This window comes from Nocardioides sp. CF8 (assembly GCF_000389985.1).
GTDB classification, from domain to species: domain Bacteria; phylum Actinomycetota; class Actinomycetes; order Propionibacteriales; family Nocardioidaceae; genus Nocardioides; species Nocardioides allogilvus.
Window position 1 is genome coordinate 3,523,079 of the sequence record NZ_CM001852.1, and the last position, 180,269, is coordinate 3,703,347.

At 71.4% G+C, this 180,269-nt stretch carries 172 protein-coding genes and 1 pseudogene; 76 read left to right on the plus strand and 97 right to left on the minus strand.

Translation table 11 applies throughout. From position 1 onward, the window contains the following. The first annotated feature begins 44 nt into the window (after window positions 1–44). Both CF8_RS17200 and CF8_RS17205 read left to right on the plus strand, forming a co-directional pair. Window positions 45–863, plus strand: a complete 819-nt coding sequence (locus tag CF8_RS17200; protein ID WP_010834372.1) for a maleylpyruvate isomerase family mycothiol-dependent enzyme — start codon at window positions 45–47, stop codon at window positions 861–863. Next, on the plus strand, window positions 860–1,798 hold the full coding sequence (locus tag CF8_RS17205) for an oxidoreductase (RefSeq protein WP_010834373.1): 939 nt from the start codon (window positions 860–862) through the stop codon (window positions 1,796–1,798). The genes CF8_RS17200 and CF8_RS17205 overlap by 4 nt, the downstream gene beginning before the upstream one ends. 240 nt (window positions 1,799–2,038) lie before the next feature. Here the strand turns inward: CF8_RS17205 and CF8_RS17210 are convergent, their stop codons facing one another. From CF8_RS17210 to CF8_RS17225, 4 genes are all read right to left on the minus strand, one after another. Continuing rightward, on the minus strand, window positions 2,039–3,640 hold the full coding sequence (locus tag CF8_RS17210; protein WP_010834374.1) for a hypothetical protein: 1,602 nt from the start codon (window positions 3,638–3,640) through the stop codon (window positions 2,039–2,041). Between the two features lie 61 nt (window positions 3,641–3,701). Continuing rightward, window positions 3,702–3,950, minus strand: coding sequence for a hypothetical protein (locus tag CF8_RS17215; protein ID WP_010834375.1), 249 nt, complete (start codon window positions 3,948–3,950; stop codon window positions 3,702–3,704). Between the two features lie 104 nt (window positions 3,951–4,054). Then, the gene (locus tag CF8_RS17220) at window positions 4,055–5,287 is read right to left on the minus strand and encodes a fatty acid desaturase family protein (RefSeq protein WP_010834376.1); all 1,233 of its coding nucleotides are present in this window, start codon (window positions 5,285–5,287) and stop codon (window positions 4,055–4,057) included. 67 nt (window positions 5,288–5,354) lie between these two features. Beyond that, window positions 5,355–6,488: a ferredoxin reductase gene (locus CF8_RS17225; protein WP_010834377.1), complete on the minus strand. Its 1,134-nt coding sequence runs from the start codon at window positions 6,486–6,488 to the stop codon at window positions 5,355–5,357. Window positions 6,489–6,591: 103 nt separating this feature from the next. On the opposite strand from CF8_RS17225, the gene CF8_RS17230 reads away from it, so the two are divergent. Beyond that, window positions 6,592–7,773, plus strand: coding sequence for a helix-turn-helix domain-containing protein (locus CF8_RS17230; protein ID WP_036491330.1), 1,182 nt, complete (start codon window positions 6,592–6,594; stop codon window positions 7,771–7,773). A gap of 44 nt (window positions 7,774–7,817) precedes the next feature. Here CF8_RS17230 and CF8_RS17235 read toward each other — a convergent pair whose 3' ends face one another. The 7 genes from CF8_RS17235 to CF8_RS17265 all read right to left on the minus strand — a co-directional run bounded on the left by CF8_RS17235 (window position 7,818) and on the right by CF8_RS17265 (window position 16,855). Beyond that, on the minus strand, window positions 7,818–8,330 hold the full coding sequence (locus CF8_RS17235; RefSeq protein ID WP_010834379.1) for a GNAT family N-acetyltransferase: 513 nt from the start codon (window positions 8,328–8,330) through the stop codon (window positions 7,818–7,820). After that, on the minus strand, window positions 8,327–10,225 hold the full coding sequence (locus tag CF8_RS17240) for a penicillin acylase family protein (RefSeq protein ID WP_010834380.1): 1,899 nt from the start codon (window positions 10,223–10,225) through the stop codon (window positions 8,327–8,329). Before CF8_RS17240 ends, CF8_RS17235 begins: the two co-directional genes overlap by 4 nt. Next, complete coding sequence (locus CF8_RS17245; RefSeq protein ID WP_051204254.1) at window positions 10,222–12,021, minus strand: IucA/IucC family protein; 1,800 nt, start codon at window positions 12,019–12,021, stop codon at window positions 10,222–10,224. Before CF8_RS17245 ends, CF8_RS17240 begins: the two co-directional genes overlap by 4 nt. Further along, window positions 12,018–12,551, minus strand: coding sequence for a GNAT family N-acetyltransferase (locus tag CF8_RS17250; RefSeq protein WP_010834382.1), 534 nt, complete (start codon window positions 12,549–12,551; stop codon window positions 12,018–12,020). Before CF8_RS17250 ends, CF8_RS17245 begins: the two co-directional genes overlap by 4 nt. Then, window positions 12,548–13,849, minus strand: a complete 1,302-nt coding sequence (locus CF8_RS17255) for a lysine N(6)-hydroxylase/L-ornithine N(5)-oxygenase family protein (RefSeq protein ID WP_010834383.1) — start codon at window positions 13,847–13,849, stop codon at window positions 12,548–12,550. Before CF8_RS17255 ends, CF8_RS17250 begins: the two co-directional genes overlap by 4 nt. Beyond that, entirely contained in the window at window positions 13,846–15,312 is a 1,467-nt protein-coding gene (locus CF8_RS17260; RefSeq protein ID WP_010834384.1) for a pyridoxal phosphate-dependent decarboxylase family protein, read from the minus strand. The genes CF8_RS17255 and CF8_RS17260 overlap by 4 nt, the downstream gene beginning before the upstream one ends. Window positions 15,313–15,382: 70 nt before the next feature. Continuing rightward, complete coding sequence (locus CF8_RS17265) at window positions 15,383–16,855, minus strand: amidohydrolase (RefSeq protein ID WP_010834385.1); 1,473 nt, start codon at window positions 16,853–16,855, stop codon at window positions 15,383–15,385. Between the two features lie 279 nt (window positions 16,856–17,134). On the opposite strand from CF8_RS17265, the gene CF8_RS22645 reads away from it, so the two are divergent. The 5 genes from CF8_RS22645 to CF8_RS23525 all read left to right on the plus strand — a co-directional run bounded on the left by CF8_RS22645 (window position 17,135) and on the right by CF8_RS23525 (window position 20,485). After that, window positions 17,135–17,305: a hypothetical protein gene (locus tag CF8_RS22645; protein WP_232211527.1), complete on the plus strand. Its 171-nt coding sequence runs from the start codon at window positions 17,135–17,137 to the stop codon at window positions 17,303–17,305. Beyond that, window positions 17,305–18,537, plus strand: coding sequence for a cupin domain-containing protein (locus CF8_RS17270; RefSeq protein ID WP_010834387.1), 1,233 nt, complete (start codon window positions 17,305–17,307; stop codon window positions 18,535–18,537). Before CF8_RS22645 ends, CF8_RS17270 begins: the two co-directional genes overlap by 1 nt. Beyond that, window positions 18,534–19,400: a sucrase ferredoxin gene (locus tag CF8_RS17275; RefSeq protein ID WP_010834388.1), complete on the plus strand. Its 867-nt coding sequence runs from the start codon at window positions 18,534–18,536 to the stop codon at window positions 19,398–19,400. The genes CF8_RS17270 and CF8_RS17275 overlap by 4 nt, the downstream gene beginning before the upstream one ends. Window positions 19,401–19,550: 150 nt before the next feature. Further along, on the plus strand, window positions 19,551–20,012 hold the full coding sequence (locus tag CF8_RS23520) for a phosphotransferase (protein WP_036491332.1): 462 nt from the start codon (window positions 19,551–19,553) through the stop codon (window positions 20,010–20,012). Between the two features lie 20 nt (window positions 20,013–20,032). Beyond that, window positions 20,033–20,485 carry a phosphotransferase family protein gene (locus CF8_RS23525; RefSeq protein WP_269634818.1) on the plus strand — a complete coding sequence of 151 codons (453 nt, stop codon included), beginning with the start codon at window positions 20,033–20,035 and terminating at the stop codon, window positions 20,483–20,485. A 17-nt stretch (window positions 20,486–20,502) separates the two neighbouring features. Here CF8_RS23525 and CF8_RS17290 read toward each other — a convergent pair whose 3' ends face one another. After that, a complete protein-coding gene (locus tag CF8_RS17290) occupies window positions 20,503–22,362 on the minus strand; it encodes a penicillin-binding transpeptidase domain-containing protein (RefSeq protein ID WP_010834391.1) in 1,860 nt (619 codons plus the stop codon). Window positions 22,363–22,405: 43 nt separating this feature from the next. Here CF8_RS17290 and CF8_RS17295 point away from each other — a divergent pair, with 43 nt between their 5' ends. Further along, window positions 22,406–23,038, plus strand: a complete 633-nt coding sequence (locus CF8_RS17295; RefSeq protein ID WP_010834392.1) for a hypothetical protein — start codon at window positions 22,406–22,408, stop codon at window positions 23,036–23,038. 43 nt (window positions 23,039–23,081) lie between these two features. On the opposite strand, the gene CF8_RS17300 is transcribed toward CF8_RS17295, so the two are convergent. Together CF8_RS17300 and CF8_RS17305 are read right to left on the minus strand one after the other, a co-directional pair. Further along, window positions 23,082–24,548: a glycosyltransferase family 61 protein gene (locus CF8_RS17300; RefSeq protein ID WP_198016873.1), complete on the minus strand. Its 1,467-nt coding sequence runs from the start codon at window positions 24,546–24,548 to the stop codon at window positions 23,082–23,084. A gap of 209 nt (window positions 24,549–24,757) precedes the next feature. Next, window positions 24,758–26,230, minus strand: coding sequence for a serine/threonine-protein kinase (locus CF8_RS17305; protein WP_036491338.1), 1,473 nt, complete (start codon window positions 26,228–26,230; stop codon window positions 24,758–24,760). 20 nt (window positions 26,231–26,250) lie between these two features. On the opposite strand from CF8_RS17305, the gene CF8_RS17310 reads away from it, so the two are divergent. From CF8_RS17310 to CF8_RS17320, 3 genes are read left to right on the plus strand one after another with little or no spacing between them, the layout of a single operon-like run. After that, the gene (locus CF8_RS17310) at window positions 26,251–26,796 is read left to right on the plus strand and encodes an RNA polymerase sigma factor (RefSeq protein ID WP_010834395.1); all 546 of its coding nucleotides are present in this window, start codon (window positions 26,251–26,253) and stop codon (window positions 26,794–26,796) included. A 59-nt stretch (window positions 26,797–26,855) separates the two neighbouring features. Next, a complete protein-coding gene (locus CF8_RS17315; RefSeq protein WP_010834396.1) occupies window positions 26,856–28,316 on the plus strand; it encodes a M1 family aminopeptidase in 1,461 nt (486 codons plus the stop codon). A 13-nt stretch (window positions 28,317–28,329) separates the two neighbouring features. Continuing rightward, window positions 28,330–29,802, plus strand: a complete 1,473-nt coding sequence (locus CF8_RS17320; protein ID WP_010834397.1) for a carboxyl transferase domain-containing protein — start codon at window positions 28,330–28,332, stop codon at window positions 29,800–29,802. A gap of 7 nt (window positions 29,803–29,809) precedes the next feature. On the opposite strand, the gene CF8_RS17325 is transcribed toward CF8_RS17320, so the two are convergent. Then, window positions 29,810–30,538 (minus strand): zinc ribbon domain-containing protein, encoded by a 729-nt coding sequence (locus CF8_RS17325; RefSeq protein WP_010834398.1) that lies wholly within the window; start codon window positions 30,536–30,538, stop codon window positions 29,810–29,812. Between the two features lie 121 nt (window positions 30,539–30,659). Between CF8_RS17325 and CF8_RS17330 the strand changes: the two genes are divergently transcribed. Further along, window positions 30,660–31,604: an NAD-dependent epimerase/dehydratase family protein gene (locus CF8_RS17330; protein WP_010834399.1), complete on the plus strand. Its 945-nt coding sequence runs from the start codon at window positions 30,660–30,662 to the stop codon at window positions 31,602–31,604. A gap of 23 nt (window positions 31,605–31,627) precedes the next feature. On the opposite strand, the gene CF8_RS17335 is transcribed toward CF8_RS17330, so the two are convergent. The 5 genes from CF8_RS17335 to pdhA all read right to left on the minus strand — a co-directional run bounded on the left by CF8_RS17335 (window position 31,628) and on the right by pdhA (window position 37,138). Continuing rightward, on the minus strand, window positions 31,628–32,356 hold the full coding sequence (locus tag CF8_RS17335) for a hypothetical protein (protein ID WP_036491341.1): 729 nt from the start codon (window positions 32,354–32,356) through the stop codon (window positions 31,628–31,630). A 73-nt stretch (window positions 32,357–32,429) separates the two neighbouring features. Next, complete coding sequence (locus tag CF8_RS17340) at window positions 32,430–33,359, minus strand: serine/threonine-protein kinase (protein WP_010834401.1); 930 nt, start codon at window positions 33,357–33,359, stop codon at window positions 32,430–32,432. Window positions 33,360–33,395: 36 nt separating this feature from the next. Further along, window positions 33,396–34,931 carry a dihydrolipoamide acetyltransferase family protein gene (locus CF8_RS17345; RefSeq protein WP_010834402.1) on the minus strand — a complete coding sequence of 512 codons (1,536 nt, stop codon included), beginning with the start codon at window positions 34,929–34,931 and terminating at the stop codon, window positions 33,396–33,398. Window positions 34,932–34,991: 60 nt separating this feature from the next. Further along, entirely contained in the window at window positions 34,992–35,969 is a 978-nt protein-coding gene (locus CF8_RS17350; RefSeq protein WP_010834403.1) for an alpha-ketoacid dehydrogenase subunit beta, read from the minus strand. Further along, window positions 35,969–37,138: a pyruvate dehydrogenase (acetyl-transferring) E1 component subunit alpha gene (gene pdhA, locus CF8_RS17355; RefSeq protein WP_010834404.1), complete on the minus strand. Its 1,170-nt coding sequence runs from the start codon at window positions 37,136–37,138 to the stop codon at window positions 35,969–35,971. The genes CF8_RS17350 and pdhA overlap by 1 nt, the downstream gene beginning before the upstream one ends. A 156-nt stretch (window positions 37,139–37,294) precedes the next feature. On the opposite strand from pdhA, the gene CF8_RS17360 reads away from it, so the two are divergent. Then, window positions 37,295–38,326 carry a family 43 glycosylhydrolase gene (locus tag CF8_RS17360; protein ID WP_010834405.1) on the plus strand — a complete coding sequence of 344 codons (1,032 nt, stop codon included), beginning with the start codon at window positions 37,295–37,297 and terminating at the stop codon, window positions 38,324–38,326. 105 nt (window positions 38,327–38,431) lie between these two features. Further along, on the plus strand, window positions 38,432–39,694 hold the full coding sequence (locus tag CF8_RS17365; RefSeq protein WP_010834406.1) for a family 43 glycosylhydrolase: 1,263 nt from the start codon (window positions 38,432–38,434) through the stop codon (window positions 39,692–39,694). Window positions 39,695–39,702: 8 nt separating this feature from the next. Here CF8_RS17365 and CF8_RS17370 read toward each other — a convergent pair whose 3' ends face one another. From CF8_RS17370 to CF8_RS17385, 4 genes are all read right to left on the minus strand, one after another. After that, window positions 39,703–40,674, minus strand: coding sequence for a glutathione S-transferase family protein (locus tag CF8_RS17370; protein WP_010834407.1), 972 nt, complete (start codon window positions 40,672–40,674; stop codon window positions 39,703–39,705). Between the two features lie 98 nt (window positions 40,675–40,772). Next, on the minus strand, window positions 40,773–42,053 hold the full coding sequence (locus CF8_RS17375) for a mechanosensitive ion channel (RefSeq protein ID WP_010834408.1): 1,281 nt from the start codon (window positions 42,051–42,053) through the stop codon (window positions 40,773–40,775). A 75-nt stretch (window positions 42,054–42,128) separates the two neighbouring features. Continuing rightward, the gene (gene hisC, locus CF8_RS17380; RefSeq protein ID WP_010834409.1) at window positions 42,129–43,202 is read right to left on the minus strand and encodes a histidinol-phosphate transaminase; all 1,074 of its coding nucleotides are present in this window, start codon (window positions 43,200–43,202) and stop codon (window positions 42,129–42,131) included. Window positions 43,203–43,211: 9 nt separating this feature from the next. After that, entirely contained in the window at window positions 43,212–43,760 is a 549-nt protein-coding gene (locus tag CF8_RS17385; RefSeq protein WP_010834410.1) for a VanZ family protein, read from the minus strand. Window positions 43,761–43,815: 55 nt separating this feature from the next. Between CF8_RS17385 and CF8_RS17390 the strand changes: the two genes are divergently transcribed. From CF8_RS17390 to CF8_RS17410, 5 genes are all read left to right on the plus strand, one after another. After that, a complete protein-coding gene (locus CF8_RS17390; protein WP_010834411.1) occupies window positions 43,816–44,202 on the plus strand; it encodes a phage holin family protein in 387 nt (128 codons plus the stop codon). After that, on the plus strand, window positions 44,199–44,702 hold the full coding sequence (locus tag CF8_RS17395) for a low molecular weight protein-tyrosine-phosphatase (RefSeq protein ID WP_010834412.1): 504 nt from the start codon (window positions 44,199–44,201) through the stop codon (window positions 44,700–44,702). The genes CF8_RS17390 and CF8_RS17395 overlap by 4 nt, the downstream gene beginning before the upstream one ends. After that, the gene (locus CF8_RS17400; protein WP_010834413.1) at window positions 44,699–45,562 is read left to right on the plus strand and encodes a fructosamine kinase family protein; all 864 of its coding nucleotides are present in this window, start codon (window positions 44,699–44,701) and stop codon (window positions 45,560–45,562) included. Before CF8_RS17395 ends, CF8_RS17400 begins: the two co-directional genes overlap by 4 nt. Before the next feature lie 214 nt (window positions 45,563–45,776). Then, window positions 45,777–46,466 carry a response regulator transcription factor gene (locus CF8_RS17405; RefSeq protein ID WP_036491342.1) on the plus strand — a complete coding sequence of 230 codons (690 nt, stop codon included), beginning with the start codon at window positions 45,777–45,779 and terminating at the stop codon, window positions 46,464–46,466. Then, a complete protein-coding gene (locus CF8_RS17410) occupies window positions 46,463–47,830 on the plus strand; it encodes a sensor histidine kinase (RefSeq protein ID WP_010834415.1) in 1,368 nt (455 codons plus the stop codon). Before CF8_RS17405 ends, CF8_RS17410 begins: the two co-directional genes overlap by 4 nt. Before the next feature lie 76 nt (window positions 47,831–47,906). Here CF8_RS17410 and CF8_RS17415 read toward each other — a convergent pair whose 3' ends face one another. The 7 genes and pseudogenes from CF8_RS17415 to CF8_RS17445 all read right to left on the minus strand — a co-directional run bounded on the left by CF8_RS17415 (window position 47,907) and on the right by CF8_RS17445 (window position 57,814). Beyond that, window positions 47,907–49,175: an anthranilate synthase component I family protein gene (locus CF8_RS17415; RefSeq protein WP_010834416.1), complete on the minus strand. Its 1,269-nt coding sequence runs from the start codon at window positions 49,173–49,175 to the stop codon at window positions 47,907–47,909. Then, window positions 49,172–49,732 carry an anthranilate synthase component II gene (locus CF8_RS17420; protein ID WP_010834417.1) on the minus strand — a complete coding sequence of 187 codons (561 nt, stop codon included), beginning with the start codon at window positions 49,730–49,732 and terminating at the stop codon, window positions 49,172–49,174. The genes CF8_RS17415 and CF8_RS17420 overlap by 4 nt, the downstream gene beginning before the upstream one ends. A gap of 23 nt (window positions 49,733–49,755) precedes the next feature. Further along, entirely contained in the window at window positions 49,756–51,492 is a 1,737-nt protein-coding gene (locus CF8_RS17425; RefSeq protein ID WP_010834418.1) for a sulfatase-like hydrolase/transferase, read from the minus strand. Between the two features lie 89 nt (window positions 51,493–51,581). After that, the gene (locus CF8_RS17430) at window positions 51,582–53,534 is read right to left on the minus strand and encodes an anthranilate synthase family protein (RefSeq protein WP_010834419.1); all 1,953 of its coding nucleotides are present in this window, start codon (window positions 53,532–53,534) and stop codon (window positions 51,582–51,584) included. 93 nt (window positions 53,535–53,627) lie between these two features. Beyond that, window positions 53,628–54,767 (minus strand): annotated as a pseudogene (locus tag CF8_RS23610) (acyltransferase family protein). Continuing rightward, window positions 54,764–56,938: a HelD family protein gene (locus CF8_RS17440; RefSeq protein ID WP_010834422.1), complete on the minus strand. Its 2,175-nt coding sequence runs from the start codon at window positions 56,936–56,938 to the stop codon at window positions 54,764–54,766. The pseudogene CF8_RS23610 and the gene CF8_RS17440 overlap by 4 nt, the downstream one beginning before the upstream one ends. A gap of 132 nt (window positions 56,939–57,070) precedes the next feature. Next, on the minus strand, window positions 57,071–57,814 hold the full coding sequence (locus tag CF8_RS17445; RefSeq protein ID WP_010834423.1) for an enoyl-CoA hydratase family protein: 744 nt from the start codon (window positions 57,812–57,814) through the stop codon (window positions 57,071–57,073). 63 nt (window positions 57,815–57,877) lie between these two features. On the opposite strand from CF8_RS17445, the gene CF8_RS17450 reads away from it, so the two are divergent. The 9 genes from CF8_RS17450 (at window position 57,878) to CF8_RS17490 (ending at window position 67,719) form a co-directional block, all read left to right on the plus strand. Beyond that, a complete protein-coding gene (locus CF8_RS17450; protein ID WP_010834424.1) occupies window positions 57,878–59,386 on the plus strand; it encodes a molybdopterin-dependent oxidoreductase in 1,509 nt (502 codons plus the stop codon). Between the two features lie 120 nt (window positions 59,387–59,506). After that, the gene (locus CF8_RS17455) at window positions 59,507–60,169 is read left to right on the plus strand and encodes a fasciclin domain-containing protein (RefSeq protein ID WP_036491348.1); all 663 of its coding nucleotides are present in this window, start codon (window positions 59,507–59,509) and stop codon (window positions 60,167–60,169) included. A gap of 36 nt (window positions 60,170–60,205) precedes the next feature. Then, complete coding sequence (sigK, locus tag CF8_RS17460) at window positions 60,206–60,817, plus strand: ECF RNA polymerase sigma factor SigK (protein WP_036491350.1); 612 nt, start codon at window positions 60,206–60,208, stop codon at window positions 60,815–60,817. Beyond that, window positions 60,814–61,509 (plus strand): anti-sigma factor, encoded by a 696-nt coding sequence (locus CF8_RS17465; protein ID WP_010834427.1) that lies wholly within the window; start codon window positions 60,814–60,816, stop codon window positions 61,507–61,509. The genes sigK and CF8_RS17465 overlap by 4 nt, the downstream gene beginning before the upstream one ends. Further along, the gene (locus CF8_RS21630; RefSeq protein ID WP_010834428.1) at window positions 61,506–63,572 is read left to right on the plus strand and encodes an FAD-dependent oxidoreductase; all 2,067 of its coding nucleotides are present in this window, start codon (window positions 61,506–61,508) and stop codon (window positions 63,570–63,572) included. Before CF8_RS17465 ends, CF8_RS21630 begins: the two co-directional genes overlap by 4 nt. Beyond that, entirely contained in the window at window positions 63,569–64,969 is a 1,401-nt protein-coding gene (locus CF8_RS17475; protein ID WP_010834429.1) for an SAM-dependent methyltransferase, read from the plus strand. The genes CF8_RS21630 and CF8_RS17475 overlap by 4 nt, the downstream gene beginning before the upstream one ends. After that, window positions 64,966–66,279: an SAM-dependent methyltransferase gene (locus CF8_RS17480; RefSeq protein ID WP_010834430.1), complete on the plus strand. Its 1,314-nt coding sequence runs from the start codon at window positions 64,966–64,968 to the stop codon at window positions 66,277–66,279. Before CF8_RS17475 ends, CF8_RS17480 begins: the two co-directional genes overlap by 4 nt. Window positions 66,280–66,288: 9 nt before the next feature. Continuing rightward, window positions 66,289–67,068, plus strand: a complete 780-nt coding sequence (locus tag CF8_RS17485; protein ID WP_010834431.1) for a DUF1295 domain-containing protein — start codon at window positions 66,289–66,291, stop codon at window positions 67,066–67,068. Window positions 67,069–67,167: 99 nt separating this feature from the next. Then, entirely contained in the window at window positions 67,168–67,719 is a 552-nt protein-coding gene (locus CF8_RS17490) for a protein-L-isoaspartate O-methyltransferase family protein (protein WP_010834432.1), read from the plus strand. On the opposite strand, the gene CF8_RS17495 is transcribed toward CF8_RS17490, so the two are convergent. Then, a complete protein-coding gene (locus CF8_RS17495; protein WP_010834433.1) occupies window positions 67,720–68,094 on the minus strand; it encodes a PLD nuclease N-terminal domain-containing protein in 375 nt (124 codons plus the stop codon). A 65-nt stretch (window positions 68,095–68,159) separates the two neighbouring features. Between CF8_RS17495 and CF8_RS17500 the strand changes: the two genes are divergently transcribed. Together CF8_RS17500 and CF8_RS17505 are read left to right on the plus strand one after the other, a co-directional pair. Further along, entirely contained in the window at window positions 68,160–68,606 is a 447-nt protein-coding gene (locus CF8_RS17500) for a helix-turn-helix domain-containing protein (RefSeq protein ID WP_010834434.1), read from the plus strand. Between the two features lie 10 nt (window positions 68,607–68,616). Further along, window positions 68,617–69,078: a VOC family protein gene (locus tag CF8_RS17505; protein ID WP_010834435.1), complete on the plus strand. Its 462-nt coding sequence runs from the start codon at window positions 68,617–68,619 to the stop codon at window positions 69,076–69,078. Window positions 69,079–69,153: 75 nt separating this feature from the next. On the opposite strand, the gene CF8_RS17510 is transcribed toward CF8_RS17505, so the two are convergent. Next, a complete protein-coding gene (locus tag CF8_RS17510; RefSeq protein ID WP_010834436.1) occupies window positions 69,154–69,534 on the minus strand; it encodes an MmcQ/YjbR family DNA-binding protein in 381 nt (126 codons plus the stop codon). A gap of 45 nt (window positions 69,535–69,579) precedes the next feature. Here CF8_RS17510 and CF8_RS17515 point away from each other — a divergent pair, with 45 nt between their 5' ends. Next, the gene (locus CF8_RS17515; RefSeq protein WP_010834437.1) at window positions 69,580–69,909 is read left to right on the plus strand and encodes a hypothetical protein; all 330 of its coding nucleotides are present in this window, start codon (window positions 69,580–69,582) and stop codon (window positions 69,907–69,909) included. A 70-nt stretch (window positions 69,910–69,979) separates the two neighbouring features. Here CF8_RS17515 and CF8_RS17520 read toward each other — a convergent pair whose 3' ends face one another. The 11 genes from CF8_RS17520 to CF8_RS17570 all read right to left on the minus strand — a co-directional run bounded on the left by CF8_RS17520 (window position 69,980) and on the right by CF8_RS17570 (window position 83,772). Beyond that, a complete protein-coding gene (locus CF8_RS17520) occupies window positions 69,980–71,146 on the minus strand; it encodes an acyl-CoA dehydrogenase family protein (RefSeq protein ID WP_010834438.1) in 1,167 nt (388 codons plus the stop codon). Then, entirely contained in the window at window positions 71,146–73,125 is a 1,980-nt protein-coding gene (locus tag CF8_RS17525) for an acetyl/propionyl/methylcrotonyl-CoA carboxylase subunit alpha (RefSeq protein ID WP_010834439.1), read from the minus strand. The genes CF8_RS17520 and CF8_RS17525 overlap by 1 nt, the downstream gene beginning before the upstream one ends. Then, the gene (locus tag CF8_RS17530; RefSeq protein WP_036491353.1) at window positions 73,122–74,717 is read right to left on the minus strand and encodes an acyl-CoA carboxylase subunit beta; all 1,596 of its coding nucleotides are present in this window, start codon (window positions 74,715–74,717) and stop codon (window positions 73,122–73,124) included. The genes CF8_RS17525 and CF8_RS17530 overlap by 4 nt, the downstream gene beginning before the upstream one ends. Next, the gene (locus CF8_RS17535) at window positions 74,714–75,184 is read right to left on the minus strand and encodes an SRPBCC family protein (protein ID WP_010834441.1); all 471 of its coding nucleotides are present in this window, start codon (window positions 75,182–75,184) and stop codon (window positions 74,714–74,716) included. Before CF8_RS17535 ends, CF8_RS17530 begins: the two co-directional genes overlap by 4 nt. Further along, window positions 75,181–76,332 (minus strand): acyl-CoA dehydrogenase family protein, encoded by a 1,152-nt coding sequence (locus CF8_RS17540; RefSeq protein ID WP_010834442.1) that lies wholly within the window; start codon window positions 76,330–76,332, stop codon window positions 75,181–75,183. The genes CF8_RS17535 and CF8_RS17540 overlap by 4 nt, the downstream gene beginning before the upstream one ends. After that, window positions 76,329–78,086: an acyclic terpene utilization AtuA family protein gene (locus tag CF8_RS17545; RefSeq protein ID WP_010834443.1), complete on the minus strand. Its 1,758-nt coding sequence runs from the start codon at window positions 78,084–78,086 to the stop codon at window positions 76,329–76,331. Before CF8_RS17545 ends, CF8_RS17540 begins: the two co-directional genes overlap by 4 nt. Beyond that, window positions 78,083–78,865, minus strand: a complete 783-nt coding sequence (locus CF8_RS17550; RefSeq protein WP_010834444.1) for a TIGR03084 family metal-binding protein — start codon at window positions 78,863–78,865, stop codon at window positions 78,083–78,085. The genes CF8_RS17545 and CF8_RS17550 overlap by 4 nt, the downstream gene beginning before the upstream one ends. A 136-nt stretch (window positions 78,866–79,001) precedes the next feature. Then, complete coding sequence (locus tag CF8_RS17555) at window positions 79,002–79,601, minus strand: TetR/AcrR family transcriptional regulator (protein WP_010834445.1); 600 nt, start codon at window positions 79,599–79,601, stop codon at window positions 79,002–79,004. A gap of 156 nt (window positions 79,602–79,757) precedes the next feature. Further along, window positions 79,758–82,433, minus strand: coding sequence for an FtsX-like permease family protein (locus CF8_RS17560; RefSeq protein ID WP_036491357.1), 2,676 nt, complete (start codon window positions 82,431–82,433; stop codon window positions 79,758–79,760). Further along, a complete protein-coding gene (locus CF8_RS17565; protein WP_010834447.1) occupies window positions 82,430–83,149 on the minus strand; it encodes an ABC transporter ATP-binding protein in 720 nt (239 codons plus the stop codon). Before CF8_RS17565 ends, CF8_RS17560 begins: the two co-directional genes overlap by 4 nt. After that, complete coding sequence (locus CF8_RS17570) at window positions 83,146–83,772, minus strand: PadR family transcriptional regulator (protein ID WP_010834448.1); 627 nt, start codon at window positions 83,770–83,772, stop codon at window positions 83,146–83,148. Before CF8_RS17570 ends, CF8_RS17565 begins: the two co-directional genes overlap by 4 nt. 275 nt (window positions 83,773–84,047) lie before the next feature. Between CF8_RS17570 and CF8_RS17575 the strand changes: the two genes are divergently transcribed. Beyond that, the gene (locus CF8_RS17575; RefSeq protein ID WP_010834449.1) at window positions 84,048–84,662 is read left to right on the plus strand and encodes an RDD family protein; all 615 of its coding nucleotides are present in this window, start codon (window positions 84,048–84,050) and stop codon (window positions 84,660–84,662) included. A 171-nt stretch (window positions 84,663–84,833) separates the two neighbouring features. Here CF8_RS17575 and CF8_RS17580 read toward each other — a convergent pair whose 3' ends face one another. The 4 genes from CF8_RS17580 to CF8_RS17595 all read right to left on the minus strand — a co-directional run bounded on the left by CF8_RS17580 (window position 84,834) and on the right by CF8_RS17595 (window position 90,597). Beyond that, window positions 84,834–86,354: a hypothetical protein gene (locus CF8_RS17580; protein ID WP_010834450.1), complete on the minus strand. Its 1,521-nt coding sequence runs from the start codon at window positions 86,352–86,354 to the stop codon at window positions 84,834–84,836. Beyond that, the gene (locus CF8_RS17585) at window positions 86,338–87,030 is read right to left on the minus strand and encodes an ABC transporter ATP-binding protein (protein WP_036491359.1); all 693 of its coding nucleotides are present in this window, start codon (window positions 87,028–87,030) and stop codon (window positions 86,338–86,340) included. Before CF8_RS17585 ends, CF8_RS17580 begins: the two co-directional genes overlap by 17 nt. Window positions 87,031–87,160: 130 nt before the next feature. Further along, window positions 87,161–89,353, minus strand: coding sequence for a 3-hydroxyacyl-CoA dehydrogenase NAD-binding domain-containing protein (locus tag CF8_RS17590; protein WP_010834452.1), 2,193 nt, complete (start codon window positions 89,351–89,353; stop codon window positions 87,161–87,163). Between the two features lie 35 nt (window positions 89,354–89,388). After that, window positions 89,389–90,597 (minus strand): acetyl-CoA C-acetyltransferase, encoded by a 1,209-nt coding sequence (locus tag CF8_RS17595; RefSeq protein ID WP_010834453.1) that lies wholly within the window; start codon window positions 90,595–90,597, stop codon window positions 89,389–89,391. A 98-nt stretch (window positions 90,598–90,695) separates the two neighbouring features. On the opposite strand from CF8_RS17595, the gene CF8_RS21190 reads away from it, so the two are divergent. Beyond that, window positions 90,696–91,307 (plus strand): MerR family transcriptional regulator, encoded by a 612-nt coding sequence (locus CF8_RS21190; protein ID WP_051204259.1) that lies wholly within the window; start codon window positions 90,696–90,698, stop codon window positions 91,305–91,307. Continuing rightward, complete coding sequence (locus CF8_RS17605; protein ID WP_010834455.1) at window positions 91,307–92,605, plus strand: cation:proton antiporter; 1,299 nt, start codon at window positions 91,307–91,309, stop codon at window positions 92,603–92,605. Before CF8_RS21190 ends, CF8_RS17605 begins: the two co-directional genes overlap by 1 nt. A 10-nt stretch (window positions 92,606–92,615) precedes the next feature. On the opposite strand, the gene CF8_RS17610 is transcribed toward CF8_RS17605, so the two are convergent. From CF8_RS17610 to CF8_RS17620, 3 genes are read right to left on the minus strand one after another with little or no spacing between them, the layout of a single operon-like run. Next, window positions 92,616–93,374 carry a 2-keto-4-pentenoate hydratase gene (locus CF8_RS17610; protein WP_010834456.1) on the minus strand — a complete coding sequence of 253 codons (759 nt, stop codon included), beginning with the start codon at window positions 93,372–93,374 and terminating at the stop codon, window positions 92,616–92,618. Next, window positions 93,371–94,534, minus strand: coding sequence for a luciferase domain-containing protein (locus CF8_RS17615; RefSeq protein ID WP_010834457.1), 1,164 nt, complete (start codon window positions 94,532–94,534; stop codon window positions 93,371–93,373). The genes CF8_RS17610 and CF8_RS17615 overlap by 4 nt, the downstream gene beginning before the upstream one ends. Continuing rightward, on the minus strand, window positions 94,531–95,037 hold the full coding sequence (locus CF8_RS17620) for a VOC family protein (protein WP_010834458.1): 507 nt from the start codon (window positions 95,035–95,037) through the stop codon (window positions 94,531–94,533). The genes CF8_RS17615 and CF8_RS17620 overlap by 4 nt, the downstream gene beginning before the upstream one ends. 92 nt (window positions 95,038–95,129) lie before the next feature. Between CF8_RS17620 and CF8_RS17625 the strand changes: the two genes are divergently transcribed. Continuing rightward, window positions 95,130–96,044, plus strand: a complete 915-nt coding sequence (locus tag CF8_RS17625) for an NAD(P)H-binding protein (protein ID WP_010834459.1) — start codon at window positions 95,130–95,132, stop codon at window positions 96,042–96,044. On the opposite strand, the gene CF8_RS17630 is transcribed toward CF8_RS17625, so the two are convergent. The 4 genes from CF8_RS17630 to CF8_RS17645 form a co-directional block, all read right to left on the minus strand. Then, on the minus strand, window positions 96,024–96,710 hold the full coding sequence (locus CF8_RS17630; protein WP_036491363.1) for a CPBP family intramembrane glutamic endopeptidase: 687 nt from the start codon (window positions 96,708–96,710) through the stop codon (window positions 96,024–96,026). The two genes, CF8_RS17625 and CF8_RS17630, sit on opposite strands and share 21 nt — an antisense overlap. Before the next feature lie 179 nt (window positions 96,711–96,889). Beyond that, window positions 96,890–98,407 (minus strand): DEAD/DEAH box helicase, encoded by a 1,518-nt coding sequence (locus tag CF8_RS17635; protein WP_010834461.1) that lies wholly within the window; start codon window positions 98,405–98,407, stop codon window positions 96,890–96,892. A gap of 274 nt (window positions 98,408–98,681) precedes the next feature. Beyond that, on the minus strand, window positions 98,682–99,839 hold the full coding sequence (locus CF8_RS17640) for a CaiB/BaiF CoA transferase family protein (RefSeq protein ID WP_010834462.1): 1,158 nt from the start codon (window positions 99,837–99,839) through the stop codon (window positions 98,682–98,684). A gap of 141 nt (window positions 99,840–99,980) precedes the next feature. Continuing rightward, complete coding sequence (locus CF8_RS17645) at window positions 99,981–101,153, minus strand: trans-sulfuration enzyme family protein (protein ID WP_010834463.1); 1,173 nt, start codon at window positions 101,151–101,153, stop codon at window positions 99,981–99,983. Window positions 101,154–101,247: 94 nt separating this feature from the next. Between CF8_RS17645 and CF8_RS17650 the strand changes: the two genes are divergently transcribed. From CF8_RS17650 to CF8_RS17665, 4 genes are all read left to right on the plus strand, one after another. After that, window positions 101,248–101,730, plus strand: coding sequence for an Lrp/AsnC family transcriptional regulator (locus CF8_RS17650; RefSeq protein ID WP_010834464.1), 483 nt, complete (start codon window positions 101,248–101,250; stop codon window positions 101,728–101,730). Window positions 101,731–101,778: 48 nt separating this feature from the next. Further along, window positions 101,779–102,309 carry a PadR family transcriptional regulator gene (locus CF8_RS17655; RefSeq protein ID WP_010834465.1) on the plus strand — a complete coding sequence of 177 codons (531 nt, stop codon included), beginning with the start codon at window positions 101,779–101,781 and terminating at the stop codon, window positions 102,307–102,309. Continuing rightward, entirely contained in the window at window positions 102,306–104,288 is a 1,983-nt protein-coding gene (locus CF8_RS17660; protein ID WP_010834466.1) for an NADPH-dependent 2,4-dienoyl-CoA reductase, read from the plus strand. Before CF8_RS17655 ends, CF8_RS17660 begins: the two co-directional genes overlap by 4 nt. Window positions 104,289–104,369: 81 nt before the next feature. Next, complete coding sequence (locus CF8_RS17665) at window positions 104,370–104,645, plus strand: HesB/YadR/YfhF-family protein (protein ID WP_010834467.1); 276 nt, start codon at window positions 104,370–104,372, stop codon at window positions 104,643–104,645. A gap of 59 nt (window positions 104,646–104,704) precedes the next feature. Here the strand turns inward: CF8_RS17665 and CF8_RS17670 are convergent, their stop codons facing one another. Continuing rightward, window positions 104,705–105,313 (minus strand): hypothetical protein, encoded by a 609-nt coding sequence (locus CF8_RS17670; protein ID WP_036493530.1) that lies wholly within the window; start codon window positions 105,311–105,313, stop codon window positions 104,705–104,707. Window positions 105,314–105,480: 167 nt separating this feature from the next. Here CF8_RS17670 and CF8_RS17675 point away from each other — a divergent pair, with 167 nt between their 5' ends. Further along, the gene (locus CF8_RS17675) at window positions 105,481–106,104 is read left to right on the plus strand and encodes a DUF998 domain-containing protein (RefSeq protein WP_010834469.1); all 624 of its coding nucleotides are present in this window, start codon (window positions 105,481–105,483) and stop codon (window positions 106,102–106,104) included. Between the two features lie 9 nt (window positions 106,105–106,113). Here CF8_RS17675 and CF8_RS17680 read toward each other — a convergent pair whose 3' ends face one another. Continuing rightward, window positions 106,114–107,112 (minus strand): beta-ketoacyl-ACP synthase III, encoded by a 999-nt coding sequence (locus tag CF8_RS17680; protein WP_010834470.1) that lies wholly within the window; start codon window positions 107,110–107,112, stop codon window positions 106,114–106,116. Between the two features lie 108 nt (window positions 107,113–107,220). Here CF8_RS17680 and CF8_RS17685 point away from each other — a divergent pair, with 108 nt between their 5' ends. Then, window positions 107,221–108,411, plus strand: a complete 1,191-nt coding sequence (locus CF8_RS17685) for a nucleotide sugar dehydrogenase (RefSeq protein WP_036491366.1) — start codon at window positions 107,221–107,223, stop codon at window positions 108,409–108,411. Between the two features lie 48 nt (window positions 108,412–108,459). On the opposite strand, the gene CF8_RS17690 is transcribed toward CF8_RS17685, so the two are convergent. Genes CF8_RS17690 through CF8_RS17710 form a run of 5 tightly spaced genes read right to left on the minus strand, consistent with a single transcriptional unit; the run spans window position 108,460 to window position 115,000 of the window. Further along, window positions 108,460–109,893 (minus strand): glycosyltransferase family 2 protein, encoded by a 1,434-nt coding sequence (locus CF8_RS17690; RefSeq protein ID WP_010834472.1) that lies wholly within the window; start codon window positions 109,891–109,893, stop codon window positions 108,460–108,462. Continuing rightward, window positions 109,890–111,599 (minus strand): hypothetical protein, encoded by a 1,710-nt coding sequence (locus CF8_RS21195; RefSeq protein ID WP_010834473.1) that lies wholly within the window; start codon window positions 111,597–111,599, stop codon window positions 109,890–109,892. Before CF8_RS21195 ends, CF8_RS17690 begins: the two co-directional genes overlap by 4 nt. Next, window positions 111,596–112,555 (minus strand): glycosyltransferase family 2 protein, encoded by a 960-nt coding sequence (locus tag CF8_RS17700; RefSeq protein ID WP_010834474.1) that lies wholly within the window; start codon window positions 112,553–112,555, stop codon window positions 111,596–111,598. Before CF8_RS17700 ends, CF8_RS21195 begins: the two co-directional genes overlap by 4 nt. Further along, entirely contained in the window at window positions 112,555–113,625 is a 1,071-nt protein-coding gene (locus CF8_RS17705) for a sulfotransferase family protein (RefSeq protein WP_036491368.1), read from the minus strand. Before CF8_RS17705 ends, CF8_RS17700 begins: the two co-directional genes overlap by 1 nt. A 31-nt stretch (window positions 113,626–113,656) precedes the next feature. After that, window positions 113,657–115,000, minus strand: a complete 1,344-nt coding sequence (locus CF8_RS17710) for a GH1 family beta-glucosidase (protein ID WP_036491371.1) — start codon at window positions 114,998–115,000, stop codon at window positions 113,657–113,659. Window positions 115,001–115,018: 18 nt separating this feature from the next. Here CF8_RS17710 and CF8_RS17715 point away from each other — a divergent pair, with 18 nt between their 5' ends. Then, on the plus strand, window positions 115,019–115,714 hold the full coding sequence (locus tag CF8_RS17715) for a pirin family protein (RefSeq protein ID WP_036491372.1): 696 nt from the start codon (window positions 115,019–115,021) through the stop codon (window positions 115,712–115,714). Here the strand turns inward: CF8_RS17715 and CF8_RS17720 are convergent. Both CF8_RS17720 and CF8_RS17725 read right to left on the minus strand, forming a co-directional pair. Next, a complete protein-coding gene (locus tag CF8_RS17720; protein ID WP_010834478.1) occupies window positions 115,704–116,606 on the minus strand; it encodes a diacylglycerol/lipid kinase family protein in 903 nt (300 codons plus the stop codon). The genes CF8_RS17715 and CF8_RS17720 overlap by 11 nt on opposite strands. After that, the gene (locus tag CF8_RS17725) at window positions 116,603–118,177 is read right to left on the minus strand and encodes an FAD-binding oxidoreductase (protein WP_010834479.1); all 1,575 of its coding nucleotides are present in this window, start codon (window positions 118,175–118,177) and stop codon (window positions 116,603–116,605) included. Before CF8_RS17725 ends, CF8_RS17720 begins: the two co-directional genes overlap by 4 nt. 17 nt (window positions 118,178–118,194) lie before the next feature. On the opposite strand from CF8_RS17725, the gene CF8_RS17730 reads away from it, so the two are divergent. Further along, window positions 118,195–118,773, plus strand: a complete 579-nt coding sequence (locus CF8_RS17730; protein WP_010834480.1) for a TetR/AcrR family transcriptional regulator — start codon at window positions 118,195–118,197, stop codon at window positions 118,771–118,773. Then, window positions 118,770–120,308 carry a glycerol-3-phosphate dehydrogenase/oxidase gene (locus CF8_RS17735; RefSeq protein ID WP_010834481.1) on the plus strand — a complete coding sequence of 513 codons (1,539 nt, stop codon included), beginning with the start codon at window positions 118,770–118,772 and terminating at the stop codon, window positions 120,306–120,308. The genes CF8_RS17730 and CF8_RS17735 overlap by 4 nt, the downstream gene beginning before the upstream one ends. Here the strand turns inward: CF8_RS17735 and CF8_RS22090 are convergent. Then, window positions 120,207–120,719, minus strand: a complete 513-nt coding sequence (locus CF8_RS22090; protein ID WP_156887260.1) for an LIC_13387 family protein — start codon at window positions 120,717–120,719, stop codon at window positions 120,207–120,209. The two genes, CF8_RS17735 and CF8_RS22090, sit on opposite strands and share 102 nt — an antisense overlap. 81 nt (window positions 120,720–120,800) lie before the next feature. On the opposite strand from CF8_RS22090, the gene CF8_RS17740 reads away from it, so the two are divergent. Beyond that, the gene (locus CF8_RS17740; RefSeq protein ID WP_010834482.1) at window positions 120,801–121,382 is read left to right on the plus strand and encodes a TetR/AcrR family transcriptional regulator; all 582 of its coding nucleotides are present in this window, start codon (window positions 120,801–120,803) and stop codon (window positions 121,380–121,382) included. Here CF8_RS17740 and CF8_RS17745 read toward each other — a convergent pair whose 3' ends face one another. After that, window positions 121,383–122,822 (minus strand): NAD-dependent succinate-semialdehyde dehydrogenase, encoded by a 1,440-nt coding sequence (locus CF8_RS17745; protein ID WP_232211528.1) that lies wholly within the window; start codon window positions 122,820–122,822, stop codon window positions 121,383–121,385. Window positions 122,823–123,197: 375 nt separating this feature from the next. Between CF8_RS17745 and CF8_RS23530 the strand changes: the two genes are divergently transcribed. Both CF8_RS23530 and CF8_RS17750 read left to right on the plus strand, forming a co-directional pair. Beyond that, on the plus strand, window positions 123,198–123,323 hold the full coding sequence (locus tag CF8_RS23530) for a hypothetical protein (protein WP_269634796.1): 126 nt from the start codon (window positions 123,198–123,200) through the stop codon (window positions 123,321–123,323). Window positions 123,324–123,488: 165 nt separating this feature from the next. Continuing rightward, window positions 123,489–124,055 carry a YceI family protein gene (locus CF8_RS17750; RefSeq protein WP_051204260.1) on the plus strand — a complete coding sequence of 189 codons (567 nt, stop codon included), beginning with the start codon at window positions 123,489–123,491 and terminating at the stop codon, window positions 124,053–124,055. A gap of 97 nt (window positions 124,056–124,152) precedes the next feature. On the opposite strand, the gene CF8_RS17755 is transcribed toward CF8_RS17750, so the two are convergent. Continuing rightward, window positions 124,153–125,910, minus strand: coding sequence for a DEAD/DEAH box helicase (locus CF8_RS17755; RefSeq protein WP_010834485.1), 1,758 nt, complete (start codon window positions 125,908–125,910; stop codon window positions 124,153–124,155). A gap of 112 nt (window positions 125,911–126,022) precedes the next feature. Here CF8_RS17755 and CF8_RS17760 point away from each other — a divergent pair, with 112 nt between their 5' ends. Further along, a complete protein-coding gene (locus tag CF8_RS17760; protein ID WP_010834486.1) occupies window positions 126,023–126,934 on the plus strand; it encodes a GNAT family N-acetyltransferase in 912 nt (303 codons plus the stop codon). 53 nt (window positions 126,935–126,987) lie between these two features. Here the strand turns inward: CF8_RS17760 and CF8_RS17765 are convergent, their stop codons facing one another. The 6 genes from CF8_RS17765 to CF8_RS17790 all read right to left on the minus strand — a co-directional run bounded on the left by CF8_RS17765 (window position 126,988) and on the right by CF8_RS17790 (window position 135,726). Then, window positions 126,988–128,208, minus strand: coding sequence for an RNA polymerase sigma factor (locus CF8_RS17765; RefSeq protein WP_010834487.1), 1,221 nt, complete (start codon window positions 128,206–128,208; stop codon window positions 126,988–126,990). 64 nt (window positions 128,209–128,272) lie between these two features. Next, complete coding sequence (locus CF8_RS17770; RefSeq protein WP_010834488.1) at window positions 128,273–128,620, minus strand: YciI family protein; 348 nt, start codon at window positions 128,618–128,620, stop codon at window positions 128,273–128,275. Between the two features lie 152 nt (window positions 128,621–128,772). Further along, complete coding sequence (locus CF8_RS17775) at window positions 128,773–131,856, minus strand: FtsX-like permease family protein (RefSeq protein WP_010834489.1); 3,084 nt, start codon at window positions 131,854–131,856, stop codon at window positions 128,773–128,775. After that, window positions 131,853–134,189 carry an ABC transporter permease gene (locus CF8_RS17780; protein WP_010834490.1) on the minus strand — a complete coding sequence of 779 codons (2,337 nt, stop codon included), beginning with the start codon at window positions 134,187–134,189 and terminating at the stop codon, window positions 131,853–131,855. The genes CF8_RS17775 and CF8_RS17780 overlap by 4 nt, the downstream gene beginning before the upstream one ends. Continuing rightward, window positions 134,186–134,842 (minus strand): ABC transporter ATP-binding protein, encoded by a 657-nt coding sequence (locus CF8_RS17785; RefSeq protein WP_010834491.1) that lies wholly within the window; start codon window positions 134,840–134,842, stop codon window positions 134,186–134,188. The genes CF8_RS17780 and CF8_RS17785 overlap by 4 nt, the downstream gene beginning before the upstream one ends. Beyond that, window positions 134,839–135,726 (minus strand): ABC transporter ATP-binding protein, encoded by an 888-nt coding sequence (locus CF8_RS17790; RefSeq protein ID WP_010834492.1) that lies wholly within the window; start codon window positions 135,724–135,726, stop codon window positions 134,839–134,841. The genes CF8_RS17785 and CF8_RS17790 overlap by 4 nt, the downstream gene beginning before the upstream one ends. A gap of 119 nt (window positions 135,727–135,845) precedes the next feature. Between CF8_RS17790 and CF8_RS17795 the strand changes: the two genes are divergently transcribed. Continuing rightward, window positions 135,846–138,164, plus strand: a complete 2,319-nt coding sequence (locus CF8_RS17795; protein ID WP_010834493.1) for a DUF6351 family protein — start codon at window positions 135,846–135,848, stop codon at window positions 138,162–138,164. A gap of 33 nt (window positions 138,165–138,197) precedes the next feature. Then, complete coding sequence (locus tag CF8_RS17800) at window positions 138,198–139,703, plus strand: SDR family NAD(P)-dependent oxidoreductase (RefSeq protein ID WP_010834494.1); 1,506 nt, start codon at window positions 138,198–138,200, stop codon at window positions 139,701–139,703. 135 nt (window positions 139,704–139,838) lie between these two features. Here CF8_RS17800 and CF8_RS17805 read toward each other — a convergent pair whose 3' ends face one another. From CF8_RS17805 to CF8_RS17825, 5 genes are all read right to left on the minus strand, one after another. Continuing rightward, a complete protein-coding gene (locus CF8_RS17805) occupies window positions 139,839–140,267 on the minus strand; it encodes a VOC family protein (protein ID WP_010834495.1) in 429 nt (142 codons plus the stop codon). A 127-nt stretch (window positions 140,268–140,394) separates the two neighbouring features. Next, window positions 140,395–140,730 carry an antitoxin gene (locus tag CF8_RS17810; RefSeq protein ID WP_010834496.1) on the minus strand — a complete coding sequence of 112 codons (336 nt, stop codon included), beginning with the start codon at window positions 140,728–140,730 and terminating at the stop codon, window positions 140,395–140,397. A 119-nt stretch (window positions 140,731–140,849) separates the two neighbouring features. Continuing rightward, window positions 140,850–141,500: a CE1759 family FMN reductase gene (locus CF8_RS17815; RefSeq protein ID WP_010834497.1), complete on the minus strand. Its 651-nt coding sequence runs from the start codon at window positions 141,498–141,500 to the stop codon at window positions 140,850–140,852. Next, on the minus strand, window positions 141,497–142,645 hold the full coding sequence (locus CF8_RS17820) for an LLM class flavin-dependent oxidoreductase (RefSeq protein WP_036493554.1): 1,149 nt from the start codon (window positions 142,643–142,645) through the stop codon (window positions 141,497–141,499). The genes CF8_RS17815 and CF8_RS17820 overlap by 4 nt, the downstream gene beginning before the upstream one ends. A gap of 124 nt (window positions 142,646–142,769) precedes the next feature. Then, a complete protein-coding gene (locus CF8_RS17825; protein ID WP_010834499.1) occupies window positions 142,770–143,156 on the minus strand; it encodes a hypothetical protein in 387 nt (128 codons plus the stop codon). A gap of 180 nt (window positions 143,157–143,336) precedes the next feature. Here CF8_RS17825 and CF8_RS17830 point away from each other — a divergent pair, with 180 nt between their 5' ends. From CF8_RS17830 to CF8_RS17855, 6 genes are all read left to right on the plus strand, one after another. Further along, the gene (locus CF8_RS17830; RefSeq protein WP_010834500.1) at window positions 143,337–144,122 is read left to right on the plus strand and encodes a glycerophosphodiester phosphodiesterase family protein; all 786 of its coding nucleotides are present in this window, start codon (window positions 143,337–143,339) and stop codon (window positions 144,120–144,122) included. A 150-nt stretch (window positions 144,123–144,272) separates the two neighbouring features. After that, window positions 144,273–144,569: a metal-sensitive transcriptional regulator gene (locus CF8_RS17835; protein WP_010834501.1), complete on the plus strand. Its 297-nt coding sequence runs from the start codon at window positions 144,273–144,275 to the stop codon at window positions 144,567–144,569. Window positions 144,570–144,577: 8 nt separating this feature from the next. Next, on the plus strand, window positions 144,578–144,781 hold the full coding sequence (locus tag CF8_RS17840) for a heavy-metal-associated domain-containing protein (RefSeq protein ID WP_036491373.1): 204 nt from the start codon (window positions 144,578–144,580) through the stop codon (window positions 144,779–144,781). Beyond that, window positions 144,778–145,653, plus strand: a complete 876-nt coding sequence (locus tag CF8_RS17845) for a hypothetical protein (RefSeq protein ID WP_010834502.1) — start codon at window positions 144,778–144,780, stop codon at window positions 145,651–145,653. Before CF8_RS17840 ends, CF8_RS17845 begins: the two co-directional genes overlap by 4 nt. Continuing rightward, entirely contained in the window at window positions 145,640–147,817 is a 2,178-nt protein-coding gene (locus CF8_RS17850) for a heavy metal translocating P-type ATPase (protein ID WP_010834503.1), read from the plus strand. Before CF8_RS17845 ends, CF8_RS17850 begins: the two co-directional genes overlap by 14 nt. An 88-nt stretch (window positions 147,818–147,905) precedes the next feature. Next, window positions 147,906–148,616 (plus strand): EcsC family protein, encoded by a 711-nt coding sequence (locus CF8_RS17855; protein WP_010834504.1) that lies wholly within the window; start codon window positions 147,906–147,908, stop codon window positions 148,614–148,616. Between the two features lie 18 nt (window positions 148,617–148,634). On the opposite strand, the gene CF8_RS17860 is transcribed toward CF8_RS17855, so the two are convergent. From CF8_RS17860 to CF8_RS17875, 4 genes are read right to left on the minus strand one after another with little or no spacing between them, the layout of a single operon-like run. After that, the gene (locus CF8_RS17860; RefSeq protein ID WP_010834505.1) at window positions 148,635–149,039 is read right to left on the minus strand and encodes a hypothetical protein; all 405 of its coding nucleotides are present in this window, start codon (window positions 149,037–149,039) and stop codon (window positions 148,635–148,637) included. Beyond that, window positions 149,032–149,385 carry a hypothetical protein gene (locus CF8_RS17865; RefSeq protein ID WP_010834506.1) on the minus strand — a complete coding sequence of 118 codons (354 nt, stop codon included), beginning with the start codon at window positions 149,383–149,385 and terminating at the stop codon, window positions 149,032–149,034. The genes CF8_RS17860 and CF8_RS17865 overlap by 8 nt, the downstream gene beginning before the upstream one ends. A gap of 21 nt (window positions 149,386–149,406) precedes the next feature. Next, window positions 149,407–150,366: a TIGR03885 family FMN-dependent LLM class oxidoreductase gene (locus tag CF8_RS17870; RefSeq protein WP_010834507.1), complete on the minus strand. Its 960-nt coding sequence runs from the start codon at window positions 150,364–150,366 to the stop codon at window positions 149,407–149,409. Window positions 150,367–150,390: 24 nt separating this feature from the next. Beyond that, window positions 150,391–152,085: an alpha-amylase family protein gene (locus CF8_RS17875; RefSeq protein WP_036493557.1), complete on the minus strand. Its 1,695-nt coding sequence runs from the start codon at window positions 152,083–152,085 to the stop codon at window positions 150,391–150,393. 22 nt (window positions 152,086–152,107) lie between these two features. On the opposite strand from CF8_RS17875, the gene CF8_RS17880 reads away from it, so the two are divergent. Then, entirely contained in the window at window positions 152,108–153,160 is a 1,053-nt protein-coding gene (locus CF8_RS17880; RefSeq protein ID WP_084622931.1) for a DNA polymerase IV, read from the plus strand. A 62-nt stretch (window positions 153,161–153,222) separates the two neighbouring features. Further along, window positions 153,223–153,624: a YbaB/EbfC family nucleoid-associated protein gene (locus tag CF8_RS17885; RefSeq protein WP_010834510.1), complete on the plus strand. Its 402-nt coding sequence runs from the start codon at window positions 153,223–153,225 to the stop codon at window positions 153,622–153,624. Window positions 153,625–153,645: 21 nt separating this feature from the next. Here the strand turns inward: CF8_RS17885 and CF8_RS17890 are convergent, their stop codons facing one another. Then, window positions 153,646–154,839 carry a RimK family alpha-L-glutamate ligase gene (locus CF8_RS17890; RefSeq protein ID WP_010834511.1) on the minus strand — a complete coding sequence of 398 codons (1,194 nt, stop codon included), beginning with the start codon at window positions 154,837–154,839 and terminating at the stop codon, window positions 153,646–153,648. Window positions 154,840–154,865: 26 nt separating this feature from the next. On the opposite strand from CF8_RS17890, the gene CF8_RS17895 reads away from it, so the two are divergent. Further along, entirely contained in the window at window positions 154,866–155,351 is a 486-nt protein-coding gene (locus CF8_RS17895) for an ATP-dependent zinc protease family protein (protein WP_036491375.1), read from the plus strand. On the opposite strand, the gene CF8_RS17900 is transcribed toward CF8_RS17895, so the two are convergent. Next, window positions 155,352–156,002: a TetR/AcrR family transcriptional regulator gene (locus tag CF8_RS17900; RefSeq protein WP_010834513.1), complete on the minus strand. Its 651-nt coding sequence runs from the start codon at window positions 156,000–156,002 to the stop codon at window positions 155,352–155,354. 73 nt (window positions 156,003–156,075) lie between these two features. On the opposite strand from CF8_RS17900, the gene CF8_RS17905 reads away from it, so the two are divergent. Beyond that, window positions 156,076–157,023, plus strand: a complete 948-nt coding sequence (locus tag CF8_RS17905) for an NAD(P)-dependent alcohol dehydrogenase (RefSeq protein ID WP_036491377.1) — start codon at window positions 156,076–156,078, stop codon at window positions 157,021–157,023. 64 nt (window positions 157,024–157,087) lie between these two features. Then, complete coding sequence (locus tag CF8_RS17910; RefSeq protein WP_010834515.1) at window positions 157,088–158,053, plus strand: succinylglutamate desuccinylase/aspartoacylase family protein; 966 nt, start codon at window positions 157,088–157,090, stop codon at window positions 158,051–158,053. A gap of 12 nt (window positions 158,054–158,065) precedes the next feature. Here CF8_RS17910 and CF8_RS17915 read toward each other — a convergent pair whose 3' ends face one another. The 3 genes from CF8_RS17915 to CF8_RS17925 form a co-directional block, all read right to left on the minus strand. Beyond that, window positions 158,066–158,833, minus strand: coding sequence for a WXG100 family type VII secretion target (locus tag CF8_RS17915; protein WP_010834516.1), 768 nt, complete (start codon window positions 158,831–158,833; stop codon window positions 158,066–158,068). Further along, complete coding sequence (locus tag CF8_RS17920; RefSeq protein WP_156887261.1) at window positions 158,830–159,153, minus strand: hypothetical protein; 324 nt, start codon at window positions 159,151–159,153, stop codon at window positions 158,830–158,832. Before CF8_RS17920 ends, CF8_RS17915 begins: the two co-directional genes overlap by 4 nt. Before the next feature lie 89 nt (window positions 159,154–159,242). Beyond that, window positions 159,243–159,917 carry a hypothetical protein gene (locus CF8_RS17925; protein ID WP_010834518.1) on the minus strand — a complete coding sequence of 225 codons (675 nt, stop codon included), beginning with the start codon at window positions 159,915–159,917 and terminating at the stop codon, window positions 159,243–159,245. Between the two features lie 66 nt (window positions 159,918–159,983). On the opposite strand from CF8_RS17925, the gene CF8_RS22650 reads away from it, so the two are divergent. Next, a complete protein-coding gene (locus CF8_RS22650) occupies window positions 159,984–160,154 on the plus strand; it encodes a hypothetical protein (protein WP_198016876.1) in 171 nt (56 codons plus the stop codon). On the opposite strand, the gene CF8_RS17930 is transcribed toward CF8_RS22650, so the two are convergent. The 4 genes from CF8_RS17930 to CF8_RS17945 are packed head-to-tail and all read right to left on the minus strand — an operon-like array spanning window position 160,151 to window position 162,204. Further along, a complete protein-coding gene (locus CF8_RS17930) occupies window positions 160,151–160,516 on the minus strand; it encodes a hypothetical protein (protein ID WP_010834519.1) in 366 nt (121 codons plus the stop codon). The genes CF8_RS22650 and CF8_RS17930 overlap by 4 nt on opposite strands. A gap of 38 nt (window positions 160,517–160,554) precedes the next feature. Next, a complete protein-coding gene (locus CF8_RS17935; protein WP_036491382.1) occupies window positions 160,555–160,767 on the minus strand; it encodes a hypothetical protein in 213 nt (70 codons plus the stop codon). Window position 160,768: 1 nt separating this feature from the next. Next, complete coding sequence (locus CF8_RS17940) at window positions 160,769–161,764, minus strand: SDR family NAD(P)-dependent oxidoreductase (protein ID WP_010834520.1); 996 nt, start codon at window positions 161,762–161,764, stop codon at window positions 160,769–160,771. After that, a complete protein-coding gene (locus CF8_RS17945) occupies window positions 161,761–162,204 on the minus strand; it encodes an SRPBCC family protein (RefSeq protein ID WP_036491384.1) in 444 nt (147 codons plus the stop codon). The genes CF8_RS17940 and CF8_RS17945 overlap by 4 nt, the downstream gene beginning before the upstream one ends. 102 nt (window positions 162,205–162,306) lie before the next feature. Here CF8_RS17945 and CF8_RS17950 point away from each other — a divergent pair, with 102 nt between their 5' ends. Continuing rightward, window positions 162,307–162,921 (plus strand): class I SAM-dependent methyltransferase, encoded by a 615-nt coding sequence (locus CF8_RS17950; protein WP_051204262.1) that lies wholly within the window; start codon window positions 162,307–162,309, stop codon window positions 162,919–162,921. A gap of 3 nt (window positions 162,922–162,924) precedes the next feature. Here the strand turns inward: CF8_RS17950 and CF8_RS17955 are convergent, their stop codons facing one another. Continuing rightward, window positions 162,925–163,698, minus strand: a complete 774-nt coding sequence (locus CF8_RS17955; RefSeq protein WP_010834522.1) for an acyl-CoA thioesterase domain-containing protein — start codon at window positions 163,696–163,698, stop codon at window positions 162,925–162,927. A 78-nt stretch (window positions 163,699–163,776) separates the two neighbouring features. Here CF8_RS17955 and CF8_RS17960 point away from each other — a divergent pair, with 78 nt between their 5' ends. Beyond that, window positions 163,777–164,595 carry a GTPase domain-containing protein gene (locus tag CF8_RS17960; protein WP_010834523.1) on the plus strand — a complete coding sequence of 273 codons (819 nt, stop codon included), beginning with the start codon at window positions 163,777–163,779 and terminating at the stop codon, window positions 164,593–164,595. Between the two features lie 9 nt (window positions 164,596–164,604). Here CF8_RS17960 and CF8_RS17965 read toward each other — a convergent pair whose 3' ends face one another. From CF8_RS17965 to CF8_RS17985, 5 genes are all read right to left on the minus strand, one after another. Further along, the gene (locus CF8_RS17965) at window positions 164,605–165,102 is read right to left on the minus strand and encodes an FBP domain-containing protein (RefSeq protein WP_036491387.1); all 498 of its coding nucleotides are present in this window, start codon (window positions 165,100–165,102) and stop codon (window positions 164,605–164,607) included. 29 nt (window positions 165,103–165,131) lie between these two features. Next, entirely contained in the window at window positions 165,132–166,022 is an 891-nt protein-coding gene (locus CF8_RS17970; RefSeq protein ID WP_010834525.1) for an RNA polymerase sigma-70 factor, read from the minus strand. Next, the gene (locus tag CF8_RS17975; protein ID WP_198016877.1) at window positions 166,019–166,600 is read right to left on the minus strand and encodes a carboxymuconolactone decarboxylase family protein; all 582 of its coding nucleotides are present in this window, start codon (window positions 166,598–166,600) and stop codon (window positions 166,019–166,021) included. The genes CF8_RS17970 and CF8_RS17975 overlap by 4 nt, the downstream gene beginning before the upstream one ends. Before the next feature lie 98 nt (window positions 166,601–166,698). After that, complete coding sequence (katG, locus tag CF8_RS17980; RefSeq protein WP_010834527.1) at window positions 166,699–168,885, minus strand: catalase/peroxidase HPI; 2,187 nt, start codon at window positions 168,883–168,885, stop codon at window positions 166,699–166,701. A 37-nt stretch (window positions 168,886–168,922) separates the two neighbouring features. Then, window positions 168,923–169,357: a Fur family transcriptional regulator gene (locus tag CF8_RS17985; RefSeq protein WP_036493565.1), complete on the minus strand. Its 435-nt coding sequence runs from the start codon at window positions 169,355–169,357 to the stop codon at window positions 168,923–168,925. A 182-nt stretch (window positions 169,358–169,539) separates the two neighbouring features. On the opposite strand from CF8_RS17985, the gene CF8_RS17990 reads away from it, so the two are divergent. The 11 genes from CF8_RS17990 to CF8_RS18040 form a co-directional block, all read left to right on the plus strand. Further along, window positions 169,540–170,130: a hypothetical protein gene (locus tag CF8_RS17990; RefSeq protein WP_010834529.1), complete on the plus strand. Its 591-nt coding sequence runs from the start codon at window positions 169,540–169,542 to the stop codon at window positions 170,128–170,130. 106 nt (window positions 170,131–170,236) lie between these two features. Then, entirely contained in the window at window positions 170,237–170,989 is a 753-nt protein-coding gene (locus CF8_RS17995) for a hypothetical protein (RefSeq protein ID WP_010834530.1), read from the plus strand. A 5-nt stretch (window positions 170,990–170,994) separates the two neighbouring features. Beyond that, entirely contained in the window at window positions 170,995–171,666 is a 672-nt protein-coding gene (locus CF8_RS18000) for a TOPRIM nucleotidyl transferase/hydrolase domain-containing protein (protein ID WP_010834531.1), read from the plus strand. Between the two features lie 135 nt (window positions 171,667–171,801). Beyond that, entirely contained in the window at window positions 171,802–172,395 is a 594-nt protein-coding gene (locus tag CF8_RS18005) for a dihydrofolate reductase family protein (protein ID WP_010834532.1), read from the plus strand. Window positions 172,396–172,420: 25 nt separating this feature from the next. Next, on the plus strand, window positions 172,421–173,053 hold the full coding sequence (locus tag CF8_RS18010; RefSeq protein ID WP_010834533.1) for a hypothetical protein: 633 nt from the start codon (window positions 172,421–172,423) through the stop codon (window positions 173,051–173,053). A gap of 1,566 nt (window positions 173,054–174,619) precedes the next feature. After that, the gene (locus tag CF8_RS18015; RefSeq protein ID WP_156887262.1) at window positions 174,620–175,678 is read left to right on the plus strand and encodes a hypothetical protein; all 1,059 of its coding nucleotides are present in this window, start codon (window positions 174,620–174,622) and stop codon (window positions 175,676–175,678) included. Between the two features lie 171 nt (window positions 175,679–175,849). Then, window positions 175,850–177,088 (plus strand): MFS transporter, encoded by a 1,239-nt coding sequence (locus CF8_RS18020; RefSeq protein ID WP_156887263.1) that lies wholly within the window; start codon window positions 175,850–175,852, stop codon window positions 177,086–177,088. Then, window positions 177,085–177,888, plus strand: coding sequence for an ROK family protein (locus CF8_RS21200; RefSeq protein ID WP_010834536.1), 804 nt, complete (start codon window positions 177,085–177,087; stop codon window positions 177,886–177,888). Before CF8_RS18020 ends, CF8_RS21200 begins: the two co-directional genes overlap by 4 nt. Then, window positions 177,885–178,562, plus strand: coding sequence for an HAD family hydrolase (locus CF8_RS18030; RefSeq protein ID WP_010834537.1), 678 nt, complete (start codon window positions 177,885–177,887; stop codon window positions 178,560–178,562). The genes CF8_RS21200 and CF8_RS18030 overlap by 4 nt, the downstream gene beginning before the upstream one ends. 10 nt (window positions 178,563–178,572) lie before the next feature. After that, the gene (gene aroA, locus CF8_RS18035) at window positions 178,573–179,847 is read left to right on the plus strand and encodes a 3-phosphoshikimate 1-carboxyvinyltransferase (protein ID WP_198016878.1); all 1,275 of its coding nucleotides are present in this window, start codon (window positions 178,573–178,575) and stop codon (window positions 179,845–179,847) included. Further along, window positions 179,844–180,269, plus strand: a 426-nt coding sequence (locus CF8_RS18040; protein WP_198016879.1) for a Gfo/Idh/MocA family protein, incomplete at its 3' end; no start/stop codon positions are given. The genes aroA and CF8_RS18040, both read left to right, overlap by 4 nt.

Below are 180,269 nucleotides of genomic sequence, written 5' to 3' on the forward strand. Positions count from 1 at the left end.
CCGCGTGCCCAACCTGTCCGGACAGAACACTTAGGGTGCTCGTCATGACTGATGCCCCCGAGCAGCTGCGTGGTCTCGTCGATGTCTGGTGGGAGGCAGTCAACGACTTCACCGCGCTGCTGGAGAAGGTGCCCGCCGACGCGTGGGACACCCCGACCGACCTGCCCGGCTGGGACGTCCACGCCGCCGCCGCCCACACCGCCCACCTCGAGGCGCTGCTCGCGGGCCAGGCCCACGACGAGGTCGAGATCGGCGACGCCCCGCACGCCCGCGGAATGATGGGCCAGTTCACCGAGCAGGGCGTCGTCGCGCGACGCGAGCGCACCCCCGACGAGCTGATCAACGAGATCCGCAGCAGCACCACCTCCCGGCACACCCAGCTCCTGGCCGACCCGCCGACCGACCCCGCGGCGCCCGCGCCCGGGCTCTTCGGCGCCATCGGCTGGAACACCCTGACTCTGCTGCGCAACCGTCCGCTCGACGTCTGGATGCACGAGCAGGACGTACGCCGCGCGCTGGACCTGCCCGGAGGGCTGGAGAGCCCCGCGGCTCGCCACAGCGCCGACTACCTCGCCGAGTCCCTGGGCTACGTCCTCGCCAAGAAGCTCAAGGCCGCGCCCGGCACGACCGTCGTGCTGGAGGTCGAGGGACACGCCCCGCTCGCCGCCACCGTGACCGACGAAAGCCGCGGCCAGCTGCTCGAGGCCGTCCCGGCCGACCCGACCGTCACGCTGCGCACCGACCGGGAGACGTTCGTCCTGCTCGCGGGCGGCCGACGCCTCCCCGCCCCGGGCCAGGTCGAGATCTCCGGCGACCAGGCCCTGGGCCAGCAGGTCGTCGACCACCTGGCGGTGACCCCGTGACCGCGACGTCGTCCCCCGCCTGGACCCTCGCCGACATCCCCGACCAGACGGGACGCACGATCCTCGTCACCGGCACGACCGAGGGCGGCCTGGGCCACTACACCGCCCTCGAGCTCGCCCGCCGCGGCGGACGCGTCGTGCTCGCCGGGCGCAGCGCCGACAAGCTCGACAGCACCGAGTCCGCGATCGTGGCCGAGGTGCCCGGCGCCGTGCTCGAGAAGCTCGTCGTCGACCTGGCCGACCTCGCCTCCGTGCGCACCGCCGGCGAGGCGGCCGGTGAGCTGGGGCCGATCGACGTGCTGGTCAACAACGCCGGCATCATGGCGCCGCCCTTCCGGCGGACCGCCGACGGGTTCGAGTCGCAGATGGCGACCAACCACTTCGGCCCGTTCCTGTTCACCGGCCTGCTCCTGCCCCAGCTCGTCGCGAGCGGCGATGCCCGCGTCGTGGCGGTGTCCTCGCAGATGCACCGGCGCGCCCGGCACGCGCCCGTGTGGGACCCGAGGTCCAAGCGCCGCTACGCCCGCTGGGCGGCGTACAGCGAGAGCAAGCTCGCCAACCTGCTCTTCACCTTCGAGCTCGACCGGCGGGCCCGGGACAAGGGGCTGCCGCTGCGTGCGCTGGCCGCCCACCCCGGCTTCTCCGGCACCCACCTCGCGGCCAACGGTCAGTTCGGCCGCGGTGCGGGCGGTGTCGCGAGCATCCTCGACGCGGCCATCAAGGCTGTCTCCCAACCGGCGCACGCCGGCGCCTGGCCGAGCCTGATGGCCGCCACGGCCGACCTGCCCGGCAGCACCTACGTCGGCCCGTCCGGCCTCGGCCAGATGTCCGGGACCCCGCAGATCGTCACCGCCCGCTCGCTCGCGCAGGACCCCGAGGTCCAGCGCCAGCTCTGGGAGGTCAGCGAGGAAGCGGTCGGGCTGAGCTGGCCCTAGGCCTGCGCACGCTCCTGGTCGCCGTACGCCGCAGCGTCAGTCGCGCACGATCGACACCGGGCGGTGAGTGAGCCACATTCTCGGGCGGAGAAATGTGGGTGTGCCACCTCGGCGCCCGCGCGCCCCGGGGACACGCCGAATGAGCGGTGAGCCAGCCACATTCTCGATGAGGAAAGTGTGGCTCACTCACCGCTCGGGGCCCGGGCCTGCGCACGCTCCTGGTCGCCGTACGCCGCAGCGTCAGTCGCGCACGCGGTCGCGGACCCGCACGAGGCCGGCCAGGGTGGCGATCCAGGCAGCCCCGTCGGGGGCGATCGTCATCGCGGCGTAGTGGTTGTTCATCAGCACCCCGGTGCCGGCGCGGACGCTGAAGACGGTGCGGCCGGTGGTGACGTCGAGAGCCGTGAGGTACCACGCGCTCACGCCCCACCAGTTGGGCTTCTTGGTGTAGGCGTAGGCCAGGCCGTTGGCCGCCGACACCTTCGCGACGCTCGAGGGGGCGACCTCGTCGCTCGTCCACGCGAGCTTGCAGGCACCGCCGGCGACGTCGACGCGGGCGAGACCCGGGCTGGTGCCGCGACCCAGCAGGGTCGAGACCGGACTGCCGTAGCCGTGGTTGTTCTCCACGATCACGCCGTCGCCCACCGAGACCAGCGAGTTGTCGGTCGCGCTCTCGTCGTCCTCGAAAACGGGCTGGGTGCAGATCTCCCGCCCTGACGAGCGCTCGTAGAAGGCGACGCGCATCCGCGGCTCGGCGTTGTCGGTGATCGCGATGATGCCGCCGTCGATGATCGTCGGCGTCGTCCCGCTCCCCCGGCTGAGCTGCCCCGTCTTCTGCTCCGAGCCGCGGTCGTACTCCGCACGCCAGTCGACGACGGGCACGCCCCCGGGGCCGGCCGAGAGCCGGTAGAGCGCGTGCGTCGTGACGACGTAGGTGCCGCCTGTCTCGTCGATGGCGAACGAGTTGGCGATCTCCTCCCCGATGTCGAGCGTGCGCACCTCGCCGCTGCCCGGGGCGACGGTGCCCACCAGCCCGTCCTGGGTCTCGAACCAGATCCGCCCCGCCCAGTCCGGCAGCACCGCGATCAGGCAGTCGTCCTGCGGCACGGCCTTGCCGAGGTCCCAGGCCTGGTCGGTGGTGAGGTCGGGCTCGCCGTCGGCGTCGGAGGTGCGGATGGCCAGGATCCGGCGGTCGGTGGTCGCCACGACGGCCCGGTCAGCGTTGTCGAGGTAGAAGTAGGCACCGCCGCAAAGGTCCTCCCACGGGCGCTGGTCGCTCTCGGCGCGATCGGGGAGGGCCTTGGTGGCGAGCTTGTCCATCGACTCGGGGTCGACGACGTGCAGCGTCGGGCCGGCCAGGTCGCCGCAGAGGGCGACCAGCCGGTCCTGGTTGTCGAAGGCGAGGGTCGCGCACTCCTCGAGGCCGAACCACGATGTGTCGACCTCGGGCTCGAGACCGCTCGGGCCGGCCCAGGCATAGGTGTCGGACGCGGCGGCGTCGTTGTGCATCGAGCTCGCGCCGTTGCGTGCGAGGTGCGGGTTCTGCGGGATCGCGGCGATCGGCACCGGGCGCTCGAGCGCCGGCCGCCCGACGTACGACGGAGTCATCATCAGCCCCGGCGCCTGCGGGACCGGCAGCCAGCCGTCCGGGACCAGCACGACCAGTCCGACCACGACGGCGAGTACGGCGACGCCGGCTCCGGCACGCTGCCAGCTGATCCAGATCCGGTCCTGGACCCACCAGCGGATCCGTGGCACGGCCAGGGCCGCGACCGCGGCGACCAGGACCCAGGGACCGACCGCGACCAGGGCCACGAAGAGTCCCAGCACGATCCAGATCACCCGGGCAAGGCTAGGGCCTCGCCGTCCCCGCCCAGCGCACCCCTGCCGGCAGGGCGGGCGCTCAGGCCCGGTCGTCGCCGGGGGTGCGGGGCCGGACGGGCTGCAGGAGTGTCACGGTGCGGAAGTGCGGCTCGTGCCCGGCGACGTACATCCGGCCCTGGTGCCGCTCGACGTCCAGCAGCGGCGGCAGCTCCTCGACGCCCTGCTCGACCGGCTCGCGCGGTCCCACCAGGTCAGGCACCCGCAGCTCCTCGATGTGCCGCAGCCGGTGCGTGATGTCGATGATCTCCTCGGACTTGTGCCACTTCATCCCTGCCCCTCTCGCCTGACCCGAGTCCTCTGCCGTTGCCGAGCCAACGGTCCCTCGAACGGAGGATGCGGACATCGCCCAGGTTGGGGATCAACGCGCAGGGATCAGGCAGCGAGGTCCTGTCGACGGGCGACCTGGTCCAGGCGAGCCTGTGCGGCGCGGCGGACCTTCGGGCCGCCCTTGCTCATCTTGTAGAGCAGCGCGACCTGCGAGGGCAGGTTCTTCTTGGTCGTCGTGGCCAGCCAGCCGTTGGGCAGCGAGAGGCGCACGACCTTGTGCCAGGCCGAGTAGACCTGCTTGGGCAGCGAGCCGGTCGTGTAGGTGAGGCCGTACTTCTCGAAGAGGGCCTGGACCTGCGGCGCGATCTCGGCGTAGCGGTTGCTGTTGAGGTCGGGGAAGAGGTGGTGCTCGATCTGGAACGACAGGTTGCCGGTCATCATGTGCATGGCCTTCGAACCCGAGATGTTGGCCGAGCCGAGCATCTGGCGGACGTACCACTCGCCGTGGGTCTCGCCGTCGATCGAGGCCTTCTCGAAGGTCTCGACGCCCTCGGGGAAGTGGCCGCACATGATGACCGAGTGGCTCCACAGGTTGCGGACCACGTTGGCCGTGAAGTTCGCCGCCAGCGTGGGCAGGAACGAGCCGGTCGGGATCGAGAGCGCGGGGTGGACGAGGTAGTCCTTGGTCGCCTGCGCGCGGATCTTCTTGAGCACGGCGCGCACCTCGGCCTTGAACTGCGGGCTGCGCTTGTCCTTGGGGACGCGGAGGTGGCGGCCGAGCTCGAGGTCGTAGGCCGCGATGCCGTACTCGAAGAAGCAGGCGTTGATGAAGTTCCACAGCGGCTGCGCCAGGAAGAACGGGTGCCAGCGCTGGTCCTCGTCGACGCGCATGATGCCGTAGCCGAGGTCGTTGTCCTTGCCGATCACGTTGGTGTAGGTGTGGTGCAGCTCGTTGTGCGAGTGCTGCCAGGCGCGGGCCGGCGTCGCCATGTCCCACTCCCAGGTCGTCGAGTGGATCTTCGGGTCGCGCATCCAGTCCCACTGGCCGTGCAGGATGTTGTGGCCGATCTCCATGTTCTCGAGGATCTTGGCGACGCTCAGGCCGGCGGTGCCGACGACCCACGCCGGCGGGAAGATGCTGGCCAGCAGCACGGCGCGGGAGCCGAGCTCGAGCGAGCGCTGCACCTTGATGACCTTGCGGATGTAGGCGGCGTCGTCGGCTCCGCGGGAGTCGAGGACCGACTGACGGATCGCGTCGAGCTCGACGCCGATCTGCTCGATGTCCTCGGGCGTGAGGTGGGCGATGGGGCTCTGGGCCTGCTTCTGGATCGTGGTCATGCGAGTCTCCTTCGATCGGGGGTTGAGGAGGGACGAAGTCCCGTCACGAAACCCCGGATGGATTGGGTCAGTGGTCGAGGTCGCAGGCGCCGGCGGCGGCGCTGATGCAGGTCTGGATCTTGACGGCGCCGGTGGCGCCGGGGCCGGTCTCGCCGGGGACGGCCGTGGTGATCTGGCCGTTGCGCAGGTCTCGCACCGAGCCCTGGGTCATCGGCAGCACGCAGCCCATGCAGATGCCCATCCGGCAGCCGCTGGGCATCAGGACGCCGGCCTCCTCGGCCCCGTCCAGGATCGAGGTGGCGCCGTCGAGCTCGACGGTGGTGCCGTTGGCGAAGGAGATGGAGCCGCCCTCGCCGGGCTCGACGCGGGCGGTGCGGAACTGCTCGGTGACGAGCTCCAGCCCGGCCGCCTCGTGGTGGGCGCCGAGCGCGTCGAGGAGTCCGGCCGGGCCGCACGCGAGGGTGCGGCGGTCGGCGAGGTCGGCGACCAGGTCGGTGAGGTCGTCGACCTTGAGGACGCCGTGCACGTCGTCGTACCGCGCGACCAGGCGGATCGCGCCCGAGGCGTCGAGCGCCTGCAGGTCGCGCAGGAAGATCGAGTCGGGCTCGCTGGGCGCGACGTGGACGACGACGATGTCGAGGTCCTTGCTGCGGTCGAGCTTGAGGACGCCCGTGTCGGTGCTCGGGAAGAGGTTGCGCAGCATCCCGATGACCGGCGTGATGCCCGAGCCGGCCGTGACGAAGAGCAGTTTGTCGTGGTCGGAGTTGAGCACGAACTCGCCGGCCGCCTGCTCGAGGTGGACCAGCGTGCCGGGCACGGCCTCGTGCACGAGGTGGTTGCTGACCATGCCGTCGGGCACGGCCTTGACGGTGATGGAGATGCGACCGTCGGCGCGGGGGCCGTGGGTCAGCGAGTAGGCGCGCCACTGGCGGACGCCGTTGACGTCGATGCCGATGCGGAGGTACTGGCCGGGCTTGTGACCCGCCCAGTCGGCGCCCGGGCGGATGACGATGGTGGCGGCGTCGGGGGTCTCGGCGGTGATCTGCTCGATCCGGCCGCGGAGGTCGGCGCCGGCGCGCAGCGGTGCGAAGAGGTCGAGGAAGTCGGCGGGCACGAGCGGCGTCGTGGCCGACTCAGCCAGGCGCGTCAGGCGCGAGCGCAGCGAGGTGGCGCTGCTCCCGGTCATCAGTGAGGGGCTCATGTGTCCAACAGTGCCCGTCGCGGCGTCGAAGTTCCTGCCCTGTGCACGTGAATCACGGCTACACTCTTGTTCAGATCGAACAAGAGTCGGAGGTTTGACCACAATGGCACGTCGGGTTGTGCGCGGCACCACACAACAACGCACGGTGGTGGGTCTCGACGAGGCGGTCGTGGACGTGCTCCGCGGCCAGCTCGCGGTGGTCGCCGAACGCGCCGTCGCAGCGATCATCGACGAGGTCCCGAGCTATGCCGGGGCACTGAGCGGCCCGATGGGCGCCACGATCCGCAACGCCGTGCAGCTCGCGCTGGGCGGCTTCCTGACGCTGGCCAAGCGAGAGGGCGAGAGCCTGCCGATGGCACCCGCCCTGGAGGGGGCCTACCAGCTCGGCCGCGGCGAGGCACGCAACGGCCGGACGATGGAGGCGCTGCTGGCGGCCTACCGCATCGGCGCCCGGGTCTCGTGGCGCGACATGTCGCGCACCGCCGTCGGGGCCGGCATCGATGCGGGGCAGATGTCGCGCTTCGCCGAGCTCGTCTTCGCCTACATCGACGAGTTGTCCGCCGCGAGCGCGGCCGGGCACACCGACGAGCTGGAGAGCACCGGTCGCCTGCGCCAGCGCAACCTCGAACGCCTCGCGCGCGCGCTCGTCACGGGCGCCTCGGCCGACTCCGTCGTCGCGGCCGCCGAGCGGGCGGGCTGGGCGCCGCCGGTCGAGCTGGTCGCCGTACTCCTCCCGGAGTCGCAGGCCGCCCACGCCTCCACGCTGATCGACGCCGACACCCTCCAGCCCGTCGAGGACCTGCCGGGCATCCCGGACGGCTGGGCACTGTTGCTCGTGCCCTCCACCGGTTCTGCGGCGGCGCGGGCCGGGCTCCTGCGCGCCCTCCGCAGCACCAGCAGTGTCGTCGGGCCGTCGGTGCCGTGGCTCGAGGCCGCTCGTTCGCACCAGCTGGCTGCGCGCGCCTTCGACCTCGGCCTGTCCGGCCTCGTCGACACCAACGCCCACCTGGCCGCGCTGGTCCTCGCCGCGGAGAGCGACACCCGCACCGCCCTCCGCGTCCAGGTCCTCGCCCCGCTCGCCGGACAGCGGCCCTCGACGATCGAGAAGCTCACCGAGACCCTGCGGTCCTGGGTGCTCAACCAAGGCCGGCGCGACGCGGTCGCGGCGGAGCTCTTCGTGCACCCGCAGACCGTGCGCTATCGCGTCCAGCAGCTGCGCGAGCTGTACGGCGACCGGCTCGAGGACCCCCAGTTCGTGCTCGAGGCGACGCTGGCCCTGGCGTGACCTCGCCGAATGGGGCGTGCACCGTGGCGCCCGCGCGGTGGCGGTCAGGGGGAGACGAGGTTCGCCTCGTCGAGGAACACGAACTGGGCCGTCTTCCCGGGCAGCTCGACGACCGGCCCGAGAGCGGCACCGAGCCGGATGAGCAGGGCGATGGACCGCTCGTTGGCCGCGTCGGGCTCGAGCACGATCCGCTCGACGCCGGGCCGGGCGAGCAGCGAGCGCACCGCGGTGGTGACCACCGTCGTCGTGTGGCCGGCGCGGGCGGGCTCGTCGGCGAGGAAGAGGTGCAGGCCGAGGTCGCCGGGGCGGCGGTCGTAGAAGTCGCCGATCTCGTCGACGAACGGGTCGTAGGTCTGCAGCAGCGCGACCGGCACGTCGTCGACCGAGGCGATCGAGGCGGTGAGGTGTGGCTGCTCGACGATCCAGGTGTAGATGTCGCGGACCTCGTCCAGGTCGCGGTCGAGCATGCCCCAGAAGCGCGCTCGCGGCTCGGTGACCCACGCATGGATCAGGGCCGCGTCGATCCGCGGGGCGACGGGGCGGAAGGCGATCGTCATGACATCTCCTCGACCGGGATCAACCGGCAGCTGGACCAGGCTTCGAACTGGTCCTCGTGGTGTGGGCTCCGGGGGTCCCCGGCGGTTCCGAGCGGCACGGCCCATCGGCTCTCGCGGCGCTCGCCGAGGTCCCAGACGTAGCGCGCGACCGGTCCGGACACGCTCACGGGCAGGCCCGGGATCGAGCCGGTCGCAGCGACGCAGTCGGTGTCACCGGCCAGCCCTCGACCGGCAACGGGCGGGTCGAAGGGATGCGTCACCCCGAGGTCGGTCAGGGCGTGCAGCGGCGCGAAGCGGTGCCGCTCGCCCCAGGTCGCGCTCGCCGGCTCGACGTCCAGCGCGGAGGCGATCAGTGCTTCGATGTCGATGCCGAGCGGCCTGTCGACCGTGAGCCAGCGCTCGAGCGTGGAGGCGACGCGACCGGGCAGCCACAGCCACGGCACCCACATCTCGCCGTACGCCGCTGCGTCGGCCAGCGAGGCGAGCGGCTCGGACTCGGCGATGGCCAGGACCAGCCGGTCGCGCACCTGGGCGTAGAGCGCGGCAGCGGTGGACGTCGCACCGAAGCTCCGGTCCCAGCCGAGCAGGACGGACCGGTTCGCCCCGGCCCGCTCGGAGAGGGTGTCCAGGGCGGCGATGCGCGTCAGCAGCAGGTCGTGGTCGAGGTGTACGTCGCCGAGCACCGCAGCGACGGCAGCCGGGGTCCAGGCATCGGGTGCCCCGAGGAGCGACCGCAGGCGGGAAGCGCGGTGGGGCGGGGCGAACCGGTCGCCGAGCACGTCGAAGTCGGCGTTCACCCGGTCGTTGGCCGACACCAGCACCCCGTCCGGCGACCCGGCGACCCGCGGGAGCGGGACCGGCAGCTGGCCGGCGACCCGGTGCAGCATGCGCCCGGCACGGTCCGCGACGAGCACGTTGTTGACCGGCTCGACCCAGCGCTCCAGCGCGGTGTCGACGTCCTCGACCGACCGGGACCGGAGCAGCGGCAGGACCGCGTCGAGCATCGAGCCTTCGGCGTACGACGGACCGGTCAGGCACAGCGCGACGTCACCGTCGACGAGCAGCGCCGGCCCGGTGTCCGAGGAGAGCAGGTCGACGGTCACCGGAGCCGCGTCCCGGACCTCGATCACGGTCGAGGTGGACGTGCAGGACGACACCGGCACCTCGACCAGCGCCTGCTGGTCGGCCATCGCGTTGGTGACCGCCCACGCGACGTCGCCCGCGTGCCCGAAGTGCTGCACCCCGGGCACCCCGGGGAACGTCAGCCCGACGACGTCGAAGTCGGGGCACGAGAGGCGCACCTGGGCGTAGACGTTGGGCGACTCGAACAGCCGGTGGGGGTCGCCGCCGATGATCGGGAACCCGCTCGCCGTGAGCGCGCCGCCGATCACGAAGGCGTTGCTGCCGCCGGCGTTGGGGTCGTGGCCGAGGAGGATGCCAACCGCTTCGGGCATCACCCCTCGCACCCGACGGCGCCACAGGTCGTGACCGACCGCGCCGAAGAGGACGTGCTGCACGAGGAAGATCGCCATCGGCGTCCACGGCTGCCACTCCCCGGGAGCCGGGCCGAGCTGCTCGAGCTCGGCGCACGGCGCGCTCGGCAGTGCCGCGCGCACGCCGTCGACGTACGCACTCACGAACGCCTGCGTCTCCGGATCTGCCGCCGCGAACGCCTGCTGCGCGGTCTCCGCGATCCGGGCCCGGCGGGCGAAGGTGTCCCACTCGACACCTCCGGACCCGACCAGCGACGCCGTCCGCCCCTCGCCGCGCAGCCGCTCGATCTCCAGCTGCCAACGGCGATCGGTCGCCGTCGCCCGGCCCTGCTCGAAGGCCAGGTCGAGCACGTCCGCGCCGCTCACGTGCGGCACGCCGAAGGAGTCGCGGCGGATCGTCATGCGTCCGCCAGCGCGTGCCTTGGTTTCGACACGGCGCTGGCGCGCCTGCTCAACCAGCGGTGGGACACCGGGTTGGCCAGCTCGCCCGCGAAGATCAGCGACTCGGCCTGGTCGGTGAGGTCGACCATCTGCAGCGTGTTGCGCAGCTGGAGCCGGTTCAGGCAGCTGTGACGGAAGGTCGGACGCAGCAGGTCGTAGGCCGCAGCGGCATCGGCCAGCTCCGGATGCGTGCGCTCGTGGTCGAGCACGCAGTCCGCAACGAGCGCCCAGAAGACATCGGAGGACAGCACGCCGTCCTCGTCCAGGATCGCCGCGAGGTAGCGCAGGAACCCGTCGAACACGTCGGTGTGGATCGCCAGCGCGCGCACGTCGAGCGGCACGTCGGCGCGGATCCGCTCGACCTCGGGCGGCAGCGGCAGGTCGCCCATCACCGCGACCTCCTCGCCGATGTCCTTCATCAGCATCCGGGTCGGCACGTGCCTGTCGAGCACCATGACGAGGTTCTCGCCGTGCGGCATGAACGCGAGGTCGTAGGCCAGCAGGCAGTGCACGAGCGGTCGCAGGTAGGCCCGCAGGTAGGTCGCCACCCACTGCTCGGCCGGCAGCCCGGAGGCGCGCACCAGCTCGGTCGCCAGCGCCACCCCGTCGCGGTCGCGGTGCAGCAGGGAGGCCATCGTCGCCAGCCGCTCCCCCGGCGCGAGCCGCTCCACCGGGCTCTCGCGCCAGAGCGCAGCGATCATCTTCCGGTACGGCGACGTGTCGGCCAGCCGGTGGAAGACATCGCCCGTCCAGCCGATCGCGGCGTGCTCGCGCAGCACCGAGAACCCGCATGCAGCAAGGGTTTCATCGTTGTCCACCACGTCCGCGACCCAGTCGTTGATGGCCGGCGTGGCCGCCATGTAGGCCGGGGACAGCCCGCGCACGAAGCCCATGTTCTGGATCGCCAGCGCGACCTTCACGTAGGACCGCGTCGGGTGCTCGACGGGGAAGAACGTCCTGATCGACTGCTGCGCACGGTGCGCGCCGGGCCCCTCGCCGAGCAGCACCAGCGACCGCCGGGCGACGTCGGGGGCGAAGGTGATCGCGAGCCGGTGGGTCCACTGCCACGGGTGCACGGGGAGGTAGAGGTAGTCGGCCGGGTCGAGGTCCAGCCCGCGCAGCCGCTCCTCGAACGACGCGACGACGTCGTCGCCGAGCTCGGCCGCATAGTGCGCCCGCTCGTCGGTGTCGTGCGCGAGCGAGAGGTGGGCCTCGCTGCGCCGTACGGCGATCCAGAGCAGCCGCACGTCCGAACCCGTCTCCGGGGCGTACGCCGCGAAGTCCTCGGCGGAGAAGCCGATCCGCCCGTTGTTGGCGACGAAGGCGGGGTGTCCCTCGCTCATCGCGGCCTCGACCTGCTGGTAGTCCGCGTGCACGAGGTCCCTCGACGAGGTGGTGTGGTGGACCAGCTTCCAGGCCGACGAGGCGAGCGTGCTCGCGATCTCCTCGAGGTAGGTCGGCAGCAGCGCGGCCGGGATCCGGAGCACGTCGTTGCACTCGACGACGAGCTCCTGGGCGTCCAGCCGTGCGGCCTTGCCGTGCACGGTGCGCGTCAGCGAGGCCGCGTCGATGACCCAGTGCTCTAGGGCGTGCACGCGGGCCGTGAAGTCGTACGTCGATGCGCCGGCGACCACCTGCCACCCGCCCGGCGTCTCGGTCGGCGTGAGGAGCCGCTCGTGCGCGAACTCGGAGAGCGCCTTGGCGACCAGCCGTCGCTGCGCCTCGGCCATGACCGCGGGCGTCAAGTGATCACTCATGCCACGCCTCCCAGTTGCGAGGCGACGAAGTCGGCGCGTGTGCAGGTGCTGAAGGCCGCGGTCTTGTCGGGCAGGCGCACCGGTCGGACGACCCGGAAGCCAACGGCCGCGTTGAGCGCGGCGATCTTGTCGTTGCGGACGTCCGGCTCGACGACGACGCGCGCGACGGCCGGGTCGGCGAAGCACTCCTCGACGACCCGGCGCATGACCGCGCCCGTGAAGCCGGGGACGGGGGTGTCGGTCGGGGCGACCAGCAGGTGCATCCCGACGTCGCCCGCGGCCAGCTCGGGCAGGTCTGCCAGCGGGCTGTGGAACGGGTCGTAGCGCTCCATCAGGAACACCGGCGAGCCGTCGGCGCGACCGAGCAGCGCCTCGTGGTGCGGGTCGTCGGCGATGCGCGCATACTCCGCGTGCACCTCGTCGAGGGTCGCGCCCTGCATCCCCCAGAACACCGAGCGGGGGTGCGTGACCCACGCCTGCAGGGTGGCGAGGTCGCGGGCCAGGTCGAGCGGTTCGATGGTCAGTCTCATGACGTGCTCCTTGCGAGCTGCTCCGCGGGCTGTTCCGAGGGCGAGCGGAAACGGTCCGGCATGCCGAACTCCTGGAAGGCGATGCGCTTCTCGACGCGGTAGGGCTCGCGGCCCAGCACGCCAGCGAGGATCACCGAGCTGCGCAGTGCGCCCATGCCGAGGTCGGGGGCGACGAAGCCGTGCGTGTGCTCCTCGCCGTTCTGGACGAACACGTCGTCGGTGTGGCTGACGGAGAAGGAGCCGTCGGCGGCGTACCTCCCCTGCTCGTCGAGGCGCAGCCGGTCCCGGACCGGAGCCAGGAACTCCGGCACGCTCGACGCGTAGCCGGTCGCGAGGACCAGCGACTCGGTCGTCATCCGGCCGTCGACGTCCTGCTCGGTGTGGTGCAGGTCGAGGGTGTAGCGCTCGCCGTCCCACTGCGCGGAGCGCACCTCGGTCGCGGTGAGCAGCGTCGTGTCGACGCCGCCGAGCGCCTCGCGGCGGTAGAGCTCGTCGAAGATCGCGTTGATCGTCTCCGAGCTGATGCCCTTGGACAACGCCTGCTGGCCCGCCTGCACCCGGGAGCGGGTGGCGCCGGGGAGCGCCTGGAAGTAGGACGTCCACTCGGGCGAGGTCATCTCGAGGGTGAGCTTGGTGTACTCCATCGGGAAGAAGCGCGGGCTCCGCGTCAGCCACGTCAGCTCGAAGCCGTGCGCCTCCTGCTCGGCCAGGAGGTCGGCATAGACCTCGGCCGCGCTCTGCCCGCTGCCGACGACGGTGATCGACCCGGTCGACAGCAGGTCGGCCTTGCGGGCGAGGTAGTCGGCCGAGTGCAGCGCGGGCCCCTCGACCTCGAAGGGCAGGCGCGGCGCCGTACCCGTCCCGAGGACCAGCCTGCGACCGCGCCAGGCCTCGCCGGTCGCGCTGGTGACGACATAGGCCTCACCGTCGTGCTCGACGCGGGTGACGGGCTGGCCCCACCGGATCGAGGTCAGGCGCTCGGCCGCCCAGCGGCAGTAGTCGTCGTACTCCCGGCGGAGCGGGAAGAAGCTCTCGCGGATGTAGAACGAGTAGAGCCGGCCGACGTCCTTGAGGAAGTTGAGATAGCTGTACGGCGACGTCGGGTCGGCCAGGGTGACGAGGTCGGCCATGAACGGCACCTGCAAGGTGGCGTCGTCGAGCAGCATCCCGGGGTGCCAGGAGAAGTCGTCGCGCGCCTCGAGGAAGACCGCGTCGAGGTCGTCGAGCGGTTCGGCGAGGCAGGCGAGACCGAGGTTGAACGGGCCGACGCCGATGCCGATGAGGTCGTGCGTCCTCATGCGACGACTCCTTGGAGGAGGTGGAGGTCGCGGCCCGGGATGCGGCGGGCGAGGTGGCGGGCGCCGGCGTCGCGGATGAGCTCGACGATGCCGAGGATGTCGTCGTGCGTCGCCTTGGGGTTGAGCAGCGTGAACTTCAAGAAGGCCACGCCCCCGACCTTGGTGGCCGCGACCATCGCGCGGCCGCTGTCGAAGAGCTCGGCCCGGATGCGGGTGTTGATCCGGTCGACCTCGTGGTCGGGCACGCCGACGGGCCGGTAGCGGAAGACGAGCGTGCTCAGCTGCGGGTCGGCTGCGAGCTCGATGTCGCCGAGGTCGCGCATGGACCCGGCGACCTCGCGGGTCAGGTCGATGACGTCGTCGAGGTAGCCGCCGAGCGCGTCGGCGCCCATCACGCGCAGGCTCACCCAGAGCTTGAGCGCCTCGAAGCGCCGGGTCGTCTGGAGGCTCTTGTCGACCTGGTTGGGGTGCGCGGAGTCCTTGGGGTTGAGGTAGTCGGCGTGCCAGGTGACGTGGCCCAGCGTGGCGCCGTCGCGGACGATCAACGCGCTGCAGGAGACCGGCTGGAACCACGTCTTGTGGTAGTCGATCGCGACCGAGTCGGCCCGCTCGATGCCGGCGAGCCAGTCGCGGTGGCGCGGCGAGATGAGCAACCCTCCGCCGTACGCCGCGTCGACGTGGAACCAGGCGTCGTGGGCGCGGGCCAGCGCGGCGATCTCGGCCAGCGGATCGATGGCGCCGAAGTCGGTGGTGCCTGCGGTGGCCACGATCGCCATCGGGACCTCCCCGCGACCGACGGACTCCGCGAGCGCGCGGGCGAGCGCGAGCGGGTCCATCCGGCGGCGGTCGTCGGTGGGTACGGCGATCACGGCCGCCTCGCCCAGGCCGAGGAGGCGGGCCGCCTTCTGGACCGAGAAGTGGCCGTCGCTGCTGGCGAAGATCCGCAGCTTCTCGCGGGGCCCGGAGGCGTGGCCGCGCGCGAGCAGCAGGCCCTGCAGGTTGGACTGCGTGCCGCCGGTCGTGAAGATGCCGTCGGCGGTCTCGTCGTAGCCGATCCGCTCGGCCGTCCAGTCGACGAGGTGCCGCTCGATGAAGGTGCCGCCGACGCTCTGGTCGAAGGTGTCCAGGCTGGCGTTGACGCCGCTGATGAGGACCTCCGCCATCAGCGCCGGGATGACGACCGGGCAGTTGAGGTGGGCGGCGTAGGTCGGCTCGTGGAACCAGATCGTGTCGTCGAGCCACAGTCGCGAGAGCTCGTCGAGCACCGCGTCGGTGTCGCCGAGAGGCGCGTCGAGGTCGGTCCGGGCGACGCGGCTCGCGGCCTCGCGGGGGCTGGTGCCGCGGCTGGGGCGGCCGTCGGTGGCCGTGAGGTGCCGGACGAGGCGGTCGGCAGAGACGTCGATCGCGGCGCGGTAGCCGTCCGCGTTGTCCGGGTGGAAGAGGTGGCGCAGGGAGGAAGACACCGAGAGAGCCTTTCCTAGGGATTAGGTAAGGCTTACCTTAGTAACTCCGCTGATCCAGAGCGATCCGGGGTCACTCAGCGGAGTGGATGCGCTCCCCCGCGACCCAGGTGCCGAGGACGTGCTCGCCCATCGACCGCAGCCGGGTGGCGTGCGCGTGGTCGTCGTCGCCGGCGAGCGGGTCGGTGTCGAGGAGCACGAAGTCGGCCGGGTGGCCGACTGCGACCGTGCCCCACCCGTCGGTGGAGGCGGCGATGGCCTCCCGGGCGGTGATCGCCTGCTCCGGGTGCCACGGCTCGTCGCCCTCGACGGCGCGGTGGACCGCGGCCGCGATCGCCAGCCAGGGGTCGAGCGGCGAGACCGGCGCGTCGGAGCCGAGCACCACGTCGACGCCGTCGTCGAGCATCCAGCGCAGCGGGAAGCAGCGCTCTGCCCGGCCCGGCCACAGCCGCTCGGTGACCTCGCGGTCGTCGAGCAGGTGCGCCGGCTGCACGCTCGCGCGAACTCCGAGCTCGGCCATCCGCCGTACGTCGTCGCGCGTCGTCAGCTGCACGTGCTCGATGCCGCCGCGCGCGCCGGTGTCAGCGAAGGCCGCGAGGGCCTCCGTGACGGCGCGGTCGCCGATGGCGTGTACGGCGACGTTGAACCCGTGCTCGGCAGCGCGCGCGAGCAGGGCGCGGAGCTCCTCGGGACCCTGGTTGGGCTGGCCGTGGGGGAAGCCGTGGACGGCCTTCTCGGCGTAGGGCTCGCAGCACCAGGCGGTGCGGGTGTTGAGCGAGCCGTCGCTGATGATCTTCAGCGGTCCCATCGTGAGCCGAGGGTCGTCGCCGAGCGGGCGGCCCGAAGCCAGGCCGCGCTCGATGACGTCGGTCAGCCCATCGGCGTACGACGCCATCCGGACGCGCAGGAGGTCGGCACCCTCGCTCCAGCGCTCGAGCCACTCGGGGACGCCGCCGCTGAACTCGAAGTCGACGAGGCCGACGATGCCCTGGGCCGCGGCGACCTCCATCGTGCGGCGGTAGGCGTCGGGGCCGGTGCCGTCGGAGCCGAGCACGGTGGTGAGGCGGCCGTAGGCCTGGAACCACTCCCCCTCGGCGACGACGCCCTCGCGGGTGGGGAGGGCGAGCATCTGCAGTGCGCGGGTGTTGAGCCAGCCGTGGTGACCGTCGCCGCAGATCAGCACGATCGGCTGGTCGGTCTCGATCGCGTCGAGATCGGACACGACCGGCGGGTGGTCCCAGGCGGTCGGACGGTGTCCCCAGCCGATGACCGGCCAGTCGGGATATTCCTCGAGGCGCTCGCGCACGAGCTCGACCGCCTGGGCGCTGGAGCGCGCCGGCGCGAGGTCGAGACGGGCACTCGACAGCGACCATTGACCGAGATGGACGTGCTGGTCCCACAGGCCCGGCATCAGCCAGCCGTGGTCGGCGCTCGGGTCCCCTGCGGGCTCCACCGACGTGACGACCCCGTTGTCGACCGTGACGTCGACCGGGCCCTCGGAAGCGGGGTCGGTGACGGCGACCAGCCGGACTCCTTCGATGCGCATGAGGGCCACGGTAGGTCGGGCACAAGGCGTCGCCCGACCCGCCCTGCACTTCCACTCGCACGGGTGGAAGTTCAGGGGCGGCTGAGCGTGGCCGGGCCGCACAGGCCCTGCATTTCCACTCGCCCGAGTGGAAGTTCATCGGGGCCCCGGTGGCTGCCGTGCCGCCTCGTCCTTCGGGGTGTGTGACGGCCGCCCGGAGCGGGCTATACACGAAGTGACGACGCCGACCGGCGCCGCGCCAGCGGGCCCCCGGGCCCTGAGTGCAAGGGAGAGGACGACATGAGCCAGTCCGAGACCGAGGGTCCCGCCGACGGCGGTGCCGAAGGCACGCCCGGCCAGCAGGATGGCGGTGCCGACGGTGGCGCCGAAGGGCCCGCCGACGGTGGCGCCGAAGGCACGCCCGGCCAGCAGGACGGTGGGGCCGACGGCGGGGCCGACAGCAGCTCCTGATGTCACGACCCGCTGACAGCGGGCGCGGGGACGCCCCCGCGCCCGCCGTCGCGAACCCGCACGACCGCCCCGCCCTGGCCCGCGTCATCGGCGACGTCGACACGTTCGCCCGGACGGTGTGGGGGCGCGAACCGCTGCTCCTGCGCGCGGCCGACCCGGCAGGCTTCGCCGACCTGCTGAGCGAGGCGTCGGTCGACGAGCTGGTGGGCCGGCGCGGCCTGCGCACGCCCTTCCTGCGGGTCGCCAAGCAGGGCGACACCTTGGCCAACGCGGCCTTCACGGCCCCGGGCGGACTCGGGGCGGGCATCGCCGACCAGGTGAGCGACGACAAGCTCGCGGCCCTCTTCGCCGGCGGCTCCACGATCGTCCTGCAGGCGCTGCACCGCGTGTGGCCGCCGCTCATCGACTTCTGCCAGCAGCTGGCCGCCGACCTCGGCCACCCCGTCCAGGCCAACGCCTACGTCACTCCCCCGCAGAACCAGGGCTTCGACGACCACTACGACGTCCATGACGTCTTCGTGCTCCAGGTCGCCGGGCGCAAGCGCTGGTCCATCCACGCGCCCGTGCACCCCTCGCCGCTGCGCGACCAGCCCTGGACGGACCACCGCGAGGCAGTGCGACTCGCCGCGGAGCAGGAACCGCTGATAGAGACCGTGCTCGAGCCCGGCGACGCGCTCTACCTCCCCCGCGGCTTCCTGCACGCCGCCACCGCGCTCGGTGGCGTCACCGTCCACCTCACCCTCGGGATCCACGCCTGGACGCGGTACGCCGTCGCGCAGGAGCTCGTCGCGCTCGCCCTCGCCGAGCTGGCTGACGACGAGGGGGCGCGCACCTCGCTGCCGTTGGGCACGAGCCTGGCGACCGGCGAGCTCGACACGGACGTCGTCGCTGCCAAGCTCCGGGCCGCGATCGACACCCTCGACCCGGCCGCGGTGGCCGGGCGCCTGCAGGCCCGGCGCCGCGACGCGCAGCGCGCTGCGCCGCTCGGGCCGCTGGCCCAGCATGCCCTCGCCGTACGGCTGACGCAGAGCACGACGCTCCGCCTGCGCGAGCACCTCGACGCCACCTTGGTGGACGGCGTGCTGCACGCGCGCGCCGGCCGGGTGCGGGTCGACGAGGTGCCGGGCGACGCGCTGAAGCGGCTGCTGGCCGGCGACGTGCTCACCGCCGGGGACCTCGGCTCGGACGCCGCGCGGACGCTGATCGAGGCGGGACTGGTCGTCGCCGGATGACCTTCCGCTGCTCCCTGGGCGCCGTCGACCGGGGTGACCCCCGGCTCGGCACGGCCCCACCCCAGCGCGACTGGCTGCTCGTCGAGCACCCCGGACCGTGGCCGGTGACGGCGCCCTTCGGCGCGGACCTCTCCGACGAGCTGCTGCGCCGGCTGGGCCACCCCGGGCAGCGCACCCTGCTCGTCCGCCCGCACGGGCGGGTGCCCTCTGCGCCGGCACCACGCCGGTGGTTCCGGTGCCTCGACGGCGAGCTGCGCGCCGGGCGCTGGGACCACCCCGATGACCTGCTCGCGACGCTGGAGCCGGGTGCCGGCTCTCCCCACCCCGAGCCCCTCCTGCTCGTGTGCACCCACGGACTGCACGACGTCTGCTGCGCCGTCGAGGGCCGGCCCGTCGCGGCGGCGCTGTCGCAGCGGTGGCCCGGGACGACCTTCGAGTGCAGCCACCTCGGCGGCGACCGGTTCGCACCCAACGTGCTGCTCCTGCCCGACCGCACCTGTTACGCCCAGATGCCGGCCGAGCAGGCGGTGCCCATGGTCGAGGCCCACCTGGCCGGACGGGCGGACGGCGCCTGGCTGCGCGGAGTGGCGGGCCTGCACCCCGCCGAACAGGTCGCCCTCGGCACGGCCCTCACCCGATGGGGACCGGCGCCCATCGCGCGCCTGTCGACCCGGCTGCTGGACCAGGTCGGCACCTTCGACTCCGGGACCTGGACGGTCGAGCTGCTCGGCGTCGACCCGCTGCCGTCCCGCGTGCGCGTGGTCGTCACCAGCCAGCGCCGTACCGATGCTGCCCGGCTGACCTGCCGGGCGACGCGCGAGACGCGGGCGCTGCAGTGGGACGTGGTGTCGGTGGAGGCCTGACCGCGATGCCATGAAACTCCACGCACAGGCGTGGAGTTTCACCCCGGTTTGGGTGTAGGAGCCCGAAACTCCACGCGCTTGCGTGGAGTTTCACGGGTCAGCTGGGCGAAACAGGTTGCGACCTCGAGCTGGCGGATCGAGAGTCTTCAGGTGCACGACATTCTCGCTCGCCTTCCGGCCCACTTCGATCTCCACCCGGTGACGTCAGCAAGCGAGGTGTCGGGCGGCCTGTCAAACGCCCTGTACCGGGTTGAGACTTCGGCCGGCGCCTATGCAGTCAAGATCATGGGGATCAACGCCGACTCGCACGACTTCCAGGACAACATCGAGAACGCTTTTGCGGTGGAACAGGCGGCGTTCACCGCCGGCGTTCCGTGCCCCGAGCCGGTCCCCACCTCGCAGGGCACCTGCCTTGCGGCAGTGGCTGGCAAGTTGGTCCGCGTGCACCACTGGGTCGAGGGGGTCACCCCCGCCATCACCCCGGAGTCCGGTCGCTGGGCCGGGGAACTGCTGGCCAAGATTCATTCGATCGAGGGCCATGTCGACCTGACACTGGATGACGATCCATCGGACGAGTCCGGGGGACCAGCCTCGCGAACACCCCGGGACTGAACGAACGACTCGAGTGCCGCCTGAGAGCGGCAGCACCGGCCTTGGCCGACCTGGAGAGACTGACCGCCGCTCCCGGTCAGCTCGCGGCGCATGTGTCAGCGCACGGAGACCTGGATCCCAAGAACACGCTTCTCGATCCCAGCGGTCGCCTGCTCGCGCTGGACTGGGACTCCGCCGGACGCCAACCGGTCCTGCGTGACGTCGTGACGATTGCTCTCGATTGGTCGACAACACCCTCCTCGTTCCGAGGCGTGGTGGACGCCTATGAAGCGGCGTCTGAGGACGTCCGGGTCCCTGCGAAGCCGTGGGTCTTCGGTGGCTGGGTCGTGGCGCACAGCGGCTGGCTGGTCCACAACGCCACCCGGCGTGCCGGCTCAGCCTTGGGGAGTGCCGAGGTCTCGACCACGTGCGACCGGTTGCTGCGGCTCCATGCGAACCTTCCTGTCTACGTGGAGGCCCTCAGCCACCGCTAGTGGGTCAGCCGGGGGCACTAGGAGAGGAACGCCTCCAGGATCGGCCCGGCGGTCCGCGAGCCCGACTCGCCGGTCTCGACGAACACCGCGACGGCGAGGTCGTCCTGGGTGGCGATCATCCAGGTGTGGGTGGGCAGTGAGCCGGACGCGTCGGGCGAGCCGTATTCCGCCGTCCCGGTCTTCGCGCCGACCTGCCCCGGCAGGTCGGCGAGGAACGAGCCGGAGCCGTCGGTCACCACGGCGCGCATCAGCTCCTGCAGGGCTGAGGCCTCGGCACCGGTCAGTGGCTCGGCGGGGGCGGTCTGCGCGACGTCGAGGGACGGCAGGAGCTCCGGGAGTACGGCACGGCCCGCCGCGACAGAGGCGGCGACGGTGGCCATGGCGAGCGGGGAGGCGAGCACCTTGCCCTGCCCGATCAGGTCGGCCGCGGCCTCGGTCTCGCCCTCGGGGGGCGGGACCTGGCCGAAGTAGGCCGGGAAGCCGAGGTCGTGGTCGACGCCCAGCCCCAGCGCCGCCGCGGCCTCGGCGAGGGCGCCGTCCTCCACGAGGGAGCGCGACGAGATGAAGGCGGTGTTGCACGAGTTGGCGACGGCCTGGCGCAGCGTGATCGTGCCCAGCCCCGACGAGGGGTAGTCGTCGTAGTTCTTGAACGACTTCCCGTCCACCACCGTCGTCGGCGCGCACTCGAGCGTGTCCTCGGGCCGCACCCCGGCGCGCAGCAGCGCCAGCGAGGTCACGACCTTGAAGGTCGAGCCGGGTGCGTACTGCCCGAAGGTCGCCGTGTTCAGGCCCTTGCTCCCCGGGCCGCTGGCGGCCGCCAGGATCGCGCCGTCGGAGGGCCGGATCGCGACGACGGCGCTCGCGGGGCCGACGGTCGACAGGGCCTGCTCGGCCTTCGTCTGCAGGTCGATGTCGAGGGTGGTCTGCAGCGGCGTGCCGTCGACCGGGGCGACGTCGTGGACGGCCCGGTCGTTGTCGGCGCCGGCCGCGATGACGGTCAGGCCGGGGGTGCCGGTCAGCTCGTCGTCGTACCTCGCCTGCAGGCCGGACAGGCCCACGACGTCGCCGGCCTCGACCGATCCGCCGGACTCCTCGACGATCTCCGCGGTCGCCTCGCCGACGCTGCCCAGGATGGGCGCCGCGAAGCCCCGCGACGGCGCGAGGTGCTGCTGGTCGGCGAGCGAGACGGCGCCGGGAATCTCGGCATAGGCGGGGGGTACGGCGGTGGTCGCCTCCTCCGCGCGGAGCACGATCGCCTCGACGAACGCCTTGTCGCCGGCCGCCTCGGCCTGCTTGACGAAGGGCCCCGGCCGGACTGAGAGGGCCGTGGCGATCGCGCGCGCCGACGTCGCCAGGTCGTCAGTCGCGGTCAGCTTCGTCTTGTCCAGCCCGAGCCGGACGACGTCGCGCGGCGCGACGATCGCCCGCTCGCCCGCGCCCAGGATCTGGCCGCGCTCGGCGGCGGTGCGGGTCAGGGTGAGGTGCTCGCCCTCGACGAGCGAGGGCTCGACCAGCGACGGCGCCCACTCGACCTGCCAGGCGTCCTCGACGCGGGTGAGGTCGGCGGTGGTCTCGTAGGCCCAGGGCTGGCCGTCGAGCTCCCAGGTCCACGTCAGCGGAGCGGTGGCGGTGTCATCGGTGACCTCGGCGTCGGCGACCTCGACGCTGGGGGTCACGTCCCCGAGTCCCTCGACGACCGTTGCATGGGCCGCGACGGCGTCCGGGGAGTCGAACGGCACCCCGCTCAGGTCACCTGACGACAGCCCCTCGGCGAGCGACTCGAGAGCAGCATCGGGGCCCTCCCCGCCGTCGATCAGCTGGCAGCCGCTCAGCGTGAGCGAGCCTGCGAGGACGAGGACAGCGAGCCGAGAGCGCATGGCCTCACGCTAGTGGCCACCTGGCACCTATACCCTGCCCCCTATGGGTTGGCGGGGACTCGTTGCGGTCGCGACGTTGCTGGCGGTGGGCATCGTCGGCGGTTTCGCGACGGCGGCCGTCCTCCAGTCGTCCCCCGTCACCTCGGGTGCGCCCACACCGGTGACCGCAGCCGACCCCAGCTTCCCGGTCATTCCGCCGCCGCCGCTGCGTGCGGACCCGCCGCAGCCGCCGCTCGAGACCGGCCTCCCGCTGCGCGAGGTCGCGGTCGGGACCGACAACTACCGCTTCACCTTCCCCGCCCCGCGTGGGTGGAGCAGGCTTGAGACCTCGTCCAACGAGGTGAAGTACAAGAAGCCCCGCAACCCGAGCAACACCTACATCCTGCGCGTCGAGCAGGTCATCACCCAGCACGAGACGATCCCCGACATCCTGGCCGCGCGGATCGAGGACCTCAAGCGCGACGAGGAGGACTACACCGAGCTCTCGCGGACCTACGACGCACTCGAGTTCAGCTACGTCCACGACGGCTACCGGCGGTTCGGGATCATCACCTGGCTCGACATCAACGGCACCGACCAGGCCGAGGCCGAGATCGCCGTCACCGGCCGCCGGGTCGACGTGCCCGGCATGCGCGAGCTCATCACCCGGGTCATCTACGGGATCCGCGCGGGCTGACAGACGAGCTGCGCTGGTGAGCGATCGGCCGCAGATGGATCCCTCAGCCCAGGCGCGTCAGGAGCGAGCGCAACGCCTCGGCGTGCGTCGAGACGTCGAACTCCCAGGTGGACTGGGACGCGGCATAGGACCGTTCTCGACCGTCCGCAGGGACGTCTGCCTTGCTCCAGAAGTAGTGGATGTTGGCGTCGAGCAGCTCCGACATCATGTGCTCATTGCGAGCCAGGTACGCGTCATGGTTCAGCACCACCACGTCGCTCACCTGATCGGCGTAGAGCATGTTGAACATCCCGGTACCACCGAATCCTGCAACCACGCGCGCGTTCGAGAAGGCGTGACACTGCTCCTGAGGCGTCAGTGCGCCGGGGTGGACGATCGTGTAGCCGAGCTCCGAGAAGATGGCTTCCACCTCGTCGACGTTGCGGCACGGCCGATTGCCCTCGCGACGGGTGACGAAGAGACGGTCCCCCTCGGCTGGGGAGACGCCTTCCGGATGGAACCCGTCTCGCAGCCTCCGCCAGATCGCTCGCATGGCCGGGTGGGCCTGGAAGGGTGGACTGTTGTGCCACATCGGAGTTGCACCGACCAACGTGTCCACGACGACCGGCCCGTCGACCCAGACGATGTCCCGCTCGGCGACGCCGAAGGCCCGTAGCACCGCGAGATCCGGGCGTGGGCGGGTCCTCCCAGCATCGCGGGGATGGCGGCGAAGCAGGAGGCGCAGGTCCGGGAGTGCCTCCTTGGCCTCGTCCCAGCCCCACAGCTTGGCGATGGCCTCGGTCATCAGGTGACCGTAATGACCGGGGTGGGCGTAGTCGAAGAAGTAGAAGGCACCCTCCAGCCGGGTCGGCGGGGAATCGTTCTCCCGCAAGCGTCCGAAGCGGCCTTCGACCTGGGTGAGCTTGGGTTGATGGAGTCGCTTTCCCTGCCACTTGAAGGACTCAGGAAGGACGAACGTCTCCGTGCGGGCGAGAGAACCCGCCGACAGGATGATCTCCCCCTCATATCTGCGCAGGTCCATGCGGGGATAGGAGAGCGTGTTCGAGAGCTGTCCCAGGGGAGTCGCGTCCGGGAACGAGGTGACGATCCGACTGGACGTCTTCGACCCCGCGGGCAGCGAGGCGAGGTGTTCGACGCTCGTCGCCGACCGATGGGCCAGGACCTCTGCCACGTCGCCGTCACGAAGCAGTCGCAGGTGCTGCACGGTCTTCGGCACGAGCACGCCGGCACGTGAGCGTGACGGCGCGCCGATCGCCACACCCAGCTCACGCTGCCATCTCGCAATGCCGTGCCCGCCGCGTGTCTCGACCCGTCCGCGAAGCTGGCTGAGACGTGCGACGAGATCGCGCTGCTTGTCGCGCGGCACCACGACGAGCACATGGCCGCCGGCAGCCACGTGGGGTGCAAGTCGGGCAACGAGGCGAGTCCGCCTGGCCATGGTGCGCTGCACAGCCACCACGACCAGACCGACATCCCCGATCTCCAGCAGGACCGTGTGCAGCTGGCTCATGCTGCCGGGGCGCGCGACCCACTCCCACCCGCGTGCGCCGGCGGGAGCGGCCGCGCTCGGCGGACCCACCACGACGACCCTGTCTGCTGTGCACGCCAGCGAGGCGAGGGCAGGCACGTGGTGGCGATCAACCAGGACCACGGCGGTTCCTGCGACGCGCAGACGGCGGCAAGCCTGGAGCATGCCGCGTGCGGCACGTCGCGCAGCGCTCACAAGGACAGCTTGACCGAGTCGAGGACCTCGATGGCGGCCGAGCGGTCCTCGGCGCGCACCTGCACCCACAGCAGCCGGTTGGCGGTGACCTGGACGACCCGCTCGATGGTGATGCCGCCGTGGGGGCAGTCGGTGAACTCGACGGTCATGTAGGAGTCGCCGTTGCGGCGGTCGGTGACGGCCGGGCGGGTGACCTCGCACTCCGGGTGCTGCGGCACGACGGGGGGCAGCTCTCCGGGCAGCACCCCGAGGAAGATTCCCTGGCCCGGCTCGTCGTTCTGGTTCCAGCCGACCGCGGTCCCGGCGGAGATCGAGGCCTGCTCGGCCTCGGCGTCGGGCGGCACCCACTGCTCGGTGTCGACGGCTCGGGTCCACGCCTCGGGGACCGTGACCGAGATGGTGCCCGACACGTCCTCGATGGTGCGGTCGGTGACGATCAGCTCGTGGGCGCCGAAGCCGCTGAGCAGCCCGACGAGCACGGCCGCGAGCCCCACCGCCGTGAGCCGCTTCCGCGACAGCCGGGCGGGCGCGCCCGGCTTCCGGCTCGGGGCCTGCGTGGTCCAGTCCGTGTCGGAGCTGCCGGACGTGCCGGGTCGGGGCGCGGGCAGGGTCAGGTCGGGATCGACCGGGATCCACGTCGGCGGCTCGTCGGTGTGCCCGGCCAGGGAGGTCGACAGGGCGGCGACGAAGGCCGGCACATCGGCGTACCTCTCCTCGCGGTCCTTGGCCAGCGCCTTGCCGATCACGGCCTCGGTCTCGGCGGGCAGGCCGTTGTCGAGCGGCGGCGGCGGTGCGGGGTCGGCGGCGGCGTTGAGCGACGCGTGGTTGTACGGCGCCCGGCCGGCCAGCAGCAGGTAGGTCAGCGCGGCGAGGGAGAACTGGTCGGCGCGCGGGTCGAGCGGCTCGCCCTGGGCCTGCTCGGGCGAGACGAAGGACGGGGTGCCGCCGATGATCGTCAGCCGCGACGACATGTCCATCGCCTTGCCGAGGCCGAGGTCACCGAGCATCGCGCTGACCTGGGGCGCACCGTTGACCTCGACCGTGCGGAAGAGGACGTTGGCGGGCTTGACGTCGCGGTGCAGCACGCCGCGCTGGTGCAGGGCGTGCAGCCCGGCACCGACCTGCGCGATGACGTGGACGGCCTGCGAGACAGTCAGCGGCTCGAGGTCCAACCGATCTGCGAGCGAGCCCTGGTCGGCGTACGACATGACGAGGTAGGGACGCGAGTCGGGGAGCTCGCCGGCGTCGTAGACGGAGACCACGTGGGGCGACTCGACCTTGCGGAGGAAGCGGCCCTCCTCGACGAACCGCTGGCGCGCGTGGAAGTCCTCGGTCCAGTTGTCGGCGAGCACCTTGATGGCCACCGGGGAGTCGAGCTGCTCGTCATAGGCGAGCCACACGGTCGCGAAGGCCCCCGAGCCGATGCGACGGCGCACGGGGTAGCGACCAAGCCGAGAAGGTGCTGACACATCTGCATTATGTTGCAGTCGTGACTCCAGACGACATCGATGACCTCGCTCGGCGCGCCCGCGACGGTGATCGCGACGCCATGGAGGGCTTGTTGGCCGCCGTCCGCCCCCGCGCGCTCAACGTCTGCCGGGGCGTCCTGCCCTACTCCGGCGACTCCGAGGACGCCTGCCAGGAGGCGCTGCTCAACATCTCCACCAAGCTCGGCTCGTGGAACGGCCAGGGCCGCTTCACCACGTGGATGCACGTCGTGGCGCTCAACAGCGCCCGCACGACCTACCGCAAGCTGAAGAACCAGGCCGTGCCCACCGACTTCGAGGGCGGCCACCACGACCGGCCCGACCCGCGCACGACCTCGGTCATCGCCGGCACCCGTCTCGACCTGCTCGAGGCGATGGAGACGATCGAGAAGGACCACCCGCAATACGTCGAGCCGCTGCTGCTGCGCGACGTCTACGGCATGGCCTACGACGACATCGCCCAGCTCATCGGCGTCCCCCTCGGGACGGTGAAGGCGCAGATCCACCACGGCCGGAAGCTGGCGCGCCCGCTCCTCCGGGGCGAGTGATGACCAGCCCTCGCTGGTTGAGCAGGCGCGCCAGCGTCGTGTCGAAACCAAGAGGGCCCTTGGGACTTGCGGCCCTGGTGCTGCTCGCCGGCTGCTCGTCGCCGGACCCCGAGCCGGACGTCGCACCCCCGGCCCCGTCCAGTGAGAGCGCGACCGCCGTCGCGGTCACCACCTCCGAGGTCGCGGAGCGGGTCGAGCCCGACCTCGAGCTCGCCGAGAGCACCCCGGTCGAGGACTCGGTCTATCCCGCCGTCGGCGGGCCCGACGTCGACGCACTGCTCTACGACCTCGACCTCGCGTGGCAACCGGACGCGCGCACCCTGACCGGCACGGCGACGATCACCTTCCGCGCGGCTCGCGACGCCCGTCGCTTCACCCTCGACCTCGCGGCTCCGCTGGGGGTCGAGAGCGTCACCCTCGACGGCAGCGAGGCGGCGTACGCCCATCGCGGCAAGGACCTCACCGTCAAGGAGCGGCTCGTCCGAGACGGCCGCCACGAGCTCGTCATCGCCTACTCCGGCCAGCCCGGCCCCGTCGCGGCGCCGACGACCCGACGCGACTTCTCGACCCTCGGCTTCACCGTCACCGACCGCGGCGAGGTCTGGACGATGCAGGAGCCGTACGGCGCCTACAGCTGGTATCCCGTGAACGACCAACCCGCCGACAAGGCGCTCTACGACATCTCCGTCACCGTGCCGGACCCGTGGACCGGGGTCGCCAACGGGCGCCTGGTCGCGGACGTCGCCGAGGACGGCCTGCGCACGACCGAGTTCCAGCTCGACGAGCCCGCGTCGTCCTACCTCATCACCCTCGCCATCGGCGACTACGCCCACTCCAGCGGCTCCTCCGAGAGCGGCGTGCGGCTCGACTACTGGTATCCCCGCGGCCAGCCGCTCGTGCTCGACGACATGACCGCGGCGAACGAGGCGATCGACTGGATCGAGGCACGCCTGGGCCCCTACCCGTTCAGCTCCGCCGGCATCGTCGCGACCGACTCCCAGTCGGCGATGGAGACCCAGACGATGGTCACGATCGGCGACAACGACTACGTCCGATCGGCCCCGGTGCTCGTGCACGAGCTCGTCCACCAGTGGTACGGCGACCAGGTGTCGCCCGCCGACTGGCGCGACGTCTGGCTCAACGAGGGCATGACGATGCTGCTGCAGGGCCTGTGGGAGGCCGACCACGACGGCGACCGGATCAACGCCACCATCGGCCGCTGGCGCGACCTCGACCAGGACCTCCGCGACGACTACGGCCCGCCCGGCGCCTACGACCCGGCGCAGTTCGGCGGCTCCAACGTCTACTACTCGCCCGCGCTGATGTGGAACGAGCTGCGCCTCGAGCTCGGCGACGACGAGTTCTTCCGGATCGCCCGCTCCTGGCTGGCCGCCCACGACAACACCTCCGTCACCCGCGACGACCTCTACGCCCATTGGGAGCAGGAGACGGGCCGCGAGCTGTCGGCGTTCTTCGACGCGTGGATCCTGGGACGCACGACGCCACCGCGCGGAGTCTGACTACTCTGCGCGCATGACCCGCCTCGGCGCCCACGACTTCATCGACCTCGTCCTCGACGCCGACTCCTGGGACACGTGGGACACCACGCCCGAGCGGATGGGCATCTCCGAGGAGTACGCCGCCGAGCTGGTCGCCGCCGAGGAGAAGGCCGGCACCGACGAGTCCGTCATCACCGGTGAGGGCCGCATGCGCGGGCGGCGCGTCGCCGTACTGCTCGGGGAGTTCAGGTTCCTCGCCGGCTCGATCGGGCGTGCGAGCGCGGACCGGCTGGTGGCCGGGATCGAGCGCGCCACGCTCGAGGGGCTGCCGCTGCTCGCGGCGCCCGTCTCCGGCGGGACCCGGATGCAGGAGGGGACGCCGGCGTTCGTGCAGATGGTGCGGATCTCCGCGGCGGTCGCCGCCCACCGCGCGGCCGGGCTGCCCTACCTCGTCTATCTCCGCAACCCGACGACCGGCGGCGTGATGGCGTCGTGGGGCTCCCTCGGCCACGTCACGGTCGCCGAGCCCGGGGCGCTGGTCGGCTTCCTCGGGCCGCGGGTCTACTCCGCCCTCTACGGCCGGGACTTCCCCGCCGACGTGCAGACCGCCGAGAACCTCTTCGAGCGCGGGATCATCGACGCCGTCGTCCCGCCGGAGGAGATCGCCGACATCCTCGACCGTGCCCTGTCGATCCTGCTCGCTCCGCGCGAGGGCGTCGCCCCGGTCGCCGACCCCGGCCAGGAGGACGTGCCCGACGTCGACACGTGGGACGCGGTGACGCGGTCGCGGCGGCCCGACCGCCCCGGTGTGCGGCGGCTGCTGCGCTATGCGGCCTCCGACGTGGTGCCGCTCAACGGCACCGGGCAGGGCGAGTCCGACCCCGGCCTGCTGATCGCGCTGGCTCGCTTCGGCGAGGCGCCCTGCGTGTTCCTCGGCCAGGACCGCCGCGGCCAGACGACCGACCACCCGATGGGGCCGGGCGCGCTGCGCGAGGCGCGACGCGGCATGCGGCTGGCCTCCGAGCTGGGGCTGCCGCTGGTCACCGTGATCGACACCCAGGGCGCGGCCCTGTCGGCGGAGGCGGAGAACGGCGGGCTGGCCGGCGAGATCGCCCGGTCGCTGGCCGACCTCGTGACGCTCACCGCGCCCACGCTGTGCCTGATGCTCGGCGAGGGCAACGGCGGCGGGGCGCTGGCCTTCCTGCCCGCCGACCGTGTCGTCGCCGCGCAGCACGCGTGGCTCTCGCCGCTCCCGCCCGAGGGCGCGTCCGCGATCGTGCACCGCGACCTCGACCACGCGCCCGAGATGGCGCGCGCCCAGCAGGTCCGCGCCCTCGACCTCTACCGCCGCGGCATCGTCGACCGCATCGTCGCGGAGAAGCCGGACGCCGCCGACGAGCCCGAGGACTTCTGCCGCCGCGTGGGCGCGGTGCTGGAGCACGAGCTCGCCGCGCTGCTGCTCGCCGGGCCCGGCACGGCCGAGGCGCGGACGCGGCGCTACATCTGAGGACGCGTCAGCGGTACCAGTGGAAACGGATGACGCCGAGGGGGAAGAGGCCCTCGCACGGGACGCCGTCCAGGTCGTCATCCATCCGCTCCGGGTGACCGGTGATGACCCAGTAGTCGAGGGTCTGGCCGTACGTGTGGTCCCGCTCCCTCAGGCCTGCGCAGCCGAGCCCCACTGGCAGGGTCTCGACGCCCTCATAGTTCGGTGTCACGCGCTGCCACGTTCCCCAGTAGGCCCGGACCTCGGTGGCCGGGTAGGCGCCCTCGCACGGGATGCCGTCGCCGTCCACATCCAGCCGGTCGCGGCGTCCGTGCAGCCGCCAGTAGTCCATGGCGACGACGTAGCGGTAGTGACGCACCTGCACGCCTCGGCAGGAGAGACCGGCGGGCAGCGCGAACACGTCCCCCGGCCCGATGGCCTCCTCGCGCCCGTTCGGAGCATCGGTCGGGGTGGCGAACGGTTCGCGGGGTGACGCTGTGGTCGGCATCGAGCCCGGCAGCAGGTCTGGCTCCTCGCCTCCGAGGTCCTCGGCGAAGAGCAGAATGATGAGCACCGGGGAGGCCGTGAGGAAGAGCAGGACGACTGCACCCAGCACGAGCTTCCAGGCCAGCGGCAGCTTGCGCGGTGGCGGCGCAGCCCTCGGCGCGTACTGCCGGTCCGTGGTGAAGACCAGGCGACACCGAGGACACGACGTGTCGTCCGGGGTGATCGGCTGGCCGCAGCGTGGGCAGTACATCCGACCTCTCCCAGTCGCCACTCGTGAGCTCGGACCCTAGTCGCGTCGCCAGCCCGCGCGCCACGTTATGCCGAGAGTGAACCCCCTTGCCGCATGCACTTCCGGCGGGTGGAGTGAACGCATGAAGCTCCTCGTCCTCGGTGGCACCAGGTTCCTCTCCCGCGCCGTCGCCGAGCAGGCGGTCGAGCGCGGGTGGGACGTCACCTGCGCCTGTCGCGGCGCGTCCGGACCACTGCCCGCCGGTGTCACCCACCTCCCCTGGGACCGGTCGCAGGACGCACCGGCCGAGATCGCGGGCGAGTGGGACGCAGTCGTCGACGTCTCCCGCACGCCGTCGCACGTGCGCCGCGCGGTCGCCGCGGTGCCCGACGCGCACTGGGTCTTCGTCTCGACGATCAACGTGTACGCCGACAACGGCTCACCCGCGATGGAGCCGCTCGTCGAGGCGATCGAGACGGACGTCGATCTCGCCGCTGACCCGGAGGCCTACGGTCCGATGAAGGTGGCCTGCGAGCGGCTCGTCACGGAAGGCACCGCCTCATCGGTGCTCGTGCGGCCCGGACTCATCGTCGGGCCCGGTGACCCGACCGGTCGCTTCTCCTACTGGCCCGACCGGCTGGCCCGCGGCGGCGAGGTGCTGGCGCCCGGGTCACCGTCGGACGTCGTCCAGGTCATCGACGTACGCGACCTGGCGGCCTGGCTGCTCGATGCCGCCGAGGCACGCACGACCGGCGCGTTCGACGGGGTCGGCGAGCCGATGCCGATCGCGCGGCTCCTCGACCAGGTCGCCGAGGGGGTGGGGGCGCTGCCGTCGTGGACCTGGGTCGACGCCGGCTTCCTGACGGAGCAGGGCGTCGAGCCGTGGGCGGGCGAGGGCTCGATCCCGCTGTGGCTGCCGCGGCCCGACTACGACGGGATGATGTCGCACCCGGCCCAGCCCGCGCTCGACGCCGGCCTGCGGCTGCGGCCCGTCGCCGAGACCGCGCGCGACACCCTGGGCGAGACCGCCGTCGGAATCACCGCGGAGCGGGAGCGCGAAGTCCTGGCGGCCTGGCACGCGCGCTAGCAGCCGCGACCGCGTGGGCCGGCTCAGGAGCGGAAGCGTTCGATCTCCTCGGAGATCTGGGCGGCGGGAACCCGGAAGAACGCCTGCGGCACGAGGAAGTCCGGCCCGCTCCCCTTGCGGTCAACGACCACGCCGTAGCCCTTGGGGCCGGATTCACCCGGCCTCATGGACTCCGGCACGCCCGTCCATCGGAACAGGCGGCTGGCCTGGAGCCGGGAGCCGCGCACCTTCACCCAGGGCAGCTCGATGTCGGTGCGATACCCGCGGTAGCGCAGTCCGCTCGGCGCCAGCGTGACGCGCCACCGGTGCAGTCGACCAGTGGCCAGGCGCACAGCGTCAGGGAGAGACGCGAGCAGTGCGCCGACCAGGACCAACGCCGCACCGGGCGACTCGAGAGCATCGATGCCGTCCGTGACCACTGTGAAGACCAAGGATGCTCCGACAACGCCGGCCATGGCCCAGGCGGCGATCATGACCACCACGACGGCCCAGGGGGCCGCGATCGTCAGCGAGCCGTCAACATCGCGGACGAGTTCCCGGCGTCGTCGCGGCCAGAACAGGACGACGCAGAGCACCAGCCCGACAGCGCCCACCGCACCGAAGACCAGCGCCGGCGCCTGTTCGGAATGGCCGCCGACGGCCGCCACCACAACGCCCGCGACCAGCATCAGGGAGAGCACGGCTGAGAGGAAGACACCCGGCCACCGCGGAGCCAGGCGCGGAGCGGTCGCGGCACTGTTCTCAAACGTCACCGCGGCACACTACCCAGCGACGGTCTGCTGCTCGCCTCGGCGGCACCGACGCGGTGCTCGGCACCCGCTGAGATCAGAACGACATCATCAGCATCGCTGCGCCGGCCACCAGGCCGAGCGACATCAGGGCCAGGGCGAAGCAGAACGTGAGGACCTGCGTGCGATCGGAGGGGCCGGAGCGGGGGTGGGGCGCGCGCAGCAGCGGGCCCGACTCCCCGGGCAGCGCCAGGGCGGCCAGCAGGTCGTCGCGCAGCTCCAGCGCGGACCCGTGCCGGCGCTCCGGGTCGCGGTGCATCGCCCGCGCGAGCAGCTGGTTGAGGTGGCGGACCTGCGGCGAGAGCCCGGCCAGCCGGGGCGGCGGGTCCTTGATGTAGCACTCCGCCACCTGGAAGGGCGTGCCATGGTGGACCGGCTGCCCGGTCAGGGTCTCCCACAGCAGGGCACCCATCGAGTGGATGTCGCTGGCCACGCCGGACGGGCTGCCGAGGTGCACCTCGGGGGCCGTCGCGCTCCAGCCGGTGCCGACGTCGGCGAGCAGGCCCACAGCCCGGCCCTCGCGCCACTGCAGCAGCACGTTGGCGGGGGTGAGCGCACCGTGGACGAGCCCGCGCGCGTGGGCGGCGGCCAGGCCGGTCGCCAGCTGCGCCATCAGGTCGATCCCTGCCTGGACGGGCGCCGGGCCCTGGTCGTCGAGGACCTGCGCGAGGCAGCCCTCGGCCACCAGCTCGCTGGCGATGTAGAGCCGCCGGGTGTTGTCCTCGCCGTACAGGTAGACGCGCGCGACGTGGGGCGAACGGACCGACGCGGCGCTGCGCGCCGCCAGGGTGAGGCGGCGCTTGGTGGCCGGGTCGCCGGTGATCGCGGGCGACATCACCTTGAGGGCGACGCGGGCCCCTGACGAGGCCTGGACGGCGGCGAACACGACTCCGTGCTCGCCACCGCCCAGTCGACCTTCGATCCGGTAGGGGCCGACCTTGTCGCCGACCGCCGGATAGGGATGCACCCCGGCCTTCTACCCAGGCCGGGGCGTCCTAATCCCTCAGAACAGCAGTGCCGTTCCCGGGTCCTCGAGGATCCCGGCGACGTCGGCCAGGAACCGCGAGCCCTTCTCACCGTCGATGTGGCGGTGGTCGAAGGACAGCGCCAGCGTCGTGATGTCGCGCGCGACGATCTCGTCACCGACGACCCACGGCTGCTTGCGGATCGCGCCGAAGCACAGGATCGCGGCCTCGCCCGGGTTGATGATCGGCGTACCGGCATCGACGCCGAAGACGCCGACGTTGGTGATGGTGAACGTCCCGCCCGCCATCTCGGCCGGCTGCGTCTTGCCGTCACGCGCCGTGGCGGTCAGCGATGCGAGCGCGCCAGCGAGGTCGAGCATCGAGAGCTGGTCGGCGTCCTTGATGTTCGGCACGACCAGACCACGCGGGGTGGCGGCGGCGATGCCGAGGTTGACGTAGTTCTTGTAGACGACCTCCTGCGCAGCGTCGTCCCAGAACGAGTTGATCTCCGGCGTCTTCTTCATCGCCAGCATGACGGCGCGGCTCAGCACGAGCAGCGGGGAGACCTTGGCGTCCCTCAGCTCGCGGTGCTTCTTGAGCCGGGCGACGAGCTCCATCGTCGCCGTCACGTCGACGGTGATCCACTCGGTGACGTGCGGGGCGGTGAACGCGCTGCCCACCATCGCCTGCGCCATCATCTTGCGCACGCCCTTGACCGGTTCGCGGCGCTCGCGCTCGCCCGTCGCTGCGAACCCTCGCGATGCGTCATGCGAACCCGCATCGACAGGTGCGGAAACGGATGACGCACCAGAGGTCGCGCCTTCGACGTCCGCCCGCGTGATCACTCCACCGGCACCGGAGCCGATCAGGGTCGAGAGGTCGATGCCCAGGTCCTTGGCGAGCTTGCGCACCGGCGGCTTCGCCAGGGCGCGTACGGCGCTGGGCGACTGCACAGCGGCCGGCACCAGCGCCTCGGCGGGCGCGGCGCTCGGGGGCGTGGCAGCGGACGTGGCCGGCACGGCCGGCTCGTCGACGGGCGCGACCTCGTCGGTCCGGGCACCGCCGGGCGCGAACGCGCCCTGGACCTGCAGCTGGGTCTGCGCGCCGGCCTCGGTCGACGGAGTGGCAGAACCTCGGCGGGCCCGGCGCTGCGGACCCCGCTCGGCCTTGTTGCGACCGACCAGCGACTCGCCCTCCCCGCCACCGGAGGCGGCCGGGTTGGACAGGTCCATGTCGGAGAGGTCGTGCTCGGGAGCAGCGGGAGCAGCGGGCGCCACCGCCGGGGCGGCACCGGCCGGCGCGGCCGGGGCGGGCGCAGTCGCCGGAGCAGCAGCGTCGGCCTCGGAGCCGACCGAGATGATCGGCGTACCGACATCGACCATCTGGCCCTCCTCGACCATCAGTGCGAGGACGGTGCCGGCGTAGGGCGACGGCAGCTCGACGATCGACTTGGCGGTCTCGATCTCGACGATGATGTCGTTGATCTCGATGACGTCGCCGACCTTGACCTTCCAGGAGACGATCTCGGCCTCGGTGAGGCCCTCGCCGACGTCGGGCAGCTTGAACTCAGACATGCAGGTCTCCCTTCTCGGTTTCGACACGGCGCTGGCGCGCCTGCTCAACCAGCGAAGTCATCAGAACTCCAGCGAGCGGTCGACGGCATCGAGGACGCGGTCGAGGTCGGGCAACCACTCCTCCTCGATCCGCGAGGGCGGGTAGGGGGTGTCGAAGCCGCCGACGCGCAGCACCGGCGCCTCGAGGGAGTAGAAGCACTCCTCGGTGATCCGGGCGGACAGCTCGGAACCCATGCCGAGGTTGACGTGCGCCTCGTGGGTGACGACGACGCGACCCGTGCGGCGCACCGACTCGTAGACGGGCTTCATGTCCAGCGGCGACAGCGTGCGCAGGTCGATGACCTCGAGCGACTTGCCCTCGTTGGCGGCAGCCTCGGCGGCCTTGAGCGCGGTCTTCACCGTCGGGCCGTAGGCCAGGACGGTCACGTCGGAGCCGGCGCGCACGGTGCGGGCGGTGAACAGCGGGTCGGGCGTGGCCGACTCGTCGAGCTCGAGCTTGTCGGCGTGGTACTGCCGCTTCGGCTCGAGGAAGATCACCGGGTCGTCGCAGGCGATGGCCTGCTGGATCATCCAGTAGCCGTCGACCGGGTTGGAGCAGGCGACGACCTTGAGGCCGGGCGTGTGCGCGAACTGCGCCTCCGGCGACTCGCTGTGGTGCTCGACCGCGCCGATGCCGCCGCCGAACGGGATGCGGATGACCATCGGCATCTTGGACTTGCCCTGCGAGCGGAACGTCATCTTCGCGACCTGGCACACGATCTGGTCGTAGGCGGGGTAGACGAAGCCGTCGAACTGGATCTCGACGACGGGTCGGTAGCCGCGCAGCGCCATGCCGACCGCGGTGCCGACGATGCCCGACTCGGCCAGTGGCGAGTCGATGACGCGGTCCTCGCCGAAGTCCTTCTGCAGGCCGTCGGTGATGCGGAAGACGCCGCCGAGCTTGCCGACGTCCTCACCCATGATCAGGACCTTCGGGTCGTCCTCCATGGCCTTGCGCAGGCCCATGTTGAGGCCCTTGGCGAGCGTGATCTTGGCCATCAGTGGTCACTCCCCTCGAAGGATGCGAGGTAGGCGGCGTAGCCGTCGCGCTGGGCGGCGAGCTCGTCGGTCATCTCGGTGTAGACGTGGTCGAAGACGCTCATCGGCTCCGGGTCCGGCAGTGCCTTGCAGCCTTCGCGCAGGTGGTGGCCGAGCTCCTTCGCCTCCGCGTCGAGGTCGTCGAAGAACGCCTGGTCGACCAGGCCGTTGCGGCGGAGGTAGACCTTGAGCCGCTCGATCGGGTCCTTGAGCTTCCAGTGCTCGACGTCGTCGGAGAGGCGGTAGCGCGTCGGGTCGTCGGTCGTCGTGTGCGCACCCATGCGGTAGGTGTAGGCCTCGACGAACGTGGGGCCCTGGCCGTCGCGCGCACGCTGCAGCGCGGCCTTCGTGACGGCGTACGTCGCCAGCACGTCGTTGCCGTCGACGCGGACGCCCGGGAAGCCGAACCCGAGGGCGCGCTGGTAGAGCGGGATGCGGGACTGACGCTCGATCGGCTCCGAGATGGCCCACTGGTTGTTCTGGCAGAAGAACACGACCGGCGCGTTGTAGGACGCGGCGAAGATGAAGCCCTCGTTGACGTCACCCTGCGAGGAGGCGCCGTCGCCGAAGTGGGCGATCACGGCGGCGTCGCGGTCCGGGTCGCCGGTGCCGACGGCACCGTCGCGCTGGATGCCCATGGCGTAGCCGACGCCGTGCAGGACCTGCGCGCCGATGACGATCGTGTAGAGCCCGAAGTTCTTCTCGGCCGGGTCCCACGCGCCCTGGTCGACCCCGCGGAAGAGGCCGAGCAGGTCGAGCGGGTCGATGCCGCGGCAGTAGGCGACGCCGTGCTCGCGGTAGGTCGGGAAGACGTAGTCCTGGGGGCGCAGCGCGCGGCCGGCACCGATCTGGGCGGCCTCCTGGCCGAGCAGCTGGGCCCAGATGCCGAGCTCGCCGTGGCGCTGGAGCGCGGTGGCCTCGGTGTCGATGCGCCGGGTCAGCACCATGTCGCGGTAGAAGCCGCGCAGCTCCTCGGCGGAGAAGTCGTGGTCGAACTCGGGGTGGTGGACGCGCTCGCCCTCAGGGGTGAGGAGCTGCACGAGCTCGGGGCCACCGTCCTGCTGCGAAGGGCCGAAGACCTCCACGAGGTCGGGGCCGAAGCCTCCGGTGTTCACTGCGGGGTCGCTCATGGCACTCCATTCGCTAGCGGCTGCGCGGGGTCACCGGGCACGCCGACGGCTGTCTGTTGTCCATGGTGCCGCGGGCGTGTGTGACCCCGACCACATGGTGTCCCCAAAGTTATCCGCCGGACCACCTCGGGGGCCAATCGGTCTAGGTTGTGCGCCGTGCTCCCGCGCCTCCGCGCCGCCCTGACCGGCCTGCTGGCGACTGCGCTGGTGGCCGTCGCCGTACCCGCCCAGGCGGAGCGTGCGCCGCGACCGGTCCTCGCCACGGACTTCGCCGATCCCGCCGTCACCGTGCACGGCGACGGCTTCGTCGGCTTCTCCACGGGCAGCCTGGTCCCGCGGTCCCATGCCGACGGACCGGCGGGCGGCTGGCGACCGGCGAGCCCCGCGCTGGTCCGGCTGCCGTCGTGGTCGCACGCCGACGGCGACATCTGGGCCTCCGACATCGCCCGCCTCGGCCGCTGGTGGGTGCTCTACTTCGCCGCGCCCGTGCGGGGTCTGGGCGAGTACGGCCGCTGCATCGGCGTCGCCCGCTCCCGCTCGGCGACCTCCGGCTTCAAGGCTGTCGGCGGACGCCCGCTGGTGTGTCCGTCGTACGTCGACGTGCCGGCCGCCGAGGACCCGGTGCCTGTCGCCGTGGCCGGCCTGCCCCGGGCCGGTGTCATCGACCCGTCGCTGGCCGTCGCGGACGGACAGCCGCACCTCGTCTACAAGACCGACCGCATCCCGTCGTCGATCCGGCTGCTGCCGCTGTCCGACAGTGGCCTGCACGCGGCCGGCCCGAGCGTCGAGCTCTTCCGCCACGACGGCGTGCTGGAGAACCCGGTGCTCGTCGAGCGCCCGGCCGGGTGGGTGATGCTGCTGTCGCAGGGCAACTTCACCCGCTGCTCCTACCGGACCGTCTGGCGCCGTACGCCGTCGATCCTGGACTGGTCGGCCGCGACCGGCGGCGTGCTCCTCGACCGGACGTCGCGCCTGTGCGGCCCCGGCGGCGCCGACGTGACGCCGATGCCGCACTCCCCGCGGCTGCGGGTCTACTTCCACGCGTGGACCTGCCACGGCAGGGCGACCCCGTGCGGGCCGGGGATCCGCAAGGACCGGCTGCGCCACCGGTCGCGGGCGATCCGGCCGATGTATGCCGCCGACCTCGGCTGGGTCGACGGGGTGCCGGTCGTCGCCAACTTCCTCTAGGAGCGGTGCTGGTCGAGCAGGCAACCGGACCGCGGGCCTGTCGGTTTGCGCCGACCCCCCGCCCCCGGGGTATCAAGGTGGTGCCTTGAAGGGGGTTCAAGCCACATGACTCGTCACCTGACCAGATGGGCCGGCGCGCTGACCGCGCTGGCCGTCCTGCCCGCCCTGCTCGCACTCGCACCGGGCTCGACGTCGGCCAGCGGCGCGGACGACCGCTTGGCCGCGATGGCCCCACGACCGCTGATCTGGGAGCGCGACTTCGGTGACCCGAGCGTGGTCTTCGACGGCACGAAGTGGTTCGGCGCGGCGACCGGCTTCCGGGGCCGCGGGTCCGACTCGGCCAACGACTGGGGCATCTGGAACCCCACGGGCGACCTGCTGAACGCGAAGCCCGCCTGGGCGAAGTACGCCGGCGTGTGGGGCCCGGACCTCGAGCGCGGCCCGGCCGGCTGGCTGGCCTACTACACGATGCCGTCGCGCGGGCTCCCGCACGCGCAGGACCGCTGCATCGGCGTCGCGACCGCACCGTCCGTGGACGAGACCTTCACCCCCGTCAGCGACCGACCGCTCGTGTGCCCCGACTACTCCGCGACCGAGCCCGCCTCCGACCCGGTCGGCGGCCGCGCCGGGCTGCCGCGGCGCGGCGTGATCGACCCGTCGTCCTTCATCGCCCCCGACGGCCGGCGCTTCCTGCTCTACCGCACGCAGGGAACGCCGTCGACGATCCGGATGATCCGCCTCAACCCGGCCGGCACCGGCACCTTCGGCACGAGCCGCGAGCTGATCCGCGACGTGGGTGTCCTGGAGAACCCGGTGATGGTCCAGCACGGCGACTGGTACTACCTGATCACCTCGCGCGGCGACTACGGCGACTGCCGCTACCGCACGATCTGGCGCCGGTCCCACTTCCGGCACAAGGACTGGCAGGGCACGCGCGGTCACGCCCTGGTCAACCGTCGCAACTCCGGCGTCTGCGGTCCCGGCGGTGCGGACTACGTCGAGGCGACCACCAGCCACGCCAACCGGCTGTTCTTCCACGGCTGGGTCTGCAAGGGCACCAACCTGCCGTGCTACCAGAGCTACCAGGGCGGCAAGGACTTCGAGGACGTCGGCAAGCGTGCGCTGTACGCCGCCCGGTTGCGGTGGACGAAGAACGGCCCTGTCCTCTCGGCGTTCGTGCAGGGCCCCGAGCCGGTCCCGCCGCCGCCCAGCCCCACACCGACACCGACACCAACCGTGACCCCGACGACCCCGCCGCCGACGTCACCGACCAGCCCGCCACCGACGTCCCCGACGACGAGCACCACCACCACGTCACCGACGACGTCGCCGACCACGACCTCGACGATCCCGATCCCGATCCCCTAGCCGACCGCTCAGCGGCCGTGCGGGGTCAGCCAGCCGGACTCGTCGGGCCCCAGCGGCACGATGCCCGTGGGGTTCACGTCGGTGTGCACGCGGTAGTAGTGCGCCTTGATCTGCTCGAAGTCGATCGTCTCGCCGAAGCCCGGCGTCTGGAACAGGTCGCGCGCATAGCCCCACAGCGCCGGCATCTCGATCAGCTTGTTGCGGTTGCACTTGAAGTGCCCGTGGTAGACGGCGTCGAAGCGGGCCAGCGTCGTGAACAGCCGCACGTCGGCCTCGGTGATCGCGTCACCCATGAGGTAGCGCCGGTCGGTGAGCCGCTCCTCGAGCCAGTCGAGCGCGGTGAAGAGTCGTTCGTACGCCGCGTCGTAGGCCTCCTGCGAGCCCGCGAAGCCGCAGCGGTAGACGCCGTTGTTGACCTCGGTGAAGACCCGCTTCATCACGGCCTCCATCTCCTCGCGGCCCTCGACCGGCCACAGGTCCGGCGCGTCCGCGCGGTGGTGCTCGCGCCACTCGAAGAAGAAGTCGTGGGTGATCCACGGGAAGTCGTTGGTGACGACCTTCGTCGTCGCCACCTCGACGATCGCCGGCACGGTGATGCCGCGCTCGTAGCCGGGGACGCGGTTGAAGTAGGCCTCCTGGAGCCGCTCGATGCCGAGCACCGGGTCGACGCCGCCGGGGTCCAGGTCGAAGGTCCAGCTGCGGGCGTCGTGGGTCGGGCCGGGCAGCCCGAGCGAGATGACGTCCTCGAGCCCGAGGAGGTTGCGCACGATGATCGCCCGGTTGGCCCACGGGCAGGCCTTGGCCGCCACCAGTCGGTAGCGCCCGGGCTCGACCGGCCACACGGGGGCGTCCGGGTCGGCGCCGTACGCACCCTCCAGTGGGTCGGCCGGCGCCGGGCCCGCGCGCAGCCGGTCGGGGATGTAGTTCATGTCCCGCTCGAACGGCTTGCCGTCCTCGGTGTACTTCGCAGTGTCGGCCATGGCTCCATCATGCCGCTTTCAACCACATCCCCCCAGCCCGACCGACAGACCGGCGCCCACCGTGGAGTCACGATGGGCGCCGGTTGCACTCGGGGACCTCAGATGTGCTGACCCGGGTTCGTGTCGTCGCTCCTCGTCGCGGTGGCCGTGCGCGAGTCCGACAGCCGCGCGAGCTGTCGGGCCGCTGCGTCGCGACCACCCAGGCCGAAGGCGAGGGCCGCGGCAGCAGCACCGCCGACGACCAGTGCGCCGAACGCGAGCTCGATGATCGAGTCCGCGATCCCCATGTAGGACAGGCCCATCGCGACGAACAGCACGAGCGTCGCGTAGCGCACGACCGTGCTGCCGGTGCCCGTGACCAGCTTGGCCAGCAGGTTGGCGATGAAGAACCCCGCGGCGATGATCGCGCCGCCGAACAGGACACGGCCGCCCAGCTCGAGCACCTCGCTGAGGAACTCGGTGATCTGCGGGAAGGCGAGCACCTGGGCAGCCATCACGGCGAAGAACAGCACGATCGCCACCTGCGCGACCTTGGCGACCACGGGGGTCGCGCTCTTGCCCTCGGGCAGCACCTCCATGGCCGTGAGCGCCCGGTCGGTGCCGAATCCGTCGAGCACCTGCGCCAGGATCTCGCCCGCGAACTTGGCGATCATCACGCCGATGCCGAGGATCAGCGCAGCCGCGATCACGAGGGGGATCGTGTCGAAGATCTTCGTCAGCATCTGCTCGGCCGGGTCCGAGATCGACTTGATGCCCAGGATCTGCAGAGCCGCGATCGCCACCACGATCATGATCAGCGCGTAGACCACGGTCGCCAGGGTCTTGGGGAGGGCGGAGAGTCCCGACGGGGTCGAGGTGTCTGCGGCGTACGCCGTGGTGCCCGACGCGGTGTCGGCGGACGTGGCCACCGGGCCGGTGCCCGTCTGCCTGTCCACCGTCGACCTGGCCGAGCTGAACCACCGCTCGAAGGGAACGGCACCCAGCGCGGTCTCGATCAGCTGCCGCACCACCTTGGCCACCAGGGCACCGATGAAGAACACGAACAGTGCGCCGATCAGGTTGGGCAGGAACTCCATGACGCGTGTCAGCAACGTCTGGATCGGCGCCAGCACCTGGTCGAGGGCGAAGACCTGGAGGATGGCGACCAGGCCGAACAGCCACACCAGCAAGGACGCGGCCGTGCCGAGGGAGCTCCCCAGTGACTCACCGTCTCCCCCTGCGCGCTGGAGCGCGGATACCCGGCTGGTGATCTTGCTGAACGCCCATTTGACGACACGGGCGACGATCCAGGTGATCAGCAGGATCACCAGTGCGGTGCCCGCCTTCTGGGCTATGTCCGCCCAGTCGATGTCGTTCCAGAATCCTTCTGAAGTGTCCATGTGGGTTACCTCCGAGTAGTTTCCCCCGCCCCTTCCACTGTTCCGCAAATCCGCTCGGTTGTTAACCCCTGGCCTTCATCGCCGGAACTCCTGGGCCAGGGTGATGAGCCGATCGTTGGCCTCGGTCTCGCCGATGGACACGCGGGCGCCCTCCCCGGCGAAGGGGCGCACGACGATGCCGAGCTCGTCGGCGGCCGCGGCGAACTCGGCGGTCCGCTCACCCAGGTCGAACCAGACGAAGTTGCCCTGCGCGTCGGGGATCTCCCACCCGGCAGCGCGTACGGCGCCGACGACCCGGTCCCGCTCGAGCACCAGCGAGTCGACGCGCGAGAAGAGCGCCTCCGTCGAGGCCAGCGACGCGATCGCCGCGGCCTGGGCGACCGACGAGACCCCGAAGGGCAGCGACACGGCGCGCAGCGCAGCGGCCAGCGGCGGGGGGCCGACGGCGTAGCCGACGCGGAACCCGGCCAGCCCGTAGGCCTTGGAGAAGGTGCGCGTCAGCACCACGTTGGAGTGGGCGCGACAGGTCGCGAGCCCGTCGATCGCATCGTCCATCCGGACGAACTCGAGATAGGCCTCGTCGACGACGACGAGCACGTGTGAAGGAACGCGGGCCAGGAAGGCGTCCAGCTCGGACTGGGTGACCGCAGGTCCGGTCGGGTTGTTGGGGGTGCAGACGATCACGACGCGGGTGCGGTCGGTGATCGCCGCGGCCATCGCATCGAGGTCGTGACGACCGTCGGGCAGGAGCGGGACCTTGACCGACACGGCGGCGGCCGCAGTGGCCGCGATCGGGTAGGCCTCGAAGGAGCGCCAGGCGTAGATGACCTCGTCGTCGGGCTCGCAGAACGCGTTGAAGAGCTGGTAGATCAGCGCGACCGACCCCGTCGCGGCCGCCAGGTCCTCGACCGGCACGTCGAGGGACTCCGACAGGGCGGCGTACAACGCACTGTTGCCCATGTCGGGATAGCGGTTCATCGCCTCGGCCGCGCGTGTTGCCGCCTCGACGACGCCCGGGAGCGGCGGGTAGGGGTTCTCGTTGGAGGAGAGCTTGTAGGACGTGAGGCCGGGCCGCGGGGTGGGTGGCTTGCCGGCGACGTACACGGGGATGGCGAGCACGTTGGGCCGAGGCTGCGGAGTGGTGGACATGGGCGCAGGTTAGCGCCGGCGCCACGGTCGCAGCACGAGGGCGAGGACGATCCCGATCCCGCCGCCGATCAGGGCACCGGTGACGTTGTCGACCACGTCGGTGACGTCGCAGGCGCGGTCGATGCGCGCCAGCGCGAGCTGCATCAGCTCGATCGCCACGCTGTAGAGCCCGAGCAGCACGAGGCCCGCGGGCGCCAGCAGCCAGCCGAGGCGCCAGCGCGCGACGCCGAGCACCCACAGCGCGCCGGCCGGCACGAAGACCGCGATGTTGAGCAGCCGCTGGCTGCCGGGCAGGATCCAGAACCCGTCGGGTGCCGGGCCGCCGTAGTCCAGGGAGCAGGTGTCCGCGCGCGACTCGGCGGGCACGACGCCGGTGCCCCACTGCGCCGGCAGCAGCGTGAGGATGCCGAGCACGACGACCGTCCAGGCACAGCCCGCGAGGGCGATCGCGGTGACCCAACCGAGGCGGCGGCTCAGCCCCCAGGCGACGAGCGCGAAGACTCCGAGGCTGGCCAGCGAGGCCAGCAACATCACGCCCGTCCCGCCGATCGTCACCACCCGTCGAGGTTATCGAGCGGGGTGTCGAGACGACCTGCCCCCTACGCTGACGAGCATGGGTTTCCTCCTCAAGCTCCTTGCGTACGCCGCCGGGCTGGCCGTGGCCGCGTGGCTGCTGGCCGACATCCGCTTCACCGGACCGAGCAACGGTTCGGCCGAGGTGCAGGAGAAGCTGCTCCCGCTGCTGGGCGTCGCGCTGATCCTGACGCTGGTCAACACCTTCATCCGGCCGGTCCTCAAGGTGCTCTCGTTCCCGATCACGCTGCTGACGCTGGGGCTCTTCCTGCTCGTCATCAACGGACTGATGCTGCTCCTGGCGGGCAGGATCGCCGAGGCCTTCGACCTGGGCTTCACGGTCGACGGGTTCCTCGCGGCCGTCATCGGCGCCATCATCGTCACCATCGTCACCTGGGGCGTCGACGCCGTCGTGGGCGACGAGTGACCTCCCTGCCGGCGCCCCACGAGCCGGGTCGCTACCGCGTCGCCTTCATCTGCTCGGGCAACATCTGCCGCTCCCCGAGCGCCGACGTCGTCCTCGCCTCGCTGCTCACCGACGCCGGCCTGTCCGACCGGGTGACGGTGGTGTCGGGCGGCATCGGCGACTGGCACGTCGGCAACCCGATGGACCCGCGCTCCGCGTCCGCCCTGTCGGCGCGGGGCTACGACCCCTCGCTGCACCGCGCGCAGCAGGTCGCGGGCCACTGGTTCGGCCGCGACGACGTGCTGCTCGCCATGGACGAGACCCACCGCAGCGACCTGGCCCGGCTCGGCGACGCGGACCGCGTCCGGCTCTTCGGCGACTTCGATCCGCAAGCTCCGGGTGTGGAAGTACCAGACCCCTACTACGGTGGCAGGGATGGCTTCGAGGAGGTGCTGGACATGATCGAGCGCACGTGCCGTGCCCTGGTCCCCCACATCGAGCGAGCCCTCTCGTCCTCATGACCCGCCAGCCGCTGGTCGCGAAGCGTGCCGAGGAGCTCCTCGGCACGTCCGTGGTGTCGACCGCCCCGGTGGCCGGCGGTGACATCGCCACCGCCACCCGGCTGCGTCTCTCCAACGGCCAGACGGCGCTGATGAAGACCCTCGCCCACGCCCCCGCGGGGTTCTTCGAGGCCGAGGCGACCGGGCTGCGCTGGCTGGCCTCGGCGCCCGGGGGCGTGCCCGTCCCCGAGGTGCTGGCCGCCGACGGCGACTGCGTCATCCTCGCCTGGATCGAGCCGACCCCCAAGCACCAGCCCGAGGCCGCGATCAGCTTCGGGACAGCGCTCGCGGCCACCCACCGCGCCGGCGCATCGGCGTACGGCGCCCCACGCGACGGATTCATCGGCCGCCTCCCGATGCCCAACAAGGCGTGCGCGACCTGGCCCGAGTTCTATGCCGTACGCCGCGTGCTGCCCTACCTCAAGCTCGCTCGCGACCGCGGTGCGGTCACCGACGGCGAGGCAGCCACGATCGAGTCGGTCATCGGCCGGCTGTCCTCGCTGATCCCCGACGAGGCGCCCGCGCGGCTGCACGGCGACCTGTGGAACGGCAACTGCCTGTGGGGCGTCGACGGCGTCGTCCACGCGATCGACCCCGCGGCCCACGGCGGCCACCGCGAGGCCGACCTCGCGATGCTGCACCTCTTCGGGCTGCCCCACCTTCCCCGGGTGATGCAGGCCTACACCGAGGCATTCCCCCTGGCTGACGGCTGGGAGGACCGGCTCCCGCTCCACCAGCTCTTCCCGCTGCTGGTGCACGCGTGCATGTTCGGTGGCGGGTACGGCGCCCGCGCGGCCACCGTCGCTGCGCGCTTCGTCTGAGTCGTTCTCTCGGCCGCAGCCCTGCTCGCTTCCCTGATCGATCGCCCTCGGGTGAAGTTCCACTCGAGCAGGTGGAAGTTCATCAGAGTTCACGCGGAGCCACGGTCAGCTCCACCTGAACTTTCACTCGAGCGAGTGGAAGTCCATCGCGGTTCCCGCGACAGGGAACGCGCTTGCTCAGCCCACCCTCAGGCACTGCTGGCATCCTTGGCGCGTGCCCCAGTCCCGTCCCCGCGTGCTCGTCGTCGACGACGACAAGGCCGTGCGCGAATCGTTGCGCCGCTCGCTCGAGTTCAACGGCTATGACGTGTCGCTGGCCGCCGACGGTGCGGAGGCACTGGCCACCCTGGGCACCACCCACCCCGACGTGGTCGTGATGGACGTGATGATGCCGCGGCTCGACGGGATCGAGACGACCCGGGCGCTGCGAGCGACCGGCAACGACGTACCCGTCCTGGTCCTCACCGCCCGTGACGCCGTCGGCGACCGGGTGGAGGGCCTCGACGCCGGGGCCGACGACTACCTCACCAAGCCCTTCGCCCTCCAGGAGCTGCTCGCCCGGCTGCGCGCCCTGCTGCGCCGGATCGTGCCCGGTGACGAGGACGAGACGCTGGCGTTCGCCGACCTGTCGATGGACATCGGGTCGCGCGACGTACGCCGCGGGCAGCGCAGCATCGAGCTGACGCGCACCGAGTTCACCCTGCTCGAGATGTTCCTGCGGCGACCGCGACGGGTGCTGGAGCGCTCGTTCATCCTCGAGGAGGTGTGGGGCTACGACTTCCCGACCAGCGCCAACTCGCTCGAGGTCTACGTCGGCTACCTCCGTCGCAAGACCGAGGCCGAGGGCGAGCCGCGGCTGATCCACACCGTGCGCGGCGTCGGTTACGTCCTGAAGGAAGCATGAGCGAGCGCTGGCACTACCGGCGCTCACTCGCCTCCCGGGTGGCGCTGCTGACCACGCTGGCCGTCGCGGCGTCGATCGCGGCGATGGCGCTGGGCGCGTTCATGGTGATGCGGATGCAGCTGCAGTCGTCCCTCGACGAGTCGCTGCTCAACCGGGCCCACCTGGCCGCCGAGTCGACAGCCCTGTCCCAGGCGACCGCGCAGGACGTGCCGGCCTGGATGCTGGGTGCGGCCGACGTCCGGGTCATCTTCATCACCGCTGAGCGGGGCGTGCGCTCGGCCGACAACCTGCCGACGTTCCAGCTCGGCCGGCCCGAGCTGAAGGTGGCATCCGGCCAGTCGCCGTCCTCGATCAGGACCGTGCTCGACGACGGCGGCGCGCGCTACCGCGTCGCCACCGTGCCCGCCGGCAGCGGTCAGGCGCTGGTGCTCGCGCAGGCGCTGGAGTCGCAGGACCGCACGCTGCGCAAGCTCGGCACCGTCATGCTGGTCTCGGGCGTGCTCGGCATCCTCGCCGCGGCGCTGTCCGGCTGGGCGGTCGCGACCAACGGCCTCCGGCCCGTACGCCGCCTGACCCAGTCCGTCGAGAAGAACGCCGTCCACGAGGACCTGCGCCCGCTGCCGGTCGAGGGCGACGACGAGATCGCCCGGCTCGCCACCGCCTTCAACCAGATGCTCGGCGCCCTCGCCGCGTCCCGCGACCGGCAACGACGGCTGGTGGCCGACGCGAGCCACGAGCTGCGCACCCCGCTCACCTCGCTGCGCACCAACCTCGACCTGCTCGCCCAGGCCGACGGCGCCGACAACCACACGGCTTTCCCCGTCGAGGCCCGCCGCGAGCTGCTCGACGACGTCCGCGGCCAGATCGAGGAGCTGACCACCCTCGTCGGCGACCTCGTCATGCTCGCCCGCGAGGAGCAGCCCGAGGCCTCCATCACCACCCTCGACCTGGCCGAGGTGGCGGACCGCGCCGTGACGCGCGTGCGTCGCCGCGCTGCGGGGGTCGACTTCGACGTACGCCTCGAGCCGTGGACCGCGCAGGGCGACGCGACCGGTCTCGAGCGCGCGATCACCAACGTGCTCGACAACGCCGCGAAGTGGAGCCCGGCCGGCGGGACGATCACCGTGCGGCTCGCCTCCGGCGTGCTGACCGTGGACGACCAGGGACCGGGGATCAGCGAGGCCGACCTGCCGCACGTCTTCGAACGGTTCTGGCGCTCCGACGAGTCGCGCTCGATGCCGGGCTCGGGACTCGGGCTGGCGATCGTGCGCCAGGTCGTCGACCAGCACGGCGGTCGTGTCGTGGTCGGCGAAGCGCCCGGCGGCGGCACCCGCGTCTCGCTGTCGATTCCCGAGCGAAACTGACCCGGGCGCGTCAGCGTCCGGACAGTTTCGCGAGCACGGCCGGGAGTGAGCTTGCGAACTCCCAACGTCCTGGGCCTCAGTCTGACTCGAACACCGACAACAACCGCTCCGCCTTCCAGCGCGACTCGGCCCACTCGTCCTCGAGGTTGGACCGGACGGTGATCCCACCACCCGTCCCGAGGGTCCAGCTCCCGTCACCCGCGGTCATCAGCGAGCGGATCACCACCCCGAGGTCGGCCGGCCCGTCGCCGCTGATCCAGCCGAAGGCACCGGCATAGACCCCGCGCGCCGTCTCCTCGACCTCGTCGATGATCTCCATCGTCCGCAGCTTGGGCGCGCCCGTCATCGAGCCCGCGGGGAAGAGCGCCCGCAGCGCCCCCACCGTCGACACGTCGTCGCGCAGCCGGCCGCTGACCGTCGAGACGAGCTGGTGCACCGACTCGTAGCTCTCGACCTGCATCAGCGCCGGCACCTCGACCGACCCGACCTCGCACACCGTCGCCAGGTCGTTGCGGAGAAGGTCGACGATCATCAGGTTCTCGGCGCGGGTCTTGGGGTCGGTGGCCAGGCTGGTCCGCAGCGCGTCGTCCTCGGCGGCCGTCGAGCCGCGGGGCGTGGTGCCCTTGATCGGCTTCGTCTGCAGCGTCCGGTCGGGGGTGATCAGCGCATAGCGCTCGGGGCTGGAGGACAGCAGCCAGGCGCGGTGGCCCTCGACGTCGTGCTGCAGGAACCCGGCGTACGGCGCTGGGTTGACCTCGCGCAGCCGGAGGTAGGCCTCCGCCGGGGTGACGGAGTCTCGCCGGGCCAGCCGGTAGGTCAGATTGACCTCGTAGGAGTTGCCGGCGCGCAGCTGCTCCTGGACGTCGGCGAACCCAGCGGCGTACGAACGCGGCGGACTGGTGGGGGAAGTTTCGCGCTTCTTGGGTGTTGCAACGGCCAACCCGTGCAGGAGTCCCCGCTTAGGCGGGGACTCCTGCAGGGGCCCGTGCTCGAAGATCCGCACATTCCGCGCCCGCATCCACACGGCGTCGGGCAGGGCGGGGTCGGGGCGGGCGGGGAGGTCGGGGCGGCAGGCATAGCCGAAGTAGCCGAACCACTGCTCGCCCGGAGCCATCGTCTCTTCGAGTACGGCGAACACGTCGTCGCCCACGACCTCGGAGCGAGCGCCGGCGTGCCGGGTGACCAGCCCGGAGGAGGCGGCGTAGGTCAGGGACACGTCGTCCTCGTCGAGCCAACCGATCAGCGAGCGCTGCCCCGACCACTCGCGCGCGCCGCCGCCGTCGAGCCAGAAGCAGCGCGGGTGCTCGGCGGCGACCTGCGCGAAGAAGTCGATCGGGTCACTCATGCGAGGAAGTTCGCGATCAGCTCGGCGCCGCAGGAGGACAGGATCGACTCGGGATGGAACTGCACGCCCTCGAGCGGCAGCGAGCGGTGGCGCACCCCCATCACCACGCCGTCGGCCGACCACGCCGTCGCGACGAGCGACGACGGCAGGGTCGTCGCCGCCAGGGAGTGGTAGCGCACTGCCTCGAACGTCGGCGGCAGGCCGGCGAAGACACCTGCTCCGTCGTGCCGGACGACCGCCACGTCGCCGTGCGCCGGTTCGACGCGCGAGACGACACCGCCGTACGACGTCACCAGGCCCTGCAGGCCGAGGCACACGCCCAGCACCGGGACCGTGCCGGCGAGCAGCACCTCGCGCCCGACCGCGAAGTCGGCGGGGTTCGCCGGGTGGCCGGGCCCGGGCGAGAGGATCACGTGGGAGTGGGACAGCACGTCGCCCGCGCTGACCGCGTCGTGCTGCACGACCCGCGGCACGGAACCCGTGACACCTGCGACGAGGTGCACGAGGTTCCAGGTGTAGGAGTCGTGGTGGTCGACCACGATCACGTCCGGCGGCACAGGCCGAACGCTAGTGGGTCGGGCTACGACGTGATGCCGCGGCAGGTGGCGGCGACGGCCTCGTTGCCGACCTGGGCGGCGCAGAGGTCGAAGTCCTTCAGCTTCTGGCGCAGCAGCTTGACCTCGGCGGCGTAGCGCGGCTTGGCGAAGGAGTTCGTCTTCTCCCAGACCCGGTTCTTGTAGGGATAGAACTCGTAGCCGTGGTCGGTCCGGTCGGGCGCGTTGTCGAAGTCGTAGCGGATCAGCAACCCCGTGCGGCTTCGTACGGCGACGTAGGACGGGATCCGGTCGAGCTCGTCACCGGTGAGCGCGGAGTCGGGGTCCTTCTTCGTCAGCGCCTGCGCGGTGTGCTCGAAAAAGACGTGGTTGCGGCGCACCACAGCGGGGTCGGCGAACGTCGGGACCAGCGAGGCGCCGAAGCGGTAGGGCTGGGGCGCGAGGCCCGCGAGCTCCTCGAAGGTCGGCGCGAGGTCGATGTTCGAGGTGAGCTCGGCGCGACGGCCCTTCACGACGCCGGGGCCCACGACCAGGAGCGGCACGTGCACGTCGGTGTCGTAGGCGGTGCCCTTGCCGCGGCCCAGGCCGTTCTGGCCGAGGTGGAAGCCGTTGTCGGAGGTGAACACGACATAGGTGTTGTCGTCAACCGTGCGCAGGATCTTGCGGACCGTGCGGTCGACCGACTGCGCCATCATCGCGCGGTTGCGCAGGTCGTTGACGCTGACGGCCGCGCGGAACGGGTTGGGCCGGGTGTTCCACTGCTTGGTGCGCTTGCCCTTGGCGGTCAGCGGGTGGTTGTCCTTGCGACTGTCACCGAAGCCGGGCAGGTCGCGCGTCGTCAGCTCGGCGCAGGCCACGCGGCCGCAGTTGCCCGGCTTGCCGTCGTGGGGACGGTCGCGGAACATCGGCGGGAAGACCGGGTCGCCGGGGTAGTGCGGTTCGGGGTTCGTGCGGTTGTGCGGCGCGTACGGCGCCACCTTGAGGAAGTACGGCGCTGCGCCGGCCTGGTGGCGCTTGATGAAGCCCAGCGCGTAGCGCTCGATCACGCTGCCCGCATAGGCGCGGTCTCGCACGGCCATCGGCGCGGACAGCGGCGGCGCGTCGTGCTGGCGGATCTGGAGGCGGCCGTCGTTCAGCGTGGTGGAGGCGAAGCCCCAGCCGTCGTAGGCGGAGCCGAAGACGACGTTGAGCTCCGACCAGCCGGGGGGCGCCGGCGGCACCGCGCGGCCGGGCGCCCACTCGTACTCGTTGAGGTACTTGCCGACGAAGCCGGTGGTGTAGCCGGCCTGCTGCAGCGCGACGTTGAACGAGCGAGCGGGGTTGCCGTTGCCCTCGAAGGCGGGCCAGCCGCCGAGCGGCATTCCGCTGGCTGTGCCGGAGGTGTTGGTGCGGACCCCGGTCTGGTGGGGGTACTGCCCGGTGAACAGGCTGGAGCGCGACACGCAGCACAGCGAGTCGACGACGAAGGCGTGGGAGTAGTCCGCACCGCGGCGGCGCATGTCGCGCACGGACCGCATCGTCTGGACGAGGTCCATCGAGAAGTCGTCCATCAGGACGAGCACGATGTTGGGCCGCTTCGACCTCCGTCCGGCCTTGTCGACCGTCTGCGGCTCGGCGACGACCGCCTCGACCTGGACGGCCGTGGCGTCGGCGCTGGGGCCGGTGAGCGTGTCGGTGGTCTCCGTGGTCCCGCTGGCGACCCCGCCGCAGGCGCTGACCGCGAGCAGACAGGCGGCAGCAACCGATCGTCGTACGAACTGCAAGGACTCCCCCGTCCAGTGATGATGTGCCCACCCATGGTGACGCATGGGGCCGGGAATTCGTTGCTCGACGCACGAATCCGATAAGGCTACTAGTTCAGTGCAGAATCCCCGACGAGGGCCTGCACGAGGTCGTGCAGCAGGTCGTAGCCGTGCTCGGTGAGGATCGACTCCGCGTGGAACTGGATGCCGCGGTAGTGCGGTCCGGCCACGAGGTGGACGTCGCCGGACTCCTCGTCGCGCTCGACGGTGACGCCGTCGGGCAGCGCGCTCGGGTCCGTCACCCGGCCGACGAAGGTGTTGTAGAAGCCGACCCGCTCGGTGCGACCGCGGTAGGGGATCGGCGACTGGGTGCCCTGGAAGACGATGTCCTTGAACGCGAGCGGGATGCCGAGGCGCTCGCACAGCGTCTGGTGGCCGAGGCACACCGCGAGGAACGGCTGTCCGCTCGCGAGCAGGTCGTCCACGGCGCCGCGGAACGCCGCGATCTTGGGGTGCGTGCCGTCGCGCGGGTCGCCCGGACCGGGGCCGACGATCACCAGGTCGGCGCCGTCGAAGGCACCCGTCGCGTAGTCCTCGTGCCGCACCACGGTCGAGGACATGCCGAAGACGCCGAGCACGTGGCGCAGCATGTTCACGAAGTCGTCCTCGCCGTGCAGGATGACGGCGCTCTTGCCCTTCAGCGTCGGGTCCGGCGGCGCGCCCTCCTGGTCGGTCAGCCAGAAGCGGCTCAGCCGCTGGTTGCGCGTCCCGAGCGCGAGCAGGACGTCCTCGTCGCGGGCCAGCGCCGCGATCGCGTCGCTGTCGACGGTCGCGACCGGCACCAGGCCGAAGGCGCTGAGGATGCCGCCCGCCTTCGCGTGCGTCTCGGCCACCTCGTAGGCCGCATCGCTGTCGCGCACCAGGGTGGCCCCGGCTGTCACCTTCAGGTGCCCGTCGGGCGAGACGTCGGCGGTGCGGATCAGGATCGGGCTGTCCATCGTCGGGTTGCCCTGCCGGTCACGGCCGAAGAGCGCCAGCGCCGAGCCGTAGTAGCCGCGGCCCTCGGTCTCGTAGCGGCTGATCAGCCGGCAGGCGTTCTCGACCGGGGCGCCGGTGACCGTGGCGGCGAACATCGTGTCGCGCAGGATCTCGCGGGGGTCGCGCTCGCTGCGCCCGGCGAGGAGGTACTCGGAGTGCACGAGGTGGGTCATCGGCTTCAGGAACGGGCCGAGCACCTGGCCGCCCTCGTGGCAGATGTCGCACATCATCTTGAGCTCTTCGTCGACGACCATGAAGAGCTCGTAGATCTCCTTCTCGTCGCCGAGGAAGTCGAGCAGCCGGCTCTTCAGCTCGTCCTCCGCTGGTTGAGCAGCGAGGCCGCCCGCGGCCGAGCGTGTCGAAACCGAGGATGCGACGCGGAACGTCCCCGAGATCGGGTTCATCCGCACGTCGCCGCCCATGACCGACACGTGCCGCTCCGGGCTCGCCCCGATCAGGAACCGGTCGCCCGTGAAGAAGATGAAGGTCCAGTAGGCCCCGCGCTCACGCACGAGCAGCCGGCGGAAGACGGTGAGCGCGCGCTCGACGTCCCAGTCGGCGACGACGGCGCGGTAGTGCCGGCCGATGACGAGGTTGGCGCCCTCGCCCTGGCCGATCTCGTCACGGATGATCCGCTCGACGATGGTGGCGTAGTCGTCGTCGTCCACGCCGAAGCCGCCGCGGTCGGAGAACTCGACGGGTACGTCGGGGAGCGCGTCGATCAGGTCGTCGACACCGACCTCGTGCTCCTCGGTGATGTCGACGACCACGAGCGGGGTGCCGTCGTCGATCACGTCGAAGCCGCGCTCGGCGATCTGGCGGAAGGGCACCGCGACGAGGCGGTCGGCGCTGCGGCCCGGCTCCGGGGCACCCTCCTCGAGCGGGATGTCGAGGATCGAGTCGACCTCGCTGCGGGTGCCACCGATGATGCCGGCCGTGGGTGCGGCCTTGCGCCGGATCACCGCCCACGCCTCCTGCCCCTGGACCTGCTCCAGGAGGGCGCGGACGTCAGCGGCGGCAGTCATGGCCGAAACCCTAGTTGGCGCTGGGCTCCCGGCTTCGCCCCATCTCAGGGCTGACCCCGGTCGCCTGCCTGCCGGCAGGCAGGCCGGCGCGCCTCAGGCCGGGACGGACTCGGGCGCCACCGCTGGCGTGACCGCCGGGGGCGTACGCCGCGTGGTGCGCCGGACGATGACGTCCTTCAGCCTCATCGACGGCTTCTCGACGAGGTGCCAGGACAGGGCCGCCAGGGCCAGCGTGATGGTCACGACCATCAGCAGGTTGACCGACATCCGCTGCACGCCGAACACGTCGACGACGAGCTGCTGGACCGGGAACGCCCAGAGGTAGAGGCCGTAGGAGAAGTCACCGAAGCGGGCGCTCTGCGCGATGTACGGCGTGCGCGCGAGCCCGATCGTCAGGACGGCGTACGGGACGACCACCGAGGCGACCTCGAGCGCGAGCCCGGGCGCCACGTTGTCGACCAGGAACAGGACTGCCGTGCCGGCGACCGCGATGTCGGTGCGGAAGCGGAACCACGAGAAGCGCTGGCCGGCCAGGCGCAGCAGCGCACCGCCGGCGAAGAAGGCCCACATGCTGGCCGCGTCGCGGAGCCGCACGCCCCAGAACACCGGCGATTCGTGCTGAGGCACCTCGGCCAGGCGGATCACGACGACGAGGACGACGAGGGCGCCCAGCGGACGCACGAAGCGCGGGAAGACGAACAGGAACGGCACCGCGACATAGCAGAGGAACTCCACGAACAGCGTCCACAGCGAGCCGTTGACCGCCGTCGCGTAGGGGAGGTCCTACCACACACCGGGCAGCGGGAAGGTCACCAGCAGCTTGATGTTGTTGACGATGTACGTCGCCGTGCCGGGGTTGTCGAAGTACTCCCCCCGCGGCAGCGTCGTCACCAGGGGGCCGATGACCAGGGCGGTCACCAGCACCACCACGACCAGGGCCGGGAAGATCCGCAGGCAGCGCGCCAGCGCATAGGTGACCGGGTTGCGGGTCCGGCTCCAGCTCGCGGTGATGAGGTAGCCGCTGATCGCGAAGAAGATCATCACGCCGATGGTCTGGAGCTGGTAGCCCAGCACCACCGGGACGTCGCCCTGGCGGCCCAGCAGTGCATAGCCGTGGCCGAGCACCACCAGCAGGGCGCCGATCAGGCGCAGCGCGTCGAAGTTGTTGGAGCGGTGCTCCGCGGCCGTGACGGGACCCGGGTGCGCCGACGTCGGCGCGGGCAGTGCGCTCACGACACCGTCACCAGGAGCTGGGTGGCACGGGTGAGCACGACGTAGAGCGTCGCCCGACCTGTGACCGACTCGTCCTCGATCTCCTGCGGGCGCACGACCACGATGCCGTCGAACTCGAGGCCCTTGGTGTCGAGGCCGGTGAGCACCACGACGCGGTCCTCGCCGCTCGGGGTGACCGACGAGTCGATCGCCGCACGAGCCCCGGCGGCGTCGGACGCCAGCTCGGGCCACGACGCGAGCCAGCCGTTGACCTCGGAGCGCCGGGCGACCGGGACCACGATGCCGACGGTGCCGGAGACCTGGCCCGCGACCGCGAGCACCTCCTCGCGGACCTGGGCCTCCAGGTCGGCGGCCGAGACCTCACGTGGCGGGGTCCCGGTGCGGCGTACGGCGTCGGGCAGGTCGGCGCCGAGCCCGACCCGCTGCGCGTAGGCGGCGGCGAACTCGTAGATCTCGGCCGAGTTGCGGTAGTTGGTCGAGAGGTGGAACTCGTGGGTCTGCTTGCCCTCGAGCGCCTCGGCACGCGCGGCGGCCGACTCGGCCGGGATCGGCCACGACGACTGCGCGGGGTCGCCGACGATCGTCCAGCTCGCGGTGCGGCCGCGGCGACCGACCATCCGCCACTGCATCGGAGTGAGGTCCTGCGCCTCGTCGATCAGGACGTGGGCATAGCCGTCGTCCTCGATCCGGTGGGTCGGCGGCGCCCAGGCGCGGCCGGAGGGGGCGTACTCCCGGTCCGCGGCGGTCGTCAGCTCCTGCAGGTCGACCCCGCCCTCGAGCGCGGTGAGGGTGTCGTCGCGGTCGTGGTCGGCATCGGTCCTGAGCGGCACGTCGCCGAGGGCGTAGCGCAGCTCGTCGATCAGCGGGACGTCCTCCACGGACAGCCCGTCGGACCAGGACTTCGTGAGCAGGCGCTGCTCCTCGGGGGTGAGGATCCCGTCGGAGACGCGGTGCAGGAACTCCGGGTCGTGCAGCCACGACAGCACCGTCGGCGCGTCGAGCGGAGGCCACCAGGCGGTCGCGAAGTCGACGAAGCGCTGGTCGGAGAGCAGCTCGGAGTTGAAGTACTCCCGGCCCTGCTCGCGACCGCGCTCGCCACGGACCTGGCGCCACAGCGCGTCGAGCAGGGCGTTGGCCACGCGCGGCAGCTGCCGGTTGCGGCGTCCCTGCGACATCAGCTGGCGGCGTACGCGCCCCAGCGTCGCGCGGTCGAGCTTGAGCCGGTCGTCGCGCCAGAAGAAGTCGAAGTCGGCCGAGCTGCCGGGCACCTGCTGCCGGGCCGTACGGCGCAGCACCTCCGCCATCCGCGCCGAACCCTTGATGTCGGCGACCGCGGGCTCGTCGTGGCGCGTGGCCCGCAGCCCGTCGACGACCTCGCCGAGGCTGCGCAGCGCGACGGCGGTCTCGCCGAGGCTGGGCAGGACCCGCTCGATGTAGCGCATGAAGACGCCGCTGGGGCCGACGACGAGCACGCCGCCGGACTCGTAGCGGCGACGGTCGGAGTAGAGCAGGAAGGCCGCGCGGTGCAGCGCGACGACGGTCTTGCCGGTGCCGGGGCCGCCGGAGATCGACACGACGCCCTTGCCGGGCGCGCGGATCGCCTTGTCCTGCTCGGCCTGGATGGTGGCGACGATGGAGTGCATGGAGCGGTCGCGGGCGCGGCCGAGCTGGGCCATCAGGGCGCCCTCGCCGATGATGGGGAGGTCGGTCTCGGCGTTCGTGTCGAGCAGCTCGTCCTCGACGCCGACGACGGTGCGGTGCTCGGCGCTCAGCACGCGGCGGCGGATCACGCCCTGCGGCTCGGCAGCGGTCGCCTGGTAGAACACAGAGGCCGCCGGGGCGCGCCAGTCGATGAGCAGGGTGTCGCGGTCGGCGTCGCGCAGGCCGATGCGGCCGATGTAGCGCGGCTCCCGGTCGATCTCGGGGTCGAGGTCGAGGCGCCCGAAGACCAGGCCCTCGTGCGCGGCGTCGAGCTGGGCGATCCGCTTGGCCGCCTGGAAGACCATCGCGTCGCGCTCGACGAGGCCGCCCTCGTGCTCGAGCTTGCCGCGCTCGTGGCCTTCCTTGGCGAGCTGCTGGGCGTTCTTCGCGCTCGCCTCGAGCTGCACGTAGACCCGATCGACATACGCCTGCTCGACCGCGATCTCGCGCTCCACGAGCTGATCACTCACCCGGACATCCCCCAGTCTTCCTCGCGCGCGCCACTAGTGCCGCTCATCAAAACGACAGAAGATCAAGACTACCGACTCAGGCCTGCCTGCGCCGACTTCCCGCGGCACTGTGGGTGATGCGCGTGAGCCGCGTTACTTCTTGCGGCTCAGGAAGGCCGTCATCGCCTCGCGCGCCTCGTCGGAGGCGAAGAGCCGGGCCGAGAGGGCAGCCATCTCGGCGCCCTTCGCGTCGATGCGGGCGATGAGGTCGGCGTTGAGGATCCGCTTCGACTCGCGCAGGCCCTGGGGCGCACCCGTCGCCAGCGACCGGCAGAGCTCGGCGATCCGCTCGTCGATCGCATCGTCCGGCACGGCCGCCGTGACCAGTCCGTACGCCGCTGCGTCGGCGCCGGAGAAGACCTCGCCGCCGAGCGTGGTCAGCGCGGCCGCGCGGGGGTCCATCCGGTGGTGCACGGTCAGGCTGATGATCGCCGCGGCCAGCCCGAGCTTCACCTCGGTCAGCGCGAAGGTCGCGGACTCGTTGGCCACCGCGATGTCCGCAGCGGCGACGATCCCGATGCCGCCGGCCCGCACGGCGCCGTACGCCCGCACCACGACGGGCTTGTCCATCGACACGATGAGGCGCTGCAGCTCGACGATGCGGCGAGCGCCCTCCTCCATGCCGTCGGCCGTGGCCTCGGAGAGGTCGGCGCCCGAGCAGAAGACCTTCCCGGACGAGGTGATCAGGACGACCCTGACCTCGTCGTCGGCCGCCGCTGCCTGCAGGTGCCCGAAGAGCTCGGTGACGAGCTGCTTCGACAACGCGTTGCGGTTGTGCGGAGAGTCGAGGGTGATCGTGGCGAGCGGGCCGTCGACGACGTAGTGCACGAGTTCCATGCCCCGCATCCTGCCTCAGGCCACCCATCCAATCCGCGCAGGGCACGGCGCCGAACACCCGATGTGCTGACACGTCTGCTCCACGCCCTGTTCGGCGTCCTCGCCACCCTCGCCGGTGTCGCGGCCGCTCACCTCGTGGCGGCCCTGACCGTCCCGGCGGCCTCGCCCGTCCTCGCCGTCGGATCGACGGTGATCGACCTGACCCCCACCCCGGTCAAGGAGTGGGCGATCAAGAACTTCGGGACCGCCGACAAGCCGATCCTCATCGGCTCGGTCATGCTCGGCGTCCTGGTGCTGGCGGGGATCGCCGGCATCGTCGCCGCGCGCCGCATCACCCTCGGGCTGCTGATGATCGTCGGCCTGGCCGCCCTCGCCGGCGTGCTGGCGATGCTCCGGCCCACCGCCGGTCCGCTGGACCTGCTGCCGAGCGTCGTCGCCGCCGTCGTCGGAGCCGTCGCCCTGTGGTGGCTGCACCGGCTCGAGGAGGCCGGCACCGGAGAGGCCGTGTCCGGGCCCACCCGACGTGGCGTCCTGATCGCGGCCGGCGGCCTGGCGGTCGCCGCTGCGGCGTTCGGCAGCGCCGGACGGTTCGTGGCGTCGTACCGCCTCAAGGGCACCGACATCGAGCTACCCAAGGCGACCGGGCTGGAGAAGCCCCTGCCGACCGGGCTGGAGCAGAAGGTCCCCGGGATCTCCCCGTTCCGGACGCCGACCGCGGACTTCTACCGCGTCGACACCCGCCTCTCGCTGCCGATCGTGGACGCCGAGTCCTGGACGCTGACCATCGACGGTGACGTCGACAAGGAGGTCACGCTCACGCTGGCCGACCTCTACGACCTCGAGGTCATCGAGCGCGACATCACCATGACCTGTGTCTCCAACGACGTCGGCGGGCCCTACATCGGCGCCGCCCGCTGGCTCGGTGTGCGCCTCACCGACGTGCTCGACCTCGCCGGCATCGACAACACGTCGGCCGACCAGATCCTGTCGACCGACGTGGACGGGATGACCATCTCCACCCCGCTCGGCGTCGCCACCGACGGTCGCGACGCGATGATCGTCTTCGGCATGAACGGCGAGCCGCTCCCGCGGGAGAACGGCTTCCCGGTCCGGATGGTCGTGCCCGGCCTCTACGGCTTCGTCAGCGCCTGCAAGTGGATCACCAAGATGACGCTCACGACCTACGACGCCGAGCAGGCCTACTGGACCGAGCGCGAGTGGGCCACCGATGCCCCGATCAAGATCTCCAGCCGGATCGACACCCCGAAGCCGTTGTCCAACAACGACCCCGGACGCCTGTTCATCGGCGGTGTCGCCTGGGCGCAGCACGTCGGCATCGACAAGGTCGAGGTCAGCGTCGACGGCGGCGCGTGGCAGACCGCGACGCTCGGTGCGGACGCCGGCAACGACTACTGGCGCCAGTGGTACCTCGAGTGGGACGCCAAGCCCGGCCAGCACTTCCTGGCCTGCCGGGCGACCAACAAGGACGGCGAGCTGCAGACCGCTGCGCGCATGAGCCCCTTCCCCGAGGGCTCCAGCGGCATCCAGCAGATCGCGGTCAACGTCGGCTGAGCCGGCGGCAAAAGTTTTCAAATACGCACCAATCCGCCTCGATCGAGGCAACGAACACCCTCCGGAAACAAACTCCCGGGGCCACCCGCTCTGGAAGCCCCTCACGAAAGGCAGTTCCCCATGAACCGCATTGCCCGCACTTCCGGTCTGGCCGCCATGGCTCTGACGCTGTCCCTCGGTATGGCTGCCTGTGGCGCCGACGAGGAGCCCACCTCCGGTTCCGCCTCCGAGACGACCTCGGAGACCGCTTCCGAGGAGCCCACCACCGAAGAGACCGAGCCCGCCTCCGACGCCGGTGCCGGCACGTTCGGTGAGGGTTGCGCCGCGATCCCGACCGACCCGTCCGACCCGGGCTCCTTCGAGGGCATGGCCACCGAGCCGGTCGCCACCGCCGCCTCCGGCAACCCGCTCCTCAAGACCCTGGTCGCCGCCGTGACCGAGGCCGGTCTCGTCGACACGCTCAACTCGGCCGAGGGCATCACCGTCTTCGCCCCGACCGACGACGCGTTCGCCAAGATCGACAAGAAGACCCTCGACGCCGTGCTGGCCGACAAGGAGACCCTGACGGCGATCCTGACGCACCACGTCGTTGGCGAGACCATCACGCCGGACAACCTGGCCGGCAAGTTCGACACCCTCAACAACGACAAGCTCGTCGTCAAGGGCTCGGGCGAGGCGTTCACCGCCGACAAGGAGGAGAAGGCCAACATCATCTGCGGCAACATCCAGACCGCCAACGCCACGGTGTACGTCATCGACACCGTCATGATGCCCCAGATGTGATTGTCGGATAACCGACACTCAGCAAGGATCTGTCACGTGGACCACTTGAAGTCCGTGCCCGGCGGGGCATCCTCACCAGAGGGTGCCCCGTCGGGGGACGCAGCAGCACGGCTCGCCTTCTTGATGCAGCGGTCAAGCCGCGGCGACGAGGCCGCCTTCGCTGAGCTGTACGACGCCACCTCGGCCCGGGCCTACGGCCTGGCGCTTCGGGTGGTCCGCAACCCCGCTCACGCTGAGGAAGTCCTCCAGGAGGCGTTCCTCGACGCGTGGCGAACCAGCAGTCGCTTCGATCCCACTCGGGGGAGCGCCATCGGCTGGCTGTTGACGATCGTGCACCGCAAGGCAGTCGACCGGGTCCGCTCGGCCGAGGCCTCCACGGCCCGCGATTCGACATACCACCGTGAGAGCCGACCCGTGGAACACGATTCAACGCTCGAAGCCGCCCACGCCTCGCTGGAAGCCCAGCGGGTCCGCGGAGCAGTCGCCGGGCTCACCGCCGTACAACGAGAAGCCGTGGAGCTTGCCTTCTTCGGGGGCTACACACACACAGAAGTAGCAACGATGCTCGACGTTCCTGTCGGCACCGCCAAGACCCGCATCCGGGATGGACTCATCCGGCTGCGCGATGCGATGGGAGTTGGGTCATGAGCGACATTCACAAGCTCACGGGCGCCTACGCCCTCGACGCGGTCGACGACCTCGAACGAGCAGCGTTCGAACGCCACCTCGCCGAGTGCGAGGACTGCCGCGACGAGGTGGCCTCCCTGCGGGAGACCGCCGCGCTGCTGGCCGATTCCGTCGCCGTCACCCCGCCTCCCTCGCTGCGCGCCTCCGTCCTGACCGGCATCACCCACGTCCGGCCGCTCCCTCCGATCGTGGCACCCTCTCGGCGTGCTGCCTGGTTTCCCCTCCTGGTCGCCGCGTCCATCGTCGCCGTCCTCGGCCTGGCTGCTGCTGTCTGGCAGCCATGGACCCCGTCGGACAACCCATCGCTGACCGTCGCCGAGCAGGTTCTCCGCGCTCCCGACGCCCAGTCGGTGAGCATCGACCTCGGCGACAAGGGTCGAGCCACCGTCACGCGGTCCAAGTCGCTGCACAAGGCCGTCATCCGCACCGAGGACATGGCGCCGGCGCCGAGCGGCCAGACCTACCAGCTGTGGCTGCAGCAGCGCGGCGACATGGTCTCTGCCGGCTTGATGGAGGGCGGCACCGAGGAGATCGTCCTGGACGGTGACGCAGCGACCGCCAGCGCCGCCGGTGTGACGATCGAGCCCGCCGGTGGCTCCGAGAAGCCCAACCTCCCGCCCGTCGCACTCTTCGACTTCTCCCAAGCGACATGACCGCCTCGCCCCGGCACATCGGAGTCATCGGCTCCGGTGTCGCTGGCCTGACCGCTGCGTACGTCGCCTCGCGCACCGCCCACGTGACGCTGTTCGAGGCCGACGACCGCCTGGGCGGTCACGCCGACACCCACGTCGTCGAGTCCCCCGACGGCGAGCTGCGCATCGACACCGGCTTCATCGTGCACAACCGCCGGACCTATCCCACGCTGCTGCGCCTGTTCGCCGAGCTCGACATCGCCACCCAGCCCTCCGAGATGTCGCTGTCGGTCTCCGACCAGGGCTCGGGCGTGGAGTACGCCGGCGCCCTGGGCGCCCGCGGGCTCTTCCCGACCCGCTCGGCCCTGACCTCGGCGACCCACTGGCGGATGCTGGCGGAGATCCCGCGGTTCCACCGGCAGGCACGCAAGGTCCTCGCCGCGGCTGCGGATCCGGGATCTCGGGTCGACGACCAGACCCTGCGGGAGTTCCTCGACGCGGGCGGCTTCTCCGCCCACTTCGTGCGGCACTTCATGGAGCCCCTGGTCGCGGCCGTGTGGTCCTGCGATCCCGAGACCTCGCTCGACTACCCCGCCCGCTACCTCTTCACCTTCCTCGAGCACCACGGCATGCTCGGCGTCTTCGGTTCCCCCGAGTGGCGCACGGTCACCGGCGGTTCGGGGACGTACGTCGCCGCCGTCGCCACCCACCTGCAGTCGGTGCGCACCGGCACCAAGATCACCTCGGTGTGCGAGCTGCCCGACGGGGTCGAGGTCACCGACGGCAACGGCCGCGTGCACTCCTTCGACGCGGTCGTCGTCGCCACGCACCCTTCCCAGGCCCTGACGATGCTGGAGTCGCCGAGCCGGGCGCAGTCCGAGGTGCTGGGCGCGCTGCCCTACTCCGCCAACACCGCCCTGCTGCACACCGACACCTCGCTGCTGCCCCAGGCGGTCAACGCCCGATCGAGCTGGAACTTCCAGCGTCCGGCCACGCCCACCGGCCAGGTCACCGTCACCTACGACCTGACCCGCCTTCAGCGCCTGCCCACGTCGACCCACTACCTCGTCACGCTCGGCGGCGAGCACCTCGTCGACCCGGCGTCGGTGATCGAGCGGATGGAGTACGAGCACCCGCTCTACACCCCCGAGTCGGTGGCCGCGCAGCGACGACTGCCCTCGATCGACACCGCCCGGGTCGCCTTCGCCGGCGCCTACCACGGCTGGGGATTCCACGAGGACGGCGCGCGCTCCGGCCTGGCGGCCGCGACCCGGCTCGGGCTCACGTGGCCCGTCGCACAAGCCACCTCCGTCCAACCGGTCGAGCCCGGCCTGTTCCGCACCACGGTCCGGCACACCCGGCGCACACCCTTCAAGCGCACCTTCGAGAACCGCTCCCACCTGTGGCTGGTCGACCTCGACGACCTGCCCGACCGCGGCCCGCTCGCCCGGTTCGAGGCGCGCGACCACCTGGGCTCGCCGACGTCGTCGATCCGCGCCAACGTCGAGGAGTTCCTCGCGCTGCACGACATCGACGTCACCGGCGGCCAGATCGTGATGGCCGCCAACCCCCGCTCGCTGGGCTACTGCTTCAACCCCATCTCCGTCTTCTGGTGCTTCGACGCCACGGGCGCGCAGGCGGCAGCGGTGGTCGAGGTGCACAACACGTACGGCGACCGGCACGCCTACCTCGTCCGGCCCGACGGCCAGGGCCGAGCCCGGACCGACAAGGCGATGTACGTCTCGCCGTTCCACGGCGTCGACGGCCACTACGAGCTCGCGATCCCCGTCCCGAACACCCGCCTCGACATCGCCGTCACCCTGCACACCGACGACGGCTCGCCCTTCGCAGCGAGCGTCACCGGCGAGCGCGTCGAGTCGGCGCAGGACGGACGCGGTCGCTGGGCCGGTGCCTGGCGATCCGCCGGTGCTGCCCTGCGCGGCAGCGCCCTGATCCGGCTCCACGGCATCTGGCTGTGGGCTCGCCGGCTCCCGATCCACCCCCGACCGGCCCACCACCAGCCACTCGTGGACGAGCGTGCCCACTCCGCCGCCACCCTGCAGCCCGAAGAAGGTGTCCGATGACGGACCTGGCCAACAACCCCGCCCACACGCCCCAGCACACCCCGACCCACCGGGCCGACGAGCCGAGCTCCCGGCACCCCGGCCTCGAGCCGGTGCGCACCGGCCCGCGCACGACCGTGTCGGCAGCCGTCGCGCGCCGGCTGTTCGCCGCCGCGATCCGCCGCCTCGACGTGCTCGTCGAGGAGGCGCCCAACAGCCGCGGCATCGGGCGCACCTTCGGCCGCGGTGGTCCGCGGATGGTGATCCACCGTCCCGAGGAGTTCTACGCACGCGTCGGCCGGGACGGGCTCATCGGCTTCGGCGAGGCCTACCTCACCGGCGCCTGGGACACCGACGACCTGGCCGCCTTCCTGACCGTGCCGGCGGCCCGGATCGCGACGCTGATCCCCGAGTCGCTGCAACGGGCGCGCGCCTTCGTCACCCACCGGACCCCGAGCCACCAGCGGAGCACCGAGGACAACAGCCAGGCCAACATCGCCCATCACTACGACTTGTCGAACGAGCTCTTCGCGCTCTTCCTCGACGAGACATTGAGCTATTCGTCCGCCCTGTTCACCACCTCCTTCGTCGCCGGGCCCGACGGTCCGGACCACCTGGTCGCCACTCCACCAGCGACCACCGACAACGCAGCTGCCGCGACAGCGGTCGTCCACAGTCCCGACTTCGCCGAGGCACAGGCGCGCAAGATCGAGCGCCTCCTCGACGAGGCCGCCGTGACCGCGGGCAGCCGGGTCCTGGAGATCGGCACCGGCTGGGGCGAGCTGGCGATCCGCGCAGCGCGCCGCGGTGCGCACGTCCACTCGATCACCCTGTCGGTCGAGCAGCTCGAGCTCGCCGAGCGGCGCGTCGCCGACGCCGGCCTCAGCGACCTGGTCCGGATCGAGCTGCTGGACTACCGCGCGCTCTCGGCGCCGGAGTTCGCAGCGGCGTACGACGCGATCCTCAGCGTGGAGATGATCGAGGCCGTGGGCCACGAGTTCTGGGGCACCTACTTCCAGACCATCGACCACGCTCTCGCGCCGGGCGGGCGCGTCGCGATCCAGGCGATCACGATGCCGCACGACCGGATGCTCGCCACCCGCGGCACCCAGACGTGGATCAACAAGTACGTCTTCCCCGGCGGCTTCCTGCCCAGCGTGCGGGTCATCGACGAGATCACCTCCGCCCAGACCGCCCTGCGTCGCACCGGGCTGCTGGAGTTCGGCAGCCACTACGCCGAGACCCTGCGGCGCTGGGACGAGCTGTTCCTCGCGCGCCGCGACGACGTGATCGCGCTCGGCTTCGACGACCAGTTCATGCGGATGTGGCACTTCTACCTCGCCTACTCGCGCGCCGGCTTCGCCAGCGGCTACATCAACGTCCAGCAGCTGACGTTCACCAAGGGAGGCGCCCGATGACGACGACCACCGAGCGGCCCATCCTGACCCGGGCCGGCATCGCCCAGCGGCTGGCCGAGGCCGCGCGTCCCTTCATCGGCGGCGACCTCCCGGTGCGCCTGCAGGTGTGGGACGGCTCCATCGCCGGGCCCGCCGACGCCCCGCTGGTCGTGCTCCGCTCCCCCGACGCGCTGCGCCGCCTGCTGTGGCACCCGGGCGAGCTCGGCGCCGCACAGGCCTACGTCACCGGCGACCTCGACGTCCCCGAGCAGGACGGCTGGGACCTCGACTCCGTCCTGACCCACGCGTTCGCCGTCGGCCAGGAGCGCGGTCTTGCAGGCGTACGCCGATCGCCGGGCGCCTTCGTCAACGCCCTGCGCGCAGCCGCCGGCCTGGGCGTGCTCGGCCTCCCGCCGAAGCTGCCCGCGAGCCAGGCGCGCGTCAAGGGTCGCCTGCACAGCGCGATCCGCGACCGCCGCGCGATCAGCCACCACTACGACCTGAGCAACGAGTTCTACTCCTTGGTCCTCGACCCGGCCATGGCCTACAGCTGCGGCTACCACGAGACCCCGGACGCCACCCTCGAGCAGGCGCAGCGCGCCAAGCTCGACCTGGTCTGCCGCAAGCTCGGCCTCGAGCCCGGCATGCGGATGTTGGACGTCGGCTGCGGCTGGGGCTCGCTGTCCCTGCACGCGGCGGAGCACTTCGGCGCCCAGGTCACCGGCGTGACGATCGCGGCCGAGCAGAAGAAGTTCATCGATGCCCGGATCGCCGAGCGCGGTCTGGGTGACCGGGTCGAGATCCGCCTGCAGGACTACCGCTCGGTCCCCGAGAAGGACCACTTCGACGCCGTCGGCTCCCTGGAGATGGGTGAGCACGTCGGCGAGGCCAACTACCCGACGTACGTCGACGTGCTGCGCCGCGCGGTCAAGCCGGGCGGTCGGGTGCTGGTCCAGCAGATGTCGCGCTCCGGCAGGCAGGGCGGTCGCCACCCCGGCGGCGGTCCCTTCATCGAGTCGTTCATCGCCCCCGACATGCACATGCGACCGGTGGGCGAGACAGTCGCGCACCTGGAGCACGGGGGTCTCGAGGTGCGCGACGTGCACGGCCTGCGCGAGCACTACGTGCAGACGGTGGCAGGGTGGCTCGAGCGCTTCGAGACCAACCTGCCACGGCTCACCGAGCTGGTCGGCGAGGAGGTCGTGCGGGTGTGGCGGCTCTACCTCGTCGGCGGCTCGATGGCCTTCCGGGACGGGCGCATGGGGGTCGACCAGATCCTCATGGTGCGCCCGGGCGCGGTCCACACGCTGCCGGCGAAGCGCGCCTGGTGAGAGCCCTTCATGGGTGACCTCACCATGCTCGCCGCTGCTGGTATCGATCTGCTGATCTGCATCGTGGCGATGGGGCTTGCCGCGTGGGTCAGCTGGCGGGTGGGCCGCGTCTCGGTGGTCGACGTCGTCTGGGGACTGGCGTTCGTCGCCGTCGCCGTCGTGCTGGCGGTCGTCTCCGGACAGTGGCTCTCGGCCCTGCTCGCGGTCCTGGTCACGATCTGGGGCACGCGGCTGGCCCTGCACATCCACCGTCGCTCGCGCGGCCACGGCGAGGACCCGCGCTATGCCGCGCTGATCGGCGACGCCGGGTTCGCCACGGTGATCGGCAAGGTCTTCGTGGTCCAGGGGCTCGCGGTGTTCGTCGTCTCCCTGCCGCTCATGACCGCGGCGGCGTACGACGTCCGCTGGCCGTGGCTGGTCGCCGTCGGTGTGGTCGTGTGGCTGGTCGGCCTGGTGTTCGAGGCCGTGGGCGACGCGCAGCTGGCGGCGTACAAGCGGCTGCCCCGCGACGAGAAGCCGCCGGTCATGCAGACCGGCCTGTGGCGCTACACGCGCCACCCCAACTACTTCGGCGACGCGTGCGTCTGGTGGGGCATCTGGCTGGCCGGGGCGTTGTCGCTCGGCTGGCTGCCCGGCCTGCTCACGATCGTGGCGCCGCTCGCGATGACCTACTTCCTGGCCTTCGCCACCGGGGCGCGGCTGCTCGAGCGGACGATGATGCAGCGACCGGGTTATCCGGAGTACGCCGCGCGGACCTCGATGCTCGTGCCGCTGCCGCCCCGCGGCTGATCACGCGGCCGCCGCACTCCCCCGTGGTGGCCGTCCCGGGTTTCATTTCTGCCGGTCCTCCTCGGCGCTCAGCGTCGCGGGACAGGGCACACTCGAGGGATGGACGCCGTCGAGGCCGCCTTCGCTGCCCACCCCCGCGTGGACTTCCTGCCCGCCCACGCGCGCTCGCAGGCCTCCTTCGACGGCCCGCTGCGGATCGCCGCCGGCCAGACCAACTCACAACCCCGCACGGTGGCCGACATGCTGCGGCTGCTCGAGGTCAGCGCCGGTCAGCGGGTGCTCGACGTCGGCAGTGGTTCGGGCTGGACCACGGCCCTGCTCGCCCACCTCGTCGGGCCGACCGGTGAGGTCGTCGGGGTCGAGCTCGAACCGGAGCTCGTCCGGTTCGGCCGGGCCAACCTCGCGGCGACCGACCAGCCGTGGGCCTCGATCAGCCAGGCGAGCGAGGGCGTGCTGGGGGCGCCCGACCGGGCGCCGTACGACCGGATCCTGGTCTCCGCCGAGCCCGACCAGCTGCCGGCGTCGCTGGTCGACCAGCTCGCCGACACCGGGGTCATGGTCATCCCGGTCGCGGGGATCATGCTGCGCGTCATCAACCCTGGCGGGCTCGTGACCGAGCACGGGCGCTACAACTTCGTGCCGCTGCGGTGATCACTCAGCTTCGGGCTGGTCCTTCTGCTGCTCGCGCTTCTTCTGCTGCTCGTAGCGACGGCGCTGCTCCTCCGCGCGCTCGCGCACCTTCTTCAAGAAGTCCTCGTCCTTGACCGGGTCCTTCGGCATCGCGCGACCGGGACGGTCGTACTCCGGGAACGCCGGCGCAGGTCCGGGCCGCGGGCCGGCGACGACCGGGCGACCGGCCACCAGCCAGGCGATCGAGCCCGCGAGCGGGAAGAACAGGATGAGCAGGATCCACCACAGCTTCGGCAGGTTGCGCATGCGCGACTCATCGGTGGAGACGGCCTCGATCAGGCACCACACCATGAGGATGATGCTCACGATCGAGAGCAGCGCGTAGAGCTTGAACACGAGGACAGCATGAGCCCTCGGACCACTCACCGCCAGCGAACGCACCACCCGGTTAGCGTGGCGCCGTGGAGCTGAGCGCGCGCGAGGACGTCAACCGCCGGATGCTCCGCGCGCGCGACGAGATGGACCGCCGCTACGCCGAGCCCCTCGACGTCCCCACGCTCGCGGCGATCGCCCACCTGAGCGCGTCGCAGTTCGGCCGCGTCTTCAAGGAGGTGTACGGCGAGACGCCCCACCGCTACCTGCAGCGGCGTCGCGTCGAGCGGGCGATGACGCTGCTGCGGCAGACGGACCGGCCGGTGACCGACATCGCGTGGGACGTCGGCTTCGCCAGCCTCGGCACCTTCAGCCGCACCTTCTCCACGGTCGTCGGTTCCTCACCGTCGGAGTTCCGGGTGCGGCACGAGCCGGTGCACGTCCCGACCTGCTTCATCGCCGCGTGGACGCGACCGCGGGAGGCTGCGGCAGGGACAGCGGTTTCGGAGAAGCAGACCGACCGCCCTGCCCCCTAGCGTCCTCGTCATGACCACCAACCACATCACCGCCATCAGCCTCAAGAGCCTCCCGGTCCTCGACCAGGACGAGGCGCTCGCCTTCTACACCGAGCTCCTCGGCTTCGAGGTCCGCAACGACATCGACCTCGGCTTCATGCGCTGGCTCACCATCGGCCTCCCCGGCGCGGACGTCCAGCTGCTCCTGGAGCTCGTCGGCGGGCCGCAGCACGACGCCGCCACCGCCGCCCAGGTGCGCGAGCTCGTCACCAAGGGCGCCCTGGGCGGACTGTTCCTCACGAGCAGCGACATCCACGCGACGTACGCCGCACTCGACGCCGCCGGTGTCGAGATCACCCAGGAGCCGGTCGAGCAGCCCTACGGCACCGACATCGGCATCCGCGACCCCTTCGGCAACCCCGTGCGGATCAGCCAGCCCGCCGCGCTCACGTCCGACCAGATCCAGGAGAAGTACGACGGCGCACCGGCGTGATCGGGGTTTCGTGACGGCGCTGGCGCGCCTCCTCGACCGCCGAGGTCGGAGGTTGAGGAGGTCGCGCAGCGACCGTCACGAGACCGCAGGGCGCTCCACCTGCGCCGCCAGGGTGACCGGCGCCTGCAGGCAGTAGGAGTCGGTGAGCAGCTCGCCCAGCTCGGTCCAGTCGGTGTCGTCGTCGAGCAGCATCCCGACGACGTTGGCGCCCCAGCCGGAGCGGAAGTAGGGATCGCCGAGGTGCTCGAAGGCCATCACCTCGTCGGGCTCGGCGCGGAACGTGATCCGGAACAGCTGGTCCTCGCCGCCGAAGACGTGGGCGATCGTCGCCTGCCCGACGCGCCAGCGGGTGCCGACCCAGGCCGGCTCCTCGCGGCACTCCGGCAGCGCGCAGAGGATCGAGCTCAGCCGCCGCACCCACTCCTCGGGCACGAGCGGACGGTCCTTCGGCACCATGGGCCACAGCGTAGGAGAGGCCACCGACAGCACTAGGGTCGGCGCGTGAAGTGGATCCTGGTCGTCGTGGCCCTCGCGTCAGCGCTCGTCATCGGCGTCGACGCGGTCGCGAGCCGCGACGAGAACTGCTCGGGCGGCGTGGCGGCGCCCTTCGGCGGCGTGCCCGGCGCCCCCATCGCGAACACCTCTCTCGACGCCTTGGGGCCCCACCTCGGCGGGGCCGAGGAGATCACCCGCGACCACAGCACGTCCAAGGGTTTCGAGATCGTGGTCTTCCGCGGCTACGACGCCGACGGCGACCTGATGGGACGGGTCGTGGTCGAGAAGCTGGTCGGAGGTTGGGGCGAGGCCCGGGTCGACATGTGCGAGCGATAGTCCGCGCGTACGGCGAGAGCCACCCCACCGGCCGACTGCGATGTGCCGCCACCCCGCCGGGCCGGGCCGCTCAGTATGACTTCGGCAGCCCCAGGCTGTGCATGGCCACGAAGTTGAGGATCATCTCGCGGCTGACCGGAGCGATCCGGCCGAGGCGGGCCCCGACCAGCATGTTGGCCAGGCCGTACTCCTCGGTGAGGCCGTTGCCGCCATGGGTGTGTACGGCGACGTCGGAGGCGTTGCAGGCGACCTCGCCGCCTGCGTACTTCGCCATGTTGGCGTACTCGCCCGCGCCGAAGTCGTCGCCGGCGTCGTAGAGGGCGGCCGCCTTCTGCTGCAGCAGCCGCGACTGCTCGAGCTCGATCTTGATCCGGGCCAGCGGGTGTGCGATGCCCTGGTGCGAGCCGATCGGCTGGTCCTTCCAGACCGTGCGGTCCTTGGCATAGGCGACCGCCTTGTCCAGCGCATAGCGCGCCATGCCGTTGGACATCGCGGCCCCCATGATCCGCTCGGGGTTGAGCCCGGCGAACAGCTGCCAGATGCCGCCGTCCTCGTCGCCGACGAGGGCCTCGGTCGGGACACGCACCGAGTCGAGGAACAGCGTGAACTGCTTCTCGGGCGCCGACCAGCCCATCGGGATCGGCTGGCGGGTGAAGCCCTCCGCGTCGGTGGGCACCACGAACAGCGCCGGCTTGAGCTTGCCGGTCTTCGCGTCCTCGGTGCGTGCGACGATCAGCACCGCGCCCGCCTCGTCGACACCGGAGATGAAGGTCTTCTGGCCGGTGAGCACCCAGCCGTCGCCGTCACGGGTGGCAGTCGTGGTGATCTGGTGGGAGTTGGAGCCGGCGTCGGCCTCGGTGATGCCGAAGGCCATCAGCAGGCTGCCGTCGGCGATGCCGGGGAGCCAGCGCTGCTTCTGATCCTCGGTGCCGCAGCGGCTGATGATCGAGCCGCAGATCGCCGGCGAGACGACCATCAGCAGGAGCGGCGCACCGGCCGCCGAGGCCTCCTCGAGGACCGCGGCCAGGTCTGACATGCCGCCGCCGCCTCCGCCGTACGCCTCGGGGATGTTGACGCCGAGGAAGCCGTTGCGACCCATCTCGAGCCACATCTCGGTCATCTTGCCGCCCTCGCGAGCCTGCTTGGCGACGAACTCGTGGCCGTACTTCCCGGCCAGCTTCTTGACCGCCTCGCGCAGCGCGACGCGCTCCTCCGGCTCGGTGAACATGGTGCTCATCAGGCTGCTCCTTCGTCGGTCTCGTCCGGGGTGACCACCGCGAGCACGGAGCCCGCCTCGACCTGCTGCCCGACGGCCGCCGGCAGCTCGGTGAGCGTGCCGGCATAGGGCGCGGCGATGGTGTGCTGCATCTTCATGGCCTCCATCACGAGGATCGGCTGGCCCTCGGCGACCACGTCGCCGAGCGCCGCCCGGACCGCGATCACGCTCCCGGGCATCGGCGCCAGCAGCGAGCCCTCCGCGACCTGGTCGGCCGGGTCCACGAAGCGGGGGGTACGGCGCAGCGCGACGTGGCCGAGCGAGGACTCGACGTCCACGCGCTCCCCGTCGGTGTTGACCATGAAGGTGCGCTGGACCCCGCCGACGTCGAGCCGGACCGTCTCGGGCCCGGCCTCGAGCACCGTCACGTCGTCGAGGTCGGCGGAGGTGAAGGACCGGCCGCCGAACCACCGGACGTCGAGGACCTCGTCGCCGTGCTGGAACTGCGTGAGCTGCGGCTGGGCCACGACGTTGCGGAAGCCCGCCGGGATCCGCTGCTGGACGGGGCGATCCGTGCGGGCGCGCTCGGCCAGCGCCACCGCGGCGGCGAAACCGCTCAGCGCGACAGCGTCGGGACCGCCGGGGGCCGCGGCGAGCGCGGTCAGGTCGGCACCGTCGAGCCAGGTCGTGTGCATTCGCGCCTCGGCGAAGACCGGGTCGCGCAGCAGGTTGACCAGCAGGTCGCGGTTGGTGACCAGCCCGTGCAGCTGCGCCTTCGCCAGCGCCCCGGCGAGCTGGCGCAGGGCCTGCTCGCGCGTCGGGGCGTGCACGACCACCTTGGCGATCATCGCGTCGTAGAACGTGCCGATCTCGTCACCGGCACCGACGCCCGAGTCCAGCCGGATGCCGTACGTCGACGGCCCCTCGAACTCGGAGACCACACCGGGCACGGAGAAGCGTGCGATCCGGCCGCTCTGCGGCTGGTAGTCGTGGGCCGGGTCCTCGGCATAGAGGCGCACCTCGATCGCGTGGCCGCGGGGCCGGCCCACCTCGAGGTCGGCCAGCGACCGGCCCTCGGCGACGGCGAGCTGGAGCGCGACGAGGTCGACGCCGAGCACCGCCTCGGTGACCGGGTGCTCGACCTGGAGCCGGGTGTTCATCTCCAGGAAGAAGAAGCGGTCCTTGTCGGTGTCGTAGAGGAACTCGACGGTGCCGGCGCCGCGGTAGTCGATCGCCTCCGCGGCCGCCCGGGCCGCGTCGTGCAGCGCGGTGCGGGTCGCGTCGGGCAGGGCAGGGGCCGGCGCCTCCTCGATCACCTTCTGGTGGCGGCGCTGCACCGAGCAGTCGCGCTCGCCGAGCACGAACGTCCGACCGGCCGTGCCGAGCACCTGCACCTCGATGTGACGGCCGCTCTCGACGTACGGCTCGACGAACACCGTGCCGTCGCCGAAGGCGGACTCCGCCTCGGACGCGGCCTTCTCGATCTCGCCGGCGAGGGCGCCGAGCGAGCGGACGATCCGCATGCCGCGGCCACCACCGCCGGCGCTGGCCTTGACCAGCAGCGGCAGGTCGGCGGCGGACGCCGTCTCGGGCGTCAGGTTGCCCAGGACCGGCACCCCCGCGGCCTCCATCAGCTTCTTGGACTCGATCTTCGAGCCCATCTGCTCGATGGAGGAGGGGTCAGGACCGACCCAGGTCAGCCCGGCATCGCCGACCTGGCGGGCGAAGGCGGCGTTCTCGGAGAGGAAGCCGTAGCCCGGGTGGATCGCGTCGGCGCCGGCCTTGCGGGCCGCCTCGATGACGAGGTCGCCGCGCAGGTAGGTCTCGGCCGGCGTGTTGCCCGGCAGGCGTACGGCGACGTCCGCCTCGAGCACGAACGGCATCTGCGCGTCCGCGTCGGAGTGGACGGCGACGGTCTCGATGCCGAGCTCGCGGCAGGTGCGGAACACCCGCCGGGCGATCTCGCCCCGGTTGGCGACGAGGAGTCTGTTGATCGTCACAGTCGGAACACCCCGAAGTTCATGGCGCCCTCGATGGGCTGGTTGTCGATCACGGACAGGCAGATGCCCAGGACGGTGCGGGTGTCGCGCGGATCGATGACGCCGTCGTCGTAGACCATGCCGGAGAGGAAGTAGGGCATCGACTGCTCCTCGACCATGCCCTCGACCATGTCCTTGATGCCCTGGAAGCCCTCGGCGTCGAAGACCTGGCCCTTCTTCTCCGCGGACTCGCGGGCGACGATCTCCATGACGCCGGCGAGCTGGGCCGGCCCCATCACGGCCGACTTCGCGCTGGGCCAGGTGAAGAGGAACCGCGGGTCGTAGGCGCGCCCGTTCATGCCGTAGTTGCCGGCGCCGTACGACGCTCCCATGATCACCGTGAGGTGCGGGACGGTGGAGTTGCTGACCGCGTTGATCATCTGCGCGCCGTGCTTGATGATCCCGCCCTGCTCGTACTCCGCGCCGACCATGTAGCCGGTGGTGTTGTGCAGGAAGAGCAGCGGCGTGTCCTTCTGGTTGGCGAGCTGGATGAACTGCGCCGCCTTCTGCGCCTCCTGCGACATCAGCACGCCGCGGGCGTTGGCCAGGATGCCGATCTCGTGGCCGTGCAGCCGCGCCCAGCCCACGCACAGCGCGGAGCCGTAGAGCGGCTTGAACTCGTCGAAGGCCACCTCGTTGCCGGGACCGGCGGTTGAGCCTGTCGAAACCCCGTCGACGATGCGCAGGATCGCGTCCCGCGGGTCGAAGGGCTCCTTCAGGTCCGTCGGGATGAGGTCGAGGAGGTCCTCGGGGTCCAGGTCGGGTTCGGCGTACGGCGCCTGCGGAGCCGCGCCCCGCTTGCGCCAGTTCAAGCGGGCGACCACGCGGCGCGCGAGCCGCAGCGCGTCGTGCTCGTCGAGGGCCAGGAAGTCGGAGGAGCCGGAGGTCCGCGAGTGCATCTCGGCGCCGCCGAGCGACTCGTCGTCGGTCTCCTCACCGGTGGCCATCTTGACCAGCGGTGGGCCGGCCAGGAAGACCTTCGCCTGCTCCTTGACCATGATCACGTAGTCGCTCATGCCGGGGACGTAGGCGCCGCCCGCGGTGGAGTTTCCGAAGACGACCGAGATGCTCGGCTGCTTGCGCGCCGACGCGCGGGTGAGGTTGCGGAAGCCGCGACCGCCGGGGATGAAGATGTCCTTCTGGGTCGGCAGGTCGGCGCCGCCGGACTCGGTGAGGTTGATCGTGGGCAGGTTGTTCTGCTCGGCGATCTCGCCGGCTCGGAAGGACTTCTTCAGCGACCACGGGTTGAGGGCGCCGCCCTTCACCGTCGGGTCGTTGGCCACGATCATGCACTCGACGCCCTCGACGACGCCGATGCCGGTCACCATGCTGGCGCCGACCGTGAAGTCGCTGCCCCAGCCGGCCAGCGGCATCAGCTCGAGAAAGGCGGAACCCTCGTCGACGAGCAGCTCGATGCGCTCGCGGGCGGTGAGCTTGCCGCGGTCCTTGTGGCGGGCGACGTACTTCTCCCCGCCCCCGGCCACCGCGACGGCGTGCTGGGCGTCGAGGTCGGCGAGCTTCTCGAGCATGGTTGCCCGGTTGGTGGCGCTCATGACTCCAGCACCGCCTTCATCCGCTCGAGGGTGGTGCGCATCCCGCGCTCGTTGGTGCGTCCGCGCAGGCGACCGAGCAGCGCCCAGTAGACGCGCATCGGAAGGCTCGTCTCGAGGCGGAAGTACTCCGTCACGTCGGTGCCGCCGTCACGCGGCGTCAGTCGGTAGCCCCAGTTGTTCGCGGTCACCGAGTCGGTGCCGACGGCGAACTCGAAGACCCGCTCCGGCTCACAGACGGTCACGCGGCACGGCGACCAGTAGGTCGGGCCGACCCCGTTGCGCTTCACGTGGCCGGCAAAGTGGGCGCCCACCTCGGGACCGGTCGAGCCGCGGGTCCACTTCGCCTCGAAGGTCTCGGGCGAGAACTCGCCGATCCTGGTGACGTCGCTGACCAGGGCCCACACCTCGGCGGGCGGGGCGTCCATCCAGATCGTCACGTCGCCGCCGAGCGGCCTCACGAGGTTCATGCGTATCCCAACAGCTTGGCTGCCAGGTCGGTGAGCACCTCGGTGGCGCCACCGCCGATCGGCAGCAGGCGGACGTCTCGGTAGTGGCGTTCGACCTCGGACTCGCGCATGTAGCCCATCCCGCCGTGCAGCTGGACGGCTTGGTCCGCGACCCAGACGGCAGTGTCGACCGCGGTCTGCTTGGCCAGACAGGCCTCCGCGATGACGTCCTCGCCGGCGACGTACCGCGCGGCGACCTCGAGGGTGTAGCTGCGCGCGATCGCGACCTGGCGGTGCATCTCGACGAGCTTGGCCCGGACGACCTGGTTGGCGACCAGCGGCTTGCCGAAGGTCTCGCGGTCCTGGCAGTACTGCGCGGTCAGGGTCAGGCAGCGCTGCGCGTGGCCATAGCCCATCAGCGCCAGCCAGATCCGCTCGGTGACGAACTGCTGGGCGATGTAGTAGAAGCCGTGGTTCTCCTCGCCGACCAGGTTGGCGGCGGGCACGCGCACATCGGCGTACGACAGCTCGCCCGTGTCGGAGCAGAGCCAGCCCATCTTCTCCAGCTTGCGGGAGACGGTGAAGCCGGGCGTGCCCTTCGGCACCACGATCAGCGAGATCCCGTGGGCGCCCGGGCCGCCGGTGCGGACGGCGGTGGTGACGAAGTCGCCGCGCACCGACGAGGTGATGAAGGTCTTCGCGCCGTTGATCACCCAGTCGTCGCCGTCGCGGACGGCTCGGGTGGTGATGCCGGCGACGTCGGAACCGGTGCCGGGCTCGGTGACGCCGAGGGAACCGATCAGGTCCCCGGCGAGGACCGGGCGGGCATAGGTGTCGACGAGGTGCGGCGAGCCGTTGGCCACGATGTGCGGGATGGCGATCCCGTGGGTGAAGGCACCCGCCATCAGCCCGCCGGACCAGCCGCCTTCCATGAAGCCCTCCTGCATGGCGCACACGTCGAGCAGGTCGCCGCCGTCGCCGCCGACCTCCTCGGCGACGCCCACGCCGAGCAGGCCAGCATGGGCCAGCTTCTTCTGGAAGTCGCGCGGGATCTCCCCCTCGCGCTCCCAGGCGTCGAGGTGGGGGGTGACCTCGCGCTGGGTGAACTCGATCGCCGAGCGCTTCAGGGCGAGCCGCTCAGGGCTCCAGCCATGGTCGAAGGTCGTCACAGGAGTCCTCCATCGATGTTGACGTGGCGCGAGCGGATCCACTCGCCGAGGCCCTTGGCCTGGGGGTCGAACCGCGTCGAGGCGGCCACCCCCGCGCCGAGGAGGCCGTGGATGACGACGTTGACCGCGCCGAGGTTGGGCAGCAGGAACACCTCGACCTGGAGGTCGGCCGACTCCGGGACCAGCTCGCGCACCCGCCGGGGGTTGATCACCTTGCACAGCCACTCGACACGATCGGCGTAGACGTCGTCGCGACCGTCGTGGGCGACCCACAGCCCGATGTTCGCGTCGCCGCCCTTGTCGCCCGAGCGCGCGTGCACGAAGGTGCCCAGCGGCAGCCGCCGCGTGAGCACGTCGGACGGTGAGGGGTACGGCGACGGGCGCGCGCCGATGTCGGTGGCCGGTGGCAGCGTGGAGACCGGGGGGTTCCCGATCACCTCCCTGTCTCCGTCTGCGTGCACGACGGTGTGCTCGACGACCGAGCGGTCGACGTACTCCGCGCGATAGACGCCGAACGGCGTTGCGGGTGCCGGCGGCGCGGTCATGGTGAAGCCGGGGTAGGACCCGAGGGCGAGCTCGACGGCAGCCGACGTGAAGGCCCGGCCCACCGGCTCGGGCGCGGAGTCCTTGACCGTGCAGCGCAGCAGCGCCGACGCGCCCTCCTCGGAGTCGGCGTCGGGTGCGGGCATGGCCAGGCGTGACCAGGCGACCTCGGCCGGCGGGTTCGCGGCGAGGGCGGCGTCGAGCTGGGTGCGCACCCAGTCGGCCTTGGCCTCGATCTCGAGACCGGTCAGCACGAGCTCGACGCTGTTGCGCCAGCCGCCGAGCTCGTTGACACAGACCTTGAGCTGCTCCGGCGGAGCCTCGCCGCGGACGCCGGTGATGGCGACGCGGTCGGGGCCGACCTGCTCGAGGGACAGCGAGTCGAGGTGGGTGGTGACGTCGGGACCGAGGTAGCGCGTGGACTGGATCTCGTAGACGAGCTGCGCGGTGACGGTGTCGACCGTGACGGCGCCGCCGGTGCCGTCGTGCTTGGTGATCACCGAGGAGCCGTCGGCCGCGACCTCGGCGAGGGGGAAGCCGAGCGGGGTGCCCGTGTGCGGCAGCGACCGGAAGCCGCTGAAGTTGCCGCCGGTCGCCTGCGTTCCGCACTCGAGCACGTGGCCGGCCACGACCGCGCCGGCGAGGGCGTCGTGGTCGGTCATGGACCACCCGTGGTGCGCGGCCGCCGCCCCAACGACGAGCGACGCGTCGGTGACGCGGCCGGTGACGACGATGTCGGCGCCTCGTGTCAGGGCCGCGGCGATGCCGAACCCGCCGAGGTAGGCGTTGGCCGTGAGCGCGCCCTCCCACAGGCCGAGCGGACGCAGGTCGTCGCCGGCGACGTAGGCGATCCTCGGCGCCAGGCCGAGGCCGTTCGCGACCTCCCCCAGCTTCGTCGCCAGCCCCGCCGGGTTGAGGCCGCCGGCGTTGGAGACGATCTTCACGCCGCGTTCGAGCGCGATCCCGAGGGTGTCCTCGACCTGCCGGACGAACGTCTTGGCATAGCCGAGCGACGGGTCCTTCATGGTGTCCTTGCCGAGGATCAGCATCGTCAGCTCGGCGAGGTAGTCGCCGGTCAGCACGTCGATCTCGCCGCCCTCGAGCATCTCGCGCATGGCGCTCAGGCGGTCGCCGTAGAAGCCGGAGCAGTTGCCGATCCTGACCGCCGGTTGAGCAGGGCGCCCAGCGCCCGTGTCGAAACCAAGGCTCATGCCTTGCTCCTCCCCTCTCCGGGCGGTCCCGCGAAGCACTGCGCGATGTCGAGCCAGCGGTCGGCGTCGGGGCCGGTCGCGACGAGGTCGGTGTCGGCGCGGTTGACCCGCTGCGTGGCGAGGAGGCACAGGTCGAGCGCCGAACCGGTCACCGTCTGCTCGGCGTCCTCGGGCCCGAACGACCACACGTTGCCGCTCGGGCTGACCAGGTCGATGCGGAACTCCGCGCTCGGCGGCACCAGGTCCTGGGTGACGAAGGAGAAGTCACGGGTGCGTACGGCGAGGTGGGCGACGTGCCGGATCCGGTCGCTCGGCTCCGGGGTGACGCCGAGCGCGTCGTGCACGTCCAGGCTGTGCGCCCAGGTCTCCATCAGCCGCGCGGTCGCCATCGAGGTCGGTGACATCGGCGGGCCGAACCACGGCATCTTGCCGCCGTCGAAGGCCGCGAGCGTCTCGCGCAGCGCGGTGCGCCCCGAGCGCCAGCGGGCGAGCAGGTCGGCAGGCGCGGCCTCGGCGCCGGCGATCGCCTCGGTGTCGACGAAGCCGGTCGGGTCGGCGATCGCGAGCACCACCGCCTCGTCCCAGGCCTCCTTGTCGGTGGCGGCCTTGACCGCGACCTCGTCGGTCCACGCGAGGTGCGAGATCTGGGTGGCGACGTCCCAGCCGGGCGCCGGCGTCGGCGTGCGCCAGCCGGCCTCGTCGAGGTCGGCGACCAGCGCGTCGAGGACGTCGCCCTCGGCCGTCAGGTCGTCGAGGACTGTGGTGAGTACGTCGGTCACTGGTGACTCTTCTCAGTTGGGGAACGAAAGCGGGGTCGAAGGCTGTTCTGAGCCCGATCTGGTTCCCCAGCGCAGCGGGCGGGGAACGAGATCGGGCCCACGTCGCCGTACGACCCCGATCTGGTGCCCCAGCCGGTCACGCCAGCTCCCGGTCGAGCACGTCGGCCCAGTGGTCGAGGATCCGACGGCGCCGGGCGGCGTCGTCGGAGATGGTGTTGGCGAGGCCGAGCCCGCGGACGAGGTCGAGGGTGGCCTGCACGAGCTCGCGCACGCCGGGCTGCGACTCGTCGGCGCCGAGCGCCTCGACGGTGAGCCGGTGCACCTCGCGCCCGACCCGCTGCTCCAGCGGTCCGACCGCGGCGAGCAGGGCCTCGTCGGTGCGCGCGGCGACCCACAGCTCGAGGGCGGCGGTGAAGACCGGCGAGGCGAAGTGGTCGCCCAGCATGGTGAGTACGGCGCGGGTCCGCCTGCGCCCGGTCGGCAGCCCCGCCACCGCGTCGGCGATCTCGGCACCCCGGAGGACGGTGAGGTGCTCGACGGCCGCGACGACGAGGTCGTTCTTGGTCGGGAAGTGGTGCAGCTGGGCACCGCGAGAGACGCCGGCGCGCGTGCTGACCAGCGTGGTCGACGTACCGGAGTAGCCGCGCTCGACCAGGCACTCGACCGTCGCCTCGAGCAGGCGCAGCCGCATCGCGCGACTGCGTTGCTCCTGGGGCACGCGGGCGGTCGTCGTCACGCACCCATCGTGGGGCCAGATCAACAAACAGTCAAGACTGACTTTTAGTGGGTGGACGCGCGACTCCCGCTTGAGCGTCCATATTGACGCTCAAGCCACGGCATCAGGCGCTGTAACCGCTCAGATCCCCACTCAAGCCGTGAAACCGACGACCCCTCAGGTCAGCCGGGTCACCAGCGGCAGCCGTGAGCGCGCGGTCAGGCCGACGATCGCCGCCGTGAGCAGGGGCAGCGCCACGACGAGGCCGAGGATGAGCAACCACGGGATGTCGAGGAACGGCCCGGCTGACTCGCAGACGAGCATCCCGTCGGCGCCCGAGGAACAGGACTGCCCGGCTGATCCGGTGAGCGGATAGGTGATCGCCACCCCTGGGATGAAGCCGACCAGCGCACCGAGGACGCCCCCGACGAAACCGACGACCAGTGCGTACGACGCAGCGACTCCTCGCCGCGAACGCGGAGCCGCTCCCACTGCGGACAGGGTGGCCAGGTCGGGACGGGCGTCGGACAGCGCCAGGAAGGTCGCGGTCAGCGTCCCGCCGAGCATCAGCACGCCGCCGAGGGTGAAGAGGACGAGCAGCAGGATGAAGATCTCGTCGGGGGTCTCGTAACCGCGCTCGACGATGAGGTAGGCATTCGCATCAAGGCCCGTGATCTCCTCGCGGATCGCCTGCTCCTGGTCCTTCGAGATCTCGCCCCCGAGATAGAGGGCGACCGTCTCGACGGGCCGGTCGAGCTCCGCGGCGAACGCGGCGGGAATGATGGCCTGCGTCGGCGGCATCTCGGCGTCCGTCTCGACGAAGTGGGCGGGCCAGGTCAGACTCGACGTGGAGGCAGTCTCGTCGCCTTCCCCGTCCCACCGTTCCATCGTCAGTGTCACCTCATCGAGGTTGACAGGGTGGTCGGTGAGGACAACGGCCTTTCCTGCCTGGAGGGCAGCACGCGCGCCTCCCTCGTCGTCGACCTCGAGGAAGCCGGGGACCACCTCGCCGACCAGCAGGTCCGAGCCGAGAGTGCCGCCCCACCCGGACAAGAGCATCTGCGCACTTGGAACGGAGAGGCTGACGTGGACGAAGGCATTTGCATCGCTTGCGAAACGCAGCCCCTCCACCAGCTCCGTGTCGATCTCGGGCGCCTGCGCCCGCACGATGGCCTGCGCCCGGTCCCACGTCTGCTGGGAAGGAGGCACCGAAGCGGAGCCGTCCATGGACTCCGTCGGATAGATGTTGATCAGGCCCGTGTCCATCGGCAACGAGCGCGTGTAGGTCTCGCGGTTCTGCTTCTCGTCACTGGTGTTGGCGATGCCGAGCGCGACGACGCCAGCCACGGTCGCGGCCACCGCGGCGATCGCCGGGACGGTGCGGGTGCGGTGCCTGGCGGCGTCGCGGGCGGCGTACCGCATCACGAGGGGCAGGCTCCCGGACAACCGTGCCAACAAGGTCACGACCAGCGGCACGATGAAGATCATCCCGAACACGGAGACGACGGCACCGAAGGCGATGGCGTACTGGCCCGCCTCGTAGAAGTTGAAGAGGTGACCCCGCCGGACTCCGGCGACGGACAGCCCGATGCCGGCGCCGAGCAGGAGGACCCCGAGGACCGGCGTGCGGGGGGACGGTGGCGGGTCGCCACGACGTCCGGAGAGTACGGCGACCACGTCCTGTCGCGAGGCCAGCCAGGCCGGCACCACCGCGGCGAGCAGTGCGCTCAGGAGGCCGAAGGCGGCCACGATGGAGACCACCAGCCAGTTGACGTCGTCGGGGCCGAACCAAGCGTTGCTGAACCGCTGGACGACAGGCAGGAGGACAAACCCGAGCGGCACACCGAGCACGGCGCCGATCAGGGCCGCGAGGCCCCCGAGCACGATGCCGGACGCGAGCACCACGCGGCGGGCCTGGCGCGGCGTGCCACCGGAGGCGGCCATCAGCGCGAGGTTGCGCGCCTGGCGGCGGGCTCCGACCGCGAAGGCCGGGCCGGCGAGCAGCACCACCTCGAGCAGCGCCATGGTGATGACGAGCGCCGCGACCGTGATGTAGAGGCCGCGGCCCGTGTCGTAGCCCATGCGTTCGGCCATCTCGACGACGGGAGGCGGGTCGGTCAGCACTGCGCGCGAGTGGACGAGAGCACCCAGCTCGTTGAGCGCCAGCACGTCCGACCAGAGCACCGGGTCTCCGCCGACCAACCAGTCGGGCGCGACCCGATCGCCAGTGAAGTGGTCGCCGAAGCTGCCCGGCGGTGAGATGACCGTCAGTTCCTTGCGGTGTTCGGCGTCGCGGCCGATGCCGACGACGGTGACGTCGTGACCGAGCACCTCGAGAGCGTCGCCGATGGCGACTCCGCGCTCGGCGAAGGCGTCGTTGACGACGGCCTCACCCGGTCGGGCAGGGAGCTCACCCACGCGCAGGTCGAAGAGACCTTCGGCGAGTGGGCTGCTCAGGTCGACCTCGGTCGCCAAGGCCGTGACACGGCGATCACCCAGCGGGATGTTGGCGTGACCGTCGGCGATGGTGATGAAGTCGCGACCGCCCAGGGCCTCAGCGAGCTCGGCCGACGTCGACGCCTCCCCCGAGCCGGTCTGGGTCCACATCCCGGATCCGGGGTCCGGGGCCTGCAGGACGGCACTTCCGCCCGTCGGATGGACCCGCGCCTGCGCCGAGCCCATGGTGCGCTCGACCCCCTCGAGCGAGCTGACGTCGGCGGTCGCCTGCACGACGGAAGCAGCCGTCACTGCCAGCACCGGGAGCGCGATCATGAAGAGCACCAGGATGCTGCGGCCACGAGCCCGGAGCACGTCTCGCCACGCCAGCCTCAGGGCAGGGCGCCAACCCTTCACGGCGTGACCTCGAGCAGCTCGTCGGCCACGTCGGCCCCGGACTCGTCGACGATCAGGCCGTCGCGGAGGAAGACGACGCGGTCGGCCCAGGCGGCGTGCCGGGCCTCGTGCGTCACCAGCACCCCGGCCGCGCCCGCGTCGCAGCGGTTGCGCAGCAGGCGCAGGATCTCCTCGCCGGTGTCGGTGTCCAGCGCACCCGTCGGCTCGTCGGCAAGGATCAGCCGCCGCTCCCCGACGATGGCGCGCGCGATCGCGACCCGCTGCTGCTGACCGCCCGACATCTCGTCGGGGAACCTGTCCGCCAGATCGACGATGCCGACCTCCTCGAGCGCGGCCAGCGCGAGCAGGCGCGCCGCCTTGCTGCGCTCGCCGTCGAGCTCGCGCGGGAGGGCGACGTTCTCCGCCGCGGTCAGCGCGGGGATCAGGTTGAAGTCCTGGAAGACGTAGCCGATCGACGTACGCCGCATGCGGGCTCGTCCGGCGTTGCCGAGGCTGCCCAGGACCGCGCCCTCGACGCTGACGGTGCCGCTCGTCGGCTCGTCGAGCCCGCCCGCGATGGTCAGCAGGGTGGACTTGCCGGAGCCGGACGGGCCCATCACGGCGACGAGCTCGCCGGCGCAGGCCCTGAAGCTGACGCCGCGCAGGGCGTGCACCTCGGTGGGACCCTCGCCGTGCACACGGGTCACGTTGTCCAGGTGGAGCACGACGGCACTCATGGGCGAACTTCCTCGGAGTCGGCCGTCCGGGTCGGACGGGCAGGGACGTGCAGGTGGCCCTCGGCTGCGGCGCGCCGGAGCCGGGCCTCGCAGTGGTCGAGCCAGCGGATCTCGGCCTCGGCGTCGAAGACAAGGGAGTCGAGCACGAGCGACCACGCGAGGTCCTCGGGCTGGTCGGGCCGCGATGCGCGACCGGTGCGCTTGAGGCGCGTGTAGTCCTGGAGGGCGGTCATCGTCGCCGTACGCTGCTGCTGGATCAGCGAGGTGACGTCGACGCCCGGCAGGGTCACCGCGATGGCGAGCTTGATCGCGAGCTCGTCGCGGGGCGGCTGGGTGCGAGGCACCGGCGTGGTGAACCACGCCGACACCTCGCCCCTGCCGGAGGGGGTGATGCGATACATCACCTGGGCTGCTCGATCGGTCGCGTCTGCGGCCCCCGCCGCGTCGACGTGCTCGTCGTGCTCGATCAGGCCGTCGCGCTCGAGCCGGGACAGGGTCGTGTAGACCTGCCCGACGTTGAGCGGCCAGGTCGCCCCGGTGCGCTGCTCGAACTCCGCGCGGAGCTGGTAGCCGTACATCGGCCCCGGCTCCAGCAGCGCGAGCATCGCCTGTCGGACCGACATCGCGTCCCCTCCTCGTCGTCGGCCCCCGTGACCGACGCTGGGAGATGTATACCACGTATGCATACCGGGTATGCAGGGCCCTTTCTCCCTTGAGCGTCCATCTGGACGCTCAAGTGCTGGCATTCGGTGCGGCATCCGCCAAGAACCCCACTCAAGCCGTGACACCGACATCCACAGGTGGCAGGCTCCGGGTTTCGCGACCCGCATTCGGGGGAGGTACCTCGACGCGCGCTCCTGAGGGCGGCCGCACTTCCACGACTTCCCAAGGGGGAAACATGTCCAACTACGGCAACCCGCCATCCGACCCCTACGGCCAGCCCGGCCCGTCCGGCCAGGACCCCTACGGCCAGCCCGTCAACCCCTACGGCGCCCAGTCCTACGACCCCGCTGGCTACGGCGGCGTGCCGCAGGGCGTGACCTTCGCCCACTGGGGCAAGCGGGTCGGCGCGGCGGTGATCGACGGGCTCCTGGGAATGCTGGCCCAGTCCCTCTACATCGTCGGCTCGATCATGGCCGCCAGCAGCGCCGAGCTCACCACCGACCCGGTCACCGGTGAGGTCACGAACACCGGCGGCGGTGCCAGCGGCCTGGCACTCGCGCTGATGGGCCTCGGCATCATCATGGGACTCGCGTTCTTCATCTGGAACAGCTGCATCAAGCAGGGTCGGACGGGCTACTCCATCGGCAAGGGCGTGATGGGCATCAAGCTCGTCAAGGCCGAGACCGGCCAGCCGATCGGCGCCGGCATGTCGTTCGTGCGCCAGCTCGCGCACATCCTGGACGCGCTTCCCTGCTACCTCGGCTTCCTCTGGCCGCTGTGGGACTCCAAGCGCCAGACCTTCGCCGACAAGGTGATCGGCACCTACGTCATCGACCAGCCGAAGGGCTGATCCAGCTCCACCCTCCGACCCGCCCGGGAGACCGGGCGGGTCGAGTCATGTCGGCTGCGCTGTCACACCGTGTCCTGGACGCTCCTGCGGTCGTCTGCCACCGCAGGAGCGTCATCAGGGCCGCACTGCGGTGGTGTGGCCGGCGCGCCGACCACTCCGGGCGTACGGCGATCAGCCGGCCGCGACGGTGAGCGCGATCTCCGCCCGGGCCAGCGCGGAGAGCCAGCGCCGCCGGGCGCGGACGAGCCGGACGCTCGACCAGAGCAGGAACGGCGCGCCCATGGCCGGCGGCAGCCACCACACGTCGACCCCGGCCGCGCCGACGAACAGCATCCCGGTCAGGGTCGTGACCAGCGAGAGCCGCGCGGCATAGCCGAACATCGCCGTGTGCGGGGCCGGGGTGGCGCGCGGTGAGCGCAGGTCGACGGCATACGGGCGCCGTACGGACCACTTCATCGAGATCGCGAGCACCTGCACCACCGCGACCAGCCAGCAGACGACCAGCGCGATCGCGACCTGCTGCGACGGCAGGCCGTTGCGCACCGACCCGACCAGCACGGGGACCGCGGAGACGGCGACGAGGCACTCGGCGGTGACGAGGGTGCGGGCGTCGAAGATCCGCGCGGGCTCGACGGGCAGGCTCTCGCGCCACAGCATCCCGCGACCGTCGAGGCACCAGGCGTTGACGCCGTAGAGCAGCACGGCACCGCTCGCCCCGAGCCCCGGCAGGATCAGGATCGTGTCCCACTCCAGGCCACCACCGAGTGCGAAGAGAGCGGGGCCGAGGGCCAGCACGATCAGGCCGCGACGCATCCCCACCGAGCGCCAGACCGAGCCGCGGTCCAGCCGCCTCAGCAGGGCGAGGTCGTCGCCGAGCAACCGTGCGACCGGAGCTGGGCGGGCCTCGTGGACGCCCGACTCGACCCTCAGCTCCTCGCGCGGCGGCAGCGAGAGCGCCCAGCGGGCGGGTACGGCGCCGACGGCGACCGCGACGCCCAGCACCGCGACGAGAAGGGCCCCGACCAGCGGCCAGCCAGGGTCGCCCAACGAGGACGCGAGGGCCGTGGTCGGCAGCACCCGGACCAGGTCGTCGAGGCGACCGGCGACCTGCCCGACCAGCAGGGCCACGCCGACGAGGACGGTGAGCGTGCGGACGACGAGCACTCCGTGCCGGGTACGGCGGGTGCCCTCGACCGACCAGCCGACGACCTGCGCCAGCGCCGTGGCGACGAGCAGCCAGAGCACGACGACGGCCTGCGCCCCGAGGAGTCCCTGCGGCCCGACGGAGAGCGCCGTGGCCGCGAGCAGCGCCCATGCCTGCAGCAGCCAGGCGAGGTTGAGCGGAGCGAGCACCAGCGCACCGAGGTGCTCGGTGACCGGCCCGATGGGGTGGATGACGGCCTGCTCGCGGGGCAGGAGCTCACGGCCGCCGCCCCCGCCCATCGAGGCACCGATGCCGAGCAGCAGGAAGCCGGCGAACGCGGCCGGCAGCAGGTCCTCGAGCTGGCGCGCACGGTCGGCGGGCAGGCCCGTGATCCAGGCCGGTGCCACGGCCAGCACGACCGTCAGTCCCACGACGACGGCCACGGCCACTGCGGTCAGTCGCGGTCGCCGTACGGTCCCGGACCGGAAGCGGAGGAGGTGGCGCAGGTCGGCGGTGGCGCCGGACCAGGTCTCAGTCGAGGAGCGCACGGTAGGCCTCGACGGTGAGCTCGGCGGCGTCCATCTCGGCGACGCTCGAGCCGCCGCGCAGGACGATCGCAGAGCCGCACGCCTCCAGGGCGAGGTCGCGCAGGTGCGTGGACAGCAGGATGCAGGCGCCACGGGCGCGCGCGTCGGCGACGACCTCGAGGGTGGCCTCGACGCCGATCGGGTCGACGCCGTCGAAGGGCTCGTCGAGCAGCAGCACGGCCGGCTCGTGCAGGGCGGCGAGCACGACGGACAGCCGGCGGCCCATGCCGTGGCTGAAGCCGCCGACGACCCGGTGGGCGACGTCGCCGAGCTCGAAGCGCTCGAGCAGGTCGCGGCCGCGGGCCTCCCAGTCGGGCATCCGCCGCAGCCGGGCGGTGAGCTGGAGGTGCTCCCACGGCGTCGCGCGCGGGACGAGCCCGCCGACGTCGGGGCAGTAGCCGACGGTGCGCTTCACGGCGAGCGGGTCGGTGGCGACGTCGTGGCCGTTGACGAGCACGGTGCCGGACGTGGGGGGTACGACGCCCGCCAGCACCTTCATCGTCGTCGACTTGCCCGCACCGTTGCGACCGAGCAGCGCTGTCGCCCGGCCGGAGTCCGCGGCGAGGTCGATGCCGGCCACGGCCTCCACCTCGCCGAAGCGCACGTGCAGGGCGCGGATGTCGATCACGGGGGTCACGGGATCATCCTCTGTCAAAGTCCCCGCCTAGGCGGGGAAACCCTCACTTGTTGGCCGTTGCAACGGGCGAGAGGTGCAGGAGTCCCCGCTTAACCGGGGACTCCTGCACCTCTTGGGGAACTTTGACGCGTCAGGCGGGGTAGGTGCCCCCGGCCTCGGCCACGGCGACCACGGAGGCCGGCGGCTCGAAGCGCTCGCCGTACTTCGCGGCGAGCTCGCGGGCCCGGACCACGAAGCCGGCCGGGCCACGGCCCGCTGCGCCCTCGAAGCCGTTGACGTACTGGATCGCGCCACCGGTCGCGGGCGGGAAGCCGATGCCGAAGATCGAGCCGATGTTGGCCTCGGCGGCGGAGCGCAGGACGCCCTCGTCGAAGCACTTGATCGTCTCGATGGCCTCGACCACGAGCTGGCGGTCCTGGATGTCCTGGAGCGGGATCTGCTCCTCGGCGACCGGGAACTCCTCGGCCAGGCCCGACCACAGGCCCAGGCGCTTGCCGGACTCGTCGTAGTCGTAGAAGCCGGCGCCCTTGAGCTTGCTGGAGCGACCGAGCTCGATCATCTTGTCGATGACCTTCTCGGCACCGTTGACGACCCAGGTGCCACCGTCACGCTCGACGGCGTCGCGCGAGGCCTTGCGGATCTTTGCCATGAGCTCCATGTTGAGCTCGTCGGTGATCTGCAGCGGACCCACGGGGAAGCCGGCCATGGTGGTGGCGCGGTCGATGCTGACCGGGCTGACACCCTCGCCGAGCATCGCGATGCCCTCGTTGATCTGCGTGCCGATGACGCGCGAGGTGTAGAAGCCACGGCTGTCGTTGACGACGATCGGGGTCTTCTTGATCAGCTGGACGATGTCGATCGCCTGGGCGATCGCGGTGTCGCTGGTCTCCTTGCCGGCGATGATCTCGACCAGCGGCATCTTGTCCACCGGGGAGAAGAAGTGCAGGCCGATGAAGTCGGCCGGGCGGTCGACGCCCTGGGCCAGCTCGGTGATCGGCAGCGTCGAGGTGTTGGAGCACAGCAGCGCGTCGGGGTTGATGTGCTCGGCGATCTCGGCGAAGACCTTGGCCTTCAGCGACGGGTCCTCGAAGACGGCCTCGATGACGAGGTCGCAGCCCTTGGTGTCAGCGGCGTTGTCGGTCGGGGTGATCCGGGCGAGCAGCTCGTCGGACTTCTCCTGCGTGAGCTTGCCGCGGGAGACGGCCTTCTCGTTGATCTTCGCGGAGTATGCCTTGCCACGCTCGGCGGACTCCAGCGCGACGTCCTTGAGGACGACCTCCATGCCGGCGCGCGCACAGACGTAGGCAATGCCCGCGCCCATCATGCCGGCGCCGAGCACGGCGACCTTGGTGGGCTTGAAGGCAGGCACACCCTCGGGACGCAGCGCGCCGGAGTTGATCTGCTGCAGGTCGAAGAAGAACGCCTGGATCATGTTCTTCGCGTTCTGGCCGGTGACCAGCTTGGCGAAGTAGCGCGACTCGATGCGGGCCGCGGTCTCGAAGTCGACCTGGGCGCCCTCGACGGACGCGGCCATGATCGCCTCGGGAGCGGGGAACTGCGCACCCTTGAGCTGCTTCTTCAGGCCGGCCGGGAAGGCGGGCAGCATCTGCGCGAGCGAGGGGTGCGACGGCGTACCACCGGGCATCTTGTAGCCCTTGCGGTCCCAGGGCTGGGTCGCGGCCTCGTCGTTGTCCTTGTTGGCCAGCACCCACGCCTTCGCGGCGGGGAGCAGCTCGTCCTGGGTGGCGACGAGGTCGTGGACCAGGCCCTTGGCCTGGGCGGCCGCGGGCTTGTAGCGCTGGCCCTGGAGCAGGACGTCCATGAGGGCGGACGAGACGCCGAGGAGGCGCGTGACGCGGGCGACGCCGCCGCCGCCGGGCAGCAGGCCGAGGGTGACCTCGGGCAGGCCGATCTCGTAGCGACCGTCGACCGCGATGCGGTGGTTGAAGGCCAGCGCGATCTCGAGGCCGCCACCGAGCGCGGCGCCGTTGATGGCTGCCACGGTCGGCACGCCGAGCTTCTCGATGCGACGCAGCTGGGCCTTGAGGGCCTGGCTCTTGTCGAAGATCTCCTGCGCCTGGTCGGGACCGACCGACAGCAGGTCCTTGAGGTTGCCGCCGGCGAAGAAGGTCTTCTTGGCGGACGTGATCACCACACCGGTGATCTCGTCCTTCTCCTCCTCGAGGCGGGCGACGGCCTCCTCCATGCTGCGGCCGTACAGCTCGTTCATGGTGTTGGCGCTGGCGGTCGGGTCGTCGAGGGTCAGCACGACGACGCCGTCGGCGTCGCGGTCGTACCGGATGGCGCTCTGGTTCTCAGTCATCTCTTGTCAGGTTCCTTAGGAGTTCGGGTCCGGTGTCAGACGCGCTCGACGATGGTGGCGATGCCCATGCCGCCGCCGACGCAGAGCGTGGCCAGGCCACGACGCAGGTCGCGGCGCTCGAGCTCGTCGACCAGGGTGCCGAGGATCATGGCGCCGGTCGCACCGAGCGGGTGGCCCATCGCGATGGCGCCACCGTTGACGTTGGTGATCTCGTGGGAGATGCCCATGTCGCGCATGAAGCGCATGGCGACGGCGGCGAACGCCTCGTTGATCTCGAACAGGTCGATGTCCTCGACGCCCAGGCCGGCCTTGGCCAGCGCCTTGCGGGCAGCCGGCGCGGGTCCGGTGAGCATGATCGTCGGGTCGGCGCCGCTGACCGCGGTCGCGATGACGCGGGCACGGGGGGTGAGGCCGAGGTCGGTGCCGACCTGCTCGGAGCCGATCGCGATCAGCGAGGCGCCGTCGACGATGCCCGAGGAGTTGCCGGCGTGGTGGACGTGGTTGATCTTCTCGATCCAGTGGTACTTCTGCAGCGCCACGTCGTCGAAGCCCAGGTCGCCGTGGAAGGCGAAGGACGGCTTCAGGCCGGACAGCGACTCCACCGTCGTGCCGGGGCGGATGAACTCGTCGCGCTCGAGCACGGCGAGGCCGTTGACGTCGCGGACGGGGATGACCGAACCGTCGAAGTAGCCGTTGGCCTGCGCCTTGGCCGCGCGGGCCTGCGACTCGGCGGCGTAGGTGTCGACGTCCTCACGGCTCCAGCCCTCGACCGTGGCGATCAGGTCGGCGCCGATGCCCTGGGGCACGAAGTGGGTGTCGAGCGCAGTGCGCGGGTCCATCGCCCAGGCGCCACCGTCGCTGCCCATCGCCACGCGGCTCATCGACTCGACGCCACCGGCGAGGATCAGGTCCTCCCAGCCGGAGCGGATCCGCTGCGCGGCCTGGTTGACGGCCTCGAGGCCCGAGGCGCAGAAACGGTTCAGCTGCACACCAGCCGTGGTGTCGGGGTAGCCGGCAGCGATCACCGCGGTCTTCGCGATGTCGGCGCCCTGGTCGCCCACGGGGCTGACGACACCGAGGACGACGTCGTCGACACGGGCGGGGTCGAGTCCGGGGTTTCGGGTCTTGACCTCGTCGAGGAGGGTGACCACGAGATCGATCGGCTTCACCTCGTTGAGGGAGCCGCCGGCCTTGCCCTTGCCACGCGGGGTGCGGATGTGGTCATAGATGAATGCTTCTGCCATGCAGTGATTGTGACACCATTACTGTCACAATGGTCAAGGGGTGTGGCCTGATTCACTACGATCGGCACCCACGACCAGGTCCGGAGGAGGTACGCCGCATGGCACCCGCAGCATTCGACGAGCTCCAGCAGCCGCTGCTGCTCACGCTCGACGAGCTGACCGAGCGGGTCGGCATCAGCGTGCGCAACATCCGCTTCTACACCAGCAAGCGGCTCGTGCCACCGCCGCTGCGCCGCGGTCGCTCGGGCTACTACACCGCCGACCACGTCGCCCGGCTCGAGCTCGTCCGCGAGCTGCAGAACCACGGCTTCACCCTCTCCGCGATCAAGGGCTACGTCGATCGCATCCCCGAGGACGCGACGCCGTCCGACATCGCGCTGCACCTCTCGCTGCTCGCCCCGGTGACCGGCGAGAGCGACGTCGACGTCCATGACGGACTCGTCGGCATCGGCGTACCCACCTCCGCTGCGGAGGCGGTCGCCGAGGTCTATGCCCGCCACGGCCAGCAGGTCGCCGACGAGCTCTCCGAGATCGTGCGCCGCCACGTCTGGCCGGCCGTGCGCGACGCCGGCGGAGACGTGGAGACCCTGCGCGAGCTGGTCCACCGGCTCAAGCCGCTGACCATCGCGGGCCTGGTGAGCGCCTACGAGCAGGCGATGGACGCGAGCGCCGACTCCTACGAGCGCCGGGGATCGGCCCAGCGCACCTGATGACCGGCGCCGCCGTCTACCTCATCCTCGGCCTCGCGCTGCTGCTCGCGATCGTCCTGCCGCAGGCGACCCGGCGCATCGCCCTGTCGCCCCCGATGGTGCTCGTCGCGGTCGGCATGCTGATCGGGCTGCTGCCGCTGCCGGACGGGGTGAGCCTGGAGCCGGAGGCCAACCGGACGGTCATCCTGCACGTCACCGAGCTCTGCGTCCTGGTGTCACTGATGGGCGTCGGCCTGGCGATCGACCGCGCGCTCGACCTGCGCTCGAGGACGTCATGGCGCACCTGGTCCCCGGTCTGGCGGCTCCTCGCTGTCACGATGCCCGCCACGGTCCTTGGCGTCGCACTGATCGGGTGGTGGGTCGCGGGCCTGGCGCCGGCCGTCGCGCTGCTGCTCGGTGCCGTGCTGGCACCGACCGACCCAGTGCTCGCCTCGGACGTGCAGGTGGGTGAGCCGCTCACCGAGGACATCGGCGACGCTGAAGATCCCGACGACGACATCCGGTTCTCGCTGACGGCCGAAGCGGGCCTCAATGACGGGCTGGCGTTCCCGTTCGTCCACCTCGCGCTGCTGCTGCTGGCGGGGGGCTTCGCAGTCCTCGATGCCGGCACCTGGCTGGGCTGGTACGTCGTCGGCAAGATCGTCCTCGGCGTTCTGGTCGGCCTCGTGGCCGGGTGGCTTCTGGGCCGTCAGGCCTTCCGGGCCCGCACGGACAGCCTCCGGCTGGCCGACCACGGCGAGCCACTGCTGGCTCTGGCCGGGCTGCTGGCGACGTACGGCGCCGCGGAGCTCCTCGGGGGCTACGGGTTCCTGGCCGTCTTCGCGTGCGCGATGAACCTGCGCGCAGCCGAGCGGCGACACTCCTACCAGCGGGAGATGCACGCCCTGGTCGAGCGGCTCGAACGCCTCATCACCTTGCTGGTGCTGCTCGTCCTCGGCATGGCGATGACTCGCGGGCTGCTGGCACACCTGGACTGGCGTGGGGTGGCGCTGGCCCTCGCTCTCGTGCTGGTGGTGCGGCCACTGGCCGGGTACGCCGCACTCTCCACGCTCCCGCGAGCAGAGCGGCTCGTCGGCGGGCTGAGCCGGGGCGAGCGACTGGCGGTGGCGTTCTTCGGCGTCCGCGGCGTGGGTTCGCTCTTCTACCTTGCCTACGCGACCAGCCACCACGACGTGCCGGGCGAGTCGTGGCTGTGGTCGACGGTGGCCTTCACCGTGGTCGTCTCCGTGCTCCTGCACGGGGTCACCGCGACGCCGGCCATGACGCGGCTGGACGCTCGCCGCGCTGCCGGCCGCTGAACCCGAGTCCTCAGGTCACCGACAGCGACGCCGCCCCCAGGCCGCCGACCTCGACCCGGAACGACGAGTGGCCGGCGACCGGCACCGCGTCGGTCATGGCACCGGCGAGCACGAGCGCGCCCGCCGGCAGGCTCTCACCGCGTGCCGCCAGGTGCTCGGAGAGGTGGACCAGGGCCAGGACCGGGTCGCCGAGGATCGCGGCCGGAGACGTGGTCGCGACGAGCTCGCCGTCGACGAACCAGCGCGCCTCCGCGCCGCGGACGTCGCGCAGCGGCGCCCACTCCCCGACCACGAAGCCGGCCGCACTGGTGTTGTCCGCCAGCACGTCGCCGAGCCGGAAGCGGTAGCCCGTCCAGCGCGAGTCGATGACCTCGAGCGCGACGGCGACACCGTCCACGACGTCCGCCACCTCGTCAGGTGTGATCGCGCGATCGAGCACGGCGCCGAGCCGGAAGGCGATCTCGGGCTCGACGCGCGGCTGCCCGAGGCTCGCGAGGTCCAGCACGTCGCCGGCCATCGCGTCGGTCAGGAAGCCGACGATGGGCTGGTGCACGCCCATGGTCTGCTGCTTGGCCGCACTGGTGAGGCCGAGCTTGGCGCCGACGACACGCTCCCCCGCGGCCGTCCGCGCGACGCGGTCGGCGTCCTGGACGGCGTGGCCCCACGCCTCGTCCACCCCGTCGAGGGTGTCGCTGAAACGCTGGAGGGTACGGCGATCGCCGCGCGCAGCAGCGAGGAGCGCCGCGGCCTCGTGCGGATCGAGGCTCATCCGAGCTCGCCGCGCGCGTAGCTGTAGGACGCCTCGACGATGCCGGCCACGACCTCGAGCTCCGCGTCGTCGCGGGGGCCGTAGACCATGAGGAACCCGGGCGAGAGGCGCACGCCCGCCCACATGTGCGACTGCGCCCAGCCCTGGGCGATCGCGTCGCCGGCCAGGTCGAGGGGCAGCGCGAGGTGGAGCGACCCGTCGTGCGCAGGGTGCAGGTGGGCGAACTCCTTGACCTCGGCGACCAGGAAGGCGTCGTCGGGGCCGTCGGCGGCGGGTGCGACGAAGCCGCGGGCGCCGGGGACCGAGATCATCGACTGCCCGCTCGTGATGCCGCCGAGTGCGGAGATCCGCTCGAACAGGGCCTCCTGCAGGTGCGCGGGAGAGTTGTCGGTGAGCTGGGCCTGGGGGATGCGGAAGTGCACCTGCGGCCGCTCCCCGGTCCGGGCGGGGAGCGTGCCGCCGGCCAGGGTCGGCCACGACACGGGCTGCGCGGCCAGGCCGACGGGCTCCGCCCCGCGCCGGGCCAGCCAGGCCAGGCGGTGCGTGAGCCACTCGGCGAGCTCGGCGGCCGTGCCCTGGGTGAGGCCGTGGCCACCCGGGTCGCGCCGGGCGGACGCGGCCGCGCCCGAGGCGCCGAGCAGGTAGGACCAGGTGCGAGCCAGCAGCTCGGCGGGGATGACGTGGTCCTGGTCGCCCTGGGCGACGAAGACCGGCAGCCCGGTCAGGCGGCCCGGCTCGACCGGGACGCCGGCATCCTCGAAGGGCAGCGTGCCGTAGAGGATCGCGGCAGCGGCGTACCGCGCAGGATCGGCGAGGACGAGTCCACCCGCGAAGGCGGCTCCGCCACTGAAGCCCGCGAGGACCACGGGCCGGCCTGCGGGAGCGACCGAGTCGAGCCAGCCGCGGAACCACGCCATGGTCTCGGCCAGGCTCTCCGCGACCGGGCGGCCGATGCCGCGGTTGGCGAACCACGCATAGCCGCCGCCCTCGCCGATGGGCGCGCGCACAGCGGCGTACGACGGACCCTCCGGCAGGTGGCCGGCGAGCCCGATGATGTCGGTCTCGCTCGAACCGCGACCGTGCAGCAGCACGACCAGCGGGCGGGACGGGTCGTCCTGACCGGCGGCCCAGGCGACCACGGGGTCGGCGAAGGCGGTCATCGGGCCACGACCGGAATGTTGTCGGCTGCGGTGCGGACGCCCGCCCAGGCGCGGACCTCGGCGGCGAGGTCGAGCCGCTCGACCGGGGCCTCGTGCTCGAAGCGGCCCCAGTCCTCGCGCGGCAGCATCCACATCACCTCGAACTCGTTGCCGTCCGGGTCCTTGCCGTAGACGCTCTTGGTGGCGCCGTGGCTGGACTCACCCGTGTAGGCGTCGTGGTTGGCAAGGCTGAGCCGCGCCAGCTCGAGCTGCTCGATCGTGTCGACCTGCCAGGCGAGGTGGTAGAGCCCGATCCCCGGCCGCTTGACCTGGTCGGCGCCGATGCCGAACAGGCCGAGGTCGTGGTGGTTGCCGCCGTGCGTGAGGCGCAGGAAGGCCGCATGGGCACGGGGCTCCGTGGCTGCGACCTCCATGTCGAAGACCGAGGTGTAGAAGTCGATCGAGCGCTGGAGGTCGGCGACGAAGAGGACGGCGTGGTTGAGCCGGACCGCGGGGATGGGCATGGTGCTCTCGCTTTCGTTCGGGACCATGATAGTTGAAGGTTTAACCACTGTCATCCCGCATCCATTCCCGCCGCCGTGCGAGGCTGACCGGCATGACGACAGTCCTTGTGACCGGTGCGACCGGCTTCGTCGGTCGACGGGTGGTCCCCGCCCTGACCGACGCCGGCCACACGGTGCGCGCGATGACGCGCCGGCCCGAGGACTACGCCGGTACCGGCGAGCCCGTGGGCGCCGACGTCGACGATCCGGCGTCGCTCGCCGAGGCGCTGGCGGGCGCGGACGTCGCGATCTATCTCGTGCACTCGCTCGACGACCCCGACTTCGAGCGCAAGGACGCCCAGGCCGCGCGCAACTTCAGCCGCGCCGCGGCTGACGCCGGCGTGCGCCAGATCGTCTACCTCGGCGGGCTCGGCGCCGACGACGAGCACCTCTCCGCCCACCTGCGCTCGCGCCGGGAGGTGGAGGGCCTGCTCGGCACCGACGGCGTCCCGGTCACGACGCTGCGGGCCGCGATCGTCGTCGGCGACGGCGGCATCTCGTGGGAGATCACCCGCCAGCTCGTCAAGAACCTGCCCGCGATGGTCGTGCCGAAGTGGGTGCACACGTTGTCCCAGCCGATCGCGATCGACGACGTGGTGCGCTACCTCGTCGGCGTCGTCGACGAGCCGGCCGCACTCGGCCGGGTCTTCGAGATCGGCGGCCCCGAGCAGCTGACCTACCTCGAGATGATGCAGGTCGCCTCCGAGGTGGCCGGCGGCCGGCGCATCCCGATCGTCACGGTGCCGGTGCTGACCCCGCGGCTCTCGTCCTACTGGCTCGCGCTCGTCACCGACGTCGACGCCACGACCGGGCGCAACCTCATCGACTCGATGTCGACCGAGGTGATCGTGCGCGACACCTCGATCCGCGACCTGGTCCCCGGCGACCCGTTGACCTACGAGCAGTCCGTACGGCGCGCGCTGGCCGATCGTCAGGCTCGCCCGAGCTCAGCCGAAGATCGCGGGTAGCGCGAACAGCATCGCCACCGACCAGGTGACGTGCGTGAGGATCGGCGCGAGCACGCCGCCGCTCGCGCGTCGTTGCAGGCCGCACACGGCACCGAGCAGGACGGCGGCGAAGGCCAGCATGATGTTGCCGGTCGCGAGCGTGGCGACGAAGTAGGCCACGGTCGTCCACACGACAGGGTGGCGCGGGATCGCGGCATAGGCGGCGCCACGGAAGAAGAGCTCCTCGGCGACGCCGTTGACGACCGTGATCACCAGCAGCAGCGGGATCGAGCCCTGGTCGGCGAAGTCGAGCACCGATCGCACCTGACGGTCGAGCCACTCGATCTCGCGGACGACGAGGCCGCCGACCACGAAGACCGCCGCCAGCAGCAGCCCGAGTAGCACCGGCGCGACGACCGGTCGCGCGTGCGTCGCGTCGCGGGGGATGCGACCGAGGTGGAGACGGCCGCTGAGGACGGCCCCGATCGCCCAGACGAGCGCGAGCAGGGCCGTGCCGGCATAGAACAGGTCGCTGCCGGGCTCGATGCGCAGCGACCAGCCGAGCACGGCCGCCCCGACCAGCACCACGACGACGGTCACGACCTGACGTCGACGCAGGGCCTCGGTGGTGTCGCGCTGGTCGCGCGGCACCACGGTCCACAGGGATCGGCGCAGCCAGTCGAGCATGCTGCTCACCCTAGGACCCGGCCAGATACCGGGTCCGCCCGTCCACGCCGACTCCGCCACTCGACCGCAGTGCGGCCCCGGAGACGCAAACGCGGTGGTGTGCCACCGCAGGAGTGGCAACACCACCGCAGTGCGGTGCTGTGGAGCGGCGGCCCGGGGGCCGACCGATCAGTGCGGGATCAGCGTCCGGAGAAGCCGGCAGCCGAGTGCGAGCGACCGCTGGTCGAGGCACCCTGGCTCCGGTTGCCGCCGCCACCGCCGCCGCTGCTGCGACGACCGCGACCGCCGCCGGTCGAACCGCCGGCCGAGCCGCCGGTCGAACCCTGGCCACCCTGGCCGCCACCGGAGCGACGACGCTGGCCGCCACCCGTGGAACCGGCGGAACCGCCGGTCGCGGTGGCGCCGCCCGTCGGGTTGCCCCGACGCGACTGGCCGTTGGTCTGGCCGGTGCTGCGGGCGCGCTTGCGCTGGGCGTTGGCACCGTTGGACGAACCGCCACCGGAGGGGGCCACGTCGGGGACGAGACCGCCGGGCGTGCTGCGCTCGCCGGGGGCGAGCTCGACCAGCATCGGGTGACCGGGGCCGTGCACCTTCGTGGTGGTGGGCTTGATGCCCGCGAGACGGGTCAGGTCGCGCACGTCGCGCACCTGCTCGTCGGTCATGAGGGTGATGACCGTGCCCTCGGCGCCGGCACGCGCCGTACGACCGGAGCGGTGCAGGTAGGCCTTGTGCTCGACCGGCGGGTCGGCGTGGATCACGAGCGCGACGTCGTCGACGTGGATGCCACGAGCGGCGATGTCGGTCGCGACGAGGGTCGCGGCCTTGCCGGAGTGGAAGGCCTCCATGTTGCGGGTGCGCGCGTTCTGCGACAGGTTGCCGTGCAGCTCGACGGTCGGGACACCGGACTTGTTGAGCTGGCGGGTCAGCGCCTTGGCACCGTGCTTGGTGCGGGTGAACACGACCGTGCGGCCCGGCGCGCTGGTCAGGTCGACCAGGATCGGGACGCGCTGGTCGCGGTTCACGTGCAGCACGTGGTGCGACATCGTGGAGACGGTCGCCTGCGCCGAGTCGGCCTCGTGCGTGACGGGGTTGGTCAGGAAGCGCTTGACGATGACGTCGATCGCCTTGTCGAGCGTGGCGGAGAAGAGCAGGCGCTGGCTGTCCTGCGGCGTCTTGTCCATGATCCGGCGCACGCCGGGCAGGAAGCCCAGGTCGGCCATGTGGTCGGCCTCGTCGAGGATGGTGACCTCGATGGCGGACAGGTCGGCGTACTTCTGCTGCATCAGGTCCTCGAGGCGACCCGGGCAGGCGACAACGATGTCGATGCCCTTCTTCAGGCCGGTGGTCTGCGGGCCCTGGCTGACGCCGCCGTAGACGACGATCGTGGAGAGGCCGGCGGCGTCGGCCATCGGCTTCAGCGCGGCGTGGATCTGGCCCACGAGCTCACGCGTCGGGGCGAGGATCAGCGCACGCGGCTTGCGCGGCATGGCCGGCATCTTCGAGGCGTCGAGGCGCGCGACCAGCGGCAGCAGGAAGGCGTAGGTCTTGCCGGAGCCGGTGCGGCCCCGGCCGAGGACGTCGCGACCCGCGAGGGAGTCCGGGAGCGTCGCGGCCTGGATGGGAGTGGGGGTGGTGATGCCCTGCTTCTCGAGGATGTCGATGAGCATGGAGGGCACGCCGAAGTCGGCGAAAGACATGTGGAACCTTTTCGTTGGCGTCTCGCCAACACATCGCGCAGAGCGCGGCATGGCCTCGAAAGGATTTCGAGGTAAGCGGACCCGTGGTGTTGCTGGGCCTGCTGCGACTCGGGGCAAGACTGGCCGAGGCGACTTCGTCCACAACCTTAGTGGGACTCCTGATGTTCCTGTGAATCTTCGCGGTGTGACCTTCACGTCACTCCCCCGCTCGCGCGAGAGACAGCGGTGTCCGCCAGTCACTGGGTGAACGTCGGACACCGCCATCTTCGAGCGTTCAGGAGTCGCCCTTCTGTACGGCGGCGCCGCTCTCGATCAGGGCATCGACGTCTGCGACCCCCCAGGCCGTCAGGGCCTCGCGGGTGTGGGCACCGGCTCCCCCGGGCGGCATCGTGATCGTGGAGACCGTGCGGGAGAACCGCGGAGCCGGCGCCGGCTGGGTGATGCCGGCGCTCTCGACGAACGTGCCCCGGGCCGCGAGGTGCGGGTGGGCGGGGGCTGCGCTGAGCGGGATGATCGCGGCCACGCACGCGTCGGTGCCGTCGAAGACCTCCGACCACTCGGCCTGGGTCTTCTCCTTGAACCGCGCCGCGAGCGCCTCGCGGATCGCGCCGAGGTTCGAGAGGTCGTTGCGGTCCGGGAGGTCGATCTCCAGGCGCCGTACGAGCTCGTCGTAGAACTGGGGCTCGAGCGCCCCCACGCTCATGTGCTGGCCGTCGGCGGTCTCGTAGATGTCGTAGTAGGGCGTGCCGCCGTCGAGCAGGCCGCTGGCGCGCCGGTCGCTGGCGACCCCGAGCGTGGTCAGCGTCGTGGCCATCGCGTTGAGGTGGGCGGTGCCGTCGACGATCGCCGCGTCGACGACCTGGCCCTGCCCGCTGGTCTTCGCCTCGAGCAGCGCGGCGAGCACGCCGATGACGAGGTAGGTCGAGCCGCCGCCGAAGTCGCCGACGAGGTTGCCCGGGAAGTGCGGGCGGCTGCGGTCCTGGCCGAGGCCGTGCAGGGCGCCGGTGATGGCGATGTAGTTCATGTCGTGGCCGGCCGCCTGGCTCCACGGGCCGTCCTGGCCCCAGCCGGTCATCCGGCCGTAGACCAGGCGCGGGTTGCGTCCCCAGCAGTCGTCGGGGCCGAGGCCGAGCCGCTCGGTGACGCCGGGACGCATGCCCTCGATCAGCACGTCGGCGCTCTCGACGAGGTCGAGGACGGTGGCGACCGCCTCGGGCTTCTTGAGGTCGAGCGCGATGCTCGGGCGGCTCCGGGTCAGCACGTCGTGCTCACCGCTGCCGAACATGCCGCCACCCGGGCGATCGATCCTGATCACGTCGGCGCCGAGGTCGGCGAGGATCATGCAGGCGTGCGGGCCGGGCCCGATGCCGGCGATCTCGACGACCTTGACTCCCTTGAGCGGACCGGTGCCCTGACCGAGTTCATACGTCATGCACTGATCATGACACCAACACTGTCACGGTTGCGAGGGGCCGTCTCAGCGCCACATGAAAACCCGCTGATGCGGGGGATCGTCACCTTCCTGGGTGTTGCAACACCCCAGAACCCTCGATTCCCCCGCTTATGCGGGGAATCAGCGAGCCGCCGCGAGCGCCTGCGCGAGGTCGGCGCATAGATCGTCGGCGTCCTCCAGGCCGATCGAGAGCCGCAGCAGGTCGTCGTGGGGCTTGGCCTCGCTGGCCACCGGCCGGTGGGTGAGCGCGGCGGGGTGCTGGACCAGCGAGTCGACGCCGCCCAGGGAGACCGCGTGGGTGAAGAGCGCGACCGCCTCGGTGACGCGGGCGGCTGCGGCGTACCCGCCCTCGACCCGGAACGCGAGCACGGCGCCGGGGCCGCGCATCTGGCGTCCGACCAGGTGCAGCGGGTCGCACTCGGGCAGGCCGGGGAAGAAGACATCGCCGACGCCGGGCTGCTCCGCGAGCCACGTCGCGAGCTTGCTCGCGCCCTCCTGCTGGGCGCGCATGCGCAGCGGCAGGGTGGCCAGCCCGCGGTGCAGCAGGTAGGCGCCCATCGGGTGCAGCAGCGCCCCCGTGACCGCACGCACCCGGCGCAGCGCCCCGGCCCACTGCTCGTCGCAGGCGATGATGCCGCCCATCGCGTCACCGTGGCCGCCGATGTACTTCGTCGCGCTGTGCAGCACGAGCGCCGCGCCCAGGGCTGCCGGGTTCTGGAGGACCGGCGTGGCAAAGGTGTTGTCCACCAGCACGGGTACGGCGCCTGCTCCATCGACCACGGCCGCGATGTCGACGAGCTCGAGCGTGGGGTTGGCGGGCGTCTCGAGCACGACGAGACAGGTGTCGGCCCGGACGACCGAGGCAACCTCGTCGGCGGTGCAGAAGGTCGTCTCGATGCCGAGCGTGCCCGACGCGAGGAGGTGGTCGGTTCCGCCGTACAACGGGCGAACCGCGACGACGTGGCGGCCGCCGGAGCCGTGCTCGGCGACAGCGGCGAGCACCGCAGCGGTCATGGAGGCCATCCCGGTCGAGAAGGCGACGGCCGCCTCGGTCCGCTCGAGGGTCGCGAGACCCTCCTCGAAACGGGCCACCGTGGGGTTCCAGAGGCGCTGGTAGACCAGCCCGCCCTCCGTGGGACGGCCGCCAGTGGCCATGGACTCGTAGGAGTCCCCGCCCAGCCCGATCGAGGGCAGCGGGTTGGTGGTGGAGAAGTCGAGCGGGAGCGCGTGCACGCCCAGCGCCGAGAGGTCTCCACGGCCGGCGTGGACGGCTTGGGTGTCGAGGCTGGTCATACGGCCATCGTGGAAGAATCAGCGGGAGAAGGGAATGTAGTTCGCAGAAGCATGCCGAGATCGGCGCACACGCCGCAGAATCCGAGGATTTCCGATGCCACGACCCATTCCAGCGACAGAACATGCGGCGCTCGACGCCGTCGACCTGCGCATCCTGTCCGAGCTGACCGAGGACGGCCGGGTCACCAACTCGGCCCTGGCGGCGCGGGTGGGCATCGCCGAGTCGACCTGCCTGGCCCGCGTGCGCTCGTTGCGCGAGCGCGACATCGTGCGCGGCATCCACGCCGACGTCGACCTGGCCACGCTCGGATTCCCCATCCAGGCAGTGATCAAGGTGCGGCTCGGCAGCCACAACCGCGACCACGTGGCGACGTTCCACCGGGCGCTCCCCGCGATCCCGGGCGTCGTGCGGATCCTGCACGTCGGCGGCGAGGACGACTACCTCCTCCAGGTCGCCGTCGCCTCGACCCAGCAGCTGCGAGACCTCGTGCTCGAGCACATCAACGTGCACCCGATCGTGCGGCACACCGAGACCCAGATCGTCTTCGAGGAGATGGTGGGCGCCGGGGTGCTGTGACGCACCACCCCTTGCAACTAGTTGCATAGGTCTGGCACGATCCCCGGCATGGCCCTCGAACACGCGCTCCTCGTCGCGCTCTCCGAGCGCCCGGGATCGGGCCTCGAGCTCGCGGGCCGCTTCGAGAAGTCGATCGGCTTCTTCTGGCACGCCACGCACCAGCAGATCTACCGCGTGCTCGGCCGGATGGAGACCAACGGCTGGCTCAGCGTCGAGACCGTCGCGCAGAGCGGCCGACCCGATCGCAAGGTCTACGCCGTCTCGCCCACGGGGGCGCAGGTGCTCGCCGACTGGCTGGTCGAGCCGCTCCCGATGGAGGCCTTCCGCAGCGACCTCGCGGTCAAGCTCCGCGCTGCGTCGTACGGCGAACGCGCGGCCTTGCTCCGACGGGTGCGCGAGACCCTCGGGGACCACGAGACGCGGCTGGCGCACTACCGCGAGCTGGAGAAGCGCGACTACCCCGTCCCGGCCGACCTGGCCGGACCCGACCTCGACCAGTACCTCGTCCTGCGCGGTGGCATCCGCCTCGAGGAGTTCTGGATCGGCTGGCTCAACGAATACCTGGAGGCCCACGCATGACCCCCTACCCGCATCTCCTCGCCCCGATGACCATCGGCGACCTCACGCTGCGCAACCGCGTCGTGATGGGCTCGATGCACACCGGGCTCGAGGACAAGCCCTGGGACATCGACAAGCTGGCGGCCTACTTCGCCGAGCGCGCGCGGGGCGAGGTCGGGCTGATCATCACCGGCGGCTACGCCCCCAACAAGCGCGGCTGGCTCAAGCCCTTCGCGTCCGAGCTGACCACGCGCCTGCAGGCCGCGCGCCACCACCGGGTGACCGACGCGGTGCACGCCGAGGGCGGCGCGATCGCGATGCAGATCCTGCACGCGGGCCGCTACGGCTACCACCCGCTGAGCGTCAGCGCGTCGGCAAAGAAGTCGCCGATCACGCCGTTCAAGCCCTCCGCCCTCTCGACGAAGGCGGTCGACCGGACCGCGACCGACTTCGCCAAGTCGGTCGCGCTGGCGAAGAAGGCGGGCTACGACGGCGTCGAGATCATGGGCTCCGAGGGCTACCTCATCAACCAGTTCCTCGCCGCCCGCACCAACGAGCGCACCGACGCCTGGGGCGGCAGCGCCGCGAAGCGGATGCGCTTCCCGATCGAGATCGTCCGCCGCTCGCGCGAGCTGGTGGGCGAGGGCTTCCCGATCATCTACCGGATCTCGCTCCTCGACCTCGTCGAGGGCGGCCAGAGCTGGGACGAGGTCGTCGAGCTCGCGGGTGAGCTCGAGGAGGCCGGCGTGAGCGTCTTCAACACCGGCATCGGCTGGCACGAGGCGCGCGTCCCGACCATCATCACCCAGGTCCCGCGCGGCGCCTGGCGCTCGGCGACGGCCCGCCTCAAGGAGGTCGCCGGCGTGCCGGTCTGCGCCTCCAACCGGATCAACTCCCCGGAGATGGCCGACGACATCTTGGCGTCGGGCGAGGCCGACCTCGTGTCGATGGCCCGGCCGCTGCTCGCCGACCCGGACTTCGTCGCCAAGGCGAGGGACGACCGGGCCGAGGAGATCAACACCTGCATCGCCTGCAACCAGGCCTGCCTCGACCACGTCTTCGCCAACAAGCTGGCCTCCTGCCTGGTCAACCCGCGGGCCGCGCGCGAGACCGAGCTGATCCTGCTGCCGACCCGCACGCGCCACAGCGTCGCGGTCGTCGGTGCCGGCCCGGCCGGCCTCGCCGCCGCGGTCAACGCCGCCGAGCGCGGCTTCGCGGTCACCCTGTTCGAGCAGTCCAGCGAGATCGGCGGCCAGTTCCGCCTCGCCATGCAGATCCCCGGCAAGGAGGACTTCGCCGAGACGCTGCGCTACTTCGCCGCGCGCCTCGACGCGCTCGACGTCGACGTGCGGCTCGGCACCGCCGCCACCGCCGCCTCTCTCGCCGGCTTCGACCACACCGTCATCGCCACCGGCGTCGTCCCACGCATGCCGGCCATCGAGGGAATCGAGCACGCCGTGTCGTACGCCGATGTGCTCTCCGGCAAGGTCGAGGTCGGTCGCCGCGTGGCGGTCATCGGTGCCGGCGGCATCGGCGTCGACATGAGCGTCTTCCTCACCCACGAGGAGGAGAGCCTCGACGAGTGGATGGCGCACTGGGGCGTCGGCGACCCCACGCTGCACGCCGGCGGCCTGACCACCCCGAAGGCCCGCTCCGCCGCACGCGAGGTCACGCTCGTCCAGCGCAAGGAGACGCCGATCGGCATCGGGCTGGGCAAGACGTCCGGCTGGGCCCACCGGGCCGTGCTGAAGCAGTCGGGTGTGGCGCAGGTCCGCGGGGCGACGTACGACCGGATCACTCCCGAAGGCCTGCACATCACGGTCGACGGTGAGGCGCGCTTCATCGAGTGCGACGACGTCGTGATCTGCGCAGGTCAGGAGTCGGTACGCGACCTCTACGACGCGGTCGGCGGACACCTCGTCGGTGGGGCCGACGTCGCCGCCGAGCTGGACGCGAAGCGGGCGATCAAGCAGGCCACCGAGGTCGTCGCCGCGCTGTAGGGCCGCGGCGCGCGACTTGTCCACACGGCGGATCCGAGCAATGGTGACGGGGACACATTCTCCATTTCGGAAGGGAGAGCCATGCTTGCTCTCACCGAGAACGTGACCGAGATCGTCAAGCAGCTCGCTGCGGAAGTGCCGGAGATCTCCGGCCTGCGCATCTCTGCTGAGGCCGACGGGCAGTCCCTGTCGGTCAGTCCGGCCGAACAGGCCCAGCAGGACGACCAGGTGGTCGAGCAGGACGGTGCCACCGTCTTCATCGACCCGCCGGCCTCCGAGCTGCTGGCCGACAAGGTCCTGGACGGCGGCGTCGACGAGCAGGGCAACATCCAGTTCGCGCTGGGTCAGCAGACCTGACCCACAGCACCACCGTTGGAGTCCTGGGCCTCGCTGCGAGGCCCAGGACTCCGCTCATGTCAGCCCGGCCCGTCGAGCCACGGCTGGCGGAGGTCGTAGTACGTCGGCTCCCCGACGTTGAGGGAGCCCATCTCCTCCATGATGGCCTGCAGCTCGGGCGGCGGCTCCTTCTGCTCGCCCTCGCGCGCGGCCTCCTCGGACGTGAAGTAGAGGCACATCGTCCACTCACCGTCCTCGTGGTTCGCCGACACGCTGCCGAGGATGTCCGGGCGGAAGCTCGCCCAGTCCGTCGGGTCCTGCGCCATCAGCTCGCGGACCCGACCGGGGTCGGTCGACCTGCCCTGCATCACCTGCACGAAGCCGGCCGTCGCCGGGTCACCCGGGGTGTCCACCTCCACGTCGGAGCTGTTGCGGAACTCGGGCTCGCCGGTGAACAACGCCTCCATCCCCGACCACCACTCGCCCTGCTCGGGGCGGTCGCTGTTGCGCATCGCGGCCTCCTCGGACTCGAAGCGGGCCAGCGCGATGAAGGTGCCGTCGTCGGTCACGCCTCCGGTGCTGCCCAGCCACCCCTCGGCTCCGGGAGCCAGGTCGCTCATCCATCGATCCATCTGCGCGCGTGCCTGCCCGGCATCCGACACCGGGCCCTGGAAAACCTGCACGAACATGTCGTCCTCCATGCGTCTCGGCCCCCGTGCCCCGGGCACCCGAGGCGATCTTTCGACGCTACTCCGACCCGCCTGCGGAGGAATCCCCTGACTGGGGCACTTCCGTGCCGGGTAGCGCACGGCCTGTCCGACCCGGTCGCCCGGGAGGCGGCATCTACGGTGGCGCCATGCCCACGGACCAAGCACCACCCGACCGCGCCGCCCGCTGGGGAGCGCTCGCGCTGATGGCGCGGCCGGCCTACATCGTCACCGAGCTGATCACGGCCGCCGCGACGACGGGCGGCTACAGCTTCGTCGCCGACTCGGTGAGCAAGCTGGGCGAGGTCGGGTCGTCCGACGGATATGCGTCCCCGCGGCACGAGGTGATGAACGGTTCGTTCGTCGGCTTCGGGGTGCTGCTGGCCGGCGGCGCGTGGTTGTCCAACAGGGAGCTCGGGCCGTGGGTCACGGGCCTGCTCGTGGTCTCGGGCGTGAGCTCGGTCGCGACGGGTCTCGCGCCGCTCGACCGGGACGCGACGTTGCATGCCATCGCGGCGACGCCGCTGTTCGTGGCGCAGCCGCTCGCGCTGATGGGCCTCGGACACCGCCTCCGCCACCGCCAGCCGCGACTCGCCCAGGCCCTGCTCGCGACCGGCGTGGTCACCGCCGCAGGAGCGGTCGGGTTCGTGCTCACCGGGGAGGACGGAGCCGCGGCCGGCGCGCTCGAGCGCCTCGCGCTGTGGCCGGTGCTCTTCGGGCTCGCCGGGTGGGCGTGGAGTCAGCGGCGGGCAGGGTTTCGTGACGGTCGCTGAGCGACCTCCTCAACCGCCGGCCACGGGCGGCAGCGTCACGACCTGGCCCGCATAGCTGAGGCCTGCGCCGAAGGCGATCAGCAGCGCCAGGTCGCCGGGCTTCGCCTCACCGTTGCGGAGCATCGCCTCGATCGCGAGCGGGACGGAGGCGGCGGAGGTGTTGCCGGAGTCGACGATGTCGGTGGCGACGGCGACCGACTCGGGGAGCTTGATGTTGCGCGACAGGGTCTGGGTGATGCGCAGGTTGGCCTGGTGCGGGATGAAGGCGTCGAGGTCCTCGACGGTGACTCCGGCGCTCGCGAGCGCCTCGTGCGCCACCTCGGCCATCGCGAACGGCGCCCAGCGGAACACCGCCGTACCCTCCATCTGGACGACGGGGGTGTCGGCATGCGCGCCGAGGCAGCTCGGGCTCTGGTTGATCACGTGGGCCTTCGAACCGTCGGACCCCCAGGCCGTCGGGCCGATCCCGGTCGCCTCCGCCGGTCCCACGACCACCGCGCCCGCACCGTCGGCGAAGATGAAGGCCGTGCCCCGATCGGTGGGGTCCATGAAGCGGCTCAGCTGCTCGACCCCGATCACCAGCACGTGGGTCTCGGCGCCCGAGCGGACCATCGAGGACGCCAGGTTGAGCGCGTGGCAGAAGCCCGCACAACCCGCCGAGACGTCGAAGGCCCCTGCGGTCGACCCGAGCCGGGTGGCGATCTGCGGCGCCGAGGCGGGTGTGTGCTCCGGGTGGGTCGAGGTCGCCACGATGACGCAGCCGAGCTGGTCGGCACTCACGCCGGAGACGGCCAGCGCGCGTTCGGCGGCGGTTGTCGCCATACCGATCAGGGTCTCCTCCGAGCCGGCGAAGCGACGGGTCTTGATCCCGGACCGGGACTGGATCCACTCGTCGTCGGAGTCGAGGACCTCGCAGATCTCGGCGTTGGTGACGACCCGCTCCGGGCGATAGACACCCAGGCCGAGCATCGCCGCGTGCGTGAGTTCGGAGGTCTGCTGGATGGTCATGCTGCGAGCATAGGCACGTCGTCCGACCCGCGGGTTGCCTCGGGCGCGGGAGATTGTTCACCGGATGGCGACCGCGCTGGTCACCCGCGGTCAGGGATGATGGGCGCCATGACCACGAAGATCGCCGTCGCCGGGCTCGGCTATGTCGGGTTGTCCATGGCGTGCCTGCTCGCGCGGCACAACGAGGTCGTGGGCCTCGACCTCGACGAGGCACGCATCGAGCAGCTGCGCTCCGGCGAGAGTCCGATCCACGACGAGGACATCTCGCGCTTCCTCGCCGAGGAGGACCTGGCCCTGACGTTCACGACCGACCCGGCGCAGGCCTATGCCGGCGCGGAGTTCGTCATCATCGCGACGCCGACCAACTACGACGAGGTCACCAACTACTTCAACACCGCCTCCGTCGAGGCCGTGATCGCCGACGTCATGCGCCTCGCGCCCGACGCGACGATGGTCATCAAGTCGACGATCCCCGTGGGCTTCGTCGACGACGTGCGCTCGCGTCTCGGCTGCGACAACCTCATCTTCAGTCCGGAGTTCCTGCGCGAGGGCCGCGCCCTCCACGACAACCTGCACCCGTCGCGGATCGTGGTCGGCGAGGACAGCTCGCGCGCCCGCCGCTTCGCCGAGCTGCTGGTGAAGGGCGCCGACGTCGACGACGTGCCGCTCCTGTTCACCGAGCCCACCGAGGCCGAGGCGATCAAGCTCTTCGCCAACACCTATCTCGCGATGCGCGTGGCCTTCTTCAACGAGCTCGACTCCTTCGCCCTCTCGCGCGGGCTCTCCTCCCGCCAGATCATCGACGGCGTCGGCCTCGACCCGCGGATCGGCTCTCACTACAACAACCCGTCCTTCGGCTACGGCGGCTACTGCCTGCCGAAGGACACCCGCCAGCTGCTCGCGAACTACTCCGAGGTCCCGCAGAACCTCATCAACGCGATCATCGACTCCAACACCACCCGCAAGGACTTCGTCGCCTTCGACATCCTCGACCGGCAGCCGAAGGTCGTCGGCATCCACCGGCTGCTGATGAAGGCCGGCTCGGACAACTTCCGCGAGTCCTCGGTGCAGGGGATCATGAAGCGGATCAAGTCCAAGGGCGTCAAGGTCGTCGTCTTCGAGCCCGAGCTCGACGAGGACCAGCTCGACGAGGACGGGAAGTTCTTCGGCTCGAAGGTCTACAAGAACCTCGACAAGTTCAAGGCGAAGGCCGACGTGATCGTCGCCAACCGGATGGCGCCCGAGCTCGACGACGTGCGGGACAAGGTCTACACCCGCGACCTCTTCGGCTCGGACTGAGCGAGCTTCCGGGAAATTCATTGACGTAAATGAACTTCGCGAAGTTGCTCAACGATCCAGCGGCCGCTTCAGCTTGCCCTCGTAGCGCGGCACGTCCCGCTCGCTCCGCTGCACCCAGCCGGCGTCTCGTGCGGTCAGCCGGATCATCCCGTACGCCGCCTGCAGCCGCTCGTCGGTGACGTCGGTGTGCGCCCGGCGCACCCGCTCGACCGCGGCCGTGCGCTCGAGCCGGCCCACGCCGTCGATGACCGCGGCCCCGTCGTGGTGCTGCTCCAGGTCGTCCAGCAGCGCCTCGATCGCGTCCGCGGTCGGGGCGTTCGCCACGTCGTCGAGGGTGAGCCGCCACGCGGAGCGGCAGCGCCCGGGCGGCAGCGAGTCGAGCAGCTCGACGCGCTGGTCACCGGCGTAGGTCCGGTGCACGATCCGCTCCTCGAGCTGCGGGTCGCCGAGCGGCGACTGCCGGGCGTCGGTGAGCGCGTCGAACTCACCGAGGACGACCACGCGCAGGTCGTCCAGCGACGAGTCGAGCACGGCGTCCACGACACCGATCACCTCGTCGGCGCCCCGGCCGCGGCTGTCCAGCACGACCTCCAGGAACGGCACGTCGTAGCGCCGCCCGCGGCGGTTGCGCTTGGGCCGCATGGTCGGCACGAGGTTGGCGAGGAAGGCGTCGTTGTAGCGGTTGATCTGGTCGCGGTGCTCCATGACGTGGGTGCGCCCGAGGTGCCAGGCGCGCGACGCGTGCTCCGGGATGAGCACTCCCCCCGCCTCGGCCAGCCGGTGCCCGAGCTCCATGTCCTCCCCGAGGCGCAGGCTCGTCGCCATACCGCCCGAGGTGTCGTAGAGCTCGCGCGTCAACGAGCCGGTCGCCCCCACGTGGGCGCGGAAGGCGCGCGGTCCGGCGAGGGTCAGGTCGTCGGTGCGCCGCCACATCCCCTCGACCCACTTGTGGGTCTCCTCCGCGTCCCAGTCCCAGGTGGTGGCGATCTCGTCGGACGCCACCGCGCTCTTGATGTCACCAGCGGATCGTCCCGCCAGCGGCGCGGGGTCGACGAACCGCTTGGTGCCGAGCACGACGGCGTAGTCGATCTCGTGGTGCCAGCGCAGCTGCGCCTCGAGGTGCTCGCGGAACGTGAGCATGTCGGCGTCGAGCCACTGGATGACGTCGCCGTCGCTGGCCAGCGCGCCGGTGTGGCAGGCGTTGGCGCGCCCCCAGCCCTCGGTGACCCGGACGATCCTGGTGTTGTCGGGGCGGACCTCGGGCAGCGTCACCGGGGTCGGGTTGCCGTCGTCGACCACGACGACCTCGACGAGGTGGGCCGGGTAGGTCTGGGCGGCGAGTCCGGCGAGCACCAGCGGCAGCGTCGACTCGGCGTTCCAGGTCGGGATGACGACGCTGACGCTCAGGGTCGGCGTCCAGGCGCCGAGCTCGCGCGTCGGCAGCGCCCGCCACTCGTTGCGGCGGATGAGGGGCTGGCTCATGGCAGGTCGCCCTCCTCGATCACGAGCTCGGGCGGGGCGTGGAAGCCCGGCCACTCGCGCTCGAGGATCTCGGGCCGACGGAAGGACTCGGGGTCCGACTGCCAGGTGTGCCCGCTCGCCGTACGGCGAAGGACGTAGCCGAGGCCGTGGGTGCGGTAGATCCGGCCACCGCTCGCCTCGACCGCGTTCAACAGCTGCGCGTCGACGAAACGGCGAACGCGGCGGAAGCCACCCACGCTGCGCAGGACCTGGCGGTCGACCATGATCGTGCCGCCGGCGACGAAGCGGTTGAAGACCTCCGTCGGGTGGTTGCGGCGGGCCGTGACACCGAGCTCCTCGAGGAAGACGAACTCGCTGGGCATGCCCACCACCTCGGCGCCGGTGTAGCGGCGGGCGAGGAGCAGGTCGTGGACGGCGTGCGGGGAGTACCAGTCGTCGTCGTCGACCTTCAGCAGCACGTCGCCGTCGGCCACGGTCGCGGCGTCGTCGAGCACGTCGCCGAAGAACGCGTCCTTCGCGTGCGGCCGTACGACGACGTCGTGCCCTGGGAGGCGCGCGCGGACCTCCTCCTCGGAGACCTTCCAGCCATGGGTGCCGAGGACGACCTGGAGCTCGACGTCCTGCTGGCGGGAGAGCTGGCGCATCGCGAAGTCGAGCTGGTGCGGGCGCATGGTGGCGAGCAGGACGCTGACCCTCGGCCGGTCGACGAACCGGACGCCGGCCCGGGCCGCGAGGTCGCGACGCCAGGCGAGGGTGGAGTGGGTGTCGAGGGCCGCTCGCCGGCTCGTGACGCTGTGCTGCTCGCGGGCGAGCGGGTCGTCGAGGTCCGGCTGGTGGGCCAGGGCTTCGATGAGCTTCGTGCTCAGCTGGGGGTTGGTGCCGGTCGCGAGCAGCGGGACACCGGCCATCGCCAGACCGGCGACGGTGCGCGGGTCCGCCGTCGTCAGGTCGACCCGCAGGCCCTGGACGCCACGGAGGGCCCCGATCGCCTGCTCGGTCAGGGGTTGGGCGGCAGGCAGGTCGCGGACGGGCTCGTCGAAGTCCTTGCGCCAGCAGCGGGGATTGACGACCTGCTCGTCGATGGGCTCGAGACCCGGGTCGGTCACGACGAGCGGGGCGCGGTCGATGACGTGGTGGACCTCGGGGTCGCCCGGGGTGGCGCTCACGACCACGTCCGGCGGCACGTCCCGTTCCCCGTCACCCGCAGCGGCGGCGGTCTCGAACAGCGGAGCGCGTACGTCGAGGCCCGCCGCGGCAGTCCGGCCGGCGTAGCCCACGACGAGACCGCCGTGCCCGCGGTCACCGTCGGCCGCCTGCCGGGCGCACTCGACGAGCACCTGGTGGGCGGGGACGGGCTGGGCGAAGCGGAGCACCGTGAGCACACCGCGGGGTGTCTCGCGCGCCATCAGGCTGGTGATGGCCGGCCACTCGGGTCGCGGCTGCACGACGAGGGGGCCCGTGGCGTCGGTCAGCCAGATCGCGACGACCCGAGTCTGGCCCACGCGCGGGAGGGCGGACGCCTTGGCGCGGAGGGTGGCGCGGTCGGCCGTCATCCACAGGACCGACTTCCAGCCACGGCCGATGTCGGTGGCTCCTGCCAAGGTCGTGAACGTGGCCCCGGCCGGGGCCAGCTCGGCGGACGACTCGTCGTCGCCGATCACCAGCAGCGGCTCGGGAGAGGTGAAGCCATCGAGGGGATGAGTCACGAAGGAGCTCCCGTGCGGGGGGCCCGTTCCCGCAGCGACGCGGGTAGCGAGTGCTTGACGAGGGGACGCGGTTGCTGCCGCAGCCAGGTCCGGGTCACGTGGTCGATGATGTGGACGCCGGGCGGGGCGTCCACGCGGACCAGTCCACCGAGCTCCTCGGCTCGGCCCGAACGGATGGCCTCGTCGACCTCGAACTCGCGCAGCTTGCGGTAGAGCCGGGTGTTGGTGAAGTCCACCCCGTCCTTGCGCCAGTGGGCGTACTCGTCGGCCTCGAGCCACTTGACCTCCACGCACAGCCCTTGCTGGAGGACGAGGCGCTCGGTGGCGGCTGGGAACTCACGCAGCTCCCAGTCGAAGGCCTTCACGAACGTGAAGTCCGGGCCCATGGGATAGACCCACGGCTCCAGGAAGCGCAACGAGAGGTCGAGCCAGCCGGTCGACTCGTCGACCACGGTCAGCGGGTGCCGTGGCATCGCGACGATGGTCTGCGTCGACTCCAGCTGCCAGGACAGGTCGCGCAGGATGCCCGTGCCCTCGGGCGTCAGCACCATGTCGCCGTCCCACTTCATCGAGTAGGTGGTGCGGACCTGGCTGAAGCACCAGTTGTAGAAGTGCGTCAGCGAGTGGACGCTGGTGGCGGGCGTGGCGAGGTGCTCGCCACCGGCGCGCGCGACGCGGTGCGGATAGCTCAGGCCGGTGAACCGCTCGGTCGCGCCGCAGTCGGCCGCGATCTTCCGGGCGACGTCGAGGGTGCCGTCGTCGGACCCGTTGTCGACCAGGAGCACGTGCTGGACGGCGGCGAGGATCGGCGGCAGGACCCAGGGCAGGTTGCGGGCCTCGTTCTTCACCCGGAAGACGCAGGTGAGTCCGGGCGCGAGACGCTCACCGCTGCTCCACGGCCACGTGACGTCGTAGTCGGGCAGGCCCTCGAGCGAGGGGATGTCCGGGACAGACATCAGTCCTCCCGGCCGCGTTGCCTGTTGAGCGCCTTGCGCAGGCCGCGGCGGGCACTCTCGGGCACCATCGCCCGGACGGCGTGCGGCACCCGGTCGGCGCGGCGGCCGGCCGGCGCGGGTCCCGGGCGGGTGGCGCCGGCTGCCTCGAGCTCGCGACGGGTCGCGATCGAGCCCTCACGGCGCGCGGCGAGCGTCGTCGAGTGAGCGAAGGCCTCCGCGTCGGCGTACATCTCGTCATAGGCGACCCGGAGCTGGTCGCTGTGGGCGTGCGCCTCGGCGGTGTCGCCGCCCTCGGTGGCCAGGCCATCGAGCGTCTGCCAGGTCTCCTCGGCGAGGTCGCGCAGCGATGCCGGCACCTCGACGTCGTCCCAGGTGAGCGTGACCCGGCGCAGCGACGGGTCGATGAACTTGTGCACCTGCGCGATGTCGCCGGCCATCGCCGTCTTGACGGAGTGCAGGTCGAAGGCCTCGCCCAGTGCGAACACCGGCTGGGTCCAGTCGGCCAGCAGGTCGGCGTACCGCACGAACCGGCGGGCCTCGCCGCGCGTCGCGCGCTCGGTGTGCAGCATCATGTTGACCCAGGCAGCGGTGCGGGTGACATCGCCCTGGCGCTGGTCGTAGTACTTCTTCTTGGAGCCGACGACCTCGGTCGGCGGGCGCAGCATGGTGACGAAGGACGACGTCGCGTCGCAGCGCTCGGCGCTGGCGCGCCACAGGCCCATGAACCAGGCCGCGCGCGGGTCCTTGATCACGAGCTCGTCGCCACCGTCGGCGAACTGCGACTCCAGCCAGCTGATCACCCGCTCGCGGGTGGCGTGGTCGGCGCTGAGCTTGCCGGCCTCGAGCCAGGCCCGCGGCCGGGCGTCGGAGACCTGCACGCCGGACCGGCCGAGCAGCTCCTGGTGCAGGTCGACGACCCACTGCGGCTCACCGAAGCCCTTGGGGTTGGTCGAGTCGGCGACGACCTCCGGCTGCGGGACGTGCAGGCCGAGCGTCTGGAGGGTGCCGCTCATGGTGCTCGTGCCACTGCGGCCCGAACCGACCACGAACACGACCCGGCGATTCGACATGCTCCGCAGCCTATCGGCGCGACCCGACGGTTCAGGCCTCGACCTGCGCCTGGGAGGCGATCAGGCCGGCATACCAGTCGAACGACTTCTTCGGCGTCCGCTGGAGCGTCTCGAAGTCGACATGGACCAGGCCGTACGGCGCCGTGAGCCCCTCGGCCCACTCGAAGTTGTCCAGCAGCGACCAGCAGTAGTAGCCGCGCACGTCGACGCCGCGCTCAATGGCCTGCTGCACCGCACGCAGGTGCGCGTCGAGGTAGTCGATGCGGGGCTGGTCGTCGACCGTGCCGTCCGCATCGGGCGCGACGTCGTAGGCGGCGCCGGACTCGGTGACGATGATCGGCGGCAGCGCGGCGCGGTAGCGGGCGCGGAACATGATCAGCCACTCGCGCAGCGCGTCCGGCACGACCGGCCAGCCGCGGTCGGTGACCGGGTAGCCGAGGACGTCGCGGAACTCGAAGGGCATCTCCGCGTCCTCGGGAGCGGCGGCCACGCGCATCGGGTTGTAGTAGTTGACGCCGTAGAAGTCGAGCGGCTGGCGGATCGTCGCCATGTCCCCGGGCTCGGGGAGACCGTCGAGGAGCGGCAGCAGGTCGGCGGGATAGCGCCCGAGCAGCATCGGCTCGAGGAACATCCCGTTCCACAGCGCGTCGAAGAGCTTGCTCGCGCCCACGTCGGCGTCGTCGTCGGAGGCCGGCCAGACGGGGGAATGGTTGTTGGCACACCCGACGCTCGTCGCGCCGTGCCGGCGCAGCTCGATGACGGCCCGCCCGTGCGCGAGCAGGAGGTGGTGCGAGGCCCACAGGGCGTCGAACATCAGGGTCCGGCCGGGCGCGTGCGTCCCCACGGCATAGCCGAGGAACGAGGCGACGTTGGGCTCGTTGATCGGGATCCAGTGCTCGACCCGGTCGGCGAAGTGCTCGGCCACGATGGCGGCGTAGGCGGCGAAGCACTCGACGGTCCCGCGGTTGAGCCAGCCCCCGTCGTCCTCGAGCGCCTGCGGCAGGTCCCAGTGGTAGAGCGTCACCATCGGCTGGATGCCGTTCGCCAGCAGCGTGTCGATCAGCCGGTCGTAGAACGCCAGCCCCAGCTCGTTGACCGGGCCGCGACCGGTCGGCTGGATCCGCGGCCAGCTCAGCGACAACCGGTAGGTCGTGGTGCCGAGGCGCTTCATCAGCGCGATGTCTTCCTCGAAGCGGTGGTAGTGGTCGCACGCGACGGCCCCGGAGCTGCCGTCGACGATGCGCCCCTCCTGCGCGGCGAACGTGTCCCAGATGCTGGGGCCCCGGCCGTCCTCGTCCACCGCACCCTCGACCTGGTAGGCCGCCGTGCTGGTCCCGAACCGGAATCCGGGGGGAAGCTGGGGGAAGTCGTTCACGTTCGCGAAGATATCCGCATGACCCTCGCCGTGTACGCCGGATCGAACAGGTTCATCACAACCGCTGACGGACGGGTGACCCGTCACTCCTTCTCCTTCGGCGCGCACTACGACCCGGCCAACCTCGGCTTCGGTCCGATGATCTGCCACAACGACGACCTGCTCGACCCTGCCGCCGGCTACCCCGACCACCCCCACACCGACCTCGAGATCGTCACCTGGGTGCTCGACGGCGTCCTGCTCCACACCGACGACGCGGGCAACACCGACGAGCTGCGGCCGGGCGACGTCCAGGTCATGAGCGCCGGCTCCGGGATCCGGCACGCCGAGATGGCCGACGCGGCCAGCGGTCCCACGCGGTTCATCCAGACCTGGGTCCGGCCGGACGAGTCGGGTACGCCGCCGCGCTGGCGCTCGGAGCACGTCGCCCCGGGCACGGGGCTGACCACGGTGGTGGGCCCCGGTGCGCTCGACATCGGAACCCGCGGAGCATCGCTGCGGATCGCGCGGCTGGCGCCGGGAGCGACGGTCGAGCTGCCCGACGCCGCGCACCAGCACGTCTTCGTCGCGGTCGGCGGCGGACGGCTGGTGGACCCGTCGCTCGATGACCGGGAGCTGGGGTCCGGTGACGCCGTACGCCTGACGGATCAGCTCGGCGCGACCTTCGAGGCGAAGGCCGACACCGAGCTGCTCGTCTGGGACTTCAGGCGATGACGGTGAGCGCTCCCGGGCGCACCGAGATCGCTGCCGGCGCCTGGTCGGGCGTGGGCAGCACGCCGAGCGCCTCGCCGTCGCCGCCCATCGGAACGGGCCGGCGCGACGTGGCCGAGAGGGTGATCTCCCGGCCGGTGAAGACGTGCACCTGGTCGTTGTCGACGTGCTCGCCCTGGTAGACCTTGGGCAGTGAGCGCATCAGTCCGCGCCGGGACGCAGCCTCGATCACGATGATGTCGAGCAGCCCGTCGTCGAGCACGGCGGCGGGGGCGATCTTCATGCCCTTGCCGTAGTAGGCCGAGTTGGCGACCACGACCGTGGCGCCCTCGAAGACGTGGGACACGCCGTCGATCGTCAGCTGGTAGGTCGCCGGGGTGTAGGTCGCCAGCGCCCGCAGAGCCGCGAGCGGGTACTGCGCCACCTTGGGGACGAAGCGCGCGTGGTCGACGATCTCGGCGGCCCGCGCGTCGAGCCCGGCATAGACCGAGCCCGCCACGAGGCGGTCGCCGAAGGCGATCAGGTCGATCGAGCGGGGCGTGCCGGTGAGCAGCACGTCGGCCTGGGCCAGCGGGTCGGCGGGCAGGCCGAGCATCCTGGCGAAGTCGTTGCCGCGGCCGGCCGGCACGATCCCGAGCGTGCCACCGGCCCGGGAGACTGCCCCGGCGATCGATGAGAGCATCCCGTCGCCACCGACCGACACCACGACGTCGCCGCGGGCGACAGCCTCGCCGACCAGCGCCGTGGTCGCCTCGATGCCGGGCGAGTAGGTCACCTCGACGCTCGCGCCCTGGTCACGGAGTCGGCGAGCGACGGGGACGACGGCCTCGGGGGCGGCGCCACCGCCGGAGGCCGGGTTGACCAGGAAGCAGAACGAGGACGGTGCACTCGTCATGGGATCAGCACTCCCGGGTTGAGGATGCCGGACGGGTCGAGCGAGGCCTTGACCGCACGCAGCGTCTGCACGCCGACCGGGCCGATCTCGCGCTCGAACCACGGCTTGTGGTCGGTGCCGACCGCGTGGTGGTGGGTGATGGTGGCGCCCGCGTCGATCATCGCGTCGGACGCGGCGGTCTTGGCCGCGGCCCACTGGGCCAGCGGGTCCTCCTTCTCCTTGGTCGCCACCGTGAAGTAGAGCGAGCAGCCGGTCTCGTAGACGTGCGAGATGTGGCAGAGCACGATCGAGCCCTCGCCGAGCGAGGTCTCGAGGGCGGTCTTCACGTCGGCGTACAGCCGCTCGCGGTTGGACCAGAACGTCGCGGTCTCCAGCGTCTCGACGAGCACGCCGAGGTCGAGCAGCGAGTCGCGGAGGTAGGGCGCGTTGAAGCGGCCGTGCGCCCACTTCTGCCCGGGCTCCTCGCCGAGGTCGGTGCCGCCGAGCTCGGTCAGGATCGCGGTGACGGCCGCACGCTTGGCATCGACGGCGGACTGGGTGCCCTCGAAGCCGGTGATCATCATGCAGCCGGGGTCGCCCGCGCCGCCGATGGAGGACGGGTCGGCGAGGTTGATCGCGGTCTCGGCCTCGTCGGAGAGGCGGATCACGGTGGGGAGCAGGCCGGCCTGGGCGAGGGTGCGCATGGCCGTGGCGCCGGCGGCGAAGGAGGGCCAGCGCCAGCCGACGTACTCCTTCACGGCGGGCAGCTCGCGCACGCGCACCGTGACCGAGGAGATGACGCCGAACGCGCCCTCGGAGCCGAGGAACAGCTGGCGCAGGTCGGGGCCGGCGGCGTTGGCCGGGGCCGAGCCGACGGCGATGGTGCCCGACGGGGTCACCACGGTCATCGCGACCACGACCGCGTCGAAGCGGCCGTAGCCGGCGCTGGACTGGCCGCTGGACCGGGTGGCCGCGAAGCCGCCGATCGTGGCGAACTCGAAGGACTGCGGGTAGTGGCCCAGGGTCACGCCCTGCTCGGCGAGCAGCGCCTCGGCCTCGGGGCCCCGCAGGCCGGGCTCGAGGGTGGCGGTCATCGACTCCTTGTCGACGGAGAGCAGGCTCTTCATCCGCACGAGGTCCAGGCTCACGACTCCGGCGTACGCCGCACGCGCAGCGACGAGGCCACCGGTGACCGACGTGCCGCCACCGAAGGGGACGACCGCGAGGTTGTGGGCGACGGCCACGGCGAGCAGCGCCTCGATCTCGGCCTGGTCGGCGGGGCGGACGACCACGTCGGGGGCGTCGGACAGATCGCCGGCGCGGGCCTTGAGCAGGTCGGGCGTCGACTTGCCGCGGGTGCGGACGGCCCGGACGGCGTCGTCGACGATCACCTGGTCGGCACCGACGACGGCCTCGAGCGCGGCGAGCGCCTCGGCACCGATGGCGGGGGCCGGCGGGGTCGCGCCGGAGACGGCCGGGGAATCGTTGATCCCGAAGGCGAGCTCGATCAGTCCGCGCGCTTCGTCAGGCACGGAGGTGGCGGCCGCGGGGTCTCCCCAGCGCTGAGCATGCATCTCGATCTGTTCGGTCATGTGTTACAGTGTGACACATGACGTCACTTCGTCACAATGACCCCGCCAAAAGTTCTCCGACCGACGCCTATCTCGATGCGGCCCGCGACTGCATCCTCGACGTGGGCTGGCGCCGCACGACCCTCACCGAGGTCGCGCGCAGAGCTGGCGTGTCGCGGATGACCATCTACCGGTCCTGGCCCGACATGGAGAAGCTCCTCGGCGACCTGATGACCCGCGAGTGGGCCACGGTCGTCAGCGCCGGCGACCCCCATGCCGACATCATCGACCGGGTCGTCACCACGGTCCGCGCACTGCGCGACAACGAGCTGTTCGTGCGGATCGTCGAGCTCGACCCCGAGCTGCTGCTCCCCTATCTCCTCAACCGGCGCGGCCGCTCCCAGGACCTCATCCTCGAGGTCATCGAGGTCACGATCGCCGAGGGCCAGGCCGCCGGCACGATCCGCTCCGGCAACCCGAAGGTGATGGCCCGCAGCCTGGTGCTCGCCGCCCACGGGTTCGTGTTCAGCGGTCACACGATGGTCGACGACGACGTGACCGAGGACGACCTCGCCGCCGAGGCCCGCATCCTCATCGAAAGGGTGCTGGCGCCATGAGCACGACCGAGCGCCGCATCTCCCACGGCACCGCCGACCTGCCCGACCACGTCGACGTGCTGGTCATCGGCCTGGGCATCACCGGCACCGGCGTCGCCCTCGACGCCGTCACCCGCGGCCTGAGCACCCTCGCCGTCGACGCCCACGACCTCGCCTTCGGCACGTCGCGCTGGTCCTCCAAGCTCGTGCACGGCGGCCTGCGCTACCTCGCCAAGGCCCAGGTCGGCGTCGCCCACGAGAGCGCCGTCGAGCGCGGCATCCTCATGCAGGTCACCGCCCCCCACCTGACCAGCGCGATGCCGATGCTGGTGCCGCTGATGTCGAGCGTCTCGACCTTCGCCGCCACCCTCACGCGCGGCGGGTTCTGGGCCGGGGACATGCTGCGGCGTACGGCGCGGACCTCCGCCCAGACGCTGCCCAAGCCGCGCAGGATCTCCGCCACCGAGACCCTCCGCCTCGCGCCGGGCCTCCGCACCGACGGCCTGCGCGGCGGGCTGCTGTCGTGGGACGGCCAGCTCGAGGACGACGCCCGCCTCGTCACCACGGTCGCGCGCACTGCGGCCTCCCGCGGCGCCCACATCCGCACCCGTGCCCGCGTGCTCAGCGCGACCGGCACCAGCGTCGAGCTGCGCGACGGGCTGACCGGCGAGACCCGCACGATCACCGCCGGGACCGTCATCAACGCGACCGGCGTCTGGGCCGGCGAGCTGGTCGACGAGATCACCCTGCGCCCGAGTCGCGGCACCCACCTCGTGCTCCGCGGCTCGACCCTGCCGCGACTGCGAGTCACGGTCACCGCGCCCGTCCCCGGCTCGACGAGCCGCTTCGTCATGGTCATCCCCCAGCCCGACGACACGATCTACGTCGGCCTCACCGACGAGCCCGTCGACGGCGACATCCCCGACGTGCCCACGCCGTCCGAGGCCGAGATCGGCTTCCTGCTCGACGTGGCCTCGGCCGCGCTGGCCCAGCCGCTGCGCCGCAGCGACGTCGTCGGCGCCTTCGCCGGCCTGCGGCCGCTGATCGACGCGGGCGACGGCTCGACCGCCGACATCTCGCGCAAGCACGCTGTGCTCACCAGCAAGACCGGCGTGATCACCATCGTCGGCGGCAAGCTCACGACCTACCGCCGGATGGCCCAGGACGCCGTCGACGCCGCGGTCGAGGCCGCCGGGCTCGTCGCCGGACCCTGCGTCACGGCCAGCACCCCGCTGCTCGGCGCTGCGTCACGCGCGGAGCTCGCCCGCCTCGAGGAGCCTGCCCGGCTCGTACGCCGCTTCGGCACCGACGCAGGTCTCGTGCTCGACAACGCGCGCGCCGTCAGTGGCCTGTCCGACGAGGAGCTCCTCGCCCCGGCGACCGACCTGGTCCCGGTGACCCTGGCCGAGCTGATCTTCGGGGTCACGCACGAAGGTGCCGTGGACGTGGACGACCTACTCGACCGCCGTACCCGCGTCGGCCTGGTCCCGGCTGATCGCGAGCTGCTCGTGCCGCTCGCCGCCCGGGCGCTCGAGCTGGCGCGGACCTCGCACTAGCGCGACGACGGCGGCGAGGGCCGCCAGCCCGAGCAGCACCATCGGCGGGGGCGGCAGCAGGAGCACGCTGAGCGCCACCGCCGGCACCAGCACGACGGCCAGCAGCAGCGCTGTCCGCGGGTCCTCGACCAGCCCGGGCGCGCGGCGCCTCGCGAGCAGCACCAGCGCACCGAGGCCGACGAGCATCAGCGCCATCATCAGGCTCATGCCCTGGTAGAGGTCCCAGTAGGAGCGCTCCATCCCGGCGACCGGGATCGAGGTCGCGGCCATCAGCGCCCGCACCTCGCGCTCCTCCGGTGACGGCGTCGCGCTGCTGCCGATCGCCACGAGCGTGGTGTGCCCGGCGCCGGTGATGACGAGGAGCCAGCCGATCAGGGCGGTGCAGGTCGAACGGAGGGTGCGCGTGGTCATCGGATCTCCTGGGGTCGGGGTGGTGGTGACTCTATAGATGTAGAGTCACCACCACAACTCTACGGCGGTAGAGTGCGGCGCATGGAGCAGGACCGTCGTCAGTTCATCGCCCGTACGGCGCTGCAGGTGCTGTCCACTGCAGGCGCCCGCGGGCTGACGCACCGGGCGGTGGACACCGCCGCGGCCGTCCCCGCCGGCTCGACGTCCTACTACTTCCGCACGCGCGCGGCCCTGCTGGGCGCCTGCCTCGACGACCTCGTCGCCCAGGACCACGTCGACCTCGACGTCATGGCGCCGCTCGTGGCCGCGGCCGACGCCGACACGATGGCCGCCGCCCTGGCCGACCTGCTCGAGCGCTGGCTGACGAGCGGGCGCGAGCGCCACATCGCGCGCTACGAGCTGTCGATGGAGGCGCTGCGGCGGCCCGACCTCGCCGACCGGTTGCATGCCGGCGGACTGACGATCCGCAACCGCGTGGGCGAGGCGCTGGCCGCCATGGGCGCGGACGACGCGACCGCCCGGGCCCACTGGCTGGTCGCGGCCCTGGACGGGATCCTGTTCGACCGACTGGTCGGGGCCAACGCCGCTGCGTCGGTCGACCACGCAGACCTCGTGTCGGTCGCGCAGCGCCTCACCGCTGGTGCACTGGCACCTCGGCCCTGACTAGGTCGCCGGCAGGGCGACGTACGTCGTGTCGAGGTATTCCTCGATGCCCTCGAAACCGCCCTCGCGGCCGAACCCGCTCGCCTTCACGCCGCCGAAGGGAGCCGCCGGGTTGGAGACCAGGCCGGTGTTGATGCCGACCATGCCGAACTCGAGGCGCTCGGCCAGCCGCAGGGTGCGGTCGAGGTCGCGGGTGTAGGCGTAGGAGGCGAGACCGTACTCAGTGCCGTTGGCGGCCGCGACCGCCTCGTCCTCGGTGGTGAAGGTGGTGATCGGCGCGACCGGGCCGAAGACCTCGACGACGTTGATCTGCGCCTCGGGGGGCACGTCGACGAGCACCGTCGGCGGGTAGAAGTGACCGGCCCCGGCGGGGCGTTCAGCGCCGACGACCACCTTGGCGCCGTCGTGGATGGCGTCGGTGACGAGCTGGCTGACCGAGTCGACGGCGTCGGAGTCGATGAGCGGGCCGACCTGCACGCCGTCGTCCTGACCGCGCCCGACCCGCAGCGCGCCCATCCGCTCCCCCAGCTTGGTGGCGAACTCCTCGGCGACGTCGGCGTGGATGAGGAACCTGTTGGCCGCGGTGCACGCCTCGCCCATGTTGCGCATCTTGGCCAGCATCGCGCCCTCGACCGCGGCATCGAGGTCGGCGTCGGCGAAGACCAGGAAGGGGGCGTTGCCGCCGAGCTCCATGCTCACGCGCTGGAGGTTCTCGGCCGACTGCTTGACCAGCAGCTTGCCGACCGCGGTCGAGCCGGTGAAGCTCACCTTGCGCAGCCGGTCGTCGGCCATCAGCGCACCGACGACCGGACCCGGGTCGGTGGTCGGGATGACGTTGAGGACCCCCGCGGGCAGCCCGACCTCGTCGAGCAGCGCGGCGAGCTTGAGCATCGTCAGCGGCGTCTGCGAGGCGGGCTTGACGATCATCGTGCAGCCCGCCGCGATCGCCGGGCCGATCTTGCGGGTGCCCATCGCGATCGGGAAGTTCCAGGGGGTGACGAACAGGCAGGGCCCGACCGGCCGCTTGGCGGTCAGCAGTCGGCTCTTGCCGTCGGGCGCGGACATCCATCGACCGTGGATCCGCACCGCCTCCTCGGAGAACCAGCGGAAGAACTCCGCTCCGTAGGCCACCTCGCCGGCCGCCTCGGCCAGCGGCTTGCCCATCTCCAGGCTGATGACGCGGGCGAACTCGTCCTGGCGCTCCATGATCAGCTCGTACGCCGATCGCAGCAGCTCGCCACGGTCGCGGGGCGCGGTCGCCGCCCACGCAGCCTGGGCCGCGACCGCCGCGTCCAGCGCGTCCGCGGCGTCGGCCTCACCCGCGTCGGCGACCTTCGCGAGGGTGCTCCCGTCGGCGGGATCCTCGACGTCGAACCGGGCGCCGTCATTGGCCTCGCGCCACTCGCCGTCGATGAACAAAAGCTCAGGCAGCTGCTCCATGCGGCCCATCATGGCACCGCCCTCCCCACCCCGACAGGGAGCGCTCAGTGACGGCCGGATGTCAGGCGAACGACGAAATCGCGCAAGTGGTCCTCACCACCCAGGCTGTTTCGCTCGATCTCAAGACACCTCGTTCGGCGAGGTGAGAAGGTTCCTCTCGCGCGCCCCTTGCTGACCCCATGCAGCAAGGGGCGCGCACCTATTTCCCCGCAAGCCCCCCGGCAGCGTTGCCAGCGCAGGGGTGGAGCGGCCCCGCCGGATCGGCCCGCGCGTCGTCGCCCCGGGTGGAGCGGACAAGCCGATTTCGGCGATTTCTTGGCGTTCTGGTGGGGATGCGGTACCTTGGGTGAACAGAAAGTGAACAGGAGATGTCACATGAGGGACAGCACGATGACCAGCGGGCTCGTCTGCACGTGGGTGCCGGTCGCCGACCAGGCCGGCCGCACGCACATGGAGGCACGCTGGAGTCAGCCCCGAGCTGCCGTCGCGCACGCTGCCTGACACCCGTCCCCGCTTCGTGAGCCGTGACCCATCGGGTCGCGGCTCGCTTCCATTTCGGGGTGCCTGTCGCCGTACGGAGAAATTTTCTCCAGACGTTGGGGAATACCTGACGAGCAAGTATGTTGAAAGTTGTACTACCTGCTCATCAACCCAAGGAGAAACCCCATGTCGCAGTTCGACGCCCCCACCACCGCCATCGCCGACATCGCCGGCGACTACGCCCTCGACACCTCGCACTCGCGCCTGGGCTTCGTCGCTCGTCACGCGATGGTGACCAAGGTCCGCGGCCAGTTCGGCGCCTTCGAGGGCACGGCCAACATCGACACGGCGACCCCCGCCAACTCCAAGGTCGACCTGACCATCGACGTCACCTCGGTCGAGACCGGCAACGCCGACCGCGACGGTCACCTCAAGTCCGGCGACTTCTTCGACATCGAGACCTACCCGTCGATCCGCTTCGTCTCCACCGACGTCACGCGCAACGGTGACGACTGGACCATCACCGGCGACCTGACCATCAAGGACGTCACCAAGTCCGTCGCGATCGACTTCGAGCAGACCGGCTCGGCGATCGACCCCTTCGGCAACACCCGCGTCGGCTTCGAGGGTGAGACCACCGTCAACCGCAAGGACTTCGGCCTCGTCTGGAACGCCGCCCTCGAGACCGGTGGCGTGCTCGTGTCGGAGAAGGTCAAGCTCGAGTTCGACATCTCGGCGATCAAGTCCGCCTGATCCACCCCGCCGACTCCCGGGTCGGCGTGAACACGAAGAAGCCCCGCCACGTCAGTGGCGGGGCTTCTTCGTTGCGCAGTCGGTGGTGCCGACTCGGTCAGCTCTTGTGGCGCGGCTTCTTGTCGCCGTACGACGAGGAGCGGGCCTGGCTGCGGGCAGCCGGTGCGCCGCCGTCCTGTCGGATCTCGATCAGCTTGCCGGAGATGCGGGTGCCGGCCAGGCGGTCGAGGGTGCCTGGCGGCAGGTCGCGCGGCAGCTCGACGAGCGAGAAGTCGGGACGGATGTCGATGTGCCCGAAGTCCTGGCGCGAGAGGCCACCCTCGTTGGCGAGCGCGCCGACGATCTGGCGGGGCTCGACCTTGTGGCGCTTGCCGACCGCGAGGCGGTAGGAGGCCATCTCGACGTCGGTACGACCGCGGGGGCGACGCTCGGGCTTCTTGCCGCCGCCACGCTCGGGGCGCTGCTCGCGGGTGTCGAAGTCGCGACGGGCGGGCTCGCGCTCCGGCTCCATGTAGAGCGGGTGGTCACCGTGCATGACCGCCGCGAGGGCAGCCGCCACGTCGACCTCGGGCACGTCGTGCTCGGAGATGTAGTGGGCGACGATGTCGCGGAAGAAGTCGAGCTTGTCGCCGGCCAGCGCCGCGGTGATCGCGTCGTCGAAGCGGTTGAGCCGCGTCGAGTTGATGTCCTCGATCGTCGGGATCTGCATCTGGGTCAGCGGCTGGCGCGTGGCCTTCTCGATCGCGCGCAGCAGGTGCTTCTCACGCGGCGTCACGAAGGCGATCGAGTCGCCCGAGCGACCGGCGCGACCGGTGCGGCCGATCCGGTGGACGTAGGACTCGGTGTCGGTGGGGATGTCGTAGTTGACGACGTGGCTGATCCGCTCGACGTCGAGGCCGCGGGCCGCGACGTCGGTGGCGACCAGGATGTCGAGCTTGCCCGACTTGAGCTGGTTGACGGTGCGCTCGCGCTGGACCTGCGGCACGTCACCGTTGATCGCCATGGCCGAGAAGCCGCGAGCCCGGAGCTTCTCCGCGAGCAGCTCGGTCTCGTTCTTGGTGCGGACGAAGACGATCATGCCCTCGAAGTTCTCGACCTCGAGGATGCGGGTGAGCGCGTCGACCTTCTGCGGGTAGGAGCAGATGAGGTAGCGCTGGGTGATCGTGGACGACGTCGTCGTCTTGTTCTTGACGGTGATCTCGACCGGGTCGTGGAGGTACTTCTTGGAGATCCGGCGGATCTGGCTGGGCATCGTCGCCGAGAACAGCGCGACGTGCTTGTCGTCGGGGGTGTCGGACAGGATCGTCTCGACGTCCTCGGCGAAGCCCATCTTCAGCATCTCGTCGGCCTCGTCGAGCACCAGGAAGCGCAGCGCCGACAGGTCGAGCGTGCCCTTCTCGAGGTGGTCCATGATCCGGCCGGGGGTGCCGACGACGATGTGGACGCCGCGACGCAGCGCGGACAGCTGGACGCCGTAGCCCTGGCCGCCGTAGATCGGCAGGACGTGGACGCCCTTCATGTGCGCGGCGTACTTCTCGAACGCCTCGGAGACCTGCAGCGCGAGCTCGCGGGTGGGCGCGAGCACGAGCGCCTGCGGCGTCTTCTGCGTGAGGTCGAGCTGGGACAGGATCGGGAGCGCGAAGGCGGCGGTCTTGCCCGTGCCGGTCTGCGCGAGGCCCACCACGTGGCGGCCCTCGAGGAGCGGCGGGATGGTCTGGGCCTGGATCGCGGACGGGGATTCGTAGCCCACGTCGGCGAGCGCCTTCATCACCTGCGGGGACAGCCCGAGGTCGGCGAAGGTCAGCTGGGGGGCGTCGTTGGCGTCGGGACTGTCGGTCTGGGGAAGGTCACTCACCCTGCAACGGTAGTGGTTATCACGCCCAGTGGCTGCTTCGTCGCCGGGGCGATTCCCATCACTGTGGCGAAAACCGGGCGACAGGCACCGCCGACGGCTCCACAATCGGTTCATGTCCGGAGTCCAGACCGCCCTCCCCGAGGGCCTCACCACGCGCCCGCTGGAGACGTCCGAGTCCCGCGCCCTCTTCGACCTCATCGCCGCCCAGGAGCAGCACGACACCGGGTCGGTCGACATCGAGGAGGCCGATCTGATCAGTGACTGGGCGCTGCCGGGCTATGACCTCGCGGCGTCGTCGATCGGGGTGTACGCCGATGGCAACCTCGTCGCCTATGCCGAGCACATGAGGAACGACCGCGTCGACGCGGCCGTCCACCCCGACCACCGGGGCCGCGGGATCGGCACCTGGCTGGCGGCCTGGCTGCGCTCGCACGCGAAGTCGCGCGGCGCCACGCTGATCGGCATGCCGGTGCCGGAGGGTTCGGCCGGCGACCGGTTGATGGCCGACCTCGGCTATCGCATCCGCTGGACGAGCTGGATCCTCGAGCTGCCTGAAGGCACGGAGATCGAGCACCGCGACCTGCCGGCGGGACACGCTGTCGGCCAGGCCCGGGCGGAGGACCTCGTCGCGCTGCACGACGTGCTGGAGGACGCGTTCCTCGAGTGGTCCGAGCGCGAGCGGGAGACCTTCGAGGCGTTCACCGCGATGGTGCTCCAGCGTCCGGGATACGAGCCCTGGAACGCCCGCGTCGTGACGGACGCGGCCGGCGAGGTCGTCGCTGCGGCGATCGTGTTCCTGTCCGAGAACGGGACGGCGTACATCTCGAGGCTCGGGACCCGCAAGGACCAGCGCAACCGTGGCCTCGCCCAGGCGCTGCTCGTCGACTCGTTCGCCGCCGGGCGCGCCCACGGCGCGACGACCTCCGAGCTGAGCACCGACTCGCGCACCGGCGCGCTCGGGCTCTACGAGAAGGTCGGCATGGTGACGACCGGCGTGTGGGTCAACCGCTGCGTGGAGCTCTGACCTCCGCCGGTTGAGCAGCGGCCTTGATCTCGACAGGGCGCTGGCGCGCCTGCTCAATCGGCGGAGAGCTGACCGCGGCGCCGCGTGAGGTAGGCCCGTTCGGCGGGGTTGTCGGTGGCCGAGATCGCCGCGTCGTACGCCGCCGCCGCCTCGCTGCTCCGGCCGAGCCGCCGCAACAGGTCGGCGCGGGTGGCGTGCCACGCGTGATAGCTCGAGAGCTCGAGCCGGTCGACCGCGGCGAGCGCGACCACGGGACCGTCGAGCTCGGCGACCGCGACGGCACGGTTGAGCGCGACGACCGGCGTGGGTGACACGACATAGAGCTGGTCGTAGAGCGCCGCGATCTGGCCCCAGTCGGTGTCGGCCGCGGCCGGCGCGTCGGTGTGGACGGCGTTGATCGCGGCGAGGAGCTGGTAGTGCCCGGGCCGGTTGATCGCCAGGCAGTCGCGGACCAGGGCGTGCCCCTCCTCGATCAGGTCGCGGTCCCACCGACCACGGTCCTGCTCCCCGAGGGTGACGAGCTCGCCGCCGGCCACCCGCGCCGGGCGGCGGGCCTCGGTGAGCAGCATCAGGGCGAGCAGCCCGGTGATCTCCGGCTCGGTGGGGATGAGTGCGCGCAGCAGCCGTGCGAGCCGGATCGCCTCCAGGCACAGGTCGTCGCGGATCGAGTCGGCGCCCGAGGAGGAGAGGTAGCCCTCGTTGAAGATGAGGTAGACGACCGCGAGCACGCCGCCGAGGCGGGCGGGCAGGTCGGCGGCCTGCGGCACGCGGTAGGGGATGTGCGCATCGGAGATCTTGCGCTTGGCGCGGGTGATGCGCTGGGCCATGGTGGTGTCGGGGACGAGGAACGCCGCGGCGATCTCCTCGACCGTGAGGCCGCCGATCAGCTTGAGCGTCAGGGCGACCCTCGCCTCCGGCGACAGGGCCGGGTGGCAGCAGGTGAAGAGCAGTCGCAGCCGGTCGTCGTCGACCACGCCGGGATCGGCGGGTGGTGTGGGATCGATGATCATCGCTGCCTGCTGATGCTTGGTGTCACGGTTCGACTCGCGGCGGATCCGGTCGATCGCCTTGCGGGTCGCGGTGGTGGTCAGCCAGCCGCCGGGGTTCGGGGGGATCCCGGAGGTCGGCCAGTGCTCGAGCGCGGCCACGAGGGCCTCGCTCGCGGCGTCCTCGGCGACATCGATGTCCCCGAAGCGCCGGACGAGCGAGGCCACCACAGCGGCGTACTCCTCGCGATGGATGCGAGTGAGCTCGGCCTCGAGGTCGGTGCTCATGCGGGGTCCCCGCGATGTTGTTCGGGGGAGCGCAGCGGAGGAGAAGAACTTCGTGGGGTGCTCATCAAGCGGACTGGAAGGGCCGGACCTCGACCCTGCCCTGGCACGCCGCCGAGCCTTCCTTGGCCCACACGAGCGCCTCGTCGAGGTCGGCCGCCTCGATGATCCAGAAGCCACCGAGGTACTCCTTCGCCTCGGCGAACGGACCGTCGGTGACGACCGGCTCGGTGCCGGTGGCGTCGACGGTCGTCGCGGCGTCGATGCCCTCGAGGCCGCCGGCGAACACCCACTTGCCGGACTCACGGACCTTGTCGTTGAACGCGTCGACGGCCTCGAAGATCGGCTGGATCTCCTCGGGGGAGGGGACAGCGTCGGTGGGGTCGATCGCGACGGAGAGCAGGTACTGCGGCATGGGATTTCCTCCTGGTAGGTGACCCTCTGGGCGGGCCTTCATCATGTCTACGAACGAGTCGGCACGGATACGACAGGTCGGCGGAAACTTTTTCCAGATCAGCCGGGCCCCGGCGAGAGCAGGCGGACCACCCAACGGCGACGTGACACCACCTACCGCGCGGACTCGCGCAGCGTCGACCCGCGGGCACCGCGGACGGTCAGCGAGGCCGAGACGAAGGCCGCGATGCCCAGCACGACGGCCGCGATGGCGGTGAGCGCGACGAGGCGCATCGGCGAGATGGCCGCGACGAGGTGCGGGGTGGTGAACGACTCGACGACGCCCAGGGTGATGGTGCGGAGCACGACGTACTGCGCGAGCGAACCGGCCAGCACGCCTGCCACCGCGGCGCCACCGAGCACCACGAGGAACTCCCGGGCGACGGCGGACATCACCGCGGAGCGGGGTACGCCGACGACCCGCAACGCCGCAGCGTCGCGACGCCGGGCCGGGAGCTGGACCGCGGTGGAGACGAACAGCCCGGCCAGCGCCATCAGCAGCACCAGCACCGCGACCACGGCATAGAGCCGCAGGGCCAGCGCGTAGGCGCTCTGGTCGAGCACCCGCTTCTGCGCGGCATAGGTCGTCTCCACGGCGAGGCCGGACCTGGTCAGCTCCCTCGACAGTGACTGCGGAGCGCCCGCGCGCATCAGCACCCGCGTCTCGAAGAGGTTGTCGTAGACCGAGCGGTCGGCGATGAAGGCGGAGTAGTCGACGAGCAGCCCGGCCGGGCCGACGAACGGCATGCCCTCCAGCTCGCCCGCCGGATCGACCTGGACCATGCCGGCGCTCTCCCGGTTGGGCAGGTCGGCGATCACGCGGTCCGAGACGTCGACCCCGCGCAGGACCGGTCGCTGCAACGGGATCCCGCCCGCGGAGAGCCGGGCCATCGCCGGGCCCGCGGCGTCGTCGAAGGTCAGGTCGATGCTGTCCCCGGAGGTGTCGACGGCCCCGATCGAGGAGCGCCCCCGGTTGTCGGCGCTCGGCTGCCAGCCAGCTCCGGCGATGGCGTCCTCGACCACCGCGCCGTCGACCGCGACCGACAGCACCCGGGCCGTGCCGGTCATCTCCATCGCCGTCCCGGCGCCCCCGCCCAGGGTCAGGCCCTCCAGCGGGCAGCCGGTGCGGCAGGTCTTCGGCAGGGCAACGCCCTGGGTGCTCTCGCCCGCCGGGAACGGCCCGAGATAGCTGCGCTCCGGCACGCCACCGACGCTGCCGAAGCGCGCCTCGATGCCGAGCTCGCCCGACGTCGTGGCCTGGTTGTCGACCGTGATCGAGAGCCGCCTGCCGACGAGCAGAGGGATGCGCCCGGGCAGCGTGATGTCGTCGACGACCTGCTCGACGCTGCGACCCGGGCTCCACGTGGCCGGCCAGGTCGCCACCGTGGCCAGCCGCTCGGCGTCGACCACGGCGAAGTCCGCGCCGGGGTTGAGCACCGACGCCGCGGCCATCAGCCACTCCCCCTCCGGGTCGAGGCTGCGGGTGAGATCGCGGGTCTCGCGCAGCGACAGCGAGGAGGTCCACGTCGTCGCGGCCGGCGACACGGTGGCCGCGACGCTGCCGCGCCAGGTCGAGGCCGAGTCGTAGACGCCCGCGCCGAAGACCGCGACCGCGATCGCTGCCGCCACCGGGAGGATGACCAGCGTGCCTTCCTGACGACGCGAGATCGCCCGCGCCGACACGAAGCCGCTCAGCGAACGGGTCAGCCCACGACGCTTGGTCCACCACGTCGCCGCCCAGGCCGTCAGCCGCGTCGCCGCGAGCCCGGCCACGATCGCGAGCAGCATCGGCAGCAGCATGTCGGTCAGGTCGGGCGCGCTCTGGCCGGAGGCCGAGAGCTTGGAGACGAGTACGGCGAGGGCGAGCGCCAGCAGGGTCAGCTGGGCGACGACCGACCAACGTCGCGACTCCCGCGGTCGGCGTACGCCCGAGAGCTGGGAGGCGAGGGTGTCGCGCACGACCATCCCGACCGCAACGCAGGCGACCCCGACGGCGACGGCGAGCACCAGCGCTGCGGCGGCCCAGCTCACCCACGGCAGCGGCATCGGCAGTCCCGGCACCAGCCACTGCCGGGTCAGCAGGGCGCCCAGGCCGACCCCGAAACCGACACCCAGCGGCACCGCTGCGGCCAGGACGACGAAGGGCTCGGCCAGTCCGAGCAGCCACAGCCGGGTCGAGGAGACCCCGCGCAGGGAGGCCAGCGCGAGCTCCGGCACCCGGATCTCGCTGGCCGCCATCAGCAGCCGCATCAGCAGCGCGAGGGCGACGAGCACGAGCGACAGGACGGCCGGGGCGATCGACTTGCGCGCGGTGGACTGTTGGGCACGGACCTCGTCGCTGAAGGCCTGCAGGTTGTTGGTGCCGGGGACCCCGACGAGCGTGCCGCCGTCGACCTCCTCGGTGACCTCCAGGCCGGCGGCCGTCGCCACCGCGTCGGCGAGGTCGGCCGGCGTCGCATCCGCCGGGACCGCGAGCGGGGTGTCGACCTGCACCGTCCACGCTCCGGCGCCGAGGGTGCCGAGGGTCGCGTGCGTGGTCAGCAGCGGTGCCGGCATGTAGGGCGTGTAGTCGCCGGTGGGATCGAACCGTTCGCTGGTCGAGCTGAGGCGGAGCGGGTGGGTCCACTCGTCGTCGGAGACGGGCGTGGCATAGGAGCCGACCACGGTGACCTGTGACAGCGGCGAGCGGGCATACGAGCCCCGGAGCGGCTCCGGGATCGCGGTGTTGAGCTCCAGCGGCCGGCCGATCTCCGCGCCCGCCTTCTCGACGTCTGTGGCCAGCATCAGCACCTCGCCGGGCGCGGTGGGGCAGCGGCCCTCGATCTCCAGGCCGGCGCAGACGTCGTCGCGCGACCAGAAGCTCACGATGCCGCCGAGCCCGCTGAAGTCGTCGGACACGAGCGTCGCCGTTGCTGGGCCCCACGGCCCCTCGTTCCTGGCGTCGGAGGCGGCGATCGCACGGTCGACGGCGACCTCCGGGTCGGTGCCACCGTCGGGGGTGAGCTCCCGCGTGAGGTCGGTCGACGCCGCCGACGCCTCCTGCAGCCGGGTGACGACATAGGAGTTGGTGACGGCCTCGGAGAAGATCGGCCCCAGCGCCGCCGACCCGAGCGCGAGCGCCGCGAGCAGCACCGAGCCGACGCTGAGCAGCGCACGCGACCTGAGTCCGCGAATGATGGTGCCGAGGAGCTGGATCATCGGCCCTCTTCCTCACGCAGGGTCGAGGGTCGCGTCGCTGACGGTCGTACGGCGCGGGCCCGGCCGCCCAGGACGAGCATCGCAACCGCCGCCAGCACCGCCGGCACCACCAGCGTCGCCACACGCGGGGTGGTGTCGAGCGGCGCGGCCGCGGGCGACACCGTGACGAGCGGCAGCCCGCCGAGCAGCAGGTGCACCGCGAGCCAGCCGCCCGCTGCCACCGAGATCAGGACGACCGCGGCCAGGGCCACCAGCTCGACCCGGCCGGCCCGGCGGGCCTCGCCCAGCCCGACCCCGAGCACTCGCAGCGAAGCGACGTCGTGGCGGTAGCTGCGCAGGTGGCGGGCGATGCCCGCGGCCAAGGAGAGCAGCGCGACCAGTGCGCAGAAGGCCGCCATCAACGCGTAGGCCCGGGACTGGTCCGCGCCCGCTGCGGTGGAGACGCTGCGGCGTACGTCCTCGAGGGAGCGGGCCTTCGTGCCGGTCGCCTCGGTCAACGCCGCCAGCATCGCGGACGGTGTGTCGTCGGCGACCACGATCGAGGTCTCCGCGTCGGGCACCGTCGGCCGGGATCCGACCATGCTCGTCGGCAGGTCGGTCAGCTGCCCGATGCCACCGAGCAGCGGCAGCGCCTCGAAGCGGGTGCCCTCGCCGAGCACGCGATCGTTGCCGGCGATGTCGAGCGGGAGGCCGGGCTCCGCACCGGCCGCGAACTCCGGGATCGGGTCGGAGATCGCCGCCACCTGCAGGTCGAGCAGGCCGTCGGGCAACGGATTGACCTCGAGGCCGTCGAGCCGGTTGGCGACGGACCGGTAGTGGAGGTCGAGACCGGGATAGAACCTGATGTTGCCCAGGCCGTCGATCGCGGACCGGTCCGGTTGCCACGCGACGTCGAGCAGAGAGCGGTCGCCCACGGACAGCTGCGTCAGGAGCACGCGGTAGGAGGTGTCATCGAGCTCGAAGACGTTGCCGCCACCACCCGCGAGCGTTCGGGCGATCGCCAGCCCGGTCACCTGGCAGCCGGCGGTGCAGCCGGGCAGCCGGACGGAGCGACGATCCTGCTGTCCCGGGCGCGGGTTGAGCAGGGCCTCGATCGATGCGCCCTTGCCATCGGCCGTGACGTAGTCGAGCTCCAGGATCAGCCGGGTCGTGGCGGTGGGGCCGGACTCGATCCGCTCGCTCGCGACCTCGAGCCGGTTGCCGCGCACGGTCAGGTCGGCGGAGTCGGTGGTGAGCTCATCGATGCGTGCGGCCGCAGCTGCCGCCGGGGTGTCGTCGTAGAAGTCGCCGGCCACGGACTCGAAGCGCGCCGCGTCGACATAGGCCCGCCGCTCGCCGAGCCGGCCCTCGTTGGGCACGACCGCCACCGCCATCAGGTGCTGGCCCTCGGGGTCGAGGTCGCGGGTCAGCGCCAGGGCTTGTACGGCGCCCTCCTCGACCGGCACGCTCCGCGGACCGCCGGCAGCGATCCGGGCGCCACCGTCGACCCAGTCGGTGACCGAGGAGGCGCCGGTGAGGGCGAGGACGCCGACGACGGCCGCGGCGACGAGCAGCCGCATGGGCGTCACGAGGTCGTCGGCCCGCGACAGCCGCCGCGTGGCCAGGAACCCGGACAACCCCGACGTCGCCGTGGCACCGGTCGCACCGCGGGCGAGCAGGCGCAGCACCCAGATCGCGACCTGGCCCAGCGCCAGCCCGACCAGGGCGGGCCCGAGCAGCACCAGGACGTCGGGATCGCCGACGACGGCCTGGCGGCTGCGGTAGGCCGCGACGGCGGCACCGACGATGACGAGCACGCTTCCGAAGAGCACCAGCGTCGTCGCGCGCCGGGGTCGGTTGCGGGTCGCGACCTGCACCGACAGTGGTTCGGTGACGGTCGCCCAGGTGCCGAGCAGGACGATCAGCAGGCTGCCCGCGGCGGTGCCGAGGGCGACGCCGGCAGCCGTCGACCCGAGCGCCGGCACGTCGGCGTCGAGCCAGGCGCTGCCCGCGACGCGTGCGACCAGCGAGCCGAGCACGAGCCCCAGACAGGTGCCGAGCACGATCGTGACGAGGGGCTCGGCCAGCAGGACGCCGCCGAGCCGGAGCCCGCGGATCCCCCGCAGCCGAGCCAGGCCGATCTCCTCGCGGCGCGCGGCCGCGAGCTCACGACCGATGCTGGGGATCGCGACCGCGCCGAGCAGCAGCAGCGGCGACATCAGCCAGCGCGAGGTGCCGGCGGCCTCGGCGAAGCCGAGAACGGCGACCGCTCCGCCGACGACGACGGTCGTCATCGCGAGCAGCGTCAGCAGGGTGCCGCGGCGGCTCCACGCTCCGCGGAGGGCACGGGTCATGCGTGCGCTGTCCGGCTCTGCACCAGCCGGCCCTCGTCGAGGGCGTAGTGCACGTCGCAGGCCTCCACGACCGCCGGGTCGTGGGTCGCGACGACGACCACGGACCCGCGGGCCGCCTCCTCGTGGAGCTCGGCCAGCACCACGCCGCGGTTGCCCTCGTCGAGCTCGGAGGTGGGTTCGTCGGCGAGCAGGATTCCGGCGCCGACGACGAACCCGCGGGCGCAGGCGACGCGCTGCATCTGCCCGCCCGAGAGCTCCTCGACCTGCCGGTCACCGAGGTCGGCGATGCCGAACCGGCCCAGCGCCGCCTCGGCCTCCTCGTCCGCGTCGCGCGGGTCGACCCCGCGAGCACGCAGGGCGATGGAGACGTTCTCGCGAGCACTGAGGATCGGCACCAGGCCATAGACCTGCAGCACGAACGCGACGTCTGGGCGCGGGTCGCCGGTGCCCTGCCACATCGACGCATCGGCGTACGACGTCGTGCCGGTCGTCGGCTCGAGGAGCCCGCCCGCGATGGAGAGGAGGGTGGTCTTGCCCGACCCGCTCGGACCGGACAGGGCCGTCACCTTGCCGGCCGGGAAGGTCAGCGTGACGTCGTCGAGCAGGGTGCGGCCGGCGACGTAGGTGATGTCGCTGAGGACCAGGTCGCTCACTGGGCTGCCCCTTCTCCGCTCGAGCGGGTGATGATCAGGCGCCCCTGGTCGTCGTCCTCGAACTTCACCAGCGTGCCGGGCGGCCACTCAGCCGCGACGTGGCCCGGGAGGTGGAGCACGCCGTCCTCGCCGACGACGGCGTATTCGGAGCCGTGGCGGCCCTCGGCGCCGACGCGACCGCCCTTCATCGTGATCGAGCGCGGGAAGGTCGCGGCCACCTCGGGCTGGTGGGTGACGACGACGATGGTGGTGCCGAAGTCGTCGCCGAGCGAGTGGATGAGGTGCAGGACGTGGTCGCGGTCCTCGTGGCTGAGCTGGCTGGTCGGCTCGTCGGCCAGCAGCAGCCGGGGCGCGGTCGCGACCGAGCAGGCGAGCGCGAGCCGCTGGCGCTGGCCGCCGGACATGGTGGAGACGACCTGGTCGGCCTGCTCCTCGAGCCCGACGCGGCTCAGCAGCTCGGTGTCGAGCATCGCGTCGCGGCGCTCGGCGGAGCTGAGGGAGAGCCGGGCGAAGGCGATGTTCTGTCGACCCGTGGCATAAGGCAGCAGGTTGCGGGTCGCGCCCTGCAGCATGGTGGAGACCGACCGGGAGCGGATGCGGGCGAGATAGCGCTCGCCCATCCGGGAGATCTCCTCGTCGCCCAGGAAGATCCGGCCGGCGCTGGGCTTCTGGATGCCGCCCAGCAGCGTCAGCAGCGTCGACTTCCCGGAGCCGGACGGGCCGAGGAAGGCCACCCGCTCACCCGGCGCGATGACGAGGTCGACGCCGCGCAGCGCCACCACGTCGTGCCCACCGAAGGTCTTGTAGAGGTGCACGACGCCCTCACAGCGCACGCCCAGTCCCCCGATGGCGACCGCCGGCCGCGCGTCTGCCTGATCCAGCACTGCACTCCCCCTCGCAACGGCCCTCGCAACGGGCCTGCTCGTCACCCTAGCCACGCCCACCGACCGACGTAGCCGGGTCAACGGCGAGTCGTTGTGCTTCCGACACCCAAGGAGTGCCCGTGACCCTCGCCCTCATCCGCCGCACCGCCGCCGTCCTTCTCACGCTGGTGCTCGGCGCCTCGCTGCTCTCCGGTTCGGGGCCACTCGTGTCCCCCGCGGCCGCTGTCCCCTCGACCGTCGGCTCCGCCGATCCGGGTCGTACGGCGATGCGCCCACCCGGCAAGCGCAAGCCGCGGCTCCGGATCTCGGTGCTCTCCAACCGGGCCGACCTGATCTCGGCCGGCGACGCGCTGGTCGTCGTGCGGCTCCCGCGCAGGGTCGACCCGAAGAAGGTCGTCGTCACGGTCGGCGAGCGCAGGGTGACCCGGGCGTTCAAGGTCCGCTCGGACGGCCGCTACTGGGGCCTGCTCAAGCACCTGAGGCTCGGGCGCAACGTCGTGAAGGCCTCCGCCCCGCGGGCGCGCAGCGGCCGGACCGTCATCACCAACTTCCCCAACGGTGGCCCGGTCTTCGCCGGACCGCAGCCCGGTCCCTACCAGTGCCAGCCCACCGCCCGCGACGCCCAGTGCAACCAGCCGGCGCGCTACTCCTTCCTCTACAAGTCCACCGACCCGCTCAAGACCGGCCTGTCGCGCTACCACCCGAAGAACCCGCCCGACGACGTCGCGACGACGACCACCGACCAGGGCGTCACGGTGCCGTTCGTGGTGCGCCGCGAGGACGGCTTCCAGGACCGCGACCGCTACACGATCCTCACCCTGTTCAGGCCCGGCAAGGCGTGGAAGGCGTGGGCCCCGCAGGCCCAGTGGAACCACAAGGTGCTCGCCACCCACGGCGGCGGGTGCGGTGCGTCCTACGGCCCGTCCCACCCCAACCTCCACGACTTCGCGGGGACCCTGCCGGCGTCCCCGGTCGAGGACAGCTATGTCACCGCACTCGCCAAGGGCTTCGCGGTGCTCGCGACGGCGCTCAACAACACCGGCCACAACTGCAACCTCGCGGTCGAGGCCGAGTCGATGATGATGGCGCGCGAGCGGCTCGTGGAGCGCTACGGCGAGGTGCGCTACCTCATCGGCTCCGGCTGCAGCGGCGGTTCGATCGCGCAGCACACGATCGCCAACTCCTACCCCGGGATCTACCAGGGCCTGGTCACGACCTGCTCCTACCCCGACGTCTTCACCGCCGGCGCGCAGTTCGCCGACTACCACCTCATGCGCAAGTACTTCGAGGACCCGTCGCGGTGGTCGCCCGGCACCGTCTGGCTGCCCACGCAGATGGCCGACGTCGAGGGACACATCAGCCACCTCAACGCGGTCGCCGCCGACGAGTTCCTGTTCAAGAAGGCCATCAACCCGGAGACGCCGTGCCTCGGCACGAAGGACCCGGTCGCCGGTGACCCCTCGACCCGTTTCGACTCCGACATCAACCCGGCCGGTGTCCGCTGCTCGATCCTCGACATCGTGATGCAGTTGCTCGGGCCGCGCCCCAAGTCGGTCTGGTCGGCGCAGGAGAAGGCCGCCGGGCACGGGTTCGCGGGCGTCCCGTTCGCCAACACCGGTGTCCAGTACGGCCTGAACGCGCTCAACCGGGGCACCATCACGCCCGAGCAGTTCGTCGACCTGAACGAGAAGGTCGGGGGCATCGACGTCAACGCCGACCCGACGCCCGGTCGCATCGCCGGCGACCCGACCTCGATCGCCCGCGCCTACCGCACCGGGCTCATCAACGAGATGAACCACCTCGACGAGGTGGCGATCATCAACCACGGCGGGCCCGACCCCGGCGTGGCCCACGACTACGCCCACGCGTGGTGGACCGAGACGCGCCTCGAGCGCGACCAGGGGCACACCGACAACCGGGTCATGTGGTTCGGCCCGGCGCCGCTGATCGGCGACGTGGAGTGGTCACGCGAGGCGTTCCTCGCGATGGACGGCTGGCTCGCGGCCGTCGAGAAGGACAAGCGGGCCATCCCGCTCGCGCAGAAGATCGCCGCCGACCGGCCCGCCACGGTGACCGACCGCTGCATCGGGGTGTGCGCGACCGACGTGACCCAGCTGCGCCTGTCGACCCCGCGCCAAGAGGCCGGCGGCGACATCGCCAACGACGTGGTCGCCTGCCGACTGACGCCGCTCGACAGGTCGACGTACACCTCGCCGCTGCCGTTCAGCGACGCGCAGTGGGCGCGGCTGCAGGCCGTCTTCCCCGCCGGGGTGTGCGACTGGAGCAAGCCCGGCGTCGGGCAGGGACGGGCCGAGACCTGGCTGGGCTACGGCACCGCCACCGAGGTCGTGTACGGCGGTCGCCCCCTGCGCGCCGCCCCCGCCCGCTCGGGTGCCGGGCTGATGTCGCGGTCCTTCCGGGAGCTCCTGCGGAAATGAGGTAGCGGCCCGCGCCGCCGTACCATTGCGCCAGTGACCTCCCCGCATGACGCCGGCCTCGACCCCGAGGACCTGGCCGCCACCCTCCGCGTGCTGCAGCAGCTCCACACGCTGCCGCCCGAGCACCCCGACCACGTGACGGTCAAGCGCGCGGCCTCGCACATGTACAAGGCGATCAAGGCCGAGCGGAAGCTGACCAAGCGCGCCGAGGAGCTCGCCCACGACCGGGCGGTCACCGAGCTCACGGCGACCGGGTCGCCGGTGCGGATCGACGACGAGACGTCCGGCATCCCGCTCGTCTCCAACGCGCCGGGCGCCTTCGCCGGCGAGCTGATCAACCCGCGCGGGTGCTACATCTGCAAGAACGACTACACGCTGGTCGACGCGTTCTACCACTGGCTGTGCCCGAGCTGCGCGGCCTTCAGCCACACCAAGCGCGACCAGCGCACCGACCTCACCGGCAAGCGCGCGCTGCTCACCGGCGGTCGCGCCAAGATCGGGATGTACATCGCGCTGCGGCTGCTCCGCGACGGCGCGCACACGACGATCACGACCCGCTTCCCGCGTGACGCCGTGCGTCGGTTCTCCTCGCTCGAGGACTCGGACGACTGGCTGCACCGCCTCAAGGTCGTCGGCATCGACCTGCGCGACCCCACCCAGGTCATCTCGCTGGCCGACGACGTCGCAGCCGCGGGCGCGCTCGACATCCTGATCAACAACGCCTGCCAGACCGTACGCCGCACGCCGGGCGCCTACGCCCCGCTGGTCGACGCCGAGCTGGCTCCGCTGCCGACCGACCGGGAGCTCCCGGAGATGGTCACCTTCGACCGCATCTCCGAGGCGCACCCCGCCGCCATCGCCGGCGCGCTGGCCGACACGGCCGTCGCCCACCACCTCGGCGAGAGCGCCGAGCACGCCCTCGCCGCGCACAACGCGGCGTCGCTGACCGCCCTCGCACTGACGGCCGGCAACGCGTCCCTCGACGCGCACATTGCGGGCACCGCCGTCGACGCGGGCGGCCTGCTCCCCGACGTACAGCTGAACAACTCCTGGACGCAGACGGTCGGCGAGGTCAACCCGCTGGAGCTCCTCGAGGTGCAGCTGTGCAACTCGATCGCGCCGTTCCTGCTGGTCTCCCGGCTGCGACCGGCGCTGGCCGCGGCGGCGGTCACTGCGTCGTCCGGGCGCGCGTACGTCGTGAACGTGTCGGCGATGGAGGGACAGTTCGGTGGCCGCCGCTACAAGGGCGCCGGGCACCCGCACACCAACATGGCCAAGGCCGCGCTCAACATGCTCACCCGCACGTCGTCGGAGGAGATGTTCGAGACCGACAAGATCTTGATGACCGCCATCGACACCGGCTGGATCACCGACGAGCGCCCGCACGCCGAGAAGCTGCGGATGGCGGCCGAGGGCTGGCACGCCCCCCTCGACCTCGTCGACGGCGCCGCCCGCGTCTACGACCCGGTCGTCCTCGGTGAGGCCGGCGAAGATCTCTACGGCTGCTTCGTGAAGGACTTCAAGCCCTCACCCTGGTGAGGGCCGTCAGCGCGCTAGCCAGTTGAGCAGCAGGGTCAGGACGACCGAGGCACCGATCGACACGAGGATCATGACGAGGCAGCCGGGGCCACCCCCGAGAGGTCTGATCTGGACAGGGCTCATGTGCCCACCCTGTCAGGCCGGGGCGCCGTCACCGGCGATGTTGACCAGCCAGTTGATCCCGAACTTGTCGACGAGGGCACCGAACTCGTCACCCCAGGGGGCGGGCTCGAGCGCCTGGACCACCTGGCCGCCGTCGCTGAGGCCGGCAAAGTAGCCGCGGAGGGCCTCGCCGTCCTCGCTCGTCCCGGACAGGCTGATGGAGACGTTGTTGCCCCTCGTCACCTGCACCATCTCGGGCGGCGCGTCGGCGACCATGAGCGTGAAGCCGGCCGGCGTCTCGAGCTGGCCGTGCATCACCTGGATGGCGAGGTCGCCCTGGGTGCCCATGTCGCCGAAGGTCATCACGGTCAGCTCGCCGCCGAGGACGGACTGGTAGAACTCCAGCGCCTCGCGGGCCTGGCCGTCGAGGACGTTGACGTAGGGGTTCAGCCGTGCAGCCATGGGGTGCTCCTGGGGTCGAGGAAGGGTCACCGACCAACGTAGGAGTCCGCGCCGCCCAGGTCGAGGGCCGAAATAGAAGAAGGCCCGCTCCCCACGGGGGTGGAAGCGGGCCTTCAGTCTGGGTCGATCACTCGGCGGCGGGGATCTCGTCCTCCGCGACCGGCGTGACCGGGGTGGTGCTCGGGCGCTGGTCCGCGAGCTTGGTGACGCCGTTCGACACGGTCTCACGGACCTTGTCGACGTGGGGCGCGAACCGGCCCTCGGTGCGTTCGTCGATGGTGGTGCTCATCTTGTCGAGGAAGCGCTCCACGTCGTCGCCGCGCTCGGCGGCCAGCGTCGCGACCTTGTCGCGGGCAGTGGTGAAGGCGGTCTCGAGCTGGATGACGAAGTCGTTGACGTGCTTGTCGATCTGCAGCTCGTCGATCGTCTGCTTCAGCTTGTCAGCGATGTTGGTGTCGGACATGTGCGTCCCCCTTGAGCGGGTCGTGCGGGTGCCGCCGGTCGGCTGCACTGTCCTCAACGATGCCCCATGGGCCGCGATTCCGTCGCCCGGGGTGTCGATCGCCACGTGCCGGCCGGGAATCAGCCCGAGTGTCCGCGCAGCAGCTCGGCGAAGTCGGCGACGGGCGCCAGGTCGTTCCCGGACGTACGGCGACGCGCGGTCGGGTCCGGGGCGAACCCGGCCACGTGGTCGCTGCCCGACACCACCACGGCGTTGGCCAGCTCGGCCGCGGCCCGGGCCACCCGGTCGGAGAGACCCGTGCTGCCGAAGTCCTCGGTCGCGGCGAACACGCCGGTCGGGAGCACGACGGCTCGCAGGTAGCTGAACAGCGGGCGCATCGCGTGGTCGAGGACCAGCGAGTGCCGGGCGGTGCCGGCGGTCGCGGCGATCAGCACCGGCATGCCGTTGAGGGCGTCGGTGTCGAGCGCGTCGATCAGCATCTTGAACAGCCCGCTGAAGCTTGCGCTGAACACGGGGGTCACCGCGATCAGTCCGTCGGCCGCCGAGATCTGCTCGCGGACCGCGGTCAGGCGCGGGGTGGCGACGCCTCCGCTGGTCATGTAGCCGGCGAGGTCCTGGGCGAGCTCGCGCACCTCGACGTACTCGAAGGACACGGCCTCGCCGCGGGCGCCCACGGCCGCCGAGACGGCATCGGCGAGCTGGTCGCCGAGCAGCCGCGTGGACGAGGGCACCGTCAGGCCGGCGGTGAGGACGACGATCGTGCGGGTCATGACTGTGCTCCTTCGGTGACGGTTGCGGTGTCGTCGGCCTTGGCGGGCTCGACGAGGTGGTGCGGGGCGTCGGGTCCGGCGGCGACGAGGGAGGTGTGAGTGGGCGGGTCGCTGGGCACGTGGGCCGGGCGGCGGCGGTCGAACTCCGCGCGGAGCACCGGGACGACCTCGCGACCCAGGATCTCGAGCTGCTCCAGCACGACCTCGGTCGGCAGGCCGGCGTGGTCGATGAGGAAGAGCTGGCGCTGGTAGTCACCGGCGTAGTCGGCGAAGCCCAGCGTCCGCTCGATGACCTGCTCGGGCGTGCCGACGGTCAGCGGCGTGGCGGCGGAGAAGTCCTCGAGGGACGGGCCGTGGCCGTAGACCGGGGCGTTGTCGAAGTAGGGCCGGAACTGCTTCTTGGCCTCAGCCTCGGTGGCACCCAGGAACACCTGGCCGCCGAGGCCGACGATCGCCTGGTCGGCGGCGCCGTGGCCGTAGTGCTCGAAGCGCTGGCGGTAGAGCCGGACCATCTTGGCGGCGTGGTCGGGGCCCCAGAAGATGTGGTTGTGGAAGAACCCGTCGCCGTAGTAGGCCGCCTGCTCGGCGATCTCGGGGCTGCGGATCGAACCGTGCCACACGAACGGCGGCGTGCCGTCGAGGGGCGCGGGCGTGCTCGTGTAGCCCTGCAGCGGGGTGCGGAACTGGCCCTGCCAGTTGACGACCGGCTCGCGCCACAGCTTGCGCAGCAGGTGGTAGTTCTCGATCGCGAGCTTGATGCCGTCGCGGATGTCCTTGCCGAACCAGGGGTAGACCGGGCCGGTGTTGCCGCGTCCCATCATCAGGTCGATGCGGCCACCGGACAGGTGCTGCAGGAAGGCGTAGTCCTCGGCGATCTTCACCGGGTCGTTGGTGGTGATCAGCGTGGTGGAGGTGGAGAGCTGCAGCTTCTCGGTCTTCGCGGCGATCCACGCGAGGTGCGTGGTCGGCGAGGAGACGGTGAACGGCGGGTTGTGGTGCTCGCCGGTCGCGAAGACGTCGAGGCCCACCTCTTCGGCCTTGAGCGCGATGCGGGTCATCGACTCGATGCGCTCGCCCTCGCTCGGCGTGACGCCGGTGGTCGGGTCGGGAGTGATGTCGCCGACGCTGAAGATGCCGAACTGCATGATGCCCTCCATTGATGGACTAGTTGAAGATTGTACGACATCTAACCGGACCGTGGTCCGGTCTATTCCAAGACGAGCGCCGGTGCGGCGCCGTACCCCTCCGGAGCCCGCGCGCGGGCGCGCATCAGGCCGTGTAGCCACCGAGCAGGTGCGCGAGCTTGAGGTGCGGCGCAGCCTCGTCCGGCTTGCTCTGGCGCTGCAGCGAGCGGCCGATGAGCAGGTGGGCGTAGGCCTCCTGCGGGTCGATCGCGAGCACCTCGCGCGCGGCCTCGATCGCGGGACCGAGCAGGGCGGAGTGGTAGTAGGAGCGCGCCAGCAGCAGGCGGGCGTCAGTGAGCGCGTGCCCGAAGTCCTCGGGCTGCTCGAGCAGCTCCTTGAGCAGCACGATCGCCTCGCGGTAGGCGCGGTCCTCGAACAGCGACTGCGCGCGGACCCACCGGTCGTGCAGCGAGTCCTCGAGGAGTCCGGCGTGGCCGGCCAACAGGTCCTCGAAGGGGGTGAAGTCGGTCATGGCTGGCTCCTCTCGGGTCGTCGGTCGAGGTCACAACGCCCGCCCGAGGTGTCCGATTCCCGCGAGCCCAGGTGGCCGGCAGGTGTCCAGGCTGTCACCCGGACGAAGGCTGCGTGAACACCTGCCTCTCTGCCGCCGTATGGCTGTCCGCGTGCCCGCCGGGCCGCTCATGCTGGGGTCATGAGGTATGGCGAGGAGCACGGCCCCCTGGCGATCGCCCACCGTGGCGGCCTGGCGCTGGGCCCGGAGAACACGCTGGCGACCTTCGCGCGGGCCACCGCGCTCGGGGTGCGCTACCTGGAGACGGACGTCCACACCACGAGAGACGGCCACCTGGTCTGCTTCCACGACGCGACGCTGGAGCGGGTCACGGGCGAGCCGGGCTCCGTCGCGGACCACACGTTGCGGTCGCTGAGCCGCCTGCGCGTCGAGGGCCGAGAGCAGGTCCCGACGCTCGCGTCGGCGCTGGCCTCCTTCCCCGACACCCGCTTCGCGATCGACCTCAAGGACGAGCCGGCCGGCCCGGCCCTGGTCGCACTGCTGCTGGCGAACCCGTCCTGGGCGAAGCGGATCTGCATCGCCGGCGCCTGGTCCAACCGGTTGCAGCGCGTCCAGCACGCCGTGCCGGACGTGACGACCGCACTGGGCTGGCGTGCGCTGACGACCCTCATCGCAGCCTCGCGCTCCTACGCCCGCCCGCCCGCTCGCGTTGCCTCGGGCACGTTCGCCCACGTGCCGCTCCGACTCGGCCGGGTGCCGATCTACACCGAGCGGATCGTCCGGCGCGCCCACGCCCTCGACATCCGCGTCGCGGTGTGGACCGTCAACGACCAGCCCACCATGCACCGGCTCCTCGACGCCGGCGTCGACGCGGTCATCACCGACCATCCCGACCTCCTCCGCGAGGTCCTCATCGCGCGGGGCCAGTGGGCGCCGCTCGCGGGGCGCCGTACGACGTCTGCCTGACGCCCCTTCCGGGCACTGGTGGGGGAAGTCTTGCACCTCTGGGGCGTTGCAACGGCCAAGAGGTGCAGGATTCCCCGCCTAAGCGGGGACTCCGACACATCACCATCACCCCCACTTGAAACCCCTACCCCCTAGGGGTATGGTCATGGCATGGCCCACGAACACAGCTACGTCGCCCACGGCACGAAGGACGCCCACCTCAAGCGCCTGAAGCGCATCGAGGGGCAGGTCCGCGGGATCGCGCGGATGGTCGACGAGGAGCAGTACTGCATCGACATCCTCACGCAGGTCTCCGCGGTCACCCGCGCCCTGCAGGCGCTCTCGCTCGGGCTGCTCGACGAGCACCTGGAGCACTGTGTCGTGGAGGCCGTCCGCGAGGGCGGCGACGAGCAGGCCATCAAGCTCAAGGAAGCCAGCGACGCCATCGCGCGCCTGGTCAAGTCATAGGAGAAGACATGGAAACCCAGAACCTCACCGTCACCGGCATGACCTGCGGCCACTGCGTCGCCAGCGTCACCGAGGAGATCAGCGAGCTCGCCTCCGTCGAGGCCGTCGACGTCGACCTCGCGACCGGCTCCGTCACCGTCACCAGCAGCCAGCCCCTCGATCCCGCGGCCGTGCGCGCCGCAGTCGAGGAAGCCGGCTACGGCGTGGCATGAGCACCCCCGTCCGTCTCGCGGTCTTCGGGCTGGGTCTGCTCGTCGCCTTCGCCGCCGCCTGGGGCGTGGGTACGGCGATGGGCCCCGTCCTCGACGACGATCCGGCCGCCTCCCATGACATGGAGATGGGCGACGACGACGCCGGCCACGAGCAGGCCGCCCACCTCCCGGGCGGGCTCCTGGTCAGCCAGGACGGCTACACGCTGTCACTCGCCGAGACGACGATCAAGCCGGGCACCCGCCCGCTCGCGTTCACCATCACGGGCGCCGACGGCGAGCCGGTCACCGACTTCGACATCGAGCACGAGAAGCAGCTCCACCTCATCGCCGTACGCCGCGACGGCTCGGGCTACCAGCATGTCCACCCCGTCCTCGGGGACGACGGGACCTGGCGCACCGACCTCGACCTCGTGCCCGGCGCGTGGCGGGTCTTCGCCGACTTCACGCCCGACGGCGGCGAGGGCCTGACCCTCGGTGCCGACGTGACGGTCCCCGGCCAGGTCGGCAGCACGCCCGCAGCGAGGACCGCCACCACGGAGGTCGACGGCTACACCGTCACCATCGACGGCCACCTCACCGACGGCAGCTCGAGCGACGTCACGGTCGCCGTCGAGCGCGACGGCGAGCCGGTCACCGACCTCGAGCCCTACCTCGGCGCCTTCGGCCACCTCGTGGCCCTGCGCGCCGGCGACCTCGCCTACCTCCACGTCCACCCGGAGGAGAGCGGTCCCGGCCCCAAGGTTCCGTTCGTGGCGGAGGTCCCCAGTGCCGGCGACTTCCACCTCTACTTCGACTTCCAGCACGACGGCGTCGTGCGGACGGCGCAGTTCCTCATCAGCGCCGAGGAGGGCGGTTCCCATGACGACCACTGACACCGACGTGTCCACCACCGAGCTGCAGATCACCGGCATGACCTGCGCGTCCTGCGCCAACCGGATCGAGCGCAAGCTCAACAAGCTCGACGGCGTCACCGCCTCGGTCAACTACGCGACCGAGAAGGCCCACGTCAGCTACCCGGAGTCCGTCTCGACCGACGACCTGATCGCCGGCGTCGAGGCCGCGGGGTACGCCGCCACGCTGCCGACGCAGGAGCAGGCCGACGCTGCGCCCGAGCGCGACGAGGCCTTCGTCCGGCTCGTCGTCTCGGCCGCCCTGACGGTCCCCGTCGTCGCGATGGCGATGGTGCCGGCGCTGCAGTTCGAGTTCTGGCAGTGGCTGTCGCTGACCCTGGCCGCACCGGTCGTCGTCTGGGGCGGCTGGCCGTTCCACCGCGCCGCGTGGACCAACCTGCGCCACGGCGCCGCGACCATGGACACCCTGATCAGCCTCGGCACGCTGGCCGCCTTCGGCTGGTCGGTCTACGCCCTGTTCCTCGGCACCGCCGGGACGCCGGGCATGACCCACCCCTTTGAGCTGACCATCGAGCGCAGCGACGGCGCCGGCAACATCTATCTCGAGGCGGCAGCCGGCGTCACCTCCTTCCTGCTGGCCGGCCGCTGGTTCGAGCACCGCGCCAAGCGGACGGCCGGGGCCGCCCTCACCGGCCTGCTCAACCTCGGCGCCAAGGACGTCGCCGTCCTGCGCGACGGCACCGAGACCCGCGTCCCCATCGACTCACTCGTCGTCGGCGACACCTTCGTGGTCCGCCCCGGCGAGCGCATCGCCACCGACGGGGTCGTCGAGTCCGGCACCAGCGCGGTCGACCTCAGCCTGCTCACCGGCGAGCCGGTGCCGGTCGAGGTCGGCGTCGGCGACTCGGTCGTCGGCGCGAGCGTCAACGCCGGCGGTCGCATCGTCGTCCGGGCGACCCGGGTCGGCGCCGACACCCAGCTCGCGCGACTCGCGCGGTTGGTCGAGGAGGCCCAGAGCGGCAAGGCGCCGGTGCAACGGCTGGCTGACCGGATCTCGGGGATCTTCGTGCCGATCGTGTTGGTGCTCGCCGTCGCCACCCTCGGCTTCTGGCTCGGCAACGGAGCCGGCGGACCGGCCGCGTTCACGGCCGCGGTCGCCGTACTCATCGTCGCGTGCCCCTGCGCCCTCGGCCTCGCGACCCCGACCGCACTCCTGGTCGGCACCGGTCGCGGCGCCCAGCTCGGCATCGTGATCCGCGGACCCCAGGTCCTGGAGTCCACCCGCGCAGTCGACACGATCGTGCTCGACAAGACCGGCACCGTCACGACCGGCCAGATGAGCGTCGTGTCCGTGACCACCGTGCCGGGTGTTTCCGACGACGAGGTCCTGCGGCTGGCGGGTGCCCTGGAGCACGCCTCCGAGCACCCGATCGCCCGCGCGATCGCGGCGTACGCCGATTCCCCCCTGTCCGTCAGCGACTTCGTCGCCACGGGCGGCGTCGGGGTCACCGGCACCGTCGAGGGACGGTCGGTCTTCGCAGGCCGGCCGAAGTCACCGGAGCTGAGGGACGCGGTCGAGGCGGCCTACGCCGACGGCGCGACCCCGATCGAGGTCGGCTGGGACGGGCGCGCGACCGCAATCATCGTGGTCGCCGACACCGTGAAGCCGACCTCGAAGCAGGCGGTCGACGAGCTCAAGGCGCTCGGCCTGACGCCGGTGCTGCTGACCGGCGACAACCGGGCAGCCGCGGAGGCGGTCGCGAAGGACGTCGGCATCGACACCGTCATCGCGGACGTCATGCCCGAGGACAAGGTCGCGGCGGTCAAGGACCTGCAGGGCCAGGGGCGCGTCGTCGCCATGGTCGGCGACGGCGTCAACGACGCGGCCGCGCTGGCGCAGGCCGACCTCGGCCTGGCCATGGGCACCGGCACCGACGTCGCGATCGAGGCCAGCGACCTGACGCTGATGCGCGGCGACCTCCGCGTCGCGGGCGACGCGATCCGGCTGTCGCGGCGCACGCTGTCCACGATCAAGGGCAACCTGTTCTGGGCGTTCGCCTACAACGTCGCCGCGATCCCGCTCGCCGCCGCCGGGCTGCTGAACCCGATGCTGGCCGGCGCCGCGATGGCGTTCTCCAGCGTGTTCGTGGTGACCAACAGCCTGCGGCTGCGCGCCTTCTCGTGACCTCTCGTCACCGGCACATGGCAGGATCTGCGGCGAGGCAGCGGCGCTGGCCGCTCGACACCGGCAACTTTCTGGGGAGTGCACGAACATGGGTCTGATCGACTTCTTCAAGCCGAAGCGTGACGAGGTCAAGGAGACCAAGTCCGCCCTCGACGCGGCCAACGACCCGACCGTCGACGACGGCGCGATCAACAAGGTCGTCACGATGCTGCTCGACATCGGCCTCGACGGCCGCGGCCCGATCAAGTCGGCCCCCCAGGTCGCCAGCGCCGCGAAGAAGGACAAGGGCTCCCGCGAGGAGGCGATCAAGGCGATCGCCCGCGCCACCACGGTCCGCGGCGGCATCGGCGGCTTCGTCACCGGCCTCGGCGGCTTCGTCACGATGCCGATCGCGCTCCCGGCCAACGTGCTCGAGTTCTACGTCCAGGCCACCCGCATGGTCGGCGCGATCGCGATCCTGCGCGGCTACGACATCAACGAGCCGCGGATCCGCACCGCCGTGCTGCTCACCCTCGTCGGCTCGAAGTCCGACGACGTGCTCAAGAAGGCCGGCATGGCCACCGGCGGCGGTCGCGTCACCGCGCTCGCGCTGCGCAACATGCCGCCCGCGGCGCTGATGGTGGTCAACAAGGCCGTCGGCTTCAACCTGATGCGCGGCGTCGGCACCAAGGCGCTCGGCCGCCTCGGCCGCGGCGTCCCGGTCGCCGGTGGCTTCGTCGGCGCCGGCATCGACTCCTACATGATGAAGAAGATCGCCGACCACGCGATGAAGGAGTTCCCGGCCGTCACCGGCGGTTGAGCAGGCCCGCCAGGGCCGTCACGAAACCCGGTCGCGGGTGTGCAGCAGCCACGCCAGCCCGAGGAACGGCAGCACCAGCGGCAGGTAGCCGTAGCCCTGTCCGTACGCCGACCAGACGGTCGCGTCCGGGAACAGCGCCGGGTCCAGCACGGTCAGGGTGCCGACCGTGAGCACGCCGACGAGCTCGAAGAGGACGGCCGCCCACGCCAGTCGGCGTGGGGCCGGCCCGACCTCCGCCAGCCCGAGGGTGGCCGCGATGTAGACGAGGCCGGCCACGGCCGAGAGCGTGTAGGCCACCGGTGCCTCGGACGCCTTCGTCGCGAGCTGCACGCCGGAGCGGGCGGTCGCGGACAGCGCGAACACCGCATAGACGGCGATCAGGGCGCGACCGAGGCCGGACCTGGTCGAGGTGCCCTCAGCCATGCAGCTGCACCACGCGCAGGACGAGGAATGCCACGGTCACGGCGGCGACGATCAGCACCGCGGTCGCGCCGCGACTGCGCTCGGCCAGCGACCAGAGCACGCCGAGCGGCAGCACCAGGACGGCCGCGAGCAGGTAGCCGACGAACGTCACCGGGCTGGCCACGTCGTCGTCGCCGGCGACCTGCGCGATGCCGATGACCGCCTGGGCGATGACGCCCAGCTCGAGCAGGCCGGCCAGGGCGACGACGGCGTTGTCGGGACCGCGGTCGAGGGCGACGTACACACCGGCGACGACAGCGAGCAGCAGCGAGGCGACGAGCAGGCTCGTCTGGAGGGGCTCGATCACGGGCCCAGTGTCTCAGGCGGCTCAGTCGCGCAACGCGGGCAGCACCTCGGTGGCGAAAGCGTCGATGAACGGTCCCTGGTCCTGGCCGACGAAGTGCAGGTAGAGGTCGTCGAAGCCGAGCGCGGCATATTCCGCCAGCCAGGCGCGGTGCTGCCCGAGGTCGGCCGAGACCCGCACGTGCTCGCGCACCGTCGCGGGAGTGACGTGCTGGGCCATCAGGTCGAAGGCCTCGGGCAGCTCGGTGTCCCAGCTGACCGGTTCGGGGAAGACGTTGCTGCGCCACTGGTCGTGCGCGATCGCCTCCGCCTCGTCCTCGGTCGCCGCCCAGGACAGGTGCACCTGCAACGCGGCCCGGCCGCGACCGCCGGCGTCGCGATAGGCGGAGAGCAGGTCGCGCAGCGCCTCGACCGGCTGGTTGAGCGTCACCAGGCCGTCCGCCCAGCCCGCGACCCTGGCCGCGGACTCGACCGACACGGCGGGACCGACGAGGAGCGGCCGGGGATCGGGGAGCTCCCACACCCGAGCACGGTCGACGGTGACCAGGCCCCGATGGGTGACCTCCTCGCCCGCGAGCAGCCGGCCGATGACGTCGACGCACTCCTCGAGCCGCACGGTCCGCTGGTCCTTGTCAGGCCAGCGCTCACCGGTGACGTGCTCGTTGGACGCCTCGCCGCTGCCGAGCGCCACCCAGAAGCGCCCCGGGAACATCTGGCCCAGGGTCGCGATCCGCTGCGCGTGCACCGCCGGGTGGTAGCGCTGCCCGGGAGCGGAGACGCACCCGATCGCCAGGTCCGTGGTGGCGAGCGCCGCCCCCAGCCAGGCCCAGGCGTAGCCCGCGTGCCCGTGGCGCCTGCTCCACGGCGCGAAGTGGTCCGAGCACATGGCCATCTCGAAGCCCGCGCGCTCGGCGTGCTGGACGTCGGCGAGCAGCTGGCGGGGGGAGATCTGCTCGTGCGAGGCGTGGAAGCCGACGCGGGTCACGACTGGTCCTTTCCTCGGGGGCGGTCAGTGGTCGATGCGGCGGTCGTCGTCGAGGACGACGCGCAGCCAGCGATGGTCGTACGCCGCGAGCGTGCACGTGAACCGGCCGCGCGGGCCGGTCTCCAGCTCCTCGGAGGGACCCGGCGTGAGCAGGTCGACGAGCCTGGTCCCGCGCGTGAGACCGGGCACCTCGAGGCTGACCTCGACCGGCTCGTCGGCGAAGTTGTGGAGTGCGAGCAGAGCCCACTCGTCCTTGCGGCACACGTGGGCCAGCACCCGGTCGTCACCGTGCTCGAGCACCTCCACCGTCGACCACCCGATCTCCGGTGACTGCCGGTAGCGCGAGATGAGACGGCGTACGAACGACCACAGCGAGTCGGGATCGCTGCGCTGGGTCGCCACGTTGACCTGGTCCGCGCCGTAGGCGCCGCGGGTGACCGGACGGACCAGCGAGCGGCGCCCGGCGGTCGAGAAGCCGCCGTGGTCGCCGGGCTGCCACTGCATGGGTGTGCGGACTGCCAGCCGACCGGGCACGTCGAGGTTCTCCCCCATCCCGATCTCCTCGCCGTAGAACAGCACCGGCGTGCCGGGCAGCGAGAACATCAGCGAGTAGGCCATCCGGATCCGCCGCTGGTCACCGCCCAGCATCGGCGGCAGCCGGCGCCGCAGGCCGCGGTCGAAGAGCTGGTGCTCCGGGTCGGGGCCGAAGGCGTCGAAGACCTCCTGGCGCTCGTCGGCGCTGAGCTTGTCGAGCGTCAGCTCGTCGTGGTTGCGCAGGAAGTTGGCCCACTGGCTGCCGACGTCGATCGCCGGTCGCTCGCGCAGGGCCGTCGTGAGCGGGCGGACGTCTCCGCGCGCCAGCGACAGGTAGAACGCCTGCATGCCGATGAAGTCGAACTGCATCGACAGCTCGTCGGCGTCGCCGCTGCCGAAGAACGCCGCCATGTCCGGGAAGGGGAGGTTGACCTCGCCGAGGAACATCACGGTGCCGTTGCGCCGCCCGGCGTGCGCCTTCAGGTTGCGCAGGTAGTCGTGGGGGTCGAACGGCGGGAACCTGCGCTCCTTCTTCGGCACCTGGTCCTCGGTGAAGAGGAAGGGCACGGCGTCGATCCGGAAGCCGTCGATGCCCAGCTCGAGCCAGTAGCCCATCGTGCGCATCACCTCGTCGCGGACGGCGGGGTTGGCGAGGTTGAGGTCGGGCTGGGTCTTGTAGAAGTGGTGGAGGTACCACTGTCCCGAGGCGGGGTCCTGCTCCCAGATCGAGTCCTCCTTGTCAGGGAAGACGACCTGCTTGCTGGTGTCGGGGGGCGTGGACGAGCGCCAGACGTACCAGTCCCGGCGCGGGTCGTCCTCACCGCGGAGCGCCTGCTTCCACCACGGATGCCGCTCCGAGGTGTGGTTCATGACGAAGTCGGCCACGACGCGGATGCCGCGCGAGTGGCACGTGCGCACCAGCTCGACGAGGTCGCCGGCACTGCCGAGCTGCGGGTCCACGCCGTAGAAGTCGGTGATGTCGTAGCCGTCGTCACTGCCACCCGTCGGGTAGAAGGGCATCAGCCACAGACAGGTCACGCCCAGGTCGGCCAAGTAGTCGACCCGGTGGAGCATTCCGCGCAGGTCGCCGTTCCCGTCGCCGTCGAGGTCGAGGAAGGTCTGGACGTCCGCGCAGTAGAGGACCGCGTTCTTCCACCACAAGTCGGAGGTGTCGGCGAGGTTCACCACTTCACGACATCATGTCGGGGTGACAGGCACTTCACCCCGCTGGGTGCTCCATGTCGACATGGACCAGTTCCTCGTCGCCGTCGAACTGCTGCGCCGTCCCGAGCTCATCGGCCTGCCCGTGATCGTCGGCGGCCGGGGCGACCCGACCGAGCGGGCCGTGGTCTCGACCGCGTCCTACGAGGCGCGCGAGCGTGGCGTGCACTCGGGACTGGCCCTGAAGATCGCCGTACGCCGCTGCCCCGACGCGATCCTGCTGCCGGTCGACTTCCCGGTCTACGAGGCCGCGTCCGCGGAGGTGATGGCGACCCTGCGCGCGCACCCCGGCGCCGTGGTGGAGGTGCTCGGCTGGGACGAGGCCTTCGTCGGTGTCGAGACCGACGACCCGCTGGCGACCGCGCTGGAGCTGCAGGCCGCGGTGCTCGCGCGGACCGACCTGCACTGCTCGATCGGGATCGGCGACACGCTCGTCCGGGCCAAGATCGCGACCGACTTCGGCAAGCCGCAGGGCACCTACTTCCTGCACCGCGAGAACTGGCTCGACGTGATGGGCCACCGGCCGACCACCGCGCTGTGGGGCGTCGGACCGAAGATCGGCCAGCGGCTGGCGGCGATCGGGATCGACACCGTGGCCCAGCTCGCGGCCAGCCCCGACGAACCGCTGGTCGAGGCGTTCGGCCCCAACACCGGCCCGCACATCGGCCGGCTCGGGCGCGGCGGCGGGCGCGCCTGGCCCGACGACACGCCCTGGGTCGCCCGGGCCCACGGCCGGGAGACGACCTACCAGGCCGACCTGACGACCCGCGACGACGTCGCCGTCGCCCTTCGGGAGCTGGCCGAGCGGGTGATCGAGGACCTCGCCAAGGAGGGCCGCGCGGCGACGCGGGTGCACCTCAAGGTCAGGTTCGCGCCGTTCTTCACGCACACCAAGGTGCGCAAGCTGTCAGGGCCGACGATGGATCCGGGCGTCCTCGCGGACACCGCCCTGGCGCTCTACGACGCGCTCGCCGACGACCGGCCGGTTCGGCTGCTCGGGGTGCGGGCCGAGATGGAGCCGCCCGAGGGCGGCTACTGAGGGTTGTCCACAGGCACGGGGCTCGAGGTTCCTCGCCGGTCGCCCGCGGGAACCGTCCACGCATGACCCAGACACCACCCTCCGAGCCCTGGCTCGACGACCTCCGCCGCGAGACCGCCCGCCACCTCGAGCAGATCGCACGGGTGCAGGACGAGCTCTCCACCTTGTACGGCGAGGCGCACACCGCCGAGGGACGCGTGCGCGTGCGCGTCAACGCAGCCGGACGGCCGACCGCGCTCACGCTGGAGCCGAGCGCCCTGTCCCTGCCGCCCTCCGACCTCGCCGCCGCGATCCTGCGGGCGGTCGACGACGCGACCGCGCGGGCGGGTGAGCGGCTCGCGGAGCTCGTCGGCACGCTGGTGCCCGCCGCGGACCTCGACGCGATGCTGGCCGGCCGACCGACGGACGCCGACCGTGTCGCCGTACGCGCGGAGCTCGACGCCCTCTCCGCTGACGGCGGTTGAGGAGGTCGCGCAGCGGCCCGGCTACTCCTGCTCGTGGATCGGGACCCTCGGCAGCTTCTTCACCTTCCGGATCCGCTTGCGACGGGCCGGGATCATCGAGCGCATCTCCTCGAGCTTGCCGAAGCACAGCAGCCGGTCGTCAGACTCGAGCACCGTGTCGGCGCGCGGGTTGGGGATGACGGCGGTGCCGCGGTGCAGGGTCAGCACGGAGATGTCCTTCTCGCGCAGGCCGGACTCGCCCAGGGTGAGCCCGACGATGTCGGCGTCGCCATGGACGAGCAGCTCGGCGACGCCGTACCCCGTCGAGACGCTGAGCCGCTGCCGGACGTCGATCTGCGGGAAGGCGACCTGGTTGTCGATGTGGTCGATGATCGCGCCGGCGACGTCGAGCTTGGTGGCGGTCTCGATGCCCTCGAGCCCGGGCGAGGAGTTGACCTCCATCACCAGCGGGCCGTCGTTGCCCTCGAGCATGTCGACGCCGGCGACCCGCAGGCCCATGATCTGCGCGGAGCGGACCGCGGCCTCCTCGAACGCCGGGTCGAGCTCGACGGCCTCGACCGTCCCGCCGCGGTGCACGTTGGAGCGGAACTCGTCGCCCTTCGCGACCCGCCGCATCGCCGCGACGACCCGGTCGCCGACGACGAGGGCGCGGATGTCGCGACCCTTCGACTCCTTGACGAAGCGCTGGATCAGGACGTTCTGCCGGGTGCTCTGCAGCGTCTCGATGATCGCCTCGGCGACCTTGATGTCCGGCGCCAGGATGACCCCGATGCCCTGGGTGCCTTCGAGCAGCTTGATCACGACCGGAGCGCCGCCGACGCGCTCGATCGCCGGGATCACGTCGGCGCGGTCGCGGACGAACGTGGTCGCCGGCATCGCGATCTCGTGCTTGGACAGGATCTGCGAGGCCCGCAGCTTGTCGCGGGAGTTGGAGATCCCGTAGGCCGTGTTGGGGGTGTAGACGTCCATCTGCTCGAACTGCCGCACGACGGCGGTGCCGAAGTAGGTGATCGAGTTGCCGATGCGCGGCAGGATCGCGTCGTAGTCGGAGAGCTGCTTGCCGCGGAACTGCAGGTCGGGCTGGTCGCCCGACAGGTCGATGCCGAAGCGCAGGGTGTTGAGCACCTTCACCTCGTGCCCCCGGTCCTGGGCGGCGGTGCGCAGCCGCTGGGTGCTGTAGGAGCGCGGGGCGCGGGACAGAATGGCCAGCTTCACGAGATCACACCTGATTGGATAGGGGGGTGGCAGCCACCCATCCAACCAGCCCCGGTCAGTTGACCGCCGGTTGGCGCGAATGGGTTCGTCTGCCCGGCATCGACGTCGAGTGGGTCAAGGCCAAGCTCGACACCGGTGCCCGGTCGAGCGCGATCCATGCCTTCGACATCCACGAGTTCGACCGCGACGGCGAGTCGTGGGTGCGCTTCTCCATCCACCCGTGGCAGCGCTCGCGCGAGGACTCCGTCGACGTCGAGCTGCCGATCCACGACCGCCGGCACGTGCGTTCCTCGACCGGGCACGTGCAGGAGCGCTACGTCGTGCTGCTGGACGTCACCCTCGTCGAGCGGACCGTGACCGCGGAGGTGACGCTGACCAGCCGCGACCAGATGGGCTTCCGGATGCTGATCGGACGCGAGGCGCTGCGCCAGGGCTATCTCATCGACTCGCGCCGGTCCTACCTCGGCGGTCGCCCGAAGAAGTCCGTACGGCGCCGCAACCGCGGCGTCTGATCAGGCCCGCAGCCTCTGGGCCAGCCCGTCGAGGATGAGCTCGAGCCCGTAGTCGAACTCATCGGCGTACGCATAGTCGCGACCCACGACCTGCTCGGTGATCATCTCGACGAGGTGCGGGTAGTCGTCGCCCAGCTGCCCGAGCTCGGCGGCGAACTCCTCGGTGCTCTCGCCGGGCTCCATCGGCAGGTTGAGCTCGGTCAGCACGAAGCCGAAGACGTAGGCGTCGATGACGGAGTAGGCGTGGGCGGCCAGCGCGACCGAGAAGCCGTGCCGGCGCAGGCAGCCCAGCACCGCGTCGTGGTGGCGCAGGAGTGCGGGGCCGGGGTGGCGTCGCGACTCCAGCAGCCCGAGCGTCCAGGGGTGGCGGCGGAGCACGTCGCGAGCCGACGACGTGCGGGTGGAGATCGCGACCCGCCACGGCAGCTCGGGATCGGGGAGCGTGATCTGGGCGAAGGCCCAGTCGGCGAGGGCGTCGAGGAGGTCCTCCTTGCCGCGGAGGTGGTGGTAGAGCGACATCGCCTCCACGCCGAGCTCGCGCCCGACGTTGCGCATGCTCACCGCCGCCAGGCCGCCGCGATCCGCGACGGCCACGGCCGCCGAGACGATCAGCTCGCGGCTGAGCGCGGGGCGGGCAGGCTTCGGGGACATGTCAGGGATCTCCCTAGTAGTGGACTTACGAGTGTAAGGATACGCTCTGCCTTACATGTGTAAGGAGATCACCATGAAGGCAGCAGTCCACCGCGCATACGGCGCTCCGGACGTCGTGCATGTCGAGGACGTCGCGACCCCCATGCTCGGTCCGAAGCAGGTGCTGGTGCGCGTGCACGCCACCGCCGTGACCGCCGCTGACTCCCGCATCCGCGCCGCGCGGTTCCCGCGGGGCTACGGCCTGATCGCCCGCGCGCTCTTCGGCCTGCGCCGACCGCGACGTCCCGTGCTCGGCTGGGTCGCCAGCGGGGTCGTGGAGGCCGTGGGCGCTCGCGTCGAAGGGTTCGCGGTCGGCGACGAGGTCTGCGGCACCACCGGCCTGGGCGCCGGCTGCCACGCCGAGCTCGCGGCGCTTCCGACCAAGCGCCTGGTGCACCTGCCGGCCGGCGTCACGCACGAGCAGGCCGCGGGAGTGCTCTTCGGCGGCGCGACTGCGCTGTACTTCCTGCGCGACGTCGGCAGCGTCCAGCCCGGGCAGACCGTCCTGGTCAACGGCGCGTCGGGGGCGATCGGCACCAACGCGGTGCAGCTGGCCAAGCACTTCGGTGCCGAGGTCACCGCCGTCGCGAGCGCCGCCAACGCCACGCTCCTCAAGGAGCTCGGCGCCGACCACGTCGTCGACTACGCCCTGACGCCGGTCGCGGGCCTGAGCGAGCGGTTCGACGTCGTCCTCGACACCGTCGGCAACCTCGGCCGCGACACCGGTCGCCGGCTTCTCACGCCGGACGGCGTCCTGCTGCAGGCGGTGGCGGACCTCAGCGACAACCTGCTCGCGCGCGGCAACGTCAAGGCCGGCACCACCCCGGAGCGGGCCGAGGACTTCGCGACCCTGCTCGACCTCGTCGCCGAGGGCCGGTTGGTCGTCGTGAACTCGCACGTCCTGCCCCTCGAGGACATCGTGCGCGCCCACGAGATCGCCGACTCCGGTCGCAAGGTGGGCAACGTCGTCGTGGTCCCGTGATGCCGCGTGCAGGGTCGGGCGACTGCGAGAATGCGCAGATGCCTGCCCACCACGACGCCCGCTGATGGCGCGCGAGTCCTTCGGGATCGGCACGGTCCGCATCCGCCCGGGCTCGAGCCGCAACCTCGAGCTGCCGATCACCCGCCTGGTCACCGGCTCCGACGTCAGCCTCCCGGTCCGGGTGGTGCACGGGCGCGAGGACGGCCCGACGGTCTGGCTCAGTGCCGCGATCCACGGCGACGAGGTCGTCGGGGTCGAGGTGATCCGCCAGGTGCTCGCCGGGCTCGATCCCAAGACCTTCCGGGGCACGCTCGTCGCCGTACCCGTCGTCAACGTCCTGGGCTTCATGACCGGGGACCGCTACCTGCCGGACCGCCGCGACCTCAACCGCTCCTTCCCGGGCTCGGCCCGCGGCTCGCTGGCGGCGCGCATCGCGCACCTGTTCATGACCGAGGTCGTGGCGAAGTGCGACGTCGGCCTCGACCTGCACACCGGCTCCGACCGCCGCTCCAACCTGCCCCACGTGCGCGCCGACCTCGACGACGACCTGACCCGCCAGCTCGCAGAGGCGTTCGCTGCGCCGGTGATGCTGCACGCCGGCATCCGCGACGGCTCGCTGCGCGAGGCCGCCCGCGAGCAGGGCGCCAAGGTGCTGCTCTTCGAGGCCGGTGAGAGCCTGCGCTTCGACGACTACGCCATCGACGCCGGTGTCATCGGTGTACGCCGCGTGCTGGCTGCACTGGAGATGACCGAGCCGGTCAACGAGCCGGCGCCGACCCCGTCGGTCGAGTCCCGCGCGAGCGGCTGGGTGCGCGCGCGGCGCACGGGCATCCTGCACCTCGACGTCACGCTCGGGCAGCTGGTCACCGAGGGCGAGCGGCTCGGCGCGCTGCACGACTCCTTCGGCAAGACGCTGCGACTGGTGCACGCGAACCGGACCGGGATCGTCATCGGCCGCACGGAGCAGCCGCTGGTCAACTCCGGCGACGCGCTGATCCACATCGCCGACGTCTTCACCGGCGACGCCTAGTCATCCAGCTGGTCACCAGCTCGGACCCGCCGTCGGCTGCTCGAAGCAGGGCTCGGGCTCGAGCCGGATCTGCGCGAGGCTCAGCGCCGGCGGCTTCCAGTTGCCGTCGAGGGACGTCACCTCCTTGACGACGAGGCCCTGGGCCGCACCCAGGATCCGCCGCTGCACGAAGCCGAGGTTCTTCGCCCAGACCTGGTAGATCCCGAGGGCGAACTCGATGCGCCGCAGCTCGAGGGCGAGCTGGCCGAGCCGGGCGGTGATCTGGGCGCTGACGATGCCGGCCCGCGCGGCAGCGGCAGCCGCCCCGGCCGCGGCCGAGGCGCCGAGGGTGATGATCGCGCCGGCCGCGCTGAGCGCCAGCGAGATGGCCGCCCACTCGATCAGCTCCCGGACGAGGTCGCGCACGAGCTGCTCGCACCGGCGGACCGCGAGCGCGGCCTGGTCGAGCAGGTCGGCCACCTCGCTCGCGCCCTCGGCGACGGCGTCCAGGTCGCGCCTGATGTCGATCACCGCCTCGACGAGGGCCGTGTGGGCCAGGCCCTCCCACTGGCCGTCGACGCGCTCGAGCGCACCCCGCTCGTCATGCGCCACGTGCGTCAGCGCCTCCGACATCGCCCGCCAGCGGCGGGCCAGCTCGTGCACCTGCTCGCCGTCGCCGGTCACCCACTCGAGCTTCTCGAGCAACGGCGCCAGCAGCGGTCGCATGAGCGCGGCGATCTCCGCGCCCAGCGCACCGAGCTGCGACTCGAGGTCGAGCGCGTGTGCAACCCGGGGGCTCATCGCGGGCCGCCCAGGAGCGCCTGGAAGCGCTCGGCGACGTCGGCGTCGACGGCTCGGAACAGGTCGCGCACCTCGCGGACGCCGTCACTGAGGTCCTCGCACCGCTGCGCGACGTCCCAGATCTCGGCGCGGACGGCACGGTTGACGGCACGGAACGTCTCCACGACCTCGTGGGCGGGCAGGATCTTGCCCAGGGCGTCGGGGTCCAGCACCGCCTCACGCCGGTCGTGCTGGATCCGGATCAGGGTGTTGCGGGCGTGGCGCTGGTCGGCAGCGACGCGGGTCATCGCTGCGAGCTCGGCAACTAGTCGGCCGGTCATGGTGTCCTCCACTGCTGGGCGTTGGTGCAGGGAGAGTGCCCGCGCGAGGTGGGGGCGGAAACGACCGAGTCGTCAGCTGTGGAAAACCCTCAGCGCCAGCGGTCACGCGCGCTGGGGGCGCGGCCCGCTCCGGGCTCGCCGACCTTCACCTCGCGCCCGTACGCCCAGCCGTCGGTGAGCGGCAGGAAGTCGCCGCTCCAGAAGGTGCCGGGGTCGAACCACTGCGCGCGCCGGTCGAGGGCGATCACCCCCATGTCCTGCAGGGTGGTCGCCACCACCTCGGCACAGAAGGCCTGCTCGGGGCGGACTTTGCGGCCGCGGTGCCGCTGCGCGACATAGGCGTCGCGCGCGCGGAACCAGCGCGCCAGCAGCTTGGCCGTGCTGGGGAAGGACACCCCGTCGAGGCGCGCGATCGCGGTCAGCATCGCGTCCTCCTCGCGACGCCCGACCTCGGGCGTGAGCTGCCGCAGCCACGCCTGCTGGCGGTAGGTGCCCGACCACCGGTCGACCGCCTCGCGCAGGTCGTGCAGCTGCACCCCGCGGTGGTTGCCGCCCGTCCAGACGTCGGTGAGCACCTTGGAGAGCTCGGCGTGCCACATCAGCGGTGGCAGGTCGTCGATGACGACGGCCATCCCGACATGGTTGACCGGGGAGTTGGTCAGCGTCCGGATCGCCCGGTCGGCGACCGTACGCCCGCGGAAGAGCCACAGGTCGCCGGTCCGGGTGATGTCGACCGCTTGATCCAGGGTCAGGGCGTCGTCCATGGCGGCCAGTCTGCACTGGGGGGAAGGCCGCTGACCTCATCCGGGCAGAACGCCTATGCTCCGGTCATGGCCAAGAGGTTCGCGTGGTGGAAGTTGCTCGGCCTGGCCGGGGTGCTCGGCGGCGTCGCGACGGGCGCCGCGATCACGCGCCAGGAGCGCGAGCGCCGGTCCTACTCCGCCGACGAGATCCGCGAGCGGCTGCACCGTCGGCACGCCGAGATCGAGGATCCGTCCTAGCCCTCCAGATGCATCGCGTCGGCCTCCGGGCCGCGCTCGCCGTCGAGGTCGACCGAGTCGTCCTCCTCCGAGGCGTCACCCCCGAGCACGTCCTCACCCGCGGGGATCGCGTCCGGGTCGTCGCCACCGAGCATCTGCTCGTGCTCGGCCAGGTCCTCCGGGTCGGCCTCCTCCTGCCGTAGCCGGACGCTGAGCGACTCGTCATCGAGCTCCGCCAGCTCGGCGCCACGGGGGTGGCGGTCAGGCGGCGACCACGGCTCGTCGGCACCCGCGGTGGGGTCGTCGAGATTGACCTCTGCCTCGGACTGCTCCTGCGGGTCGAGCTCGGTCTGGCCGAAATCGCCTTCGCCCTGGTTGCTCATGCCTCCACCTTGTCCGCCTGCCCGGAACCGGACAAGCCTCACTCGTCGTTGGTCTCGTGGGCCCGGGAGTCGATCGCGTCGGTGTCGACGGTGTCGTTCTGCTCGGCGTTGCCCGCGGGCTCGGCCGCGAGCGCGGCGAGGCGCTCGGCGTCGTCGACGTGACGACCTGCCCCGGGGAACACCGAGCCCGGGTCCACGTCGTCGTCGCTGGCGTCGGGGTCGTGCCAGGGGTCATCGATCTGGGCAGCCATGTCAGTGCTCCTTCGTCTCGGTGCGCGCCGTCGGGTGCTCCAGCCCCGCGGCCTCGGTCAGCCATCCCCATGCCTGCGCCCGGGCCGCCTCGTCCGCGCGCGTGGTCGGCACGAGGTTGACCGGCCGCGGCCGTCGGTCGTGCCAGAAGAGCGCGGTGGGCGGAGCCGGCTGCGTCGCCGAGAGCCACACGCTGGTGTCGGCGCCCTGCGCGTCGTCGCGCAGCAGCGGTCGGGTCACCGCCCGGAACCGCGGCAGTGACTCCCGCACGCCCGGGGTGTCCGCCCAGCCCGGGTGCATCGCAGCCGTGGTGATCTCGTCGAGCGACCACCGGTCCGCGAGGAGCGGCAGCACCTCGACCTGCATGCGCTTGGACCGTGCGTACGCCGCTGTCGGGGAGTAGTCCCCGCGACGGAACCCGGGATCGTCGGACCGCAGGGGCTGGCCGTACATCCCGCCGCTGCTCACCAGCACGACCCGGCCGCCGGTCAGAACGGGCCGGAGGGCCTCGGTCATCACGACCGGCCCGAGCAGGTGCACGGCCATGCTCAGCTCGTGGCCCTGCGCCGACTCGGTCCGCTCGGGCGGCATCACGCCCGCGTTGTGGACCGCCGCGTGCAGGGCGGGCACCTCGCTGCCGAAGTCGGCAGCGAAGCGCCGTACGTCCTCGAGGTCGCCCACGTCGCAGCGCCACAGGCGCATCACGGCTCCGGGCAGCCGGGAGGCGATGTCGTCTCGCACCCGCGCTCCCTTGACCTCGTCGCGCACCACGAGGTGGACGGTCGCGCCGAGGGCGGCCACCCCCTCGACCGTGGCGGTGCCGAGCCCCGAGCTGGCGCCCGTGACCAGCACGTGTCGGCCGGAGAGCGCGCCGGGAGCGGGGTCGGCGGGCCAGCCCGGCAGCGCACGCCGGACGTTGAGCCCGATCTTCGTGTAGCCCAGGACCAGCGTCCGGTCCAGGAAGGTGTCGAGCGCGCGCGCGGGGAGCGGGGCGGTCATCGTGCCCCCGGGAGCCGGTCGAGGCAGCCGCGCATCTGCTCGACGGTCGTGCGCGCGAGGAAGGGGAGGTAGGCAGCCACGACGGGGACCGCGAGCTTGGACTTGCCGTGGAAGGAGAACTGAGCCGTGTAGGTCACCTCGGACCCGCCGTCGTGCGCGCGGATCCCGAGCACGTCGTGCCCGTGGAACTGCTCGTTGCGACCGGTCAGGCGGATGCGGGTCGGGTGCTCGAGCTCGACGGTGGTGTAGGTGATCACCGCCTCGCGGCCGAGGAAGGACGAGACGTTGCGATAGGTCGTGCCCACTCCCCCCGCACCCGAGGTCCGCTCGCACGACTTCGTGCCCGGATCCCACTCCTCGGCGTTGGTGAAGTCGGCGAGGTAGTCGAAGACCACCTCGGGTGGCGCGGTCGTGGTGAACGTGCGGGACACGGTCGGCATGTGGGCTTCCTCCTCGGTCGCTGTCCACGCTACGTCCGCTCCCCACACGACGGACCACCCTTGCGGACCGTCGCTGGTGCACACTTTCTCCAGGGAGGTCCGATGAACGAACACGCACACCACCCCGACGCCGAGGACTGGGACGAGCGCTACGGCGACGACCAGATGTGGAGCGGGCACCCCAACGAGCAGCTCGTCGTCGAGGTCAGCGACCTCGAGGCCGGCACGGCCCTGGACGTGGGCTGCGGCGAAGGCGCCGACGCCATCTGGCTGGCCGAGCGCGGCTGGCGTGTCGTCGGCATCGACGTGTCGGCCCGCGCCCTGGACCGGGCCGCGCGTGCCGCGGCAGCCGCGAGCGCTGACGTCGAGTGGCGACCGATCGGCCTGGAGCAGGTCGACGCATCGACGTACGACCTGGTGATCTCGTTCTATCCCGCCCTCGTGCGCAGCGACGGCGCCGTCATCGAGACCCTGCTCCGGACCGTCGCACCCGGCGGCACCCTGCTGGTGGTGCACCACGCCCATGTCGATCGCGAGCGGGCGCGCGAGCACGGCTTCGACCCCGATGACTACGTCCGGCACCAGGACCTGCTCGCTGTCCTCACCGGCCGCGACGGGTGGACGATCGAGGTGGCGGAGGAGCGGGGGCGTACGGCGCCCGAGGGACCCGGCGCCCACCACCACACCGACCTCGTCCTGCGCGTCCGGCGCGACTGAGGCTCAGCCTGGTCGCACCGTCAGCGACTGCGAGAGCGTGCCGATCGGTCCGTGCTCGTCGTGCAGCACGCTGCTCGTCACGCCCAGGCCGCCGGGACCGAAGGAGACCGTGGTGTCGAAGCCGAGCCAGCCGGGCTCGGGCGCGCGCAGCAGGTGGGCCGTGAGGTCGACGTTGGGGAAGGCGACCTCGCGCGGGTCGGCGCGGACGGTCATCCCGTTGGCGATGTCGAGCAGCCCCATGGCGGTCGCGGTGGCGCTGGCGGGCTCCTCGAGGAGCTGGGTGGCGCTGCGTGCCCAGAACCTTCCGCGACCGGGCCCGTGGTGGTCACGGCGCAGCGACGCCGAGGCGATGAAGCCGCCCGGCCAGACCGTCGTCGGGTCCCACTCGTCGAACGACTCCGGGTCCGGCATCGGCGGCAGGTCGGTGCCCGCCACCTCGCCGGTGTCGCCGCCCGCGAGCAACCAGGCACGCAGCAGCACGCCCGGGCGGCCGGCGTGCGTCAGCACCGCCTCCACGAGCTCGACGGTGCGACCGGGTCGGACGACGCGGACCTCGATCTCGACCTCCTCCAGCGGCAGGACGCCGAGGATGTCGTAGGAGAGGCGGCTCAGCCTCACGCCGTCGGAGCGGCGGGCGTCGAGGTCGAGCTCGACCGCGTGGGCCATCAGCCCCATCGCGGGCGCGATGTGCTGCTCGTCGGTGCGCCACGCACCACCGACGTGCTCGGTGGGGGCGAAGGTCGTCGGTCCGGTGCGGCGGAAGTAGGTCTGGTCCACGGGGACAGCGTGCCCCACGGCCCGGACCGTAGGCTCGGTGCACGCCGCTCCACCTGAGCCACCGGCCGAGGAGGCCCCTTGTCCCGCACTGCCACCCGCATCCGGACGATCCTGCCCAGCACGGGTCGCACCGCCCTCGGCGCCACGATCGCCGGCGGCGTCCTCACCGGCCTGGCGTCCGCGCCCGAACGGATGGGCCGGCTGTTCCGGCGCCGCTACCCGACGGTCGCGGTCACCGGGATGACCGGCGTCGGCAAGTCGCAGCTGGCCGACCGGCTCTCGCGGCGCTCCTCCGGCAACGGTGTCACCGAGGTCGGCTCGGCGGTGATGGAGCGCCGCACCCGGCGCTCGGCCCGCCTGCACGGCTTCCGCTTCCTGGTCGTGCCGGGCGACAACGCGGCCACGCGGCTCGGCGCGCTCGACGAGGTCTTCCACGACGAGCCCGTCGACGGCGTGATCCACGTCGTCGCCAACGGCCACGCCACCCCGCGACGGACCGCCGGCACCACGGGTCGCGCCAGCGCCACCCGCGACGAGCTGCTCGCCGCGGAGCTCGAGGACTGGGCGATCACCGCCCACCGGATCGCGTCGATGGCGGTGCGCCGCGACAAGCCCGTGTGGCTCGTGATCGCGGTGACCAAGGCCGATCTGTACGCCGACGAGCTGGACGCCGTCGTCGACTACTACTCGCCGGGGAGCGGGTCGCCGTTCGGCGACAAGATCGACGAGCTGCGGGCGCTGGCCGGCGGCGCGAAGCTGTCGGTCGACGTCCTGCCCGTCAGCAGCCAGGGCGGCTCACCCCGGGGCGAGCGGAAGTCAGCCCTGTCCGCCAAGCAGGCGAGCGCCATGGTCGACGCTCTCGCGACGCGGCTCGCCCAGCTCAGCGGACACGTCTGAGGGCTCGGGTCAGGCGACGTCCACCACGCGACGTACGAACGTGTCGAGATTGGCCTGCACGCGCTCGATGCGCGCCTCGGCGCTCAGGGTCTCGACCGGCTGCACGCGATCAGGCTGCTTGAGGCGGCGGGCGTAGAGCGAGCAGGCGAGGTCGGTGCACAGGTAGGTGCCGACGGTGTTGCCGTTGCGGCCCGAGGCGCCGGGGCGCGGCGCGACCATCAGTGCGACGTCGGTCGTGGAGTGCACCGTGCTGCACAGCGCGCACATGTTCTGACGACCGGTCGAGCGCCGGTCGGTGCTCAATCGCATGACCAGGCCCGTGACCCTCCCGCGCCACTCGGTCACGAGGTACGCCGCGGCTGGGGCGCCGGGGTCGCGCCAGCCGAGGAAGTCGAGGGTCTCCCACGCGGTGTCGGCGAGCCCGAGCGGGACACGCAGCCGCTTGGCCTCACCCTGCGAGCAGTTCACGAAGGACCTGCGGATCTCGGCCTCGGTCAGCGGGGTCATGGCTCCATGATCGCCCGAGACCACGGACGTCAGCGAGTCAGTTGCGCGACGTCCAGGATCCGCGAGAGCTTCTCGGGGTTGCGGACGGTGTAGATCCCGCACACGAGCCCCTCCTCGACCAGCATCGTCATCACCGAGTCGACCTCGCCGTCGAGGCGGACGAGGAGCGCCGGCCAGCCGTTGACCTGGACCAGCTCGCCCGTCATCACACCGACCACCGTCGGGAGTCCGGCGCTGAGCAGCCGGCCCACCTTGTCCGCCCCCAGGATCGGGCGCGGCAGCGCCTGCTTGATCCCGCCGCCGTCGCCGAGCATCACCACGTCCGGGGCGAGGATGTCGACGAGGCGTTGCAGGTCTCCGGTCTCGAGTGCGGTCCGGAAGGCCTCGAGCGCGGCCCGGGTGTCGGCCCGCGAGGTCGCCCCGCGCGGCCTGCGCTCTGCCACGTGGGCCCGTGCCCGGTGCGCGATCTGGCGCACCGCCGCCTCCGTCTTGCCGACCGCCTCGGCCAGCTCCTCGTAGCCCACGTCGAAGACGTCGTGCAGCAGGAAGACCGCCCGCTGGGTCGGCGTCAGCGTCTCGAGGACCAGCAGCATCGCGGTCGACAGGCTGTCGGCGAGCTCCACGTCCTCGGCCACGTCGGGGCTGGTCAGCAGCGGCTCCGGCAGCCACGGTCCGACGTACTCCTCACGCCGCCGTGCGACCGTCCGCATCTGGTCCAGCGCCTTGCGGGTGACGACCCGGACCAGGAAGGCGCGCGGGTCGCGGACCTCGGCCTGCTCGACGCGTCGCCACGCCAGCCAGGTCTCCTGCACGACGTCCTCGGCGTCGACCGCCGAGCCGAGCATCTCGTAGGCGACGGTGAACAGCAGGCTGCGGTGCGTGACGAACGGGTCCGGGCTCACGGAGGTCACGCCGCTCACGCTACGGGCTGGCTCGCGGTCGCGAGCGGTGCGAGCCCGCACGCCTCGGCGTACTGCTCGGAGTGGATGCCGAGGGCGATGTTGCCGCGGGCGCTGGAGTTCATGAAGCCGACCTTGGCGGTGAGCTCCACCAGGCCGGCCGGCCCGAGGTCGGCGAGGAGAGCCGCCGACATCTCGTCGGTGACGGTCACCGGGGTCTGGCACATGGCGACGGAATACTCCATCACCCGCCTCTCGAGCGGGGTGAAGACGGCGGACTCGCGCCAACGCGGCACCTCGCGGGCCTTGGCCTCGTCGAGGCCCTTGTTGTGGGACTGGAAGTAGCCGAGGTCGAGGCAGAAGCTGCAGCCGATCTCGGCGGCCGCGGCCATCGTCGCGAACGAGCTGATGTTGGGGTCGAGCTCGTGCCACTTCTCCGACTTGCGGCCGAACTTCATCGAGTCGTTGAAGACGGCCCGGTGGTGCCACATCACGCCCGCACCTGCGGGCACGCCGCCGAGCAGCTTCTTCATGGCGATCTTGAGCAGTCCGCCGTACAGACCGGTGATCTCGGCCGGGGGGACTCGGGTGCTGGTCATCACTGTCTCCTTGTCGTCGACGCGTCTTGTCGCGCGTTGGACATGAAGACGCCGACCGGGCGCGGGTTGTGACACCCGGCCCGGTCGGCGATGAGCAATCAGCTATGCAGGTCGAACCGGTCGAGCTCCATGACCTTCGTCCAGGCGGCAACGAAGTCACGCACGAACCGCGCGTCGTCGCTGGCGTAGACCTCGGCGACCGCGCGCAGCTCGGAGTTGGAGCTGAAGACGAGGTCGGCCCGGGTGCCGGTCCACGACTGGCCGGCCGCGCCGGTCCCGACGTAGGTGTCCTGGCCCTCGCCCGGGCGCCACGTCGTGCCGAGGTCGAGCAGGTTGACGAAGAAGTCATTGGTCAACGTGCCCGGCTTGTCGGTGAGCACGCCCGCCTGCGAACCGCCCGAGTTGGCGCCGAGCACCCGCAGCCCGCCCACTAGCACGGTCATCTCGGGGGCACTGAGGTTGAGCAGGTTGGCCTTGTCTACGAGGCGGTATTCGGCCGGCAGCTTGGAGTCGGCTGCCGCGTAGTTGCGGAACCCGTCGGCTTGGGGCTCGAGGTAGCCGAAGGACTCGACGTCAGTCTGCTCCTGGGTCGCGTCGCCTCGGCCACCGTGGAAGGGCACCTCGAGCGTGACTCCGGCGGCGGCCGCTGCCTGCTCGACGCCGACGTTGCCCGCGAGCACGACCGTGTCGGCGAAGGTGAGGCCGGAGTCGACCGCGATGGCCTCCAGCTTCTCGATCACCGGGGCCAGCTCGGCCGGGTCGTTGGCCGTCCAGCTGCGCTGCGGCTCGAGGCGGATGCGACCACCGTTGGCGCCACCCCGCTTGTCGGACTGGCGGAACGAGCCGGCGGCCGCCCACGCCGTCTTCACCAGCTGCGAGACGCTCAGGCCCGAGTCGGCGATCGCCTGCTTGGCGGCGGACACGGCCTCGTCGAGCGGGACCTGGACGGACGGGACGGGGTCCTGCCAGAGCAGCTCCTCGCTCGGGACCTCCGGGCCGAGGTAGCGCTCGAGGGGCCCCATGTCGCGGTGGGTCAGCTTGAACCACGCGCGGGCGAAGGCGTCGGCCAGCTGGTCGGGGTTCTCCAGGAAGCGGCGCGAGATCTTCTCGTAGGCCGGGTCCATCCGCAGCGACAGGTCGGTGGTGCACATCATCGGCTGGTGCGACTTGGACGGGTCGTGCGCGTCCGGGACGGTGCCGGCGCCGCCGCCGTTCTTCGGCGCCCACTGGTGGGCACCCGCGGGGCTCTTGACGAGCTCCCACTCGTGCTCGAAGAGGATCTCGAAGAAGCGGTTGTCCCACTGGGTCGGGGTGTCGGTCCAGGTCACCTCGATGCCGGAGGTGATCGTGTCACCGCCCTTGCCGGTGCCGTACTTGTTCAGCCAGCCGAGGCCGTTGGCCTCGAACGGCGCCGCCTCGGGCTCCGGGCCGACGTTCTCGCCCGGGTCGGCGGCACCGTGCGTCTTGCCGAAGGTGTGACCACCGGCGATGAGCGCGACGGTCTCCTCGTCGTTCATCGCCATCCGGGCGAAGGTCTCGCGGATGTCGGCGGCCGCGGCAATCGGGTCGGGGTGGCCGTTGGGGCCCTCGGGGTTGACGTAGATCAGGCCCATCTGGACCGCGGCGAGCGGCTTCTCGAGGTCGCGCTCACCGGTGTAGCGCTCGTCGCCGAGCCACGTGGTCTCGGGCCCCCAGTAGACGTCGTCGTCGGGCTCCCACGCGTCGATGCGACCGCCCGCGAAGCCGAACGTCTCGAAGCCCATCGACTCCAGCGCGACGTTGCCGGTGAGCACCATCAGGTCGGCCCACGAGAGGGCCTGGCCGTACTTCTTCTTCACCGGCCACAGCAGGCGGCGGGCCTTGTCGAGGTTGCCGTTGTCGGGCCAGGAGTTGATGGGGGCGAAGCGCTGCTGACCGGTGCCGGCGCCGCCACGGCCGTCCTGCACGCGGTAGGTGCCGGCGCTGTGCCACGCCATCCGGACCATCAGCGGGCCGTAGTGCCCGAAGTCGGCGGGCCACCAGTCCTGCGACGTGGTGAGCATCTGCTCGATGTCGCTCTTGACGGCTGCCAGGTCGAGGCCGCTGAAGGCCTCGGCGTAGTCGAAGTCCGCGCCCAGCGGGTTGGCCGTCGCGGGGTTCTTGGCCAGGATCTTGAGGTTGAGCCGCTCGGGCCACCACCCCTGGTTGGCGCTGCCCTGGGTCGGGTGCGCACCGTGCATCACGGGGCAGCCTCCGCCCGTGGACTCGTTCATCTCGCTCAGTTCGGTGCCGGCGTCGTTGGTCATGACTTCCTTCTCTCGTGGACGGGGTGGTCTGTGTGGATCAGGTCTGTGGTGAGCACTGGGCGCAGGTGCCCCAGAAGACGACTTCGGCCTCGTCGACGGCGAAGCCCGCGTCGTTGGCCGCGGTCAGGCAGGGTGCGCTGCCGACGACGCAGTCGACGTCGGCGACCGCGCCGCACGACCGGCACACCACGTGGTGGTGGTTGTCACCGACGCGCAGCTCGTAGCGCGCCGCGGAACCGGCCGGCTGGATGCGGCGTACGAGACCAGTGCGCGTCAGCGCGTCGAGGATGTCGTAGACAGCCTGGTGCGAGACCGACTCGAGCTCGGAGCGTACGGCGCCGAGCACCGTCGCAGTGTCCGCGTGCGGGCTCGCCTCGACCGCGCGGAGGACCGCCATCCGGGGCTGCGTCACCCGCAGGCCGGCGCCTCGCAGGAGGCTCTCGGCGGAGCGATCGAGAGGGGGCGTGGACACGGCGCCCACCCTGCTCCCTTTTCTTGAACGAGTCAAGTAAGGCTCGTCCGCTCCCTCCTCTTTTCTCGTCATGGTGCCGACCGGGCGATCGGCGTACGTTGCGAACTGGGCCCGGCCGGGGCCCCCTTTGCCCGCACGGCCTCGACCTGACTCAGCCGATCAAATCGACCGAGGAGGCAGAGGTGTTCATCCAGATCATTCAAGGCACGTGCACGCGGCAGGACGAGACTCATCAGCTGCTCGACGAGTGGCGACGTGACCTCTCGCCGGGGGCCACCGGCTGGCTCGGGGGGACCTACGGCTTCACCGACGACAACCAGATGATCGGGGTCGTCCGCTTCGACTCGCGTGAGTCGGCGATGGCCAACTCCGAGCGCGCCGAGCAGGGCGAGTGGGCCGGGCGCCTCAACGCCCTGATGGACGGTCCCATGGAGTTCCACGACTGCGACGACGTCACGCTGCTGATGGACGGCGGCTCGGACCAGGCGGGGTTCGTCCAGATCATCCGCGGCAAGGTCGACGACCCGAGCCGGCTCAAGGCGATGCTGGCCGACACCACGAGCCTGCACGAGATGCGACCGGAGATCCTCGGCGGGACGCTCGCGATCGAGCCGGACGGCACGTTCACCGAGACCGTCGCGTTCAGCTCCGAGGAAGCGGCACGTCGCGGCGAGATGCTCGATGCCCCGCCCGAGGTGCGCCGCGAGCTCGACTACGCGATGCAGGGCGCGACGTTCTACGACCTGCACAAGCCGTGGTTCGAGACCGCCTGAGCACCCACAGGGGGATTCCGGGCCCACGCTCGTCGCCGAGACGAGCGTGGGCCCGACGTGATGACTAGGCTCGTTGCCGACAATCGCCTCTCGGGAAGAGATCGCCATGGCCAAGAAGAAGGTCGTCCGGGTCGACACCGGCGCCGACGCCGCAGACAACGGACCCACCTGGAAGCCCACCCCTGAGGCGGAGGGCAGGGCCACCCGGCTGCGCCTGGTCGCCGCGCTGCTGTGGTCGCTCGCCATCGCCGGCGAGGTCTACGCGATCTTCGGGGTGCTGCGCGACACCCCCGTCAACATGGTGCTGCTGATCGGCCTGCTCGTCGTGATCGGCCTGCTGGCAGCAGGAGGTTCGCTGCTGTGGAAGAAGGCCAACCGCCTCGACCCGGCCTCGCGCCGCGACTCCGCGCGCTTCTTCGTCCAGAACCAGCTCGGCGCGATCATCACCGTCATCGCGTTCCTGCCGCTGATCGTGCTGATCCTGATGAACAAGGACATGAGCGGCAAGGAGAAGGCCCTGGCCGGCGGCATCGGCGTGCTCGTGATGATCGCCGCCACCGCCGTCGGCATCGACCTCGACGCGCCGTCGGTTGAGCAGTACACCGAGGAGTCCAACCAGGTCACCGACATCACGGGCCAGGACCTCGTCTACTGGACCAAGTCCGGCGAGGTCTTCCACCTCTGCGAGTCGGTCTCCGCGGTCAACCTGGAGTCGAAGGACAACACCATCTACTCCGGCACCGTCGCCGAGGCGCACGCCGCCGGCAAGGAGCGGCTCACCCTGCAGGTCGAGCAGGAGCGCAAGCAGTGCGGCTTCACCGTCGCCGAGGAGTCGGAGCCGACGGCGACGCCCTCCTAGGACCGATGGCGCTCGGACCCGACCGCGCACGCCTCGCCCGCGAGGCGCTGTCCGGCTATCCGAGCGGGCCGGACGCACCGCTGGTGGCCCGGAGTGCCGCGCTCGCCCGGGCCGAGAGCGCGCGCTCACTCGTGCTGGTCGAGGGCGTCAGCGACCAGGTCGCGCTCGAGACGCTGGCGGTCCGGCTGGACCTCGACCTCACCGCGGCGGGAGTCGTCGTGGTGCCGATGGGTGGCGCCCACGCCGTCGTCAGCCACCTCGTCCTCTTCGGCCCCCAAGGTGCCGACCTGGAGATCAGCGGGCTGTGCGACGAGGCCGAGGAGGAGTTCTTCCGCCGAGGCCTGGTCGCCGCCGGTCTCGGTACGCCGCAGTCCCGATCCGACATGGAGGCGCTCGGCTTCTTCGTCTGCGTCGAGGACCTCGAGGACGAGCTGATCCGGGCCTCCGGTCGTGACTCGATCGAGGCCCTGCTCGACTCGCAGGGCGACCGCGGCTCGTTCCAGACGCTGCAGAAGCAGCCGGCCTGGCGCGACGAGCCGTTCGAGGCGCAGATGCGGCGGTTCCTCGGGGCGGGCGCCTCGCGCAAGTCGCGCTATGCCGGGCTGCTCGTGGGCGCGCGCGCACTGGAGCGGGTGCCGGCACCGTTGCTCGGGGTGCTCGCCCGGGCGGCTCGGTGACCGCACAAGTGAGGCAGTTGGGCGACTGAGGCACCTCGTTGAGCGTGGAGTGGCGACGGTTGCGGTCGAACTGCCTCAGATGATCTGGCGGCCACTGGTGGCGGCCGGTGCTGCGGCGTCCCTAGTCTGAACCGCATGGGCCTCGTCACCGCCGATATGTCCGTCTCGCTCGACCTCGTGGGGGCCGGTCGGGACCAGTCGTTCGAGCACCCCTTCGGGCCGGACGTGGGCGAGCGCTTCCACACCTGGATGTTCGAGCACGGCGAGGACAGCGCCGACGAGATCGCGGGCATCCTGGACGCGGGCGCCTTCATCATGGGCCGGCACATGTTCGGGCCCGACCGCGGTGAGTGGGACCTCGACTGGCAGGGCTGGTGGGGGCCTGAACCGCCGTACCGCGGACCCGTCTTCGTGCTCTGCACCCGGCCGCGGGAACCGCTCGCGATGGAGGGCGGCACCACCTTCCACTTCGTCACCGACGGTCCGGATGCTGCGCTCGCGCTTGCGAAGAGCGCGGCCGGCGAGCGCAACGTCTCGATCGCGGGCGGGGTCAGCACCCTCAACGCCTACCTCGCGGCCGGTGTCGTCGACGAGCTCCGCCTCCACGTCGCCCCCTTCACGCTGGGCGACGGACTGCGGGTCTTCGACGAGGTGCCCGGCCTGGCGCTGGTGCCGGTCGCCAGCCGGACCACCCCGCACGTCACCCACCTCACCTATCGCCGCGCCTGACTGCCACGTGCGGCACCCTTCTCCCATGACTTCGACTGGCGACCGCCTCGCCGACTGGCTCGAGGGGCTCGACCTCGCCGCCCACCTGGGCGCCGCCGGGCTGCCGACCTTCACCCGCGATGCGCAGGGCGCGGCCGAGTGGACCGACCCGGCGACGACCGAGCCGATGACGGCCGAGCAGCTCGAGGCGCTCGACGCGATGCTGCACTCCACGGGCGAGGACCCGGCCCACGCCGTACCGATCTCGCTGCTGACCGTGGCCCGGCAGGCGCGGCTGCGAGAGGAGCTCCTCGGCACCCCGGCCTACGACTACGAGGGGCTGGCGCGCGTGCGCGGGACGTCGGTCGACGCGACCCGCTTCATGATCCACAAGACGGCGTCCGTGCACCGCCTGCTCGTGATCGGCGACCATCGCGACGTCATCGTCCCCGCCTTCCAGCTCACGCCGGAGGGCGAGCCGCGCGCCGATCTGGAGCCGGTGCTGATGCCCCTGCTCGCCGCCGGCATGGATCCGTGGAAGGCGTGGATCTGGCTCACCCAGCCGGCCGCGCTGCTCGGTGGGCTGGTGCCCGAGCGGGCTGCCGCCGATCCGGAGGATGCCGAGGTCGTCGCGCGCGCCGCCGTACGCCTGGCGGAGCGGGTGGCCGGCCCGAGCTGAGCCTCGGCGCGTTCGCCTGTCGTGGTCAGGCCTTGATGATGGCCTCCGCGAGCTCGACGGGACGGGTGAGGCACGCCGCGTGGACCTGGAAGTTCCTCCCGGATTCGGCCGCCTTCCTCGTCGCCCGAGGCCGCCGCTCGGAGGCCGAGGTCCTCGCCCGAAGTATGGCCTCACCCTGTCGGAGCTCGCCGACCGGTGGGGCTCGGAGGCCGTCGCCGTGGCGGCGTTCGGCTCCGCTGCGGTCTCCCTCTCGCTGTCGCCACGAAGCCCGGCGCGGGCCTGCTCATGCTCCTGATCGCGGTTGCGGGGTTCTGCACGGTCGGCACCCAGATCCTGGTCAACGGCTACGTCGCCACGCACTACCCGGGAGTGCGCGCGCCACCGCCCTGGGCTGGTCACTCGGCGTCGGCCGGATCGGCGCGATCGTCGGCCCGACGTACGGCGCCTGGCTGCTGACCTCCGGCAAGGGCCTGGAGTGGAAATTCTACGGCTTCGCCATCCCCGCCGTCATCGGCGCCGTCCTGATCGCGCTGGTGCCTGCGGTACGGCTCGCGGCCGCTCGATCCGACCCGGCGGGGCTCGCTCAGCCTGGAGCACTGACCCCCTGGCCGCTCCCCCGGCACATCGTGGCCCGGTCCGCTCAGCGGGCCGGGCCACGGTGTCTCCACTCCAGAGGTGGCCGCCGCTACGGCCTGGGAATGCGCGAGTCGAGGCTCCCCATCCAGCCCTGCAGGGTGGGCACGAGATCGTCGCCGAACGCCGTGTCCACGCCGAGGTAGCGCAGGCCGACCAGCACCATGGCGACACAGCCGAGCAGGAGTCCAACGGCGCGAGCGCCCGCCCGGCCACGTCGGGACGGCTGGTGCTGGCCAGGCCCACGAACCCGATCACGAAGCCGAGGGTCCCGGCGGCCAAGGCCAAGGCGTAGGTTTCCGGGAAGGGCGCAGCCGCGAGCGCGACCAGACCCAGCACGAAGGCGATCTCGGCGACGGCGGACGTGTGTACCCCACGGTCCGGGGATGCCGCCAGCAGCCTCTGGAGTCCGCCGTTCTCAGGGGGCATCGAATTTCGCCATGACCATTTCTAGGTCGCCGAGGGGTCGCGTGCGATGGTCTCGGGCGTCGTCACCAAACCGCAACGCGCGGCGCGACCGAGCCATTCGCCAGCGGCCCTTGCGCGGCGGAGCGCTGCTGTCAAGCAGGACGAGTTCTGGCCGCGCGCTGGACAGCTTGCCGACCTGCTCCGGCTGATCCAGCTCATCTCGCATGAGACACAGCCCTCGAGCCCCGAGGCCCGCGAAGTCATGCCTCACGATGGTGGGGGACCGGGACCACAGCTCGGCCAGCGGATGGTCTCGAACCCGACCTCACACGCCCGCCGGGTGGAGCCGCGTCCGCATCGCTCGGTGATGGGGTGACCCGCACACCTCCTCGACTCCGGCGCCTCGGCCGGCAAAGGAAGAGATTGAGTCTCACCATGTGGCGCCCGCGCACGAGCACACCAGTGGTGTCCGTACCTTTCACCCCGCTGCGCACAGCAGGGAAATCTCGGAAAGCAGGGGGACACGTGCACGCCAAGATCGAACAAGCAGCGCGACTTGGCCAGGAGCGGCTCGCTGAGGGGCGCGCCGTGGCGGGTTGGATCGGTGGGAGCCTGACTGCAGGCCTCGGCAACGACCGGTCCGATGTCGACCTCTTTCTCGTGGTCGATGGACAACTGCCACCCGTAGAGCAGGTTGTCCGCGATGGGGTGAGGATCGACGTCGAGTGCCGCGGGCCCGGTTATGTCGACGCACTCCTTACTGCGCTACGGAACGTTCCGGTGAACCGCGAACAGGGGCTCGATGATGTGCCGTCGCTGGGCCGGCTCGATGACGCGGCTCGGCTGCTGTACGCCTTGCCTGTGGACGAGCGGGGCGCCGCCTTCATCGAGGGCGCGCGCGAGGCTGTCGACGATCTGCGGAAGTGCCGCATCCTGCGCTCGTGCTCGATTATCTCCAGCAAGGCTGAAGACGTGCAGGGAAGCATCGAGGCCTCCGACTGGCGTCAAGCACTGGAGGTGTCGGGTCGCCTGCTACTTGAGGCGCTCGAGGCCTACACCGCTGGCTGCGGATTCACCTACGTCGGGCACAAGTGGTCGATGCGCAAGCTGAGTCAAACGGCCGACCATTCAGCCTTGCTGAGCCGTATCGATGCGCTGCTGTACAGCCCCTCTCCCGCGAGGTGGGAAGAACTCGTTGTGTCTCGCGTCCGCCTGGCACAGGAGTTGCTCGTCGCGGCCCTCTGCCTGGGCTGGGAAGCCCCCGAAGCAGCCTCATGGGGAGCCATGCTGGCGAACCATCACGCAGCGGAGCCAACCCCCGGCGGTGCGATCACCACGGACATCCAATGGGTGCCTATTCGCTACGGGGAAGATGTGCTGTTCGAGGGGCTAGACAAGACCCACCACGTGCAACTGTCCGTCCCCGGACTGCTGTTGTGGGGCCTCTGCGCGGCATTGGGAACGGAAGGAGCGGTCCAGGCCTTCCCGTTCCTTGGGAAAAGGTTCCTGCCCGAGCCACCATCCGCTGACGAGCTCAGGTCTTATATCGAGTCGATGGCCGACCGGGGACTGCTGACCGACTGAGCCGACTCCATCGATGTCCGTGTCGCACTCGGCGGCGCGATCCACCGAAGGAAGGAGGTTCAACCATGGGTTCCATCACCATCGTCAAGGCTGCCAAGCTCGCCAGCGCGTGAGCGCAAGCCCGGGGTCCCGCCTAGCGGGGCCCCGGGCCAACATCGACCGAAGAAGAACGTGAGCATTCCCACGATTCCCAGACGTCCGCCAGTCTCAATGCCTGGTGCACCTGCCCCGCTGCGGCCGGCGGCCCGGCTGATCATTGCCGGGTTCGCCGTCTCCTATGTCGGCACGGGCTTGGTGCTACCACTCAACGCGATTTTTCTCGCCTCGGTCCTCGACCACCCGGCCAGCGTGGTTTCGTCCTTCTACATCGTGCTGCCGCTCTCCGGGATGCTCGGTGGGCTCATCGCCGGACGCACGATCGATCGCACCGGAGCGCGCGCCGTCGGAACCGTAGGGTTCGTCCTGCAGGCCGCAGCGTGGGCGTCGATCCCTTACGCGACGACCGACACTGCCGTCCCTCTTGTCGCCGCGGTCGCCGGCCTGGGTACTGGGATCGCCGCCACCGCGCTCCGGGCACAACTGAGCCTGGCGACAGATCCCGATCAACGCGCCCGCGCTTTCGCCGTCCGCAACGTCGTGGTGAACCTGGGCGTGGCCGTGGGTGCCCTCGGGCTCGCCGGGCTCGCCACACTCGCGACCACCCCCTACACGCTGCTCTACTCGGCGAACGCGGCCTCGTTCCTCCTCTTCGCAGCGATCCTGCTAATGAGGGGAGGCGATTCCGGAGGCACCCAGAAGCGCAGTGCCCCCCGGGGCGCTCTCGACCGTCGAGTGCTCGCGGGCCTCGTCGGAAACGCGCTGACAGTGGCGTTCGCCCTGACTGTCGTCGAGTCGGTCTTGCCGCTGATGTGGCACGAACTCATGAGCGTCGGGCTTGCCACGGTGAGCGTCGTGGTCGCGATCGGGACCGTCGTGAGCGTCGGCGTGCAGCTTCCCCTCGAACGCACGATGCGGCACTGGAGTCCCCGCCGCCGCTTCGGCACCCACACGGTGGCTCTGCTGCTCGCATGGGCCATCGGTCTTGCGAGCACGGCAGCGTCCTCCGGCTCTGCTTCTCAGATTGCGTATCTGGTCATTCTCATCGTCGTTCTGGCCACCTCCGAATGCGTTTACCAAGCCGCATTTCAACCAAGACTCGCCGACATAGTCGCCCCGAGCCGTATCGGCTCTGCCAACGGCTGGGTCTCCGTGTCTTTCAACACCGGATCACTGATCGGTTCCGGTGGTGGAGTGGCCCTCGTTTTCTTGCTTCCATCGGCCGCTCACGGATTCGTCCTCCTGGCCCTCGGGGCCTGCGGGGCGGGGGCCGCACTCCAGGTGTTCGCCACCGAGTCCAAGGAGCAGAAGTGAAGAGTGAGAACAACGAGGCCGCGGCGATCGACCACTGGGGCCTAGACATCGGCGGCACGTCGTGGCGGCTGTGCAGGCGTACGGAGAACGTCATCGTGACGGCGGCTTCCGGATCCACGCACGTCGACCCTGCCAAAACGCTGGAGGACATCCGCTCGAGCCTGCGACTGCTGCGGCACCCGACGCGGTTGGGCTGTGCCTTCGCTGGTGGCGTCGACGATGCGGGTGTCGTCGACGGCTGGCCGAACCGGCCATCCTGGGTCGGCTTCTCCCTGCGGCGTGCCCTGATGGACGCATCAGGGGCCACCGTGCACATCGCCGACGACGGCGTCGCCGCTGCCCTCGCTGTTCAGCGGTTGCGGCTGGCCGGCGATCATGACGCCTACCTGGTGACAACCTGGGGCACTGGGCTGGGTGGCGCCGCGGTGGTCGGCGATCGAGTGCTCCGTCCCCAGCGCGCTGGCGGCCGAACGTTGGGTCATCTACCGGGCCTAGATCCTGTCCAGCGGTGTCGCTGCGGGTCATTCGGATGCCTACAAACGGCCTGGAGCCGGCTGGGCGACGACAACGAGACTTCCGGGCCTTGGGCAGAGGGGGTTGCGGTTGGTACCCGACTGGTTGAGTTGGCGCAGGCACTCGGTTTGCAGGCGCTCGTAGCGGTCGGTGGCCTCCTCGGGCGATCATGCGTTCGAGATCTCCTCCACGACGTCGCCAACCGCCGCGAGTTCCCGATCCTGATACCTCCGCAGCCGGAGTCCGTTCCTGGGATCGGCGCCACGTACATTGGGCAGGCGCCATGACTGACCGGGTTGTCGCCATACTCTTCGACCTGGACGGCACGCTCCTTGACAGCGAGGCCGTCGCCACCGCGGCGTTCGTCGAGGCCTACGAGCAGGCTGGCGGCGTTGGCACTGCCCCCACATCGGACTTCTTGGGTCTCGCCGGGCACCCATTTCCCGAAATCTGCAGGCTGCTCGGGCTGCCAGCCGGGATGGACGGGTTCTTCGTGCAGGCGGCTAGTCGACGCTCCGGCAGTTTGCGGCTGTTCCCGTGGGTCGACTCCATGCTGGAGACCTTGACGGCTCGCGGCGCCCGGCTGGGCATCGTGACCGGAAAGGACCGCGCCCGCACACGTGAGGCACTGAGGCTCACCGGGTTGGACCGGCACGTCGAGACGGTGATCACGCCTGACGATGGACTGCCGGGCAAGCCCGCCGCCGCGCCGGTTCTTGAGGCCGCTCGCCAACTGGGGGCCGCCCGCGCGATCTTTGTCGGCGATTCTCCGGCGGACGTCCTTGCAGGCCGCGCCGCCGGCGCAGTGACAATCGCCTGCACTTGGGGCGCGGCAGGCGCCGAGCGGCTGTTCGAGGTCGGACCAGACCACCTCATCAGCGATCCCCACGATCTACTGCCCCTACTCCAGAAGATCGCAAGCACCCTGATCACCTCCGACGATCCGCCACCATACGGATGAAGGGAAACCCATGACCGAGGCCAAATCGTCACCCATCCCGGCCGCCGTGGCGCGCATTCCGGGTTCCAAGTCCCTGACCAACCGGGCGCTCGTATTGGCAGCTTGCGCAATTGGGACGACCACTGTGCGGAGGCCGCTGATCTCTGAGGACACCCTCGCGTTTGCCGAGGCATTGCGGACGATGGGCACTCGTGTCGATCGCGCTGAAGACAGTTGGACAGTCGAAGGAACGAGCGGCGACTTTGCATCCCTCGGCACAGTGTGGTGCGCGGACGCCGGGACGGCCGCGCGGTTCCTGCCGCCTGTCGCAGGTCTCGTGCCACGAGGCTTCTCGTTCGACGGTAGCGATCAACTCCGGCGACGGCCGCTAGGCCCGCTCCTGGGTGCTCTGCGAAGCCTTGGTGCGGAGGTCTGGCCGACCGACGGCCACGGACTGCCCATCAGCGTCAAGGGTGCGCCGCAACAGCTCTCGGGACCTCGGGAGATCGAGTTGCCCAGCGGACTCAGCAGCCAGTTCGTCTCAGGGCTGCTGATGGCCGCGCCACTTGCCCGGGGCCTGACGCTGCGCACCTCCGACTTGGTCAGCCGCCCGTATGTGGACATGTCCATAACGCTGATGGCCGACTTCGGGGTGTTGGTCGATGAGCCCGAGCCCGGAGTCTTCGTAGTGCCGGATCAGCCGCTTCGCTCGCCCGGCGTGTTTGCCGTGGAGCCGGACGCGTCAACCGCTTCCTATGTCTTCGCTGGCGCCGCGCTAACGCGCAGAGCAATCCGCGTCGACGGCCTGGGCCGCAACAGCCTTCAAGGCGACCTCGCGTTCGTCGACGTGCTGGCGCAAATGGGCTGTTCCGTCGCGATCGGCGATCACACCACTTCTGTGACCGGTGCCCAACTCCCGCTGCGAGGAGGCTTCACCGTAGACATGGGAGAGATCTCCGACACGTTCATGACGGCCGCATGCCTCGCCCCCTTTGCAGATGCGCCCATTCGGATCACCGGCGTCGCTCACGCCCGTCTCAAGGAATCTGACCGGATAGCCGCGGTCGCCACGAACCTTCGCGCCGCAGGGGTACGGGTCGATGAGGGCGATTCGTGGCTGGAGATCCACCCCGGTCGGCCACAGCCGGCGCGGATTGATTGCCACCGCGACCACCGCATCGCGATGTCGTTCTCCGTTCTCGGGCTTCGGGCCGATGGCATCATGCTCGATGATCCCGCCTGCGTGGGCAAGACTTTCCCGGGCTTTTTCGAGGAGTTTGACCGACTCTTCAGGGACCCGTCGTGAGGCGGGACATCCTGCTGGTCGGCACCGGCGAAATCGCACGTCGGGTGCACCTGCCGGTCCTCGTAGCCAGTTCCAACGTCGGACATGTCGCGGTGACCGACACGGATCCTCGGATGGCGGAGGCCGCCGCTGCCCAGTGGGGCGTCGACATCCACCGGGGCCCGCTCGAGGAGAGCTCCGCTGACATGGTGGTCGTCTGCACCCCTCCGGCTACTCACGCATCCCTTGCCCTCCGAGCGCTGCACGCCGGCAAGGACGTTGTCGTTGAGAAGCCACTGGCCACCAGCGGCGCGGACGCGCGGGAGGTGCGGCGCACTGCCGACCGGTTGGGGCGAGCCCTGCATGTCTGCCACACCCCTGCCTATCGCCGAGACGTCATCGCCGTGCTGAATCTTGAATCGCCCCGGGTTTCGTGGAGGCTC

Bases quoted from the DNA above. Each gene is read 5' to 3' on its own strand.
- CF8_RS17200 (WP_010834372.1), top strand. From the start codon at position 45: ATGACTGATGCCCCCGAGCAGCTGCGTGGTCTCGTCGATGTCTGGTGG.
- CF8_RS17215 (WP_010834375.1), bottom strand. From the start codon at position 3,950: ATGAAGTGGCACAAGTCCGAGGAGATCATCGACATCACGCACCGGCTG.
- CF8_RS17220 (WP_010834376.1), bottom strand. From the start codon at position 5,287: ATGACCACGATCCAGAAGCAGGCCCAGAGCCCCATCGCCCACCTCACG.
- CF8_RS17225 (WP_010834377.1), bottom strand. From the start codon at position 6,488: ATGAGCCCCTCACTGATGACCGGGAGCAGCGCCACCTCGCTGCGCTCG.
- CF8_RS17230 (WP_036491330.1), top strand. From the start codon at position 6,592: ATGGCACGTCGGGTTGTGCGCGGCACCACACAACAACGCACGGTGGTG.
- CF8_RS17235 (WP_010834379.1), bottom strand. From the start codon at position 8,330: ATGACGATCGCCTTCCGCCCCGTCGCCCCGCGGATCGACGCGGCCCTG.
- CF8_RS17240 (WP_010834380.1), bottom strand. From the start codon at position 10,225: ATGACGATCCGCCGCGACTCCTTCGGCGTGCCGCACGTGAGCGGCGCG.
- CF8_RS17245 (WP_051204254.1), bottom strand. From the start codon at position 12,021: ATGAGTGATCACTTGACGCCCGCGGTCATGGCCGAGGCGCAGCGACGG.
- CF8_RS17250 (WP_010834382.1), bottom strand. From the start codon at position 12,551: ATGAGACTGACCATCGAACCGCTCGACCTGGCCCGCGACCTCGCCACC.
- CF8_RS17255 (WP_010834383.1), bottom strand. From the start codon at position 13,849: ATGAGGACGCACGACCTCATCGGCATCGGCGTCGGCCCGTTCAACCTC.
- CF8_RS17265 (WP_010834385.1), bottom strand. From the start codon at position 16,855: ATGCGCATCGAAGGAGTCCGGCTGGTCGCCGTCACCGACCCCGCTTCC.
- CF8_RS22645 (WP_232211527.1), top strand. From the start codon at position 17,135: ATGAGCCAGTCCGAGACCGAGGGTCCCGCCGACGGCGGTGCCGAAGGC.
- CF8_RS17270 (WP_010834387.1), top strand. From the start codon at position 17,305: ATGTCACGACCCGCTGACAGCGGGCGCGGGGACGCCCCCGCGCCCGCC.
- CF8_RS17275 (WP_010834388.1), top strand. From the start codon at position 18,534: ATGACCTTCCGCTGCTCCCTGGGCGCCGTCGACCGGGGTGACCCCCGG.
- CF8_RS17290 (WP_010834391.1), bottom strand. From the start codon at position 22,362: ATGCGCTCTCGGCTCGCTGTCCTCGTCCTCGCAGGCTCGCTCACGCTG.
- CF8_RS17295 (WP_010834392.1), top strand. From the start codon at position 22,406: ATGGGTTGGCGGGGACTCGTTGCGGTCGCGACGTTGCTGGCGGTGGGC.
- CF8_RS17300 (WP_198016873.1), bottom strand. From the start codon at position 24,548: ATGAGCCAGCTGCACACGGTCCTGCTGGAGATCGGGGATGTCGGTCTG.
- CF8_RS17320 (WP_010834397.1), top strand. From the start codon at position 28,330: ATGACCCGCCTCGGCGCCCACGACTTCATCGACCTCGTCCTCGACGCC.
- CF8_RS17325 (WP_010834398.1), bottom strand. From the start codon at position 30,538: ATGTACTGCCCACGCTGCGGCCAGCCGATCACCCCGGACGACACGTCG.
- CF8_RS17330 (WP_010834399.1), top strand. From the start codon at position 30,660: ATGAAGCTCCTCGTCCTCGGTGGCACCAGGTTCCTCTCCCGCGCCGTC.
- CF8_RS17345 (WP_010834402.1), bottom strand. From the start codon at position 34,931: ATGTCTGAGTTCAAGCTGCCCGACGTCGGCGAGGGCCTCACCGAGGCC.
- CF8_RS17350 (WP_010834403.1), bottom strand. From the start codon at position 35,969: ATGGCCAAGATCACGCTCGCCAAGGGCCTCAACATGGGCCTGCGCAAG.
- pdhA (WP_010834404.1), bottom strand. From the start codon at position 37,138: ATGAGCGACCCCGCAGTGAACACCGGAGGCTTCGGCCCCGACCTCGTG.
- CF8_RS17365 (WP_010834406.1), top strand. From the start codon at position 38,432: ATGACTCGTCACCTGACCAGATGGGCCGGCGCGCTGACCGCGCTGGCC.
- CF8_RS17370 (WP_010834407.1), bottom strand. From the start codon at position 40,674: ATGGCCGACACTGCGAAGTACACCGAGGACGGCAAGCCGTTCGAGCGG.
- CF8_RS17375 (WP_010834408.1), bottom strand. From the start codon at position 42,053: ATGGACACTTCAGAAGGATTCTGGAACGACATCGACTGGGCGGACATA.
- hisC (WP_010834409.1), bottom strand. From the start codon at position 43,202: ATGTCCACCACTCCGCAGCCTCGGCCCAACGTGCTCGCCATCCCCGTG.
- CF8_RS17390 (WP_010834411.1), top strand. From the start codon at position 43,816: ATGGGTTTCCTCCTCAAGCTCCTTGCGTACGCCGCCGGGCTGGCCGTG.
- CF8_RS17400 (WP_010834413.1), top strand. From the start codon at position 44,699: ATGACCCGCCAGCCGCTGGTCGCGAAGCGTGCCGAGGAGCTCCTCGGC.
- CF8_RS17410 (WP_010834415.1), top strand. From the start codon at position 46,463: ATGAGCGAGCGCTGGCACTACCGGCGCTCACTCGCCTCCCGGGTGGCG.
- CF8_RS17415 (WP_010834416.1), bottom strand. From the start codon at position 49,175: ATGAGTGACCCGATCGACTTCTTCGCGCAGGTCGCCGCCGAGCACCCG.
- CF8_RS17430 (WP_010834419.1), bottom strand. From the start codon at position 53,534: ATGACTGCCGCCGCTGACGTCCGCGCCCTCCTGGAGCAGGTCCAGGGG.
- CF8_RS17445 (WP_010834423.1), bottom strand. From the start codon at position 57,814: ATGGAACTCGTGCACTACGTCGTCGACGGCCCGCTCGCCACGATCACC.
- CF8_RS17455 (WP_036491348.1), top strand. From the start codon at position 59,507: ATGAACCGCATTGCCCGCACTTCCGGTCTGGCCGCCATGGCTCTGACG.
- CF8_RS17465 (WP_010834427.1), top strand. From the start codon at position 60,814: ATGAGCGACATTCACAAGCTCACGGGCGCCTACGCCCTCGACGCGGTC.
- CF8_RS21630 (WP_010834428.1), top strand. From the start codon at position 61,506: ATGACCGCCTCGCCCCGGCACATCGGAGTCATCGGCTCCGGTGTCGCT.
- CF8_RS17475 (WP_010834429.1), top strand. From the start codon at position 63,569: ATGACGGACCTGGCCAACAACCCCGCCCACACGCCCCAGCACACCCCG.
- CF8_RS17480 (WP_010834430.1), top strand. From the start codon at position 64,966: ATGACGACGACCACCGAGCGGCCCATCCTGACCCGGGCCGGCATCGCC.
- CF8_RS17485 (WP_010834431.1), top strand. From the start codon at position 66,289: ATGGGTGACCTCACCATGCTCGCCGCTGCTGGTATCGATCTGCTGATC.
- CF8_RS17490 (WP_010834432.1), top strand. From the start codon at position 67,168: ATGGACGCCGTCGAGGCCGCCTTCGCTGCCCACCCCCGCGTGGACTTC.
- CF8_RS17505 (WP_010834435.1), top strand. From the start codon at position 68,617: ATGACCACCAACCACATCACCGCCATCAGCCTCAAGAGCCTCCCGGTC.
- CF8_RS17510 (WP_010834436.1), bottom strand. From the start codon at position 69,534: ATGGTGCCGAAGGACCGTCCGCTCGTGCCCGAGGAGTGGGTGCGGCGG.
- CF8_RS17520 (WP_010834438.1), bottom strand. From the start codon at position 71,146: ATGAGCACCATGTTCACCGAGCCGGAGGAGCGCGTCGCGCTGCGCGAG.
- CF8_RS17530 (WP_036491353.1), bottom strand. From the start codon at position 74,717: ATGAGCGCCACCAACCGGGCAACCATGCTCGAGAAGCTCGCCGACCTC.
- CF8_RS17535 (WP_010834441.1), bottom strand. From the start codon at position 75,184: ATGAACCTCGTGAGGCCGCTCGGCGGCGACGTGACGATCTGGATGGAC.
- CF8_RS17545 (WP_010834443.1), bottom strand. From the start codon at position 78,086: ATGAGCCTTGGTTTCGACACGGGCGCTGGGCGCCCTGCTCAACCGGCG.
- CF8_RS17565 (WP_010834447.1), bottom strand. From the start codon at position 83,149: ATGAGTGCCGTCGTGCTCCACCTGGACAACGTGACCCGTGTGCACGGC.
- CF8_RS17570 (WP_010834448.1), bottom strand. From the start codon at position 83,772: ATGTCGGTCCGACAGGCGATGCTCGCGCTGCTGGAGCCGGGGCCGATG.
- CF8_RS17575 (WP_010834449.1), top strand. From the start codon at position 84,048: ATGTCCAACTACGGCAACCCGCCATCCGACCCCTACGGCCAGCCCGGC.
- CF8_RS17590 (WP_010834452.1), bottom strand. From the start codon at position 89,353: ATGACTGAGAACCAGAGCGCCATCCGGTACGACCGCGACGCCGACGGC.
- CF8_RS17595 (WP_010834453.1), bottom strand. From the start codon at position 90,597: ATGGCAGAAGCATTCATCTATGACCACATCCGCACCCCGCGTGGCAAG.
- CF8_RS21190 (WP_051204259.1), top strand. From the start codon at position 90,696: ATGGCACCCGCAGCATTCGACGAGCTCCAGCAGCCGCTGCTGCTCACG.
- CF8_RS17605 (WP_010834455.1), top strand. From the start codon at position 91,307: ATGACCGGCGCCGCCGTCTACCTCATCCTCGGCCTCGCGCTGCTGCTC.
- CF8_RS17610 (WP_010834456.1), bottom strand. From the start codon at position 93,374: ATGAGCCTCGATCCGCACGAGGCCGCGGCGCTCCTCGCTGCTGCGCGC.
- CF8_RS17615 (WP_010834457.1), bottom strand. From the start codon at position 94,534: ATGACCGCCTTCGCCGACCCCGTGGTCGCCTGGGCCGCCGGTCAGGAC.
- CF8_RS17620 (WP_010834458.1), bottom strand. From the start codon at position 95,037: ATGCCCATCCCCGCGGTCCGGCTCAACCACGCCGTCCTCTTCGTCGCC.
- CF8_RS17625 (WP_010834459.1), top strand. From the start codon at position 95,130: ATGACGACAGTCCTTGTGACCGGTGCGACCGGCTTCGTCGGTCGACGG.
- CF8_RS17630 (WP_036491363.1), bottom strand. From the start codon at position 96,710: ATGCTCGACTGGCTGCGCCGATCCCTGTGGACCGTGGTGCCGCGCGAC.
- CF8_RS17635 (WP_010834461.1), bottom strand. From the start codon at position 98,407: ATGTCTTTCGCCGACTTCGGCGTGCCCTCCATGCTCATCGACATCCTC.
- CF8_RS17640 (WP_010834462.1), bottom strand. From the start codon at position 99,839: ATGACGTATGAACTCGGTCAGGGCACCGGTCCGCTCAAGGGAGTCAAG.
- CF8_RS17645 (WP_010834463.1), bottom strand. From the start codon at position 101,153: ATGACCAGCCTCGACACCCAAGCCGTCCACGCCGGCCGTGGAGACCTC.
- CF8_RS17650 (WP_010834464.1), top strand. From the start codon at position 101,248: ATGCCACGACCCATTCCAGCGACAGAACATGCGGCGCTCGACGCCGTC.
- CF8_RS17655 (WP_010834465.1), top strand. From the start codon at position 101,779: ATGGCCCTCGAACACGCGCTCCTCGTCGCGCTCTCCGAGCGCCCGGGA.
- CF8_RS17660 (WP_010834466.1), top strand. From the start codon at position 102,306: ATGACCCCCTACCCGCATCTCCTCGCCCCGATGACCATCGGCGACCTC.
- CF8_RS17665 (WP_010834467.1), top strand. From the start codon at position 104,370: ATGCTTGCTCTCACCGAGAACGTGACCGAGATCGTCAAGCAGCTCGCT.
- CF8_RS17670 (WP_036493530.1), bottom strand. From the start codon at position 105,313: ATGTTCGTGCAGGTTTTCCAGGGCCCGGTGTCGGATGCCGGGCAGGCA.
- CF8_RS17675 (WP_010834469.1), top strand. From the start codon at position 105,481: ATGCCCACGGACCAAGCACCACCCGACCGCGCCGCCCGCTGGGGAGCG.
- CF8_RS17680 (WP_010834470.1), bottom strand. From the start codon at position 107,112: ATGACCATCCAGCAGACCTCCGAACTCACGCACGCGGCGATGCTCGGC.
- CF8_RS17685 (WP_036491366.1), top strand. From the start codon at position 107,221: ATGACCACGAAGATCGCCGTCGCCGGGCTCGGCTATGTCGGGTTGTCC.
- CF8_RS17690 (WP_010834472.1), bottom strand. From the start codon at position 109,893: ATGAGCCAGCCCCTCATCCGCCGCAACGAGTGGCGGGCGCTGCCGACG.
- CF8_RS17700 (WP_010834474.1), bottom strand. From the start codon at position 112,555: ATGTCTGTCCCGGACATCCCCTCGCTCGAGGGCCTGCCCGACTACGAC.
- CF8_RS17705 (WP_036491368.1), bottom strand. From the start codon at position 113,625: ATGTCGAATCGCCGGGTCGTGTTCGTGGTCGGTTCGGGCCGCAGTGGC.
- CF8_RS17715 (WP_036491372.1), top strand. From the start codon at position 115,019: ATGACCCTCGCCGTGTACGCCGGATCGAACAGGTTCATCACAACCGCT.
- CF8_RS17720 (WP_010834478.1), bottom strand. From the start codon at position 116,606: ATGACGAGTGCACCGTCCTCGTTCTGCTTCCTGGTCAACCCGGCCTCC.
- CF8_RS17725 (WP_010834479.1), bottom strand. From the start codon at position 118,177: ATGACCGAACAGATCGAGATGCATGCTCAGCGCTGGGGAGACCCCGCG.
- CF8_RS17730 (WP_010834480.1), top strand. From the start codon at position 118,195: ATGACGTCACTTCGTCACAATGACCCCGCCAAAAGTTCTCCGACCGAC.
- CF8_RS17735 (WP_010834481.1), top strand. From the start codon at position 118,770: ATGAGCACGACCGAGCGCCGCATCTCCCACGGCACCGCCGACCTGCCC.
- CF8_RS22090 (WP_156887260.1), bottom strand. From the start codon at position 120,719: ATGACCACGCGCACCCTCCGTTCGACCTGCACCGCCCTGATCGGCTGG.
- CF8_RS17740 (WP_010834482.1), top strand. From the start codon at position 120,801: ATGGAGCAGGACCGTCGTCAGTTCATCGCCCGTACGGCGCTGCAGGTG.
- CF8_RS17745 (WP_232211528.1), bottom strand. From the start codon at position 122,822: ATGGAGCAGCTGCCTGAGCTTTTGTTCATCGACGGCGAGTGGCGCGAG.
- CF8_RS23530 (WP_269634796.1), top strand. From the start codon at position 123,198: ATGAGGGACAGCACGATGACCAGCGGGCTCGTCTGCACGTGGGTGCCG.
- CF8_RS17750 (WP_051204260.1), top strand. From the start codon at position 123,489: ATGTCGCAGTTCGACGCCCCCACCACCGCCATCGCCGACATCGCCGGC.
- CF8_RS17760 (WP_010834486.1), top strand. From the start codon at position 126,023: ATGTCCGGAGTCCAGACCGCCCTCCCCGAGGGCCTCACCACGCGCCCG.
- CF8_RS17765 (WP_010834487.1), bottom strand. From the start codon at position 128,208: ATGAGCACCGACCTCGAGGCCGAGCTCACTCGCATCCATCGCGAGGAG.
- CF8_RS17770 (WP_010834488.1), bottom strand. From the start codon at position 128,620: ATGCCGCAGTACCTGCTCTCCGTCGCGATCGACCCCACCGACGCTGTC.
- CF8_RS17775 (WP_010834489.1), bottom strand. From the start codon at position 131,856: ATGATCCAGCTCCTCGGCACCATCATTCGCGGACTCAGGTCGCGTGCG.
- CF8_RS17780 (WP_010834490.1), bottom strand. From the start codon at position 134,189: ATGACCCGTGCCCTCCGCGGAGCGTGGAGCCGCCGCGGCACCCTGCTG.
- CF8_RS17805 (WP_010834495.1), bottom strand. From the start codon at position 140,267: ATGGCTGCACGGCTGAACCCCTACGTCAACGTCCTCGACGGCCAGGCC.
- CF8_RS17810 (WP_010834496.1), bottom strand. From the start codon at position 140,730: ATGTCCGACACCAACATCGCTGACAAGCTGAAGCAGACGATCGACGAG.
- CF8_RS17815 (WP_010834497.1), bottom strand. From the start codon at position 141,500: ATGACCCGCACGATCGTCGTCCTCACCGCCGGCCTGACGGTGCCCTCG.
- CF8_RS17820 (WP_036493554.1), bottom strand. From the start codon at position 142,645: ATGCAGTTCGGCATCTTCAGCGTCGGCGACATCACTCCCGACCCGACC.
- CF8_RS17825 (WP_010834499.1), bottom strand. From the start codon at position 143,156: ATGACCGACTTCACCCCCTTCGAGGACCTGTTGGCCGGCCACGCCGGA.
- CF8_RS17830 (WP_010834500.1), top strand. From the start codon at position 143,337: ATGAGGTATGGCGAGGAGCACGGCCCCCTGGCGATCGCCCACCGTGGC.
- CF8_RS17835 (WP_010834501.1), top strand. From the start codon at position 144,273: ATGGCCCACGAACACAGCTACGTCGCCCACGGCACGAAGGACGCCCAC.
- CF8_RS17840 (WP_036491373.1), top strand. From the start codon at position 144,578: ATGGAAACCCAGAACCTCACCGTCACCGGCATGACCTGCGGCCACTGC.
- CF8_RS17845 (WP_010834502.1), top strand. From the start codon at position 144,778: ATGAGCACCCCCGTCCGTCTCGCGGTCTTCGGGCTGGGTCTGCTCGTC.
- CF8_RS17850 (WP_010834503.1), top strand. From the start codon at position 145,640: ATGACGACCACTGACACCGACGTGTCCACCACCGAGCTGCAGATCACC.
- CF8_RS17855 (WP_010834504.1), top strand. From the start codon at position 147,906: ATGGGTCTGATCGACTTCTTCAAGCCGAAGCGTGACGAGGTCAAGGAG.
- CF8_RS17860 (WP_010834505.1), bottom strand. From the start codon at position 149,039: ATGGCTGAGGGCACCTCGACCAGGTCCGGCCTCGGTCGCGCCCTGATC.
- CF8_RS17885 (WP_010834510.1), top strand. From the start codon at position 153,223: ATGACCCAGACACCACCCTCCGAGCCCTGGCTCGACGACCTCCGCCGC.
- CF8_RS17900 (WP_010834513.1), bottom strand. From the start codon at position 156,002: ATGTCCCCGAAGCCTGCCCGCCCCGCGCTCAGCCGCGAGCTGATCGTC.
- CF8_RS17905 (WP_036491377.1), top strand. From the start codon at position 156,076: ATGAAGGCAGCAGTCCACCGCGCATACGGCGCTCCGGACGTCGTGCAT.
- CF8_RS17910 (WP_010834515.1), top strand. From the start codon at position 157,088: ATGGCGCGCGAGTCCTTCGGGATCGGCACGGTCCGCATCCGCCCGGGC.
- CF8_RS17915 (WP_010834516.1), bottom strand. From the start codon at position 158,833: ATGAGCCCCCGGGTTGCACACGCGCTCGACCTCGAGTCGCAGCTCGGT.
- CF8_RS17920 (WP_156887261.1), bottom strand. From the start codon at position 159,153: ATGACCGGCCGACTAGTTGCCGAGCTCGCAGCGATGACCCGCGTCGCT.
- CF8_RS17925 (WP_010834518.1), bottom strand. From the start codon at position 159,917: ATGGACGACGCCCTGACCCTGGATCAAGCGGTCGACATCACCCGGACC.
- CF8_RS22650 (WP_198016876.1), top strand. From the start codon at position 159,984: ATGGCCAAGAGGTTCGCGTGGTGGAAGTTGCTCGGCCTGGCCGGGGTG.
- CF8_RS17930 (WP_010834519.1), bottom strand. From the start codon at position 160,516: ATGAGCAACCAGGGCGAAGGCGATTTCGGCCAGACCGAGCTCGACCCG.
- CF8_RS17935 (WP_036491382.1), bottom strand. From the start codon at position 160,767: ATGGCTGCCCAGATCGATGACCCCTGGCACGACCCCGACGCCAGCGAC.
- CF8_RS17940 (WP_010834520.1), bottom strand. From the start codon at position 161,764: ATGACCGCCCCGCTCCCCGCGCGCGCGCTCGACACCTTCCTGGACCGG.
- CF8_RS17945 (WP_036491384.1), bottom strand. From the start codon at position 162,204: ATGCCGACCGTGTCCCGCACGTTCACCACGACCGCGCCACCCGAGGTG.
- CF8_RS17950 (WP_051204262.1), top strand. From the start codon at position 162,307: ATGAACGAACACGCACACCACCCCGACGCCGAGGACTGGGACGAGCGC.
- CF8_RS17965 (WP_036491387.1), bottom strand. From the start codon at position 165,102: ATGACCCCGCTGACCGAGGCCGAGATCCGCAGGTCCTTCGTGAACTGC.
- CF8_RS17975 (WP_198016877.1), bottom strand. From the start codon at position 166,600: ATGACCAGCACCCGAGTCCCCCCGGCCGAGATCACCGGTCTGTACGGC.
- katG (WP_010834527.1), bottom strand. From the start codon at position 168,885: ATGACCAACGACGCCGGCACCGAACTGAGCGAGATGAACGAGTCCACG.
- CF8_RS17995 (WP_010834530.1), top strand. From the start codon at position 170,237: ATGGCCAAGAAGAAGGTCGTCCGGGTCGACACCGGCGCCGACGCCGCA.
- CF8_RS18000 (WP_010834531.1), top strand. From the start codon at position 170,995: ATGGCGCTCGGACCCGACCGCGCACGCCTCGCCCGCGAGGCGCTGTCC.
- CF8_RS18005 (WP_010834532.1), top strand. From the start codon at position 171,802: ATGGGCCTCGTCACCGCCGATATGTCCGTCTCGCTCGACCTCGTGGGG.
- CF8_RS18010 (WP_010834533.1), top strand. From the start codon at position 172,421: ATGACTTCGACTGGCGACCGCCTCGCCGACTGGCTCGAGGGGCTCGAC.
- CF8_RS18030 (WP_010834537.1), top strand. From the start codon at position 177,885: ATGACTGACCGGGTTGTCGCCATACTCTTCGACCTGGACGGCACGCTC.
- aroA (WP_198016878.1), top strand. From the start codon at position 178,573: ATGACCGAGGCCAAATCGTCACCCATCCCGGCCGCCGTGGCGCGCATT.